At 37.1% G+C, this 230,686-nt stretch carries 207 protein-coding genes, 6 tRNA genes and 3 riboswitches (2 of these 216 cut by a window edge); of the genes, 26 read left to right on the forward strand and 187 right to left on the reverse strand.

What is annotated here, in order from left to right:
• The 4 genes from hisC to aroA form a co-directional block, all read left to right on the forward strand.
• On the forward strand, nucleotides 1-700 hold the 3' portion of the coding sequence (hisC, locus tag CALHY_RS09295) for a histidinol-phosphate transaminase (protein ID WP_013403703.1). Its footprint begins 377 nt before the window's first position; only the last 700 of its 1,077 coding nucleotides appear in the window; the start codon falls outside the window, past its left edge; the stop codon is at nucleotides 698-700.
• A 77-nt stretch (nucleotides 701-777) separates the two neighbouring features.
• The gene (gene aroF, locus CALHY_RS09300) at nucleotides 778-1,791 is read left to right on the forward strand and encodes a 3-deoxy-7-phosphoheptulonate synthase (RefSeq protein ID WP_013403704.1); all 1,014 of its coding nucleotides are present in this window, start codon (nucleotides 778-780) and stop codon (nucleotides 1,789-1,791) included.
• Between the two features lie 5 nt (nucleotides 1,792-1,796).
• Entirely contained in the window at nucleotides 1,797-2,639 is an 843-nt protein-coding gene (locus CALHY_RS09305) for a prephenate dehydrogenase (protein ID WP_013403705.1), read from the forward strand.
• Nucleotides 2,636-3,937 (forward strand): 3-phosphoshikimate 1-carboxyvinyltransferase, encoded by a 1,302-nt coding sequence (gene aroA, locus CALHY_RS09310; protein WP_013403706.1) that lies wholly within the window; start codon nucleotides 2,636-2,638, stop codon nucleotides 3,935-3,937. The genes CALHY_RS09305 and aroA overlap by 4 nt, the downstream gene beginning before the upstream one ends.
• Nucleotides 3,938-3,960: 23 nt before the next feature.
• Here aroA and CALHY_RS09315 read toward each other — a convergent pair whose 3' ends face one another.
• The 11 genes from CALHY_RS09315 to CALHY_RS09365 form a co-directional block, all read right to left on the reverse strand.
• On the reverse strand, nucleotides 3,961-4,725 hold the full coding sequence (locus CALHY_RS09315) for a DeoR/GlpR family DNA-binding transcription regulator (RefSeq protein WP_013403707.1): 765 nt from the start codon (nucleotides 4,723-4,725) through the stop codon (nucleotides 3,961-3,963).
• Between the two features lie 8 nt (nucleotides 4,726-4,733).
• Complete coding sequence (locus CALHY_RS09320) at nucleotides 4,734-6,155, reverse strand: rhamnulokinase (RefSeq protein WP_013403708.1); 1,422 nt, start codon at nucleotides 6,153-6,155, stop codon at nucleotides 4,734-4,736.
• Between the two features lie 50 nt (nucleotides 6,156-6,205).
• Nucleotides 6,206-6,763, reverse strand: a complete 558-nt coding sequence (locus CALHY_RS09325) for a GNAT family N-acetyltransferase (RefSeq protein WP_013403709.1) — start codon at nucleotides 6,761-6,763, stop codon at nucleotides 6,206-6,208.
• A 6-nt stretch (nucleotides 6,764-6,769) separates the two neighbouring features.
• Nucleotides 6,770-7,246, reverse strand: a complete 477-nt coding sequence (locus CALHY_RS09330; protein ID WP_013403710.1) for a metallophosphoesterase — start codon at nucleotides 7,244-7,246, stop codon at nucleotides 6,770-6,772.
• Nucleotides 7,227-7,838, reverse strand: a complete 612-nt coding sequence (locus CALHY_RS09335; RefSeq protein ID WP_013403711.1) for an XTP/dITP diphosphatase — start codon at nucleotides 7,836-7,838, stop codon at nucleotides 7,227-7,229. The genes CALHY_RS09330 and CALHY_RS09335 overlap by 20 nt, the downstream gene beginning before the upstream one ends.
• Nucleotides 7,807-8,583 carry a ribonuclease PH gene (gene rph / locus CALHY_RS09340; RefSeq protein WP_013403712.1) on the reverse strand — a complete coding sequence of 259 codons (777 nt, stop codon included), beginning with the start codon at nucleotides 8,581-8,583 and terminating at the stop codon, nucleotides 7,807-7,809. Before rph ends, CALHY_RS09335 begins: the two co-directional genes overlap by 32 nt.
• A gap of 20 nt (nucleotides 8,584-8,603) precedes the next feature.
• Nucleotides 8,604-9,587 (reverse strand): GerMN domain-containing protein, encoded by a 984-nt coding sequence (locus CALHY_RS09345; RefSeq protein WP_013403713.1) that lies wholly within the window; start codon nucleotides 9,585-9,587, stop codon nucleotides 8,604-8,606.
• Nucleotides 9,588-9,695: 108 nt separating this feature from the next.
• Nucleotides 9,696-10,676: an MraY family glycosyltransferase gene (locus CALHY_RS09350; protein WP_013403714.1), complete on the reverse strand. Its 981-nt coding sequence runs from the start codon at nucleotides 10,674-10,676 to the stop codon at nucleotides 9,696-9,698.
• Nucleotides 10,669-11,181: a hypothetical protein gene (locus CALHY_RS09355; RefSeq protein ID WP_013403715.1), complete on the reverse strand. Its 513-nt coding sequence runs from the start codon at nucleotides 11,179-11,181 to the stop codon at nucleotides 10,669-10,671. The genes CALHY_RS09350 and CALHY_RS09355 overlap by 8 nt, the downstream gene beginning before the upstream one ends.
• Nucleotides 11,178-11,960 (reverse strand): CheR family methyltransferase, encoded by a 783-nt coding sequence (locus tag CALHY_RS09360; RefSeq protein ID WP_013403716.1) that lies wholly within the window; start codon nucleotides 11,958-11,960, stop codon nucleotides 11,178-11,180. The genes CALHY_RS09355 and CALHY_RS09360 overlap by 4 nt, the downstream gene beginning before the upstream one ends.
• Nucleotides 11,961-11,983: 23 nt before the next feature.
• The gene (locus tag CALHY_RS09365; RefSeq protein WP_013403717.1) at nucleotides 11,984-12,370 is read right to left on the reverse strand and encodes a GNAT family N-acetyltransferase; all 387 of its coding nucleotides are present in this window, start codon (nucleotides 12,368-12,370) and stop codon (nucleotides 11,984-11,986) included.
• Nucleotides 12,371-12,491: 121 nt separating this feature from the next.
• Between CALHY_RS09365 and CALHY_RS09370 the strand changes: the two genes are divergently transcribed.
• Nucleotides 12,492-12,986 (forward strand): MogA/MoaB family molybdenum cofactor biosynthesis protein, encoded by a 495-nt coding sequence (locus CALHY_RS09370; RefSeq protein WP_013403718.1) that lies wholly within the window; start codon nucleotides 12,492-12,494, stop codon nucleotides 12,984-12,986.
• 12 nt (nucleotides 12,987-12,998) lie between these two features.
• Here CALHY_RS09370 and CALHY_RS09375 read toward each other — a convergent pair whose 3' ends face one another.
• Genes CALHY_RS09375 through CALHY_RS09405 form a run of 7 tightly spaced genes read right to left on the reverse strand, consistent with a single transcriptional unit; the run spans nucleotide 12,999 to nucleotide 19,292 of the window.
• Nucleotides 12,999-13,925: a cyclic pyranopterin monophosphate synthase MoaC/MOSC-domain-containing protein gene (locus CALHY_RS09375; protein WP_013403719.1), complete on the reverse strand. Its 927-nt coding sequence runs from the start codon at nucleotides 13,923-13,925 to the stop codon at nucleotides 12,999-13,001.
• Between the two features lie 7 nt (nucleotides 13,926-13,932).
• A complete protein-coding gene (moaA, locus tag CALHY_RS09380; RefSeq protein ID WP_013403720.1) occupies nucleotides 13,933-14,859 on the reverse strand; it encodes a GTP 3',8-cyclase MoaA in 927 nt (308 codons plus the stop codon).
• 14 nt (nucleotides 14,860-14,873) lie between these two features.
• Nucleotides 14,874-16,037 carry a molybdopterin molybdotransferase MoeA gene (locus CALHY_RS09385; protein ID WP_013403721.1) on the reverse strand — a complete coding sequence of 388 codons (1,164 nt, stop codon included), beginning with the start codon at nucleotides 16,035-16,037 and terminating at the stop codon, nucleotides 14,874-14,876.
• Nucleotides 16,034-17,248, reverse strand: coding sequence for a molybdopterin molybdotransferase MoeA (locus tag CALHY_RS09390; RefSeq protein ID WP_013403722.1), 1,215 nt, complete (start codon nucleotides 17,246-17,248; stop codon nucleotides 16,034-16,036). The genes CALHY_RS09385 and CALHY_RS09390 overlap by 4 nt, the downstream gene beginning before the upstream one ends.
• A complete protein-coding gene (locus tag CALHY_RS09395) occupies nucleotides 17,245-17,832 on the reverse strand; it encodes an ATP-binding cassette domain-containing protein (protein ID WP_013403723.1) in 588 nt (195 codons plus the stop codon). The genes CALHY_RS09390 and CALHY_RS09395 overlap by 4 nt, the downstream gene beginning before the upstream one ends.
• Nucleotides 17,825-18,457 carry an ABC transporter permease gene (locus tag CALHY_RS09400; protein ID WP_013403724.1) on the reverse strand — a complete coding sequence of 211 codons (633 nt, stop codon included), beginning with the start codon at nucleotides 18,455-18,457 and terminating at the stop codon, nucleotides 17,825-17,827. Before CALHY_RS09400 ends, CALHY_RS09395 begins: the two co-directional genes overlap by 8 nt.
• A gap of 19 nt (nucleotides 18,458-18,476) precedes the next feature.
• Nucleotides 18,477-19,292 carry a substrate-binding domain-containing protein gene (locus CALHY_RS09405; RefSeq protein WP_013403725.1) on the reverse strand — a complete coding sequence of 272 codons (816 nt, stop codon included), beginning with the start codon at nucleotides 19,290-19,292 and terminating at the stop codon, nucleotides 18,477-18,479.
• A 166-nt stretch (nucleotides 19,293-19,458) separates the two neighbouring features.
• Between CALHY_RS09405 and CALHY_RS09410 the strand changes: the two genes are divergently transcribed.
• Nucleotides 19,459-20,889 (forward strand): ISNCY-like element ISCahy1 family transposase, encoded by a 1,431-nt coding sequence (locus CALHY_RS09410; RefSeq protein WP_013403726.1) that lies wholly within the window; start codon nucleotides 19,459-19,461, stop codon nucleotides 20,887-20,889.
• A 337-nt stretch (nucleotides 20,890-21,226) separates the two neighbouring features.
• A riboswitch (molybdenum cofactor riboswitch) is annotated at nucleotides 21,227-21,358 on the reverse strand.
• Here the strand turns inward: CALHY_RS09410 and CALHY_RS09420 are convergent.
• From CALHY_RS09420 to CALHY_RS09435, 4 genes are all read right to left on the reverse strand, one after another.
• Entirely contained in the window at nucleotides 21,352-22,038 is a 687-nt protein-coding gene (locus CALHY_RS09420) for a HesA/MoeB/ThiF family protein (protein ID WP_013403728.1), read from the reverse strand. Its footprint overlaps the riboswitch before it by 7 nt.
• Before the next feature lie 3 nt (nucleotides 22,039-22,041).
• Nucleotides 22,042-22,272 (reverse strand): MoaD/ThiS family protein, encoded by a 231-nt coding sequence (locus CALHY_RS09425; protein WP_013403729.1) that lies wholly within the window; start codon nucleotides 22,270-22,272, stop codon nucleotides 22,042-22,044.
• Entirely contained in the window at nucleotides 22,247-24,007 is a 1,761-nt protein-coding gene (locus tag CALHY_RS09430; protein ID WP_013403730.1) for an aldehyde ferredoxin oxidoreductase N-terminal domain-containing protein, read from the reverse strand. The genes CALHY_RS09425 and CALHY_RS09430 overlap by 26 nt, the downstream gene beginning before the upstream one ends.
• Before the next feature lies 1 nt (nucleotide 24,008).
• Nucleotides 24,009-24,419, reverse strand: a complete 411-nt coding sequence (locus CALHY_RS09435) for a 4Fe-4S binding protein (protein ID WP_013403731.1) — start codon at nucleotides 24,417-24,419, stop codon at nucleotides 24,009-24,011.
• A gap of 262 nt (nucleotides 24,420-24,681) precedes the next feature.
• Between CALHY_RS09435 and CALHY_RS09440 the strand changes: the two genes are divergently transcribed.
• A complete protein-coding gene (locus tag CALHY_RS09440; protein WP_013403732.1) occupies nucleotides 24,682-25,431 on the forward strand; it encodes a fumarylacetoacetate hydrolase family protein in 750 nt (249 codons plus the stop codon).
• Nucleotides 25,432-25,472: 41 nt separating this feature from the next.
• On the opposite strand, the gene CALHY_RS09445 is transcribed toward CALHY_RS09440, so the two are convergent.
• From CALHY_RS09445 to CALHY_RS09455, 3 genes are all read right to left on the reverse strand, one after another.
• The gene (locus tag CALHY_RS09445) at nucleotides 25,473-25,835 is read right to left on the reverse strand and encodes a hypothetical protein (protein ID WP_013403733.1); all 363 of its coding nucleotides are present in this window, start codon (nucleotides 25,833-25,835) and stop codon (nucleotides 25,473-25,475) included.
• 85 nt (nucleotides 25,836-25,920) lie between these two features.
• Complete coding sequence (locus tag CALHY_RS09450; protein ID WP_013403734.1) at nucleotides 25,921-26,493, reverse strand: BofC C-terminal domain-containing protein; 573 nt, start codon at nucleotides 26,491-26,493, stop codon at nucleotides 25,921-25,923.
• Between the two features lie 75 nt (nucleotides 26,494-26,568).
• Nucleotides 26,569-27,300 carry a YebC/PmpR family DNA-binding transcriptional regulator gene (locus tag CALHY_RS09455; RefSeq protein ID WP_013403735.1) on the reverse strand — a complete coding sequence of 244 codons (732 nt, stop codon included), beginning with the start codon at nucleotides 27,298-27,300 and terminating at the stop codon, nucleotides 26,569-26,571.
• A gap of 135 nt (nucleotides 27,301-27,435) precedes the next feature.
• Here CALHY_RS09455 and CALHY_RS09460 point away from each other — a divergent pair, with 135 nt between their 5' ends.
• Nucleotides 27,436-28,923, forward strand: a complete 1,488-nt coding sequence (locus CALHY_RS09460; protein WP_013403736.1) for an oligosaccharide flippase family protein — start codon at nucleotides 27,436-27,438, stop codon at nucleotides 28,921-28,923.
• Here CALHY_RS09460 and CALHY_RS09465 read toward each other — a convergent pair.
• The 29 genes from CALHY_RS09465 to CALHY_RS09605 all read right to left on the reverse strand — a co-directional run bounded on the left by CALHY_RS09465 (nucleotide 28,894) and on the right by CALHY_RS09605 (nucleotide 63,712).
• Entirely contained in the window at nucleotides 28,894-29,505 is a 612-nt protein-coding gene (locus CALHY_RS09465; protein WP_013403737.1) for a hypothetical protein, read from the reverse strand. The genes CALHY_RS09460 and CALHY_RS09465 overlap by 30 nt on opposite strands.
• Before the next feature lie 21 nt (nucleotides 29,506-29,526).
• Nucleotides 29,527-30,147, reverse strand: coding sequence for a YigZ family protein (locus CALHY_RS09470; RefSeq protein WP_013403738.1), 621 nt, complete (start codon nucleotides 30,145-30,147; stop codon nucleotides 29,527-29,529).
• 127 nt (nucleotides 30,148-30,274) lie between these two features.
• Complete coding sequence (locus CALHY_RS09475) at nucleotides 30,275-30,697, reverse strand: NUDIX hydrolase (protein WP_013403739.1); 423 nt, start codon at nucleotides 30,695-30,697, stop codon at nucleotides 30,275-30,277.
• A 92-nt stretch (nucleotides 30,698-30,789) separates the two neighbouring features.
• Entirely contained in the window at nucleotides 30,790-32,319 is a 1,530-nt protein-coding gene (gene hflX / locus CALHY_RS09480; RefSeq protein ID WP_013403740.1) for a GTPase HflX, read from the reverse strand.
• A 156-nt stretch (nucleotides 32,320-32,475) separates the two neighbouring features.
• A complete protein-coding gene (tuf, locus tag CALHY_RS09485; RefSeq protein WP_013403741.1) occupies nucleotides 32,476-33,678 on the reverse strand; it encodes an elongation factor Tu in 1,203 nt (400 codons plus the stop codon).
• Between the two features lie 83 nt (nucleotides 33,679-33,761).
• Entirely contained in the window at nucleotides 33,762-35,837 is a 2,076-nt protein-coding gene (fusA, locus tag CALHY_RS09490) for an elongation factor G (RefSeq protein ID WP_013403742.1), read from the reverse strand.
• Nucleotides 35,838-35,866: 29 nt separating this feature from the next.
• Nucleotides 35,867-36,340 (reverse strand): 30S ribosomal protein S7, encoded by a 474-nt coding sequence (gene rpsG, locus CALHY_RS09495; protein WP_013290053.1) that lies wholly within the window; start codon nucleotides 36,338-36,340, stop codon nucleotides 35,867-35,869.
• Nucleotides 36,341-36,407: 67 nt separating this feature from the next.
• Nucleotides 36,408-36,845, reverse strand: coding sequence for a 30S ribosomal protein S12 (gene rpsL / locus CALHY_RS09500; RefSeq protein WP_013403743.1), 438 nt, complete (start codon nucleotides 36,843-36,845; stop codon nucleotides 36,408-36,410).
• Between the two features lie 23 nt (nucleotides 36,846-36,868).
• Nucleotides 36,869-37,123 (reverse strand): L7Ae/L30e/S12e/Gadd45 family ribosomal protein, encoded by a 255-nt coding sequence (locus tag CALHY_RS09505; RefSeq protein WP_013403744.1) that lies wholly within the window; start codon nucleotides 37,121-37,123, stop codon nucleotides 36,869-36,871.
• A 184-nt stretch (nucleotides 37,124-37,307) separates the two neighbouring features.
• Nucleotides 37,308-40,799, reverse strand: coding sequence for a DNA-directed RNA polymerase subunit beta' (gene rpoC / locus CALHY_RS09510; RefSeq protein WP_013403745.1), 3,492 nt, complete (start codon nucleotides 40,797-40,799; stop codon nucleotides 37,308-37,310).
• Between the two features lie 28 nt (nucleotides 40,800-40,827).
• Nucleotides 40,828-44,520: a DNA-directed RNA polymerase subunit beta gene (gene rpoB / locus CALHY_RS09515; RefSeq protein ID WP_013403746.1), complete on the reverse strand. Its 3,693-nt coding sequence runs from the start codon at nucleotides 44,518-44,520 to the stop codon at nucleotides 40,828-40,830.
• Nucleotides 44,521-44,805: 285 nt separating this feature from the next.
• Nucleotides 44,806-45,876 (reverse strand): chemotaxis-specific protein-glutamate methyltransferase CheB, encoded by a 1,071-nt coding sequence (cheB, locus tag CALHY_RS09520; RefSeq protein WP_013403747.1) that lies wholly within the window; start codon nucleotides 45,874-45,876, stop codon nucleotides 44,806-44,808.
• Nucleotides 45,877-45,919: 43 nt separating this feature from the next.
• Nucleotides 45,920-47,137 (reverse strand): iron-containing alcohol dehydrogenase, encoded by a 1,218-nt coding sequence (locus CALHY_RS09525; protein ID WP_013403748.1) that lies wholly within the window; start codon nucleotides 47,135-47,137, stop codon nucleotides 45,920-45,922.
• Between the two features lie 115 nt (nucleotides 47,138-47,252).
• Nucleotides 47,253-49,172: a threonine--tRNA ligase gene (gene thrS, locus CALHY_RS09530; protein WP_013403749.1), complete on the reverse strand. Its 1,920-nt coding sequence runs from the start codon at nucleotides 49,170-49,172 to the stop codon at nucleotides 47,253-47,255.
• A 38-nt stretch (nucleotides 49,173-49,210) separates the two neighbouring features.
• The gene (locus CALHY_RS09535) at nucleotides 49,211-50,596 is read right to left on the reverse strand and encodes a tetratricopeptide repeat protein (protein ID WP_013403750.1); all 1,386 of its coding nucleotides are present in this window, start codon (nucleotides 50,594-50,596) and stop codon (nucleotides 49,211-49,213) included.
• Nucleotides 50,597-50,615: 19 nt separating this feature from the next.
• Nucleotides 50,616-51,740 carry an RNA-binding domain-containing protein gene (locus CALHY_RS09540; protein ID WP_013403751.1) on the reverse strand — a complete coding sequence of 375 codons (1,125 nt, stop codon included), beginning with the start codon at nucleotides 51,738-51,740 and terminating at the stop codon, nucleotides 50,616-50,618.
• Nucleotides 51,733-53,388, reverse strand: coding sequence for an HD domain-containing phosphohydrolase (locus CALHY_RS09545; protein ID WP_013403752.1), 1,656 nt, complete (start codon nucleotides 53,386-53,388; stop codon nucleotides 51,733-51,735). The genes CALHY_RS09540 and CALHY_RS09545 overlap by 8 nt, the downstream gene beginning before the upstream one ends.
• Nucleotides 53,389-53,501: 113 nt before the next feature.
• The gene (locus tag CALHY_RS09550) at nucleotides 53,502-54,077 is read right to left on the reverse strand and encodes a M23 family metallopeptidase (RefSeq protein WP_013403753.1); all 576 of its coding nucleotides are present in this window, start codon (nucleotides 54,075-54,077) and stop codon (nucleotides 53,502-53,504) included.
• A gap of 81 nt (nucleotides 54,078-54,158) precedes the next feature.
• Entirely contained in the window at nucleotides 54,159-54,542 is a 384-nt protein-coding gene (gene ytfJ, locus CALHY_RS09555) for a GerW family sporulation protein (RefSeq protein WP_013403754.1), read from the reverse strand.
• A gap of 2 nt (nucleotides 54,543-54,544) precedes the next feature.
• Nucleotides 54,545-55,084, reverse strand: coding sequence for a hypothetical protein (locus CALHY_RS09560; protein WP_013403755.1), 540 nt, complete (start codon nucleotides 55,082-55,084; stop codon nucleotides 54,545-54,547).
• 76 nt (nucleotides 55,085-55,160) lie between these two features.
• The gene (gene scpB / locus CALHY_RS09565; protein ID WP_013403756.1) at nucleotides 55,161-55,706 is read right to left on the reverse strand and encodes an SMC-Scp complex subunit ScpB; all 546 of its coding nucleotides are present in this window, start codon (nucleotides 55,704-55,706) and stop codon (nucleotides 55,161-55,163) included.
• 4 nt (nucleotides 55,707-55,710) lie between these two features.
• A complete protein-coding gene (locus tag CALHY_RS09570) occupies nucleotides 55,711-56,421 on the reverse strand; it encodes a segregation and condensation protein A (protein ID WP_013403757.1) in 711 nt (236 codons plus the stop codon).
• Nucleotides 56,418-57,395, reverse strand: coding sequence for a tryptophan--tRNA ligase (gene trpS / locus CALHY_RS09575; protein ID WP_013403758.1), 978 nt, complete (start codon nucleotides 57,393-57,395; stop codon nucleotides 56,418-56,420). Before trpS ends, CALHY_RS09570 begins: the two co-directional genes overlap by 4 nt.
• Before the next feature lie 37 nt (nucleotides 57,396-57,432).
• Nucleotides 57,433-58,065 carry a site-2 protease family protein gene (locus tag CALHY_RS09580; protein WP_013403759.1) on the reverse strand — a complete coding sequence of 211 codons (633 nt, stop codon included), beginning with the start codon at nucleotides 58,063-58,065 and terminating at the stop codon, nucleotides 57,433-57,435.
• A gap of 27 nt (nucleotides 58,066-58,092) precedes the next feature.
• The gene (gene lysA / locus CALHY_RS09585; protein ID WP_013403760.1) at nucleotides 58,093-59,394 is read right to left on the reverse strand and encodes a diaminopimelate decarboxylase; all 1,302 of its coding nucleotides are present in this window, start codon (nucleotides 59,392-59,394) and stop codon (nucleotides 58,093-58,095) included.
• Nucleotides 59,395-59,479: 85 nt separating this feature from the next.
• Nucleotides 59,480-61,141 (reverse strand): AMP-binding protein, encoded by a 1,662-nt coding sequence (locus CALHY_RS09590; RefSeq protein WP_013403761.1) that lies wholly within the window; start codon nucleotides 61,139-61,141, stop codon nucleotides 59,480-59,482.
• A 122-nt stretch (nucleotides 61,142-61,263) separates the two neighbouring features.
• Entirely contained in the window at nucleotides 61,264-62,031 is a 768-nt protein-coding gene (gene sigG / locus CALHY_RS09595) for an RNA polymerase sporulation sigma factor SigG (protein WP_013403762.1), read from the reverse strand.
• A gap of 86 nt (nucleotides 62,032-62,117) precedes the next feature.
• On the reverse strand, nucleotides 62,118-62,852 hold the full coding sequence (gene sigE / locus CALHY_RS09600) for an RNA polymerase sporulation sigma factor SigE (RefSeq protein WP_013403763.1): 735 nt from the start codon (nucleotides 62,850-62,852) through the stop codon (nucleotides 62,118-62,120).
• Nucleotides 62,853-62,878: 26 nt separating this feature from the next.
• Nucleotides 62,879-63,712: a sigma-E processing peptidase SpoIIGA gene (locus tag CALHY_RS09605; protein WP_013403764.1), complete on the reverse strand. Its 834-nt coding sequence runs from the start codon at nucleotides 63,710-63,712 to the stop codon at nucleotides 62,879-62,881.
• Nucleotides 63,713-63,999: 287 nt separating this feature from the next.
• Here CALHY_RS09605 and CALHY_RS09610 point away from each other — a divergent pair, with 287 nt between their 5' ends.
• The 3 genes from CALHY_RS09610 (at nucleotide 64,000) to CALHY_RS09620 (ending at nucleotide 68,001) form a co-directional block, all read left to right on the forward strand.
• A complete protein-coding gene (locus tag CALHY_RS09610) occupies nucleotides 64,000-65,871 on the forward strand; it encodes a sialate O-acetylesterase (protein WP_013403765.1) in 1,872 nt (623 codons plus the stop codon).
• Nucleotides 65,872-65,902: 31 nt separating this feature from the next.
• A complete protein-coding gene (locus CALHY_RS09615; RefSeq protein ID WP_013403766.1) occupies nucleotides 65,903-66,706 on the forward strand; it encodes a polysaccharide deacetylase family protein in 804 nt (267 codons plus the stop codon).
• A gap of 71 nt (nucleotides 66,707-66,777) precedes the next feature.
• Nucleotides 66,778-68,001 (forward strand): endo-1,4-beta-xylanase, encoded by a 1,224-nt coding sequence (locus CALHY_RS09620; RefSeq protein WP_013403767.1) that lies wholly within the window; start codon nucleotides 66,778-66,780, stop codon nucleotides 67,999-68,001.
• Nucleotides 68,002-68,084: 83 nt separating this feature from the next.
• Here CALHY_RS09620 and ftsZ read toward each other — a convergent pair whose 3' ends face one another.
• The 24 genes from ftsZ to gatC form a co-directional block, all read right to left on the reverse strand.
• Entirely contained in the window at nucleotides 68,085-69,167 is a 1,083-nt protein-coding gene (gene ftsZ / locus CALHY_RS09625; protein WP_013403768.1) for a cell division protein FtsZ, read from the reverse strand.
• Nucleotides 69,164-69,526 (reverse strand): small basic family protein, encoded by a 363-nt coding sequence (locus CALHY_RS09630; protein WP_013403769.1) that lies wholly within the window; start codon nucleotides 69,524-69,526, stop codon nucleotides 69,164-69,166. The genes ftsZ and CALHY_RS09630 overlap by 4 nt, the downstream gene beginning before the upstream one ends.
• Nucleotides 69,527-69,533: 7 nt before the next feature.
• The gene (locus CALHY_RS09635) at nucleotides 69,534-70,277 is read right to left on the reverse strand and encodes a DUF881 domain-containing protein (RefSeq protein ID WP_013403770.1); all 744 of its coding nucleotides are present in this window, start codon (nucleotides 70,275-70,277) and stop codon (nucleotides 69,534-69,536) included.
• A 6-nt stretch (nucleotides 70,278-70,283) separates the two neighbouring features.
• Nucleotides 70,284-71,018 carry a cell division protein FtsQ/DivIB gene (locus CALHY_RS09640; RefSeq protein ID WP_041723176.1) on the reverse strand — a complete coding sequence of 245 codons (735 nt, stop codon included), beginning with the start codon at nucleotides 71,016-71,018 and terminating at the stop codon, nucleotides 70,284-70,286.
• A gap of 10 nt (nucleotides 71,019-71,028) precedes the next feature.
• Entirely contained in the window at nucleotides 71,029-72,297 is a 1,269-nt protein-coding gene (gene murA / locus CALHY_RS09645; RefSeq protein WP_013403772.1) for a UDP-N-acetylglucosamine 1-carboxyvinyltransferase, read from the reverse strand.
• A gap of 77 nt (nucleotides 72,298-72,374) precedes the next feature.
• Nucleotides 72,375-73,484: an undecaprenyldiphospho-muramoylpentapeptide beta-N-acetylglucosaminyltransferase gene (murG, locus tag CALHY_RS09650; protein ID WP_013403773.1), complete on the reverse strand. Its 1,110-nt coding sequence runs from the start codon at nucleotides 73,482-73,484 to the stop codon at nucleotides 72,375-72,377.
• Entirely contained in the window at nucleotides 73,481-74,566 is a 1,086-nt protein-coding gene (gene ftsW, locus CALHY_RS09655; protein WP_041723431.1) for a putative lipid II flippase FtsW, read from the reverse strand. The genes murG and ftsW overlap by 4 nt, the downstream gene beginning before the upstream one ends.
• A 21-nt stretch (nucleotides 74,567-74,587) precedes the next feature.
• Nucleotides 74,588-75,964 (reverse strand): UDP-N-acetylmuramoyl-L-alanine--D-glutamate ligase, encoded by a 1,377-nt coding sequence (murD, locus tag CALHY_RS09660; protein ID WP_013403775.1) that lies wholly within the window; start codon nucleotides 75,962-75,964, stop codon nucleotides 74,588-74,590.
• Nucleotides 75,965-75,983: 19 nt separating this feature from the next.
• Nucleotides 75,984-76,946 carry a phospho-N-acetylmuramoyl-pentapeptide-transferase gene (mraY, locus tag CALHY_RS09665; RefSeq protein WP_013403776.1) on the reverse strand — a complete coding sequence of 321 codons (963 nt, stop codon included), beginning with the start codon at nucleotides 76,944-76,946 and terminating at the stop codon, nucleotides 75,984-75,986.
• Nucleotides 76,947-76,949: 3 nt separating this feature from the next.
• Nucleotides 76,950-78,296 (reverse strand): UDP-N-acetylmuramoyl-tripeptide--D-alanyl-D-alanine ligase, encoded by a 1,347-nt coding sequence (locus CALHY_RS09670; protein ID WP_013403777.1) that lies wholly within the window; start codon nucleotides 78,294-78,296, stop codon nucleotides 76,950-76,952.
• Nucleotides 78,293-79,753: a UDP-N-acetylmuramoyl-L-alanyl-D-glutamate--2,6-diaminopimelate ligase gene (locus CALHY_RS09675; RefSeq protein WP_013403778.1), complete on the reverse strand. Its 1,461-nt coding sequence runs from the start codon at nucleotides 79,751-79,753 to the stop codon at nucleotides 78,293-78,295. The genes CALHY_RS09670 and CALHY_RS09675 overlap by 4 nt, the downstream gene beginning before the upstream one ends.
• Nucleotides 79,754-79,768: 15 nt before the next feature.
• The gene (locus CALHY_RS09680; protein ID WP_013403779.1) at nucleotides 79,769-81,928 is read right to left on the reverse strand and encodes a stage V sporulation protein D; all 2,160 of its coding nucleotides are present in this window, start codon (nucleotides 81,926-81,928) and stop codon (nucleotides 79,769-79,771) included.
• A 37-nt stretch (nucleotides 81,929-81,965) separates the two neighbouring features.
• Nucleotides 81,966-82,466: a cell division protein FtsL gene (locus CALHY_RS09685; protein ID WP_013403780.1), complete on the reverse strand. Its 501-nt coding sequence runs from the start codon at nucleotides 82,464-82,466 to the stop codon at nucleotides 81,966-81,968.
• Nucleotides 82,467-82,488: 22 nt separating this feature from the next.
• Entirely contained in the window at nucleotides 82,489-83,412 is a 924-nt protein-coding gene (gene rsmH, locus CALHY_RS09690; protein WP_013403781.1) for a 16S rRNA (cytosine(1402)-N(4))-methyltransferase RsmH, read from the reverse strand.
• 27 nt (nucleotides 83,413-83,439) lie between these two features.
• Complete coding sequence (mraZ, locus tag CALHY_RS09695) at nucleotides 83,440-83,871, reverse strand: division/cell wall cluster transcriptional repressor MraZ (RefSeq protein WP_013403782.1); 432 nt, start codon at nucleotides 83,869-83,871, stop codon at nucleotides 83,440-83,442.
• A gap of 185 nt (nucleotides 83,872-84,056) precedes the next feature.
• Nucleotides 84,057-84,236, reverse strand: coding sequence for a Spo0E family sporulation regulatory protein-aspartic acid phosphatase (locus CALHY_RS09700; RefSeq protein ID WP_013403783.1), 180 nt, complete (start codon nucleotides 84,234-84,236; stop codon nucleotides 84,057-84,059).
• Between the two features lie 97 nt (nucleotides 84,237-84,333).
• A complete protein-coding gene (gene lgt / locus CALHY_RS09705) occupies nucleotides 84,334-85,137 on the reverse strand; it encodes a prolipoprotein diacylglyceryl transferase (protein ID WP_013403784.1) in 804 nt (267 codons plus the stop codon).
• A gap of 28 nt (nucleotides 85,138-85,165) precedes the next feature.
• Nucleotides 85,166-86,446 carry an EF-P 5-aminopentanol modification-associated protein YfmH gene (gene yfmH / locus CALHY_RS09710; protein WP_013403785.1) on the reverse strand — a complete coding sequence of 427 codons (1,281 nt, stop codon included), beginning with the start codon at nucleotides 86,444-86,446 and terminating at the stop codon, nucleotides 85,166-85,168.
• Nucleotides 86,430-87,704, reverse strand: a complete 1,275-nt coding sequence (yfmF, locus tag CALHY_RS09715) for an EF-P 5-aminopentanol modification-associated protein YfmF (RefSeq protein ID WP_013403786.1) — start codon at nucleotides 87,702-87,704, stop codon at nucleotides 86,430-86,432. Before yfmF ends, yfmH begins: the two co-directional genes overlap by 17 nt.
• A 93-nt stretch (nucleotides 87,705-87,797) precedes the next feature.
• Nucleotides 87,798-88,199 carry a nucleotidyltransferase substrate binding protein gene (locus CALHY_RS09720; RefSeq protein WP_013403787.1) on the reverse strand — a complete coding sequence of 134 codons (402 nt, stop codon included), beginning with the start codon at nucleotides 88,197-88,199 and terminating at the stop codon, nucleotides 87,798-87,800.
• The gene (locus CALHY_RS09725; protein ID WP_013403788.1) at nucleotides 88,171-88,506 is read right to left on the reverse strand and encodes a nucleotidyltransferase domain-containing protein; all 336 of its coding nucleotides are present in this window, start codon (nucleotides 88,504-88,506) and stop codon (nucleotides 88,171-88,173) included. Before CALHY_RS09725 ends, CALHY_RS09720 begins: the two co-directional genes overlap by 29 nt.
• Before the next feature lie 35 nt (nucleotides 88,507-88,541).
• A complete protein-coding gene (gatB, locus tag CALHY_RS09730) occupies nucleotides 88,542-89,984 on the reverse strand; it encodes an Asp-tRNA(Asn)/Glu-tRNA(Gln) amidotransferase subunit GatB (RefSeq protein ID WP_013403789.1) in 1,443 nt (480 codons plus the stop codon).
• A 58-nt stretch (nucleotides 89,985-90,042) separates the two neighbouring features.
• Nucleotides 90,043-91,503, reverse strand: a complete 1,461-nt coding sequence (gatA, locus tag CALHY_RS09735) for an Asp-tRNA(Asn)/Glu-tRNA(Gln) amidotransferase subunit GatA (protein ID WP_013403790.1) — start codon at nucleotides 91,501-91,503, stop codon at nucleotides 90,043-90,045.
• A 30-nt stretch (nucleotides 91,504-91,533) separates the two neighbouring features.
• Nucleotides 91,534-91,818, reverse strand: a complete 285-nt coding sequence (gene gatC / locus CALHY_RS09740; RefSeq protein ID WP_013403791.1) for an Asp-tRNA(Asn)/Glu-tRNA(Gln) amidotransferase subunit GatC — start codon at nucleotides 91,816-91,818, stop codon at nucleotides 91,534-91,536.
• Between the two features lie 524 nt (nucleotides 91,819-92,342).
• Between gatC and CALHY_RS09745 the strand changes: the two genes are divergently transcribed.
• Nucleotides 92,343-93,287, forward strand: coding sequence for an ISNCY family transposase (locus tag CALHY_RS09745; protein WP_013401990.1), 945 nt, complete (start codon nucleotides 92,343-92,345; stop codon nucleotides 93,285-93,287).
• 408 nt (nucleotides 93,288-93,695) lie between these two features.
• On the opposite strand, the gene CALHY_RS09755 is transcribed toward CALHY_RS09745, so the two are convergent.
• From CALHY_RS09755 to CALHY_RS09835, 17 genes are all read right to left on the reverse strand, one after another.
• On the reverse strand, nucleotides 93,696-94,337 hold the full coding sequence (locus tag CALHY_RS09755; protein WP_013403793.1) for an ATP-binding cassette domain-containing protein: 642 nt from the start codon (nucleotides 94,335-94,337) through the stop codon (nucleotides 93,696-93,698).
• 416 nt (nucleotides 94,338-94,753) lie between these two features.
• Nucleotides 94,754-95,158: a hypothetical protein gene (locus CALHY_RS09760; RefSeq protein ID WP_013403794.1), complete on the reverse strand. Its 405-nt coding sequence runs from the start codon at nucleotides 95,156-95,158 to the stop codon at nucleotides 94,754-94,756.
• 464 nt (nucleotides 95,159-95,622) lie between these two features.
• Nucleotides 95,623-95,949, reverse strand: a complete 327-nt coding sequence (locus tag CALHY_RS09765; protein ID WP_013403795.1) for a hypothetical protein — start codon at nucleotides 95,947-95,949, stop codon at nucleotides 95,623-95,625.
• Nucleotides 95,950-96,136: 187 nt separating this feature from the next.
• Complete coding sequence (locus CALHY_RS09770; protein WP_013403796.1) at nucleotides 96,137-98,272, reverse strand: sodium-translocating pyrophosphatase; 2,136 nt, start codon at nucleotides 98,270-98,272, stop codon at nucleotides 96,137-96,139.
• Between the two features lie 158 nt (nucleotides 98,273-98,430).
• Nucleotides 98,431-98,505, reverse strand: a tRNA-Cys gene (locus tag CALHY_RS09775).
• Between the two features lie 24 nt (nucleotides 98,506-98,529).
• A tRNA-Gly gene (locus CALHY_RS09780) sits at nucleotides 98,530-98,605 on the reverse strand.
• A gap of 13 nt (nucleotides 98,606-98,618) precedes the next feature.
• Nucleotides 98,619-98,694 (reverse strand) — tRNA-Phe (locus tag CALHY_RS09785).
• A gap of 15 nt (nucleotides 98,695-98,709) precedes the next feature.
• Nucleotides 98,710-98,786 (reverse strand) — tRNA-Asp (locus CALHY_RS09790).
• A gap of 8 nt (nucleotides 98,787-98,794) precedes the next feature.
• Nucleotides 98,795-98,870, reverse strand: a tRNA-Val gene (locus CALHY_RS09795).
• Nucleotides 98,871-99,037: 167 nt separating this feature from the next.
• Nucleotides 99,038-99,892: an Hsp33 family molecular chaperone HslO gene (gene hslO, locus CALHY_RS09800; protein ID WP_013403797.1), complete on the reverse strand. Its 855-nt coding sequence runs from the start codon at nucleotides 99,890-99,892 to the stop codon at nucleotides 99,038-99,040.
• Between the two features lie 93 nt (nucleotides 99,893-99,985).
• Nucleotides 99,986-100,186, reverse strand: coding sequence for a cold-shock protein (locus CALHY_RS09805; protein WP_013290001.1), 201 nt, complete (start codon nucleotides 100,184-100,186; stop codon nucleotides 99,986-99,988).
• A gap of 69 nt (nucleotides 100,187-100,255) precedes the next feature.
• Nucleotides 100,256-100,987, reverse strand: coding sequence for a class I SAM-dependent methyltransferase (locus CALHY_RS09810; protein WP_013403798.1), 732 nt, complete (start codon nucleotides 100,985-100,987; stop codon nucleotides 100,256-100,258).
• Nucleotides 100,988-100,992: 5 nt separating this feature from the next.
• Nucleotides 100,993-101,601 (reverse strand): glycerol-3-phosphate 1-O-acyltransferase PlsY, encoded by a 609-nt coding sequence (plsY, locus tag CALHY_RS09815; protein WP_013403799.1) that lies wholly within the window; start codon nucleotides 101,599-101,601, stop codon nucleotides 100,993-100,995.
• On the reverse strand, nucleotides 101,598-102,920 hold the full coding sequence (der, locus tag CALHY_RS09820) for a ribosome biogenesis GTPase Der (RefSeq protein ID WP_013403800.1): 1,323 nt from the start codon (nucleotides 102,918-102,920) through the stop codon (nucleotides 101,598-101,600). Before der ends, plsY begins: the two co-directional genes overlap by 4 nt.
• On the reverse strand, nucleotides 102,917-104,218 hold the full coding sequence (locus CALHY_RS09825; protein ID WP_013403801.1) for a DUF512 domain-containing protein: 1,302 nt from the start codon (nucleotides 104,216-104,218) through the stop codon (nucleotides 102,917-102,919). The genes der and CALHY_RS09825 overlap by 4 nt, the downstream gene beginning before the upstream one ends.
• A 24-nt stretch (nucleotides 104,219-104,242) precedes the next feature.
• On the reverse strand, nucleotides 104,243-105,040 hold the full coding sequence (locus tag CALHY_RS09830; RefSeq protein WP_013403802.1) for a dihydropteroate synthase: 798 nt from the start codon (nucleotides 105,038-105,040) through the stop codon (nucleotides 104,243-104,245).
• An 8-nt stretch (nucleotides 105,041-105,048) separates the two neighbouring features.
• On the reverse strand, nucleotides 105,049-105,513 hold the full coding sequence (locus CALHY_RS09835; protein WP_013403803.1) for a DUF402 domain-containing protein: 465 nt from the start codon (nucleotides 105,511-105,513) through the stop codon (nucleotides 105,049-105,051).
• Nucleotides 105,514-105,612: 99 nt separating this feature from the next.
• Between CALHY_RS09835 and CALHY_RS09840 the strand changes: the two genes are divergently transcribed.
• Nucleotides 105,613-105,689, forward strand: a tRNA-Pro gene (locus CALHY_RS09840).
• A 2-nt stretch (nucleotides 105,690-105,691) separates the two neighbouring features.
• Here the strand turns inward: CALHY_RS09840 and sigK are convergent.
• The 6 genes from sigK to CALHY_RS09870 form a co-directional block, all read right to left on the reverse strand.
• Nucleotides 105,692-106,402: an RNA polymerase sporulation sigma factor SigK gene (sigK, locus tag CALHY_RS09845; RefSeq protein ID WP_274376855.1), complete on the reverse strand. Its 711-nt coding sequence runs from the start codon at nucleotides 106,400-106,402 to the stop codon at nucleotides 105,692-105,694.
• 33 nt (nucleotides 106,403-106,435) lie between these two features.
• Nucleotides 106,436-107,665 carry a peptidase U32 family protein gene (locus CALHY_RS09850; protein WP_013403805.1) on the reverse strand — a complete coding sequence of 410 codons (1,230 nt, stop codon included), beginning with the start codon at nucleotides 107,663-107,665 and terminating at the stop codon, nucleotides 106,436-106,438.
• A 29-nt stretch (nucleotides 107,666-107,694) separates the two neighbouring features.
• Nucleotides 107,695-108,333: an O-methyltransferase gene (locus CALHY_RS09855; protein WP_013403806.1), complete on the reverse strand. Its 639-nt coding sequence runs from the start codon at nucleotides 108,331-108,333 to the stop codon at nucleotides 107,695-107,697.
• Between the two features lie 2 nt (nucleotides 108,334-108,335).
• Nucleotides 108,336-109,343 (reverse strand): endolytic transglycosylase MltG, encoded by a 1,008-nt coding sequence (mltG, locus tag CALHY_RS09860; protein WP_013403807.1) that lies wholly within the window; start codon nucleotides 109,341-109,343, stop codon nucleotides 108,336-108,338.
• An 81-nt stretch (nucleotides 109,344-109,424) separates the two neighbouring features.
• Nucleotides 109,425-111,275, reverse strand: a complete 1,851-nt coding sequence (gene typA, locus CALHY_RS09865) for a translational GTPase TypA (protein WP_013403808.1) — start codon at nucleotides 111,273-111,275, stop codon at nucleotides 109,425-109,427.
• Nucleotides 111,276-111,585: 310 nt separating this feature from the next.
• On the reverse strand, nucleotides 111,586-112,947 hold the full coding sequence (locus CALHY_RS09870; protein ID WP_013403809.1) for an ABC transporter substrate-binding protein: 1,362 nt from the start codon (nucleotides 112,945-112,947) through the stop codon (nucleotides 111,586-111,588).
• 170 nt (nucleotides 112,948-113,117) lie between these two features.
• Here CALHY_RS09870 and CALHY_RS09875 point away from each other — a divergent pair, with 170 nt between their 5' ends.
• Complete coding sequence (locus CALHY_RS09875; protein WP_013402620.1) at nucleotides 113,118-114,548, forward strand: ISNCY-like element ISCahy1 family transposase; 1,431 nt, start codon at nucleotides 113,118-113,120, stop codon at nucleotides 114,546-114,548.
• A gap of 297 nt (nucleotides 114,549-114,845) precedes the next feature.
• Here CALHY_RS09875 and CALHY_RS09885 read toward each other — a convergent pair whose 3' ends face one another.
• Together CALHY_RS09885 and CALHY_RS09890 are read right to left on the reverse strand one after the other, a co-directional pair.
• Nucleotides 114,846-115,673 carry a carbohydrate ABC transporter permease gene (locus CALHY_RS09885; RefSeq protein ID WP_013403810.1) on the reverse strand — a complete coding sequence of 276 codons (828 nt, stop codon included), beginning with the start codon at nucleotides 115,671-115,673 and terminating at the stop codon, nucleotides 114,846-114,848.
• Nucleotides 115,670-116,599 (reverse strand): carbohydrate ABC transporter permease, encoded by a 930-nt coding sequence (locus CALHY_RS09890; protein ID WP_013403811.1) that lies wholly within the window; start codon nucleotides 116,597-116,599, stop codon nucleotides 115,670-115,672. Before CALHY_RS09890 ends, CALHY_RS09885 begins: the two co-directional genes overlap by 4 nt.
• A gap of 219 nt (nucleotides 116,600-116,818) precedes the next feature.
• On the opposite strand from CALHY_RS09890, the gene CALHY_RS09895 reads away from it, so the two are divergent.
• Nucleotides 116,819-117,541 carry a glycerophosphodiester phosphodiesterase gene (locus tag CALHY_RS09895; protein WP_013403812.1) on the forward strand — a complete coding sequence of 241 codons (723 nt, stop codon included), beginning with the start codon at nucleotides 116,819-116,821 and terminating at the stop codon, nucleotides 117,539-117,541.
• A 295-nt stretch (nucleotides 117,542-117,836) separates the two neighbouring features.
• Here CALHY_RS09895 and CALHY_RS09900 read toward each other — a convergent pair whose 3' ends face one another.
• Both CALHY_RS09900 and CALHY_RS09905 read right to left on the reverse strand, forming a co-directional pair.
• Nucleotides 117,837-118,781: an ISNCY family transposase gene (locus tag CALHY_RS09900; protein WP_013403813.1), complete on the reverse strand. Its 945-nt coding sequence runs from the start codon at nucleotides 118,779-118,781 to the stop codon at nucleotides 117,837-117,839.
• Nucleotides 118,782-118,864: 83 nt separating this feature from the next.
• Nucleotides 118,865-120,013, reverse strand: a complete 1,149-nt coding sequence (locus CALHY_RS09905) for a metallophosphoesterase family protein (protein WP_013403814.1) — start codon at nucleotides 120,011-120,013, stop codon at nucleotides 118,865-118,867.
• 233 nt (nucleotides 120,014-120,246) lie between these two features.
• On the opposite strand from CALHY_RS09905, the gene CALHY_RS09910 reads away from it, so the two are divergent.
• The gene (locus tag CALHY_RS09910) at nucleotides 120,247-121,893 is read left to right on the forward strand and encodes a bifunctional metallophosphatase/5'-nucleotidase (RefSeq protein ID WP_013403815.1); all 1,647 of its coding nucleotides are present in this window, start codon (nucleotides 120,247-120,249) and stop codon (nucleotides 121,891-121,893) included.
• Nucleotides 121,894-122,014: 121 nt separating this feature from the next.
• Here the strand turns inward: CALHY_RS09910 and rpoD are convergent, their stop codons facing one another.
• The 6 genes from rpoD to tig all read right to left on the reverse strand — a co-directional run bounded on the left by rpoD (nucleotide 122,015) and on the right by tig (nucleotide 129,599).
• Entirely contained in the window at nucleotides 122,015-123,268 is a 1,254-nt protein-coding gene (rpoD, locus tag CALHY_RS09915; protein ID WP_013403816.1) for an RNA polymerase sigma factor RpoD, read from the reverse strand.
• A 3-nt stretch (nucleotides 123,269-123,271) separates the two neighbouring features.
• Entirely contained in the window at nucleotides 123,272-125,125 is a 1,854-nt protein-coding gene (dnaG, locus tag CALHY_RS09920) for a DNA primase (RefSeq protein ID WP_013403817.1), read from the reverse strand.
• Complete coding sequence (locus CALHY_RS09925) at nucleotides 125,122-126,123, reverse strand: deoxyguanosinetriphosphate triphosphohydrolase (RefSeq protein ID WP_013403818.1); 1,002 nt, start codon at nucleotides 126,121-126,123, stop codon at nucleotides 125,122-125,124. The genes dnaG and CALHY_RS09925 overlap by 4 nt, the downstream gene beginning before the upstream one ends.
• Nucleotides 126,124-126,312: 189 nt before the next feature.
• Complete coding sequence (gene clpX, locus CALHY_RS09930) at nucleotides 126,313-127,614, reverse strand: ATP-dependent Clp protease ATP-binding subunit ClpX (protein WP_013403819.1); 1,302 nt, start codon at nucleotides 127,612-127,614, stop codon at nucleotides 126,313-126,315.
• A 29-nt stretch (nucleotides 127,615-127,643) separates the two neighbouring features.
• Entirely contained in the window at nucleotides 127,644-128,231 is a 588-nt protein-coding gene (gene clpP, locus CALHY_RS09935; RefSeq protein ID WP_013403820.1) for an ATP-dependent Clp endopeptidase proteolytic subunit ClpP, read from the reverse strand.
• A gap of 51 nt (nucleotides 128,232-128,282) precedes the next feature.
• The gene (gene tig / locus CALHY_RS09940) at nucleotides 128,283-129,599 is read right to left on the reverse strand and encodes a trigger factor (protein WP_013403821.1); all 1,317 of its coding nucleotides are present in this window, start codon (nucleotides 129,597-129,599) and stop codon (nucleotides 128,283-128,285) included.
• 272 nt (nucleotides 129,600-129,871) lie between these two features.
• Here tig and CALHY_RS09945 point away from each other — a divergent pair, with 272 nt between their 5' ends.
• Nucleotides 129,872-131,356 (forward strand): L-fucose/L-arabinose isomerase family protein, encoded by a 1,485-nt coding sequence (locus CALHY_RS09945; protein ID WP_013403822.1) that lies wholly within the window; start codon nucleotides 129,872-129,874, stop codon nucleotides 131,354-131,356.
• A 68-nt stretch (nucleotides 131,357-131,424) separates the two neighbouring features.
• Here the strand turns inward: CALHY_RS09945 and CALHY_RS09950 are convergent, their stop codons facing one another.
• The 8 genes from CALHY_RS09950 to CALHY_RS09985 form a co-directional block, all read right to left on the reverse strand.
• Complete coding sequence (locus tag CALHY_RS09950; protein WP_013403823.1) at nucleotides 131,425-132,705, reverse strand: L-rhamnose isomerase; 1,281 nt, start codon at nucleotides 132,703-132,705, stop codon at nucleotides 131,425-131,427.
• Between the two features lie 24 nt (nucleotides 132,706-132,729).
• Nucleotides 132,730-133,497, reverse strand: a complete 768-nt coding sequence (locus CALHY_RS09955; protein ID WP_013403824.1) for a DeoR/GlpR family DNA-binding transcription regulator — start codon at nucleotides 133,495-133,497, stop codon at nucleotides 132,730-132,732.
• 39 nt (nucleotides 133,498-133,536) lie between these two features.
• Nucleotides 133,537-136,008: an alpha-ketoacid dehydrogenase subunit alpha/beta gene (locus CALHY_RS09960; RefSeq protein ID WP_013403825.1), complete on the reverse strand. Its 2,472-nt coding sequence runs from the start codon at nucleotides 136,006-136,008 to the stop codon at nucleotides 133,537-133,539.
• A 26-nt stretch (nucleotides 136,009-136,034) separates the two neighbouring features.
• Nucleotides 136,035-137,399 (reverse strand): dihydrolipoyl dehydrogenase, encoded by a 1,365-nt coding sequence (lpdA, locus tag CALHY_RS09965; protein WP_041723436.1) that lies wholly within the window; start codon nucleotides 137,397-137,399, stop codon nucleotides 136,035-136,037.
• A 26-nt stretch (nucleotides 137,400-137,425) separates the two neighbouring features.
• A complete protein-coding gene (locus CALHY_RS09970) occupies nucleotides 137,426-138,787 on the reverse strand; it encodes a dihydrolipoamide acetyltransferase family protein (RefSeq protein WP_013403827.1) in 1,362 nt (453 codons plus the stop codon).
• A 148-nt stretch (nucleotides 138,788-138,935) separates the two neighbouring features.
• Nucleotides 138,936-139,811, reverse strand: a complete 876-nt coding sequence (lipA, locus tag CALHY_RS09975; protein ID WP_013403828.1) for a lipoyl synthase — start codon at nucleotides 139,809-139,811, stop codon at nucleotides 138,936-138,938.
• On the reverse strand, nucleotides 139,808-140,518 hold the full coding sequence (gene lipB / locus CALHY_RS09980; RefSeq protein WP_013403829.1) for a lipoyl(octanoyl) transferase LipB: 711 nt from the start codon (nucleotides 140,516-140,518) through the stop codon (nucleotides 139,808-139,810). Before lipB ends, lipA begins: the two co-directional genes overlap by 4 nt.
• 45 nt (nucleotides 140,519-140,563) lie before the next feature.
• Nucleotides 140,564-141,829, reverse strand: a complete 1,266-nt coding sequence (locus CALHY_RS09985; protein ID WP_013403830.1) for a zinc-binding dehydrogenase — start codon at nucleotides 141,827-141,829, stop codon at nucleotides 140,564-140,566.
• 206 nt (nucleotides 141,830-142,035) lie between these two features.
• On the opposite strand from CALHY_RS09985, the gene srlD reads away from it, so the two are divergent.
• Both srlD and CALHY_RS09995 read left to right on the forward strand, forming a co-directional pair.
• A complete protein-coding gene (srlD, locus tag CALHY_RS09990) occupies nucleotides 142,036-142,815 on the forward strand; it encodes a sorbitol-6-phosphate dehydrogenase (RefSeq protein ID WP_013403831.1) in 780 nt (259 codons plus the stop codon).
• Between the two features lie 28 nt (nucleotides 142,816-142,843).
• The gene (locus CALHY_RS09995) at nucleotides 142,844-144,145 is read left to right on the forward strand and encodes a PHP domain-containing protein (RefSeq protein WP_013403832.1); all 1,302 of its coding nucleotides are present in this window, start codon (nucleotides 142,844-142,846) and stop codon (nucleotides 144,143-144,145) included.
• Between the two features lie 59 nt (nucleotides 144,146-144,204).
• On the opposite strand, the gene CALHY_RS10000 is transcribed toward CALHY_RS09995, so the two are convergent.
• Nucleotides 144,205-145,254, reverse strand: coding sequence for a class II aldolase/adducin family protein (locus CALHY_RS10000; RefSeq protein WP_013403833.1), 1,050 nt, complete (start codon nucleotides 145,252-145,254; stop codon nucleotides 144,205-144,207).
• 25 nt (nucleotides 145,255-145,279) lie between these two features.
• Nucleotides 145,280-146,566 (reverse strand): class II aldolase/adducin family protein, encoded by a 1,287-nt coding sequence (locus tag CALHY_RS10005; protein ID WP_013403834.1) that lies wholly within the window; start codon nucleotides 146,564-146,566, stop codon nucleotides 145,280-145,282.
• Nucleotides 146,567-146,957: 391 nt separating this feature from the next.
• Between CALHY_RS10005 and CALHY_RS10010 the strand changes: the two genes are divergently transcribed.
• Nucleotides 146,958-148,268, forward strand: a complete 1,311-nt coding sequence (locus tag CALHY_RS10010; protein WP_013403835.1) for an APC family permease — start codon at nucleotides 146,958-146,960, stop codon at nucleotides 148,266-148,268.
• Nucleotides 148,269-148,307: 39 nt separating this feature from the next.
• Here CALHY_RS10010 and CALHY_RS10015 read toward each other — a convergent pair whose 3' ends face one another.
• The 12 genes from CALHY_RS10015 to CALHY_RS10075 form a co-directional block, all read right to left on the reverse strand.
• Nucleotides 148,308-151,040, reverse strand: a complete 2,733-nt coding sequence (locus tag CALHY_RS10015) for a UPF0182 family membrane protein (protein WP_013403836.1) — start codon at nucleotides 151,038-151,040, stop codon at nucleotides 148,308-148,310.
• Between the two features lie 32 nt (nucleotides 151,041-151,072).
• Nucleotides 151,073-151,432, reverse strand: coding sequence for a YlbF family regulator (locus tag CALHY_RS10020; protein ID WP_013403837.1), 360 nt, complete (start codon nucleotides 151,430-151,432; stop codon nucleotides 151,073-151,075).
• A gap of 27 nt (nucleotides 151,433-151,459) precedes the next feature.
• Nucleotides 151,460-152,395: an SPFH domain-containing protein gene (locus CALHY_RS10025; protein ID WP_013403838.1), complete on the reverse strand. Its 936-nt coding sequence runs from the start codon at nucleotides 152,393-152,395 to the stop codon at nucleotides 151,460-151,462.
• 14 nt (nucleotides 152,396-152,409) lie between these two features.
• Nucleotides 152,410-152,850: an NfeD family protein gene (locus tag CALHY_RS10030; protein WP_013403839.1), complete on the reverse strand. Its 441-nt coding sequence runs from the start codon at nucleotides 152,848-152,850 to the stop codon at nucleotides 152,410-152,412.
• Between the two features lie 21 nt (nucleotides 152,851-152,871).
• The gene (gene recJ / locus CALHY_RS10035) at nucleotides 152,872-155,268 is read right to left on the reverse strand and encodes a single-stranded-DNA-specific exonuclease RecJ (RefSeq protein WP_013403840.1); all 2,397 of its coding nucleotides are present in this window, start codon (nucleotides 155,266-155,268) and stop codon (nucleotides 152,872-152,874) included.
• A gap of 47 nt (nucleotides 155,269-155,315) precedes the next feature.
• Nucleotides 155,316-155,900: a hypothetical protein gene (locus CALHY_RS10040; RefSeq protein WP_013403841.1), complete on the reverse strand. Its 585-nt coding sequence runs from the start codon at nucleotides 155,898-155,900 to the stop codon at nucleotides 155,316-155,318.
• A gap of 126 nt (nucleotides 155,901-156,026) precedes the next feature.
• Nucleotides 156,027-156,431, reverse strand: a complete 405-nt coding sequence (locus CALHY_RS10045; RefSeq protein ID WP_013403842.1) for a TIGR04086 family membrane protein — start codon at nucleotides 156,429-156,431, stop codon at nucleotides 156,027-156,029.
• A gap of 84 nt (nucleotides 156,432-156,515) precedes the next feature.
• Nucleotides 156,516-157,706, reverse strand: coding sequence for a methionine adenosyltransferase (gene metK, locus CALHY_RS10050; protein WP_013403843.1), 1,191 nt, complete (start codon nucleotides 157,704-157,706; stop codon nucleotides 156,516-156,518).
• A gap of 114 nt (nucleotides 157,707-157,820) precedes the next feature.
• A riboswitch (SAM riboswitch) is annotated at nucleotides 157,821-157,945 on the reverse strand.
• A 95-nt stretch (nucleotides 157,946-158,040) separates the two neighbouring features.
• Nucleotides 158,041-158,439 (reverse strand): type II toxin-antitoxin system VapC family toxin, encoded by a 399-nt coding sequence (gene vapC / locus CALHY_RS10060; protein WP_013403844.1) that lies wholly within the window; start codon nucleotides 158,437-158,439, stop codon nucleotides 158,041-158,043.
• Complete coding sequence (locus CALHY_RS10065; RefSeq protein ID WP_013403845.1) at nucleotides 158,436-158,636, reverse strand: type II toxin-antitoxin system VapB family antitoxin; 201 nt, start codon at nucleotides 158,634-158,636, stop codon at nucleotides 158,436-158,438. Before CALHY_RS10065 ends, vapC begins: the two co-directional genes overlap by 4 nt.
• A 287-nt stretch (nucleotides 158,637-158,923) precedes the next feature.
• Entirely contained in the window at nucleotides 158,924-160,621 is a 1,698-nt protein-coding gene (locus CALHY_RS10070) for a methyl-accepting chemotaxis protein (RefSeq protein ID WP_013403846.1), read from the reverse strand.
• A 559-nt stretch (nucleotides 160,622-161,180) separates the two neighbouring features.
• A complete protein-coding gene (locus tag CALHY_RS10075) occupies nucleotides 161,181-161,597 on the reverse strand; it encodes a secondary thiamine-phosphate synthase enzyme YjbQ (RefSeq protein ID WP_013403847.1) in 417 nt (138 codons plus the stop codon).
• Between the two features lie 148 nt (nucleotides 161,598-161,745).
• Here CALHY_RS10075 and CALHY_RS10080 point away from each other — a divergent pair, with 148 nt between their 5' ends.
• Nucleotides 161,746-162,696, forward strand: a complete 951-nt coding sequence (locus tag CALHY_RS10080) for a glycoside hydrolase family 130 protein (protein ID WP_013403848.1) — start codon at nucleotides 161,746-161,748, stop codon at nucleotides 162,694-162,696.
• 58 nt (nucleotides 162,697-162,754) lie between these two features.
• Here the strand turns inward: CALHY_RS10080 and ilvB are convergent, their stop codons facing one another.
• The 21 genes from ilvB to CALHY_RS10185 form a co-directional block, all read right to left on the reverse strand.
• Complete coding sequence (ilvB, locus tag CALHY_RS10085; RefSeq protein ID WP_013403849.1) at nucleotides 162,755-164,413, reverse strand: biosynthetic-type acetolactate synthase large subunit; 1,659 nt, start codon at nucleotides 164,411-164,413, stop codon at nucleotides 162,755-162,757.
• Between the two features lie 26 nt (nucleotides 164,414-164,439).
• On the reverse strand, nucleotides 164,440-166,098 hold the full coding sequence (gene ilvD, locus CALHY_RS10090) for a dihydroxy-acid dehydratase (RefSeq protein WP_013403850.1): 1,659 nt from the start codon (nucleotides 166,096-166,098) through the stop codon (nucleotides 164,440-164,442).
• 17 nt (nucleotides 166,099-166,115) lie between these two features.
• A complete protein-coding gene (gene ilvE / locus CALHY_RS10095) occupies nucleotides 166,116-166,997 on the reverse strand; it encodes a branched-chain-amino-acid transaminase (protein ID WP_013403851.1) in 882 nt (293 codons plus the stop codon).
• Nucleotides 166,998-167,252: 255 nt separating this feature from the next.
• Nucleotides 167,253-167,975 carry a M28 family peptidase gene (locus tag CALHY_RS10100; RefSeq protein WP_013403852.1) on the reverse strand — a complete coding sequence of 241 codons (723 nt, stop codon included), beginning with the start codon at nucleotides 167,973-167,975 and terminating at the stop codon, nucleotides 167,253-167,255.
• A 174-nt stretch (nucleotides 167,976-168,149) separates the two neighbouring features.
• Nucleotides 168,150-169,109 (reverse strand): acyl-CoA dehydratase activase, encoded by a 960-nt coding sequence (locus tag CALHY_RS10105; RefSeq protein ID WP_013403853.1) that lies wholly within the window; start codon nucleotides 169,107-169,109, stop codon nucleotides 168,150-168,152.
• Nucleotides 169,106-170,257, reverse strand: coding sequence for a 2-hydroxyacyl-CoA dehydratase (locus tag CALHY_RS10110; protein WP_013403854.1), 1,152 nt, complete (start codon nucleotides 170,255-170,257; stop codon nucleotides 169,106-169,108). The genes CALHY_RS10105 and CALHY_RS10110 overlap by 4 nt, the downstream gene beginning before the upstream one ends.
• A 2-nt stretch (nucleotides 170,258-170,259) precedes the next feature.
• A complete protein-coding gene (locus CALHY_RS10115) occupies nucleotides 170,260-171,261 on the reverse strand; it encodes an acyl-CoA dehydratase activase-related protein (RefSeq protein ID WP_013403855.1) in 1,002 nt (333 codons plus the stop codon).
• A 128-nt stretch (nucleotides 171,262-171,389) separates the two neighbouring features.
• On the reverse strand, nucleotides 171,390-172,877 hold the full coding sequence (lysS, locus tag CALHY_RS10120) for a lysine--tRNA ligase (protein WP_041723183.1): 1,488 nt from the start codon (nucleotides 172,875-172,877) through the stop codon (nucleotides 171,390-171,392).
• A gap of 23 nt (nucleotides 172,878-172,900) precedes the next feature.
• Entirely contained in the window at nucleotides 172,901-173,377 is a 477-nt protein-coding gene (gene greA, locus CALHY_RS10125) for a transcription elongation factor GreA (RefSeq protein ID WP_029228083.1), read from the reverse strand.
• 261 nt (nucleotides 173,378-173,638) lie between these two features.
• Entirely contained in the window at nucleotides 173,639-174,886 is a 1,248-nt protein-coding gene (locus tag CALHY_RS10130; protein ID WP_013403858.1) for an Nramp family divalent metal transporter, read from the reverse strand.
• A gap of 33 nt (nucleotides 174,887-174,919) precedes the next feature.
• The gene (locus CALHY_RS10135; protein ID WP_013403859.1) at nucleotides 174,920-176,173 is read right to left on the reverse strand and encodes a magnesium transporter; all 1,254 of its coding nucleotides are present in this window, start codon (nucleotides 176,171-176,173) and stop codon (nucleotides 174,920-174,922) included.
• A 331-nt stretch (nucleotides 176,174-176,504) separates the two neighbouring features.
• Nucleotides 176,505-176,661, reverse strand: a riboswitch (M-box (ykoK) riboswitch).
• Between the two features lie 103 nt (nucleotides 176,662-176,764).
• On the reverse strand, nucleotides 176,765-178,246 hold the full coding sequence (gene thrC, locus CALHY_RS10140; protein ID WP_013403861.1) for a threonine synthase: 1,482 nt from the start codon (nucleotides 178,244-178,246) through the stop codon (nucleotides 176,765-176,767).
• A 17-nt stretch (nucleotides 178,247-178,263) separates the two neighbouring features.
• Nucleotides 178,264-178,917, reverse strand: a complete 654-nt coding sequence (locus tag CALHY_RS10145; RefSeq protein ID WP_013403862.1) for a redox-sensing transcriptional repressor Rex — start codon at nucleotides 178,915-178,917, stop codon at nucleotides 178,264-178,266.
• Nucleotides 178,918-179,001: 84 nt separating this feature from the next.
• Nucleotides 179,002-179,364 (reverse strand): S1 RNA-binding domain-containing protein, encoded by a 363-nt coding sequence (locus tag CALHY_RS10150; protein WP_013403863.1) that lies wholly within the window; start codon nucleotides 179,362-179,364, stop codon nucleotides 179,002-179,004.
• 13 nt (nucleotides 179,365-179,377) lie between these two features.
• Nucleotides 179,378-179,677, reverse strand: coding sequence for an FtsB family cell division protein (locus CALHY_RS10155; protein WP_013403864.1), 300 nt, complete (start codon nucleotides 179,675-179,677; stop codon nucleotides 179,378-179,380).
• A 54-nt stretch (nucleotides 179,678-179,731) separates the two neighbouring features.
• A complete protein-coding gene (gene yabQ, locus CALHY_RS10160; RefSeq protein ID WP_238524611.1) occupies nucleotides 179,732-180,112 on the reverse strand; it encodes a spore cortex biosynthesis protein YabQ in 381 nt (126 codons plus the stop codon).
• Complete coding sequence (locus tag CALHY_RS10165) at nucleotides 180,066-180,341, reverse strand: YabP/YqfC family sporulation protein (protein ID WP_013403866.1); 276 nt, start codon at nucleotides 180,339-180,341, stop codon at nucleotides 180,066-180,068. The genes yabQ and CALHY_RS10165 overlap by 47 nt, the downstream gene beginning before the upstream one ends.
• A 94-nt stretch (nucleotides 180,342-180,435) precedes the next feature.
• Complete coding sequence (locus CALHY_RS10170; protein ID WP_013403867.1) at nucleotides 180,436-180,678, reverse strand: RNA-binding S4 domain-containing protein; 243 nt, start codon at nucleotides 180,676-180,678, stop codon at nucleotides 180,436-180,438.
• Nucleotides 180,679-180,831: 153 nt separating this feature from the next.
• The gene (locus CALHY_RS10175; protein ID WP_011916753.1) at nucleotides 180,832-181,107 is read right to left on the reverse strand and encodes an HU family DNA-binding protein; all 276 of its coding nucleotides are present in this window, start codon (nucleotides 181,105-181,107) and stop codon (nucleotides 180,832-180,834) included.
• Between the two features lie 88 nt (nucleotides 181,108-181,195).
• A complete protein-coding gene (mazG, locus tag CALHY_RS10180) occupies nucleotides 181,196-181,966 on the reverse strand; it encodes a nucleoside triphosphate pyrophosphohydrolase (RefSeq protein WP_013403868.1) in 771 nt (256 codons plus the stop codon).
• A 33-nt stretch (nucleotides 181,967-181,999) separates the two neighbouring features.
• The gene (locus tag CALHY_RS10185) at nucleotides 182,000-182,284 is read right to left on the reverse strand and encodes a sporulation transcriptional regulator SpoIIID (RefSeq protein ID WP_013403869.1); all 285 of its coding nucleotides are present in this window, start codon (nucleotides 182,282-182,284) and stop codon (nucleotides 182,000-182,002) included.
• A 168-nt stretch (nucleotides 182,285-182,452) separates the two neighbouring features.
• Here CALHY_RS10185 and CALHY_RS10190 point away from each other — a divergent pair, with 168 nt between their 5' ends.
• On the forward strand, nucleotides 182,453-183,295 hold the full coding sequence (locus CALHY_RS10190) for a sulfide/dihydroorotate dehydrogenase-like FAD/NAD-binding protein (RefSeq protein ID WP_013403870.1): 843 nt from the start codon (nucleotides 182,453-182,455) through the stop codon (nucleotides 183,293-183,295).
• A complete protein-coding gene (gene gltA / locus CALHY_RS10195) occupies nucleotides 183,271-184,695 on the forward strand; it encodes an NADPH-dependent glutamate synthase (protein ID WP_049772023.1) in 1,425 nt (474 codons plus the stop codon). Before CALHY_RS10190 ends, gltA begins: the two co-directional genes overlap by 25 nt.
• Nucleotides 184,696-184,761: 66 nt before the next feature.
• Here the strand turns inward: gltA and glnA are convergent, their stop codons facing one another.
• From glnA to CALHY_RS10265, 14 genes are all read right to left on the reverse strand, one after another.
• Nucleotides 184,762-186,099: a type I glutamate--ammonia ligase gene (gene glnA / locus CALHY_RS10200; RefSeq protein WP_013403872.1), complete on the reverse strand. Its 1,338-nt coding sequence runs from the start codon at nucleotides 186,097-186,099 to the stop codon at nucleotides 184,762-184,764.
• A gap of 155 nt (nucleotides 186,100-186,254) precedes the next feature.
• Nucleotides 186,255-188,105, reverse strand: a complete 1,851-nt coding sequence (gene ftsH / locus CALHY_RS10205) for an ATP-dependent zinc metalloprotease FtsH (protein ID WP_013403873.1) — start codon at nucleotides 188,103-188,105, stop codon at nucleotides 186,255-186,257.
• A gap of 46 nt (nucleotides 188,106-188,151) precedes the next feature.
• Nucleotides 188,152-188,691, reverse strand: coding sequence for a hypoxanthine phosphoribosyltransferase (gene hpt, locus CALHY_RS10210; protein ID WP_041723186.1), 540 nt, complete (start codon nucleotides 188,689-188,691; stop codon nucleotides 188,152-188,154).
• Nucleotides 188,688-190,058 (reverse strand): tRNA lysidine(34) synthetase TilS, encoded by a 1,371-nt coding sequence (tilS, locus tag CALHY_RS10215; RefSeq protein ID WP_013403875.1) that lies wholly within the window; start codon nucleotides 190,056-190,058, stop codon nucleotides 188,688-188,690. Before tilS ends, hpt begins: the two co-directional genes overlap by 4 nt.
• A gap of 37 nt (nucleotides 190,059-190,095) precedes the next feature.
• Nucleotides 190,096-191,103, reverse strand: coding sequence for a peptidylprolyl isomerase (locus tag CALHY_RS10220; protein ID WP_013403876.1), 1,008 nt, complete (start codon nucleotides 191,101-191,103; stop codon nucleotides 190,096-190,098).
• Nucleotides 191,104-191,197: 94 nt separating this feature from the next.
• The gene (gene mfd / locus CALHY_RS10225) at nucleotides 191,198-194,623 is read right to left on the reverse strand and encodes a transcription-repair coupling factor (RefSeq protein ID WP_013403877.1); all 3,426 of its coding nucleotides are present in this window, start codon (nucleotides 194,621-194,623) and stop codon (nucleotides 191,198-191,200) included.
• Between the two features lie 3 nt (nucleotides 194,624-194,626).
• Entirely contained in the window at nucleotides 194,627-195,196 is a 570-nt protein-coding gene (gene pth / locus CALHY_RS10230; protein ID WP_013403878.1) for an aminoacyl-tRNA hydrolase, read from the reverse strand.
• Between the two features lie 89 nt (nucleotides 195,197-195,285).
• Nucleotides 195,286-196,263, reverse strand: a complete 978-nt coding sequence (locus CALHY_RS10235; RefSeq protein ID WP_013403879.1) for a ribose-phosphate diphosphokinase — start codon at nucleotides 196,261-196,263, stop codon at nucleotides 195,286-195,288.
• A gap of 120 nt (nucleotides 196,264-196,383) precedes the next feature.
• Nucleotides 196,384-197,781, reverse strand: a complete 1,398-nt coding sequence (gene glmU, locus CALHY_RS10240) for a bifunctional UDP-N-acetylglucosamine diphosphorylase/glucosamine-1-phosphate N-acetyltransferase GlmU (protein ID WP_013403880.1) — start codon at nucleotides 197,779-197,781, stop codon at nucleotides 196,384-196,386.
• Nucleotides 197,778-198,242 (reverse strand): deoxycytidylate deaminase, encoded by a 465-nt coding sequence (locus CALHY_RS10245; RefSeq protein WP_013403881.1) that lies wholly within the window; start codon nucleotides 198,240-198,242, stop codon nucleotides 197,778-197,780. The genes glmU and CALHY_RS10245 overlap by 4 nt, the downstream gene beginning before the upstream one ends.
• A gap of 54 nt (nucleotides 198,243-198,296) precedes the next feature.
• Entirely contained in the window at nucleotides 198,297-198,938 is a 642-nt protein-coding gene (gene upp, locus CALHY_RS10250) for a uracil phosphoribosyltransferase (RefSeq protein ID WP_013403882.1), read from the reverse strand.
• A gap of 38 nt (nucleotides 198,939-198,976) precedes the next feature.
• Nucleotides 198,977-199,423 carry a ribose 5-phosphate isomerase B gene (gene rpiB, locus CALHY_RS10255; protein WP_013403883.1) on the reverse strand — a complete coding sequence of 149 codons (447 nt, stop codon included), beginning with the start codon at nucleotides 199,421-199,423 and terminating at the stop codon, nucleotides 198,977-198,979.
• A gap of 29 nt (nucleotides 199,424-199,452) precedes the next feature.
• Nucleotides 199,453-200,250: an MBL fold metallo-hydrolase gene (locus tag CALHY_RS10260; RefSeq protein ID WP_013403884.1), complete on the reverse strand. Its 798-nt coding sequence runs from the start codon at nucleotides 200,248-200,250 to the stop codon at nucleotides 199,453-199,455.
• Between the two features lie 21 nt (nucleotides 200,251-200,271).
• Nucleotides 200,272-201,531: a UDP-N-acetylglucosamine 1-carboxyvinyltransferase gene (locus tag CALHY_RS10265; protein WP_013403885.1), complete on the reverse strand. Its 1,260-nt coding sequence runs from the start codon at nucleotides 201,529-201,531 to the stop codon at nucleotides 200,272-200,274.
• A gap of 205 nt (nucleotides 201,532-201,736) precedes the next feature.
• Here CALHY_RS10265 and CALHY_RS10270 point away from each other — a divergent pair, with 205 nt between their 5' ends.
• Nucleotides 201,737-202,453 carry a carbon-nitrogen hydrolase family protein gene (locus CALHY_RS10270; RefSeq protein WP_041723189.1) on the forward strand — a complete coding sequence of 239 codons (717 nt, stop codon included), beginning with the start codon at nucleotides 201,737-201,739 and terminating at the stop codon, nucleotides 202,451-202,453.
• 3 nt (nucleotides 202,454-202,456) lie between these two features.
• On the opposite strand, the gene CALHY_RS10275 is transcribed toward CALHY_RS10270, so the two are convergent.
• The 15 genes from CALHY_RS10275 to CALHY_RS10340 form a co-directional block, all read right to left on the reverse strand.
• Nucleotides 202,457-202,687: a YlmC/YmxH family sporulation protein gene (locus tag CALHY_RS10275; protein WP_013289907.1), complete on the reverse strand. Its 231-nt coding sequence runs from the start codon at nucleotides 202,685-202,687 to the stop codon at nucleotides 202,457-202,459.
• Nucleotides 202,688-202,828: 141 nt separating this feature from the next.
• Nucleotides 202,829-204,496, reverse strand: a complete 1,668-nt coding sequence (locus CALHY_RS10280; RefSeq protein WP_013403887.1) for a ribonuclease J — start codon at nucleotides 204,494-204,496, stop codon at nucleotides 202,829-202,831.
• A gap of 121 nt (nucleotides 204,497-204,617) precedes the next feature.
• The gene (secF, locus tag CALHY_RS10285) at nucleotides 204,618-205,550 is read right to left on the reverse strand and encodes a protein translocase subunit SecF (RefSeq protein WP_013403888.1); all 933 of its coding nucleotides are present in this window, start codon (nucleotides 205,548-205,550) and stop codon (nucleotides 204,618-204,620) included.
• Nucleotides 205,551-206,798: a protein translocase subunit SecD gene (gene secD, locus CALHY_RS10290; RefSeq protein ID WP_013403889.1), complete on the reverse strand. Its 1,248-nt coding sequence runs from the start codon at nucleotides 206,796-206,798 to the stop codon at nucleotides 205,551-205,553. It abuts the gene before it with no gap.
• Between the two features lie 125 nt (nucleotides 206,799-206,923).
• Nucleotides 206,924-207,439 (reverse strand): gamma carbonic anhydrase family protein, encoded by a 516-nt coding sequence (locus CALHY_RS10295; RefSeq protein WP_013403890.1) that lies wholly within the window; start codon nucleotides 207,437-207,439, stop codon nucleotides 206,924-206,926.
• 1 nt (nucleotide 207,440) lies between these two features.
• On the reverse strand, nucleotides 207,441-208,802 hold the full coding sequence (gene scfB, locus CALHY_RS10300) for a thioether cross-link-forming SCIFF peptide maturase (protein ID WP_013403891.1): 1,362 nt from the start codon (nucleotides 208,800-208,802) through the stop codon (nucleotides 207,441-207,443).
• A 102-nt stretch (nucleotides 208,803-208,904) separates the two neighbouring features.
• Nucleotides 208,905-209,048, reverse strand: coding sequence for a six-cysteine ranthipeptide SCIFF (gene scfA / locus CALHY_RS13445; RefSeq protein WP_013289901.1), 144 nt, complete (start codon nucleotides 209,046-209,048; stop codon nucleotides 208,905-208,907).
• 180 nt (nucleotides 209,049-209,228) lie between these two features.
• Complete coding sequence (gene fba, locus CALHY_RS10305) at nucleotides 209,229-210,200, reverse strand: class II fructose-1,6-bisphosphate aldolase (protein WP_013289899.1); 972 nt, start codon at nucleotides 210,198-210,200, stop codon at nucleotides 209,229-209,231.
• A 28-nt stretch (nucleotides 210,201-210,228) separates the two neighbouring features.
• Entirely contained in the window at nucleotides 210,229-210,951 is a 723-nt protein-coding gene (locus CALHY_RS10310) for a phosphatase (RefSeq protein ID WP_013403892.1), read from the reverse strand.
• A gap of 39 nt (nucleotides 210,952-210,990) precedes the next feature.
• Nucleotides 210,991-212,055 carry a bifunctional phosphoglucose/phosphomannose isomerase gene (locus CALHY_RS10315; protein WP_013403893.1) on the reverse strand — a complete coding sequence of 355 codons (1,065 nt, stop codon included), beginning with the start codon at nucleotides 212,053-212,055 and terminating at the stop codon, nucleotides 210,991-210,993.
• Nucleotides 212,056-212,205: 150 nt separating this feature from the next.
• Nucleotides 212,206-214,275 carry an endo-1,4-beta-xylanase gene (locus CALHY_RS10320; RefSeq protein ID WP_013403894.1) on the reverse strand — a complete coding sequence of 690 codons (2,070 nt, stop codon included), beginning with the start codon at nucleotides 214,273-214,275 and terminating at the stop codon, nucleotides 212,206-212,208.
• A gap of 14 nt (nucleotides 214,276-214,289) precedes the next feature.
• Nucleotides 214,290-215,489: an ROK family transcriptional regulator gene (locus tag CALHY_RS10325; protein ID WP_013403895.1), complete on the reverse strand. Its 1,200-nt coding sequence runs from the start codon at nucleotides 215,487-215,489 to the stop codon at nucleotides 214,290-214,292.
• A gap of 92 nt (nucleotides 215,490-215,581) precedes the next feature.
• Nucleotides 215,582-216,409: a carbohydrate ABC transporter permease gene (locus CALHY_RS10330; protein WP_013403896.1), complete on the reverse strand. Its 828-nt coding sequence runs from the start codon at nucleotides 216,407-216,409 to the stop codon at nucleotides 215,582-215,584.
• 35 nt (nucleotides 216,410-216,444) lie between these two features.
• Nucleotides 216,445-217,335 (reverse strand): carbohydrate ABC transporter permease, encoded by an 891-nt coding sequence (locus CALHY_RS10335; RefSeq protein WP_013403897.1) that lies wholly within the window; start codon nucleotides 217,333-217,335, stop codon nucleotides 216,445-216,447.
• A gap of 100 nt (nucleotides 217,336-217,435) precedes the next feature.
• Nucleotides 217,436-218,743, reverse strand: coding sequence for an extracellular solute-binding protein (locus CALHY_RS10340; RefSeq protein ID WP_013403898.1), 1,308 nt, complete (start codon nucleotides 218,741-218,743; stop codon nucleotides 217,436-217,438).
• A 300-nt stretch (nucleotides 218,744-219,043) separates the two neighbouring features.
• Between CALHY_RS10340 and CALHY_RS10345 the strand changes: the two genes are divergently transcribed.
• Together CALHY_RS10345 and CALHY_RS10350 are read left to right on the forward strand one after the other, a co-directional pair.
• Entirely contained in the window at nucleotides 219,044-219,739 is a 696-nt protein-coding gene (locus CALHY_RS10345; protein WP_013403899.1) for a hypothetical protein, read from the forward strand.
• Between the two features lie 9 nt (nucleotides 219,740-219,748).
• Entirely contained in the window at nucleotides 219,749-220,456 is a 708-nt protein-coding gene (locus CALHY_RS10350; protein ID WP_013403900.1) for an endonuclease III domain-containing protein, read from the forward strand.
• An 82-nt stretch (nucleotides 220,457-220,538) separates the two neighbouring features.
• Here the strand turns inward: CALHY_RS10350 and pulA are convergent, their stop codons facing one another.
• From pulA to CALHY_RS10370, 4 genes are all read right to left on the reverse strand, one after another.
• On the reverse strand, nucleotides 220,539-223,949 hold the full coding sequence (pulA, locus tag CALHY_RS10355; protein ID WP_013403901.1) for a type I pullulanase: 3,411 nt from the start codon (nucleotides 223,947-223,949) through the stop codon (nucleotides 220,539-220,541).
• Nucleotides 223,950-224,205: 256 nt separating this feature from the next.
• A complete protein-coding gene (locus CALHY_RS10360; RefSeq protein ID WP_013403902.1) occupies nucleotides 224,206-225,849 on the reverse strand; it encodes an S-layer homology domain-containing protein in 1,644 nt (547 codons plus the stop codon).
• Between the two features lie 90 nt (nucleotides 225,850-225,939).
• The gene (locus CALHY_RS10365; RefSeq protein WP_013403903.1) at nucleotides 225,940-229,188 is read right to left on the reverse strand and encodes a glycosyl hydrolase 53 family protein; all 3,249 of its coding nucleotides are present in this window, start codon (nucleotides 229,186-229,188) and stop codon (nucleotides 225,940-225,942) included.
• Between the two features lie 210 nt (nucleotides 229,189-229,398).
• A protein-coding gene (locus tag CALHY_RS10370; RefSeq protein ID WP_013403904.1) for an ABC transporter substrate-binding protein crosses the window boundary here: on the reverse strand, nucleotides 229,399-230,686 show its 3' portion. 299 nt of this gene lie beyond the right edge of the window; the window shows 1,288 of its 1,587 coding nt (coding positions 300-1,587); the start codon falls outside the window, past its right edge; it ends in the stop codon at nucleotides 229,399-229,401.

Raw genomic sequence — 230,686 nt, forward strand, 5'->3', positions numbered from 1 at the left:
CGTTCCTGTAGAACTTCCATTAAAAGATTTTACACATGACTTAGAGTCTTTCTACAACAATATAAATGAAAGAACAAAGGTAATTTGGATTTGCAATCCAAACAACCCTACAGGTACAATTGTCAAGAAAAAAGAACTGTATGACTTTATAAAGTCAGTACCCTCACACATTGCGGTTGTTGTTGACCAGGCTTATAAAGAATATATAGATGACCCTGAATACCCAGATGCCACAGAGTGGCTCAATGAATTTGAAAATCTTATTGTTCTTCAGACATTTTCAAAGATCTATGGTCTTGCATCTTTAAGAATTGGATATGCAATAGCATCAGAGGAGATTATTGAAAAATTAAACAGAATAAGACCACCTTTTAATGTAAATCACTTGGCACAGATTGCAGCTTCTGCTGCCCTTGACGATGAAGATCATGTAAAAAAGGCGAAAGATCTCAACAAAAAGTCTCTTGAATTTTTCTATAAAAGCTTTGAAGAAATGGGGCTTCCTTATATAAAGTCATATGGAAATTTTGTCATGGTAGATGTAAAGAAGGATGCTGTTGAAGTGTTTAAAAAACTACTTTTAAAAGGCATAATTGTAAGACCAGGTGATATATTCGGTATGCCAACATATCTGAGAGTTACAACTGGCCAGGAAGGTGATAACATGGGATTCATAAAGGCTTTGAAAGAAATTCTATAGAAAAAGAAAATTTGAAGAATGGTAGAACGGATGCAAACTGTAGTAAAATAAAAAATGGTAGTATGGAGGCGATGAATATGATTATTGTAATGAAAAAGGACTGTAAAGAGTCAGATATTGAAGAGGTTGTAAAGCTAATCACATCACTGGGCCTGCGGCCCCACATTTCACAGGGCGTTGAAAGAACTGTGATTGGTGTCATTGGCGATGAGAGAATTCTGTCTGATGTCCCTGTTGAACTTTTACCAGGTGTTGACAGAATAATACCAATCCTTGAGAGCTACAAACTCGCAAGCAGAACCTTCAAACCAGAACCTACAGTTATAAAAATTAAAGATGTAGAGATTGGCGGAGACTCAGTCACGCTTATTGGTGGTCCTTGTGCAATTGAAAGTTATCAGCAGATGTTTGAAGTTGCAGAAAAGATTAAAAGAAGCGGTGCAAAGATCCTACGTGGCGGAGCTTATAAGCCAAGAACATCTCCATATTCTTTCCAGGGTCTTGAGGAAGAAGGATTGAAAATATTAAAAGAAGCTGCACAAAAGTATGACCTTTTAGTTATAACAGAGGTAATAAGCGAAAGTGCTGTTGACAGAGCGTATGACTATGTAGATATTTTTCAAATTGGTGCAAGAAATATGCAAAATTTTAATTTGCTAAAATATGTGGGAAGACAAGACAAGCCAGTTCTTCTCAAGAGAGGGCTTGCAGCAACAATTGAAGAGTGGCTGAATGCTGCTGAATACATCTTGAGCGAAGGAAATCCAAATGTTATTCTGTGTGAAAGAGGAATAAGGACATTTGAGACAGCAACAAGAAACACTTTGGACATTTCAGCAATCCCTGTTGTGAAGGAAAAAAGCCATCTTCCAATAATAGTTGACCCGAGCCATGCAGCAGGGAAAGCAAAGTATGTTCCAGCACTTTCAAAAGCGGCAATTGCAGCAGGAGCTGATGGGCTTATGATTGAGGTCCATCCAAACCCGCAAAAGGCTCTCTCTGACGGTCCTCAGTCAATCACGCCCGATGAGTTTGACAAGCTTGTAAAAGAAATAACTTTAATAGCAAAATCAATTGGAAAGAGTGTATAGAGGAAATGGTGAGAGAAAGGATACTCATAGCAGGGCTTGGCCTTATTGGTGGTTCACTTGCAAAAGCTTTTAAAAAATGCGGGTATGAAATTCACGCTTATGATATAAACAAAAGTGCAGTTGAAAAAGCTATTTGTGAAGGTATTGTAAAAGAGAAGATTGAAAGTTTAGATGAGGCAGAAGATGAGTATGCCTTTAGTTTTATATGTGTCCCTGTATTAGAAAGCATACCTATTCTTAGCAAATTATCATCAAAAATCAAAAATGGAATCATAACAGATGTTGGAAGTACAAAAACTCAGATTTGCAAGTATTCCATCGAACATAAAATTACCAATTTCATCGGTGGACATCCCATGGCAGGCACTGAAAAGATAGGTTATGAATATTCATTTGATACACTCTTTAATGGTGCATACTACTTCATAACCCCAACAGGGATGAATAGAAAAGATGATATTGAAAAGCTTAAGAATCTTTTGCAATCAATAGGATGCAAGGTTGAGGAGATTGACTTTGAACTTCATGACAAAATAACAGCTGTTATTTCACACCTTCCGCATGTTGTGTCTGCAGGGCTTGTGAATATGTTAAGTAGTAGTGAGATATATTGCAAATTTGCTGGAGGAGGGTTTAAAGATATAACCCGTATCTCCTCCTCCAGTCCAAAAATGTGGGCAGATATATCAGTCTCAAACAAGAACGTGTTGCTTGAACTTATTGAGGCTTATATTGAACTTCTGAAAAACTTTAAATTAAGTTTGCAAAGTGAAAACTATAATGAAATTTACTCTTATTTTGAAAAAGCAAAATTAATTAGAGATAAGATTGTGAGTGATGAAAAGTGAATGTTAAGATAGACGGAAGAAGAAAAATAAACTCAAATGTAATTGTTCCGCCTGACAAGTCAATATCCCACAGAAGTATCATGATTGGAAGCTTGGCAAAAGGTGTGACAGAGATAGAAAACTTTCTCTTTTCGGATGATTGCTTGGCGACCATCAATTGTTTCAAAAATCTTGGCACTGACATAGAAATTCGAAATGACAAAATAATTGTTAAAGGAAATGGCTTTGCTCTTAGTGCTCCAAAACAGATACTGGACTGCCAAAATTCAGGAACAACCACAAGACTTCTTCTTGGGATTTTGTCAACCCAGGAATTTGAATCTATTTTGACAGGTGACAGCTCCCTTCAAAAAAGACCAATGAAAAGGGTCACAGTGCCTCTTTCCCAAATGGGAGCTGAGTTTGAGTTTTTAGAAAAAGAAGATTTTCTACCTATTAAGGTAAAAGGCAGCAAAGTCTTGAAACCGATTGAATATACCTTACCTATTCCAAGTGCGCAGGTAAAATCTGCATTGATTTTTGCGTCTTTAAGAGCTGAAGGCAAAAGTATTTTAAAAGAGAGTCCTAAGTCAAGAGACCACACAGAACTGATGTTAAAACATGCGGGAGCAAATATAAAAAGTTGGGAAGAAGATGGGGTATATACAGTAGAGATACTGCCAAGTCAACTTTCCAGCATAAAGATAAAAATTCCATCAGATATATCATCTGCAGCATTTTTTATTGTTCTTGCACTAATATGCGAAGGTAGCTCAGTGGTAATTGAAAACTGTATTTTAAACCCAACAAGAACAGGTATAATTGATGTTCTAAAACAGATGGGTGCTGATATTAGCATTGAAGATGTGGAAAATAGAAATGGAGAGCTTGTGGGAAAAATAGTTGCAAGAAGCAGCAACCTAAAAGGAGTAACGGTGAACAAAGACGATATTCCCCGCATCATAGACGAAATACCTATTTTGGCAGTTGCAGCGGCATTTGCCGAAGGTAAAACCACAATCGATAACGCTTCAGAACTGAGAGTAAAAGAAAGTGACAGGATAAAGACAACAGCTCAGATGCTGAAAAGTTTTGGAGCTGATTGCTATGAACTTGAAGACGGACTTAAGATAATAGGCTCAAGGGAAAGACTCAAAAGTGCAATTGTAAACTCGTATAAAGACCACAGAATAGCAATGGCAGCATCTATCATGGCGTGTGCAGTCGAGGGCGAGAGTACCATTTTGGATGCAGAGTGTGCATCAATCTCTTTTCCAAACTTTTACGACATTCTTTTTTCGTCAACAAAAAAGATATAAAAAAGGGGCTGTTGGCCCCTTTTTTAGCAATATACAATCTCTACATTTTTCTCTCTGATTGCATTTTCCTGGCTTGGCGGCAGTATCTTGTCTGTAAAGATGAAATCGACATCGTCAAGTGTTGCAATGTTAACTAAAGCTGTCTTGTTTATCTTCGTGTGGTCTGCTATCATGTAAACCTTGTCTGCTATCTCAATCATGAGCTTTTTGACCTGAGCTTCAAGCTCGTTTGACTCTGTAAATCCTTTCTCAATGTCAAAACCTTTACAGGATATTATTGCTTTGTTTGCATTTAAGCTCCTTAAAGTCTGCTCAGCTATTGGTCCAACAAGCGATAAAGATTTGTTTCGCAGTGTTCCTCCAGTTGAAATAACCTTTATTGTGTCTTCAAAAACTTTTAGCTCATTGATTATCTGCTCTGAGTTTGTAATGACAGTAATTTTCTTTTTTGTTTTCAAAAGCTTTGCAACCTGAAGTGCAGATGTGCTCGAGTCCATAACAAGAGTATCGCCATCCTCGATGTACTTTATCAAGCTCAGTGCTATCTGCTTTTTACCCTCTATGTTTGTAACATTTCTAAACTCGAAAGGAATATCAACATTGTAATTCTCGACCAATACCGCCCCGCCATACGTTCTTTTCAAAAGGCCTTCTTTTTCAAGCTTTTCAAGGTCACGCCTTATTGTCTCTTCTGTAACATTGAAAAGCTTTGCAAGCTCAGGAACAAGAACGCTCTTGTTTTCGTTGAGCATTGCCATAATCTTTTGTCTTCGTTCAATCGCAAGCACTTTTCCTCTTACCTCCCTTTGTAGTATTCAAATTGGACGCTCTTTTTGAGAAGCTCTCTTCCTTCCTGCAAATTCTTAATCTCACCTAAGGCGATGAGCTGCATGAGAATATTACCAAACACTGTTGCCTCGACAGGCCCTGCCACAACATCTCTTTGTGTAAACTTTGCTGTAAGCTCGCAAAGATACCTATCTCTAATGCCTCCGCCAACCATATTTATTGTAGAAATCTTAAGCCCTGTTAAGTTTTCTATCTCCTCAACTGTATTTTGGTATTTTTTAACAATTCCATTGTAAGCTACTCTTGCAATGTCGCCAAGTGTTTCTGGTTCTTTTCCAAAGTGGATTCTGCAGAAGTTCTTTATCTCCGAAATGATATCAACAGGTGCTAAAAACTGTTCACTATCAGGGTCAATTGCATAATCAACATTGGATTTTTGTGCAAGTTCACTTATGAGATTGTAATTTACTTCTTCAAACTTTTTGCTCCACGCGCTTTTTAGCTGCTGGATAATCCAAAGTCCTGTGATGTTTTTCAAAAACCTTATTTTGTTCTCAACCCCGCCTTCATTTGTAAAGTTTTTCTCAAATGTTTTCTCGTTTATTAGAGGGCTTTCAAGTTCAACACCCATCAACGACCACGTACCGCAGCTAAGATAAACTGTTTGTTTTCCGTCAGAAAATGGTGCTGCTGCCACAGCTGAAGCTGTGTCATGGCTTCCCACTGCTATAACAGGTATGCTTTCCACCTCAAGCTCTTCTTGAACATCCTTTGAAAGCTTTCCTAAAATGTTTCCTGGATAAATTATATCATTAAATAAATCTTTTTCAAACCCAAGTTTTTCAATGATATCAAAACTCCATGTTCTCTTGTGGGCATCTAAAAGCTGAGAAGTTGAAGCAATAGTGTATTCGTTTACCTTCTCACCTGTTAAAAAATAAGCAAAAAGGTCTGGCATAAACAAAAGAGAAGACACATTTTTCATTATCTCAGGTCTTGTCTTGTAGTCTATATATAGCTGGAAAATTGTATTGAAATTCATAAATTGAATACCAGTGGTGTTATACAGCTGTTTGAGAGGTACTATATTTCCTACTTCCTCGATAGCTGTTCTTGTTCTCATATCTCGATAATGATAGGGATTGGAAATAAGGTTTCCATATTTGTCTATCAAACCATAATCCACACCCCATGTGTCAACCCCTATGCTTGTTATACTTTCAAATTGCTTTTTTGCTTTATAGATTCCAATCTTAAGATTGTTAAAAAGGTAAAGGAAATCCCAAAAAAGACTTTTACCAAGGCGCACAGGATTGTTTTCGAACCTGTGAACCTCACAAAGTTCTAAAACAGACCCATCAAACCTGCCAACAAAAACCCTGCCATTTGACGCACCAAAATCAGCACCGATGCAATTTATACTCTTCATTTTTGTCCTCCTTATTCTGTTTTAGTTATTTTATGTTTGTTTTTATTATATCATATTTGAGTCTTGTTTGCTATTTTTAAATAATCTTTTCTTGTTATTCCCATAATAATTACATCATGAAACTTTCCTTCAATAAGCCTTGCCTCTCTTAAAACCCCCTCAATCTTAAACCCGCACTTTTGATATGCTTTAATAGCCCTTATATTCTCATCGAAAGTATCAAGTTCTATCCTATTGATATCAAGGGTATCAAAAAAATATTTCACAAACGCTTTAATTGCATCGGTGCCAAATCCTTTTCCCCAGTAGTTCTTTTCTCCAATATGTATGCCAAGAACTACCACTTTGTTGATAGAATCATAATCTCTATAGGAAATAGAACCAATAGGTTTTTTTGTTTCCTTGGTTTCTATAATAAATCTTTTAACAGAAGAGGAGGAACGCCTGTAATACCATCTTCTAAACTCTCCTATTGTAACACTTGAAATATTTGTCTCTGCCCTTGCCCAGTAGGCAACTTCTGGGTCATTTGCCCATTTTTGAAGATATTTTAAGTCCCCCCACCTAACCTCTCTTATATTCACAAGTTCACCTTGTGCTATTATCAATTTCTTTCACACCTTTTCCAAATATGCTACAACTCCGTAAGGAGTAACTTCTGCTATTGCAAACGACCTTGAACCATCCCTTGAAAAAGCTAAACTTCCCGGATTTAAAAAGAGAATGCTATCTGAATAAAACTCCTCCTGCTGATGAGTATGACCAAAAAAACATGCATCCACTCTAAACGCTTTTGCATGATTTACAATAATGTCATATGTAGACTTCACAGAGTACATATGACCATGGGTAATGAGTATTTTTTTGCCGCCAAGCTCAATTATCTTCTCTGATGGAAAGTCCTTTGTAAAGTCATTGTTACCCCTTACAATCTCAAATTTGAGATTGGGAAATCTGCTTTGTAGATAAATTGCATCTTTTACCAAATCTCCAAGGTGAATACACATTTCTATGTTCTTCTCGTATTTTTTAATAATCCTCTCTGCATCATATACAATCCCGTGTGTATCGCTAATTACAAGTACCTTCATTGTAAATCTCACCCAGAATCTTTTTTAAGTTTTCAAAAGCCTTTGCTCTGTGAGATATTTGGTTCTTGATTTGGCTATCCAGCTCTGCAAATGTCCTGTCAAATCCATCAGGTACAAACACAGGGTCATAACCAAAACCATTTTCACCTCTTGGCTCAAAGGCAATTTTGCCACGGCAAATGCCTTTTGTCTGATATATCCTACCTTGCTGGTCTATAAAGATAAGAACGCATACAAACTGTGCACATCTTTTTTCTTCTGGCACATCTTTTAGCTCATCCAAAAGCTTTTTTATTCTATCCTCATCTGTGGCATTTTCGCCTGCATATCTTGCAGACATTACACCCGGTCTTCCACCCAAAGCGTCAACCTCAAGCCCAGAATCATCAGCAAGCGTGGGCTGCCTGAAAAGGGTATATATCATCTTTGCCTTTTTCAAAGCATTCTCTTCAAACGTTCTGCCATCTTCTATAATGTTTATACTGCTGTCAAAATCGTTTAGTGTAACCACGTCGTCAAAATAACTTCCAATGAGCTGCTTTATTTCCTTTGCTTTTCCCTCATTCTTGGTCGCAACAAGAAGTTTTCTCATCTTTTGGCACACTCCCAACAAGCTCGCAATCCTCACCCAAAACTTCTTTCTGGACTTCTATTATCCTTTGTATTCCCCGCTTGCCAAGCTCCAAGAGTTTCTGGAATTGATCCCATGAAAAAGGAGCTCCTTCAGCAGTTCCCTGTATCTCAATAAATTCACCTTTATCATTCATAACAAGGTTCATGTCAACTGCAGCTTTTGAATCCTCTTCAAAGCAAAGGTCAAGCATTTCAACGCCGTCGCAAATTCCCACAGATACAGCCGCAACAAAGTCTGTTATAGGAAAGTTTTCAATTATCTTTTCATCGTAAAGTTTTTTGCACGCATCAAACATGGCAATAAACCCGCCAGTAATAGAAGCTGTGCGTGTTCCACCGTCTGCCTGGATTACATCGCAGTCTATGATTATTACTCTTTCTCCAAGCGCTTTAAAGTTTATACCTGCTCTGAGTGCCCTGCCAATGAGTCTTTGAATTTCGTGACTTCTTCCACTGAGCCTCAGTTTATTTATATCTCTTACATTTCTCTGCTGGGTTGCACGGGGTAGCATTGAGTATTCAGCTGTTATCCACCCTTCCCCACTTCCCTTTTTAAACGGTGGTACCTTGTCATCAATTGTTGCTGTGACAATTACCTTTGTGTTGCCCATTTCGATAAGGCACGAACCTTCTGCATATTTGATGAAGTTTCGTGTTATTTTTATTGGTCGAAGTTCATCATAAGCTCTCTGGTCTTGTCTCATTATTTTTTGCTCCCTTCCTTTCACAGTCTTATTTTTAAACTGTTAAGCTTGAACTGGTCCATATCTATTTTTTCTCTCAAATCATATTGGTCAAGATAAGGTTCTTTCCCATCTATTGAGATTTTTAAATACTTAAGATTTTTGTCTATTTCCCTTGCAGTAAAACATATTGAAGAAAGAATAATATCTACCTGGCTACTACCTTTCAGGTTTAATAGCTCTTTCGACAGGTCCATATACAAAGTATTTTCTTTTAACTTTACATTATTCAATTTTAACCCATTTAACTTAGAAAATCTATAGCTAAGACTATTGATTAAACTTTTTTGTGCAAATGTCATGGGAATACTTTTGAATTTCTCTGGAATATCTATCCACTTAGGAACAAGAAAAATCTCTGACAAAACTTTCTGAGGAACAAAAATTATAACCTGCCCCGCTTTTTTTCGTTCAAATGCTTTGTTTGTATAACTTTTCCCTTCATTGTAAAAGTATACTCTATCTATATTTTCAAACGATGTCAAGTAAAAAGTTATTGCTTTGATGTAAAAATCCAAATACTTTTGTTTGTAAAACTCGCTATTCAAGTCAACAGCTGCAGCGCCATTTTCAATTTTCAAGAAGTTTATCTTCACACTGTCAGGAAAGATACAAAAAAGCCCAAAACTTCTGAGATTGCGCTGTCGCGAAGCAGAAAAAATGGAAAGTTCAAGCCCTCTTTTTGCAACATCAAGCGTCTTAGTTGAGAAAATTTCTGTCAACACCAAATTGTGATTTTTATCGCAAAAAATAGTTTTAATACTTGCAAGATTCTCACTTTGTCCAGTTTGTTGAGAAAAATAAGCATCACTTTCCACAATCTCAAATTTGATGCTATCGTCTGTTTGACTGCTCTCGTTATTGTAATTACTTTCCTGTGAGGTGGAAGATAGACTTTCCCAGCTGCAGCCTGCCAGGAAGATTAAAAAAGAAAGCATAGCAAAAAAAATAATTCTTTTTCTCATTCTAAACCACCCTTTCAAAAAGTTATGTTAATCTTTCATATTAAGAAGAATATTTAATCTTTGGGCGGCTTAGAACAAGAAAAAGAACTTAAAAAAATCTTTGATATCTTATCTTCTGGCAAGAAGCATGATAATCAGGGATGTCAATGAAAAACAAATACTTACAAGGTATAAAAACAAGACTGTCTGTTTCTGATTCAAACCTGCCTCCAAAAGCCTAAAATGCACCTGGCTTCTGTCAGCTTGATAAATTGGCTTACCTTCTTTGATTCTCTTGAATATGACAAAAAGGTTATCAAAAATAGGAAGACCCAACGTCAAAATGGGTACTATCAACGACACTACCGTTGCCACCTTAAATGTTCCTTCCACAGCAATTGTCCCAAGCACAAACCCTAAAAAAGTGGCACCACTGTCGCCCATAAAGATTTTAGCGGGATGACGGTTGAATATCAAAAACGCAGAAGACACACCCACTAAAGCTGCTGCCATATATGTTGAAACCCTTGCGGTTGATATTATGCTCAGGTTCATCAGAGCAACAAAAAACAGGGTTGTCCCGGAAATTGTGGTAATACCAGCTGCAAGTCCGTCTATCCCATCAATAAAGTTTATAACAGTTGTTACTCCAAAAAGCCAAATAACTGTTGCTATATACTGGAACCAAACAGGAAAGCTTATGAATTTATGAGTAAAGGGATTTGTGATCCCTTCAATCTGTATTCCCATAAAGAATACTATTGAACATGCTAAAATCTGAACAATGAATTTTGGCAGGGCACTCAGTTCTTTCCCTTGTGATTTATACCAGTCATCTAAAAGACCTATTGCTAAAATCAAACATGAAGCAATAAAAAATCCTAAGAACTCCTTGCTAAAACCTCTTATCAAAAACTGGGATATGAAAAAAGCTAAAAAGAGAGCTATACCACCTGTCACCGGTATAGGTGTTGAATGAATTTTTCGGGGATTGGGTCTGTCTACAAACCCCAGCTCAATAGATTTTTTCTGCACATACGGTGTGATGATGGTTACAAGGACAAATGCTACCAAAAACGAAAGCGCGTCTTTTATCACAAGTTCAGCCATGGTTAGTCCCTCCAAAGATTTTGAGGCTTTTTAGTTTTTGTAAAATCAGCGTAAGAAGATAATCATACAGAATAAATATAACTTCTGAAGAAACAATTGTCAGAGCCAGTCCAAATTTGAAATGTGGAATTTCTTTTATAATTAGTTTGAACATAAAATATAAAATAATTAATGCAAGGTTGTAATACAAAAGCTTTAAAAAAAATTCTACATAAATGGGAAAACCCTTTTCACATAAAGCCTTAATTATAGGATATAGACCAAAAATGAAAATATAAACCATCGACACAAGTTTGTTGGGAATCAAGAACATCCCTAATAAAGAACATGCAATATATACAAAAAACCCCTCTTTTGTTCCAAATAACCAAACTATTACCATAATGCATACAGACGAAAGAATGTAAAATATGCTATTTGCCCGTGGCAAGATTGAAGCAAATATCAAAAAGATTATTGTCAGTGCCACCATCATGCCTGCGTATGTAATTTTCCTCGTACTCAAATATTCATCACCTTTTCGTAAAAGAAGGTTTTTATGGGTTTTAACCCATATTTTTGTGGCATTATTATCTGTTCGGTTGAACCTACAAATAAGATACCGTTCATGACAAGTGACTTGTTAAAATTTCTGTAGACCATATCCTTTGCTTCTTCAGTAAAATATATTAAAACATTGCGGCATACAATCAGGTCCATATCCTTTGGATATGGATCTTTCAAAAGGTCATGGTGTTTGAACTCAACACATCTTTTTATTTCATCACTTATGTAATATAATTCTCCATTTTCTTTAAAAAACCTTCTTACAAATTCTTGAGGTAGCCCTTCTAAGCTCTTTTTCATATATACTCCTTCTTTGGCTTTTCTTATAGCATCATCGTCAATGTCAGTTGCTAAAATTTTTATTTCGCTCAAAGGGAAAAATCTTGTCAAAAGCATTACAATTGAATATGGCTCTTCACCTGTGGAACAGGCAGCAGACCATATCTTGGGTCTCTTCGTCCTCTTTAGTATATACGGCATGATTTCTTTTTCGAGTATCTCCCACTGTTGAGGGTTTCTGTAAAACTCTGAGACATTGATTGTTAAATAATTTATAAATTCGTTGAAAAGTTTCTGGTCCTTTGTCAACGCATTATAATAATCTGAAAAAGTTTCAAACCCGTTTTTTTTCATGAGCGACTCAATTCTTCTTTTCATCTGTTTTTCTTTATAATACGAAAGATTTATTCCTACAAACTCCCAGATCTTTTTCTTGAACCACTCATAATCAAGCTGCATCTCTTACCCTCTTTCTACAAATTTTATTGCTGACATTTAAGATTCGCATAAAACGCCTGAACATCTAAAACAAGATATTCTCCCTCTTCTACAAACCCAACTCTTTTGAAAAAGTTGTCATTGAGGCCCTTTTTTACTTTAATAAAACTTATTGAATTTCTATAACAGTAATTAATCTGCATTTTTAAAAGCCCATCTCCAAATCCCATGTTCCTAAATTCTTCCTTCACAAAAATGGTCATGATCTCAGCTATGCCATTTTCAACCTTGAGCTGAGAAACCCCTAATATATTGCTGCCATCTAACACAACATGTGAAATTGCGCTTCCATCAAAAGGTATATTGTTGACATCACAAAAATTTTTGATCTTTTCTTGGTTTTCCTGTGGTACTTCTTTGAGCTCAATCATTAAATTTTCCCTCTTTCAATACAAGAAAATATCTTATATAATTATAACAAATTCCTGTTGACTTTGAAATGCTAACTAAAAAATATTTAAGCAGAAGCCTTGCAGGAAGGAGATGAAACAAATGGATTTTACATTCGCAGTAATCACATGCTCGGACAAAGCTTCAAGAGGAGAAAGAGAGGATTTGAGCGCAAAAGTAATAATCAATATACTGTCATCCCAAGGTTTTATAAATGTATTTTATAAGATTGTACCAGATGAGAAGGAAATGATAAAAGAAGCCATAATTCAGGCACAAAAAAGCGGAGCAAATCTGATACTGACAACTGGTGGAACAGGATTTTATAAAAGAGATGTGACACCCGAGGCAACACTTGAAATTGTAGAAAAACAAACACCAGGCATTTCAGAGCTTATAAGATATGAAACGGGAAAGATAAACAAGAAAAGCTACCTTTCCCGTGCAGTGTCAGGAATATACAAAAACAGTTTAATAATAAATCTTCCAGGTTCACCTAAGGCAGTAAAAGAGTGCCTTGAAGCAGTTTTGCCAATCTTAGAGCATGGTCTTAATATTCTTTTAGAAAATGAAAAAGAGTGCGGAAGCGAATGCTAATTAAAAATTTCCTTACTCATTTAGAATCTCAATAATATCTCCTGCTTTAATCTTGCCACCTTTTAATACTTTTGCAAAAAGCCCCTCTTTTGGCATTATGCAAACCCCAACAGACCGTGCAATTTCGCAGCCGCTACCGTGGCACTTTTTCCCTATCTGGCTTATCTCAAGCAAGACATTATTCCCTATTTTCAGTTTTGTTCCAAGCGAAATTTTCTGCAGATCCAAGTTTTCTGTTGTAATGTTCTCTGCAAACTTGCCAAAACAAAGGCCTTTGAGCCCGTACTGTTCCATCTTCTTTATGCTGGATATATCAAGAAGACTCACCTGACGATGAGAAGACCCGGCGTGTGCATCACCTTCAATCCCATAGTTTTCAATCAAAACCGCTTCGCTTACTGGTTCTTTCGGCGTTCCTTTTTGTCTGCTGATGTTGATTGACACAACCTTTGCAGTTTTATTTTCATTTTCAAAAATATAATGTCCAGATTTTCCCCCAGATTTTTCTATAAGCCTGACATCAGTAATTACCATATCTTTTTTTACCGCTTTGCACATGTCATATACTGTCTCTAAAAAAATAACCACTGCTGTGATTGCTTCCATCTCAGCACCTGTTTTTGCCTCAGTTTTTATTTCTGATACCGCTTCAATGTACCCTTCTTCCCTGTCTATTCTATACGAAACATCAACAAAAGACAAAAATATGTTGTGGCAAAGAGGTATGAGCTCAAACGTCTTTTTGGCAGCATTTATAGCTGCAATCTTTGCAGTTGCAAACACATCCCCTTTTGGTAAAAGCCCATTTTCAATTGCTTCAATAACATCCTTTCCTACAAAGATCTTCCCGCTTGCTCTTGCAACCCTAAAACTTGGTTCTTTTGACGTAACATCTACCATCTTGGGAAGGCCATCTTTATCAAAATGTGTAAATTCCATATTTACACTACCCTCCTATCTTAAACATCGGCATATCCGATTTTAGGCTTCTTATCAGCTTTTTCTTTTTGACAAAATCTTCTATCTTTTTGAGCAGGAGATCTTCATCATCCAGAAACTCTCTTAGCTCTAAACCATTTTTATCAAACAGACAGTTGTAAAGCACGCCAGTTGATGAGACTCTGACTTTATTGCATGTTTTGCAAAAATGGTCTGATACAGAGCTTATAAATCCTACCGTGTAGTCAAAATCTTCAACATAGTAATATTTAGCAGCGGAAACTTCCTTTGTGCTCACTTCTTTTATTCCTTTGAACCTTTTGATAACCTCATCTTTGCTTACAAATTCATCTTCAAAGATTTGGTTGGCAATACCAATTGGCATAAGTTCAATAAAGCGAATAATAATATTACTCTTTTTTGCAAAGGAAATCAAATCTTCTATCTCATCAAGGTTAACAGAGCGAATGAGCACAGTGTTTATTTTCACTCTCTTGTGCTCTCTCAACTCATCTATCGCTGTCAAAACCTTATCTAAACCATCAATTCCTGTTACAGACCTGTATTTTTCTTTATCCAATGTATCAAGAGAAATATTTACTGATTTGAGCGGACTTTTAATAACCTTTTTAATCTTTTCGGTATCTAACCAACCATTTGTTGTTATATTTATATTTTCTATACCAATACTGTGTGCAAACTCAATTATCTCAAAAATGTCATCTCTCAAAAAAGGCTCTCCACCAGTAATCCGAAGCTTTTGTATTCCAAGCTTTTTAAATGCAGAGATTATCCTAAATATTTCTTCTTTTGAAAGCTGGTCTATCCTTTCATAATACAAATCCTTTGTTCGGCAATACATGCAAAAAAAGTTGCATCTATCAGTCACAGAAAGCCTTAAATAGTCTATTTTTCTTGAAAAACCATCAAACATTTTCATCACCTTTTTCAAATCATCTTGACCTTAACCAAACTTCCCTCTTCCACCACATCCACATTTATTGGCACAACTATATACCCATCTGCCCGTATCAAACTTGAAATCACGCTTGCTCCTCTTTTTAAAACTCTTGCATGGTTTTTGCCATCCTTGTTTTCAACCTGTACTCTTATATACTCCTCAGCTCCAACGTCTGACCCAACTCTTCTTTCCAGTACAGCCATAACCGTCTTTTCTTTCGGATTTAACAAATATGCGTCAAAGAAAGCCTTTAAAAAAATCTCTTTGAGAACAAAAAACATAGAAACAGGAAAACCAGGAAGTCCCATTACGAGCTTCCCATTTATCTCACCTATGACTGTTGGTTTGCCAGGCTTTATAGCTATACCGTGGACAATTACCTTGCCAAGACTTTGGATAGCTTCAGATGTTAAATCTTTGTCACCTTTAGATGACCCAGCATTTACAAACACAATATCAAATTCATCTAAAAGTTTTTTCAAAGTTTCTTTAAGAACATTTAAATCGTTGGCTACTGGTTTGAAAATACTAATTTCAAAACCATACTGATAAAGAAGTTCACTAAAAATCACCGAATTGAACTCAACAAGCTGTCCAGCTTTTTCAATTCTATCCACAAGCTCATCTCCAGTTGGCAGAAAAGCAACTTTTGGCATTTTGTAAACCTTGACATTAAGCCATCCACCAGCTTTTAGATATACCTTGTCAAAAAATGTCAAAAACTCACCTTTCTTTATTATCATCTCACCTTCTTTTATATCCTCGCCCTGTGAACGAACGTTTTGACGCGGATAGTAGCTTTGAAAAATTTTTATTTTACCGCCTTCAACTTGGACATCTTCAAAAGGAATAACCGCATTGAAATTATCTATACTTTCCCCTGTTTGGACAGTTTTGAAATTTTCAAGGTATTTTGGATTTGTATCATAAGCGTCGAATGTCTCTTCAGCCATCACGGCATATCCATCCATTGCAGCAACATCTGTAGGTGGGGATGTGTGAATAGCTTTGTAATCCTCTGCAACAAATCTATTTTTTGCATCATACAATGAAATCTCCTCTTCTTCTAATACCAGATATTTCTTTAGAATTTCCTGGATAGAAACTCTTGCATGCTGGGGAAGCACAGTTGAAAAATGATAATCTTTCATATCAATATCACCTCAACAATATCTCCCGCCCTGATACCAGTTTTTGTTGCATCAACCCTTATATATCCACTTGCATTATTCAAAAGATTTATCGAACCTGATTTTCCATAAAGAGGCTCAGCTAAAATCTCATCACCAAAATGAAGCTTTACAAACACAAACTCAGTTCTGCCGGATGAAGTTGCGATGCTTGTCTTCATCTTTGCAACCACTTTTCTGAAAGTGTCCTGCTGATGTAATATTATGTCCATAAGTTTTTTTACAAAAAAGTTGAATATAAAAAGGCAAGACACAGGATGGCCAGGAAGTCCAAAAACTGCCTTTATTCCAACCTTTGCTATTATTGTTGGTTTGCCCGGTTTTATTGAAACACCGTCAACAAGCACCTTAGAATCTTTTAGACTCTCAATAGCCTTTAAAGTGTTGTCGTATGTGCCAACAGAACTTCCACCTGAAATAAGAACAATGTCATTTTCCTGCAAAGCTTTAAATAGGATATCTTTTAAAACTTCAAAATCATCTTTTACAATCCCATACATTTTTGGCAGAGCATATTCCTTGTAGCATGATGTAAACAAGGTAAATGAGTTAACATCATAAATCTTTGCGCTATCGAGCTTTTCATCCTGTGATATTATCTCATCTCCGGTTGAGACGATACCCACCCTTATTTTTTTAAAAACTTCCACTTCCTTTTTCCCTATTGCAGCCAGCACGCCAATTTGAGCAGGCTCAAGTTTTTGATATTTCTTTATAACAATGTCACCTCTTTTTATATCCTCACCCTTTTTGAGTATATTCTCGCCAGGTTTTGCTGGCTTGAAAACATAGAGCTTGCCATCTTCTTCAATGGTATTCTCAAGCATCACAATACTATTTGCATTTTGGGGTACATACCCCCCTGTGAATATCCTTGCAGCCTGTCCTTTTTGTATTTGAAAGTCTGGTACTTTACCCGTTTTCACCTCGCCTACTATTTCAAACACGGCCGGGTTTTCATCATTTGCTTCAAACGTCTCTTCACATCTTAGTGCATATCCATCAACAGTGGACTTGTCAAAGTGAGGAACATCTATATCTGCTATAATATCTTGAGCACAGATTCTAAAAACTGCTTCTTGGATAGATACCTTTTCTGATTGAAGATTAAAATTACAAAACTCATCTTTAAGTATCTCAAAGACCTCAAAATATGTTTTTAATACCTTCATCTGGTAACATCACCCTCTTGAATAATCTGACCATTTTCAAAATATATCACATTGCCCATCAAAGCTGCACTTTGATGGTGTGTTACAACTATTATACACCTTTTTTGTGCTTCATCTTCTATAAGTCTGTACACAAACTCTTTTACATCTTTGTCGAGAAAGGAATCGGGCTCATCCAAAAAAAGCACATCAGAAGGTATATAAAACGCTCTTAAGAAACTTACTAGCTGTCTCTGCCCAGCCGAGAGCTGATTTATGTTGGTTTTAAGAGGAACACCAAACATCTTTAAAACCTCCTGGGCAGACTTTAGCCTCTCATGCGAAAGAGCAAGTGCAAGATTATATTCAACCGACCCTCTAAAAAAATATGGTTGCTGTGGAAGCATAATGTTTTTCTTGAACAGATTATGTATTCTACCTGAATATTCTTTGTCTCTTCCAAAAAGCATTCTTAAAAATGTGGTCTTCCCACAACCGTTTGGTCCTTTTATGATATAAAGCCCTTTCTTTCCAAATGTGAGACTTTTGCACTCAAACAATATCTTCTGTCCAAAACTCTTTTTCACATCTTTTACCTCAATCAACAACATCACCCTGCAATATTTGCAAAAGTGTATTAAAAGTAAATGAGATGGCAAGTAGCACCGCACCCAGCAAAAGAGCGTTTGAAAACTCACCCTTGGTAATTTCAAAAATTATGGCTGTTGTTAAAATCCGTGTGCTTCCTTCTATGTTACCTCCAACAATCAAAACTCCACCAACCTCAGAAATTGATCTTGATAGTCCCAAAACAATAGCATACATTATTTCTTTTGAATATTCCTTCATAATGGCTGTATACCTTTTGCGTCCTTTCACGTTCAAATAATCCAAGTTTTCAAGAACCCTATCTATATTTTTAAGTCCAGACAGGGTATACAGTGTGACTATAGGAACAATGAGTATTACCTGGGCAATAACCATGGCCCATTTGGTAAAAAGTATGTTCAAAAAACCAAGAGGCCCTTTTCTGGAAAGAAGTATATATACCAGTAGCCCTGCGAGTACAGGTGGCAAACCAGATAGAGTATAAACTATTCTAATTAGCATCTTTCTATATTTGAACCTTTTGACTTTGAGAAAATACCCTGCAGGAACACCTATCAAAACAGCCAAGAATGTCGAAGGAATACAAACAACCAAAGTTGAAATAATTACATTTGCCAGCATCTTGCTACCTCTTGACCACTTATTTTACAACTCTGTAGATTTCTTTTTTGAAGAATTTTCGGTTAAAAGAACTTACAAGATTTTTAAATTCCTTGCTTTTCAAGTAGGCAGCAAATTTGGAAAGCTGTGCTTTTTTAGGTGAGTAAGCAAAGTAATAAATATTTGTAAGTACTTGCTCCTTTGGATTTTGGTAAACTACATCCAAGCTATCTAATTTATCTTTCATTTTATAAAATGTTGCTTCATCAGTGAGAATAAAAGCTCCCTTTTCATTTGCAAGATTTAGACTCATTCCCATACCCTGCCCTGACTTTATATATCCTCCAAAATTTGGCTGGACCTTTGCTAACTTCCATATCTCAAGTTCTCTAATATAAGTTGCTGAGTTGTCTGCACGTGACACAAATTTAAAGTTATTTTTTCTTATCAGTGCAAAAGCTTCTTGGACACTTTTTACCTTTTTAAATAAATCCTTTTTATCTTTTGGCCCAACAAGTATAAAATAGTTCGAAACAAATGCTGTATAACCATTTATCAGTTTCTCTTTTTTAAGTTCATCCAGAAATGACTTTTCATGTATTATTATTCCATCAGCATCACCATTTCTGAAAATCTTTACAGCTTGACCACTCCCTACTGAAATGAAATTGAACTTTACATTATTTTTCTTTTCAAAGGCAGGTGTAACAAAGTCCAAAAAACCACTGTCATATATACTTGTAGTTGTAGCTATCTTGTAAGTTTTAGAATAAGAAAATGAAAGAAAGCTAAAAGTAGCAACCAAAATAAAAGCAAGTAACGCTGCCAAATTTTTAAGATACTTTCCTTTTTTCATTTTTATCCCCTCGCATTTATATTTTCAAAATAGCCTTTTGCAAAAACGCTCAAGATGAGCGTTATCAAGCTTTACATAGAATCAAAAAAGACTGGTCACCCTCCTCATAATTGTAGTAAAATATGATTATATAAAACAAATTTTCTACTATGAGGAGGGTTCCAAAATGTTCAACACCAAACCTAAACAACTTTCTTTCATAGACCTATTCTCCCACCTAAAGGCTTCGGCTCTCTACAAGCCTGAAAGCCTCTTGGGCTTGTTCAATAAATTCATTGACTTGTCACATTATATACCTTCTTCTTTCTACAATGCCTACTACAAATATTTCGGTAAGCATAGATACTTCTCTTTAGAATCTATGCTTTGTTGCTTCCTCGTCCAAAAATTGCTCAAACTCAATACTTTAACTCAGCTTCGTGCTGTCTTACTCAACTCATTCGAACTTCGCTCATTTTGTAATCTTCATGGCAATGTCCCTTCTATCTCTACTCTCTCTCGCTTTAGAAAAATATTTGCAAGTGAAATCCATAAACTTTTTCAAAATATCTCTATCCATGCACATAATATTTCCATCCAACAATGCCCTCAAGATTCTTCAATCTTAATCTTCGACACAACAGGTATTGTCCCAAAGGTTCGTGAAAACAATCCTAAATTCATTCATCTACTGCTGAAAAATACCTCAAAAGCTAACCCTGAACTTCCCTCTGAAAAAGTCTACTCTCTTGTTTATTCTTCTCTGCCTAAAACTGCTGCTGCCAATTCCAATATCCGTCTTATGTTCACAAATGGCCATTTCTGCTGGGCTTTAAAATTTGCAGTCATTACCAACGCTCTCGGTATCCCTTTAGCTTTAGTACCTCTGTTTAACTATGATTCCCCTTCCTCTGACCCACAAGAAGCAAAAGCTATCTCCGACTCTAAAGGTTTAATTCCTTCGCTCGAAACTTTATTCTCTTATATCCCCAAAAATTTCTCCACTTTCATCGCCGACAGTGCTTTGGATTCCCACAACATATACTCCACTTTAAAAAATACCTTTAACTTCTCCAAAATCGTTATTCCACTAAATACAAGAGCTTCTAAAAATACTACACCTACATCAGACCCCAATATCGTTATTTCTGAAGATGGTATCCCTATCTGCAAAAAGTTCAACAAACCTTTTAAACCCGAAGGCAAATGTCAGGGTAAAAATCGCTCTTTGCGCCTTAAATGGACTTGCCCTATGTCACAATACAAAGATGGCAAACGCATCTGCTCTTGCCCTCAGCCTTGTACTACCTCTAAATCGGGTAGAATGTTCTATACATACCCAGATAACTTTCGCTCTTTCCCAGGTATCAACAGAAATTCACAAGAGTTTTTTGACCTCTACAAAAAACGTGTCGCTGTAGAGCAGACTATTTACCACCTGAAATCCTACATGGGCTCTGATACTATCTCTACTTATGACCATATTTCTATTTTCTCTGATTTCTTGCTATCTGCCATTACTTTCTCGCTCTTGTTTATTCTCGCTCACAATATCAAACTCTATTGCTCTAAATTGACTATCAAAAAACTTAACAAGCTCAAAAAACTTATCGCTTAATACTACTATTTTTTAAATCTATTTCTTACAAAAAATTTCTGGTTTTGTTTTTACTTAACCTTCTAAAACAAGGAGTTAAGAAGGCTTAGGATATTATTGTCTTTTTTGAAGTTGTTAATTTTTGTCATATGTTTGTTGCTGATTATTTTTGTTGGTATTGATAATATTTGGTTTTCACTTCTCTTTTCTTTTTGTATCTTGATTGTATTTCATGTTAGTATTGGTGCCTTTTACCTTCAATCACCACCTATTTTGCAAACGCCTAATATTTTCAAAAACAAAAAAGGATACTCTCCCGCTTTGAAACTTGAAGCAAAAGAGTATCCTTCTAAAACCAAGTTTTAGAAGAATCTTTCCTTTCCAAAGCGGGAGGCGTAGGGGTTTCCCAACCTACACCCTATCGGCCACAGCACCATGAAGAGGAAACACCCTCTTTTTAGGCTGCTGTGGCTCGGAAAGATTCTAAAATTCAAAAACTCTGTATTCATTTGTCAGAAGATTTACAACCATACACTTTCCGATTAAGTTCTCACCTTGAACTGATATCAGCTTACAAAACTCAGAAAGTTCCAAAGCTGCTGTCAGCATTGGTGCAAAAATGGGATTGCCAAGGTCTTTTTCAGCACCTTCAACATTTGTCTCTCCCAAAAGTTTTTCTATTCCATGTGTGTCTTTTGTGATGATGGCAATCTGGGCATACCAGCCAGCACACCCGCCGTGAATTAAAACCTTGCCCATCTTTTGTGCAAACTTTGAAAGACTCTTTCTTATTTCTATATTGTCAGTTGCATCGAATATATAACTTGCTTCCATCAAAAATATATCAAGGTTTTCTAAATAAGCCTTTTCCTTTATTGGCTCAAAATAAACTGCAGGGTTTATCTCTTTTACCCTTTTTTCAGCCTCAAACACTTTGAATTTTCCAAGGTTGTTTACGTTAGAAATTATCTGCCTATTGAGGTTAGTCTCATCAAAAGAGTCCATATCAACTGCAATAATCTTTTTCACACCAAGCCGCGCAAGTCCTTCTATCAAAAAACCACCTATTCCGCCCACTCCAACAACCGCAACTGTTGTTGAAAGAAGTTTTTTTTGAGCATCTATACTCAAAGCACCCAGATTTTTTAGATATCTTTTTTGCACAGCCATATATTAGCCTCCAGTTGCATATGGAGTTATATACACACTATCATTTTCCGACAATACATAGTCAAAGTCAACTCTTTTTTGATTGACAATCACAAACCCAACCTTGTCTTTTGGAATGTTTAAGTTTTCAAGAAGCTTTTCTACATTTGTGTTCGGGTCAATCTCAACTTCCATTTTCCCAATTTTGCTGCCGTACCTTCCAAAAAAACTATTTACCTCTACTCCAATCTTCATATTCCTTCTCCACCCTCTCGATATACATCTTCAAAAGCCTATTTAACCTCTCTTCATCCATCTTACCCCACATTGTCGGTGTTTCAAATATTCTCTTTGGAAACTTATAATTTTCAAGGGAATATCCAAGCTCTTTTTTGATTTTCAGTTTTGTGAAAAATACGTCATTCGCAAGTCTTGTTAGGTCATCGTCTGTCCAGTTTATACCAACGGCATTTAACGCTTTCAAAATGGTTGGCCTGTCATACACCTTTCGGGCAAACAGGCATATGCAAAGTGATGTGAGCACTGCCCTTTCTTTTTCTTCATTAATTACATAATCTATTATTTCCTCATCTTTTAATTCTTTTGCACTCTGGTCATAAGAGTAACCTGCATTGTCTAAATGAGAATGCCTTGCACCAACTGTTTGACCAAGCGCAAATGCATAGCCTGTATGATATCCTGCCATTTCATTTCCACCATACAAAAGCGCAAACTCTTCTCCTCCATATTTTTTAACAGCTTCTTTCAAACCTTTGCCTATTGTGTAGTAAAACTCGTTTATTCTATCTGCAATATTGTCAATTGCTTTAACATACTCCATGGTGTTGCCAAAATCAAGGTCAGCAAGGGTATCTTCTCTTGAGATAAGCCCTTTTTTGAGCGCTTCTGTTGCCCATGCCAATACAACACCTGTTGTTATAGCATCAAGTCCTGCAAGTTCAACCTCTTCTATAATTTGTAAAACTTCGTCTGTTGTCTTTATTCCCAATAGGCTTCCAAGTGCATATATAAGTTCATGGTCATATGAAACAGAAATGGATTCATACTCATATCCCTTGTCAAACTCGCGTCTGAACTGTCCTATATGGATGCATCCAATGGGACAGCCTACACACGAAACCTTTCTGACCAAGTTCTTTTCGGCAAATGTCTCACCTGAGATATCATCTGCATATTCGAATGTAGACTGAAGCAAATTTTTAGTAGGAAGAGAACTTATGCTATTTAGCACTTTGATGTTCATAGGTGTTCCAAGCTCGTGATACTTCGCCATAGCATCTGTCTGTGTAACTTTTTTGTATATCTCCTGATAAGTCTTAAAGTACTCTTTAAGGTTGGCAATTGGCAAGTCCTCTTCTCCCATTATCATCATAGCTTTGAGGTTCTTACTTCCAAAAACTGCTCCTATGCCAAGCCTTCCAAAATGCCTGTAGGTATCAACGTTGACACAAGAGTATGTTACAAGGTTTTCCCCTGCCTTGCCAATTCTGATTATGCTTCTTTTCCCTGGACCTGGCTCTCTTTCTCTTATAACTCTTCCTGTCTCCTCTATGTCAAGTCCCCACATAGCCCTTGCATCTTTAAATTCAATATTCTTATCTGTAATGACAAGGTATGTGGGTTTTTGAGCTTTTCCTGTTATAACTATTGCATCATATCCTGCATTTCTTATTGCCATTGCAAGTCTTCCACCTGCATGGCTTTCACCATATTCCCCTGTGTGAGGTGAAATAAAGGTTGCTACAGCTTTTGTCACAACAGGAAAGATGGTTGAAAGAGGCCCGATTGAAATGATGATCGGCTGGCTTTCGTGCAAAGGGTCAACACCTTTTTTCATATTTTCCTCTAAAAGCTTTGCTGCAACACCTGCTCCGCCCAAGTATTTATAAAGATCCTTCCTTTCTTGAATGTCTGCTTTTTTGTTTGTAAGGTCTATATAAAGCACTCTTATAAAGTCTTTGCCTATCATCTTACTCACTCACCTCTTCCATGCTAAGACAATTGTGTGGGCACATTCTCACACATGCCCCACAGTGTTTGCAAACAATTGGGATTTTTCTATCATAGTCCATGTGAATTGAGCCAACTATGCACGCGCTAACACATTTTTCGCATGCAATGCATTTTTCTTCGATTAGCTTAACACCTCCACCTGGCCTTTTAACAAGCGCATTTGTAGGACAAGCCTCTGCACACGCTGGTTCTTTGCACGCAACACAAATTGTTGCTGCAAACTTGCTCTGAAGCCCCCCTCTTGTCTTCACCTTAATAGAACTTTTTGCAAGGTTGTGATTGTTATGGTTCACCGCTGCGCATGTAAGCATGCATGTGAAACATCCAAGGCACTTGTTCATGTTATCAGCTCGAAGAACCTTTGGCAATTAAATCACCACCTGTAAAATCATATTTAAAACTTTCCAAAATTATTATCCTCCAAAAATACTATTTTAATTAATACCCAAAATATTAGACCTTTAATCACCCAAAATCCAAATTTCGTTTAAAATTTAACAATCTTATTATATCACCTAAAATGAAAGTTTACAAGAGGCTACTTGCAATTTATTATTTGTGTTTTTGGGCAGGATATTATATAATTCTAACTAAGTTATATTTCACACTATTGAGAGGTGCTAAAGAAATATGAAACTCGGAAGATTTTTTTATGCAAACAAAACATTTTTCGGGCTTGTTGAAGGCAGCTCAGTGAAGGTTTTGAAAAGTCTTGACCCACTTAAAATAAGTGACCAATCTTATCCCATAGAGGAGTTGAAAATTTTGCCGCCTGTCAAGCCTTCAAAGATTGTATGTGTGGGTCTTAACTACAAAGACCATGCAAAAGAACTTGGACTTGAACTTCCAGAAAGTCCCGTGTTATTTTTAAAACCTCCGACATGTGTGATTGGTCACAACGACAGTATAATTTATCCGCAGCACATGAGTAGCCAGGTGGACTATGAAGGAGAGCTTGCGGTGGTTATAAAAAAAGAGTGTCGCAATGTAAAACCCCAAGAGGCAGATGAGTACATACTTGGCTATACATGCGCAAATGATGTGACGGCAAGGGATTTACAACCAAAAAACGGTCAGTGGACTGTAGCAAAATCATTTGACACTTTTCTACCACTTGGTCCTATTATAACAGATGAAATTGACCCAAACAACAGTCCAATTAAAACTTATCTTAATGGCAAACTTGTTCAAAATTCTAATACAAGCAATTTCATCTTTACAGTGCAGGAACTCGTAAGTTATATAAGCTCTATAATGACTTTAAAATCTTTTGATGTGATAATAACAGGAACACCTTCTGGCATTGGGAGTATGAAAAAAGGAGATGTTGTTGAAGTTGAAATTGAGGGGATTGGAAAACTCACAAATTATGTAAAGTAAAGGCTGGCAGTTTTAATTGTGCCAGCCTCTCAAGACTTTTTTTATACAGCATTGTGAACAAAGGCAACTATCTTTCTACATGGAATGTCAACTATTGAACCAAGGCCGCAAAATCTTCTGTGTGGCGGGCAGCATCTTTCTCTTCGATGATGTTCGCCAAACTCTTCTCTTGAGTCATAGCCTCTGTACCAGAAGGGGTCATCTGGTGGTGTCCCTATTGTTACAATAAGCCTTATAAACCTTGGCGTAACAAGTGCTAAAACTCCTGTAAATCCTTGACCGCTTTCTCCTCCGCTTTCTGTGAACACTGTAACTGTTTCTCCTAAATATTTTTTCATGTGTTCACAGATGTCGTGGCAGTGATGTTCGTGACCTTCATACCTCAAATCCAGTTCTTCTGACATACCTTCCTACCTCCCATAATTCATATTATGTCTTCTACCATTAACATAATATGAATTATGGGTAAACTGTGTTACATAAAATTTTTTAACTTCCAAAATCCTCAATTATCTTTATTGCATCTTCAAACGAGTTGACCACGATTCCTTTTTTTAAATCATTGACCTCTTGTTCTGGTAAGTTCTCAATACTAATTGGAGTAATGAGCTTTAGAGTATCACCATCTACAGGTTGCGAATAAAATATAGCTACTCTTCCGTCTTTTATAGAAATTATAAAATGATTGGGACAAAAACCGTCAAATACACGGCTTATCACCACATACTTAGAGCTAAATGCATCTATTTCCCAGCCGGCAAACATATTTTTAAAGTCCTGCTTTGACATCCCTACATACTCTTTTGGTACTAACTTTTTCTCTTCGATGACATGTCCACATCCTTTAAAATATTTTCTTACAACAAACAAAGTGTTATCAGCTATCCTGCCTTCTATATCTTTGTTTATATATGCAATCTGTGTTACGTTCTTGCCTTTTATGTCCTTTTCAGATTTCACTTTTCCTCTTTCTAATGTTATAGTAAACCCCACTGCAAACGACACTATGAACAAGAAAATAATAATAGCAGTGAGCGTGGCAGTTTTAAAATACAGTTTCATTTTCTTGTGGCCCCCATGAGTACTCAAACTTTTTTTACTATTATTCCCTGCCAAACCCACTGCTATACATAGAATTTACTCTTCATTTTCTTCCCAGTTATGATAAACCTCTTTTACATCATCGTTGTCTTCGAGCATGTCAATAAGTCTTCTCATCTTCTGGGCATCCTCACTTGAAAGTTTTACAGTTGTCTGAGGAATCATCTCTATCTGAGCTCTTATAAATGTAAAACCTTCTTTTTCCAGACCTTCTCTGACCTTTGAAAAATCCTCAGGTGATGTAATTATCTCATATATATCGTCCTCTGAGGAGAAATCCTCAGCACCATACTCTAACGCCTTTTCCATCACAAAGTCCTCATCTGGAAAACTTTCTTTTTCAATAACTATGACACCTTTTCTGCTGAACATCCATGAAACACAGCCTGTTTGACCAAGATTGCCACCATTTTTGTCAAAAATGTGTCTAAGCTCTCCGGCCGTTCTGTTTCTGTTGTTTGTCATTGCCTCAACAATAACAGCAACTCCGCCAGGTCCATAGCCCTCGTACGTAATGTCTTCGTATCCTGTTGTGTCAATCTCACCAGCTGCCCTTTTTATAAACCCCATTATCTTATCCATGGGCATGTTGTTTGCCTTAGCTTTTGCGATTACATCCCTGAGCTTCGGGTTTGTCTCAGGATCAGGGCCGTACATCTTTGCAACAACCATAAGTTCCCTACCAAGTTTTGTAAAAAGTCTCCCTTTCTGTGCGTCTGTCTTTTCTTTTTTGTGCCTTATATTTGCCCACTTTGAATGTCCAGACATAGTTTGCTTCCCCCTACCTTTTAAGCTGCTATTGTGCTCAATATGGAATTATAAATTAGATTTAGAGCTAATGTCAAATGAAATTGATACATAAGATTTAATAATGAACAAAGATTGATTTGTTATGAAAGAAAGATGAATAAAAAGATTTTAAACCAAATTGTAATACTTACACTTTGTAATATTTTAACATACAGTCTTTTTTTCTTTTACAGAGTGTTCATATCGCGCAGAATTGGTTCTGTTGGTATGGGACTTTATACATTTGGCATGACACTTTATTACCTGTTTTACAGCATATCAAGCGGTGGGATTTTGACAGCCATTTCAAAATATATTGCTGAAAACTGCTATTCAGCTGGGCTAAAAGAAAAAGTTGTCTTTGTGATCAGCAGGATACTCTTTTTCTGGAGCATTATAATTGCCATATTGTTTTGTGCATTAAATCCATTTTTCTGTGACATTGTATTTGCTACTTCACATCTTAAACACAAGGTCTACCCTCTTATTGTGTGTATTGTGGTTGTCACCCAGTCAGCTATTTTGAAAGGCTTTTTTTATGGCATTCAAAATCCTACTCCACCTGCCTTGGCAGAGGTGTTTGAAAATATTGTCAGACTTTCTGTCACCTGTCCCATTTTTTTGACAGTAGCAAAGTCATCTTCGCTTGACACAAAGCTATTTTTGTCTTTCTTAGGGATTCTTATAGGAGAACTTTCAAGTCTGAGTTTCCTTTGGATATCATATAAGCTCAAATACAAAAATATTCGATTTACGATTAAGCTTTCTGAGATTGTGCAGATTTCCTCTAATATATTCAAAGTATCTGTGCCACTTGCCACAGCCAGTGTCCTTGGAATGATTTTTCAATCATTTGAAAATATGATAATTCCCAAAATGTTTGAAAGCATCGGCAATACAAAAACCAAAGCAATCTCCATCTATGGAATAATAAATGGCATGAGCTTCCCAGCAGCAACCCTGCCACTTGTAATAATAAATTCACTATCCATAATAATAGTTCCTACCATCTCTGAAACAAAGATTAACACAAAAACTCTAAACTCTCGAATAAACTCTTTTCTCTTGCTTACCATTGCTATTTCATTGCCAGCAACATGCATATTCTTACTTTTTCCTGTACAGATTTGTAATTTGCTATACAAAAACCCTCAAGCAGGAGTGTATCTTAAACACATTGCACCTGCAATAGCATTTTATTATCTTTCTGTTGTACTTTCAAGTTTACTTAATGCACTTGATAAGGTCAATTTTAATTTTATTTTAAATACAGTACTGACAGTAGCAAGATTGATAGCCTATATCCCAGCAATATTACTTTTCAAAAGTGAAATCCCTTATATTTGGATTTCAAATATATTTGCCCTTATTTCATGTATTATAATGATTGAAAAGATAGCAAAGCTTGAGTTTGAATTCGTTCTTGAAAAAAGAATAATCTTTCTCATCTTTCAACTTGCAGTTGTGTGCCTGCTTATATTTGCCATACTCATTTATCTGAACATAACTTCAATGCAAGTTTTTATTATTCTGTTTTTAGCAGGATACTTTCTAATTAGCTACTTTATCCTTTTATATCAGAAAAGGCGTAAGAAATACTGAAGGTGAATATATATAAAGCAAACAGTAGAAAAGCACAATCACAAATACTACTGCCAAGGCCTTTGTTCTTGTTATTCCGAAACCCTTTGAAAGTGCTTCATAAACGGATATCAAGAAAAACATCTCTGACACTTTAAAAACTACATAACCGATGGGTAAAAACCAAAAGATAATACCCACCAAAAATGCATAGCATGGAAGAAGGTATGATACTGTCAGCGTGGTTATCACTTGGGAAATATTTGCTCTTTTTCTTGTAACAATGGAGGCTGTTAAGAATACTATGGTCGCCAGTATAAAAAGCCTAAAAATCTGGTTTGAAAAAAGGGTAATGATAAGCCTTGCCAGTCTTAAATTCTCCAAATCGGATTTTATTCTGTCTGTAAAAAATACAAGACCTGCTTCCCCTGGCATTATTTCATACCCTTTTCTAATCTGAAGGTAAACGTAGATTGTAAAAAGTGCAATATATATCAAAAACACTGCTATTCCTGCTACAAAATTGTTAAGAAGCGAAATGTTCTGAACAAAATAAAGTGGATTTGTAAAAAGGTATTTACACACATTCTCTTTCTTGTTCACAGCACATACACATCCTTTTTCCTAAATTGCTCTTAAAACTATCCCTTTTTTGTCAGCCAGGAAGTTGCCGGATGTAATATCTGAAACGTTCTTTATAAACTCATCCACCTCTTCTTTTTTGATTGCCAGCAACAAATCTACAACTTGCGAATATTCAATCTTCTCTATCTTTGTATTAAACCTTGAAGCAAGCCATTTAATCTTCTCAAAATCAGAATATTCTATACTCAGTAAAACCTCTTCACACTCATGATACTCCAAAATACCTGCTTTTTCAAGCCCGAGGCTAGCTGCCTGTGTATACGCCCTGACAAGTCCTGACGCGCCCAGCAGGATTCCGCCAAAATAGCGGGTTACTACAATTAGCACATTTGAAACATTGCTCTTTCTTATTACCTCCATGACAGGAAGCCCGGCTGTACCCTGCGGCTCACCATCATCCGAATATTTTTGTACAGGATATTCAATACCATATGTATAGGCATACACGTTGTGTGTTGCATCATAAAACTCTTTTCTGACCTGGTCAAGGAAGGTATTAACCTCATGCTGATTTTCTACCCTGAAAACTGATGCAATGAACCTTGACTTTCTTTCAACAAATTCTACTCGGACATTTTGAGCAATAGTTTTAAATCCCATTTTTATTTTAATCTCCTTTTTTCTTATTATCACACACCTATTTTCATATCAAAAAGGGCTGTCATTTTATGTTAAATTCAATGACAGCCCGTCAAAATTTTGCACCATATATATTATAAATTGTGATTTAAATATTCACAAGTTGTTTGTACTGTTCATACGCACAAGATGCCAGAGCCTTGTCTTGGCTGTAAGTAATCTTCTGGATAGCCTCTTCAATGTCAAAATACCCGGCATCAAAAACGTTCTCTTCCTTGTTCTCTTTCAAAAATTCGGGAGATTTTGCTTCCATGATATACCATATAATCTTGTTACAAACTGGTCTCTGACGTGTGACAGAATAGAACTCATAACTTGTTTGACCTGCTGTGGAGAGAATTGAAGCATCAATCCCAACTTCTTCCTTGACCCTTCTTACCGCAACTTCGGGCGCAATCTCGCCGTTTCGGATAACACCTTTTGGAAACACCCATTCGCCCTTTTCGTTCTTCATGATAAAGATTTTTCCCTGGTAGAACACAACTCCACCAGCACAATTACGGATTAGCAATGCGGACAACCCCTTTCTTTTATTTTAATAAAAATTTCCCCCTACTTTAATAATACCCTCTTTATTCATCATATTCAACAAATTTCATATAATTAAATCCTCTCAACAATCATATCAAGCAAAGTATCAATACCTCTGCCATCCTGAGCAGAGATAAAAACATGTGGAAGATTGTCAAACACATCCACACTTGAAAGGTCCACTTTATCTATCTTGTTATAAACCCTTATAAGAGGGATATTTTCTGCTCCAAGCTGCTTTAGCAAATCCTCAGATACTTTTATGTGGTCATAATAATATGGGTCAGATATATCTACAACGTTCAGTATAAGGTTTGAATACTTGACCTCTTCTAATGTTGAGGAAAACGCCTCAACAAGATGATGCGGCAAGTTTCTTATAAACCCAACAGTATCAGTGAGCAAAAATTCTTTGCCCTTGTGGTACACTCTTCTTGTTGTAGTATCAAGTGTTGCAAATAGTTTATCTTCTACCAGAACATCTGCTTTTGAGATTCTGTTCATGAGAGTAGACTTGCCTGCGTTTGTGTAACCAATTATTGATACAACCGGCACCTGGTTTTCTACCCTGCTCTTCCTCTGAACTTCTCTATTTTTTTTCACCTTTTCAAGCTCTTTTTTTATCTCTTCAATCCTGCGCTGGATATGTCTCCTGTCAATCTCAAGCTTGGTCTCACCAGGCCCTCTCGTCCCTATTCCACCACCAAGCCTTGAAAGTAGCACTCCAGTCCCACGCAGACGCGGAAGCAGGGTCAAAAGCTGTGCAAGTTCTACCTGAAGTTTTCCCTCTTTGGTCCTTGCACGCCTTGCAAATATGTCAAGTATAACATCAGTTCTATCTATCACTTTTCTCAAAAGCAGCTCTTCTAAGTTTTTTATCTGAGCAGGCGAAAGTTCTCTGTTGAATATCACAACGTCAATGTCTTTTTGCTGACAGATAGAAAGTATCTCTTCTGCCTTACCCCTTCCTATAAAATACGCAGGGTCTATGCTCCTTCTTACTTGTACCACCTTGTCAACAACTTTAACCCCTGCTGTCTTGCACAGGCTCTCAAGCTCTTCAAAAAGGTGTCTGTCATGTTCAGACGAACTTTTTGGCCACACATCAACAAGCAGAGCCCTTTCCTCTTTTTCTGTCAAAATCTCGTGAATTTTTTCTCTTTCCCTCTGCTTTTCATCCACTTCTGAAATCTTGGATGAGATATCAAGATTGTAAAAATATTCTATTTTGTGTGGTCCAACCGTTTCAACCTCTTTTAGATACCTTCCCCAAAAAGCTATGGTAGCCTCCTTAGTTTTTAGCGAGATTGTCATAACATAGTCATACTTTTTCATTATAAGTGTGGAGAGGTCAAGCATAGAAGGATGTGATGCAGAAGATAACTTTGTAAAGATTAACGCTGCCTTTTTAGGAAAAGAATCTTGGTTTTCAAGCTCTGCAAATTCTTTCTTTTCTATTAGAACCTCTTCAATTCTCCCTTTTCTGTTCAAAACAATTGCTATTTCCTTATTGAGATTCAGCGAAAACTCTTTTAGAAGATTGTAGACAAACTCATCAATCATATACTCTTCTGTCTGATGGGACTTGAGTTTTTGAATCATATTGTGATAATACTCTCTTATTCGTGGCATACGATTTGTTAAAAACACCTCCTTGAAGCACCTTATCTTGGACAAAATCTTTTGAGCCAAAAAAAGCCCAAACCTAAGTCTGAAAAGCTTTAAAGCTTTTCTCACCTTAGGCTTGGGCTTTTTTGATTATTCAATTATTGTTGTAACAGAACCTGCACCAACTGTTCTTCCGCCTTCGCGGATAGCAAATCTGAGTCCTGACTCAATAGCGATTGGAGAGATAAGCTCAACTGTCATCTCAACGTTGTCGCCAGGCATGCACATCTCTACACCCTCTGGCAGTGTGATTGTTCCTGTAACGTCTGTTGTTCTGAAATAGAACTGTGGTCTGTAACCATTGAAGAATGGTGTATGTCTTCCACCCTCTTCTTTTGTCAAAACGTAAACCTGTGCTTTGAATTTGGTGTGAGGTTTAATTGTGCCTGGCTTTGCAAGAACCTGACCTCTTTCAACCTCATTCTTCTGAATACCTCTGAGAAGGCACCCTACATTGTCACCAGCAACAGCCTCGTCAAGTACCTTTCTGAACATCTCGATACCTGTTACAACTGTCTTTCTTGGCTCTGGAGCAAAACCAACTATTTCAACCTCTTCGCCTGTCTTGAGTGTTCCTCTTTCAACTCTACCTGTTACAACAGTACCTCTACCTGTGATTGAGAACACGTCTTCAATTGGCATCAAGAATGGTTTGTCAATGTCTCTCTGTGGTGTTGGGATGTATTTGTCAACAGCATCCATGAGCTCTAAGATGCACTGATATTCTGGAGCATTTGGGTCTTGTGATGTTGACTCTAAAGCCTTCAAAGCTGAACCTTTTACTATTGGTACTTCGTCGCCTGGATAGCCATACTTGGAAAGAAGCTCTCTTACTTCCATTTCAACCAGCTCAATCAATTCTGGATCGTCTACCATGTCAACCTTGTTGAGGAATACAACGATGTATGGAACGTTAACCTGTCGTGCAAGCAAAATGTGCTCTCTTGTCTGTGGCATTGGACCGTCTGCTGCAGACACAACCAAGATTGCACCGTCCATCTGAGCAGCACCTGTTATCATGTTCTTGACGTAGTCAGCGTGACCTGGACAGTCAACGTGTGCATAGTGTCTTGCGTCTGTCTCATACTCAACGTGTGCTGTGTTGATTGTAATACCTCTTTCTCTTTCCTCTGGAGCCTTGTCAATCTGGTCATAAGCCATAAACTGTGCTTTACCTTTGAGAGCTAAAACCTTTGTGATTGCAGCTGTCAATGTTGTTTTTCCATGGTCAACGTGTCCAATTGTACCTATGTTTACGTGTGGTTTTGTTCTTTCAAATTTAGCCTTTGCCATCCTGATTTTATCCTCCTTCACAATAATATTTTATTTATGTGAATTTTTAAAATTGCAACCGCAGTTTAAGATTATTTTAACACTTATTTATTCTTCATTTCAAGAATCTTATCAGCAATATTCTTTGGAACCTCTTCATAGTGGTCAAACTGCATGGTGTATGTTCCTCGACCCTGTGTCTTTGACCTCAGGTCTGTTGCGTAACCAAACATCTCTGCAAGCGGAACATATGCACGAATGACCTGGGCATTTCCTCTAAGTTCCATGCCCTCAATTCTTCCACGTCTGGAGTTGATATCACCCATGACATCACCCATGTACTCTTCAGGCACAACAACCTCGACCTTCATAATAGGCTCTAAGAGTACTGGGTCTGCCTTTTTCATACCTTCTCTGAACGCTTGAGCTGCTGCAATTCTGAACGCCATGTCGCTCGAGTCAACCTCGTGGTATGAACCGTCAAACAGCGTAACTCTTACATCCACTACAGGATATCCTGCCAAAACACCTGACTGCATTGCTTCCTGGACACCTGCATCGACAGATGGTATGAACTCTTTTGGAATCACACCACCGACTATCTTGTTGACAAACTCATACCCTGCACCTCTTTCAAGCGGTTCAAGCTCAAGCCAAACGTGACCGTACTGACCTCTACCACCAGACTGTCTGATATACTTTCCTTCAACCTTGACAGATTTCTTGATTGTCTCTTTGTAAGCAACCTGAGGTTTACCTACATTGACCTCTACCTTGAACTCTCTTCTCATTCTGTCAACAATAATCTCAAGGTGAAGCTCTCCCATACCTGCAATGAGAGTTTGCCCTGTCTCGTGGTTTGTAGATACCTTGAATGTCGGGTCTTCTTCGGAAAGTCTTTGCAGTGCAATACCCATCTTCTCTTGGTCAGCTTTAGTCTTTGGTTCAATAGCAACCTGTATAACAGGTTCTGGGAATTCCATAGACTCTAAGACAATTGGATGATTTTCATCACAGAGGGTATCACCTGTTGTAGTATTGGAAAGACCTATTGCTGCACAGATATCACCGGCATATACTGCATCAACGTCTTCTCTGTGGTTTGCATGCATGTGCAAAAGTCTTCCTACTCTTTCTTTCTTGTTCTTTGTTGAGTTATAAACATATGATCCTGCATGAAGAACACCTGAGTAAACTCTCAAGAATGTCAGTTTACCAACATATGGGTCAGACATAATCTTAAATGCCAGTGCACAGAATGGTTCATCTTCACTTGTCTTTCTTTCAATCTCTTCACCAGTGTCAGGTGAAAATCCTTTTACTGCAGCAATGTCAACCGGTGATGGCAGATAGTCAACAACTGCATCTAAAAGTGGCTGAACACCTTTGTTTCTATATGATGAACCGCAAAGTACCGGTGTCATCTGCATGTTGATTGTAGCTTTTCTTATTGCAGCCTTGAGCTCTTCAACTGTAATCTCTTCACCCTCTAAATATTTCATCATAATCTCTTCATCAGTCTCAGCAACAGCCTCTAAAAGTTTAATTCTATACTCTTCAGCAATGTCTTTTACGTCCTCTGGAATCTCTGTTTCCTGAGATACTTTTCCAAGGTCGTCAACATAGATTATAGCCTTCATTGTGAGAAGGTCAACAATACCTCTGAAAGTATCCTCTTTCCCAATTGGAACCTGGATTGCAACCGGGTTTGCACCAAGTCTTTCTTTCATCATCTCAATGACATTGAAAAAGTTTGCACCCATTATGTCCATCTTGTTGACATAAGCTATCCTTGGAACACGGTACTTGTCAGCCTGTCTCCAAACAGTCTCTGACTGTGGTTCTACGCCACCTTTCGCACAAAACACAGCAATTGCACCATCAAGCACGCGCAGAGACCTTTCTACCTCAACAGTGAAGTCCACATGTCCTGGTGTGTCAATAATGTTTATCCTGTGACCTTTCCATTCACATGTTGTAGCAGCAGAAGTGATTGTGATGCCTCTTTCCTGTTCCTGCTCCATCCAGTCCATGGTAGCAGTTCCTTCGTGGACTTCACCCATCTTGTGAACCTTACCTGTGTAAAAGAGAATTCTTTCTGTTGTTGTCGTTTTCCCCGCATCTATATGAGCCATAATACCTATATTTCTTGTTTTTTCAAGTGGAAACTGCCTGGGCAATTTCTTCTGTCCTCCTTGTCAAAATAGTATTACCATCTGTAATGTGCAAATGCTCTATTTGCTTCTGCCATTCTATGAGTATCTTCTTTCTTTTTGACTGCGCCACCTGTATTATTAGCTGCATCCATAATCTCTGCTGCAAGTTTCTCTTTCATTGTCCTTTTGTCTTTTCTCTCTCTTGCATACTCAACAAGCCATCTAATTCCAAGAGAAAGCCTTCTATCTGGTGCAACCTCGATGGGCACCTGGTATGTTGCACCACCAACTCTTCTTGGACGAACTTCTAATACAGGCATTACATTGTTGAGAGCTGCCTCAAGCACTTCAAGTGGATCTTTGCCTGTTTTTTCTCTTATAATATCAAATGCACCATATACAATCTTCTGAGCAATTGATTTTTTACCATCATACATAACTTTGTTAATAAGCTTTGCAACAACCTTGTCATTATACACCGGGTCTGGCAATATCTCTCTCTTTTTAACCGGCCCTTTTCTTGGCAAGCTATTCCCCTCCTTCTACAAAACTGTAAATATTCATGCTGCTCTTTTCGTATACTTTTTACATCTTTTATTTCTTTGCAGCGCCTGCTGCTTGTTGTTTTGGCCTTTTTGCACCGTACTTGGAACGGCACTGTCTTCTGTTAGCAACACCAGCACAGTCCAAAGTGCCTCTTACAATATGGTATCTAACACCTGGCAGGTCCTTGACTCTTCCGCCTCTTACCAGCACAACTGAGTGTTCCTGTAAGTTGTGACCAATACCAGGGATGTACGCTGTCACTTCAATACCATTTGTAAGTCTTACCCTTGCAACTTTTCTTAAAGCTGAGTTTGGCTTTTTAGGCGTAACAGTTTTGACAACTGTACAAACCCCTCTTCTCTGAGGACAGCTGATATCATAATACTTTTTCTTCAAAGAGTTAAAACCCTTTTGAAGTGCTGGTGCCTTTGACTTTTCAACTTTTTTCTCTCTGCCGTACCTAACAAGCTGGTTTATTGTTGGCATTCTTGCACCTCCTTGAAAAAATCTTATTCAATTATCGCGGCAGACGATGCTGCCACACTTATACCACAAATTCTCCCAAGCTCTTTTTTGGAATCCACGAATACAAGCTTTATTCCTTTTTGCTTGCACATATCTATTATATCCCTCACTACCCACTCATCGCTGTCCTTTGCGACAAAAACAACCTTTGCTTTGCCTTTTTGGATAGCTTGGGCAGTCTGGCGCGCACCAACTGTCTTTGGTGAAGTTTTTAAAGCTTCAATGTCTGATGATGACAAATTCACTTCCTCCCTCTTTTACATGGAAGGTGTAAAATTACACTCAAATATAATAACACTCAAATTATTTTATGTCAAGAAAGTTTAAAACCACATCCTGTTTTGTTTTTGTTGTAATCTTAAAAAAATTTTTGCTTGTTGGCGGGTATACCTTTTTTAAGGTATACCCACTCAAACTTCTAACTTACTGGTTCTCTTCAATAACAATATTTCTGTACTTTGCCATTCCAGTTCCTGCAGGAATTAGCTTACCAATGATGACATTTTCCTTAAGACCAATCAGAGGATCAACTTTCCCTTTTATTGCTGCATCTGTCAATACCCTTGTCGTCTCCTGGAATGATGCAGCAGACAAGAACGACTCAGTAGAGAGTGCTGCTTTTGTTATTCCAAGAAGCACCCTTCTGCCAAGCGCAGGACGTTTTCCTTCTGCTATTGCCTTGTCGTTCTCTTCTTCAAACCTGTGTATCTCTACAATGTCACCAGGCAAAAGTTCGGTATCACCAGAGTCTTCTATCTTGACCTTCTTCATCATCTGTCTGATTATTATCTCTATGTGCTTGTCGTTTATGTCAACGCCCTGCATCTTGTAAACTTTCTGAACCTCAGCTAAAAGATAGCTCTGAACACCTCTTGGTCCTTTTATCCTCAAAAGGTCGTGCGGATTTATCGAACCTTCTGTCAGCTCATCTCCTGCCTGAACATAATCCCCATCGTTTACCTTTAATCTTGCTCCGTACGGTATCTCATACGTTCTCTCTTCACCATTGTCATTTCGAACTGTTATTGTCCTCTTTTTGTCTTCTTTTATTGAAACATACCCTTCTATTTCAGAAATCACAGCAACACCCTTTGGTTTTCTTGCCTCGAACAGCTCCTCAACCCTTGGAAGACCTTGCGTAATGTCCTGCCCAGCAATACCACCTGTGTGAAATGTTCTCATTGTAAGCTGAGTACCCGGCTCACCTATAGCCTGTGCTGCAATGATACCAACTGCTTCTCCTACATTCACTGGCTGCCCTGTACCAAGGTCAAGTCCATAACATTTCGTACAAACACCGTATCTTGTTTTGCACTCTAAAACTGACCTTACATATACCCTGTTGATTCCTGCATCTATTATCTTTTTAGCTATTTCTTCTGTAATGAGCTCATTTTTGCTTACTATTACTTCACCTGTTTTTTCATCAACAATATCAGAAGCTGCATATCTTCCAATAATCCTCTCTTCAAGTGTTTCAATTACCTCTGTGCCATCTCTTATCTCTTCAACCCATATACCTTTGTCTGTACCACAGTCCTCTTCCCTTACAATTATGTCCTGTGCAACATCCACAAGTCTTCTTGTTAAATATCCTGAGTCTGCAGTTCTGAGCGCTGTGTCAGCAAGCCCTTTGCGTGCACCGTGTGTTGAGATGAAAAACTCTATAACATTGAGTCCTTCTCTAAAGTTTGATTTAATCGGCATCTCTATTGTCTTACCAGACGGATTTGCCATCAGTCCCCTCATACCAGCAAGCTGTGATATCTGGTTTTTGGAACCCCTTGCACCCGAATTTGCCATCATAAATATTGGATTGAACTCATCAAGGCTCTGGATAAGCTCTTCGGTAAGCTTGTCTTTTGTCTGGTTCCATATAGAAATTACCTGTTCATATCTTTCTTGGTCAGAAATCAAACCATGTCTGTATAGTTTTTCAATGTTCTCAACCTTTTGTTCTGCCTCTGCTATGAGCTTTTGCTTGACTTCTGGAATTACCATGTCCGAAACTGAGATGGTAATTGCTCCTCTTGTTGAAAATTTAAATCCAAGTTCTTTTATCTCGTCCAGTATCTCTGCCGTTCGGGTATTTCCATAAACCTTTATACACCTGTCAATAATTTTTCCAAGCATCTTTTTGTCAACAAGTGTGTCAATTTCATACTTCAAAAGATTTTCTCTCTTGCTTCTATCAACAAAACCAAGGTCCTGCGGTATTACCTGATTTAATATGATTTTGCCAACTGTTGTCTCAACAAGTCCAGAGATAACTTCTCCGTTTACTTCTGCTGTTCTTTTAACCTTTATCCTTGCATGAAGACCAACAACTTTGTGCTCATATGCCAAAAGCGCTTCTTCTTCTGATGAGAATATCATCCCCTCACCCTTGTCACCTTTCTTTTCAAGAGTGAGGTAGTAAATTCCCAAAACCATATCCTGGGTTGGAACTACAATAGGTTTGCCATCTGCCGGCTTTAACAGGTTGTTTGCAGATAACATCAAAAACCTGGCTTCAGCCTGAGCCTCGGCAGAAAGTGGAACGTGTACCGCCATCTGGTCACCGTCAAAGTCAGCATTGTACGCTGTACAAACAAGTGGATGAAGTCTTATAGCCCTTCCTTCAACAAGTACTGGCTCAAAAGCCTGAATACCAAGCCTGTGCAAAGTGGGTGCTCGGTTTAGCAGTACTGGATGGTCTTTTATTACTTCTTCTAATATATCCCAAACTTCACTTCTCTGTCTTTCAACAGCTTTTTTTGCATTTTTTATGTTGTTGCAAATTCCTTTTTCAACAAGCTTTTTCATGACAAACGGTTTGAAAAGCTCTAAAGCCATCTCTTTCGGAAGACCACACTGGTAAATCTTAAGCTCAGGCCCTACAACTATAACAGAACGCCCTGAATAGTCAACTCTTTTCCCCAAAAGGTTCTGTCTGAATCTTCCCTGCTTTCCTTTGAGCATATCAGAAAGTGATTTTAGTGGTCTGTTACCAGGACCTGTTACCGGTCTTCCTCTTCTTCCATTGTCTATAAGAGCATCAACAGCTTCTTGCAACATTCTCTTTTCATTTCTAATGATTATGTCTGGTGCACCCAAATCCATGAGTTTTTTGAGCCTGTTGTTTCTGTTTATCACTCTTCTGTAAAGGTCATTTAGGTCTGATGTTGCAAACCTTCCGCCGTCAAGCTGGACCATTGGACGAAGTTCAGGTGGGATAACAGGTATAACATCAAGTATCATCCATTCAGGACGGTTACCAGATTTTCTAAAAGCTTCAACAACCTCAAGCCTTTTGATTATCTTTAACTTTTTCTGGCCTGTTGCAGTTTCAAGTTCTTGCCTCAGCTCCTGCGATAGCTTATCAAGGTCAATCTCTTTCAAGAGCTCTTTAATTGCCTCTGCTCCCATTCCTGCCTTGAACCTGTCGCCATACTTCTCTTTTAGTTCCCTGTACTCTTTTTCAGAAAGAATTTGTTTCTTTTCCAAATTTGGTACATCGCCTGGGTCAATTACCACATATGCAGCAAAGTACAAAACCTTTTCTAAATTTCGTGGTGTCATATCCAAAATAAGTCCCATTCTGCTTGGGACACCTTTAAAATACCAGATGTGAGAGACAGGGGCAGCAAGTTCAATGTGCCCCATTCTCTCACGTCTTACCTTTGCTTTTGTCACTTCAACACCGCACTTATCACAAACAACACCTTTATATTTGACCTTTTTATATTTTCCGCAGTGGCATTCCCAGTCCTTTGTTGGACCAAAAATCTTTTCACAGAAAAGTCCATCTTTTTCGGGCTTGAGTGTTCTATAGTTTATGGTCTCTGGTTTTTTAACCTCACCGCGCGACCATTCTCTTATCTTTTCAGGAGAAGCAAGACTGATTTTAATAGCATCGAAATTGAACAAATCCATCGGTCTTAACACCCACCTTTTTGAGGTTTTACTCATCTATATCATCTATATCACCTTGGTCGTCTTCTTGCGTTGCATTCATCAAATCCTCATAAAACTTCTCCTTGTCATCTTGAATATCTTTGTCATCTTCTATTTCATCGTCGCCTATCTCAAAAGCTCCAAGCCCTTGTGGCTGCTCATCCTCATCGACAGATTCTTTTAGCTCAATTTCCTTGTTGTCCTCTGACAAGAGTTTGACATCTAAACACAAACTCTGAAGCTCTTTTACAAGCACCTTGAAAGACTCTGGTATCCCAGGCTCTGGTATATTTTCACCTTTCACTATTGCTTCATAAGTTTTGACTCTTCCTGTCACATCGTCAGATTTCACAGTCAAAAGTTCTTGCAGTGTATATGCAGCACCGTATGCTTCAAGCGCCCAAACTTCCATCTCGCCAAATCTCTGACCACCAAACTGAGCTTTACCTCCAAGAGGCTGCTGAGTAACAAGCGAATACGGTCCTGTTGATCGTGCATGGATTTTATCATCAACAAGATGTACAAGCTTTAGCATGTACATGTAACCAACAGTTACTTCATTATCAAATGGCTCACCTGTTCTGCCATCATAGAGAATGGTCTTCCCCGTTGGTTTCAAACCTGCAAGCTTTAATGCCTCCTCAATATCCTCCTCTTTTGCACCGTCAAAAACAGGGGTTGCAACCTTCCATCCAAGCGCTTTTGCCGCATATCCAAGGTGTGTTTCTAAAATCTGACCAATGTTCATACGTGATGGCACACCAAGAGGATTTAAAACTATATCAACAGGTGTACCATCCGGTAAAAATGGCATGTCTTCAACTGGCAAAATTCTTGAAATAACGCCTTTGTTACCATGTCGACCCGCCATTTTATCGCCAACAGAGATTTTTCGTTTCTGAGCAACATATACTCTCACAAGCTGGTTCACACCAGGTGGAAGTTCGTCTCCTTTGTCGCGCGAAAATACCTTTACATCTACAACTATTCCGCCTTCGCCATGTGGTACTCTCAATGAAGTATCTCTTGTCTCTCTTGCCTTTTCACCAAATATAGCACGAAGCAATCTTTCTTCTGCAGTAAGCTCTGTCTCACCTTTGGGAGTAACTTTCCCAACCAAAATATCACCACTTTTTACTTCGGCACCAATTCTAATGATTCCTCTTTCATCTAAATCCTTTATTGCATCTTCACCTACATTTGGAATATCTCTTGTTATTTCCTCAGGACCAAGCTTTGTATCTCTTGCCTCACATTCATATTCTTCTATATGAATGGATGTATAAACATCCTCTTTAACAAGTCTTTCTGAAATCAAAATAGCATCTTCATAGTTATATCCTTCCCATGGCATGAATGCAACAAGAACATTTTTGCCAAGTGCAAGCTCTCCATGGTCAGTTGATGGTCCGTCTGCTATAACTTCTCCTGCTTTGATTTCTTGGCCTTTTCTGACTATCGGTCTTTGGTTAAAACATGTTCCTTGGTTGGTCCTTTTGAACTTCAAAAGATGATATACATCCTTTGTTCCATCATTATTTCTGATAACAATCTCATCAGCAGATACCTTTTCAACAACACCATCTTTTTTGGCAAGAATGCACACACCAGAGTCAACCGCAGCCCTGTATTCAACACCTGTTCCAATTATCGGAGACTCTGTTGTCAAAAGCGGCACTGCCTGGCGCTGCATGTTAGAACCCATGAGAGCTCTGTTTGCATCGTCGTTCTCCAAAAATGGAATAAGCGATGTTGAAACTGAAACTATCTGTTTTGGAGATATATCTATAAGGTCAACCTCATGTTTGTCAACCTCTATAATTTCTTCGCCAAATCTTACTGTAACTCTTTGATTTATGAATCTTCCTTCTTCATCAACAGGTTCTGTTGCCTGAGCAATCCTGTATGTGTCTTCTTCATCAGCAGTAAGATACACAACCTCGTCTGTAACCCTTGCTTCTTTTTTGTCAACCTTTCTGTAAGGCGTTTCCAAAAATCCGTACTCGTTGACCCTTGCATATGTTGCCAAAGAGGTTATAAGACCAATGTTTGGACCTTCTGGCGTCTCGATAGGACACATCCTTCCATAATGAGAATGATGCACGTCTCTCACTTCAAATCCTGCTCTGTCCCTCGAAAGTCCACCTGGTCCCAAAGCTGAAAGTCTTCTTTTGTTTGTAAGTGCTGCCAGTGGATTTACCTGGTCCATAAACTGTGACAGCGGGCTTGAACCAAAAAACTCCTTGATAGCTGCTGTTACTGGTCTTATATTTATCAGTGTCTGAGGAGTTACTGTATCAATATCGTGTATGTTCATTCTCTCACGAATAACTCTTTCCATTCGCGCAAGACCAATTCTGAACTGGTTCTGCAAAAGTTCGCCTACTGCTCTTACCCTCCTGTTGCCCAAATGGTCAATGTCATCAGTTGTACCGATACCATACTTGAGCCCCAAGAAATAGCTTGTTGCTGCAAATATATCGTCTATTGTAAGGCAGTATGGAACAAGTTCTCTTTCTCTTTCTTTTATAAGCCTCTTAATCTCAGAAACATCATTTGTTGTCTTAAGAATATCTTCCAAAACAGGCTTGTAAACAAGCTCTTTTATGTTAAGGTCAGATACATCAAATTCTACATATCTATCAAGTTTTACTGTATTGTTTCCAACAACCTTAAATTCTCTCTCTTCATCTGCATATACCCATACCTCGTTGATACCAGCATCCTGAATTTGAGTAGCAATCTCTCTTGTAATTACCTCTCCTTCTTTGACCAATATCTCTCCAGTCCTCGGATCAACTACATCCTGGGCAGCTCTTTTGTTGAAAATCCTCTTCCACAGCGACAATTTTTTGTTGAATTTATATCTTCCCACTTTTGCTAAATCATACCTTCTCGGATCAAAAAACATATTGTAAAGAAGATTTCGAGCATTTTCAACATTTGGCGGCTCACCAGGTCTAAGTCTCCTATATACCTCTAAAAGTGCATTCTCAACTGGATTGCCAAGCTCACCTTTATTGGCTTCTTTCTCAAGCGAAGCTTTCAATCTCTCATCCTCGCCAAACTTTTCAAATATCATCTGCTGATTGTAAAGCCCAAAAGCCTTCAACAGGGTTGTGAGAGAAACCTTTCTTGTCCTGTCAAGTCTGACAGACAAAAGCTCGCTTGCATCCGTTTCGAATTCAAGCCACGCACCTCTGTTTGGAATAAGAGTCCCTGAAAATATCTTTCTTCCTTGCTTATCAATGGAAGATGCAAAGTAACACCCAGGTGAACGGATGAGCTGGCTTACAATAACTCTTTCCGCACCGTTGATGATAAATGTTCCTGTTTCAGTCATAATTGGGAATTCGCCCATATAAATGTCCTGTTCTTTTATCTCACCTGTTTCTTTGTTTATAAGTCTGACCTTTACCTTTAGAGGTCTTGCATATGTTGCATCTCTTTCTTTGCACTCCTGTTCCGAATATTTAGGTGGCCCATCAAAATAATAGTCTACAAACTCCAAAAGCAAGGTCTCACTGTAATCTTTAATCGGAGATATCTCTCTTAAGACCTCTCTCAGTCCTTCATCTAAGAACCATTGAAATGACTTTTTCTGGATTTCCAAAAGATATGGCAAATCCAGAACTTCCTTAACCTTACCATAACTCATTCTTTGAACTTTGCCATATTGCACAGGACGAGGTAGTGCCAACTATATCACCTCTTAAAAAATTTCCTTATCTTTATTATTATTTCCTTAAAAATACAATCTATTCTTGAAAGCCTCACGATATCTCAGCTTTAATTGGAATAGTCCAAGTTGAAAGGAAGTTATACCCATATTAACGCATTTTGTTATTATAACATAAGCACTTTTTTGTGTCAATGAAGTGAATAAAATTTTCTGTCCAAGTTTTAAAAAATAAAGATGACCACTTACTTAAAAGCTTTTCCAGTGGTCATCTTTTTTGAGAATTGTCAATCTTTATTAAACCCTTCATACTCTATTTAAAAGCTCAACAATCTGGTCAGGGTTTAAAACAAGCTCAATTGCTCCCTTTTCAATGGCCGCTTTTGGCATACCAAAAACCACACAACTTTTTTCATCCTGTGCAATTGTGAGCGCCCCTTTTTTTCTCATCTCTAAAATCCCGTCGCTCCCATCAGAACCCATTCCTGTCATCACAATTCCAACAGAAGCTCTTCCACAGGCTTCTGCTATTGAACTGAAAAGAATGTCTGCCGAAGGTTTGTGGCTTTTTATCTTCTCAAGGTCAAGCACCCGTGTAAAGAGCTTTCCATTCATCTCTTCCACTGCTAAATGATAACCGCCTTTCGCAATGTAGATGCAACCACCCTTTATCTCTTCCTTATCAGAAACTTCTTTTATACATTTTGATGTAATGGTAGCAAGTCTGTCAGCAAACGGTTTTGTGAAGTTTGGCGGCATGTGCTGAACAACAAGAATAGGAATAGGAAAATCTTTTTTCAATGACTTAAACATCCTTTCTAAAACTGGTGGACCACCCGTGGATATACCTATACCGATAACCCTTGCCAACCTTACCCTCTCAACAATACTCTCTTCCAGTAAAATTTTTCCTTCAACGGCAGCTGGAAGTTCATGTACTTTTGATGTGTCTTCCTTTTTACACTCTTCGCACACCGCAGTAAGTTTTTTGATTAGCTCATACTTGAACTCTTCAAGTTCTTCTTCAGAAGACGGCTTTAGAATATAATCGAAAGCGCCTGCTGACAATGCCTCAAATGTAGTGTAAGCTCCTGGGCGCGTGTACGCACTTATCATCAAAATCTTTGTATCTGTTATCTCTTTTATCTTTTTTATAAGCTCAACACCGTTCATATATGGCATTTCATAGTCAATTGTTATCACATCAAACTTGAACTTTCTAACCCTGTCAAGTGCAATGAGAGGAGTTTGAGCAACTGTAACAACAAATTTGCCTGTACTTTCTAAAATAGATTTTATGAGCTGTCTCATAAATGCCGAATCGTCAACAACCAATACCTTGTACATAAACTCATCACCAATACAATCATTTTTCATTAATATTTATTCCCAAAATTGCTGGTATCAAAACAGAACATACTCAGAAGCTTCGTACAACTTCATCTGTCAAGCCTAAAAATTCGTACAAATGCAGTATGGTAAACCTTTCTCTGATATTCGGTGCACATAAAAATGATATCTTAAAAAGATTCTCATCTATACCAATCTCCCAATAATTCATGGGCATTTCAAGTTTTTTGTAAGCATCAATCAGCTCACCATACACACCAATTGCGTCTCTTATCAACTTATCTATAACCTCTTTCTTTTCAACAAGCCTGTTTATCACATTACTCCTAAACTCTTTATCATTTAACTTGCTTACTCTTCCAATATTTTGCTTTATTATACTTTCAAAAGTTGGTTGAAATCCTCTCTTTATCATATCTTCCCACGCTTTAATATCTACTTTATATTCTTTCCTTTCAAGAATTCTGGATTTATCAAGATTTAAAAAGTGCTCATAAAACCTCAGCACATAAAGGGTTGCAAGCCCAACTTTTATCCCATGATAAGTTTTTATTCTGTGATATTCCCAAAAATGAGAAAGATGGTGTTCACAGCCTGACGCAGGACGCGAAGAGTTAACTCTTGCCATCATAATACCAGAGGTTATTAGACCTTCCAATAAATTCTTATGAAAGTGGTTTTCGCCCACTGATTTCAGAGTTTTTAGATATGTATCTTTCACAATTTGTAAAACTTCCAAATTTATCGTCTCATCAAAAATAATGTGCGAAAGTTGCCAGTCAAGAAGAGCAGTAATCTTACCCATCAAGTCTCCAAATCCTGCCTTCTTTAAAATTTCAGGTGAATTTTCTATCACCTCCATATCCACAAAGATAAACTCTGGCGATGATGCCAAGACTGTTGTTTTTAAACCATTTATGGTAAGTGCTGCAACAGAAGAAGCAAACCCGTCCATTGAAGGTGCTGTTGGAAACAAAACAAACGGGACTTTGAACTTGTATGCTGTATACCGTGTTATGTCAGAGATTGTTCCACTTCCTACCCCCACAAATATATCTGCTTGTTCTATCTCAAACAAAACCTTTCCAAGCGCATACTCATCTGCCACAACATCTGGCTCAAAACATACAATCTTATATTTAATATTGGCTTTTTCAGCTGTTTCTTTGACTTTATTAGCACACACATCAAAGGTGTTTTTATCGCATATAATCAGCAAAGATTTATAACCATTTTTATTTATAAATCTTGAAAAAGACTCATACGGCTCTTCCCATATAACTTCCATATCAGTTCGCCCCTTTTTGAAATTTATTTTGTATATAACAAAAGAATTTAAAAAAGGCTGCCACATTAAAAAGCCCATGTTCTCATTAATAATGTTCTGGCAGCCTTTTTAATTTTTATTCTATAACCTTTTTCTCTACTTTCTCTTTCACCATTGATACAAACTTATCAATGGTAAATGAACCCAAATCCCCTTTCTTTCTGTCTCTCACTGCTATAGTATTTTCCCTTCGCTCTTTTTCACCCACAATCACCATATATGGTATTTTTTGTAGTTGAGCATCTCTTATTTTATACCCTACAGTTTCTGATCGGTAATCTTCTTCAACTCTGAATCCATTTTCCTTTAGTGTTTGGGATATTTTAGCTGCATAATCATTGAAATTATCAGATACTGGTATTACTCTTATTTGAGTTGGTGCTAACCATACCGGAAATGCACCAGCAAAGTGTTCAGTAAGTATTGCAATAAATCTCTCTATGCTGCCAAAAACAACTCTGTGTAGCATTACTGGCCTATGTTTTGCACCATCTTCACCTATATAATATAAGTCAAACCTTTCTGGCATTTGAAAATCAAGTTGAATTGTTGCACACTGCCACGTTCTTTTCAAACTATCTTCCAGATGAAAATCAATTTTGGGTCCATAAAAAGCCCCATCACCTTCATTTATTTTGTAATCTATACCTACTTCCTCTAAAGCTTCTTTTAGGGCAGTTTCAGCCATATTCCATTGTTCATCTGTTCCCATCGAAATTTCAGGCCTTGTTGAAAGTTCAACATGATATTTGAAACCAAATACACTATAAAAATAATCAATAAGATCAATTACACCTTTTATTTCATCTTTTATCTGTGATGGTAACATGAATATATGAGCATCGTCTTGTGTAAAACATCTAACTCTCATAAGACCATGCAATACACCAGATAGCTCATGTCTGTGAACAAGCCCAAGTTCACACAGTCGCTCAGGAAGTTCCCTATATGAATGTGATTTTCTTTTATAAACCAATATGCTACCCGGACAGTTCATAGGTTTTATTGCAAATTCCTGATCATCTATTTTGGTAAAATACATATTTTCTTTATAATGATCCCAATGTCCTGACTGAACCCAAAGGTCTTTTGTTAACATTATGGGAGTTTTTATTTCCTGATAACCTCTTTTTTTATGTTCTTCTCTCCAAAAATCCTCTAATATGTTTCTTATAATCATCCCTTTTGGCAAAAAGAAAGGAAATCCTGGCCCTTCCTCAAAAATATCAAATAAATCAAGCTCTCTTCCAAGCTTTCTATGGTCTCTTCTCTTTGCTTCTTCAAGCATTGTAAGGTATTCATCAAGTTGGGATTTTTTTTCGTATGATATTCCATAAACTCTTTGAAGCATTTTATTTTTAGAATTTCCTCGCCAATACGCACCTGCTACAGAAAGTAGTTTGAATGCTTTTACTCTCCCTGTTGAAGGAAGATGCGGACCTGTGCAAAGGTCAACAAATTCACCTTGCCTGTAAAAAGATATAGTTTCACCCTCTGGAATGTCATTTATAAGTTCAACTTTATAATTTTCTCCCTTTTCCTGCATAAGCTTGACTGCTTCTTCTCTTGAGAGTTCAAATCTCTCAATCTTTAAGTCTTCTTTTATTATTTTTTGCATCTCTTCTTCAATCTTTTCTAAAAGCTCCATTGTAATTGACTCTTCAACATCAAAGTCGTAATAAAAACCATTGTCAATTGCAGGTCCTATGCCAAGCTTTACTTTGTCCCCAAAAAGCCTTTTGACAGCCTGAGCTAAAATGTGCGAGGTTGTATGCCAGTAAACCTTTTTACCCTCATCATTTGAAAATGTCACAACCTCAAAGCTGCAATCTTTTTCAAGAGATGTCCACAAATCCTTCAAAACACCGTCAATCTTGCACGCAACTGCCTCTTTGTAAAGTCTCATAGAGATTGTCTTTATAAACTCCATAGCAGATATTCCTTTTTCTGCTTCCACTATTTTCCCATCTGGAAGTGTTACAGCTATTTTGTCCATTGTGCTACTAATTCCTCCTTTTGTGAAAAGATAGTATTTTAAACTTCCTTGTTTAGCAAAAGCTCTTTGAAATCACCAAACCACTTAGAGAAAACTGCCTGCGAGATTCCAAAAGTCTTGGCTACATCTTTTTGTTTTATTTTCTCTCTTTTCATGTACTTTTTGAACACATACCAAACAATTGCAGCAATTGCATGAAGATTTAACCTGGGCTTTTCAAGTGGAAGATTTTTTAGAAGGTCAAAAATAGCCTCTTGGTCTTTCTGATTCAATTCAACATGCTGGTAAAGAATTTCCATAACTTTTTGTCCATTTTCCTCGACAGTTTGAGAAAAATAATTGTCAATATGACTTTGGAGCTGTCTTCTAAACTCCTTTTCGTCCATGCCTTCCAAAAACTTAAAACCTGTTTCGAAATAATCTATAGTGTCTTTTTCAAATGTCTTTATTACATTATCGACTTTCTTCAAAAAATAGTCAATCCTTATCTCAGGCACTTCAAAATTCTTTTTTAAGAACTCCCAAATTTTCTTTGCTTTCATGTACTTTCGTGTATTGTAAAGACTTATTGCTTCAATATGTTTAAAATACGGCTCTCTTGTAATCTCAAAAAGTTCATTTGCACGCTGGGCAATTTCGCTGTGCTGATTTAACTTGATAAGAGTGTCTAAAATCTTTATTTTATCTTTACTATCGTATGTTTTTATGTCCAATACCACTTTTAAATGCCTTTTCATCTCTCTTTCTTTTCCTATGCTACTATAGAAAAATGCCAAGTTACAGTTTGCATATACATTGTACTTGTCAATTTGAAGTACTTTTTTTGCCTCTTCAATTGCTCTTTGAATATCACCCATATAAAAATAAGCAAGTGAAAGGTTGTTCCTTGCAGCAAGGACACTATCATCTTTTGCCAATATCATCTTGAAATATTTCATTGCATCTTCATATCTTCCACTTTCAAGAAGAAAATTTCCTCTTTCTAACAACTTCGAATATTTTTCAATTTCTTTTTGTTCTTTTTCGAACTCTTCCTGACTTTCAATAAAGTCAATAAGGTCCTCTGCCGCCTCTTTAAACTCAATATTGTTGCTAAGCTTCACATACCTCTTTAAAAAATTCTTTGCCTCCTTGAACTTGCCCATCTCAAAAAAATTACATCCAAGTCCAAACAACGAGTCATAAAACTCTGGACTATCTTTTGTAAGCTCGCTCAAGAGTTTATTTGAAGTTTCAAAATCCCCAACCTGTGCTAAAAGCCCAGCCAAGTTAAACTTTATCTCAACATTTTTATTATCAAGTTCAAGAGCTTTCATAAGCCTTTTTATGGCAAGCTCTACTTCTCCCTTTTCGTAATGTTTAATCCCAATTTTAAAATACATTGAGGATGTAGGATTGAGACTAATTACCTTTCCCTTGACCATTTTTCATTACTCCTCTTTTTTACAGTTTATCAATAGGTGGCAATATGATTTTAAATGTATTTTGGGAATTTATATTTATAATCTTAACGTTTGGATATGTTTTTCTTATCCTTGATATTCCCTTGCCGGCTTTCAAAAAGAGATTGTTGTCGTCTAAAATTATCATTTTTTGATAAATCCACGGATTTCGACGCCTTGGTATAATTTCTCTCCCCATACTAAATATCATGTTGCTCTCAAGAAGACATCCAGGATTTGCAACTTCTATGCTTCTTTCGGAAATCTTGACTGCCGTGCATCTTGTCAGGTCATAATAATCCCTGTGAACAAGTGCATTTCCAATTGCTTCGAACAAAGCCCATAGGTCCGTCTGAGGATACTTCTGAGTAAAAAAATTTATAGTCTTTTTGATTATACTATATATGTTACCACAAATAATCTGAATTTGGTCAAAAAATTCAATTGTCAAATACGCTGACGGCAAAAATCTCTCCGGATATTTTCCAAACACAAGAATACCTGCTAAGGTAGGATAAAGATTATTATTTTCTCTATCTCTTTGAACAATCCCAAAACTTTCAAGCAAAATTAAGTTACCCCACTCTGATGAAATGCCACTTCTTCTAAAAAATATAGAGATTAGCTCAGGTTCAAGATCATTTAAATTTGCATTTCTTACAATAGACATCTCAAAATTGATGCTGCCGCTTTCTTCAAACATAGATGCTATCTCTTCTCTTCTTGCAACGTCTGTTGTTGACCCCCGTCTTATATAAAACACGCCGTTTTGGACCATCTGATGAGGTCTTAGACTGCTTTTGTATATTGTAAGCACGCCAAGTTTTTTACCATCGTACTCTACAATCTCAAATTTAATTGATACAGGTGGGTCACACCTGCTTGAGATTATCTGCTGAATTTTTTCTTCAGAGATGTTCTCGTCTTTGATTCCAACAATTCTTTTTGTCTTATCTTCAACCCCAAAGATGATATAGCCCCTTCCACCTCTTGAATTTGCAATGGCAATGACGTCTTTTACAAGCTCTTTCTTTTCACCATCTGTCTCAAGTGAAAGAGACTGTTTAAAATCAAGTTTCGGTCCCTCATCAGACTCAAGTAACATTTTAAGCTTGTACTTATCCATCTATCTTCATCTCTACCGAATTTGAGATTTTTTCCTCTTTAAGCACATTCAAAAAAGCCTCAAAAACTTCCGGGTCAAACTTCTTGCCAACCTCTTCTTTCATAATCTCTAAAGCCTTTTCCTCTGAAAAAGCCTTGCGGTAAGGTCTGTCTGTGGTAAGAGCATCAAATACATCTGCAACAGAGATTATCTTTGACTCAAGAGGAATTTTGTCTCCTTTTATCCCCAGTGGATAGCCACTTCCATCTATATTCTCGTGATGATACAGAACAACCTCTTTTATGTTATCAAAATATTCAATGTTTGAAAGAATGTTATAACCATCCAATGAATGTCTTTTGACTATGGAATATTCTTCTTGCGTGAGCTTGTCAGGTTTGTTTAAGATACTTTCCGGAATTACAATCTTGCCAATATCGTGAAGATATGCGGCAATTTCTAAGTCAAACAGGTCTATCTTATATCCCTTTGAAAACAGTTTTTCTCCTATTTTCTTGCTGTATTTCATAACCCTTTCTGCGTGTCCTTTAGTGTAAGGGTCTTTCATTTCAATAATAGAAATTAAAAGCTTTATCGCTCCTTCAAAGTTTCTCTTCTCTTTCTCAAATAGTTCTTTCAAGAGCTTATCCTGCTGCTTTAATATCGAAATCTTGCTTTTTATTTCGTTTGAAAAATATTCCAAAATTAACTCTACATTTTTAAACCTTCCTTCTTTTTTTACGTTTGGTTTTGGAGTGGTTACATCACCGTTTATGCCAGAAAATAGCGAAATAGCATAATCTTCAAGCTGAATAACCCTTCTTGTAAGATATACTCCGCCTAAAAATGCAATAAGTAAAGTCAAAGCCATGAGAAACGAAAATGTAATAATAAGCAGTTTTTCAAAGTGTCTTTTTATATTCACAAGTGTTTTTTCGTTATAGTCAATTACAAGTGTTCCTATCCTATAGCCTTCAATATCAAATAGCTCAACATGATTTTTAAGAAAGTTTTCTTCGGTAGTTGTATTTGTTTTATCCACGAAATATATCCTATCCACAATATAAGGCTGTATCAAAGACACAAACTCATCAATATCCCTTGCCAGAAAAAGGGCTCCAGCAACAGGTTTTGCTAAATCTTTGTCATCCAAGACAGGAGAACATACAAATGCAAACACTTTACCGTTTATTTTAAGAAAGCCTCTTTCAACAGGTATTAAATTTATATCATCAGAAGGGTAGACTGTACTTATTACTTTTTTGAATATCTTGAATATTTTTGTATTGTCAGAGCTTTTAATATCCCCAAATGGAGAATGATACGAAATAATCTTCCCCTCTTTCGAAAAACCAATTATTAAAGAAAAATTGTAAGGTTTTTGATAGAGCCAGCTTGTCCAGTAAAAGTTGATTGTCTCTTCATCCTTTGTCACAACAGCTCTGTAGAGTTCATTCCAAATAGCATAATCTTTCGCTATAGTAGTCATATCATCAAAAATCTTTTGAGTTATCCTCTCTAATGTTTGTTGTTGTTTGTTCACAAAGTAATCATAGGTAATTTTCTCATACTGAGGAATTATGTTGTTCATTACATATATAGCTACAATGGTTGATGGTAAGAATGCTACTATCAGTGTAAGAACAAGTATTTTAAATCTCAGCTCCACCTTGCCCCATCCTCTATTTTTACTTTGTTTTGCCCATTCTAATTTGTCGATTTTTGTCTAAATTTAGTATAGCATAAATTAGCTTGAAATGTCATTTGTGAAATATTTCTAAACTACATTATTTCTTCTCTCTTAAAATATATAAAATCTTTTCCCACAAGGTCAAATGGCAGCTTATATCCTATTATCTCACCTTTTTTTAAAACTTCCCCTTTTTGAACGTTTAAAACATCAACATTTTCAAGCCTATAAAGTATCCTGCTACCTTGCTGTATGATAATATCAAAAGTTTCACCTTTTTTAATAATTTCTACTACCTTTCCATCACAGGGACTGAGAATATTAGTTTTCTTTTTAACTATAATAAAAGTTCCTCCATCGTCAGAGGATTGAATTTGACCATCTACAGGATATATGTAGGATGTAGAAGATAAACTTTTTGTCAAGCTGTCCTTGCTTGCCGGTTTTGAAAAAGATAAAGGCTGTAAAAAATCTTCTACCCATTTTACTAAGTCCGAATAAACTTTTTCATCACGCTGAAAATAAAGCTTAGCTTTTTCAAATGAAAAATTTTTAATGTGAATATATTTGAACTTTAATGCAAGGATAAAAAGAAGAATCAAGGCTACTGTTATTGCTTTTATTATCGGTGCTTTTGAACTCTTTTCTGCTATTCTCTTCTTTCTCATTTTCATTACCTCTCTAAATCATTTTCAATTTAATTTCTATTCTTTCATATAAAAAAAGATGATAGCAAGGCTACCTTGCTATCATCTTCTTTGAATAATTTCCTTGATATCTTCAATTATATTTGGAATGATATCAATTATTCTCTCGATGCTGCTGTTTGCTGAAACATTCAAAAGCCTTATCTGGTCCTGTGTTACAACCAAAAACGCAATGGGCATAACAGAGATTCCAGCACCAGTGCCGCCTGCAAAAAGCGGAGTATTTTCGTCGGTCTTATTCATCTTAGTACTATCCTGTTTTATGTCACCCCCACCTGCCACAAAGCCAAACGAAACTTTTGAGACCGGAATTATAACAGCTCCAGCCGAACTTTGAACAGCATCACCCACAATTGTGTTAACGTCAATCATCTGTTTTAGGTTTTCCATTGTTGTCTGCATAAGCATTTCAATTGGATGTGCCAAGTTTAACACCACCCTTCTGTTTTTTTTACTACCTTAAACCAACTGGTCAAAAGCTTCACAGGAAAAATTTTTACATAAACATTTAATTGCAAAATGCTTGATAAAAAATTCTCTCTCAAGAAGGCTTTATAATCAAGCTTGGTATTCTGACCACATGACATTAATATTCCCCAAATTGAATATATACTTGCACTTAAAATACTCAAAATAAAAGCATCTGCACACCAGATGCGCGCAAAAATCTTATCTACTTTCACTACAGTAGACAAAAGGAAGATTCTTATAAGGCTAAATATCATCTTGGTAGAAATAGGCTTTGATTTTTTCTTTTTGGTTTCTCTTTCAATGGAAAAATGTTTAGCTCTTTTGTGCCCAGAAATTTGAATTTGCTTGTAAAATACATGCACATAAATTCCTAAAATGTTAAACTTTACTTTAACAAAAATTGCCTTTTCAACTCTTATCTCAATCAAAAATATTTTTGGCAGGAAAAGATAAATAGGCAATAGCGCAAAGAGCAAGAAATAAAAGAAAGTTTTCAATTTCTACCGCCTATTAGCCCTCTCAAACTGCTTTTATTTTATTAAAATTATTGCCACAAAAATAAAAGAGGATACATCAAATTGACGTATCCTCTTGCTGTATTTTTAAAATCTTCTCTTTAAGCTCCTCTAAATCTTTAATACCAAGAGAAGTGTAAAAAAGTGAGGTTACCTCATACAAAGCAGGCTTACCAATTGTGTCAAGTCTTCCAGCTTCTCTGATGAGCCCTTTTTCTATAAGGCTTTTTATGACATTCTCGCTGCTGACCCCTCTTATCTTTTCTATCTCTTGTCTTGTAATGGGACCTTTTAACGCAACAATCGATAACACCTCATACGCCGCTTGAGAAAGTGATACATACTTTTGTTCCAAATCAAAGTATTCTCTTATATATCCTGAATTTTCTGGATTGGTAACCAGAACATATCCATTTTCCTGTTCGGTTATTAAAAATCCTCTGTTTTGCTGCAGATATTCCTGTTTTAGCTGCTCGACACAATTTTTAACCTCTTGATATTCTACCCCTAAAATCTTTGCAAGTTTTTGAACATCCAAGGGTTCTGCAGCCAAAAAGAGTATACTTTCTACAACCGATTTTATCTTTGCTGCTTCCATTACCATCCTGTTACCTCTTTAAAATCTTTATATCGTCAAACATTTTATCCTGATGAGCAAAGATATGACCAAGCTTGCAAAGTTCCAAAATAGCCAAAAATCTGTAGATAATCTCTTCCTTTGAAATTCCTTTAATGAGGTTGCTAAAATACAAAACCCCTTTTTGTTTAATATATTCAAATACCTGTTTCACAACCTTCAAAATAGATATAGGCTGCCTTCTGGTAATCTCCTGAAGTTTTTGAACGCTTTCTTTTAAAAAATCCTCATTTTTCTGGACAGCAGCCAAATATGCTCTGCAAAGCTTTCTAATATCAAGCTGGGTTATAAGCTCTTTTTTATTTTCTTTTAAAAGCAGATAACCCTGGTTTGTCTTTCTATAGCATTCCCTGTAAGGAAAATTTTCTTTTAAGTAAATGGCTACCTGTTTGTATTTCTGATATTCTCTCAGTCTTTCCACAAGTTCTTGGCGTGGGTCTTGGTCTTCCTGGGCTTTGGGCAAAAGCATCCTTGATTTTATCTCTAAAAGTGTTGCTGCCATTACCATAAACTCAGAAACAGAATCCACGTTGATTGTATCTAAATGGTTAAGATATGCCAGATACTGGCTTGTAATCTCGGATATTGGAATATCATATATGTTTATCTTCTCTTTTTTTATGAAGTAAAGCAACAGGTCAAGTGGCCCTTCAAAGTTGGGAAGTTTAACCTCAAAGTTCATAACAGACCTGCCCTGTCCTTTGCTTCTTGTAATGTTCTTGATGCTATTTCTCTTGCCTTTCTTGCACCTTCACTGATAACTCCTAAAACATAGTCAAGGTCATTTTCAAGCTCTCTTCTTCTTGCTTGAATTGGTTCTAAAAACCTTGAAATATTTTCAAATAACCTCTTTTTACACTCAACACAACCTATTTTACCCTGCCTGCAGTCTTCTTCTGTCTCTGATACAATCTCTGGGCTGAATATCTGATGGTACGCAAAGACCGTACACACTTCAGGATGTCCAGGGTCGTTCTTGCGAATCCTTGCAGGGTCTGTCACCATATTCATTACCTTTTTTCTTACACTTTCCAAGTCTTCAGAAAGCGCGATTGTATTTCCGTAGCTCTTGCTCATCTTGCGTCCGTCTGTCCCAACAAGCACCTTTACAGTGTTAAGAATTGCTTGTGGTTCTGGAAAAGTCTGGCCATATAAAAAGTTAAACCTTCTTGCAATCTCTCGTGTCAGCTCCAAGTGCGGAAGCTGGTCCTCACCAACTGGTACAAGCTCTGCTTTGTATATCAATATATCAGCTGCCTGAAGACATGGATATCCTAAAAACCCATATGTTGCTATGTTTCTTTCTTTTAACTCTCTCATCTGGTCCTTGTAAGTTGGACACCTATAAAGCCAAGAAAGAGGAGTTATCATAGAAAACAAAAGATGAAGCTCAGCATGCTGTGGAACATGCGACTGCACAAATATTGTACACTTTTTCGGGTCAAGACCGCATGCCAAAAGGTCTATCACAACCTGTTTTGTATATTCTCTTAAATTCGAAGTATCTTCATATCCTGTTGTAAGCGCGTGCCAATCTGCAACAAAAAAGAAACATTCATATTCATCCTGAAGTTTTACCCAGCTCTCTATTGCACCAAAATAGTTGCCAAGATGCAAGATACCCGTTGGTCTTGTACCAGATAAAACTCGTCTCATCTTTTCATTCTCCTATTCTCGTGTTATATTTTTTCACTTACGGAAGAAGAGTAATAATAAAATCAATAAAAGCAAAAATAAAATATGCTATTGGCTGTAAAATATGTGAAATCAAAAAAGGTGCAAAAAATATGCATGCAATTAATATTATCTGCCCTAACAGTTCAAATCTATAATAGAATTCCACATAACTATTTGGTGCAAAAATAAACAGAATCTTTGAACCATCTAAGGGCGGTATTGGCAACAAATTGAATATTGTTAGATACACATTAATCAAATAAGCTTCCTGAATCATAATCTGAAGATATCTATTTGTAATCAAATTGTACTCATTAACATACTTAAGTACAATAGCAAAGACAATTGCAGAAAGAATATTTGCAACAGGTCCTGCTAAGGCTGTCAGTCCCATACCTACTTTTGGATTTTTGTATCTTGTTGGGTCAGTCACAACAGGTTTTGCCCAGCCAAATTGAAAAAGAATTAGCGCTATCGCACCAAACAAATCTATGTGGACAAGAGGGTTTAAGGTTATTCTTCCCTGTCTTTTTGGCAGGTCATCTCCCTGCAAATATGCAACAAGCCCGTGGGCTGACTCGTGCACAGATATTGCAAAAAGCAGCCCTGGAATTCTCAAAAGCATTGTAATAATATTCGGCATAGCCATCCCAAATTCTCTCCAAATATAATTTTATTAAATCTCTACATCATTTCTCACAAGGTCTTCATATGTTTCACGTTTTACAATAACTCTTGATTGACCATTTTTCAAGAGTACAACTGCAGGTCTTGGGAACCTATTGTAATTACTTGACATAGAATAATTATATGCTCCCGTTGCCAAAATGGCAAGATGCTGACCAGTTTTAAGCTCTGGAAGCTTTATGTCTTTGATGAGTATATCACCAGACTCACAGCATCTTCCTGCAATTGTATAGACTTTTGTCCGCTGCCCCAGAGGATTTTCCACAACATATGCATCATATCTTGCCTGATACAGTGCATAACGTGGATTGTCTGTCATACCACCATCAACAGATGCATAGTTTCTGACATTTGGTATCTCTTTGACACTTCCAATTGTGTAAAGTGTAATTCCAGCTTCACCTACAATAGACCTTCCAGGTTCCAAAACAATAAACGGTTTTTTTAGCCCTCTCAAGCTGCAAAATTCCTCTACCTCTTCAGCAATTGCCTCTATAAACTTCTCAATTCTTGGCGGTTCATCATGAGCAGTGTATTTTATCCCAAATCCGCCACCTAAATCTAACATTTCTATCTCGTAGCCAAGTTCATTTTTAATCTTGAGCATAAACTCAAGCATGACCCTTGCAGCAAGCTTAAACGGAGCTGTTTCGAAAATCTGCGAACCTATATGGCAGTGAAGTCCCACTAAGCTTAGCTCTTGTCTTTGTAGCACTTTTTGAACCATCGAGAATGCTTCGCCATTTTCAAGTGCAACCCCAAACTTTGAGTCTATCTGCCCTGTCCTGATAAACTCATGTGTATGAGCTTCAATCCCGGGTTTTATTCGAATCAAGACATCTGCTTTTTTGTTTTTTGTTTTACATATCAGACTTAGCATCTCAAGCTCATCAAAATTATCAAGTACAATTTTTACCCCTCTGTCAACTGCCATCTCAAGCTCATCATATGTTTTGTTGTTCCCATGGAAGAATATCTTATCTGGGTCAAAATTTACAGAAAGTGCTGTGTAAAGCTCCCCACCTGATACAACGTCAAGACCTATTCCCTCTTCTTTTGCTATTTTGCACATAGCCTTTGTGCAAAAAGCTTTTGATGCATAAATTATAAGACCATTTTCTCCAAAATATTTCTGCAGGGAAGACTTGAATCTATTAATATTTTCTCTTATCATTGTCTCATTCATAACATAAAGAGGAGTTCCATACATCTCTATCAAATCAAGAAGGTCAATTCCTTCCCATGAAAGATTACCTTTTGGTGAAATTTCAAGATTGTATCTTAGCTGCATGTATTTTCTCCCCTCGCAATTTTAATGTTGAAAATAATTCTAACATACAATCAAAGAAAAATTCAATATTGCTTGACACAAAAACTTAAGCTGTTTCGATATTTGCCGCATCGTGAAGACCAAATTTTTCTATGGCCATCTCTCTCAGTTTATATTTTTGGACCTTACCGTTTGCAGTTGTGGGAAACTCGTTGACAAACACAACGTATCGTGGCGTTTTGTGCCGTGAAAGATTAGCTTTTACAAACTCTTTTATCTCTTCCTCGCTTGCACAGCTCCCATCTTTGAGGATTATAAATGCAACTATCTCCTCACCATAGACCTTATCCGGCACACCCACAACCTGCACATCTTTTACTGCCGGATGTGAATATAAAAACTCTTCTATTTCACGTGGGTAGATGTTTTCTCCACCTCTTATTATCATATCTTTGAGCCTGCCAGTAATTCTTAAATATCCGTTTTGGTCAATGTATCCTAAATCACCTGTGTGAAGCCAGCCATCTTCGTCGATGGCTTGTTTTGTTGCCTCCGGCATCTTGTAATATCCTTTCATAACGTTGTATCCCCTTGCACATATCTCCCCAACAACACCGTTTGGAACCTCTTTTTTTGTGTGGATATCCACAATCTTTACCTCCACACCTTCAAGCGGTTTTCCCACTGTGGACACTCTAAACTCAAGAGGGTCATCAACTCTTGTCTGAGTTATTACAGGTGATGCCTCTGTCTGACCATATGCTATTGTAATCTCTCTCATGTGCATCTTTTCAACAACTTCTCTCATCACTTTGATAGGACAAGGTGCTCCTGCCATTATACCAGTCCGAAGAGAAGAAAAATTGAACTTATCAAATTCGGGATGCTGCAAGATTGCAATAAACATTGTGGGCACACCATGCAAGCCAGTGCACCTTTCAAAGTGAATTGTCTCCATAACTTTAAGAGGATTGAAATGATCAAGTGGCACCATGGTGGCACCTTTTGTCATACATGCACCTATACCCAAAACAAGTCCAAAACAATGGAAAAACGGAACAGGGATACACAGCTTGTCTTTGTGTGTAAGTTTCATGCAATCTGCAATTGCGTTTGCGTTGTTGAGAATATTTTTGTGTGTAAGCATAACACCTTTGGGAAATCCGGTGGTACCAGAGGTGTACTGCATATTTATTACCTCATCTGGCTCAAGGCTTTTTTGCCTGCGAATAAGCTTCTCATCAGAAACATCTTTGCCAAGTTCAATTACCTCGTGCCAGTTGTATATTCCATCATAAGAGCCTTGCCCAACAAAAATGAGCCTTTTAAGATATGGCAGATTTGGATTTTCAAGCTCTCCTTTTTTGCACGCCTGAAGCTGGGGATTTAGTTTTTTGACAATCTCAAGGTAGTTCGAATCTTTAAATCCTTCTGTGAATATTAAAGTGGAACTGTCAGATTGTTTTAGAAGATATTCAAGCTCATATATCTTGTAGTTGGTATTTACAGTAACAAGCACTGCTCCAATCTTGGCTAAGGCAAAAATAGAAATGAGATACTCAAGCCTATTTGTTGCCCATACAGCCACATGTTCTCCTTTTTGAATTCCAATTGCCATAAACCCTTTTGCTGCATCATCCACCATTTTTTTAAACTGGGAATATGTAAGGTAAATCTTTTCGTGATGATAAATGACAGCAGGATTGTCAGCAAACTTTGTAGCTATCATATCAAAATAGTCTGGAATAGTCATTTCAATCAAAGACATTTAAGCCACTGCGCCCCCTTAAAAAATGCACAAGCCTTTTACCCTACTTTTAAGGTAAAAGGCTTATTGTTAATTTTAGATTATTATAAATTTTGAATGCATAAATTGTCAACAACAAAATATTAAATATACTTTTTGATATGTCCTATTGCACTTTTTTCAATTCTTGACACCTGTGCCTGTGAAATTCCTACAATTCTCGCTACCTCCATCTGGGTTTTTCCTTTATAATAACGCAAATACAGGATTTCTTTCTCGCGCTTTGTGAGTTTTGAGAGAGCATCTTTGAGCGAAATTTCTTCAAGCCAAACATTTTCGCATGATTTGTGGTCGCAGAGTTTTTCCACAACATACATTGTGTCGGTACTATCCTGAAACACTGGCTCATAAAGAGATATCGGTTCTTGAATGGAATCAAGCGCAAAAACAAGCTCTTCTTTAGTGATTGAGAGTTCTTTTGCTATCTCTTCCAATGTCGGTTCTCTGTGATTTTTATTTATATACTTCTCCTTTATCTTCAAAGCTTTATAGGCTGTATCTTTCAAAGACCTCGAAATTCTCATAGAGTTGTTATCCCTCAGATATCTTCTTATCTCCCCGATTATCATCGGCACTGCATAGGTTGAAAACTTAACATTCTGGGAAAGGTCAAAATTGTCAATTGCTTTTATAAGACCAATGCAACCTACCTGGAACAAATCATCTAAGTTCTCGCCCCTGTTTGCAAACTTTTGGACAACACTCAAAACAAGCCTCAAATTTCCTTCAATAAAAATTCTTCGTGCTTCTTTGTCCCCTTCTTTCATTCTCTTTAAAAGTTCAAGCTTTTCTTCATGGCTCAAAACGGGGAGTGTTGATGTGTTAACACCACAAATCTCTACCTTGTTCAACTTAATTACCTCCCCCTTTTTTAACTTTGCGCTATGGTTTATTATTAACCTCGGGGAAGGCAATTATTCTAAAATAGATTTTCATATTATATAATCTTTGCCAGCTCTTTTTTTAACCTCGTAATTATCTTTTTCTCCAACCGCGAGATATAGCTTTGGGATATCCCCAGCATATCTGCAACCTCTTTTTGAGTCTTTTCTCCACCATCTCCAAATCCAAACCTCAGTTCAACAATCTTTTTTTCCCTGGACGGAAGTTTTTGAATTGCTTGCAAAAGCGCTTCCTTTTCTACACTGCTCTCAATCTTGTTGTAAATTTCTTCTGTATCAGTACCGAGTACATCAGAGAGTAAAAGTTCATTGCCGTCCCAGTCAACATTCAGTGGCTCGTCTATCGACAGTTCAAGTTTTCTATTTGAATTTCGCCTTAAAAACATTAAAATTTCATTTTCTATACATTTTGAGGCGTAAGTAGCAAGTTTTATATTCTTGTTTGGATTGTATGTATTTATCGCTTTAATCAAACCTATTGTGCCTATTGAAACAAGGTCTTCAAGGTTAATCTTAGTATTTTCAAATCTTTTTGCAATGTAGACAACAAGTCTCAAATTTCTTTCTATTAAAAGCTTTTTTAATCCTTCTTCGCCCTGGTAATGAATCCTGTATAAAATTTGAGCTTCTTCGTCAGGCGTAAGAGGTGGCGGAAGTGTGTCACATCCCCCAACATAAAAAATCTCCATAATCTGATTTTGTGAAAACTTAAAGCCAAGCTTCTCCAAGGTTTTCAAAACATAACGTAAAATCTTAGACTCAAGTTTCATAAAAGTCATACCTCCTTTCAAAAAAATCAGATTAAATCAGGACCCAAAAGTGCCGAGTATCTGTTTGAAATCTTTTTATCGTACAGGGCAATCGCCACATCTTTTCTTACCCATGTGTTTTTGTTCTCTGAAACATAAAACTCATCAGGTATAACTCCTATTAAAACCCCGTGTTCCTGCCCAATCGAATTGTAAGGTATCAAAACAATTTTGCTACCAATAACTTTTTGAAGCTTTTCAAGGTCCTTTGAAGATATTTCTTTTCCCTCTTCTTCCATCCCAAGTAGCTTTTTTTCAACAATTACAACAGGTTTGCCTGAAAAAGGTTCTCTCAAGTTATTCCCTGTATCCACATATCCAACACAGCTGTACTCTGAATCATTTATCTTGAATTTTATATACCTTATGAGTGAATCTTTATAGACCTTTTTGATTATAAGCTCATGTGAGAGTTTGAAAACAATCAGGGAAATTCCAAGCGCAAGAAGTACATTTTTTAGTTTTAGCTGTACAGAGTACTCAATACTATTTTGCGAAATGTAATAAAGAAAAAATCCCATTCCACCAAACATGATTGTGACAAGGTAAAAACTGAGAAACTGTCTGATAAATCCAAAAAAGTTTTTTGGCAAAAAGGTAAGATATACAAAGGAAGCCGAAACAATTATTTTCCCAATTGGAGAGTATAAAAACTGTAAAGGCTGATAAAATTGAAATAGCGAATAAAAAGCTCCAAGTATGCTTACAAGTAAAATCTTAAAACTGTTCACATTTGTCTTGAGTAGATACGATGTCACAAGCAGAATAAAATAGTTGATAACTAAATTTTCCAATATATATACATCTGCATAAATAATCATCTTATTCTATCAACTCTTTGTCCTCAAAAGGGGCATTTCTAAGTAATAATTATATTCCTGCAGAGGCAAAAATTATGTCAGAAAAGTTTTACCCACCTGTTCTTGCTACATTCAAATTTTCAACAAATTTTGGCAAAAAATAAGTTATAAATTTTTTGGCTTAAAGATTTTTTACGATAGCTATTATTTCGATATTATGCTAAAATTATAGTTGTATTAATTCTAATTCAAAATAATTTTTTGTACAATTTGAAAACGATTTCTGCATTATAAAGAGGTGGTTGCCAATGACATTAACACTTCCAAAGCTGATAAGTGATGGTATGATTCTTCAAAGAGATAAAAAGGTAAAGATATGGGGCTGGGCTTTACCAGAAGAAAAGGTTGTAGTGCACTTTTTGGACAAATCATACTCTGCTATCGCAAACAGCGACGGCAAGTGGGAAGTGACTTTGCCTGAGCTTAAAGCAGGTGGACCTCATTTTATGGTAATAGAGGCATCCCAAAAAAGTATCATTATAAACAACATACTTATAGGAGATGTGTGGGTTTGTTCTGGCCAATCAAATATGGTTTTGCCCATGGAAAGAGTAAAAGATATCTATGAAGAAGAAATATACAGCTGCGACAATCCTTTTATAAGACAGTTCACTGTGCCTGATAGATACAACTTCAAAGGGCCACAAGAAGATTTGCAGGAAGGCAGCTGGGAAGAACTTTCTAAAGAGACCATTCTTCGTTTTTCAGCTGTGGGGTACTTTTTTGCCAAAGCATTATTCGAGAGGTACCGTGTGCCAATAGGCTTGATTAAAGCATGTGTTGGTGGAACGCCGATAGAGGCATGGCTCAGTGAAGACGCGCTAAAACAATTTCCTGAAAATCTGAAAATACTTGAGCAGCTGAGAGTCGATGGATATATTGAAAGTATTAAGAAAAAGAAAGAAGCTGAAATAAGTGCTTGGTATGAAAACTTAAACAAAAATGATAAAGGGATGAAGCTTGCTTGGTTTAACCCTGACTGTGATGACTCTGACTGGCAAACTGTTAATCTCCCGGCTTCTTGGAAAGAGATGGGGCTAAATTCTTTGAAAGGAGTTGTATGGTTTAGGAAAAAGGTAAATGTACCTGCTTCTATGACTGGAAAGCCTGCAAAGCTTTATATGGGTACAATAGTGGACAGTGACCATACCTACATTAACGGGACCCTTGTAGGTTCAATCTCATATCGCTATCCTCCAAGAAAATACGAGGTTCCTGCAAACTTACTTAAACCAGGTGAAAATGTGATTGCCATAAGAGTTATAAGTAACGATGGTAACGGAGAGTTTGTCAAAGGCAAACCCTACAAACTCTTCACCAAAGATTACCAGCTCAGCTTAGAAGGCGAGTGGAAATGCAAAGTTGGTGCAGAAGCTCCAAAACCTCTGCCACCCATGACTTTTTTTGAGTATAAACCTGCAGGACTGTTCAATGGTATGATTGCACCGCTTTTGAAATTTGCTATCAAAGGTGTCATATGGTATCAAGGTGAGTCGAACACTGACAGTCCTGAGGGATATCACGAGAAGTTCAGGGCTTTAATAACCGACTGGAGACAGAAGTGGGGGCAGGGTGATTTTCCCTTTTTATATGTCCAGCTTGCAAACTTTATGGAGGCAAAGTCCCAGCCATCAGAGAGCAAGTGGGCACAGCTCAGAGAAGAGCAGCGAAAGACACTTTCTGTCCCAAACACAGGCATGGCCATTGCCATTGACTTAGGGGAATGGAATGACCTGCATCCCTCTAACAAAAAAGATGTGGGAGAAAGGCTTGCCCTGCTTGCTCGAAAGATTGCATACGGGGAAAAAGACCTTGTAGCTTCAGGACCGCTTTATAAGTCTATGAAGATTGAGGGTAACAAGGTGATTATTGAGTTTTCGGAGGTTGGCAGTGGTCTTGTTGTAAAAGGTGGTGGTGAGCTTAAACACTTTGCAATTGCCGGAAGTGACAAGAAATTTGTGTGGGCAAAAGCTGTCATAGAAGGTGATAAAGTCGTAGTGTGGAACGATAGTATTCCAAACCCTGCTTATGTTCGATATGCATGGGCTGACAATCCAGAAGGAGCAAATCTTTATAACAAAGAAGGGTTGCCTGCCTCTCCGTTCACAACAGAAGAGTAAAGATTGCTAAATTTGTGGGGGGTGATAATAAATGGATATAAAGTTTGATTTATTTCCTTTTGGCAAAACAAAAGTACTGACAATGAGCTACGACGATGGACAAATATTTGATAGAAAACTTGTTGAAATCTTTAATGAATACCGAATAAAGGGCACTTTTCATTTGAACTCTGGAAACCTTGGTAAAGAACCTTTTATTTCACCCGATGAAGTTGCAAAGCTATATGAAGGCCATGAAGTTGCTGTTCACACTAAAACCCATCCTTTCTTGGATTGTATTCCAATTGAGGCTGTGGTTGAAGAAATTTTAGAAGACAGAAAAAACTTAGAGACATTAGTAGGTTACCCGGTCAAAGGTATGTCTTATCCTTATGGAGTATATAATGAAGAAATTGTGAACATTTTGCCAAGTCTCGGGATTGAATATGCAAGGACTGTAGAATCTCACCATGATTTTCGTATTCCCTCAAACTTTTTAACATGGGCTCCAACTTGTCATCATGATGATAATTTACTGGAGCTTGGACGTAAATTTTTAGAGTATGAATATAAAGGAAAACTAAAGATAATGTATGTTTGGGGACATAGTTTTGAATTTGAAAGAAAAAATAATTGGCATTTAATAGAGAATTTTTGCAAATTGATATCGGGAAAAGATGATATTTGGTATGCAACTAACATTGAAATAGTAAGATATATCAAAGCACTCAAAAGTTTGCAATTTTCAGCAAATGGCAATATTGTGTATAACCCTTCCGCTATTTCAGTGTGGATAAGTGTAAATGGTCAACCTGTTGAGATTAAAAGTGGTGAAATCGTAAATCTGCAAGGGTAATTGTAAATTGATTTCATTGTTAACAATTTTTCGTGAATCGACTCTAATAAAAATAAGGGAGGAAAACGTTTATGGCTAATTATGAGCATCGCAAAAGTACAGCTGTGTTGAAAATCAGCAAAGCTGACGGCACTCCTTTAAAAAATACAGAGGTGGTTGTCAAGCAAACAAGACACAAATTTTTGTTTGGCTGCGCAGAATTCTCAGTAGTACCTTTTGCCAATAACGAGCTTCAAGGAGAAGAAAAGGAAAAGGCTGAAATGGTTTTTGAAAAGTTCTTGGACCTTTTCAATTTTGCCACTCTGCCGTTTTATTGGGCAAGATTTGAACCAGTTAAAGGCAAACCTGACACTCTGAGGCTTAAAAAAGCAGCAGATTGGCTCGTAAGCAAAGGATGCACTGTAAAAGGTCATCCTCTTTGCTGGCACACTCTCACAGCTCCGTGGCTACTTGAGATGAACAACCAGCAAATATTAGATGCTCAGCTTGAGCGAATTCGGCGAGAAGTAAGTGAGTTTGCGGGCTTAATTGACATGTGGGATGTAATAAATGAAGTTGTGATTATGCCCATATTCAACAAATACGACAATGGTATTACAAGGATATGCAAAGAACTTGGGCGAATACGCCTTGTTAAAGAGGTGTTTGCTGCAGCAATAGAAGCAAACCCACACGGAATTTTTCTCATAAACGATTTTAATACCTCTGTAGCATACGAAATTTTAATTGAAGGATTGCTCGAGGCAGGAGTTAGAATTGATGCAATAGGAATTCAATCGCATATGCATCAAGGGTATTGGGGAGTTGAAAAGACTCAAGAAATATTGGAAAGATTTTCTCGTTTTAACCTGCCCATTCACTTTACAGAAACCACTATTATCTCAGGCAATCTTATGCCACCAGAAATTGAGGATTTAAATGACTATAAAGTGGATGAGTGGCCAAGCACACCTGAAGGTGAAGAACGACAGGCGATGGAAGCTGCGTTGCATTACAAAACACTTTTTGCCCATCCAAAGGTTGAAGCTATCACGTGGTGGAATTTTGTGGACGGAGAGTGGCTCAACGCACCTTCTGGATTTATAACCAAAGATGGTAGGGTAAAACCCATATATTATGAGCTCTACAAGCTCATAAAAGGTGAGTGGTGGACTGACCAGGTGCGCTTGATTACTGATGAACATGGTATGGTAAACATTTCAGGGTATATGGGAGATTATGAAATCACATGCCAAGACAAGAAAGCCACCTTTGCCCTTGACAAAACAAACAAGTTTATTGAAATTACTCTTTGATAGTTATTCACATCCTATAAATAAATGATTGAAGAAGTAAAAATATAACCCCCTGCCGTGTGAAGCAAGGGGGTTTGTTTATTTTATTTTTTGTTTTTCAAAAATATTGGAATCTCAAATATATCGTCGTCCTGGAACAGATTCTGCAGGCTACCGCTCTTTGGCAATGTAGCTTTGTTTGGCTGGGCAGATGGCTGCTGTTCATTTGTTGTGTCAAAGCCTGTTGCAATGACAGTGACCTGCACCTCGTCTTTCATCTCTTCATTGAACACAATACCCATTATAAAGTTGACATTCTCATCAGCTTCGGAAGAAATAAGCTCGTTTGCTCTTTCAATTTCGTCAAGCAGAAGCTCTTCTGGATTTCCTGTATAGTTTACAAGAACGCCTTTCGCACCTTTTATTGAAGTCTCAAGAAGCGGGCTGTTGATTGCCTGCTCTAAAGCTTTGAGTACTTTCTCATCACCTTTTGCCTTGCCTATTCCCATGTGCGCATATCCCTTGTTCATCATGATAGCTTTCACATCTGCAAAGTCGACATTTATAAGCCCAGCATTCAAGATAATATCAGAAATTCCCTGAACACCCTGTCTTAGCACATCGTCAGCCATTCTGAACGCGTCGGAGATTTTGAGACTTTTATTTGTCGAAAGCATGAAAAGTCTGTCGTTTGGCACAATAATTATTGTGTCAACAATCTTTTTCAGCTCTTCTATTCCTTTTTCTGCGTTAATTCTTCGTTTTGCACCCTCACTTTTAAACGGTCTTGTAACAACAGCAACAGTTAATATCCCCAGCTCTTTTGCTATCTCAGCAACAACAGGTGAAGCACCCGTACCTGTACCGCCGCCCATTCCTGCTGTGATAAATACCATATCTGCACCTTTTAAAACCTGTGCTATATCCTCTTTACTCTCCTCTGCAGCTTTTCTTCCAATCTCGGGGTCTGCTCCAGCTCCAAGTCCTTTTGTAATCTTCTCACCTATCTGAATCTTATAATGCGCTTTTGAACGCTGAAGAGCCTGCTTGTCGGTATTTACAGCTATGAATTCTACACCAGAGACTCCAACATCAATCATTCTATTGACTGCATTGTTTCCCGCACCGCCAACACCAATAACCTTTAATTGCGCAACAGTCATCTTTTCTGTGTCAAAACTAATCATTGGTTTTTCTCCTCCTTAGAAAAACTCTTGTTTTTTATCAAGATACTTCTTCGCATCTCCCCAAAATTTTGAAAAATCCTAACACCAAAAGCCACAACCGCTGCCTGGTACAGCGGAATACCAAGCATGTCGCCCATGTAAGCAAGAAGCATGGCTATGAGGGTGTTACCCACAAACCCTGAAATAAATATGTCAATCTTAAAATCACCTTTTAGATTGGACTTCAGAGCACCAAATATGGAATCAAGTGCTGCAAGAAGACCAACCGCCACATAGGATGAATAATCTTGCGGTATACTTATTGGGATAAAAAGCCCTATCAATATTCCAACCAAAAGAGCAATTATAAGAACTATCATCTTTTCATCAGCTTCCTTCACTCTTTATCTTTGCGTAGTTGAATTTCAAGCTTCCAGTATAACGTGGAATCACAACTTTTGAAGCTTCTTCAATCTTAACCTCTATAGAAAATTCCTTTAAAAGGTCTATGATACCTCCCCGCATCTCAAGAGAATTTTTAAGAATCTTAGGGTCTCCGATTGCCTTTATTATGTACGGGGCAGAATACCTTGTGTTGTTTATACTTATGGTTGGTCCTGCACATCTTATCTCGGTTGTTGAAACCACTCTCTGGTCATTTATCGCTATTGCCTCAGCTCCCGCTGCCCGAAGCTCGTTTATCACCTGCAAAATGTCAGAGTCATGCAGCAGAAAACTGTTCGGGTCAACATTGGGCTGGGCAGGTATTTTGCTATCGTCAAGTGTAATAATGATACCGGGTCCTTCTACATCGGTAAGCCCTGCCAAAATCTTAACCTTGTCAAGCTCTTCTTTCAAAAGCTCGGTTGTTTTGCTAATACTTGCTGCTGAGTCCTGATACTCTTTGATTTTTTTCTCCAAATCATAAATCTGCTGGCGGAGGCTTACATTTTCTTTTCTTAGCTGATTTATCTGTTCAGCAAGTTCAATGGCTCTTGCTTTTTCCAAGTTTTTTAACTCGTTGCTCTGCCTGACACTCTTTATCTGCATAGATATCAAAATCCCTAAAACTAATAACAAAATAGCAATAGCGACCTGTCCACCAGTTGGTTTTTTAATCTTTACTTTCATATTTCTTCAATTGTCCTCCCCAGTATTTGGACTAAAAGTGGCAATACCGTTAGAATTTAGTGTGATAATACCTTCAACATTTTTTGGCAACTTATCGTATACACTTTTTAAAAATCTCAATTTGTAATCTATATCTGACCCGTCTCCAAGCTTTATAGTTAGCTTGTCCATTTTAAGTTGAACGTCGCTAACGTTTTTCAAAAGTACGATGAGCTCTTCTACCTTAAAAACCTTCAGTGCATTAAAACGTAAAAGACCTTGAGCTACATCAATTGCCTTTTGCAAGAGCACTTCATCTGTGACCATAATCTTCTTGCCAACTGCTGCTTGAGTTACTTTAAGCCCTTCGAACACAATCGAATTTTGTGGTAAATCTCCTTCTATTCTTATTACATACCCTTTTTTGTCGATTTCTATATACGAATTTAAATATTTTATAAGACCAACTGTCCATTTTTCGTACACATAAATTACAAGGGTATCGGGCAGCTTTCTTTTTATTACAACATCTTCTATTTCCGGATTTTCCAAAAGCTTTTGTTTGAGCTCCTTTGTGTTCACACTCAATATGTTCTGGTTTTGATATTGCTGTATTATTTTTATAATATCATTTTTTTTAACTCTTTGCAAATTATGTATACTGAAATTTTTCACATCAAAGTAGTCCAAATTAAAAATAAAAAGAGAAAATACAACCCCTAACATTAATAATACACTAATCTTTACACTCAATCTACCCATTTTTAAATATTCACTCACCTTTTTCTCTCAGAATCTTTGCACCAAGCAAAGAGTATTTTTCCTCTATCTTCTCGTATCCCCTGTCGATGTAGTCTGCATCCATAACCTCTGTTACTCCATGAGCAGAAAGCCCCGCTACAAAAAGTGCTGCACCACCTCTCAAATCACGTGCAAAAACCTTACAACCTCTTAACTTCTCAACACCGTTTATCACTGCAATATCCTTTTCAACATGTATATCAGCACCCATTTTGACAAGTTCGGGTACGTGTTTGAACCTGTTTTCAAAGATGGTCTCCTTGATTATTGTAACTCCGTTTGCAACTGCAAACGCACTGCAAACAGGAGCCTGAAGGTCTGTGGGAAAACCAGGATAATAATGTGTGGTTATCCGTTGACCGCCTTTTAATCTTTCCTCTCTTTTTATCCAAATTTCATTCTTTGACTCTTTAATTTTGCATCCGCTATTCTTGAGTATGTGCAAAATTGAATCTAAGTGTCTTGGAAATACATTTTTTAAAACCACTTCACCGCCACATGCAGCAACTGCACACAGGTACGTCCCTGCTACAATTCTATCAGGAATAACCTTGTGAACTACCTCTTCACTCTTTAACCTTTTCACACCCTCAATCTTAATTATGTGTGTACCTGCACCTCTAATCTTTGCACCAAGCTTATTTAAAAAATGACAAAGGTCAGTTATCTCTGGCTCTTTTGCCGCATTTTTTATCACTACCTCGCCATCACAAAATATGGAAGCAAGAATTATATTTTCTGTTGCTCCAACTGAGGGAATTGGCAAAAAAATTTCACTGCCTTTAACTTTGTCACAGCGGCACATTATTCTGTTATTATGTTCAAATACCTCTATCCCAAGCTGTCTAAAAGCTGAGATGTGAAGGTCAATTGGTCTTTGCCCTATCTCACACCCCCCTGGATGATTAGATAGTTCTGCTCTTCTGAACTTGCTCAAAAGTGCTCCCATAAAAAGTACACTTGACCGCATAAGCTTTGCATACTCAGCTGGAATGGTAAATCTTTTAATTGAGCTACTATCTACCACCACTGTATTGTTTTCAAACAAAACCTTGCACCCAAGATATTCAAGAATCTCTATTGTATGTCTCACATCAGCAATATCAGGTACATTTGTGATAATAACTTTGTTTTGGGCTAAAATAGAAGCTGTCAGTATGGGAAGTGCTGCATTTTTTGCACCTTCAATCTCAATCTCTCCCAGGAGCTTTGCTGGACCATATATGATAAGTTTTTGCATTTTTACTTCCAAACTTTTATTTAGCAAACCGTCGCATATTATTTTATTCTTAAACTGCATTGGCTGTTACAAAAAACTTATTTGATATATTCCCTCAATAACCTCGCTATTTTCTCGGTTGCATCAGGTCTTCCAAGGTTTTTGCTTTTTCTCTGCATTGAAGTATATAGCTGTTTATCATATATAAGCTTTTCCAAAAGAATTCTGAGCTTATCACCCTCAAGCTCACTTTCAAGCACGACAAAACATGCACCTTCTTTTTCTAAAGCCCTTGCGTTGTACTCTTGATGGTTGTTAACAACATACGGTGATGGAACAATTATACTTGGCTTACCAAGTGCAGTTATCTCTGAGATGGCTATAGCACCACCTCTTGAGATAACAACGTCAGCAGCAGCAAGATATTTTGGCATTTCCTTAATGTACGGATACAGACTTATGTTTGCCCCCGCATTCAACTGTTCGGCATAACTCTTTGCATCATCAAACTTCTTCTCACCTGTCGAAAGGATAAAATGTACATCCTTGTTACCTTCAAAAGACTTTGCAAGTCTTATCGCTGCCCTGTTTAGGTTTTCTGCACCTCTGCTTCCACCTACTATCAAAACGGTGGTCTTGCTATCTGCTCCAATCTCACGTTTTGCCTGGCTTTGATTGTAATTCAAAATCTCAAGCCTGATAGGATTTCCTGTCAAAATGACATCTTTGCTTCTTTTAAAATATCTTTTGCTCTCTTCAAAGCTTATCAAGACCTTGTCACAAAACCTTGAAATTATTCTGTTGGCAAGACCCGGGAAAGCATTCTGTTCGTGCAAGATAATCCTTATTCCAAAACTCTTTGCAGCAAACGCAACAGGAAGTGATACATAACCCCCTGTTACAAATACACAAGCTGGATTATATCGCTTCAATATCTTCCTTGCCTGCCAAAACCCTTTTAAAAACTTTGTTGCTACAGTGATATTTTCTACTTTTAGCTGTCTTTTGAGACCTTTTACCTCTATGAACTCTATACTGTATCCCGCCTCTGGTACAATCTTTGCTTCAAGTCCTTCCCTTGTCCCAACAAAGATAATGTTCAAGTGACTATCAGTCTTCCTAAGACAATCAGCAACAGAAATTGCAGGGTAAATATGCCCTCCTGTCCCGCCACCACTTAATATCAAAGTTTTATTTCTTTGCGTCATTTTATCACCTTGATTCTTCTTGAAATGCTCAGTAATATCCCTACACCAAAAAGATGAAACACTATTGAAGTTCCCCCGTATGTTATAAAAGGTAGTGGCACACCTGTTGCCGGCACTGAAGCTGTAACAACAGCAATGTTCAAGATTGCCTGCAACGCTATTATGCTTGTGACGCCAAACGCTAAAAGCGTGCCAAACCTGTCAGGGCTATTTAGCGCAATAACAATTCCTCTCCATACAAAAAGTACAAATAGGACTATCACAAATATAGCTCCAACAAACCCCAGCTCTTCACATAAAATTGAGAATATAAAATCTGTGTGGGGTTCAGGAATGTACAGTAGCTTTTGCCTACTCTGACCAAGTCCTATGCCAAAAAGTCCACCAGAGCCAATTGCGTACAGCGACTGAATTATCTGGTATCCTTTGTCTGTTGGGTCTGCCCACGGGTTAAAAAGCGCCTGAATTCTTTCAACCCTGTACTGCTCTTTTGTTGTGAGGTAATACAAAACTGGTACAGCCAAAGCACCCATTGTGACAAAATATCCAAGATTTAACCCCCAAGCAAAGAGCATGAGCATTGAAATACCAAGTATCAGTATGCATGTGCTCATGTTTGGTTCTTTGTATATAAGGACAAAAAACAGCCCTGTCAAAAGCATTGAAATGATAAAAGCTTTAAACCTTGACTTTGGTTTTTCAACATGGTCAAAATACGTACTAAGTGTTATCACAAGAGCATATTTTGCAAGTTCTGATGGCTGAAACTGAATAGGACCAATGTCAATCCATCTGCGTGCGTTGTTCACAAGCTTGCCTATGCCCGGAATCAAAACTGCTACAAGCGATATTGCAGCTATTATATAGAGCATAACAGCAAACTTTTTCCACACTCTGTAGTCAATTTGACTTGTTATATACATTACTATTAAACCAAGCACAAGACCTATTACTTGTTTTTTTAAAAAATGGTAACTGTCGTGAAACTGATAATATGCGTAGTAATAGCTTGCGCTAAATATCATCACAACCCCAATTAGCGAAAGCAAAAGAGTAATATACAAAAGCGGATAGTCAATCATCTTCTTTTCCATTTTCAACATTCACATCCCTGTTGTTAAAAGCTCTCTTACATATTCTTTAAACATCCTTCCTCTTTGTTCGTAGTTTTCAAACATATCCCAGCTCGCACACGCAGGTGACAGAAGTACAACATCACCATTTTGAGCACTTTCAAAGCTCTTTCTAACTGCCTCTTTCAAGGTGGACACAAGCTCAAAGTTTTTATACCCAATTTTCTCAAGCTCACTGGCAATCTTATGTTTTGTCTGACCGAGCAAAAATACTTTTTTAACCCTTTTGGCAATCAAGCTTACAAACTTTTCAAAACTTTCTCCTTTGTCATACCCTCCGGCAATTAAAATTATTGGGTTTTTAAAAGCGCTGATTGCCTTTTCAGCAGCATCGGTGTTTGTACCTTTTGAATCGTTATAAAATTTTATGCCATTTATCTCTGCCACAAACTCTATCCTGTGTTCAACACCTCTAAAGGTTTTGAGAACCTGCTCAATGGTATCTTTTTCTATTCCAAACGGCAAAGTGCAACTAATTGCCGCAAGAGCATTTTCTAAATTGTGCTGACCTGGGATAAATATCTCATCTTTTTTCATAACCTCTTGCGTTTTTCCTTCAAAAGTAAAATAGATTACATCATTTTCGACGAACACCACATTTTCAAACTGAGTCTTTGTTTTTGAAAACACTATCACATTTCCCTTTGCCAATCCTATTAAGTCACGAGTCACGTTGTTGTCATAGTTGAGGACTGTATATCCCATTTCATCAATATTTTCAAATATTCTCATCTTTGCTTTTATATAATTCTCCATTGTCATGTGTCTGTTTAGATGGTCGGGAGTGATATTGAGAATACACCCAACCTTTGGTTTAAAGTACTTAATTGTTTCAAGCTGAAAACTTGATATCTCAAGCACAAAAATAGTATTTTCACTTGATGTTTCTACCGTATCAATAAAGGGAAGACCAATGTTTCCGCATACAACTACATCCTCATACTGCTTTTTTAAAATCTCTCCTACAAGAGTTGTGGTTGTTGTCTTGCCATTTGTACCGGTGATGGCAACAATATTTTTACTTTTGCAGAACCTGTACGCAAGCTCAATCTCACCAATGACCTCAACACCCTTTTTGTGAGCAAGCACCAAAGGTCTTTTGCTAAGTGGCACGCCCGGACTTACAACAACAAGCTGGACCCTGTCTATCACCTCATCAGGAATCTCACAATAATAGATTTCATCAAGTAGCTCTTGTGCACAATTCCTATCTTCTTTTTTGAACTGGTCTTCTGCTTTTTCATCAAAACCTATCACAAAAGCACCATGTTTTTTTAAAAACCGCGCAGAAGCCAATCCGCTTCTACCAAGGCCTACCACCAGAACATTTTTCCCTTTCAAATCCAATTTTAAAAACCTCCAACTCCTAAATTTTCAGCTGTATCATTGCCAAGGCAAGAAGGCAAAACAGAATTGTAAATATCCAAAACACAACAACAACCTTTGCCTCATCCCAGCCCAAAAGTTCAAAGTGATGGTGCAAAGGTGCCATTCTAAATATCCTCTTTTTTGTGAGCTTAAAATACAATACCTGAAGCATTACTGATACTGCCTCTATTATATATAGCCCACCTATAACCAAAACAAGTACAGGCTGTTTTAACATCACAGCAATTGCAAAGATGCTTCCTCCAAGCATCAAAGATCCTGTATCTCCCATAAACACAACTGCCGGGTGGGCGTTGTACCTCAAAAATCCCATGCAGCTTCCCACAATAGCTCCGCTAAATATTGCCATATCATGGTTTCTTGAAAATATTGAGATAATGGCTAAAAACAAAGAGACTATCATTGTCACACCGCTTGCCAAGCCGTCAAGCCCATCTGTAAGGTTTACAGCATTTACAGTGAAAACCATTAAAACTGACATCACAGGAACATATGCCCATTTCAAGTCAATGTACTTATTTACAACTGGCAGATAAACGTTGCTTCCCAAGTGTTTTTGTATGACATATAAAAAGGTTATGCTGATTAAAAATTGAAGTACCAGCTTTTCGCGTGCGCGAAGACCCAACGACCTTTTTAACACTACCTTTATGAAATCGTCTATAAAACCTATAAGACCAAACGCAACTGTTGCTATCAGCGGAGCTCCAACTGCAGGATATTTTTTGTAAAAAATTAGCGATGTTACAATAATGCTCAGACCTATAACAAGCCCTCCCATGGTGGGTGTACCGCTTTTTTTGTGGTGTGTTTTTGGCCCATCATCACGCACAACCTGACCAAATTTTAAATATTTTAAAAAGGGAATTACAATTGGCATAACAATTAAGACAATCAAAAATGAAATTATTATTGCAAGTATTGTGTCAATGTCAAGCATCTTTTACCTCTCCTTGAGAAATTCATCTACAACTTCATCCAGTTTTACACCCCGCGAAGCCTTAAAAAGGATTGTGGAATTGCTTGTAACTTCTCGTTTCAAAACATCTAAACACTCATCTTTTGAAACAAAATATGCTCTTGAGCCCTCTTTCTTTTTTGCTTCATCGAATATATAAATTGCATCTTTCCCCGTACATATGACAACATCTATCGGCTTTTGCAATATGTATCTGCCAACTTTCCTGTGTTCCTCTTCAGAAAACTCGCCAAGTTCAAGCATGTCGCCCAGCACCAATATCTTTTTTCCTTCAAACTCGCATATGCTGTCTATGGCAGACAGCATCGAATGCGTGCTTGCGTTGTAAGTATCATCCACAACAGTAATGCTTCCTTTTTTGATAACCTCAAACCTTCTTTTTAGCCTCTCCTTTTGGCGGATTGCTTCTTTCACAAGCTGCCTGTCTACCTCTAAAATTGTCCCTACTGCAATTGCAAAAAGAGAGTTATAAATGTCATGAAAATTAAAGCTTTCTATGAAATAGGTGTAGCCTCCTACCTCAAACGAAAATCCATTCTGATGTCTTTGCACGTTTTGCGCCCTGAAATTGCTCTCGTTTTCAATCCCAATGGTAACAACCTTTCTTTTGAGTTCTTTTTTGTGAAGGTTCAAGATGTCATTGTCGCTGTTTATAATCAATATTCCACTTTCCGGCATTCCATCCTGAATCTCTGACTTTGCAAGAAAAATGTTGTACCGTGACTTTAAATTTTCAATGTGGGCAACACCAATATTTGTAATAATCCCAATATCAGGTTTTGCAATTTGAGATAGTTTAGAAATCTCACCAAAATTGCTCATGCCCATTTCAAATACAGCAACCTGTGTATCATCTGGCATGTTCAGAATAGAAATTGGAAGACCTATGTGATTGTTAAAGTTGCCCTGGTTTTTAAAAGCTTTGTACTTTCGGCTCAATACATTGAATATATACTCTTTTGTTGAGGTTTTACCCACGCTTCCAGTAACTCCTACAACCTTTAAGTCGTTTAATTTTCTTCTTGCATAACAAGCCAAACTTTGCAGTGCTAAAAGTGAATCTTGCACTTTAATATAAGGTACTTTTATATCCTCAAAGTCTTTCTGAGAAATAAACGAAATTGCACCGTTTTGCAGTGCTTCTTTGACAAAATCATGCCCGTCAAATCTGCTTCCTTTTAAAGGAATAAACAAAGTATCTTTTCCTATATTTTTGCTATTAATTGAAAAATTTTTAACAAGAACATCGCTAGAAAAGTTTCTAAGTTCGCCATTTATAGCTTTTGCTATCTCAGAAAGCCACAGGTTCATTCTCTTAACTCCTTTAAGATATCTTTAACTATTCTTCTCTCATCAAACGGTATAGTTCTATCTTTTAAAATCTGGTAAGTTTCATGTCCTTTCCCGGCAAGGACAATAAAATCATTTTCCCTTGCGTTCTTTATGGCATATTTAATAGCCTCATACCTGTCGGGTATGACCATATACTCAACATTTGTCTTTCTTATCCCTTCCAAGATATCAGCAATTATCTTGAGCGGGTCTTCTGTTCGTGGATTGTCAGATGTAACAATCACAAAATCTGCCATCCTTCCAGCAATCTCGCCCATAATTGGTCTTTTTGTCCTGTCTCTGTCTCCTCCACATCCAAAAAGCAGCACTTTTCTACCCTCTGCTACCTCATCTACTGTTTTCATAAGGTTTAAAAGCCCATCTGGTGTGTGTGCATAGTCAATCACAATTGTAAACTTTTCGTTTGACTCAACTATCTCGAATCTGCCTGGCACAGCTTTTAGATTTTCAAGCCCTTTTTTTATAGTATCAAGCTTGATACCAAGCGAAATACAACATGCAGAAGCAGCCAGGCTATTGTAAATTGAAAAAAGACCGGGGATGTTAAGTGTTATCTCCTCTTTTTCGCCATTGTACCACAGCTCAAATTGATTTTTGTTAACAAAAAGCTTAATATTTCTTGCACAAACCTGGGCATCGCTGTCTTTGGCGTATGTCACACTGTCAGGATACATTTCGATAATCCTTTTTCCCCACCTATCGTCGGCATTTACAACCCTTTTTTTGCTCATACCGAAAAGTTTCAACTTTGCAGCAAAATAATTTTCCATTGTTCCATGAAAGTCTAAATGGTCCTGTGTAAGGTTTGTAAAAACTCCAACGTCAAAATCACAGTCATATACCCTAAAAAGCTCAAGAGAGTGCGAAGATACCTCCATTACAACACTGTCAACACCCTCATTTTTCATCTGCCAAAAGAGCTTTTGTAGGTCATAAGACTCAGGCGTTGTATGCTGAGCCTCAATTTCTCTGCTACCTATCATATTCTTGATTGTACCAATCAACCCCACTTTTTGCGAATTTGCCTCAAGGATGGACTTTATCATAAACGTTGTTGAAGTTTTGCCGTTTGTGCCTGTCACACCAATCAGCAAAAAGTCCTTCGAAGGATGACCAAAAAAGTTTGCAGACATCACAGCAAGGGCTTTACGTGTATTTGAAGTCTTGATATAGTCAATTTTTCCCTCAATTTTAGATGTGTCAAAAAACTCCTCCACAACCACCAAACATGCACCGTTTTGGATTGCTTCATCGATATATTCGTGACCATCTGCCTTAAAACCTTTTATACACACAAAAGCACAGCCTTCTTTGGCATTCTTCGAATTGTACGCAATATCAGTTATGTCTTTATCAAAATCCTTAACATTTGTTTCTAAAACATCAATGTTCTCAATCAAATCCTTTAATTTCAAGAAGTTTCCCCCTTTCTATTCTGCATTTTCTTTATCAGCAATTTCAACCTCAACAATCGAACCTATTGGAACTTTTGTGCCTGGCTGTGGATTTTGCCTTATAATCTTTCCTTTTATTCCTTTCACTTTTATGTTGAGTAGACTATTTGCAAGTACCTTCTGGGCATCTTGGGAACTTAAGCCCACTACATTCGGAACATCTACAGTTGTTTGCGACATTGCATGTGTGAACAGGACTATAGTCGAACCTTCTTTTAACATAAATCCAGCCTTCGGTACCTGGTCAATTACTTTGTCGCCACTACCTATGACCTTAGCATTGAACTTGTTATTGTATATTTCCTTTTTTGCATCTTCAATGTTCATCCCTATTGTATTTGGCACTATATATTCTTTATAAAACTCTATCTGTTTTAGTTCTTCAGCTGTGTACTGTGGCTGGATATCTAAATATCTTAGTATATCATTTAATAAATCTCTTGCAACTGGTGCGGCTATAAGACCTCCATAATAAAGTGAAGGGTCAGGCTCATCTATAATAACAAGAACCGACACCTCGGGATTGTCGGCCGGTGCAAACCCTCCAAATGATGCTATATACTTTTTAGATGTTTTGTCGTACTTTTGCGAAGTTCCTGTTTTTCCTGCAACTTTATAGCCCAGAAGATAGGCATTGTGCCCTGTTCCGTTTGACACAACAGACTGAAGTATGGTCTTGAGCCTTCGCGCAACATCTTGGTCTAAAACTCTTCTTTTTCGTGGTGTGTCAAAAGATTTAATCAGCTTCTTATCCTTATCGTATATGGCCTTTACAACATGAGGCTGGACCCACACACCGTCGTTTGCAACTGCATTTATCATGCTGATAACCTGAATGGGAGTTGCTGAAATCCCCTGGCCAAAAGAAATTGTTGCAAGTTCAACAGGTCCAACTCTGTTTAACGGCTGAATAATCCCTTTTGCCTCACCGGGAAGGTCTATACCTGTTTTTTGCCCAAATCCAAAAAGATTTATATATTTATAGAGTTTCTCTTTTCCCAGCCTCTGTCCCACTTCTATGAACACAGGGTTACATGAATTTTGAACACCCTCAACAAAGTTTTCGCTACCATGCGGGTTGTAATACCTCCAGCACTTTAATATTGCATTTGCAACCTTAACATATCCCCTGCAATAAAACTGGGAATTCTCATTGACAACCCCTTCTTCAAGTCCTGCAGCTGCGGTGACTATCTTAAATGTTGACCCAGGCTCGTATGTGTCTGTCAGTGCTCTGTTTCTCCACATTGACTGGACTATCTTGTTTTTCTCTGCTTGAGAAAGCTTATCAAAATCAGGAAACTTATCTTTGTATATAAGCTCAAATGGTTTATTTGGATCAAAATCAGGTTTTGATGTCATGGCTAAAATCTCGCCTGTTTTGACCTTTTCAACAATTATGGTCACGCTTTTTGCTTTGTTATCGTAGAGCGCTTTTTGTGCATACTTTTCAGCAAAATGTTGAATTGTCTCGTCAATTGTAAGCATTAGGTCATATCCATCAATAGGCTTTTTAAAAAACTCTTCTGAAAATGGAGCAGCTCTGCCACTTGCATCAGTCTGGGCTGAAATGGCACCGGGCTTGCCGCGAAGATACTTGTCATAATAAAGTTCAAGCCCAGAAAGTCCCTGGTCATCAATTCCCGTAAAACCAAGAACCTGAGCCAGAAAATTGCCGTTTGGGTACACCCTTTTTGTCCCGCCTGTCAAGTAAATCCCTGGCAGAGCATATTTTCTTATCTTATCTGCCTTCTCTTTGTCAATATTGCGTGCTATGTAGATGTCTGAAACTCCTTTTGTATTGAGCTTATTCAAAATCTTTTGATAGTCCATCTGCAAAATACCAGACAGCACTTTAGCTGTCCATTCTTTGTCTTTAATCTGATTCAAAGATGCAACAACTGTCTCAGCGGTTATTGACATTGCCAAAATCTTGCCGTTTCTGTCTACAATGCTTCCTCTTTTAGGTGCAACAAGTCTCTCCCGCGTCCATTGGGAAAAAGCTCTTTTTTTGAGTTCTTCGCCTTTTATTAGTTGAAGATAAAAAAGGCGTCCCACCAGCAACACAAAGCTTAAAAAAAATATTGCCATTACAAAAAGGATTCTCTTTTTTATCTTTATAGATGCTTCTTTCAAGTCTTATTTCCTCCAGCTTCTTGGGTCTTAAAAAATTTTAAAAGATTTTCTTAATAAAGTTTATTATCAAAGATACTTTATTATTATAATTCGATTTTTCTTCTTTTGCGACCTTTTGATTCTTTTCTTCAGATAAAGGAACAGTAACATATACAACCTGCGAAAAGTCAGGATATGTCATGGAATATTTCTGTTGCGCAATCCTTTCTATCTCAGATAGAGTAAGCTTGCCATCTATCTCAAGCTTTAACTGTTTGTTGATATCAGTTTGCAATTTAAGTTCATTCTGAAGCTGAGCAAGTTTTGCCCTCTCATGAGTAATATTCACATACCCGCACATAATAATTATTGACATGCTACAAAATATGCAAACAAACAATATATTCCTTAAAAACCTTGCTCTTTCAATCCTCTTTTGTTTTAATATTTGCTTTCTTATCTGATTCTTTCTGGCAATCTCCTGTTCAATCTCTTCTCTTTCCGCTTGATAACCTTCCCAGTAATCCTCGCTGTAAATTGCTGAACCTGTTCTTGGCATTTTAAAAAACCCCCTTTATATTTCAGACCTTTTGGGCAACTCTCAGCTTTGCACTGTGACTTCTTCTGTTCCTTTCAATCTCTTCTTTAGAAGGCACTATTGGCTTTTTTGTTATAATCTCAAGCTGCTTTTTCTTGCCACATCTACAGACAGGAATATCTTTCGGGCAAATACATTCAAGAGAATGAAATTTGAAGAACTCTTTTACTATTCTATCTTCAAGAGAGTGAAAAGAAATTGCGCATATTCTTCCACCAGATTTTAAAAACCCCAAACTCTTTTCAAGCGCAACCTTTATCTCCTCAAGCTCCCTGTTTACCTCTATTCTAATAGCCTGGAAAGTTCTCTGTGCAGGGTGTGACCCATCCTTTGGTTTGGGTACTAAAGAAGAAATCAAGCTGCTCAGATCTGTTGTGGTTTCAATAGGCTTTTTACTCCTTCTTTCAACAATAGCTTTTGCAATCCTTCTTGCAAACCTCTCTTCACCGTACTCTCTGATTATCCTCTCCAAATCTTCCTGGGAATAGAAATTGACAACATCATATGCTGTGAGCTTTGATGTTGTATCCATCCTCATATCCAAAAATGCTTCCTTGCTGTACGAAAAGCCTCTCTCCTGCTTGTCAAGCTGCAAAGAAGAAACTCCAAAGTCGAAAAGTATTCCGTCTATTTTTGCAATCCCTAAACTTTCAAGTACCTCATCCACTTTTGAAAACGAAGAGTGCACAATTTTTATATTCTTGTACGCTTCTAACCTTCTTTTACCAAGCTCGATAGCTTCTAAGTCCTTGTCAATAGCAACAAGAAAACCCTTGTTAGAAAGCTTCTCAAGTATTCTTTTTGAATGTCCACCAAGACCAAACGTAGCATCGACATAAATTCCATCCGGATTTGTAATCAAAAAAGATACAGACTCTTCAAGTAGTACTGGTATATGCTCAAACATCAAAATTTCCTCTGCTCCTCCCAAAACTTATATGCCCAATTCTTCCATTTTTTGTGCTATCCTATCAACAGAAAGGTTCTCATTGGTCATTTCTTTGAGCCAGTTATCCTCGCTCCATATTTCAATTCTTGTCATGACACCAATTATAAATACCTCTTTTTGAATACCTGCGTACTCTCTGAGGTTCTGGGGAATGAGGACTCTTCCCTGCTTGTCAACCTCGCATTCACACGCCCCCGCAAAGAAAAATCTTAAAAATGTTCGCGCCTCTTTGCTTGTAAGTGGAAGTTTCTTGAGCTTTTCCTCAAGTACAGCCCACTCTTTTAAAGAATAACCAAAAAGACAGTTGTCAAGTCCTTTTGTAAGTATAAATCTCTCTCCAAGCTCTTCTCTGAATTTAGAAGGAAGAATTATTCTACCTTTGCTATCCACCACATGCTTGTATTCTCCTATCAGCATTAAACCACTTTGCTCCACTTTGCACCACTTTATAAAAATATTCTATACTAATTTGAAAAATCCTTCAACAAACGAAAAAAAATAAGGGCAGATTTTTATCTGCCCTATTTTTTATATCTTAAAACTTCTCATCTTTTGTGTTTTGCCCCCCGCTATCAGGCTCTTTTTGACCAAAGCAAACTTTTTTACACATTCCCTTCCTTTTTGATTAGCTTTTTGAGCACCATTTCGTTTCTCTCTTTGTAATAATCCAAAATAAGCTTGTCCAGCTCTGTACTGACATGATATATTGACTCATAATCAGCATTGCTGTTAATCAGTTCATCCAACTTCTCTCTTAGCTTCATTATCTTTTCTGTTATCATATTCCCACCATCTTACAAAGATTGTATTTTAATTATAAACCCAAACGCGTATTTTGTCAACAAAAATACTCTAAAAATACATTGTACTATTTTTTTGCTATATTTTGTCGAAAAATGACCTCCTGTTCGATACCACAATCGCACTTCCTACGACAATGCACAAAACCGCAACAATCTGAGAGACTCTAAAATTTCCTATCATTAAACTGTCTGTCCTCAGACCCTCTATAAAGAACCTGCCTATAGAATAAAATATTAAATAGAACCCTAAAATATCCCCCTCTTTCTTTTTGTACTTTCTTAAGAATATCAAAAGCAAGAAGACAAAAAAATCCCATAGAGATTCATACAAAAATGTTGGATGAACCTCTATTCTTCTTCCCACCTCACTGCTATAAATCTGCATACGCCATGGAAGATTTGTCTCATAGCCGTAAGCTTCCCTGTTTACAAAGTTGCCCCATCTTCCTATTGCCTGCCCTAATATCAGACCATAAACACCGACATCACATATCTTGAAAAAATTTATATTTTTTATTCTGCAATAAATGTACGTGCTCAAAAGTGCTCCTATAACTGCTCCATATATTGCAATTCCACCCTGACGAATGGCAAAGATGCTCATCAGATTCCCTTTAAATTCTTTAAAATTAAAAATGACATAATAAACCCTTGCAAAGATTATTGCAACAGGTAGTGCAATTATTGCAATGTCAAGCAAAACCTCTGGGTTTACTTCTTCTTTTTTAGCAAAATATGTGCTTGCAAGAAAACCACATAAAAAACCAATTGCAATTATAATCCCGTACCATCTAACCTCAAGTCCAAAAATCTTAAATGCAACTGGACTAAAGTCAAACCTCAAACCAAGACCTGGAAAGACTATGCTATCATCTATCATTTTCCTTTACTCCATACTTTTATTTTTTTCAACCTGCCGGCCATACAATTGATATACAGCTCAAGCTCTCATCAAAAAATTCTTTGAGCCTTTTTTCGCACATTTCAAATGATACAGAAGCGATTTCCTTAACATATTCAAAAATATTGACTCCTTTGAAATAGCTGTATATAAACTCAACAGAGAGTTTTTCAGGATTGTCAAACTTTCTCAAGTGGCTTCCCAGCACAACCTTTTTTGCTCTCTCAAACTCTTCCCTGTCAATTCCTTTTTTCTTGACATCCTCAATGTGCTCAATTATTCTTCTGTAAACCTCTTCAGGGTCTTTGCTCTCTCCACCAATCATAAAGAATGAATATTCAGGCTCACAGTTGTACTCAAACCCAAAGTTCTGGTTGATAAGCCCTTCTTTATAAAGCTTTTCATAAAAATCTGTGGATTTTCCAAACAGCATCTCAGCCATTATCTGTGTTTGGATATCCTTCATTATCATCTCATATGGCGGAAGGTCATTTTGATTGTCTTTAAAGCCTACATAGAAGATTGGCACTGCCACTGAAAGCCTTGCCTCTATCTTTTTTTGATTTACTTCTTCGGGCTCATCAGGATAAATCCTTTCTATCAGGCTTTGATATTCTTTTGTCTTTTCCATCCTTTCAATTGTATCAAAAACTTTTTTAGGGTCCACATCACCGCATACAACAATTATCATATTGCTTGGATGATAGAATGTATTATAACACAAATACAAATCCTCTTTTGTAATTTTTTGAATACTCTCTAAGGTTCCTGCAATGTCAATTTTCACAGGATTGTTTACATAAAGTGCATTCAAGAGATTAAAATAAACCCTCCAGTTTGGATTGTCCTGGTACATTCTTATCTCCTGTCCAATTATCCCTTTTTCTTTCTCGACATTTTGATCAGTAAAATACGGATTTTGAACAAAATCTAAGAGAATCTCAAAATTTTCGTAAAAGTTTTGGGTTGATATAAAATAGTAGACTGTTTCTTTGAAGGAAGTAAATGCATTTGCCATTGCACCAAATTTTGCAAATCTGTCAAACACATTTCCTTCTTCTTCCTCAAACAATTTGTGTTCCAAAAAATGTGCAATGCCATCTGGAACCTCAACAACCTCTTTTGTTTTTGGATGAACAAATTTACTATCAACAGAACCGTATTTTGTTGCAAAACCTGCAAATGCCTTGCTGAAGTTTTTCTTTTTTATGACAAAAGCTTTTAGTCCATTTGAATATGAATTTATATAAATCTCTTCATTGAGAGCATCATCATAAATCCTTTCCATCTTTAGCAACACCTCTGTTTTTCAAAAAATATACAGTATCAAGCTCAAACCTGTTTGCTATCCTTTTTATATCCTCTATATTCACATTTTTGAGGTTTTCAAAGACTTCCTTGGGTTCTATTATTTGTCCAACTAATGCCTGATTTAAATAAAAACTCAGAAGATCCCTTGGACTGTCATATATAGCCATCAGGGCTGTTTTATAATAGTTTATTGCACTTTCATATTCGATATCATCAATCTTCCCATTTTTGATATCCTCTATCTGCTGCAAAATCAGATTTAAAGCCTTTTCATAGTTTTCAATCTCAATTCCAGAGCTAATAATCATTACAGATTTGAACCTGTCAATCCTTGAAAATACGTAGTAGCACAAAGAAGCTTTTTCGCGAACATTTTCAAAAAGTTTTGATTTTGGAGATGCTCCTAAAATTCCGTTGAGCATCAAAAGTTTGTAATAATCCTCAGATGTCACATCCACATTTGTTCTTATCCCAAGGGCAATTTTGCCTTGATTTACTTCCATTTCTTCTGTTACATATCTTGTGTTTTCAAATGGAATGTTTACAAAAAAATCATTGTGTATACTCTCTCTTTTTTCCTCTCCAAAAATCTCTAATGCTTTTGAAGTTGCCCATTCTTCATCATAGTCACCATAGACAAACACGTACATAGGCTTTTTGGTAATAACCTCTTGGTATTGTGAAAAGAGCTTTTCTTTTGTGATGGTTTGCAAGTCATCAACATTTCCTTTTTCATAAAGAGCATAATTTTGCCCCTCAAACATAATCTCTATACATCTGTCAATTGCATATTGAACCTTGTCGTTTATCCTGCTTTCAATCTCCTGTTTTAGATTGTTCTTCTCTTGCAAGATAGCATCTTCTTCAAAGCCACCACCATACTTTATCGGACCATATATGATGTCATGCAAAAACTGTAGCGCTTTTGTGTAAAGGTTTTCCCCTGCAAATCTATCGTTTAAAAAGCTTATTGCAAATGAAATTGCCTGCAGGTCACCCTTTTTATCCACATCAATACTCAGCGTCGCACCATACATATTGTCCAAAAATCTATTTATTTCTTTCATATCCTTGTACTTATTGTTCCCTCTTATTAAGACCATTGGAAATAGAGCATTTAAAGTATTTTTTTCTTTTTCAAGCCTGTCTATAAAGGTAACTGAAATCCTGTTTATCTTGAACCTGTCATCACAAAACGCCATATAAAAATTGTTGTTTTTCTCCTTCCTTTGCATCTTACCATCTCCTCAAAAGACAACTTGCTAAAAACTTATTTTCTCAATTTTATTTTACCCTTTTTTACAAATCTATCAACAAGTTTGCCATCTTCATAGCTCAGAAATTATTATCTCTTCAAACTTTAAAAGCAACTTCCTAAATAGCTCTACATACTCAAGTTTAATGTTTTGGTAAATCTCATAAGCCATTTTTTGGTTATATAAGTGAGAAGTCATATTTCTATCTGAAAGCATTTTAAGCCACTTGTCACCGTCTTCTATAATGCCATTTTGATATGCATACTTTATAACGGTCCGAGGATTGTTAATCTCCAAACCAGTATACTTCAAATATTCCCTCATGAGCTTCCATGAAAGTTCAAAGACAAATTCAAATCTCTGGATTGCCCCGTCCATAATAATATCCTTGTCCGGCTGTATACTTATACCTTCTTCTAATCTTTTTAAAGCAGTCTTAAAATCTTCATACTTCTCTACTATTCTCTCTTTCATATATAATTACTCCTTCTTTTATGATACTTTCTTTGAGACTTTCTTTTGTAATGCTATTGAACGCAACAACATCAAACAGCAATATTGTATTAACTTCTTCTAATTCATCCTGGATTTTATAAATTGGATTTTCACTCTCCTCTTCAAGCCAAATACATATATCTACATCAGAACCTCTTCTATAGTCTCCTCTTGCCCTCGAACCAAAGATACAAGCTTTTCTCACTTGCTTGTATTTCTTAAAAATTTCGATAATCTTATTTAAGATTTCTTCCTCTATTCCAAACCTTTTGGTTTCCACCTTCATTCTCACCTTTTCAAAAAATTTAAAAAAGAGGGAGCTTAAATTTTCTCAAGCTCCTCTCTTAAGATTTCATTCACAAGCTGTGGATTGGCCTTGCCTTTTGTTATCTTCATAACCTGCCCCACCAAAAATCCAAACGCCTTGTCTTTGCCATTCTTGTAATCTTCTACTGATTTTGGATTGTTTGCTATTGCCTGTTTCACAGCTTCTAAAATTACGTTCCTGTCTGTTATCTGAACAAGCCCTTTTTCTTTTACAATAACTTCAGGATCTTTGCCCGTTTCGAACATCTCTTCAAAGACTTGTTTTGCAATAGTGTTGGAAATTGTCTTGTTATCAACAAGGTTAATAAGGCTTGCAAGCTGATTTGGCTTAATTTTTATATTGTCAATTTCCTCAGGTTCTAATCCTTTGTCATTTAATATCCTCATAATCTCTCCCATCATCCAGTTGCTTGCAGCCTTTATATTTTGGGTGTATTTTATGCACTCTTCAAAATAGTTTGCTATTGCTTTTGATGATGTAAGAACTCCAGCATCATACTCTGGAAGACCATATTCTTTTATATACCTTTCCTTTTTCTGGTCAGGAAGTTCAGGGATTCTCTTTCTAATCTCCTCAATCCAGTTGTCGTCTACAATTATAGGTGGAAGGTCAGGCTCTGGGAAATATCTATAGTCATGCGCTTCTTCTTTTGTCCTCATAGATAAACTTATACCTTTTGCATCATCCCAGCGCCTTGTCTCCTGAACAACAACTCCACCGCTTTCTAAAACCTCTATTTGCCTTCTTGCCTCATATTCTATTGCCCTCACAACAGACCTGAAAGAGTTTAAGTTTTTCATTTCTGTCCTTGTTCCAAATTCTTTTGAACCTTTTGGTCGCACAGACAGGTTCACATCTACTCTGAGCGAACCTTCCTGCATCTTGCAGTCAGAAATCTCTGTGTATTGCAAAATTGCTTTTAGCTTTTCAAGGAAAATTCGTGTCTCCTCACTTGAACGTAAATCCGGCTCTGTAACAATCTCAATCAAAGGAACGCCACATCTGTTAAAATCAACAAGACTTCCTTCTTCCCACTGGTCATGAAGAAGCTTTCCGGCATCCTCTTCTATGTGAATCCTCTTTATTCCTATTCTCTTCTTCTGCCCATTTACCTCAATGTCTATATAACCATTGTAACAGAGTGGCAAGTCATACTGTGAAATCTGGTAAGCCTTTGGAAGGTCCGGATAAAAATAATTTTTTCTGTCTTGCTTACTATATCTTGCTATCTGGCAGTTTGTCGCAAGCCCTGCCATTATTGCATATTCAACTGCTTTCTTATTCAAAACAGGTAAAACTCCCGGCATACCAGTACAAATAGGGCAGCAGTGGGTATTTGGCTCACCGCCAAACTCTGTTGTGCAGCTGCAAAATATTTTGGACTTTGTCGCAAGCTCAGCATGAACCTCTAAACCTATTACAACTTCATATTCCATCTTCTTTTTTCACCTCTTGTTTAAAATAATGCTTTTGTTCAATCTATAGGGTCCTGTATTATAAATTCTGAGGTTTTAAGTTTCTATATCCGCTGTTTTGTTCATAGGTATATGCAACTCTTAATATCGTCTGTTCATCAAATGCCTTACCTATAATCTGAAGACCTATCGGAAGTCCGTTGCTGTCAAAACCGCACGGAATTGATATTGCAGGAAGCCCTGCAATGTTAACTGGCACTGTGCATATATCCGACATATACATCTCAAGCGGGTTTGAAACTCTTTCACCTATTTTAAAAGCTGTTGTTGGGCTTGTAGGAGTAATTATTACGTCATATTTCTGGAAAGCTTCATCAAATGCTCGCTTAATCAATGTCCTCACCTGAAGTCCTTTTTTGTAGTATGCATCATAATACCCCGCAGAAAGTGCATATGTGCCAAGCATAATTCTTCTTTTTACCTCAGGTCCAAAACCTTCAGACCTTGTCTTTTTGTATAAATCAATTAGGTCGTCATAGTTTTGCGTTCTATATCCATATTTTATTCCATCATACCTTGCCAAGTTTGAGCTTGCCTCAGACGAAGCAATAATGTAGTAAGTTGGAAGAGCATACTCAACAATTGGTATTGAAAACTCTTCATAATCTGCACCCAAAGATTTTAAAAGCTCAAGAGCTTTTTCAACAGCTTTTTTTACTTCATCGTTAATTCCTTTTTCCATATATTCTCTTGGAACTCCAATCTTAAGACCTTTGACATCATTTACAAGAGCCTTCGTAAAGTCAGGAACATCAACTGGTGCTGATGTTGCATCATATGGGTCATGTCCGCAGATGATATTCATAGCTAAAGCACAGTCTTCAACATCTTTTGTCAAAGGTCCTATCTGGTCAAGAGAGGATGCAAATGCAACAAGTCCAAATCGCGAAACTCTTCCATATGTTGGCTTCATGCCAACAACTCCACAAAGTGAAGCTGGCTGCCTGATAGACCCACCTGTGTCAGAACCAAGTGTGAAAAATGCTTCATCTGCTGCAACAGCTGCAGCAGAACCGCCGCTTGAGCCACCTGGTACCCTTTCTAAGTCCCAAGGATTTTTAGTTGTGTGGAAAGCAGAGTTTTCTGTTGATGAGCCCATTGCAAACTCGTCCATATTGAGCTTTCCTAAAAGTGTCATGTCATTTTCTTTTAACTTTTTTACAACAGTTGCATCGTAAGGTGGAACAAAGTTGTAAAGGATTTTAGATGCACAGGTTGTTTTTATTCCATTTGTGCAAAGATTATCTTTCAAGGCAATTGGAAGACCGTAAAGCACGCCTACATCTTCGCCTTTTGCTATCTTTTCATCTATTTTCTTAGCATCTTCTAATGCCTCTTCTTTTGTAATTGTAATATATGCTTTCACTTTATCTTCTACCTGTTCAATTCTATCGAGTACACTTTGGACAACCTCTTGACATTTTACCTCTTTTTTCTTGATAAGATCAATTGCCTCGTGAGCAGTCAGTTTGTAGAGCATCTTTTGTTTTGCCTCCTTACATATAAAGATTTATTCTACTATTTTTGGGACTTTTATGCAAACATCGTCATGAGATGGGGCATTTTTCAAAATCTCTTCACGTGGATATGAAGGTTTTACCTCATCGCTTCTAAAAACATTGTAAAGGTTAAAAACGTGCGCAGTTGGTTCAATCCCTTCAGTATTTAGCTCAGAAAGCTTATTTGCAAATTCAATTATAGCACCAAGCTCTTTTGTCATCTTCTCTATCTCTTCTTCTGTCAAAGTTAGTCTTGCAAGGTTTGCAACATATTCAACATCGTTTCTTGTAATCATGCTTTATCTCATCTCCTTTTGTTTTTAAAGCTTTTTTGCTACTCTTCTTTATTTTATAGTAAAAAAATCTCATTATCAAGAAAAATAAGAAGGTTACTTATCTACAAAAATAAAGCCTCCTGCTAAGGTTCTTATTCCCTTTCATAGCAATTAAGGAGGCTTTTGAAATTGGTAAGTTAACAAAGTGTTACAGCAAAGATTTTATTTCCTAAAGAAAATTAAAATTTAAGTAACAAACCTTGTAGATTTATTACGCCGCACAACATTAAGAACTTAACTTTTTCATTTTGCCAAAAAATTTTCAACACAAAAAATAAGAGTGAATCTAATACTAAATACCAAATCACTTTGTAATACCAAATCGGTTGTAAAAAGGCAAGTAGTAAGAAATTTAAAAATATATTGAGGTTGTTGAATAAAAGATATAACCATATAGAGTAAACATAGTAACAAAAGAAAAAAGCCCCCTTGTGTTATAATTTTAATTTAAGAGAAAACCACAACAAAACACAAGGGGGAAAAAGATGACTAAGAATATTAAAGCACAAAATAAGAAATTTTTAAAGCTGCTTTTTGTAATAAAAAAGGTTACTGAAGTTTTATCGAGGAAGATAAAGCAAAATAGAAGGGGACGACCGAGGAAATTTAATCTGTTTCAGATAATAGCTTGTTTGGTTTATAAAGTTAAAAAGGGGATAAAGAGTTTCAGAGAATTAGAATATCGAATAAATCAAGACACAGAGTTTAAGCAAGTAGTAGGTATAGAAGAAAGTCCGGACTATTCATATTTTGCAAAGTTGTCAAGAAAAATAGAAAAAGAATACATGCAAGATATAAAAGACATATTAATAGCTAAGATAGAACCTGATATGAGTATAGCGATAGTAGACTCTACGCCGCTGAGAAGTGCCAAAAATGATTCAGAAGCAAAAATAGGTATACATATTACAATAGGATTTTTCAGGGGATACAAATTACATCTTTTGTGTACAGGTAAAGAAGAAGTAATACCACTTTTCTGGATTTTAACAGGGGCAAATGAACATGACTCAAGACAAGAAGAGCTTTTGTATAGGGCATGGGGTTATAACTGTGAGATTGTATTAGCAGATGCGGGATACGATTGTAGCAGATGGTTTAATATAGCAAATGAGCTTAAAGTTAAATTTGTTGCTGGGATAAACAAAAGAAACATGAAAGATAAAAACAATGTTAAGAATGTTTTTAGAAGCAAGAACATAAGATTTTTAGAAACTGAAGAGGGTAAAAAGCTATACAAACAGAGAACAAAGATTGAAAGACTATTTAGCAAATTAAAAGGTGAATATAATCTTGAGAATGTGAGGCTCAAGGGATTTAGAAATTATAAAAGGTATATTGATTGGATACTAATTACTTTTCTATTTGAGCAACTTCTTAGAAAGTTAGAAGGTAAGAAGTTTTCTTTCGCTTATGAATGGAATCAATAACTTTTGTTTATTTTATGTATTGTTGGTAATATTTTTTATTCAACAACCTATAAAAAGTAAAATAAAAAACTTCTTGAAATTAAGTAGTTGATAAGTCTCATTATTATTACAAGTCCAAGTCTATAAAAATTTTGCGTATAAAAATGAACGAATGTAGGAAAATAAATATAGATGTTAGTATTTTTAGATATATATATCTTCAAAGTAAAGAATAATGTAATAGCTGAAAAGATCATCCATCTATTTGCTAAATAATTTAATTTATTTAAATAATGGGTATCAATCAAATTTGGCATTATCCAAAATAATAATATCAATCCAAATACAATTATTACTCCAGAACGTTTAAATATCAACATTTGCATTCGTAGTTTATCTTTATATTCAACTAAAAGCAACTTTAACACTTTACTCTACACTCCTCTTAAGTTCAATCTCTCTGTCTATCAAACTTTTTATATACTCAACTTCATGCGATGTTAATATTATAGTCTTTCCACTACTTTTTATTATAGATAATATTTCAAATAAAGCCTTAATAGAATCAGAATCCAAAAAATTAAATGGCTCGTCAGCTATTAACACCTCAAAATCCTTTAGCAAACCACAACACAGCATTACTTTTTGCTTATTACCACGCGAAAGTTGAGAAGGCAAATAATTCAAATATTCCTTTAAATTAAATACACTAACATATATATCTACGATTTCTCTTGCTTCTTCGTCTTTTAAACCATACATTGAGGATATAAAATTCAAATGCTCTTTTACTGTTAAACCTTCATAAAAAATAGGTGTATCTGGTATATAACTGATTGGATAATTATGTAATTTTATCTTTTTTAAGCTTACGCCTTTAAATTTTAATTCACCACTCCATAAATTATCTAACTTTGCAATAATATTGAGTAGCGTAGTCTTTCCTGCTCCATTTGCTCCTTTTAAATAAACGAATTCATTTTCATATATTTCAAAACTCAGTTTATCTATAACCATTTTATTCCCAAATTTTTTTGTTAATTCAGCGGCAATATAAATTGGAAAAGACATTACAGTTACCCTCCAAAAAAGTTACTAAGTCTCTTCTCAGTTGTTCTTTCCATTTACATTTGTGAAAATCAAGAGAATATGCAACACCAGAGCAGCTATGACAATATACTGAGAAGTATGTTTTTGGATTTAATTATTGTATTTTACGGACAAAATTTTTGTACCAGGATCAAACTAATAAACAAAATAAACAGGGGTAGGCAATTATTTACTTTTTGCCCACCCTAACTATTGTCATTGAATCATATTTTTATTTCTGACTAAAAATAGTTTGATATATATAGGTAGCAGTTAAAACTGAAAGAATAAACAAAAGACTTACGTTTGTATCTTGGAATATAAAGAAAGCTGTAAACATAAAAACAAAGGTTATTGTTCCTATAATGGTTAAAGCGCCTTTCCAATCATTTTTTTGTTCAATATTGAATCACTCCTAAAATTTGAATTTTAATTAATTGTTTGGCCACCGCTGCATCTTTGCCAACATTTATTGACATGGGAGTAAGATACATTAAGTGAATAGCCAGCGCCATTGAGTCCCACATTAGAAATCGAAGCAGAAGGTGCCAAAGATATCGTTCTCCAATTATGATGAAAGTCCAAAAATATTTTGTTATAACCGTTTTACTATAAACAGAACTCACCGGTTCAAATTCATATTTTAATAGAACTTTTTTAGTCTTCTCTCTAAAATTCATCTTGCCTTCGTTTATTATTTTTTCTTTTTCAGATCGAGTAAGATTATTATCAGTTGTTACCTTTGTGGAAATTCTTTTTTTAAACCCAATAATCTCAAAACTTCTTTCTTTAATTTCATTCAATAACCTCCTCGTTAATTTTTTTATCACACCTCCTATGCGCACAATAGAGATTGTGACCGTACATCAAAAGTAAGATTGCTCTAATCTTAGTATATTCCTCTGTCTTACATAGCAGTATTTTCCACTCATTATCCGTATACTTTTGCTAAATATAGCTTTTGTGTTTTTTTCTTGTTCTATTATGATTTTTGCTACAATTAATCTTTTAACCACTTATTCCCTGTAGTTTTCTGTTAAAATTTTATACAACTACTTGCAACTTTGTCAATGATCAATTTTGCTTTTTTTCGTCAAAGTAATTTCATTTTTTGAGTTTAGATCTCGATTAAATTAAAAATTCCCACCTCAATATATTTTTCTGTAGAAGAGTAAATATTTTGACATATTTAGTCCAAAAAATAAAGGACTGCAAAGCGCAGTCCCTCTCCTTACAAAACACCTTTCAAGCATATACTTACCTCACCTTAGCTTGCCATCCTCTTTGTCAAAACCTCGCAAACCCTTTCTTCAATCCCAAGTAAATAAATCTTGAAATTATTTGTTGCAATCACTGTTCTTCTGTCACCTGTCTTGCTGGGGTATGCATCTTTAAAATCTGTCCACTTAACAATTCCGAAATGTTTTTTAGATGGGTCAATCAGATAAAAACCATTCTGACACACATGCAGCTTCATCCTGCCTTGATACTTAATATCAGGATGACCTTCAATGTACTCAACATCAAGCGGCTCACAGATGTCGCGTCCCAGCTCTTTTATCTGTTTTGGAACACCTAAACCAAAAAGACCCATCTGTGCTCCCCCCTATTCATTTCCTAATTTTATTATACCATTTTTGAAAATTGTTTAACAACTTTAATTTATTTTCTGTATAAGCAAACTCAAATTCAATCCTTAGCTTCAATTCTCAAAAACAAAGAAGGGAAGAAGGACTGTAGCTTCCCTTCTTCCCTTTTGCCTCTATTTTCTCAATAAACCCTTATCTAAAGAGCGATACAAACACAAGAGTAATTGTTGATATAAGCTTTACAAGAACATGCAAGGACGGACCTGCTGTGTCTTTGCATGGGTCACCTACAGTATCACCAACAACTGCTGCCTTGTGCGCATCAGACCTCTTACCACCGTAGTTACCAAGTTCTATGAACTTCTTTGCATTGTCCCAAGCACCACCGCCATTGTTGAGGAAAAGTGCCAAGATAACACCTGCAATAGTACCTATCATTAAAAATCCTGCTGCTGCCTCTTTACCAAGAAGTATTCCAACAAGTATTGGCGCAATAACAACTATCATACCAGGAACAACCATCTCTTTCAAAGCACCTTTTGTAACAATGTCAACACATTTTGCATAATCTGGCTTTGCTCTTCCTTCCATGATACCTGGGATTTCTTTGAATTGACGTCTTACTTCTAAAATAACATATTGTGCTGCTCTTCCAACCGCCCTTATTGCTGTTGAGCTGAAAAGGTAAACAACCATCGCACCGATAAATGCACCGATGAATACTTCAGGTTTTCCAATATCAACAGAGAACCAAGACTCAAGTGGTCTTCCCAGTATCTTTTTGACCTCATCAAGGTAAGCAGAGAAAAGTAAGAAAGTTGCAAGTGCCGCAGAACCAATAGCATAACCTTTTGTCAAGGCTTTTGTAGTATTGCCGCAGGCATCAAGCCTGTCTGTAACATTTCTTACCTCTTCAGGTGCACCTGACATCTCAGTGATACCACCTGCATTGTCTGTAATCGGTCCAAATGTGTCCATTGCTAAAATGTATGCACAGGTTGAAAGCATACCCATTGTCGCAATTGCTGTTCCGTAAAGTCCTCCGTTTGCAAACCCAGGAAGTGCGTGCTGACCAAGCTTGTATGCAATATAAATTGCAATTGAGATAAATATAACTGGCAGTGCCGTTGATTCCATACCAACAGACATACCTGTTATGATATTTGTTGCAGGACCAGTTGTTGAAGCTTTGGCTATCTCCTGAACAGGTCTGTAGTGATATGAGGTATAAAAGTCTGTAAGCCATACGAAAATATAGCTCAGTATAATTCCTGTAACTGCAGAACCATATAAAAGCCACCAGTTAACTTTCTGACCATTTGGAAGCTCTCCACTTAACATTGCCTTTACTACAAATATCAAAACAAGCAAGTTCAAAATCGTGGTCACAAAATATCCTTTATTCAAAGCCTTCATTGGGTCCTTACTCTCGTCTTTCGTGTTTACAAAGAAAAGTCCAATGACAGACGAAACAATACCTATCGCACGTGCAACAAGCGGGAACAAAATTCCCTTCCATCCGAACACCGGATACAGTGCAACACCCAATATCATAGCACCTATATTCTCAGCTGCTGTTGACTCAAAAAGGTCTGCACCACGACCTGCACAGTCTCCAACATTGTCACCAACAAGGTCAGCAACAACAGCTGGGTTTCTTGGGTCATCTTCAGGAATTCCTGCTTCTACCTTACCAACAAGGTCAGCGCCAACGTCAGCAGCCTTTGTATAAATTCCACCGCCCAGCTGAGCAAAGAGAGCCACAAACGATGCACCAAATCCAAAACCAACAATCAGCGAAGGTGCCTCTTTTATAAGATTTTCTTTTCCAGAAGCTCCTCCGTACAGTAAAAACAGTGTCGCAACACCCAAAAGCGACAGCGCGGTCACAGCCAACCCTGTCACTGCACCGCCACGAAGAGCTATCTGCAAGGCTCTGTTCAGGCCTTTTCTTGCACCTGCTGCAGCTCTGACATTAGAATTCACTGCAATATACATTCCCAAATACCCAGATATTGCTGAGCATAGTGCACCTGTTATAAAAGCAAAACCTATATGAAAAGCAATCGAAGCAGCCTGTGACGAACCTTTTGAAAGGTTACCAAAATAGTTTGCAATGATGATTATAACAGCTACAATCAACGCAAGAATACCAATAGTTTTGTACTGCCTGTTTAAAAATGCCATGGCACCTTCTCTGATTGCACCTGCAATCTCCTGCATCTTTTCATTGCCTTTTTCTTGAGAAAAGATAAACCTGACAAGACCAATGATTACAAGAATTGCAAATACAATAACTCCATAGATTAAAGCTATGTAGGCTCCCACTGCAATCCCTCCTTAAGTAAAATTTCTTGTCAATAATTTGACAACCTTTAAAAAAGCGTACAATATATTTTTATTCGACACAAAGCTCAAAAAATCCTTCTTTAGAAAAACAAAAACCTGCTCACTTCTTTTGAGCAGGTTTGATAATTTTCACATACTGGAGGCGCCACCCGGATTTGAACCGGGGAATCAGGATTTTGCAGACCCTTGCCTTACCGCTTGGCTATGGCGCCATATTTTTTTCTTATATAAAATTTTGGAGCGGGAAACGGGACTCGAACCCGCGACATCTACCTTGGCAAGGTAGCGCTCTACCACCTGAGCTATTCCCGCTCATCTTGAAAGATGGTGCCTCGGGGCGGAATCGAACCACCGACACGAGGATTTTCAGTCCTCTGCTCTACCAACTGAGCTACCGAGGCACATTTATTTTTAGCTGGCGACCCAGAAGGGACTCGAACCCTCGACCTCCAGCGTGACAGGCTGGCGCTCTAACCGACTGAGCTACTGGGCCATTTTAGATGGTGGGCAGTGCAGGGCTCGAACCTGCGACCCCCTGCTTGTAAGGCAGGTGCTCTCCCAGCTGAGCTAACCGCCCGTTTTTTCAACCGCCGCTTCAATCAGCGGCGACATGTTTTATTATACTTAAGATGCGTGGTTTTTTCAATAGTATTTTTTGGGCAAATTTTTATTAAATTCAGCCGTTTTAGCTCAAAATTTAGCTTCTTCTTACTATTGCTAAATAAATCTCGATTTTTCTCTTTATTATTCACCATATTTAATTTTAAAAGCTTCTTCCTTGGAAAAATAGTATTTTTTCTCGCAAAAACTGCATACAATTTCGATGGTCTCATCTGAAATTTCTTCATCTTTTAAAAGCGGAATTATAGATTCCACCTTTTCTTTAGAACAGTCACACTTGTACACTGGCTGATGCTTAGCTAACACTTCATATTCTATTTTGCCAAAAAGTTCTTTTACAATCTCTTCAATGCTTTTATTTTCAAGTACTGATGAGATGTTCGTAAAATTTTTCAATTTCTGCTCCAGGTCCAAAATAACTTTCTCATCTGTCTCAGGTAAAACCTGAATAATAAAGCCTCCTGCTGACTTTATACTTTCATCTCTGTCAATTAGAACACCAAGCGCAACAGCTGAGGGAATTTGTTCTGACAGAGCAAAATAGTGTGTTATATCCTCTGCTATTTCGCCAGATACAAGTTCAATTTGACCTATATAGGGTTCTTTCAATCCCAAATCCTTTATAACCGTGAGCGTGCCTTCTCCAATTGCTCCTTTTACATTTAACTTCCCTCTCTCATCAATCTCTGTGAGCACCTCTTTGTTTTTTACATATCCCTTTACATTCCCTTTTGAGTCAGAAACAGCAACCAAGCCTTTGAGTACACCTGAACATGATATTTGAACTGACACAGAATGATTTTCACCTTTTAACATAACACCCATCATAGATGTTGCTGTCAATAACCTTCCTAAAGCTGCTGCAGGGATGGGTGGAAGGTTATGTATTTTGCGCGCATATTCTACTATATCTGTTGAGTCCATGATAAAGATTGCTATGTTTTTGTCTTTTGACAGAGCTCTCAAGATCTGTGCCATATAAATTCTCCCTCCGAAATTCAATTTATTGAGAGTTATATAAGTCTATTTTAATCCAAAAACAAAAAAGCTTCCAGCAAAACTGCCAGAAGCTCATTTTACTTTCCTTACATTCATAGCCTGATTGCCTCTTTCTGTCTTCACAATGTCAAACTCAACCGTCTGCCCTTCTGCAAGTGTCTTGTACCCCTCCATATTGATAGCAGAGAAGTGCACAAACACATCTTCGCCATTGTCAGCACTTATAAACCCATAACCTTTTTCGGGATTAAACCATTTAACTCTTCCTCGCATCTTTAAAAATCCACCTTCTTCAAAAATGATTTACACAGAATATTATTCTCTCTTTTGAGATATTATTATTCACCAAATCTTCTTACACACATAGCACACTTTTGATGAAAATTTGGTTTTAAAAGGCAGCCTATAATCATACACTTTCTTCAAGACCTCAAAACCGCAGTCTTTTAAGGTATTCTCAATAAATTCCTCGTCATATATAAACTGGTATACATCTTCCGAAACATTCTCACCATTTTTTTCTCTTACTGAGAAATTTATTTTGAGATACCTTGAGCTCAAGCTAAACTTCCATCTCAAAAGTGTTCCTCCAATTTTTTTGACAATAAATCTTCTCTTGCCAAGCTTTTGTAGGTATTCTTTGGTATTTATATCAAAAATAAATATTCCATTTTTCTTCAAAATGGTATTGGCATTTTTAAAAAAGCCAAATATCTCTTTCTTAGGAATGTGATTTACAACATCCACTGTGCACAGAGCAGCATCAAACTTCTTTCTGGACGTAAAATTCAAAAAATTCAGATTGTAAAGCTTTATCCCTTTTAAAACGGCTCTTTTGAAAGCAAGCTCTATCATCTTTGAAGAAATATCAATTCCATAAAGTTTTTTAAAACTTCTCCTTTTTAAAAGAAATAGCAGTTTGGCATCTGCACACCCTATGTCCAATATCTTACAATCTTTTTTAACTCCAAAATTCAAAAAACTTTTTTCAATAAATCTGAGAATGTCTTTCCTACTAAAAAACAATGACGAAAATTTTGAATAGTAAGCAGCTATTTTACTATACGAATTCATTTTGTTTATTGAAGCTTAACCCTTTCCCCTACCTTTCTTTCTGTGCCATTTAAAAGCCTTTTAATATTTTCTCTGTGTCTTACGATTATAACCACTAAAATAATTAAAGCTAAAAACCAATACTCTCTTTCAAATATCAGAACTGCAAAGAAATACAAAATTGCTCCAACAATCACTGTCAAAGACATGTACCTTTTCAGTAGAAGAACAATAAGCGCTAAAGCAATCACAACAATGGTTATGGTAGGTGTTGCAACAAGCGCAACACCAATTGAAGTTGCCGCTGCCTTTCCTCCCCTGAACCCGAAATAAAGTGGGAAAGTATGCCCCCAAATAACCGCAAATCCAGCTAAAGTAATACCAAGTACAACGTCATCTGGCATTACTATCTTTGCAAACAGGGTTGCAACAACACCTTTTAAAACGTCAATTGCAAAAACCAAAATTGCAGGACCAATTCCAAGAGTCCTCAAAACATTTGTTGTTCCAGGATTTCCACTCCCATACTTTCTAATATCAATACCATTTACCATCTTGCCGATTATGAGGGCTGGAAGAACGCTTCCCAGTAAATAACCCACCGCAAGGACAATCAAAATCTGAAGTGCTTTCATTTGTCCTGTTCCCCTTTCTCTCTAATAAGAAATATTATCGGAACTCCAGTAAAGTCGAAGGTTTTTCTCAAATAATTCTCAATATACCGTTGATATGAAAAATGAAACAGGTCCTTGCTGTTCACAAAAATAGCTATTTTGGGCGGTTTTTCACCCACCTGAGTCATGTAATAGATTTTGAGTTGCTTTCCTTTGTCGCTTGGTGGCTGATAGATTGTGGTTGCTTCTGCTAAAACATCATTTAACTGACCGGTGGTTATTCTTCGTGTATAATTGCCATATACATATAATACTGTCTCAAGCAGCTTCTTGACTCTGAACCCTGTTTTTGCCGAAATAAAAAGTACCGGTGCAAATTTTAGAAAACTGAGCTTTTCTTCTATCTGTTTTTTGTACTCATCTGCAGTTTTTTCATCCTTCTCAACAGCATCCCATTTGTTGACTGCCACAATACAACCTTTCCCAGCCTCATAAGCATATCCTGCAACCTTTGCATCTTGTTCAGAAACATTTTCTGTTCCATCCAGTAAAATTATACAGATATCACTTCTTTCTATTGCCTGAAGAGTTCTCAGCATACTATACCTTTCCACGTTGTCATATATCTTGCTTTTTCGTCTAAGTCCTGCCGTGTCAATCAAAGTTATAGGAATGCCTTCAAATTCGAATGTAGAATCTATCGCATCGCGCGTTGTTCCAGGAATATCGCTCACAATAACCCTTTCCTCACCAAGAATATAATTTACAAGAGAGGACTTTCCTGTGTTTGGCTTCCCTATTATCGCCACCTTTATTGTACCTTCCTCTATTTCATTTATTCCCTCTTTATTTAAATAATTAACAACTGCATCTAAAACATCTCCAACTCCTGTTCCGTGCTCAGCAGACATAGCTATCGGGTCAGAAAGCCCAAGCTCATAAAACTCATATATCATAGCCTGCTGCGAAATATTATCAATCTTATTTACAGCAAGAACAATTGGTTTTTTTGAGGTTCTGAGCATGTTGGCAACTTCTCTGTCTGCATCAGTAAGACCAGTCTTGCCATCAACCATGAAAATAATAACGTCAGACATATCAATTGCAAACTGGGCTTGTCTTCTCATTTGTTTTAATATTATGTCTTCAGAATAGGGTTCAATTCCGCCAGTGTCAATCACATTAAAAGTGATTCCTCTCCATTCTGTCTCACCAATTATCCTGTCACGGGTAATACCCGGTGTGTCATCCACAATTGCCCGTCTTTCGCCAATGAGTCTGTTAAAAAGTGTTGACTTACCCACATTTGGTCTTCCAACTATTGCAACTGTTGGCTTCAATTCCTCTCACCACCTTTCAAAAGGTAATATAAAAGTTTTCTGCCATGATTTTGCACAGGATATACAGGCTTTTTTATTTCTTTGGCAACATCATCTATATGAACATCATCCAAGAATTTATTTTCATGATTGAGAGCACATGCAGGGACCAAAACATAATCCCCAAGTTCTCTGCACTTTAGCTGGCTTATAATATCCTGGCCCGTTAAAAGCCCTGCAACAGTGACATTTTCACCAAAAAAATTATTGACAATAGCCACAACATCAACCTTTATATTTGGGTATTTCTGGTTAAAAGTTTCAATTAGTTCTTTCATAAACTTATATGCTGCCACAGATGTCACAAGAGTTATAAGTTTTTTTAATTTAACATTTGGTTTTAGTTTTTTTAAGCTACTTAAAAACTGTTTTTTAAAAAGGGCAAGAAGACCCACCCCATTTTCAATTTGTCTGAACTCTTCATAAAATCTATAATCAGGTATTTTCTCTTCTGCCTTTACATAAAACTCATCTGAAGCAAATACAAGTTTGGTTCCAAATCTTCTTTCAAACTCTTTTTGCCATTTTGATATCTGCAAAAGAACCTCTTTTGCATCCTCTTTTGAAAAAGGCTCAAGCTCAAAAAGCCCCTCTCTATACTTGGTAAGTCCAACAGGCACAACTGCAATTGACCGAAGGTTTGGATAGAAGTTTGCAAGGCTTGATATGGTCCTGTCAAGATTATCTTTATCGTTGATATTTTTCATCAAAACTATTTGAACATCAAATTCAATGTTGTGGCTTGACAAATATTCAAGTTGCTTTAAAATCAAAGAAGCTTTGGGATTTTTAAGAATAAATTTTCGAAGCTGCGGGTCTGTTGTGTGCACAGAGATTTTCAAAGGGCTCAAGTGAAACTTAACTATTCTCTCAAAATCTTCTGTAGTCAGGTTGGTAAGGGTGATATAGTTACCACTTAAAACCGAAAGAACGGTGTCATCGTCTTTGACATATAAGGTATCTCTCATTCCTTTGGGAAGCTGGTCAATAAAACAAAATATACATTTGTTTGTGCACCTTTTTACATTCTCATATTCAAATTCTATCCCAAGAGGCTTTACTTTTCTATTTATAAGCCCTATTTTTTGGATATTGCCGTCTCTTATATATTCTATTACAAGACTTTCATCCTTGGAGTAATACATATAGTCAAGAAGATCATTAATTTTATTACCATTTATGCTCAAAATCATATCTCCTTCTACGATACCGCATTTATGAGCTAAGCTTTTTTCAGCTACTTTCGAAACCCTTAGCATCTTTTCACCTTTTCATATGCTTTTTTAATCTAAAAAGCCTTCCCGCGCTTTTGTTATATATTCCATACAAAACTCATCCTGCCCAGACAAAGTCTCAGAAGCATAAATGAGCTTCATTAAAACATCGTCAAGAGGGTCAGCAATACAGCTGTTGAGTCCAAAGTAGATTGCAATAGGCAAAAATGCTCTGTTTATCCACCTTCTTTTTGGCAAGCCAAAGGATATATTTGAAAGTCCGCATATGATATTCACATTCTCAAACTCATTCCTCAAAAGCCTGATTGTCTCAAGTACAATATCAACATATCTTTTATCCACAGAAACTGGCTGAACCATCGGGTCCAAAAAAATGTCCTCAAGCAAGATTCCTTCCTTGTCAAATCTGTCAACAAGTCGTTTTGCTATCTCAAGCCTCTCTTTTGGGTCTTCTGGAATGCCACTATCTTCCATCAAAAGTGCAACAACTTTCATGTTGTACTCTTTTATCACGGGCAGAGCTTTGTTTAAGATTCCTTGCTCATATATGACAGAATTGAAAATTGCTCTTTGTCCTTTGTAGACTTTCATAACCTCAGAAATTACCTCTGGTCGTGGACTGTCAATTGAAAGTGGGGTGTCAACTTTGCTTTGAATGCTTTGAACCATCTTTTTTAGTATTTCCGCCTCAAGGTCAACAAACGCCCCAGCGTTTACATCTATATAATGAGCACCTGCTTTTGCCTGCTTTTCTGCAAGGGATACTATGAAATTGTAATCTTCATTTTTTATAGCCTCTGCAACGTTTTTGACTGTTGAATTTATTTTCTCACCAATAATTATCATCTAAGTTTTCACTCCTTTTTCTTAAGATACTCTTCTACCTTGTCCAGTTCAAAGCCATTGTAAATGTCGTTTAAAAGAAAATTTAGCTTGTGAAGCGCATCTAAAACCATCTCTTCAGAGATTTTATTTTCTCTTCTCAGCATTACAAGCTCATCTATGTCCATTATTCTGTAGCTGCCGTCAGGATATACCACAACATCAACAAGCAGATCTTCTGTGACAATCTTTTCTTCATCTTTCCGTGTATTAATGATATCACAATAGGTATAAATTAGTCTATCATCATGTCCATAGACTTTGCTAATTTTTATTCCTTTGTCAAAGTATATGCAAGAAGCTCCCCATTTGATATCCTCTCTTTTTTTGATTGGCAGCCACTTGGTGACCAATACTTGTTCGTCGAGGTAGACAATTTGGTCAGATGAGATATCTATCTCTTCTTCTGGGTAAAATCTTTTTCTTATAAGCCTCAATTTTATTCCCCTTTTTCGATTGATTTTTTTGAAAATTATTATATAATGATAAATAGAGGTTTGTAAACTTCATTTTAAAAAACATATAAAGCAAAAGGTCGGGATGTGGCGCAGTTTGGTAGCGCGCTTGGTTCGGGACCAAGAGGTCGCAGGTTCAAGTCCTGTCATCCCGACCATTTTATATGCCATTATTCAGATTCTGAAGCTCCCCATAGAGTTTTTGAAGTGCCTTTTTCTCTATTCGTGAGACGTATGAGCGGGAGATGCCAAGCAGGTTTGCAACCTCCATCTGTGTTCTTTCTATGCCATTTTTAAGCCCGTATCTGAGCTCAATGATCTTTTTTTCGCGACCTTTTAAAATTTTGTCAAGCTTTTTCAAAAGATTTTTTATCTGGATTTTTAAATCAACCTGCTCGTCTATATCGTCCTGGTCGTTTTGCAAAACGTCCATGAGCGTTATCTCATTTCCGTCCTTGTCGCTGCCAATCGGATTTTCAAGTGAAAGCTGGGACAAAAATTTTTTGTTCTGCCTAAGATACATCAGTATCTCGTTCTCGATACATTTTGCTGCATATGTGGAAAGCTTTGTGCACTTAGCTGTAGAATAAGTCTCAATTGCTTTTATAAGGCCAATTGTCCCAACAGAAATGATATCATCTGTTAAATTTGGGAATGAAAATGTGTATTTTTTTGCTATATGCGCAACAAGACGCAGATTTTTTTCAATGAGAATATTTCGCGCCTCTTTGCAGCCTTCCCACATCTTGTTCAGATACATTTCTTCTTCTTCAGAAGACATCGGTTGGGGGAATGAGCTCTGGTTTTCGATGTAAAACATTGTCAAGAGCCCCGCCACACTTTTTAAGGTCAGCATATAGTTTATGCTCATTCCCCCATTTTGTTGCATGTCCACCATTAATTTTTAATTTTCTACCTTCTTTCTTAGCATTGCAAACTCTACAACAGGCCTGTCGAATTTTATTTTTGTAAGCTGCTGGGCATGAGGAACAACATCTAAGGAATTTCCTTCAAGGTCATAAATTCTATCTATCCTTTGTATAAAATATGTCCCGTTTGGAAGCATAACCTCAACAGTATCTCCTTTGAAAAACCTATTTCTTTGCTCAACCACAGCCCAGCCGTCATTTAGCACCTCTTTGACAATTCCCACAAATTCATATTCTCTAACATATTTGCTTGACTCAAACCTATAGTCGTCATGATCTGGCTTTCCAAAATAAAAGTTTGTTGTGTAACTTCTGTGAGAACACTTTGCAATTTCTTCAAGCCACTCTTTTTCAGGTTCAAAATGTTCAGGGTCTTTTATAAACTTGTCAATTGCTTTTCTGTACACACTTACAACTGTTGCAACGTAGAAACTACTTTTCATTCTCCCTTCAATCTTAAAAGCGTCAATACCTGCAAAAGCAAGCTTGTCAATGTGCTCAACCATGCAAAGGTCTTTTGAGTTAAAAATATACGTGCCATCAACATCTTCAAACACCTCAAAATACTGGCCTGGTCTTTTTTCTTCCATGACATAATATTTATACCTGCACGGATGAGCACACTCGCCTCTGTTTGCGTCTCTGTATGTCATATACGCACTTAGAAAACACCTGCCTGAATATGAAATACAGACCGCTCCATGAACAAAAGCCTCAAGCTCAAGGCTCTCGGGGATATTCTCTCTTATTTCTTTGATTTCATCTAAAGACAGCTCTCTTGCAAGCACAATTCTTTTTGCACCAAGCTCGTACCAAAAACGAGCAGACTCATAGTTTGTTGTATTTGCCTGAGTGCTTATATGAATTGGTATCCCAAGCTTTTTAGCTTTCATGAATATCCCTGGGTCGGACACAATTATTCCGTCAAATTCAAAGTTTTTTATAATGTCAAAAAATTCATCTATTTTCTTAATATCTTCATTCCTTGCGAATATGTTAGCTGTAAGATACACCTTTTTACCATGTTTGTGTGCAAAATCAATGCCTTCTTTCATCTCATCAAAATCAAAATTGCCCGCATATTTTCTAAGTCCAAATTCTTTACCACCAATATACACACTGTCTGCCCCGTACAAAATTGCAGTTTTGAGCTTTTCCAAATCGCCCGCAGGTGCAACAAGCTCAGGCTTTTTTATCTTCATCATCTTCTCAAAAACCTCCACAAACCTTTTTTCTACTTCCTTACGGCTATCAACACTCCATCGCTGATAGGAAGAAGTGTCATTACAAAGTCAGGGTCATCTTCTATCATTTTTATGAACTTGTTCATTCTCTTTGCAATTGTTATCATCCTTCTCTTAAGATATCTTCTTCCCACAACCATTCCCTTAAAAAGCACGTTGTCACATATAAGGAGGCAATTTTTAGCCATCTTCTCCTTGGTAAGGTTGAAATAATCAATGTACTGAGCTTTTGCGGCATCAAAAAATATCATGTCAAACTCACCTTCAATTGCCTCTAAAACCTCTTCCGCCTCACCACCAATAACAACTATTTTGTCCTGTGCACCAAACTCTTTTATATTTTTCTTAGCCTCCATGACCATGTCAAAGTCCATCTCTATTGTAATAATCTTTGCTTCAGGACAGCCAAGGTGCATGGACAGCGTTGAAAATCCCACTGCAGTGCCAATCTCCAATATTCTCTTTGGTTTTTTCAGCATTGAAAGTATCGTTAAAAGGCGCGATACCTCTTTTGAAACTATTGGTATATTTCTCTTTTGAGCCTCCTTTTCAATCTTAGAAAGTCTTGGATCCATATTTGTAAGCTTACTTCTTATAAACTGGTTTAAAATGTCCTGCGATATATCCATTTTTATTTTTTCCCTTCTTCTATTTGTTTTTGAGCCTTCAAATGGTCTTCAAATGTCTTTGAAAATATATGAGTTCCATCCTTTTTGGCAACAAAAAATAGATAATCTGTTTTTGCAGGAGCTAAAGCTGCAAGAAGACTTTTTCTGCCAGGGCTGCAGATAGCAGAAGGCGGCAGTCCTTTTTTTAGGTATGTATTGTACGTAGATTTTATCTTCACATCTTGCAAAGAAAGAACCTCTTTGTGAACAGGTAAGACGTATTCTACCGTTGCACAGCTTTCAAGTTTTATGCCTCTTTGTAACCTGTTTAAAAACACACCAGCAATAATCCCTCTTTCGCTATCTTTTTTTGCCTCTTTTTCAACAATTGAAGCAAGTATAACTGTTTGAATATCATCTAAATTTGTTGTCTTTTTATCCTTTATGCTTTCATACACTTCTAAAAATCTATTTAGCATCATTTTAATAATATCCTTTTCTGAAGTGCCAGGATATACTTCATATGTATCGGGGAACAAAAACCCTTCAAGCTTGTACTTTACTTCTTTTGAACTGTATTTATACTTAAAATTAAAGTCATAACTATTCACAGTTTCCAAAAACTTGTTTTCATCTACAAGTCCAAGACTTTGAAGTTTTTTGGCAATTTGCTCAACTGTAAACCCTTCTGGAATAGTAAACTTAATAGCAACTTTTGGAACAAAACCTTTTTCAAGAGCTCTGCAAAGCTCTCTATATGTCATATCAGACGAAAGTTTGTATTTTCCTGCTGCTAATTTGTAGTTGTTGAGTTTGACATAAAACATAAAAAAGTATGGGTTTCTTATAATCCCATTTTTCTTCAAAATCATAGCAACATCTTTTGTTGACGTATTCTGTGGAATCTCAACCACAGCTTCGATTACTTTTTCTCTTTGAGGTTTGAGTGATACATAAACAAGTGAGACCATTAAGACTAAGAAGAGTAATACAACCAAATAATATTTAAAACTTTTTTGCCATAATCTCATAGTACTATTTACCCCAAAACTTTTCTTTGGTTTTCATGCTCATATTATACCACAATGAAAACCCAAAAAGAAAAAGAGCCGTCAATAAACAGGCTCCTTTTCTTCTTTTTTGATTCTTGCCTCCATCTTCTTTCGCATCTCATGATTTAAAATCTTTTTCCTAAGCCTTAAGCTCTTTGGTGTCACTTCCAAAAGTTCATCCTCTGCCAAAAACTCTATACACTCTTCAAGCGAAAGCTCAACAGGCGGGGTGAGTCTCAAAGCTTCATCAGCTGTTGCTGAGCGCATATTTGTTAGGTGTTTTTTCTTGCAAACATTCACAACAATATCTTCTGGGCGCGAACTTTCACCAACAATCATACCTTCATACACCTGAGTTCCTGGGCCAATGAAAAGCCGACCTCTCTCCTGGGCATTGTAAAGACCATATGTTACAGCCTCTCCAGTTTCAAAAGCTATAAGTGCTCCTCTGTTTCTTTCTGGAATATCACCAGCATGTGGCATATAGTCATAAAACACATGGTTCATAATGCCATTACCCTTGGTATCTGTCAAAAACTCAGACCTAAAACCTATAAGTCCTCTTGCAGGTATTATAAACTCAAGGCGCATAAATCCATCGTTTAAGATAGTCATATTTTGAAGCTGTGCCCTTCGCGGACCCAATTTTTCCATGACAGTGCCCATAAACTCTTCTGGAACATCAATTATCAAATATTCATACGGCTCATAAAGCTCACCATTTACAATCTTTGTTATAACCTGCGGCTTTGAAACCTGAAACTCATAGCCCTCTCTTCTCATAGTCTCAATTAAGATTGCAAGGTGAAGCTCCCCTCTTCCTGACACCTTAAATGAATCGGGTGAGTCGGTCTCCTCAACTTTCAATCCTACATTTCTCTCAAGCTCCTTAAAAAGGCGCTCTCGTAAGTGCCTTGATGTTACATACTCACCTTCTTTTCCTGCAAAAGGTGAGTCGTTTGTTGAAAATATCATGGAGATTGTTGGCTCATCAATCTTGACAAACTCCAAAGGTTCTGGATTTTCCACATCTGCCACTGTCTGCCCAATGTTTATTCCTTCAATTCCTGCAATTGCAATGATATCACCAAATTTTGCATCAAAACACTCAACTCTTTTGAGCCCCTCAAACTGGTAAAGCTTTGTAACCCTTGTCTTTTGTAGCACACCTTCTTCTTTTGTGCAAACTGCAACCTGCTGACCAACCTTTACACTTCCTCTTACAACCTTACCAATTGCAATCCTTCCCAAGTAGTTGTCATAGTCGATTGATGTCACAATCATTTGAAAAGGTGCATCAATATACCCAGAGGGGGCGGGGATATTTTTTACTATCATCTCAAAAAGTGGCTCTAAATTTTTGCTCTCATCATCCAAATCAAACTTGGCAATCCCCTCTTTTGCTGATGCAAAAACATATGGAAAGTCAAGCTGGTCTTCGTCTGCTCCAAGTTCAATAAACAGGTCCAAAACCTTGTCCAAAACCTCATATGGCCTTGCAAAAGGCCTGTCAATTTTATTTATAACAACAATTGGTTTGAGCTTAAGCTGAAGGGCTTTTCTTAAAACAAACTTTGTCTGGGGCATCGGACCTTCATAGGCATCTACAACCAAAAGCACACCATCTGCCATGACAAGCGACCTTTCAACTTCACTTCCAAAGTCTGCATGGCCCGGTGTGTCTATGATATTTATCTTTATGCCTTTGTATATAACGGCAGTGTTTTTTGCCATTATGGTAATTCCTTTTTCTCTTTCAAGCTGGTTTGAATCTAAAACTCTTTCTTCAACCACTTGATTTTCACGGAATATTCCACTTTGTTTTAGCATGCTATCTACAAGGGTTGTTTTACCATGGTCAACATGGGCAATTATAGCAACGTTTCTGATGTCGTCTCTTTGGGTTAGCATTTTGGTGTTTTAGAAGCCTCCTTTGAAAGTTTAATAGGGAGCTTTATTAATTTTAAAATAATCTGCTTTTTAAAGTCAAGGAAATTAGAAAGTTTGATATTGAATAGGGTGAAAATATCTACCGCAGTGAAAAGTTTTATAATAATACTAAATAGAAAAAACTTGAATAAGAAGAAAATATTATCGCTTTCTTGATTTTAATACAAATGTAGCCCTTGCGTGAAGAAACATCAATGAACATTTACGCAAGGGCTAATAATAATTACAATTAAGATATAGTATCATCATTATTATTTCCTATTTCCTAAATTTAATATCCAAAAATTTGGTTATAATCTTTTATAGCTTTATTTATCTTTTCTTCTGCTTCTTTTAACGCTTTATCAATAGAATAGTTTTTTACGATTACTTTTTCTATACTCTCTTCAATAATCTGACGCGCTTCTGGAAACACACCGATCAAAGCACCACGAGTTGCATAATTTATAGGAGTCGCATGTAGTTGGTCGATCGCAGTTTTGAACTGAGGAAATTTCTTCAAATGTTCATTCATTTCTTTTAACGAATAGACTCCTCTATTTATTGGGAAATATCCAGTATTTCGATGCCAATATAACTGAGATGTTGTTGATACTAAAAATTTTACAAAATCCCACGCTGATTTTTGATATAGATCTTCCCGATTTTTCAAAATCCATAGTGAAGCACCACCTATTATTACTCCACCATTTTTAGTATTATTTAAAGCTGGAATAAAGCCTGTCCCTACTTCAAATTTCTTTCCTGCCCCGTCTAATATAGTTTTTAATGAAGCAGTAGAAGCAACTATCATACATGTCTTACCTGAGATAAAAGCATTGATAGTGTCATCATAGTTGCGCCCAAAATTTCCTGCTACTCCTTTATCAATTAGCCTTTTCCACCATCTTAAAATATTTTTTCCTGCTTCACTATTAAATACTACCTTTGTTGCCCTCTTTTCTCTTCCATTCCCATTGTTCACATATAAAGCTCCTTGCTTTGCTAACAACTGTTCAAAATACCAACCATAAATAGCCATTGAAAAGCCATACCGTATTACTTTGCCTTTTTCATCTTTTTTTAGAAGTTTCATCCCATATGTTTCGACATCATTAAAAGTTTTCGGAGGTTTGTTAGGATCAAGGTTTACTTCTCTAAAAGCTGTTTTATTGTAATAAAGGATAGGAGTTGAAGAGTTAAACGGCATTGACCACAACGTATTTTCTACTGTATAATATGCCAAAAGATTGGGTTCAATTTGTTTTAGATTAAACCTATCTGCGTCTACAAATTTTTGCATTGGAACGACCCAACCACTATCTAACATAAATCGTGTTCCAATCTCATAAACCTGAACAATATCAGGACCTCTTTTTGCAGCCTGGGATGTTTTCAATTTTGTAATCATGTCATCATAGGAACCTTGATATTGGGCTACAACTTTCACATTTTTTTTCTTTAAGTTATATTCATCCACTAAATGTTGAAGCGTTTTGCCTAAATTGCTTCCCATCGAATGCCAAAATATTATTTGGCCGGGGGATGAAGATTTAGAATACACAGGTTTAAAATTAAATACCAGAAGATTTACTATCATGAGTATAGACATTACAGCAAAAAAACAAGATTTAAGCTTTTTATTCCAACTCATTTTCAATTACCTCCCTATTCATTTTTGAAATAAGTAGCCTTTTGCAAAAACGCTCAAGATGAGCGTTATCAAGCTTTACATAGAATCAAAAAAGACTGGTCACCCTCCTCATAATTGTAGTAAAATATGATTATATAAAACAAATTTTCTACTATGAGGAGGGTTCCAAAATGTTCAACACCAAACCTAAACAACTTTCTTTCATAGACCTATTCTCCCACCTAAAGGCTTTGGCTCTCTACAAGCCTGAAAGCCTCTTGGGCTTGTTCAATAAATTCATTGACTTGTCACATTATATACCTTCTTCTTTCTACAATGCCTACTACAAATATTTCGGTAAGCATAGATACTTCTCTTTAGAATCTATGCTTTGTTGCTTCCTCGTCCAAAAATTGCTCAAACTCAATACTTTAACTCAGCTTCGTGCTGTCTTACTCAACTCATTCGAACTTCGCTCATTTTGTAATCTTCATGGCAATGTCCCTTCTATCTCTACTCTCTCTCGCTTTAGAAAAATATTTGCAAGTGAAATCCATAAACTTTTTCAAAATATCTCTATCCATGCACATAATATTTCCATCCAACAATGCCCTCAAGATTCTTCAATCTTAATCTTCGACACAACAGGTATTGTCCCAAAGGTTCGTGAAAACAATCCTAAATTCATTCATCTACTGCTGAAAAATACCTCAAAAGCTAACCCTGAACTTCCCTCTGAAAAAGTCTACTCTCTCGTTTATTCTTCTTTGCCTAAAACTGCTAACGCTAATTCTAACATCCGTCTTATGTTTGTAAATGGCCATTTCTGCTGGGCTTTAAAATTTGCAGTCATTACCAACGCTCTCGGTATCCCTTTAGCTTTAGTACCTCTGTTTAACTATGATTCCCCTTCCTCTGACCCACAAGAAGCAAAAGCTATCTCCGACTCTAAAGGTTTAATTCCTTCGCTCGAAACTTTATTCTCTTATATCCCCAAAAATTTCTCCACTTTCATCGCCGACAGTGCTTTGGATTCCCACAACATATACTCCACTTTAAAAAATACCTTTAACTTCTCCAAAATCGTTATTCCACTAAATACAAGAGCTTCTAAAAATACTACACCTACATCAGACCCCAATATCGTTATTTCTGAAGATGGTATCCCTATCTGCAAAAAGTTCAACAAACCTTTTAAACCCGAAGGCAAATGTCAGGGTAAAAATCGCTCTTTGCGCCTTAAATGGACTTGCCCTATGTCACAATACAAAGATGGCAAACGCATCTGCTCTTGCCCTCAGCCTTGTACTACCTCTAAATCGGGTAGAATGTTCTATACATACCCAGATAACTTTCGCTCTTTCCCAGGTATCAACAGAAATTCACAAGAGTTTTTTGACCTCTACAAAAAACGTGTCGCTGTAGAGCAGACTATTTACCACCTGAAATCCTACATGGGCTCTGATACTATCTCTACTTATGACCATATTTCTATTTTCTCTGATTTCTTGCTATCTGCCATTACTTTCTCGCTCTTGTTTATTCTCGCTCACAATATCAAACTCTATTGCTCTAAATTGACTATCAAAAAACTTAACAAGCTCAAAAAACTTATCGCTTAATACTACTATTTTTTAAATCTATTTCTTACAAAAAATTTCTGGTTTTGTTTTTACTTAACCTTCTAAAACAAGGAGTTAAGAAGGCTTAGGATATTATTGTCTTTTTTGAAGTTGTTAATTTTTGTCATATGTTTGTTGCTGATTATTTTTGTTGGTATTGATAATATTTGGTTTTCACTTCTCTTTTCTTTTTGTATCTTGATTGTATTTCATGTTAGTATTGGTGCCTTTTACCTTCAATCACCACCTATTTTGCAAACGCCTACATTTTTGAAATAAGAAAAATTTCTCCAATTATTAACTCTTTAAAGCACCTGCTGTCAGTCCTTTGATAAGTTGATCATGCCCAATGATAAAAATTAGTAAAGTTGGTAGTATTACTACTATCACTCCAGCTGCAATTAAACCTATGTTCTGTTGTTCTGCCGCTTGCAGCATACTTATTCCTATTTGTACAGTTCTTATTTCATCCTTGTCAGTTACTAAAAGCGGCCACATATATTGATTCCAAACACTTACGAATGAATATATCATAAATGATCCTATTGCCGGCTTTGAAAGGGGTACTAAGATTTTAAAAAGATAATCAAAATTGGAGCATCCTTCTACTTTAGCAGCTTCATAAAATTCAAATGGTATGGTCTTAAAATACTGTCTTATAAAAAATATTCCAAAAGCTGAAACACTGTTGGGAAGAATTAAGGCAGCATAGGTATTTAAAAGTCCCATTTGGCGAATTATCAAATAATTACCAATAAAAATTGTCTGAGCGGGCATCATTACGGTAGATAAAATCACAAGAAAAAGAAAATCTTTTATCTTATATTTGTAAAATGAAAGTGCAAAAGCACATGTACACGCCAATGCTACTTGTAAAAATGTAGATGAAACAGATACTAACAAACTGTTAATAATAAACCTCACCAAAGGAGTTAGAACGAATACTGATCTGTAGTTCTCCAAAGTAATACTCTTAAAAGAGAACCGAGGAGGATAAGAAAGTATATTAGCCACCGGTTGAAGACTCATGTAAAAAATATACACTATAGGAAAGCAAATAAAACCTGTTATAAAGACATTTGTTGCCAAAAGTTGTATATCCTTTACCTTCATTTTTCTTTTCATTGGTAAAACACCTTCTTTTCCAGTACTTTAAACTGAATAATGGTAAGCAATAGTAACAACACAAACAATATAATAGATTCAGCACATGCTTGAGCAAATTTAAAATTGAAAAAGGCATCTTGATATATTAGATACACTAAAAATTTTGTCGAATTTACTGGACCGCCTCTTGTTAATATATGAACTACCGTAAATTGCTGAAATGAGTCTATTACATTTATAACAAGAGTAAAAAACAGCGATGGTGTAAGGAGGGGTAAAACAATTTTTGTTAACTTTTTCGCAAAATTTGCTCCATCAATTTCTGCAACCTCATATAACTCTTGAGGAATATTCTGAAGTCCTGCAAGTAAAAACAGAAAATTAAAGGGAATGTTCTGCCATGCATTTATTAATACTATAGAGTATAGAGCTACTTTGGGGTCTGTCAACCACTCAATTTTGGAAAAGCAAAATGATTCTAACACATAGTTAATAATGCTTACAGTGGGATTAAATAAAATTCCCCACACAATAGCAGCTGAAGCTGATGAAAGAGAAATAGGTAACGTGAAGGAGATTTTAAAAAACTTCTTGAAATATTTGTTGTTATCAACGCTTAATGCTAATACTAAACCTCCAACAATAGAGAACATTGTATTAACTACAACATACTTTGATGTAACTAAAAGACTATTTAAAAAATCCGGAGAGGTAAGTAAATTAATATAGTTTGCAAATCCTACAAACTTCTTTACATTAGCATTAAAGTCAGTAATACAAAAACTTGTGTACAACGTTTTTAAAAATGGTAAAAATACAAAACTCGTCAATAAAATAAAAGTAGGAGATACTAAGAGAACAAATTCCCAAATTTCTTTCATGGATCTTTTCCTTCGCTTTTTTACTTTAATCCCTACCAACTCTTTCTCATATGCATATTCCATCTCACTCTGGTTTTTCCCCCTTCGTAAATTTTCTGATATTAATTTACTACATCCTCTTTAAATTATTATTAAGAAGCTGTTAAGTCTTTGTTAAATATTGTACCAAATATTTACTTAATCTAAATTTAACAATATTTAAACTTCTATTTAACATACGTAAAGTATGATTGAAACAAGGTAAATTACTTTTCTATCCAAAATTCAAAGGAGGCATATAAAATGCAGATATTTGCTCATCGAGGAGCAAGCGCATATTTCCCCGAAAATACTCTCGTTGCTTTTGAAAAGGCAAAGGAAATGGGAGCAACAGGAATTGAAACAGACGTCCAAGTAACGAAAGATGGTGTACTTGTTCTAATTCATGACGAAAAAGTCGATAGAACAACTGATGGAGTTGGATATGTAAAAGATCTTACGTTTGCTGAAATTCAAAAACTTAATGCAGGATACTATATGAAATACTCTTCATGTAAAATTCCAACAGTGGAAGAAGCTTTAGAATTAGCTAAAAATCAAAATCTTGTTATTAATTTTGAGTTAAAAGAATCTTGCTTAGCTTTTTTAAATACAGAAGAAAAACTTATAAACACTATACATAAATATGATGTGAAGGAAAATGTCATTATTTCAAGCTTTCACTTATCATCTCTTATAAGGTGCAGGAGTATTGACCCCCAAATCAAACTCGCATATTTGACAACAAAAGTTTTAAAGCTTGGTTCTCTTAAATCACTCGGCATCGAAATTGTACATCCAAATTATTTTATTACCACTCGGAAATTTGTCTCACATCTTAAACAACAAAACTTTAGAATCAATGTATTTACAGTTAATAAAAAGAAATATGTTGAAAGATTGCTGAAATTAGGTGTTGATGGGCTTATAACAGATGTACCAGATATTGTTATAGAGACTATAAAAAACTTTAAAGGATATACATAAACTGTTGAATAACTTAAGAGGAGCTAAAATTTTTATCTAATCGCTCAGATGAAGATAAAGAAAATCTGGAATAGAACTGATGGATAAACTCAAATATTAAGGAGTCAATCTGGAAAACTAAGAGTTATGATATCGCTATTACCCATTACACCCGTGATTGCAAAAGCAAAAGTGGGTTGTCACCTCTTTTGTTATGTGACAACCCTTTCGTGTTTTTATAGAAACTGTTTATTTTATTATATCTTTAGGTTGTTGAATAAAAAATATTACCAACAATACATAAAATAAACAAAAGTTATTGATTCCATTCATAAGCGAAAGAAAACTTCTTACCTTCTAACTTTCTAAGAAGTTGCTCAAATAGAAAAGTAATTAGTATCCAATCAATATACCTTTTATAATTTCTAAATCCCTTGAGCCTCACATTCTCAAGATTATATTCACCTTTTAATTTGCTAAATAGTCTTTCAATCTTTGTTCTCTGTTTGTATAGCTTTTTACCCTCTTCAGTTTCTAAAAATCTTATGTTCTTGCTTCTAAAAACATTCTTAACATTGTTTTTATCTTTCATGTTTCTTTTGTTTATCCCAGCAACAAATTTAACTTTAAGCTCATTTGCTATATTAAACCATCTGCTACAATCGTATCCCGCATCTGCTAATACAATCTCACAGTTATAACCCCATGCCCTATACAAAAGCTCTTCTTGTCTTGAGTCATGTTCATTTGCCCCTGTTAAAATCCAGAAAAGTGGTATTACTTCTTCTTTACCTGTACACAAAAGATGTAATTTGTATCCCCTGAAAAATCCTATTGTAATATGTATACCTATTTTTGCTTCTGAATCATTTTTGGCACTTCTCAGCGGCGTAGAGTCTACTATCGCTATACTCATATCAGGTTCTATCTTAGCTATTAATATGTCTTTTATATCTTGCATGTATTCTTTTTCTATTTTTCTTGACAACTTTGCAAAATATGAATAGTCCGGACTTTCTTCTATACCTACTACTTGCTTAAACTCTGTGTCTTGATTTATTCGATATTCTAATTCTCTGAAACTCTTTACCCCCTTTTTAACTTTATAAACCAAACAAGCTATTATCTGAAACAGATTAAATTTCCTCGGTCGTCCCCTTCTATTTTGCTTTATCTTCCTCGATAAAACTTCAGTAACCTTTTTTATTACAAAAAGCAGCTTTAAAAATTTCTTATTTTGTGCTTTAATATTCTTAGTCATCTTTTTCCCCCTTGTGTTTTGTTGTGGTTTTCTCTTAAATTAAAATTATAACACAAGGGGGCTTTTTTCTTTTGTCACTATGTTTACTCTATATGGTTATATCTTTTATTCAACAACCTCATTATATCTTTTAAACGTGTCAAAGAAACAAAACCTTTTTGAAAACTTGGACCTTCAAGCTCCTCTAATAAAGAACTATCACCAGAAGGTGTGTTTGGATGAGCACTCCAGCGAGGCCAGGTATTAATGTTAGTATTAAGCGCATTTTTCCTCGCTTCTTCCCATACCTTTTGGTCACAAGGCACATCTTTTGTTGTATAAGTTAACTTCCAATCCTTTATTTCAAAAATAGTATAACGCATAGGATACGTAACTGTAGAAGCGCAAGTAAAATATGCGATACTCTTTTCCATCTTATAGCGCGTACTGATGTGTCGATGACCTGATAACACTACGGCTACTTGAGGGAATTTTTCTAATACTTCTCGAACCTGTTTGCTATTATACAATACAAACTTATTAAAATTATTTTCACCTGTTTCTTCTGCTTTAGTGTATGGAAGAAGTTGATGATGAAGCATTACTATTGTAAACTTACTTTTGTTATTCTGAAGGTCTTTCTCTAAAAATTTAAGTTGTTTGTTATCAATATAGCCTCCCCAATCACCAATCATTGTGGAATCAAGACCAATCAGGTGAACTCCTGGTAATGGATCTAAACTCCACCAACGGTTGGGTCCACTAAAACCGTGTCCTTGAAAAGTCCAAATCATTGTACTACGGGTTACCGAAGGTCCCATATTTTTGAGATGTGAATCAACCACACTTACATCATGATTTCCCAATACAACATAATATGGTACTTGTAACCTATCCAAAATTTCTTTAACTTTGTCAACATTCCATGGCTCCGCGTCTTTTGTGAGATCTCCCAGTACACAAACAAATTTAATATCCTGAATTTTGTTTATTTCCTTAACAGTGCTTTCCAGTAAACTTACAGAATCTTTAAACATTTTAACTTCGTTAGTAGGAGACTTGCTACTTTTAAACACTGAAATATGGGGGTCAGAAATAACAGCAAACTTAAAATTTAATGTTTTTTTAGAAATACTTGATAATCTTTGTAATTTCTCAGACCTTGCAACTCCTTTTATATGGATGATATAAAAAGTTAAAAACAAAAGTAAGCATATACTTATTACACTTAGAAGTAATTTTCTTAACCTCACAACCCTGCACCTCCTCCTCTCTTTTTATTACGGCATATATTATATTGGTGTTTCTTTAAATTTAATTAAATTACACGTTAAATCTTTGTTAAGAATTTATCTAATACAATAACTGTATTATATTACAAAAAAGACCGGATTTTTAAACTTATTTTTACATTAATTTAATGCCAAATTAACAAAAAAGTTATATAGTATTAGTTAAAAGAAACTTTACGAAAGGAGAGAAAAAGATGAAAAAGAAAAATGTATGTATATTGAAACTCCTACTTATACTTATTACAATGTTATCAGTTATTTTAACGTATATTCCTATATCTTCTGCCGTTTCTACGAAAATAATAGACATTGTAGAAATAACTGATTTACACGGCTATTTATATAATACTGTCAAAATGCAAGATGGGAGTACTCTCAAACAGCAGATTGGAGCTATTTTGGCCAACGAAATTAAAAAGATAAAAAATAGTAATCCAAACACAATAATCTTAGCAGCAGGCGACATGTTTCAAGGAACTCCGGTTTCAAATATACTAAAAGGTAAACCAGTTATAGATATGATGAAAAATATTGGATTTGATGCCATGACTATAGGTAATCATGAATATGATTGGGGTATTGATGCAGTAATCGACATAAAAAGAAAGACTCTCAAAAATTCTAATATACCAGTTTTGGGTGCTAATATATATGACAAAAATACTAAAAAGATTGTAGATTACTGTCAACCTTACATCGTAATCAATAAAGGTAATATAAAAATTGGGATTATAGGAGTAGTTGACAATAAAGAATTCCCTAACATTATATTGCCGGCTTATATCAAAAACGTTGAATTTAAAGACCCTGTATTTATAGTAAACAACCTCGCAAGAAAATTGAGAAGTGAAGGAGTTAAAATAATTATAGTACTTGCTCATATGGGTGGCTATATGAATAACAATGTTTTAACAGGTAACATTGCTGAATTTGCTAAAAATGTAAAAGGAGTAGATATCATTCTTGGAGGGCATACTCATTCAATTGTAAATACGAAAGTCAATGGTATTCCTGTTTGTGTTGCTAATTGTCAAGGCAAGGGATATATTCGCATAAAGCTAAAATTAGAAAATGGTATACCTAAGATACTGTCGCAAGACTATGTTGATATAACTCCTTTATTTAACATTAGCAATCCCCCTATAGATAAAGAAGTTTTAGAAATTATCGAAAAAGCAGACAAACAAGTGGGTCAGCAGTTTAGCAAGGTCATTGGAACAGCAGTGGCAGATATAACTCGTGAACAGAGAGCAAAGCCATATGGTGACTCTGCTTTAGGAAACTGGGCTGCAGATGCCATCAGAGAATTTGCTCACACAGATTTTGCATTTACAAATAATGGAGGATTAAGAATTGACCTCAAAAAAGGACCTATTACTCTTGGCGATATTTACCAATTAATGCCTTTTGATAATACTATCGTTATACTTAAAATGAAAGGAAGTCAGATCAAAACTATATTAGAAGAAGCAGTGCAAGATAATGGAAAAGGAATTCAGGTATCTGGATTAACATTCAAATATGATATGAAAAAACCATCCATGAATAGGGTTTATGATATGAAAATGTCAAATGGAACACCTATTGAAATGGATAAAGTATATACTGTTGCTACAAACAATTTTATGGCAACTGGGGGTGATGGATTTAAGGGTTTCACAGACCCTTCAGTTGCAAAAACTTATACTGATACTTATAAACTTTTGAGAGACGTTTTTATTGAGAAGATCCAAAAACAAAAAGAATTAAAACCATCACTTGAGCGACGAATATTCTCCTCCGATGAGATATCTTCAAGCTTGCATGAGTATTTAAATGAATCTATGCTGATTATGAAATAAATTTTGAACTATTTGGACCAAACCGAAAGAGGGACTGGTTTAAAAAACCAGTCCCTCTTAAAATTCTATCACTTTTACCAAGGAACAACAAATATTTATACCATGTAATCCCCTTTCACTATTACTCCAAAAAATCCTTAAGTTTCTTACTCCTGCTCGGATGTCTGAGTTTTCTCAAAGCCTTTGCCTCAATTTGACGAATTCTTTCACGTGTCACGTTGAATTCCTTGCCAACCTCTTCTAAGGTGCGGGCCCTGCCATCTTCAAGGCCAAATCGGAGCTTTAAAACCTTCTTTTCTCTTTCGTTCAAAGAATCCAAAACCTCTAAAAGCTGCTCTTTGAGCATTGAATATGCAGCTGCTTCAGATGGTGCAAGAGCATCATCATCAGGGATAAAGTCACCCAAGTGGCTGTCTTCTTCCTCACCGATTGGTGTCTCCAATGAAACGGGCTCTTGAGCAATTTTAAGAATTTCTCTTACCTTTTCAACAGGCATGTTCATCTCTTTTGCTATCTCTTCAGGTGTTGGTTCTCTTCCCTTTTCCTGTAAAAGCTGACGTGATACCCTTACAAGCTTGTTTATTGTCTCAACCATGTGAACAGGAATTCTTATAGTTCTTGCTTGGTCAGCTATAGCCCTTGTGATTGCCTGGCGAATCCACCATGTTGCATATGTTGAAAATTTATAACCCTTTCTGTAGTCAAACTTCTCAACTGCTTTTAAAAGTCCTAAATTTCCTTCCTGGATGAGGTCCAAAAACAACATTCCACGTCCAACATACCTTTTTGCAATACTTACAACAAGCCTTAAGTTTGCTTCTGCAAGCCTCTTTTTTGCCTCTTCATCGCCCTGTTCAATCCTCTTTGCAAGTTCAATCTCCTCTTCAGGGGTCAAAAGTGGAATCTTGCCAATTTCCTTCAAATACATCCTAACAGGGTCATCTATAGCAATACCTTCAGGTAGATTTTCCAAGTCGTCTTTTAAGAGCTCCTCCTCTGATACTCTGTCGTCAACCACGTCAATTCCCATGCTCTCTAAGGTATCATATATATTTTCAACCTGGCTTGCATCAAGTTCTACCTTGTCAAGAATCTCCTGTATTTCAGAATATGTCAGAAAACCTTTGCTCTGACCAAGAGATATAAGTTCTCTGACCTTCTCTCTTATAAGACTCTTTTTTTCTTCGCTCATTTTCTTACCTTCCGATTTGTTTTCTGTGCTCTTTTTAGCAGGCTGTTTTTCTTGATTTTCATTTTTCTGTGATGCAAGCAATTGTTTTTCAACCTCTTGCTGCTGTTCGCTTCCAGTCTCTTTATTTATATTTTGGTCATTGAGGTTTTTCACCTCATTGTTTTCCATGTTCTGCTCTGTCATCCCTTAAATTCCCTCCTTTCCGTCTTTGATTTTTCTAATTAGCATTTGCAACTTCAATACCTTTTCATAATCTCCTCTCTTTTGTGCCTCCAACATCTCACGTCTTAACCACAACATTCTATTATTGTTTGTTTTTAGTTCTTCTATCGCTCTCTTGGCAGCTTCTTCTGTTTCGAATCCTTTTGAGGAAAAGCTTGTGAGTTCTGACAATACTTTCTCATCATTAACAAATGTCAAAAGCATCGAATAGGTCAATTCCATCCCCTCATTAATTAAGTTTTTTATTGAACTGAAAAGTATTTTTATATCCTCGGTGCAAAAATCATCCTCGGTAACAGCATTTCTGATGCTTTCTGACTTGTTAGCCCACTCCACATAGATAGATAAAAGGTCTATATCATTTTTTTTGATTCTCTCTTCTTCAGTTAAATTACTTTTTTGCTGAACTTGTTTAAAATGTTGAATACTTTCTATGCGTTTTAGTTTTATATTTTCATTTTTGGTAAATTCCTTTAATATCGCATCTTCATCAATTTGTGTGAGCTGGGATAGCTTCTTTATATATTCCTGCCTTTCAACCTCATTTGAAATTGGCATTAAAACCTTTTCAAAGTATTCTCTCACAAACCTGAACTTCTGATCAGATTTTGACAAATCATAATTAGAAGATATCTGCTTTATTTTAAAATCTATCACGAACATAGCATTTTGTTTCTTTAGTAAAAACGCATCCTTTCCAAACTTTTTTATATACTCGTCAGGGTCTTTTGCATTTTCAAGCTCCATAACCTTTACCATAAGCCCATTTTGGTAAAGTATATCACCACTTCTAAACGTCGCATTTTTTCCCGCCTGGTCACTGTCTAAGCAAAGAACAACCTCATTTTTGTACCTGCGCAGAAGGAAACTGTGATCCTGTGTTAGGGCTGTGCCCAAAACCCCTACAACATTGTCTATACCTTCCTGATGAAGCGAAATAACATCCATATACCCTTCGACAACCACAAAGTCTTTTTCCTTGCTTCCCTTTGCAATGTTAAGACCATATAAAACCTTCGATTTTGAAAATATAAGAGTATCTGGAGAATTCATGTATTTAGGTGCTTGTGAGTCGTCAATTATACGACCACCAAACCCAATTACTCTATTCATCGTATCGAATATAGGAAAAATCAGCCTTCCTTCGAATCTACAATAATTCTTTCCATTTCTCTCAATAAAAATTCCACTTTTATCAATAATCTCTTTGGAATACTTTTTTGAGAGCATCTCATACAAGTTGTTATTCTCAGGGCAAAATCCAAGTCCGAACTGCTTTGCAGTTTCTTTTCTTATCCCCCTTTTCAAAACATACCTTGCAGCATCGATGTTTTCTCTTAAATACAACTGCCTCTGAAAATATTCAAAACAGTCATGGTGAAGAGAAATAAGCTCTTCTTTTTGTTTTGCCAAAACTCTGTCTTTTGCTGACAGAGACTGAGAAAAATCTACATCAATTTTAGCCTTCTCTGCTAAAACCTTAAGTGCCTCTGTGAAAGTCAAATTTTCTATGCGCATTACAAAATGGATAGCATTACCGCCAACTCCACAGCCAAAACAGTGAAATATCTGTTTTGCTGGTGAGACATAAAAAGAGGGCGTTCTCTCTTGATGAAAAGGACAAAGCGCTCTGAAGTTCACCCCCACTTTTTTAAGCGGTACATACATTGAGACAACATCAACAATGTCGACTTTGCTTAGGACCTGTTCTACAACTCTTTCCAGCACATCATGTTCACCTTCGCGTTTTTTAAGACAATTTAATTTTATTTCGACAAATTTTTTAAAATACCTTTTAGCATTTTTAATAAAAATCAAAGCTTATTCCACGGTGACGGTAAGAATAATTCATAAAACTTTCGCATAGCATACCTGTCTGTCATTCCGGCTATATAGTCTACTATTGCCTGTTCCTTGCCAAATCTGTCGATATTCTTTTTCACATCGTCAGGCAAAGCATCACAATTCGACATAAAATACTCATAAAGAGCTTGTATAATATATTTGGCTTTACTTTCATCCTTTTTTGCTTCGGAACCAATATACACATTTTCAAACATGAAACTTCGCAAAGTTTGCATAGCATAAAAAACATCTTCACTCATGGAGATTTCTGGCTTGTCCATACTATTTTTTATTATATCCCTAATTAATGTATTAATTCTCTCTCTCTTAGAATATCCCAGTATTTTAAGACAATCTTTCGGTAAGTCATCTTCTTTCAATATACCTGCTCTCATAGCATCGTCAATGTCATGGTTGATATAGGCAATTCTGTCTGCAAACTGGACAACTCTGCCCTCTAAAGTAGCGGGCGTTCTGCCCCAGACATGATTCAAAATACCATCTCTTACTTCAAATGTAAGATTAAGCCCATCTTCACCTTCCAGAAAATCAACAACCCGCAAACTCTGAACATTGTGTGAAAATCCAGTTGTGGTTATCTTGTTTAAGATATCCTCACCTGCATGCCCAAATGGTGTGTGACCTAAATCATGACCAAGCGCTATTGCTTCTGTCAAATCTTCGTTGAGTCTCAGTGCTCTTGCAATTGTCCTTGCAATCTGTGCAACCTCCAAAGCGTGTGTTAGCCTTGTTCTGTAATGGTCACCTTCTGGAGATATGAACACCTGTGTTTTGTGTTTTAGCCTCCTGAAAGATTTGGAATGTATTATTCTATCTCTATCTCTTTGAAACTCTGTTCTCACATCGCATTTCTGTTCTGGCTTTTGTCTCCCTTTTGTATTTTTTGAAAGCATTGCATAGGGAGAAAGAATCTTTTCTTCCAAACTCTCTTGATACTCTCTTACTTTCAACCTCTCACCGGACCTTTTAAAAGTCCCATTTTTTACTTGTTTTATTTATACCAAACTTATTATAATATCTAAATTCTCTACAAACTCAAAATTCCCTTCTTTAAAATGAAAAATTCAAAAAGAAGAAGGCTGGCATTATCCTCCAGCCTTCCATTCTAATTATCAGTTTTTACATTTCAGATTTTTGTGTTATGAGACGTTTCCTCTTCTTTCTTGAAGACGCTGTTTTAGTCTTGGCCTTTTCTGGGCTTTCTTGTTTTCATTTATTATTACAATAGGTTTGTCTTCTTTTAAGACAGCAGCTTTTGTAATAATAACCTTTTCTATCTTATCATTTGACGGAATCTCAAACATCACATCAAGCATAATTTCTTCCATTATAGCTCTAAGACCTCTTGCACCTGTGTTGCGTTCAATGGCCTTGTCAGCAATTGCTTCTAATGCATCTTTTTCAAACTCTAACTCAACACCATCCATTGCAAAGAGTTTTTGATACTGTTTTACAAGAGCATTCTTGGGTTCTGTCAGTATCTTTATCAAAGCTTCCTTGTCAAGTGCATCCAATGTAACTATTATTGGCACACGTCCTATAAATTCAGGAATCATTCCAAACTTAAGAAGGTCCTGAGGCATTATTTGTCTCAATATATCCCCAATCTTCTTTTCTTTTTTGCTTTCAACCTTTGCGTTAAAACCAAGTGTCTTTTCGCCAATTCTCTTTTCAATTATCTTTTCAATACCTTCAAACGCACCACCACAAATAAACAGGATGTTTGTTGTGTCTATCTGTATAAATTCCTGATGCGGATGTTTTCTTCCACCTTGTGGTGGTACAGAAGCAATGGTCCCTTCCAATATTTTGAGCAGTGCCTGCTGAACACCTTCGCCTGAAACATCTCTTGTGATAGAAGGATTGTCAGACTTTCTTGCAATCTTGTCAATTTCATCTATATAGATTATACCACGTTCTGCTCTTTCAATATCATAGTCAGCATTCTGTATGAGCCTGAGCAGGATATTTTCAACGTCTTCACCAACATAACCTGCCTCTGTCAAAGTTGTTGCATCAGCTATTGCAAACGGGACATTTAACATCTTTGCAAGAGTCTGAGCAAGGTATGTTTTACCAGACCCTGTTGGTCCAAGCATCAAAATGTTGCTCTTTTGAAGTTCAACATCGTCTTTTTTAGTGTCGTGGTAGTATATTCTTTTGTAATGATTATATACAGCAACAGACAAAATCTTTTTTGCATGGTCCTGACCAACAACGTATTGGTCTAAAAACTCTTTTATCTCCTTTGGAGTTGGTAGTCTGTCGTCAAATTCATTATATTCTTCTTCTTCAAAATCCTCTGAGATTATTTCAGAACAAAGTTCGATACACTCATCACAGATATAAACACCAGGACCAGCAACAAGTCGTCTTACTTCATCCTGTGACTTCCCACAGAATGAACATCTCAGCTGTTTCTTTTCTTCAAACTTAGCCAATTTTGAATCACCTCAAATTAAAGAAGGATTTATGGGCGCCTTTCAATCACTTTGTCAATGATACCGTATTTTAAAGCCTCTTCTGCTGTCATGAAAAAGTCACGGTCTGTATCACGTTCAATTACTTCAATTGGCTGACCGGTCCTCTCTGACAAGATTTTATTTATTCTATTTTTTATTTTCAAAATCCACTCTGCATGGATTTTTATATCTGTTGCCTGACCGCGAACACCACCAAGCGGCTGATGTATCATTATCTCGCTGTTTGGAAGGGCAAACCTCTTACCTTTTGCGCCTGCCGCAAGAAGGAATGCGCCCATTGATGCTGCCATCCCAACACAGATTGTTGAAACATCAGGTTTTATATATTGCATTGTGTCATAGATTGCAAAGCCCGCTGTAACAGACCCACCAGGTGAGTTTATATAAAGGTAAATGTCTTTGTCAGGGTCTTCAGCTTCTAAGAAAAGAAGCTGAGCAACTATAAGTGATGCAATATCGTCTGTAATCTCACCGCTCAAGATTACTATTCTATCCTTTAAAAGCCTTGAATATATGTCATATGCCCTCTCACCACGGTTAGTCTGCTCAATAACTATTGGAACAAGTGCAGACATAATTTTTCCCTCCTTTTTTAAAAAACAAAATTTAGAAGCTAAAAACTTCATTTAATTTTCCTGATTTTCGCCTTGAGGCTCTTCACTTATAATTTTAGCATTTTCGTAAATAAAATCTATAGCCTTATTTAGGATTATACCCTCTTTTATATATTCAATATCATCTTCAGAAAGTCTTTCTTTGAGCTTATCAACTTCCAAATTATACATCTTTGCAAGTCTTTCAAGCTCTTTTTGAAGCTCTTCATCTGTTGCCTGGATATTCTCTACCTTTGCAATCTTTTCTAAGATGAGGTTATTTCTCACAGCCTTCTCTGCTCTTTCTCTAAACTGGCTTCTAAATTCCTTGTCAGTCTTTCCTATAGCTTGCAGGTATCTCTCGTATGTCATGCCAAAGTACTGAAGGTTTCTTGCAACATCTTCAACATAATAATTTATCTGATTTTCAATCATTGGTTCGGGAATATCTATTGAAGTATTTTGGGCAATTTTTTCTAAAATCGCATCAATCATCTCGTCTTTTGCTCTTTGGTCATTTTTCTCTTTAATTCTGTTTCTGATGCTTGCCTTCAGTTCTTCTAATGTCTCAAATTCACTGACATCTTTTGCAAACTCATCATCAAGCTCAGGAAGTTCTTTCACCTTTATATCCTTCACTTTTACCTTGAAAGTTGCCTTTTTACCAGCAAGCGAAGGTTCTTGATAATCCTCTGGGAATGTTACCTCTATTTCCTTTTCCTCACCCTTGTTCATACCAATAATCTGCTCTTCAAACCCCGGTATAAATGCGTTAGAACCTATTGTAAGCTCATAATCTTGAGCAGCACCACCTTTAATCGGCTCTCCATCCACAAACCCTTCAAAGTCGATCGTGACAATATCGCCTTGCATAACTTCCCTTTCAACAGGAACAAACCTTGCATTTTCCTCTCTCAAGTGTTCAAGCTCGTGTTCCACCTCTTCCTCAGCAACCGGATATTCAATCTTTTTGATTTCAATTCCTTTGTACTGGCCAAGCTCAAATTCAGGTTTTACATATACTTCAGCCTTGTATATGAAGCTCTTTCCTTTTCCAACCTGAACAATATCCACTTCTGGCTTTGAGACAACTTCAAGCTTGCTCTCTTCAATTACCTTTGGATACGTTTCATTTAAAACATAGTCAATAGCATCATCATAAAATACCTCTTCGCCATAAGCTCTTTCAATTAAAGACCTTGGAGCCTTGCCAGGTCTAAAACCTGGAATTTTAAAATATTTTGCGTTTTTTAAGTAAGATTTTTGAAGACCTTCTTCAAACTTTTCAGCCTCAACCTCAACCTCAATGATTGCCTTGTTTGTACCCTTTTTCTCAATCTTGAACTCCATTCTAATCCTCCCTCAAAAAGATTTATTTTAAATTTTTCATTGCTGTCGGTCTAATAAAAAGTTATATTTTAACTATGATATTGTAGCATAAAAGTTTTTATTTTAAAAGTGGATTTTGAAAAGTTTGCTTCCCAACTTGTATGCGAACAATTTTTTAATTCAAAATGGAATATAATGGAATTATTTTATTGTATGCACAAGTTGAAAGGTATATAATTTAATTATAAAACCATTTCCGATTTAAAATGAACATTTGGGAGGGAATATTTAAGATGATTCAAAACATACCTGAAGTAAAACTTGGAATTGTGGCAGTCAGCAGAGACTGTTTCCCAGTCACACTTTCCGAAAAGAGAAGAAAAGCAGTCGTTGAAGAGTGCAAACGTCTTGGCATTGACATCTTTGAGGCAAAGACAACAGTAGAAAATGAAAACGACGTTTTAAAAGCCTTAGACGAACTTAAAGCAGCAGGTGTAAATGCTCTTGTTGTGTATCTTGGAAACTTTGGCCCAGAAGGACCTGAAACAATGCTTGCACAAAAGTTCGACGGACCTTCCATGTTTGTCGCAGCAGCTGAAGAGACACAAGAAAATCTGTTTGACGGTCGTGGCGATGCTTACTGTGGTATGCTAAACGCTTCGTACAACATAGGTCTTAGAAAGCTCAATCCTTACATTCCTGAGTATCCTGTTGGAGATAGCAGCGAGGTTGCAAACATGATTGCACATTTTGTAGATGTTGCAAGGGTTGTGATAGGAGTAAAGAACCTTAAAATCTTCAGTTTTGGACCACGTCCACAGGATTTCCTTGCATGTAACGCACCAATAAAGCCTCTTTATGACCTTGGTATAGAGATAATGGAAAACTCTGAGCTTGACCTGTTTGAGGCTTTCAACAACCACAAAGACGATCCACGTATACCTGAGATTGTAAAACAAATGCAAGATGAGCTTGGCACTGGCAACAAACACCCAGGAATTTTGCCAAAGCTTGCTCAATATGAGCTCACTTTGATGGACTGGTATGAAAAATATCGCGGTAGCTGTAAGTTTGCAATATTTGCTAACAAGTGCTGGCCAGCTTTTCAGACACAGTTTGGGTTTGTTCCATGCTATGTAAACGCAAGGCTTGCATCAAGAGGTATTCCAGTTGCATGTGAGGTTGATATATACGGGGCACTGAGCGAATATATAGTGACACTTGCAACACAGCTTCCCGCAACAATCCTTGATATAAACAACACAGTGCCAAAAGATATGTACGAGGCAAACAAGGACAAGTTCAAAGATTACAAGCTAACAGACCTTTTCATGGGATTCCACTGTGGAAATACTCCAATTTGCCACATGAAATATGCAGAGATGAGATACCAGCTCATTATGCACAGACTTTTAGAACCTGACAAAGAACCCGACATCACACGCGGAACACTTGAAGGCGCAATAAAACCTGGTGAAATAACAATATTCAGGCTTCAGTCAACAGCCGATTGTTTGCTCAGGTCGTACGTTGCACAGGGTGAGGTAATTGACGTTGACCCGCGTTCGTTTGGTGGAATTGGTGTGTTTGCAATAAAAGAAATGGGAAGATTCTACAGATACGTTCTGATTCAAAAGAGATTCCCGCATCACACAGCAGTTGCATTCAAACATGTTGGAAAAGTTCTATTTGACGCAATGAAAATGCTGGGTGTTGATGACATATCGTTCAATCAACCAGCAAATATGCTCTACAAGGACGAAAATCCGTTTAAATAATGTGGATATAAAAAGGGCTGCAGCCGGTTTTATGTAACCTACCCGCAAGCTGCAGCCTTTTTTGTTTTTTATATCCTACTTTTCAACACCTTATCCTCGTATTCCTTTACTTTGTCAAGCCAGCTGCTTCCAACAGGGACATTACTTTCATAGCAGAACTTGTTCCACACAGCACCAAATGGCAAAGTTTTGAACTCTTCCAAAAGCGCAAGCCGTTTCCCAAAATCCCCTTCATTTTCAGCTTCATTTAAAAGATGTGTTGGTTCAAGCAAAGCGTACAGAATTGATTTTAAAGCAGCTCTTGCGCCTGTCACCCAAGCAGTAATCCTGTTTATGCTTGCATCAAAAAAGTCCAATGCAAAAAACACCCTGTCAAAAGCATCTGCCCTTTTTACTTCCTGCGAAACAGACAATACCTCATCGTTCAGCACAACAACATGGTCACTGTCCCATCTCATACCACGGCTCAAATGCAAAAGCACCTTCTTTGAAAATGCTAAAACTGATGAAATCTTGTCAGCCACACTTTCTGTCGGATGGAAATGTCCAAGGTCAAAACAAATTGCTATATCGTGCTTGCTTGTAAAAACATAGCCCATGTAAAACTCATGAGAACCAACAACAAATGCCTCAGACCCAATTCCGAAAAGCTTGCTCTCAACAGAATCAACAAGATAAGTTTTGTCAACCGACGCAGCAAATATCTCATCTAAAGACTCTTTCAAAATCTTCCTGTGCTCATACCTCTTTGCTGTAAAGTCTTTCGACCCATCAGGAATCCAAATGTTGTTTATACAAGTCTTTTTTAGTTCTTTCCCTATTTGGGATGCAATTTCTCTTGATTTTACACCATGCTTTATCCAGAACTTTCTGACACCTCTATCTGTGCTTGAGAGCGTGTATCCTGACTGTGCCTTTGGATGGGCAAAAAATGTGGGATTAAAATCAAGCCCTATATCCTTTTCTTTTGCCCACTTGAGCCACTTTTCAAAGTGGTCAATTGAAAGCTCATCCCTGTCAACCTTTTTTCCATTTGTCTCAGCATATATAGCGTGAAGATTTACCTTATGCTTACCAGGAATGAGACTCATAGCAAACTCTAAATCAGACCTGAGTTCATCTCCGTTTCTCGCCCTGCCAAAATAGTTTCCTGTTGCTAAAATTCCGCCACCGCCCATGCCTTTTGTTGCTTCTTCAAACCCTGTCACATCATCGCCCTGCCAGCAATGAAGCGAAATACTAATTCCCTTCATCTTTTCTAAAACTTCATCTGTGTCAACACCATATTCTTTGTAAACCTCTTTCGCCCTTTCGTAATCGGCAAGAATCTTTTCATAACTTAAGCTCATAAAAAACCTTCCCTCCCTTTTCCTTCAATATAAAATCTCAACACCACTTTCACGGGCAGCCTTTTCAATGTCTTCAGGAAGCTCTCTTTCGCAAACCCAAATGTCAATCTCATCAAGCCTTGCATACGAAAACGGCATGTTTTTACCTACTTTTGAAGTGTCCATAAGCATAACTACTTTCTGACTCCGTTCAATTATCCTTCTTTTGAGATCACCTTCATATGCATTTGATACACTAAATCCTGTTTCAAGACAAAAACCTGAAGCACTCATAAAAGCAATGTCAATGTTCATTTTGTCAAGAGAGAATATAGCATTTGGCCCAGATACTGACAATGTGTTACTGTTAACAATTCCTCCCAACATCACAACAAAGATATTTTTCTTTTTCGCCAGTTCAAGTGCAATGTTAAGCCCGCTTGTGATGATTGTGAAATTGTCACTATCGAGTATTTTGGCAAGACACATGATGGTGGAACCTGCGTCAAAATATATTGATCTGTTTTTTTCAACAAGTCCTTTTGCAATATTTGCAATCTTCATTTTTGCTTCAATATTTTCCTGAGCACGTTTTGAATATTCGTCTTCCTGGCCAGTCAGTTGCCACAGCTTCTTTGTGCTGATAGCACCACCATGCGTCCTAATGAGGTGTCCTTCCTTTTCAAGTGCAATCAAATCACGTCGTAGCGTCATGGTAGATACGTCTGGAAAAAACTCTTTGAGTTTTTGAAGCTGGATTTCCCCTTTTTGTTCTAATATAGCCAGGATTTTTTGCCTTCTGAAATCATTCACAACACCACATCCCGAAAACTCATCTTGGATTTAAAAGTATTATATACCAAGTCTATTTGTCCTTAAAATCTCATTTGTTGTGAAGTTGTTCTTTGGCACATGACCTTTGAGCGGCATAATCCTCTCATGGATTGCGTCAATAATCCAGTCAGCTTGCGGGAAGAAATAGTTTTCAAATTCGTATGCAGGGACAATCCAGTTTTTAGAACCAACTACAACAGGTGGCGCGTCAAGATAGTCAAATGCGAGGTCGGCAATTGTTGTTGCCATGTCTTTCAAAATTGAGCCCCTTGCACATGCGTCAGAAGCCAGCACAATTTTCCCTGTTTTTTTGACAGATTCAATCACCTTCTCATAGTTAAAAGGTACGAGCGACCGCGCATCAATGATTTCAGCACTAACACCATACTTTTCTTCCAAGATTTTGGCTGCATCAAGTGCTCTGTACAGCGTTGCTCCAACTGTCAGGATTGTAATGTCCTTACCTTCTTTTTTGATATCAGGTTCGCCAATTGGAACCTCATAATATCCTTCCGGTACACCTTCTTTGTGGAAAAGCTCTCCAATGTCATATAGTCTCTGGCTTTCAAAAAATATCACTGGGTCTGTAGAAGACAGTGCGCTGTTCATAAGACCTTTTGCATCATAAGGTGTTGCTGGGAATACAACTTTAAGTCCAGGAATGTGAGAGACAATAGAAGACCAGTCTTGTGAGTGTTGTGCACCATATTTTGAACCAACAGAAACCCTCACAACAACAGGCATCTTCAATGTCCCTGCGCTCATTGCCTGCCATTTTGCAAGCTGATTGAATATCTCATCCCCTGCTCTTCCGATAAAATCACAGTACATTATCTCCACAACAACCCTGCCACCACACATCCCATATCCAACTGCAGACCCAACTATTGCACCTTCTGAGATACAGGTGTTAAACAGTCTGTGGTATGGGAGCGACTCTGTAAGTCCTCTGTAGACCGCAAAAGCTCCACCCCAGTCGCGCAAGTCTTCCCCGTATGAGATAAGTGTTGGGTCTGTATAGAACTTGTCAAGCAGCGCTTCAAATATTGCATCTCTGAGATTGAACACCTTTGCCTTTGGAACAGGTTTTCCGTCAACAATTCCTACTCTTATTTTGTTTTTTATCTGTTTTACGCGCGGATTTTCTTCTTTTGGAATCAAAACCTCAGGAGTTCTGTCTTCCATCTTCTCAATCTTCTGGTTTGAGAACATATATCTTGCTATACCATCAGGGTCTTTCACAAGATTTATTCTTGGCGAAACATTTTCATCAACAGCAAGAGCACATATCCTTGTTATAAGCTCTTTCACATAGCTTTGAATCTCCTCTATCTTTTCTTCTGTCACAACACCTGCTTTGATTAACTCATCCTTATAAGTTACAATTGGGTCTTGAGCTGCCCATGCCTCAATCTCCTCTTTTGTCCTGTAAGAAGATGAGTCAGATGGAGAGTGGCCTGTGAGCCTGTATGTGACAATGTCCAAAAGTACCGGGCCTTGTTTTTGTTGCAGCAGGTATTTCTTTCTCTTCATTGCATCAATTACAGCCAGTGGATTGTAGCCATCAACACGCTCAGCATGCATCTGCTCAGGGTTAACACCTGCTCCGACTCTTGCAAGCATGTCATATCCCATTGTCTCGCCGCGTGTCTGCCCGCCCATAGCATATTGATTGTCCATAAAATTGAAGATTATTGGAAGACCACCTCTGTATTCATCATCCCACAATTTTTTGTATTGGTCCATTGAAGCAAGGCACATAGCCTCCCATACAGGTCCACACGCCATCGAACCATCGCCAATATTGACAACAACAATGCCATTTTTCTTATTGATTTTCTTAAACAAAGCTGCTCCTACTGCAATGTCAGCAGACCCGCCAACAATTGCATTGTTCGGGTAAATTCCAAATGGTGGGAAGAACACATGCATAGACCCGCCAAGACCTTTTTGGAAGCCTGTTTCTCTTCCAAATATCTCGGCAAGCGTGCCATACAAGAAAAAATTGACTGCAAGTTCTTTAATGCTTGAGATATTTTTTAAGTTTTCTTCCACAACTCTAAGTATTGCTCCATCAAAATAGCTCTCCATGATTTTTAAAAGCTCATTGTCACTGAGCTTTTCAATTGTTGAAAGGCCTTTTGCTATAACCTCTCCATGACTTCTATGTGAACCAAATATAAAGTCATCTTTATCAAGCACAAAAGCCTGGCCAACCGCTGCTGCTTCCTGACCAATCGACAGGTGTGCCGGTCCCGGATAGTCATACTTTATTCCATTGTACTCCCCAGTTGTTTTTATTAAAGAGAGCATTGTTTCAAATTCGCGGATTATAAGCATGTCTCTGTAAATTCTAATCAGCTGGTCATCCGAAAAGTTTTGTCTCTCCTCTTCTAAGGTTTTGTTATACTGGTTTACAGGAATATCAAAAAATTTTATCCAGCCACTTTTTCTTACCTCGTTCGGGTCAATAAACTGTGACTTTGGCATCTTTAAAATCAACCTCCCCTACAAATCTAAAGTTCAAATATGACCTCTCTTATGATTTCGCTAACCGTCGGATGTGGAAATACAATATCCTTTATATCTTCAGCCCTCAGTTGTGATTCAATCATCACACCAACACCGTAAATTATTTCTGAGCTGTAGTTTCCTATCATGTGACAGCCAAGTATTGTTCGTTTCTTTCTATCAATCAATATTTTGTAAAGCCCGTCAAATTCTTCATTTTCGGCAACAAACCTCCCACTGTAAAGCATGGGAAGCTTTACAACTTCATATTCCAAAGCTTTTTCTTTTGCCGACTCTTCGCTCTCGCCCACCCATGCAACCTCCGGGTTTGTATATACAACAGAAGGAATAGAATCATAGTTCACTTTTACTTTTCTCCCCAGCATATTCCATACAGCAACCTCTGCTTCTCTGTATGCTGTGTGAGCAAGCATGAGCTTTCCATTTACATCCCCCGCAGCATACACCTCTTGAACATTTGTCTTCATTCTCTCATCTGTTTTTACACACCCTTTTTCAACCTCAACTCCTATGTTTTCAAGTCCAAACCCTGTTATATTTGGTCTTCTTCCGACGCTCAGCAAAACTTTCTCTGCCTCTTTTTCGAAAATCTTTCCATCTTTTTCATACACCACTTTTCGGTCATCAATTTTAGTAACTCTTGCTGAAAGTTCAAACTCAACTCCCTTTTTCTTGTATGCTTCAAGCAGTATATTCGAAATTTCCCTGTCCATGCTGCCGCCAATGTGGTCAAGCATTTCAATCACAGTCACTTTTGAACCTGCCGAATTGAAATATGACGCCATCTCAAGCCCAACAATTCCCCCACCAATCACAACCATCGATGCTGGCACACTTTCAATCTCAAGAATTTCTCTGTTGGTCAGCACAAAACCTCTTTCAAGCCCCTCTTTCACGCCCTCAATTGGTGGAATGAAAGGCGAAGAACCGGTGGCAATCAAGAGCCTATCTGTGGCAAATTCTTTATCGCCCACCGCTACAATATATCCTTTGCTGTTTCTTCCCAAAATCTCTCCATGGCCGCTGAGTATTTCAGCACCGCTTTTTCTGAGCTTACTTTTTATTCCTGTCACAAGAGTTTTTATTACTTTGTCTTTTCTTTCAAGAACCTTTTTGTGGTTTAATGTAATATTTTGTATTTCAACTCCATATTTAAAACCTTGTTTTGCGCTGTCTAAAATCTTTGCACTGTACAGTAGTGTTTTTGTAGGAATACACCCCTCGTTGAGACAAACACCGCCCAAATACCTTTCTTCTATCAAGAGCGTTTTGAGTCCTCCTTTTGAAGCTCTTTCTGCTGCCAGATACCCCGCAGGTCCACCACCTATGATTATTAGGTCGTATTTCATCTGCATTTTCACCCTCTCTAAATAATTCAGAGTGCCAAAAGCAAATCAAAGTTTTCTAAAAGCTCCTTTAAATCTTTCAAAAACCTTGCTGCATCGGCTCCATCTAACGCTCTGTGGTCAAATGTTAGTGATAGCCCCATTGCAGGATAGAATTTTATATGTCCATCTTCTTCCTTAGGCCTTTGAACAATTGAATTTACACCTAAAATCCCTGTCTGAGGAGGATTTAGGACAGGTGTGAAACTTTCTATGCCAAAGCTTCCTAAGTTAGTGACAGTGAATGTCGCTCCTTTTAAAAGATCTGGTGATATGGTTCCCTTTTTGCAAAGAGCAATTAGCTCCTTTGCTTCTTTTGAGATTTGGCTCAAACTCTTTTGGTTACAATTGAATATCGTTGGCACCATAAGACCACGCTCTGTGTCAACTGCAAACCCAAGATGAACATTCTTGAAATATCTCATTTTATTATCCAAAAAATGGCTATTGAGCGACTTGTGTTTTGGTAAAATCCTTGAGACAGCAAAAAGGATTATATCGTTTATTGTGATATCCTCAAGTCCCAGTTTTTCTCTGTTTTCTTTTACCTTTTTCCTAAACTCAAGAACTTTAGATGCATCAAATGATGTATGTAATGTCAGCTGAGCTGTTGTGGTAAGTGATAGATACATAGCCTTTGCGATAGCCTTTCTGATGTTAGATAGCGGCACATCTTCATATTCTACATTCTGCCCAGAAGACTCAGAAGTTTTTGAGACATAGCTTTCCTGCTTTGCCCTTTCAATGTCAAAAGTTGTAATTCTACCACCAATGCCAGTTGGCTCTAAAACTTTAGCATCGTCAATTTCTTTTGTTTCCTGCTTTGCCGCACTTGTAAAAACAGGACCTGACTCAAAAAGCTTTAAAATGTCTCTTTCAATTATTCTTCCGTCCGGTCCTGAAGGTTTTGCAAACCTAAAATCAACATTTAATTTTTCAGCTAAGTTCTTTGCCCTAGGCGAAATTTTTATTTTTCCTTCAGTTTGTAAAGAAGCGTTTGGAATTTTTTCTTCAGTTTCCATCGGCACCTCGTGGTCAGATGCCTGTAAATCCAAAACCTCATCTTTTTTAGATTCCAAAGATGCCTTTGGATTGAACTTTTCTACTTTCTCGCCATGTTCACCAATCACACACACATTTGTCAAGACAGGAACCTCTTCACCCTCTTCAAAGAAAATGTCAAGAAGCACACCACTTACCTTTGCTTCCTCATCAAAGCTTGCCTTGTCAGTCTCGTAAGAAAATAAAAGGTCGCCAACCTCCACCTTATCGCCCTTTTTCTTGTGCCACTTTGTAATTATACAGCTTTCAACAGTCTGCCCCTGCTTGGGCATTATCACAGGCACCGCCATATCAAAAACCTCCATTTGAGCTGTTTGTTTGTTTCAATATGTTTGATATATTTTTTCATCTATCATGTTAACTTTTTTCATCTCCAATTTAATAGTATCATTTTGTTTGTTTTTTGTCAATGTTATTTTGATTTTTGTCTTTTTAATTTCATATTTTGCGGATATTTTCAATTATATCTTTTGCATCCTCTGCCATATATGAACTTCTCACAAGAGGACCTGACATAACAAACTTAAATCCTATTGAAATTGCAAATTCTTTGTACTCTTCAAAGACATCTGGATGAACAAACTCAACAACAGGATGGTGATTTTTGGAAGGGGATAGGTATTGTCCTATTGTTACAAAATCACACTCTGCTTTTCTTAAGTCTTCAAGCGCCTTTTTAACTTCATCTTTTGTCTCACCAAGTCCAACCATGATACCCGATTTTGTAAATATATTCTTATCAATCTCTTTTACCATCCTCAAGACATCAAGCGACCTTTTATAACTTGCCAAAGGTCTTACGCAGGGATATAACCTTTCGATGGTCTCTATGTTGTGTGCAACAACATCGGGTGAAGCTTCTACAACTTTTGAAACTGATTCAAAACTACCTTTAAAGTCAGGAATTAGAACCTCAATCTTTGTGTGTGGGCTTTTTCCTTTTATGCTTCTTATGCACTCTGCAAAGTGAGAAGCTCCACCATCTGGCAAATCATCCCTTGTAACAGAGGTTATAACAACATACTTTAGTCCCAATGCACCTACAGCATTTGCAACCATCTTAGGCTCATCACTATTTAACTTCACAGGTTTCCCTTTCTTGACATCACAAAATGTGCAGTTTCTTGTGCATACATCTCCCATAATCAAAAATGTAGCAGTTTTTTTTGAAAAACACTCATAAATGTTTGGACACTGAGCTTCTTCACACACCGTGTGAAGAGAAAACATTTTTAAAATTTCTATGACATCATCTATTTTTTGATCTGCCTTTACTCTTATCTTCAGCCAATCAGGCTTTTTTAGATAGCTCATCTTTCCATACCTTCTTGTGTTTGAATTTTTAGCAAATTGAAAAGCTCTTCTTTGTCCAAGATATTCAAACTCCTGCCGAAAACCTTTCCAAAATAAGTCTGAACCTTATCAACCACATCTTCAAACAGAATTGTACTTCCAATCAGTCTTTCTAAGGATGTAACGCCTCTATCTTTCAGTCCGCACGGGATAATCCACGAAAAGTGTTCAAGATTTGTATTTACATTGAAAGCAAACCCGTGCATGGTTACCCACTTTTTAACTGCTATACCTATAGCAACTATCTTGTCATTGCCAACCCAAACACCCGTGTATTTATCTTCATCCCTGCGCGCTTCAACTGCATATTGGTCTTTTAAAAGCCTTATAAAAACCTCTTCTAAAAGATACACAAACTTTTTTATGTCTCTATCTGTCAAAGCCAAATCAAAAATTGGATACCCAACAAGCTGACCAGGACCGTGGTATGTCACATCCCCACCACGGCTTACCTCAAACACCTTGACACCCATTTTCTCTAAAAATTCCTCTGACACAAGGATGTTTTTCCTACTGCCACGTCTTCCTATTGTGATAACAGGTGGATGTTCAAGCAGCAGCAGTATGTCACCAATCTTTTTTTCAACCCTCAAAGACCAAATGCTCTCTTGAATTGAAAGAGCTTCCTGATAGTCTACCTTTTCTAAATAACAAACATTTATACACACTTTGCATATCTTCCTTTCATCCTTGCCAATATCCAATTTTAACTGTCAAATCTTTTTAGCATTTTCTAAAAGAAAATCTTCTGCCTCTTTGCACCAAAGACCATTATTTCTTTCAACAATCTTTGCAAGCTCTGCAAAAAGAGGATTTTCTTTGCCTTTTTCTTTGAAATCTTCTATTGCCACAAGGTCAAGCTCTATGTTTGTGTATATAAGCTTTTTCCCGCCAGGGATTTTGGGAAGATTTAGAGTTGTTTGCGCCACACAATTAAGTCCTCCAATATGAGTAATCATTGCAGCGGGGTTGACGATACCTTTTGCCATCAAATCAAGCGCTTCAATCATGTCATCGGTATTGCCACCACTTGTTCCAACAACGTGAGTTGAGTTGTAGTGGACATTGTAAAAGTTCAAAAGTGCTGAAAAATTGGGGTCGCTCGGTCCTGCAAAAAAGTTTAGGCACCCATCTCTTGCAAGAATCCTGTCTGCAAGTTCAACAAGTTCTCTGACTGGTGCAAAGACAAAAACATCGTCAAAGCCTCTGCCATCAGTAAATGAAAGAAGATAATTCTCAACATTATCTATATTGGCAGTATTGACATAATAAAGGTCAACACCATGCTTTTTAGCATCCTCTTGAGTATATATTGAGGCTGCTCTATCTAACCTTTCCTGGTTTATATCTGTCACAACAAGCAGCTTTGGTGGTTTAGGTCCGTGCACAGCATAGTCAATAGCCCCAAGCCCCATTGGACCAGCACCTGCTAAGATTGCCATAAAACCGTTTTCTAATGTACCCATTTTGTGTATATACTTGCCGGGCTGGGTATGATAGCTTGCATGAAATGCACCAATAATGCACGACATTGGCTCTGCCAGTGAGCCGTAAAAGAATGCATCACCCTCATACTTTAAAAGACAGTTTTGATCCATCACCTCATTCGGAATAATGATGTATGTCGCATCACCACCAATGTACTGGAACGAATATCCCGGTGCTGCATACGGATTATCTTTGAGGTTCAGCGCAGGCTGAACCGTGAATTTGTCACCTGGCTTGAACTTATCCTGCCACTTTTTACCCACTTCTATTATCTGCCCGCAAAATTCATGGCCTATTATAACCGGGTTTTTATCTATGTCTTTTGGTACTCTTTTGTGCTCACTTCCTTGAATTGCTGCCTTGTAAGATGACATGCAAAGACTATCAGAAATTACTTTTGCCAGGATTTCGTCTTCTCTTATTGGTGGAAGCTCGAATTCTTCAAGTCTCAAATCGTTTTTTCCATATAATCTCACAGCTTTTGTCTTCATTTTTATATCCTCCTTTACAAATCAAAATCTTACCTATAACATCAGGGTTGTTATAAGATAATGATAATACATCTTGGCTAAAAAATCAATAAAGTCAAAAATAAATCAAATTGATATAGACACAAACACAACATGTATTGTATAATTTATTTTAGATAGAGCAAAAAGACAACATGTTAAAACAATATCAAAGGGGGTACTATAATATGAGCTGCAAACGATTAGAGGGACAGGTTGCGATTGTTACAGGAGCTGCCCAGGGGCTTGGCGAGGCTTTAGCAAGAAGACTTGACAAGGAAGGTTGTAAGGTTGTTGTTGCAGATATAAATTTGGAAGGTGCTCAAAAAGTTGCAAGCGAGCTATCCGAAGCTATTGCTGTAAAGTGTGATGTTACAAACGAACAAGATGTCGAAGCAATGGTCGACAAGACAATTGAAACTTTTGGCCAGCTTGATTTGATGGTTGCAAATGCCGGAATACTGATTGCAAAGCCTATTACAGAATTTTCACTTGCTGAGTGGAAAAAGGTAATCGATGTAAACCTCATTGGATATTTCTTGTGCGCAAGAGCCGCAGCAAGGGTTATGATTCCACGCCGAAAAGGAAATATAATCCAGATAAATAGTAAGTCCGGAAAGAAAGGATCATACAAAAACTCTGCATACTCTGCATCAAAGTTTGGTGGAATTGGTCTTACACAGAGCTTAGCACTTGAGCTTGCAGAGTACGGGATAAGAGTAAACGCAATATGCCCGGGAAATCTGCTTGATTCACCTTTGTGGGTAAACAGCCTTTATGAGCAGTACTCCAAAAATCAAGGACTTACACCAGAACAGATAAGAGAAAAGTATTTGAGCCAAGTACCACTCAGGCGCGCCTGCACATATGACGATGTTGCAAATGTGCTCGTATTTTTAGCATCTGATGAGGCAAGCTACATGACAGGGCAGGCTATAAATGTAACAGGTGGTCAGGAAATGAGATAAATCTTTAAAAAGGAGAAAGATTTGAAACATGGCACAAGTTGAGTTTGAGCTTGAAAAAGAACTAAATCATGAAGATAAGGAGAGAAGACTTGAATCTCTTTTAAAGTTTTTTGAGCTTGTCAGGCAAGGCAAGATTTCATTGCTACCAAAAAGTAGTGTCATTAACAATCACATACATACATTCTACTCATTTTCACCATACTCTCCTTCAAAGGCAATCTACATGGCGGCAAAAAGCGGTCTTCCGACAGCAGGTATAATGGACCATGACACCATAGCAGGCAGTGAAGAATTTATCTCTGCCGGGAAAATAGCAGGTATTGCAACAACAATTGGTGTTGAGTGCAGAGCTGACTTTTCAAAAACCTTGCTTTCTGGCAAAAAGATAAATAATCCTGACCAGCATTCTATTGCTTATGTTGCAATTCATGGAATTCCACATAACCAAATTGAAACTGTAATGAACTTTTTCAAGCCGTATATCGAAATAAGGATGAAAAGAAATAGGCTGATGGTGGAAAACATCAATAGTCTTCTTTCAAAGTATGAAATTGCTTTGGATTTTGAAAAGGATGTTGTGAGTATTTCAAAATATAAAGAAGGTGGCACTGTCACAGAAAGACACATACTTTTTGCTCTTGCAAAAAAACTCATCGAAAGAGTTGGCAAGGGAAAAAAATTGATAAATTTTCTTAAAGATGAATTGAAAATTGAGATTAGTAAGAAGGTAGAAGGTTTTCTCAGCGATGAGCAAAACCCTTTTTATGAATATGACCTGTTAGGTCTTCTCAAGAGCGATTTTACTCCAAAGTTCTATATAAATGCCACAGATGAGTGCCCTGACATAAAAGAGGTTGTAGAGTTTTCACATAAGATAGGTGCAATAATTGCATACGCATACCTTGGTGATGTTGTTGAATCTGTCACAGGCGATAAAAGAAGTGAAAAATTTGAAGATGATTATCTTGAGCTTTTGTTTGAGGTTTTGGATGAGCTTGGCATAAAAGCAGTGACATACATGCCGTCAAGAAATACTCTTTCTCAGCTCAAAAGAGTAAAAAACTTATGTGAAAAATATGACTTTCTTCAGATAAGCGGTGAAGACATAAACTCACCCCGCCAAAGTTTTATATGTGAAGCATTAAAACAGGATGAGTTTAAACATTTGATAGATACTACATGGGCTTTGATTGGACATGAAATAATGGCAACAGAGGACAAAGAACTTGGATTTTTTTCAGATAAAATGCAAGAAAAATTTCCAAATTTAAGAGACAGAATTGAATATTTTAAAAATATTGGTCTTAAAATGTGGTCAAAATCAGATTAAAAATGATACTTTTTACCATATTAAAAGGCAACAAGCAGTTGTGCCTACTTGTTGCCTTCTTATTTTGCCATTTTCTTTAATAGTTCTTTTCTATATTTTTCACTCTCCCAGTTTTTGATATATTCCATTTCATTCTGTGACATAGTTTTTATAGTAAGACTAAACTTGTTTATTTTAGTTATCACATAAAGATAAGCAAGCAAAGTCTCTTCAGTTGCAAGCGCTTCTGAATAGGCTGCATTGTATATAACTCTGCCTCTTTGTAAATCTATTTCTATCTTTGGATTTTCTGCATACAGACTTGAGTTTATATAAACAAGCTGGTCAGGATAAAGAGGATATTTTTCAAATAGTTCAAATTCAAACTTTTCTGACTTTATAAAATCCAAGATAAACCTTGTTCTGCTCTGGTATCTGTTATCACCAATTTGTTTTAGCACACAAGAAGGATATCGTCCTCTTATTTTGAACCACCTTTTTATCAAAAGGTTAACCCTTTCATGCACCTCATAGACTTCTTTCAAATTATCTGAAGACACAATAAGTCCATGATTTTCCATGAAGATTACCTTTGGCCTTTTATCTTCAGCTGGCAGGCTTCTAAGCTGGTTTGCAATTTCAATGGTCAATGAAAAACCAGGATTGATATAAGGTATCCAGATAAAGTTAAAATTTTTATCTTTAAATATTTGGTAGCAAAGCTGCCTGCCTTCACATGAACAAGCCAAGATATTAGCATATACAGAATGAGAGTGGATGACGTATCTATCAAGTACAGAGTGAAACCCTACTTCCACTGATGGTCTTAAAACTTTCCCAGAAAAACTTAAACTACTTTTTTGAGCAATTTCAAGACTTTCTTTTTCGTAGTCTTTGTTCTGTGAAAGATTTACATTCTCATAAAAGCTTTTTATTTTTTGATAGTCTACAATTACATACCCGTCTTCTTCTGTCACTTGGTCAAGCCTAAAACCAGAGGCTTTTATTGCCATATACTGAGAATCAAGCTTTACAGAAATATTTCCCCCGCCACCCTGAACATAGTCAATCTTTCTGCCAATTTTCTGGCACAGCCATACAAGCTCTTGTAAGGTTTTATTTCTTTCCATCTCATCATCCCTTTCAAAATATTTTTCACAGTTTAAATGCTCTTTCTATCTCTTCAATTTCTTCTTGGCTTATTAGCACAACATCACCCAACCTCTTTGCATCTATGATAGCCTTTGCAGTAAACTCCAGCACCTCAAGTTTGTCAAATGCATCTAAAAGGTCTTTACCAACAACAATTACACAGTCATTTTCAACAATCACAGCTGGAGTCTCCTTAGAAAACACATCTGCAGTCATTTTTGGCTGCATAAACGATGAACCAAACGGAATTTTCTTAACGTTTCTGAGAGAAATATAAGTTTCGGGTATTGTTTTTGAATCAAACTCATTTTCTGTCACTGCAAAAGCCATTATGTTTGGCGGATGAGCAATTATTATCGCGTTGACATCAGGATGCTTTTCATAGATATACTTGTGCAACAGCACTGACCTGCTCGGCCTTTTCCCAGCCTCCTTGTACCCATTTTCTATTCTTACAATATCCTCTGGCTGGATGTATTTTCTATCCACCATGTATGGTGTGATAATAAAAGAATTGCTGCTAAGCCTTTGGGAAAATGTTCCTTGCGTGCTTGTAAAAAGTCTCTGGTCATATGCCCTGTGGATAAGTTCACACATCTTCTTTCTTGACAGTCTTTCGAAACTTGAATATGTTTTTGGAATGAACTCATCCATTTGAATATCCTGTTTTGCTTTTGAAATCTCAATGTCTTTGGGTCTGAGTGGTTTTGGCTCACCAATAAGCTTTGCTCTTATCTCAAGCTGAGCACAAAAATCAAGCGTTTCAAACGCCATAAACGCTTTGAAAAGGTTTTCTGCACCTACAACAATCCCGTGGTTTGCCAAAACAGCTGTTGATACCCCTTTTTTGAATGTATCAGCTATCTTTTGACCAAGCTCAGTGCTTCCCGGCAAAGCATAGTCAACAAGCTCAACTTCGCCGCATATGAGATGAACATTCGGAATCAGTTTTGTATTTGGAATTTTGCGTGCAAGCGAAAATGCCATAATCGCCGGTGGGTGCGCATGAATTATTGCTTTTATATCAGGCCTTGCCCGGTATATCATTTCGTGAAACGGAAGTTCAACAGAAGGCTTGTGCTTGCCAATAATCTCTCCATCTTCTTTTACCTGGACGATGTCGCTACTTTTTAAACTTCCTTTGTCTATGCCAGAGGGTGTAATCCAGATATCGCCGTTGTCGTCTTTAATTGATATATTGCCACCAGACGTTGTTGTCATACCATAGCCGTATATCCTTTCCATTATCATAACTATCTGGTCGGCTGGATGTAGTAGTTCAAAATTCATAATTTACGCTCCTCTCCACAACTGATATTTGTGCAATTTTGTTTTTATGTTTAATTGTGCTTGATTTTTGAAGCTGAAGTTAAATAGTTTTGTTTTTATGTGTTTTTATATTTGATTTTGATGTCTTTTATTAATTATTATAATACAACTCAGATATTTTGTCACTATGATTTATTTAAAATTTAAACTAACCAAATTGTTAATTTAATCTACAAATTGTTATGAGATTATTAAAAATATACAAAAATTATTTCAAAACAAACCACTGCCAGAAAGCTTCACGACAATAATATTTCTCTTGCGCAGAGATTTTTCGTGTGCTATATTTTTAGCTAAATGCGACAAAGCTTATGCAGCTTTTGAAATAGCTTCTTCAAAAAGGGGGCGCAAGATGGAAAGTAATATTCTTCTTAAGAAAAATCTAAACATCTGGATGGCACTGTCCTTAGTTGTGGGAATGGTAATTGGTTCAGGGGTATTTTTCAAAGCAACACCTGTTGCAAAGTACTCTGGAAGTTTTGCTTTTATTTTTTTTGCATGGCTTTTGGGTGGAGTTATGTCACTGTGCGGTGCCCTTGTTGCTGCTGAGTTTTCAGCAAGATATCCTCACACAGGCGGGCTTTATGTCTATCTTGAAAAGATTTATGGAAATGAAATTTCTTTTTTGTTTGGCTGGATGAACACTCTAATTTATACACCGGCCATACTCTCTGCATTATCTGTTTTGTTTGCAGACCAAGTATCAAGTATGTTAAATGCAAATCAGATGGTACATGATATTTTAGTTTTGAGTATCTTGACAGCAATAGTTATAATCAATGTTATAGGCAACAAATATGGTGGAGCTCTTCAGCTTTTGGCAACAGTTTTAAAACTAATACCCCTTTTTCTGATTATTCTTTTTGGTCTCATAAGACCTATTGAAGCTGAAAATTTTGCATCTTATGGACATTTTACAAAAAATTTCGGACTTGCAGTTTTATCTACACTGTGGGCTTACGATGGCTGGCTCTCTGTGCCAAATGTTGCTGGAGAGATGAAAAATGCCAAAAAAAATCTGGTTTTGGTGCTCATATTCGGAATGTTATTTGTCATAGTGGTTTATCTTCTTGTAAACATTGCTTACATTAATGTCATTGGAATTGGAAAGCTTGCAACAGCTGAAAACGCTATAAACCTTATTTCTGAAAAGTTATTCGGTCAAATTGGAAAGGTTCTAATATCACTTGGTATAATTATTTCCATTGTTGGAACCTTAAATGGTTTTGCCCTGACAGGTATAAGAATTCCTTATGCCATGGCAACAAATCAGCGATTTATTGTAAACAATGTATTTTCAAAGCTTCATCCTCGTTTTGCAACACCTGTGAACTCAAGCATACTTGTTTATATTCTCTCGCTCTTGTATATTTTCACACGAAGCTTTAACAGGCTCACAGATCTTGCCATGTTTTCAACGTGGATATTCTATGTTCTGTTTTTTATTGGAATATTTATCAAGCGAAAAAGAGAAGGAAAAAACAAGGAAGGGTACAATACATTTTTGTATCCTATAACCCCACTTGTTGCTATCTTCAGTGGTTTGTACATTCTTGTAAACAACATATTCTTAAACCCTACAGACTCAATTTTTTCTATTTTAATTACTTTACTTGGCCTGCCTGTATATTTTCTATTTGTGAAGAAGAAAATAAAAAAATAAGGCTCTTCGTGAGGGCATCCACACAAAGAGCCTTTCCTTTTATTTTATATTTTTCATCATTTCATCAAGTTCTTTGAACTTCCTCCCAAATTCTTCCCAGTTGCCTTCCTGCAAAGCTTTTTTAGCATCCTCAAATATGCCTTTTAATTTTGAAAGCTGCTGCGAAAAGTTCTGAAGCTCCTGAGTACCTTGTTGCTGCTGCGGCGTTTGTAGCTCTTGGGTAGTCTGTGCAAGCTGCTGTCCAATCAGCTGTGAAAGAGCATCACTTAAGCTGCTTCCCATTACAACTTTGCCGTTGCAGGCAGCAATCACTCTTTTTACCTCTGGCAAAGCTGATGCGTTGTCAGATGCAATATATATGGGTTCGATATATAAAATCTTCTGGTTTATAGGTAACGCCAACAAGTTTCCTCTTATTACCTTAGAACCTCCCTGATTCCAAAGAGACAAATCTTTTGAGATTTGCGGGTCCTGGTCAATCATATTCTCTACCTGGAGCGGGCCATATACAGTTGAGCCTTTCGGAAACTTGTAAAGCACAAGCTTGCCATAATTTTCCTGGTCACTTTTGGCTGCAAGCCATGCAATCATTGTATTGTATTTTAGCGGGGTAAATGGCACCATCAAAATCATTTCTTCTTGTTGCGAATCTGGAAGTTTCATTACACTGTAATACGGCGGAATGTAGTCAATGGACCCGTCAGGCGTTTTGTGCTTCCCAAAATCCCACAAGTCTTCTTTGTTGTAGAACACATTAGGATTGGTCATGTGATATCTTTTCAAGATGTTTGCCTGGACAGTGAAGATATACTCCGGATATCGTATGTGCTCGGCAATATCCTTTGGAATGTCTCCTCTTTCAAAAAGGTGAGGATATATGCTTCTGTAGACATTTACAATCGGGTCGTTTTTGTCCACAATGTAGAATTTCAAGGTACCATTGTACGCATCAATTAAAACCTTTACAGAGTTTCGAATGTAATTAAAACCTTCTTCGGTTGGCTCTGAATATGGAAAATAACCTGTCTTTGTATACGCATCTAAAACCCACACTAAACGGCCTTTCCCATCAATCAGGATATACGGGTCAGAGTCAAACTCCAAAAACGGTGCAACCTTTTTTGCTCTTTGAACAATGTTTCTGTTTATAAGAAGTTTGCTGTTTGAATTTATCGCAGAGGAAACAAGAAGCCTAAAATCTTTGTATACATATGAAAATATCAGCCTGTTTAGCGGTGTGAGTTTTATTCCGCCCTGACCAGTGTATCTGTAGAGCTTGTTTGAATCACCTTCCGGGTAATCTATCTCATCAACCTTTGTGTTGACTATTACATACGGGTCTGTCTTTTCTCCATAGTATATGCGCGGCTGGGTAACCTTTGGTGCACCATCTAAGCTTTTTACCGGAATATCCTTTATAATGAACTTTGGCTGACCTTCTGGTGGCACCTCTGTCATAAGACTCATAACAACGCCGTAACCATGGGTATACTGGAATTTCTGGTTTATATATGTCTTTGTAGGAATGCCCTCGTAGTTTATCTCCCTTGCAGAGATAAACACCGATTTTATCCTGCCGTTTATGGTGTATTTTGCAATGTCTGCGTCATTGAAGATATAATATTGTTTAAACCGCTGAATCTGGTTTTGTATATCCAAGGTAGTTGGAAAATCTGTTATCCTTATATTTTCAACTGTTGCTTTATTTTGCTGCAAATCTTTTGCTGTTATATTATTTGATGTGTCCACAGGAAAATATCTCTCTTCGATGTTTTCTAAATTGTAAGCAAGACGTGTAAACTTTATATTCTTCTCTAAAAATGGCCTTTCATATACCTGTTCGTTTGGTGATACAACAAAGTACTGAAAACCTGCTGAAATTATGGTCCCCAAAACTGCCCATCCAACATAAGAAAGCATAACTTTTCCGATGTTTGTGTACTTTCCTTTTGCAAAAAAGTAAATACTCAGCACAATAACTGCAGCCAAGACTATATAGGAGATCTTAAAGTAGTTCATTCTAATATAATAGTCTGTGTATCCAACACCGACAACCTCTCCAAAGAAAGAGTATAAAAGCCCTTCCATTTCATACTTTAAAGTGAATATTTTGACAACAAATATGAGTATAAGATTGAAAAATATATGAGACCTGACCTTTTTGTCAGATAGAATATCCCACGAACTTGTTCTGCTAACAAATGAAGCTGTGTAAAGAAGCAAATATAGCACCACAGTGTATATACATACAAATATCATCAAGAAAAAGAGGAAATTCACCACAGTCAGAAAAAATGGTCTTTCAAACACATAGTAACCTATGTCTTTTTTGAAAATTGGGTCTTTGATATTAAAAGGTTTAGAATGTGTCAATGTTAAAAACTTTATATAGAGATTGTTCTCTAAATATTTACTTGTCACAAGCGCCAAGAAAAGCGAAAGAATTATGTTAAGAATGTTTTTCTTTAAAAAACCAATTTTCCCTACAATTCTTTCTACATTCTTTTTCACAATTGCATTGTTAATAAAAAACACAAAGAACAGTATAACAAAAGAAATTATCTGCACAGAAAGTTTTACATAAAAATTTTTCCAGAATACACTGACAAAATTCTTGCCAATCTCTCTTATCTGAATTAGTTCCAAAAACAAATCAAACACAATTGAAAATACAATTACAACCAAAATCAGCAGTGCTAATACAAATCCTATTCTTTTCAAAACTCTCTTTGTCTTTTCTCTTTTATAATCATAAATTATTCTATCTGCCATCTTCGAACAAATCCCCTCGCTTTTGTTTTTACTTATTTATCTGCAAATCCCCATAGCTCATCTTTAAGCTCAATACTGTCGGCAATGATTTTTGAAATGTCAGCAATTATCTTTGCCAGCATCATCTCAGCAGAAAGGTACTCTTCTATATCTGGATTTAAAGATATTATCTGATAAAGCTGCTGCAAGGAATACACGTCAGAGCTTGTAACTTCCTCACCCTTGAGGCGCTTTTGTTCAAGTTCGAACTGTTTCTTTTTAAAATCAGAAATCATCTGTTTTAGCTTTTCATCCTTTTCAATCTTTTCTTTTGCAGCTTTAAACCTTTTAAATTCGTTTGACTCCTTCAAAGCAGTGGCAAGTTCATATGCAATGTCATATATATTTCTCATCTTTGGTTTTTCACCTCTCCTCATTTTTTATTGTGATGATGATTGAGAGTTTGTATTATCATTTGTTCTTATTAGCTCAGAAGCGCCAATGAGAGTTCCAAGATTTTTGAACGCATCTGTTGGGATATATACTTTATTTGCCGGATTTTTAGCAATCTCAATTGCAGCCTCAATCTGTCTCATCGCAAGCACAACCGCATCTGTTCCACTTTCTTTTATTGCCCTGTTGACATATGCAATAGCATTTGCCTGAGCCTTAGCTACCATCTCTATTGCCTGAGCCTGACCTTCTGCCTGCAAAATTTTCTGCTGCTTTTCACCCTCAGCTCTCTTTATAAGCGCCTGCTTATACCCTTCTGCCTTTGCAATCTCGCTTTCCCTTACACCTTCTGCTTCCAAAATCATTGCTCTTTTGTCTCGCTCTGCTTTCATCTGCTTTTCCATTGCCTGGGTAATTTCTGCTGGCGGAATAATATCTTTTATTTCAACCCTTTTAACCTTAACACCATAATTATCTGTTATCTGGTCCAAAACAGATGTGAGCCTTGAGTTAATTACTTCTCTTGATGAAAATATCTCGTCAAGTGTCATGTTACCAACAACATCTCTCAAGTTAGTGAGCACTGAATACATAATCGCTGCCTGATAGTTTTGAATGTTGTAAGTACACATCTTAGCGTCAAATACTTCAAAAAACACAACAGAGTCTATCTTTATCCTGACGTTATCCTTTGTAATCACATCCTGTGGCGGGACATCAAGAATTCGTTCCTGCATATTTACCTTTGCTCTGACGTTATCAATAAACGGAATGATGATATGAACACCAGGTTCCAAAACCCTGTGAAACTGTCCAATTCTTTCAACAACATAGCAGTATTTTGTCCTGACAACCTTGATGCTTGAGAAGAAGAATATTAAAAATAGTCCCACAACAAGTATTACCCAGCCAATTGTTGGCATTTACTTTCCCCTCCTTATACCTTATCCTCAATTTTTTCAACAAAGATTTTTAGCCCATCTACCTTTGTAACCCTGACTTTATCCCCTATTTGAAGCTTCTTTTGACTGTAGATATTATAAAATATCCCGTCTTTTTTTATCTTACCAAAATATCCATCCTCAGATACTTCCTCAACAAAAAATTCATCACCCACAGATACAAAACTTTTATTTTCTATTTTTGGCATATTCTGAAGAAACCTTTTTATCTTGGGCTTGAAAATTAAGAAAATAGTAACTGTCAGAACAATAAATATCCCTACTTCAAGTGCAATATTGTTGATAAACAAGTCAAGAATAAAAACAGCAAAGGCTGATATATAAATTGGGAACAAAACAAAGCCTATAAACGTATCAGCAATCAAAAACGCAAGAGCAATCCCAAGCCATATAAAGTCATAAACGCCTACATTCAACAAAACTCCCCCTTTCATCTTTTATCCTTTCAATGTTCTGTAAAAGCTGTACACCTTTGTAGATTTTAGGTTCACCTTTTCTTGTGTTTTAAAAAACTCTTTTACCTCAATTCCCTCGTGAGTAACCTCTGCTAAAATGAGACCTGCCTCTTCAAACATTTGGACAATAAAAAGCAATTTTACTACCTTCAAAAATGGGTCTGATTCATATATACCCGAAAAATTGTAAGATATAAACTCACAGTCCCTCAGTGTTTTATAAACATTAACACATTCTTCATTTATCTGCAGTGAAAATTCATCAAATTTGTTATCAAGGTCAATCAAAAGAATGTTAGCATATTGATAAAAGTTTTTGACATACTGATAAGAAGGCATATCAAGAGCAACAACTAAATCTGCCTCATCCATAATGGAATTTAGCTTATCAAGCCTTGTTGCAAAGATATCGTCAAAATACACCTCTTTGAGACTACTTTGATGCTGAATTATTCTACCTTGTTTGTTTAAAAATTCAAAAAACTCACCCTCCACATCTTCTCCCTTTAAAAATTTCAAAAAATTAAGAACAATGTGCGGCCAAAAAGCTACAAAGATACACCTTCTGCTTTCTATCTCCTGCAAGCTGCCTCTTTTCACTTTATATCTCTGAAAGCTTGAGTGGTTATTTCTTACAGTCTTCAAATTATTATATAGGTCCTTTACCACCCCAAAACTAATATTTTCACAGATGTCAATGATATTGAACTGATTTTTTCTCACACTGTTAAAAAGATTTTTTTCGAGCTTGCAAACAATGTCAACCTTTTTCATTGAAATCAGCTCATCTTCATCTTCCAAGTTGGAAAAGCACACAACATCATATTTTGTTGAGTTGCCAGCAAAAAATTTGTAGTATTTGTTGCCATCACCCATGAACCTAAAATTCTCCACAACAAGATTTTTAATCAAAAAAGTAGGTTCAGGATTCCCAACCCCAAACGGTTCTAAAAGATAAACCTGGTCGATAAGTTCATCATCAATCTCATTTAAAGAGAGCACAAGGTCAACTTCAATTGCCGGCTTGAATATCATAAAATGATAATCCTGTGCAATTGAGTTTAAAATCTCGTCAAGTTTGTCAACATTGTCAACAGGAAGTGAAAGACCTGCTGCATGTTCATGACCACCAAACTTGAGCAAAATTTCTGCACAGTTTCTGAGTGCTTCAAACAAGTTAAAACCTTTAATTGACCTTCCTGAACCTTTTAAAACACCCTCGTCAGCGAGTGTCAGCAAAAGAGAAGGTCTGTAATACTTTTCTGTGATTTTTGAAGAAGCTATCCCAACAACTCCAGCATGCCACGAACTATTGCTAAGAACAAATATCTTCTTCTTCAAAATACTCTTATTTTTAGCAATTAAACCCTGGGCTTCTTTAATTGTTTTTTCTTCTATTTCCTGACGCTTTCTATTCTCCTCGTCAAGTTTTTTTGCGATGCTCTCTGCCTTTATAACATCCTGCTCTAAAAGAAGTGACACAGCCAAATTCGCATCAGAAATTCGCCCAGCGGCATTGAGTCTTGGACCTATTATAAATGATACATCATAGGGTTTCAGCTCCTCTTTTGACGAAAGTCCAGCTACTTCTATGAGCTTCTTTAGTCCAACATTTTTCGTATTTTTTAAAACCTTAAGCCCGAACTTTGCAAAAATCCTGTTTTCATCAACGAGTGGCATAACATCTGCAATTGTACCAATCGCAACAACATCAAGATACTCAGACAGTTTAAGATTTACCCCTGAGTTTTTAAGTGCATGTAAAAGTTTAAACGCCACCCCAACACCCGCCAAATCCCTGAAAGGATAAGTGCTATCTTTCCTTTTTGGATTTATCACAGCATCAGCATCTGGCAAAACTTCCTTCGGTTCATGATGGTCTGTGATTATAACCTCTTTCCCTTTTTCTTTAAGATACTTCACTTCATTGTGGCTACTGATGCCTGTGTCAACAGTAATAAGCAGGTCAAACTTACCTTCCAGTTTCTTTAAAACATCAAGATTGAGCCCATATCCATCTTTAAATCTATTGGGAATATAATATGTTGTGGGCAAGAAATTTCTCAAAGCTGAATAAAGCAAATATGTACTTGTAACTCCATCGCAGTCATAATCACCATATATGAGCACCCTATTTTTGTGCAAAATAGCTTGGTTTATGATTTTAACTGCTTCTTTCATATCAGGCAAAAGAAATGGATTGTGGAGATTTTTCAGTGAAGGATTTAAAAACCTTTCTATTTCTTCTTTTTCCTGTACACCTCTATTGTTCAAAACCTTTATAATTTGAGGTTTAATCTTTCTGCCATCAATTTCAATATCCATATTTTCAATGTTATTGTTATCCTTTAAAATCCATCTCTTCTTCTGAAAAATCATACTTCAAAAAATCCCCCTCAGATGCAGAAAATAACTTTTTAAGAAACTCAATATATCCAAATCATTATTATGAGCGTTACAAAAAAAGAGGTGGCAGCACCCGCTAAAAGCTGTTTTGTATCATGTCTTTTTAGCACAAGCCTTGACCACATGACAAGAGGAATGAGCAAAGCCAAATAAATCATCTTTATCCCCGCAATAAAGTTTATTGCAACAATCGGACCGGTAATTCCACATGCATGACCACTTGCTTTGAATTTCAAGACTTTGTTTACAAACGCTAAAATCAAGGCTGAGATAAGATATGATAAATAAAGTCCTATCATTGCCCTTGTTGGTTTTTTGATAAACATTAAACTTATATTTCCAAGCACATACCCAACTATTCCGAACACAAACGCAAGTTTTCTCTCAACTTCTCTTCCCCCGGCCTTAAACTTTGGAAAACTTCTTGCAACAATGTATGCACAAAGGGGAATTATGGTGAAAAAGAATATCGAATTTAGATAGTAGTAGAAATTCCCGTTAAAGTTTTCTTCGCTATTATCAAACCACATGATAGTAAAAACAAGTAGTGCTACCATAGGAACTGTAAAAAGGCTGCTGACAAGATATGCAATCCTTTGTCTCATTATCTTTTCCCCCAAAAAGATTAATTTTTTCCTTGAATTTATTATATATCATAATGAACTCAAAGGCAAAAAAATAAATCCCCTTTCGCTTTTTTAGCAAAAGGGGAAAGAAAATTTTACCTAATTTCACCTTCTCTTTACCCTTGTTTTTCTTACTTTGTTTGAACTGAGCGCTCCCATTAAAAATCCCAACACAGGGCCAATGAGAATTATACACAAGTGGTATTTTGAAACACTAAAATTTTTTTTAAACACAATGCTCAAAATAAAAAGTATACCTGCAACAAAAAATGAAACCAAAAACGCTGCCACTTTTTTTCTGCTCTGTGACATAGCTGCTGCCTCATACCCAGAAAATGCTATCCCCACAAACATAGAAAATAGCGTGAGAAAAAGAGCAATCTTGTCTGGCATAGAAAAATACATCACAAAAATAGATATAACAAGTATCAGCAAACAAACCATGAACAGAGACTTTACTATGACCCATATATATTGATAAAGGGACACATCTGGATTCTTTCTATCCATTTACTTACCATAAATTTTATCCAAAACAAGCTCTAATAAACATTATTAAAGGTTTGAAAAAGTTAGAACTACTCTTCAAGAATTTTAAATATTCTGAGCTTCTTTGAGTATTATATCAACCTTGTCAGTTCTCTCCCATGGAAGGTCCAAATCTTCTCTTCCAAAGTGACCATATGCAGCAACCTGCTTGTAGATAGGACGTCTCAAGTCCAAGTCTCTGATTATTGCAGCAGGTCGCAAATCAAATACTCTCTTTACAATCTCAGCAATCTTCTCATCACTGATTTTACCCGTGCCAAATGTGTCAACCCTGATTGAAAGTGGTCTTGCAACACCTATCGCATAGGATACCTGAACCTCACATTTTTTAGCAAGTCCTGATGCAACAATGTTCTTTGCAACATACCTTGCAGCATATGTTGCCGAGCGGTCAACCTTTGTCGGGTCTTTACCAGAAAAAGCACCACCGCCGTGGCGTGCATATCCACCATATGTGTCAACAATAATTTTTCTTCCCGTCAAGCCAGAGTCGCCTTGAGGTCCACCAATCACAAATCTTCCTGTAGGATTTACAAAAATCTTTGTGTTCTTGTCAAGCATATCCTCTGGAATCACAGGTTTTATAACATGCTCAATAACATCTGCCTCTATCTGAGCATGTGTAACCTCGGGGCTGTGCTGTGTGGATACAACCACCGTGTCAACTCGAACAGGTCTGTCATCTTCATACTCAACTGTGACCTGAGTCTTGCCATCTGGACGAAGATAAGGCAGAATACCTTCCTTTCTCACATAAGCAAGTCTTCTTGCAAGCTTGTGTGCAAGATAGATTGGCATTGGCATCAAAACTGGCGTCTCATCGCATGCAAATCCAAACATCATACCTTGATCCCCTGCACCAATTGCCTCTATCTCATCTTCTGTCATTTCACCCAGTTTTGCCTCTAAAGCTTTGTCAACACCCATTGCAATGTCAGGTGACTGTTCGTCAATTGATGTTATAACAGCACATGTGTCAGCATCAAATCCATATTTTGCACGTGTATAGCCAATCTCTCTTATTGTATCCCTTGCTATCTTTGGTATGTCTACATAGCATTTTGTTGTAATCTCACCCATAACCAAAACAAGACCTGTTGTTACTGCAACCTCACATGCAACCCTTGCGTATGGGTCTTTTTCCAATATCGCATCCAAAACAGCATCTGAAATCTGGTCACAGATCTTGTCAGGATGACCCTCTGTTACTGACTCTGACGTAAATAGCTTTCTCATCTGCTTTTTACCTCCTTTTAAGTAAAATAAAAACTTTTTGTTTTTTTAAAAATACCAAAAAATTTAAGCCCCTTCTGAAAAGAAGAGGCAAAACTTTCTTTTGCAAAAGTTTTATCCTCATCTCTCAGAAAGCCAGGATATTCTGCTTTCTGACGGAGTTGGCACCGTTGCAAAGCTAAAAGCTTTGCCGGTTGCCGGGTTTCATCGGGCCTTTTTCCCTCCACCTCTCTTGATAAGGATAACCTTCTCATATTCACCATATTCAATTTTTTAAATTTGCCTCATTAATATTAACAAAACAAAAGGGCATTGTCAACCGGAAATGTTATTACATTCAGTACTCTTTTAATCTATTTTCAACTTCAGCAATTTTAAAATAATCTCTGTCATTGTGAAGTAAGTAAAGATTATTTTCAATAGCTATCTGGGCTATTATCACATCTACAGTACTTCTAAGGTTTATACCTCTTTTCTTACACTTAAAGTAGAGCAGCGCTGCTTCTTCATACGATTTTTTCCCTTTTGTCAATTCATAAAATTGTTGAGTGCTCAAATATTCCTTCAACAGCTCAAACTCTTTTTCATCTTTAGCACCTTGTAAAATCTCCTGATAAATTAAATGAGTAATCCCAAATGGTATTTTATTTTTCAATATCCATTCAAACTTTTCTACTTTTTCGTTTGTATTTCCCTTAAAAAAGTCTATCAACACAGAAGTGTCAACTAAAATCATTGCCCTGCCCTCATCCTTTTATAATCATAATCTTCTGCAAACATTATTTTGCCTTTTAACTCTAACAAATTCTTTCGTGTGTGATTTTCTAAGTACTCCCTCAAGGCAATCTCAACTGCTTCTTTTTTTGTTTTTACCCCAGCAATCTCCATCACTTTCTTTAATAAATTTTCATCAATAAAAATATTTGTTCTCATTTTATACACCTCCCTATGTGTATCTTAATACACATAGGGATAATTGTCAATCTCTCACTCTCCCATAACGGTGTCAAGAGTCTGTAGGAAACTTTTTGCGCTAAATAATTTTTAAGAAAACATGTAAAATAAGTGTATAACTAATTAAAATGGGTTTGGCAAAATTACCAGCTGACTTTCTATTTTTTTACTAAATAACTCAATGTTAACATGTAATGGCATTAAATGATTGTTTTTGTGTGGCCATTTTATTTTTTCACGTGTCTCAACATTTGAAGGTATACCTGCTATACTTTAAACTTTTCAATCAGACTTCTTATTTGCACCATCGAACTCGATAGTACAGAAATCTGTTTAGATAAATCATTAGCCTGGCTCAGATTGTACTCCGTGGAAGATATTATCTTTTCGGAAAATTGGCTTATTTCCGAGATACTATCAGCTATCTCTTTGGTTGCCGAAGCAATTTCTGCTACAGAAGCACCTTCTTCTTCAGAATGAGCTGAAAGATTATCGACAAGAGAAGTTAAGTCCTTGATTCTCTGAATTATGTCAATAAAAATTTCTGAAAGTTCAGTATATTTCTTCTTGTTCTCTTCTACATCATGGTATAGAACCGCTATTTGCTCTTCGAGTTGTTTAGAATATAAATCTACAGCCGAAATTGTTCGATTTATAACAGCTGTCGATTCTTTGGTCTGCTCGGCTAATTTCCTAATTTCATAAGCAACAACAGCAAATCCCTTCCCAGTTTCTCCTGCCTTTGCAGCCTCAATTGCTGCATTTAATGCCAATAGATTTGTTTGCTCAGCAATCTGCCTAACAAATTTCACAACATCGCCAATGTTTTGGGTTGTTTGTGCCAGTTGCTGTACTCCATCTCTCAACTGGCTGTATTTTTCAACGAGCATTTCGCTCGTTTTTAGTATAGTTTCCACCGCTACTTGACCTAATTCTGATTTCTCTGATAGTGCCTGAAAAGTTGAAAGTACAGTAGATGCTAAATCACTTAAACTTTGGGCTTGAGCAGACAATTCTTCAATGCTCGCATTAATTTCTTCCACCGAAGCTGCTACTCGCTGAATATCGGATTGTTGCTTTTCAATTGCTTTAGCGTTTTCAAAAGAATCCTTATTTAGTCTTTCGAAAACTTCCCGTGCATTCTCGAATGTTTTAATAGATCTACCTACCGTACTTTTTACACCTGTTATAAGATTTTTGAGAGATTCTATAGTCTCAATTAATTTGTTGTTAATTATGCCAAATTCATCGTTTGAATGAACAACACTCTTAAAGGTTAGGTTCCCCTGCGCTAATTTCGAAAACGTCTCAGAAATTGCAGGTACTGCTGACAAGATCTTTCTATTTATTAGCCACAAAACTAAAGCAAGTATTATGTTCGCAATAACACTTATTAAGACAAGATTCATCTTTGTGGCATTGTCAAGGTTAATTCGAATCGTGATGTATTTCAATAAAACTGGACCGACCCAAAGAGAAACAGATAAAACCCCAACTGTTAATTTTGTGGAAATCGAAATCTTAGTCTTTTCGGCATACTTTGTGAATTCCTCCTGATTTAGAACCTTAGAATATATAAAAAGCAAAAGAGCGATAATATTCATATTTATAGCTATTGCTCCGCTTACCCTTAATGCAAGTGCATCCTCTGGAAGAGGCTTTATTTTTGATGCAATAACACCTACTAAAGTTGCAGCAAGGACGTTTGCGAAAAAGATAAGAAAAGATAAAAATACAGGCAAGTTGTACCCTGAACCAAGTTCCACTTTTCTTGCACTCAATCTTGCGATAAAGACAACAGGAATACCTATGAACAAAACACAGATAATGTATCCCACAAGAATGTTTACAATTGGGTAATTTCCCAAGCCAGCAAAAATATAATATGAAAATAGCAATAGGAGTGGATCAACAATCAAAAGTATGACTAAAGAAATCTTGGTTATTTTAGATGTCAAGTTCATAGCAACTCCTCCCACAAAAAAGTTTGTTTAAACTGTATTTTGCGAAATTCAAAATCCAAAATTCAATTCCTATTTTTTTCACTTATGCAATAAAGTTTACTGAAATATTTCCATACTTCTTCAATTTGTAATTTAGAGGTTATCTCAACTTTTAATGAATTTTATTAACAAAACAACGCAGTAATTATGCATATTTGCAGATAGGTTTTTGTGTAGATCTTTACACGTATTTGTTGAAAAAATTTTTAAATTCCTAAGTGTTATAAATGCATAAGCTATAATTCACACCTGGATAGGCACTCTCGAGGCTTGCCGCCGTTATCTTTTCTGAATTAAAATAAATCTTGAAATAAATTTATCTTTTGAAGGATTTTAGCTTTGCTTATATTGTTTTTTTTATTTAAGTCCTAAGCACTCATTGAATTTGCTTTGTCAAATGTCTCATTATGTTCATTCTCTGACTTCTTAGCTTCTAACACAACAAAGGTTAATATCATCATAAAATCACTAGTAACACCCAAATACTACCCACCAACTGTGATCAAAACATGACATTGCCTTACTCCCCAATAATCTTCACAAGCACTCTCTTTTTTCTTTTTCCATCAAACTCTCCATAAAACACCTGTTCCCATGGCCCCAAGTCAAGCTTGCCATCTGTAATGGCAATGACAACTTCCCTGCCCATAATAGTTCTTTTAAGATGCGCATCTGCATTGTCTTCACCGACGTTGTGGTGGTACTGAGAATAAGGTTTTTCAGGTGCAAGCTTTTCAAGCCAGATTTCAAAATCTTTGTGAAGACCTGGCTCATCGTCGTTAATAAATACACTTGCAGTTATGTGCATAGCATTGCAAAGTAAAAGTCCTTCTTTTATACCACTTTCGTCCACACACTTTTGTAGTGTATCTGTGATGTTCACAAAAGCCCTTCTTGTTGGAATTTCAAACCAGAGTTCTTTTCTATATGACTTCATTTTAAAAAAATCACCCCCGCTAAATTATTGATTTTCTTCTTTCTTGAGAGATTTTTAAAAATATTTTAATAATTTTTTTGTAATTATTCAACAGCAAATGTGGTATATTTCAATGTATAGACAATTTATTTGTGGGGGGATTAAAACAATGAAAAAGGTCTTTGCAAAAAAGGACATATTTACCCGCTACAGTGGAAATCCAATAATCACAGTATACGACATCCCATACTCAGCAAATGCTGTGTTTAACGCTGGTGCAATAAAATATAAAAACGAGTACTTATTACTTCTGAGAGTTGAGGATAGGCAGGGAAAGTCTCATTTGACTGTCGCACGAAGCAGTGATGGCAAAACTAACTGGAAGATTGAAAAGTCACCTCTGATTTATCCCCAACCCACAGTGTTCATATACGAAGAATTTGGCTGCGAAGACCCGCGAATAACTTATATTCCTGAAGATGATTATTATTACATCACATACACCGCGTACTCTCGTTATGGTCCTGCGGTTGCACTTGCAAGAACAAAGAACTTTAAAAAAGTTGAAAAAATGGGGTTAATTTATCCTCCCAACAATAAAGATGCAGTTTTGTTCCCTGAAAAAATTAACGGTAGGTACGCCATGCTTCACAGACCTGTTGCAGGGGACATCGAACACATCTGGATTGCATATTCGTCAGACCTCATCCACTGGGGAAACCATGAGGTTGTGCTTGTTGAAAAAGGAGGCCCGTGGTGGGACGGCTTTAAAGTTGGGGCAGGAGCTGTACCAATAAAAACTCAAGAGGGCTGGCTAATAATCTATCACGGCGTGAAGATGATGCCATCAGGACCAATTTACAGACTTGGTGCTGCACTTTTGGATTTAGAAAATCCGGCAAAGGTCAAGAAAAGATGTCCAGAGTGGCTACTATCACCTCAAGAAGTATATGAACGAATTGGGGATGTCAACAATGTGGTATTCACCTGTGGAGCAATTGTTGAAGACAGCCAAATCTATCTTTACTATGGAGCTGCTGATTCTTGCATCGCTCTTGCTTTTGCTGAGATTGACCAGATTTTGTCTATCTTGATTGAGGGGGATTTGCAAACAAAATAAATTTACAGGGCTGCATATCGAAATTTCAGCAGCCCTGTTTTATATCTAAATCAAAAAACTAATCAATAATCTCATCAATAGGAGCACCGGGTGGAACAATTGGCAGTGCTTTCTCGTCCTTGTCAATTACAAAGTCAATTACAGTTGGTCTTCCAGACTCAAGAGCCTTTAAAATAGCACTGTCTACTTCTTCTGATGATGTAACTCTTATACCAAGTGCACCGTATGCATCTGCAAGTTTGACAAAATCTGGAGGCCTGTCTAAGGTTGTTTGTGAAAATCTCTTGCCATAGAAAAGGTCCTGCCACTGGCGAACCATGCCCAACACACCATTATTAAGCAGCGCAACTATCACAGGTATATTGTAGTGAACAGCTGTTGCAAGCTCGCCACAGTTCATCCTAAAGCTGCCATCACCTGCAATATCAATTACTACTTTGTCCGGCCTTGCAATTTTAGCTCCAATTGCCGCACCAAAACCATATCCCATTGTACCAAGCCCGCCTGATGAGATGAACTGTCTTGGTCTTTGGTATTTGTAAAACTGTGCTGCCCAAATCTGGTTTTGCCCAACCTCTGTTGTGATTATTGCATCGTTGTTGGTAAGAGCAGAAATTCTCTCAACAACATACTGGGGATGAAGCTTGCCATCTTGAGGATAGCTCAAAGGATAGTTTTTCTTCCATTCGTAAATCATCTCTATCCAGTCTGTGTTAGTCTTCTTCTGTACATTTTCAACCAAGATTTTTAATATCTGTTTTACATCGCCAACAAGCGCAATATCTGTACTGACATTTTTGTCAATCTCAGCTGGGTCAATATCAATGTGAATAATTTTTGCACTTGGTGCAAACCTGTCAACTTTGCTGATTACTCTATCTGAAAATCTTGCACCAACCGCAATCAATAGGTCACAATGCGATACTGCATAGTTAGAAGTACGTGTACCGTGCATTCCAACAAGGCCTGTATAGTTCGGATGGGTGGAAGGAAATCCACCAACACCCATGAGCGTTGTTGCAACAGGGGCGTTTATTTTTTCCACAAATTCAATGAGTTCTTCAGATGCTTCAGATGAAATAACCCCTCCGCCTGAGCAGACAAAAGGTCTTTGACTTGAATTTATAAGCTCAATCGCTTTTTCAATCTCTTCTTGTGTAGCTAAAACCTTCTTTTTTATCTTCTTTGGCTCCTTTTTCTCATATTCAGCATACTGCGCAGTAACATCCTTGCACACATCAACCAAAACAGGTCCTGGTCTTCCACTCTGCGCAATCTCAAATGCACGTCGAATCGTATCGGCTAAAACATTTACATCTTTTACAATAAAATTGTGCTTTGTAATTGGCATGGTAATACCTGTTATATCAACCTCTTGGAACGAGTCTTTGCCAAGCAAGTTTGTTGGCACCTGACCAGTAATTGCCACAACCGGCACAGAGTCCATGTACGCTGTTGCAATACCTGTCACAATGTTTGTTGCACCAGGTCCTGAGGTAGTAAAAACCACACCAACCTTGCCTGATGCCCTTGAATATCCATCTGCAGCGTGGGATGCGTGTTGTTCATGCGATGTCAAATAATGTTTTATTTCATCCTGATGTTTGTAAAGAGCATCATATATATTTAAAGCAGCACCGCCCGGATATCCAAAGATGACATTTACTCCCTGTTCTTTTAAACATTCGATTATAATCTCTGCTCCTGTCAATTTCAAAATCCAACAACCCCCAAATAAGATTTTTATTCAAGTATAGCACCGGTAGAAGCAGATCTGACAAGCTTTGAGTATCTGTAAAGATACCCTTTTTTCACCTTTGGCTCAAATGGCCCAAGACTTTCAAGTCTTCTTTTGATCTCCTCTTCAGGCACCTCTAACGTAAGAGTTTTGTTCTCTATGTCAATTGAAATCATATCCCCATCTTGAACCGCTGCAATTGGACCTCTCTCTGCTGCTTCTGGTGATACATGTCCAAAACATGCACCTCGTGTTGCCCCAGAAAATCTGCCATCAGTTATCAGTGCAACATCTTCAATTAGCCCAACCCCTGCCAGTGCTGATGTGGGTGAGAGCATCTCTCTCATTCCAGGTCCGCCTTTTGGCCCTTCATATCTTATGACAATAACATCTCCTTTTTGTATCTTTCCTTTCAAGATTGCTTCAAACACCTCTTCACCGCTTTCAAACACACGCGCAGGTCCTCTATGCTTCATTAGCTTTGGCGGCACAGCACTTTTTTTGACAACAGCACCATCCGGTGCAAGGTTACCCCTCACAATCACAAGCCCGCCTGTTTCAGAATATGGATTGTCAATTGGTCTTATGACATTGTAATTCTTAACATTTGCATCTTTAATATTCTCACCAACTGTTTTGCCTGTAACTGTCATAAGATGTAAGTGGATCAACCCCTTTTTTGACAGCTCATTCATAACAGCCTGAACGCCGCCTGCAAAGTAAAGGTCCTCGATATGGTAATGCCCTGCAGGTGAGAGTTTGCAAAGATTGGGTGTTCTATCGCTGATGTCATTTATAATATCAAGGTTTAGCTTAATACCAACCTCATTTGCTATTGCAGGAAGATGCAAGATAGTGTTTGTTGACCCACCAAGCGCCATGTCAACTGCTAAGGCATTTTCAAAGGCCTCAGGAGTTAAAATATCAGACGGTTTTATGTCCTTTTCAACAAGTTCAACAATCTTCATTCCTACCATTTTAGCAAGACGGATTCGTGCTGCCATTACAGCAGGAATTGTTCCATTTCCAGGAAGAGCAAGCCCCAAAGCCTCGCCCAAACAGTTCATCGTGTTTGCTGTAAACATCCCAGAGCATGAACCACAGCCAGGACATGCATTTTCTTCTAAGGCATATAAATCCTCTTCAGAAATCTTGCCTGCAGAGTATGCACCCACACCTTCAAATACAGAGTTAAGGTCGCATACCTTATCACCAACTTTGCCTGCAAGCATAGGTCCACCGCTTACTAAAATAGCTGGAATATTTACCCTTGCTGCTGCCATGAGCATTCCAGGGACGATTTTGTCACAGTTTGGAATCAAGACCATGCCATCAAACTGATGTGCCATTACCATTGCCTCGATTGAATCTGCAATGAGCTCTCTTGTGATGAGTGAATACTTCATGCCAATGTGCCCCATTGCAATACCATCACACACACCGATGACGTTAAACTCCATTGGAGTTGCACCGGCAAGCCTGATACCCGCTTTCACTGCCTCTGCAATCCTATCAAGATGAATGTGCCCTGGAACAACCTCGTTCCATGAATTTACAACTGCAATAAGTGGTCTTCTTATCTCTTCATCAGTGTATCCCATTGCTTTGAAAAGCGAACGCTGAGGAGCCTTTTCAAATCCTTTCTTGACAATATCACTTCTCATCTTATGCTTTCATCTCCTTATTCGTATATGTCAACACCATCAACAAGGGTGAGTTTTTTGAACTCTTCCATGAGCTTTTTGGTGATTGGTCCAACCTCACCATTTCCAATCTTTCTACCGTCAACTTCAGTCACAGCAATAACCTCTGCCGCAGTTCCTGTAAAGAAGCACTCATCAGCATTGTAGAGGTTGTAGAGTGTAAATACCTTTTCATACACAGGTATTCCCAAATCTTTTGCCAAAGCCATAACAGTTCTTCTTGTAATTCCATCCAAAGCTCCAAGATACACAGGTGGTGTGATAAGCTCACCATCCTTGACAATGAAGATGTTGTCTCCTGTGCACTCTGTCACATAACCATCTTGTGTAAGCATTATAGCTTCAGGAACTCCGGCTCTGTTTGCTTCAATCTTTGCCAAAATGTTGTTAAGATAGTTCAATGACTTTATCTGGGGGTCAACACACTGAGGACTATTTCTTCTTGTGGATGCTGTTATTACCTTCATTCCCTTTTCATACATTTCTTGTGGATATAAAACAATTGAATCAGCAATTATTACAATTGTCGGTTTTGGACACTTTGTTGGAGAAAGACCTAAATCACCCACCCCTCGCGACACAACAAGTCTGATATATCCTTCCCTGATATTGTTTATCCTGCAAGTCTTCTTTAGAGCTTCGATCATTTCTTCTTTTGAGATAGGAATTTCCATATAGATTGCTTTTGCAGCCTGATACAGCCTGTCTACATGTTCTTTGCACTTGAAAATCTTGCCATTATACACTCTTATTCCTTCAAACACGCCATCGCCATACAAAAAACCATGGTCAAACACTGAAATTTTAGCTTCTGATTTCTTGTAAAACTCCCCATCAATGTATATTAGTTTTTCTTCCATTGAAACATTTCCCCCTATGTGTATAGAATTTTTGAGATGTTCAAAAGATTAATTATTTATTGTATAATAGCTGAAAATCAAAGTCGACATGTTTTTTATACCTATTCGACTTTTTTTTAATGATTTTTTCACTAAAAGAAGAGAGAAAATGCATAAATATTATCATTTTAATACATTATACTTGAGCAAAAGAAAAATTACAATAACAAAAAAGGACCTTTTTAAAAGGTCCCTTTTGAAAGTTGATAAAATAGCCTATTGAACACTTTCTAAGATTTTGCACATCCATTCATATGTCTTAACAACCTCACCCAAAACAGCATACTCAGATGTTGTGTGAGGGTTATAATACCCAACAGAAAGACAAAAGCTACTAATTCCAAACTTGTCTGCAATAAACCTTATATCAGCAACATGAGGACTTTTTTCCCTTTTTGCAGGAATTCCCAATGATTTACCAATATCTATCACTTTGTCGACACATTCATTCTTGAAACACACGTCCTTCCCACCATAGCTGCAGACAACATCCCCAAACCCTCTTCTGTCAAGACCAATCACAAGGTTTACGCCCTTGAAAAATTCTGGATGATTTTCAATAAAGAACTTTACACCCTGATGCTCATCTTCACACGATGTAGTGAAAAGAAACTTGAATTGATAATCAGTAAACCTCAAAAGAGCTAAGATTATAGCAATACCACACCTGTCATCAGCCCCTATCGGACGCACACCATTTCCTTTTATTTTGCCTGTTTTTTCATCATAAATCACTTCAAACATCCAGTTTTTACCCACATGTTCTGCTCCGTATGAGTCAAGGTGAGCATTTAAAAGCACCTTTGGATTTTTGCCTCTTTCGCCAAAGAGATTGTTTTGCATATCGTCGTCGTAAAAGATAAGCATCTCAGAAAGTTCATTTTCAACAAACTCTTTTAACTCTTCTTCCTTGCCCGGATACGACTCTAAAGCACACATCTTCAAAAGAATTGACCTTATATAATCACTTACCCCTCTGACATGATTAAAACCTTCTTACCAAGAATTATTTTTCTATTTTTATTATATCACTTTTTAAATAGAAAAATAAACCTGTCCGTAAAAAATTTAAAGCCATGGAACAGACCTTCCATGGCTTTGCTGCTGGAAAACTTACAGCGAATTTGTCCACTTACCACACCTGTCACCCCACATTGCAATGACCTTGCCTTCCATTGACACTTTCACAACCTCGCACCTGTTCGAACAACCCTTGCATTCAAAAGATGATGTTGAAAAATCAATGTCAGCAGCGTCAAACCCCCTGAAATTTGTTCTTGCCTTTGTCTTTTCAATGTAATCTTTTGCTAAAATGGCGCTACCTATTGCCCCCATCACATTGAAATGTTCAGGCACAATAATTTTGCTTTGAAGTTCTCTTTCGAATGCTGCTCTGATACCCTTGTTTGCTGCAACACCACCTTGAAAAACAAATGGCGGTTCTAAATTCTTGCCTCTTCCAACATTGTTCAAATAATTTCTTACAAGAGCATCGCAAAGCCCTCTTATTATCTCAGCTTTTGAAAATCCAAACTGCTGCTTTGCAATCATGTCAGACTCTGCAAACACTGTGCATCTTCCCGCAATTCGAACTGGCCTTGTTGCAGATAGCGCCAAATCACCAAACTGTTCAATAGGAATTTTGAGTCTTTCTGCCTGATGGTCCAAAAAAGAGCCTGTTCCTGCAGCACATACAGTGTTCATTGCAAAATCTACAACCATCTGGTCTTTTATGATTATTATCTTTGAGTCTTGGCCCCCTATTTCAAAAATAGTTCTCACATCCGGTACAAAATGAATTGTCGCTGTTGCATGGGCTGTAATTTCGTTCTTCACAACGTCAGCACCCAAGATAGCACCTGCAAGCTGTCTTCCAGACCCAGTTGTACCTACTCCTAAAACCTCTACATCTCCAAGAGTCTCTTTTAACTGCTTTACACCTTCTTTGACAGAATCTATAGGCTGTCCGTTTGTCCTTATATACGTCTTAAAAAGTACGTTCACATTTCTATCAATGGCAACAACGTTAGTTGAAACAGAACCCACGTCAACCCCTATGTAGATTTCCTTCATACCATTACAACCCTTTCTTCCTGAACATGTTCTTGTATGTTGTCAATAAAGACTTCTTTTGTTTTTCCTCTTTTCCTATTTCTCAAAAGGTCAATGAAAGCTTCTATCCTGGTGAGCATATTCGCCTTTCCTGTCTGCTCATCTATTGGAAGTGACAGAATTGGAATGTCAACCTCTTTCGATATCTTTGGAATTAAACTTTGGGTTACAAGTTCTGGCAAACATGCAAAGGGCATAAGATGAACAATTCCGTCAAACCCTCTCTCTTTAAAGTCTATAATATGTCCTACAGTCTCAACCGCATGACCACCAATTAAAATCTTGATATATCTTTGACCCTTTTTTATAATCTCTTTAAACCTCTTGGGTCTCAAAATCCATGGAACCAGATTGTCGTTTATCCACTCAAAAAGATACAAGCTTCTTTCTACCTCAACCCCAAGATTGCCCAAAATCTCTTCTATCCCAAAGTTAATAGAGCTTTCCATCACAACATAAATCTCGCCTACAATCCCAACTCTTATCCTGTCTTTTTCATCAACCTTTCTTGTTGGGATACTAAGAAGCATCTGCTTGCACTCTTCATAAACTCTATACAGCTGCTTTCTTGTCTTTATTTTGTCAAACTTTTCTTGGATTTGATTCCAAACCTGAGTTGTCTGGCCTTTGTTGACTTCATATGGTCTTATTTTTTGAACCATCTTCTCAAGCTCATCAAGTTTCTGGACAAATCTGTATAAGGTGTACATCCTGTTTATAACCTTATGCCATGGAACTCCATTTCGAATTTTTTGAACATTTCTAAAAAATGCCCTCCAGTTATCCTGTGGAGCATCAAAGATTATAAGCTCAACATCGTCATAGCCAAGAGATTTTAATATATTTCTGTGAGTGTCGCCATAAAAACCTGCTCTGCACGGACCATGTCCACCAGATGTCACAAGCACTTTTGCACCTTTTTCAATGGCCTCTAAATACGTTCCCATGACCATTTTAAGAGGAATACAAGCAAACTCTGGTGAGTATTTGACACCAAGGTCCATGGTCCTCTGAGTTGGTTTTGGCGGCATTATCACTTCATGTTCCAAAAACTCAAAAAGCTTTTTATACACTATGGCAGAGCCCATGTACGGAAACGATACCTTCATCTTTATAATACCTCCGACAATTTTGCCCACTTTTTTCGCTTGAGCATGTCAACAAAGGCTTCTATCCTTGTGACCATATGCCCTTCGCCTGTGTGCTCATCCACCCTTAAAGTAGTAAACGGCTTTCCTGCAACATCACTCTCGTACTGCAAAAACCTTCCAACAATTGCATCAGGGCCACATCCGAAAGCTGTCACATGGATTATACCATCCACCTCTGGGTCTTTTAGATAATGAAGACCTGCACCAAGTACCCTGTTTGAAAAAGTCCAGAAAAGCCTTTTCCTGTAATGTTTTAAATTGTCATATGCAACCTTTTGGGGTACCATCTCAAACGTTTTTATATTTACATCTAAAGCTTCAAGCTTTTTTATAACATCCATGCTTATGAAAGAATCATACACATCATACACATATCCTAAAACAGCAATTGTTACATCGCCATCTTTTTTTACTTTTTCTAAATCTTTTTCCCATCTACCTGTTTTATAACTTTCAAGTGCTTTGTCGCAAGAAAGTCCACTGTGCAAAAGAGCTTTAAACCTTTCAAAAACCTCTTCTGCTCTTTTTATCGCAAGTCGTATCTCCCTGTGAGAAAACCCAAACATCTCTGTCAACATTTCATAAATCTTTGGCGAGCTTATATTCTCGTTGTTTTTTTCATTTATTATGGGTGAGATAACTCTTCCTTTACTTTCTTCTACCGTTCCCTCAATTATGTCTGGAAGCCCCATAAACTTTGGACAAAAATATTCCGGCTTTTTTATCCTCGCAAACCTTGGAACAAAGACATAATCAGCTACCTTCAGCCCCTCAATAACATGTCCTGTAAATATTTTGATAGGCGCACAAATGTCAGCAACAGCCGCCTTTGAACCTTTATCAAGAATATCCTTGGTTGTTGGTCCTGTGTCCACAACCTCAAACCCGAGCTCTTTGAAAAATGTATCCCATAAAGGAAAATAGTAATAATACAAAAGCGAATGCGGAATAGCAATTTTCATGCTATTTAAAATCTCCTTCTTTCCCATTTTACCTTCCCTTACTATTATAGCACAATTAAAAGATTATAGTATTCTAAAAAAAGGGGCAGCTTTTTCAAAATAAAACAAAACTGCCCCTTCCTCTTTTACTAATCCTTCGGTCGCATTGTTGGGAAAAGTAACACATCTCTGATTGAATATGAATCTGTCAGAAGCATAACCAGCCTGTCAATTCCTATTCCAAGCCCACCTGTCGGTGGCATGCCGTACTCAAGCGCTTCTATAAAGTCCTCATCCATCATGTGGGCTTCTTGGTTACCTCTTTGCCTTTCTTTAAGCTGCTCTAAAAATCTCTCTTTCTGGTCAAACGGGTCGTTGAGCTCTGAAAATGCGTTGGCTAATTCCCTGCAAGTGATGAAAAGCTCAAACCTCTCTGTAAACTGTGGATTGTCTTTCTTTCTTTTTGCAAGCGGAGAAACCTCAACCGGATAGTCCATTATAAATGTTGGCTGAACAAGAAAATCTTCTACTTTCTTTTCAAATATCTCATTTATAATATGACCTACCTGCCAGTTTTCCTCAACCTCAATCCCAAGATCTTTTGCAATTTTTCTTGCTTCATCTATAGAATTCACATTTTCAAAGTCAACACCAACATACTTTTTGATTGCTTCAACCATGGTAAGTCTTTGCCATGGCGGTGTCAGGTCAATCTCCTGCCCTTGATATGTTATTTTTAATGTGCCCAAAACCTCTTTTGCAACTGTTGTGATGAGCTCTTCTGTAAGGTTCATCATATCCTTGTAGTCGGCATATGCTTGGTAAATCTCAATGGTTGTAAATTCAGGGTTGTGTTTTATTGAAATACCTTCATTTCTAAACACACGACCAAGCTCGTATACCTTATCAAACCCACCAACTATAAGTCTTTTTAAGTGAAGCTCTGTTGCAATTCTCAAATACAGGTCAATGTCCAAAGCATTGTGATGAGTAATAAAAGGTCTTGCAGCAGCACCACCTGCAACAGGGCTCAAAACAGGAGTTTCTACCTCCAAAAATCCCCTGTCATCTAAAAATTTGCGGATTGAACGGATTATTAAACTTCTTTTGATAAAAGTATCTCGAACTTGTGGATTTACAATTAGATCAAGATACCTTTTTCTATACCTTGTATCAATATCTCTGAGCCCATGCCACTTTTCAGGAAGTGGTCGCAAACACTTGGTGAGCATCTCAATCTCTTTCGCCTTTACCGAAATTTCGCCCTTGTGAGTCTTGAAAACCTCACCTTTTACACCTATTATATCTCCAATATCATAATACTCTTTGAACTCCTCGTACTTTTCTTCTCCAACCTCATCAATCTTTATATAAATCTGGATTTTTCCTTTTGTGTCCAAAATATCGACAAATGAAGCCTTGCCATGACCTCTTTTTGAAAGCATTCTTCCTGCAACACAGACAAACTTACCTTCAAATACTTCAAAGTTTTCTTTAATATCAGCGGAATAATGTGTCGGGTCGTACTTTACCTTTTCATATGGATTGTATTTATTCTGCTGAAGTTCTTTTAGTTTTTTTATCCTGTTCTGTATCTGTTCGTTTAGCTCTTCCTGTGTAAACTCAAAATCCTGCATCCCCACTCACCAACTCCGTCTTTTTATTTTGATATCTCAAGTATCTTATATCTGAACTTTCCTGCAGGTACACTCACCTCAACAACATCCCCAACTTTCTTCCCCATCAAAGCCTTGCCAACAGGCGACTCATCAGAAATCTTAAAATTCAAAGGGTCTGCTTCCTTTGACCCAACTATTGAATATTCAAATACATCCCCAGTATCTAAATTCTGAATTTTCACGTTTGTACCAATTCCAACAAAATCAGTTGAAACTTCATCTTTATCGATAATCTTGGCATTATTGATAAGCTGTTCTAAATACGCAATTCTTTCTTCTAAAGCTGCCTGTTCTGCCTTTGCCTCATCATACTCGGAGTTTTCCGAAAGGTCACCAAACGAACGCGCAACCTTTATCTTTTCTGCAACCTCTTTTCTTTTTACTGTCTTTAAATTTTCGAGCTCTTTTAAGTACTTTTCATATGCTTCACGAGAAAGTTGATATTTTGCTGTATCCATTTCTCTTGCCATTTTTTCCTCCCCTTTTTCAAAAAGAAAATAGACTTTATTTTTTATGATTAATTTTAATTCAAACCACTTCAATTTATGCTTGTACATTTTAACTTTTGTCAATTATAAACCAAAGATGTGCTTCATGTCAAGTGAAGAAAAAGAAAAGCCTCAGACAGTTTTTTGATGAAAACTATCTGCGGCTAAACTTATCATAATAGTTTAAAGCTTTCTCTCCAAAAAGCAAACGTCAAACAGTCCCAGGAAGGTTTATATATTCAAGAATGGCTGTACAAGCAAAATCAATGTTAAAATTATTATGAACACAACTGTCACCCATGCAATTACATTAAATAGTTTTGAATTCACATACTCACCCATGATTTCTTTGTCGTTTGTGAGCTTGAGCATGTAAATGAGAATTATTGGAAGCAAAATTCCATTTATCTCCTGAGCTATTATCATAAGTTTAATTAGCGGTATATTTGGGAGTAAAATTATTCCCGCACCTATTACAATAAAAAGAAGTATTATCCCATAAAATGCAGGTGCTTCTTTGAATTTCTTGTCGAGTCCATTTTCAAAACCAAACGCCTCAGTTATAGCATACGCTGTTGAAAGTGGCAGAATATGTGCACCTAAAAGTGATGCACCAAAAAGCCCTATCGCAAAAAGGCTTGACGCATATTTTCCTGCAAACGGCTGAAGCGCTTTTGCTGCATCTTCTGCTGTTTCAATTCTAATCCCGTGCTTGTAAAGTGTTGCTGCTGTTGCAACAACTATGAAAAACGCAATAAAGTCTGTCCAGAAGGCTCCCAAAAACACATCCCATCGCTGGTACTTAAGGTTCTTAACATCAACTCCTTTATCCACAACAGATGACTGCAAGTAAAACTGCATCCATGGCGTTATCGTGGTACCTATCATGGCAATAAAAATCAATACAAAACTGGGCTCAAAACTAAATGAGGGTACAAATGTGTTTTTGAACACCTCTTTCCAGTCTGGTTTGGCTAAAAATCCCGAAATTATATAGCTAACATAAATTACCATAAGGCCCAAAAAGAACTTCTCAGTTTTTTTATATGAACCTTTGTTAATAATATACCAAACAAAAATAGAAGTAAGAGGTACAGAGATATATTTTGATATACCAAATATTTCAAGACTTGCTGCAATTCCTGCAAACTCGCCAACTGTTGTTGTAAAGTTGGCAATCAAAAGGGTCACCATCGCAAAAAATGTCATCTTCACACCAAAGTTTTCTCTTATAAGGTCAGAAAGTCCCTTGCCAGTTACAACACCCATTCTTGCCGCCATCTCTTGAATTACTGCCAAGCTTATGGTTATAAGAAAAAGTCCCCACAGCATCTTGTAACCAAACATGGAACCTACCATTGCATATGTTGCGATACCCGATGCATCATTGTCAGCTGTTGCAGTCACAAGTCCTGGCCCAATTACACTTAAAATTAAAAGAATATTTCTTAGTCTGGTGCTTCTTGTTGTCTGTGCCATCTTTACATCACCTCTTTCGTATCAACCTATTATCTACAGCAACAGTTTTCTTTTCATCTTCAATAGTTCATATACAATGTCGTTTATAATGACAACTCCAATGAGTTTCTTGCTCTCATTCACAACAGGCACAGCAAGAAGACTATATTTTGAAATAATCTCAACAAGAGAATTAACATTGTCAGTGTCTTTGACACAAACCACGTCCCTGTTCATTATCTCATAAAGCGGTGTTTGAGGCTCAGAGATTACCAAGTCGCGCAAAGATACAACCCCGCAAAGCCTTTCATCATTGTCAACAACATACAGATAATAAATTTCATCTGGTTCAGGTTTTAAGCGTCTTAGCTCCTCTATTGTCTGCTCAACTGTGAAATGTGTCTTGAACGAGATAAAATCGGTTGTCATTATCGCGCCAACACTGTTTTCGGGATACTCCATAAGTTCTTTGACTTCTTCTGATGCTTCTTTTTCCATACTATTTAGAAGCTCTTCTGCTCTTTCCTCTTTTATCTCGTCCAGAATATCTGCAACCTCATCAGCCGGCATTTTCTCAAGCACATCCGCCGCCTTTTCAACAGGAAGACTCTCTAAAACATTTCTCTGTGCTTCAACCTCAAGCTCTTCCAAAACATCTGCAGCCTTTTCCTCATCCAGAGTCGAAAAGATATAAGCTTGCGTCTTTTTGTCAAGTTCTTCAATAATGTCTGCCAAATCCGAAGGATGCAAGGTAGCAAGCTTTGAATATGTGGTTGAAAGTTTCAAATCAAGCCTTGGAGATGCAAGCGGCTGTACATCATCCCACAAAATCAAACGCGAAGGAATGTTTTTACCAAGCGGTTTTAACACCTTTTTCAGGGGCTTTGCAAGACCAAGCCTTCTCAAAAGTCCTTCAAGACCGATATCTACAGCTATTACATAAACACCTGTAGAAAGTACTGCAAGTCTTATATCATTTACCCTCACAACTTTTCTGCCGTTCATATCAACAATCTGCTTGTCAAGTATATGACGAACAAGCATAATGGTGTCTTCTTTTTTCACATCGATTGGCTTTAAGTTCCTTGTTTCAATCACGTACTGACCTTTTTCCTTGTAGATTATGAAAAACGAAAAGTCCACAATTTGAGTTTGACCGCCACTTTTTACCTTTGCAGCAATCACTTTGGGTCTTATATAACTTGCATCAACAACCAAGTCTAAAAGCCTTCCTACAACCTTCTTTTCTTCTGAAAAGACCTTGTTGCCGATTACTCTGCTAAGATAAAAGCTTGTGACGTTTGGCATTTTAGCACCCCTCCTTTTTTGAATTTTTATTTTTGGTGTCATTTGGTGGAGGGGTGCTAAAAGCCTTTAAAATCTATTTGCAAAAAGGTGTATTTATCCCTTTATTTTCTTCAAAACAGAGAAAAATTAGCACCCCTCCACATTCCAAAGTACAATTGCTTTTTGCTGTCCAATCCTGCTTACTCACAGGACCAGAATCCATCTTTTCTCTCAACTCCTTCTTTAAGAAGAATTTTCGCAATAGCAAAATTTTATACATTGCTATTAGAAACAAAAAGTGCTTTCACCCAAAGCTTAAAAACGAGGTGAAAGCACACTTCTGCCCTTTTTAAAGCTACCTCGTACAAGCTTTGGCACTACACGGCATAAAAAGCTGCATTAGGTTATGCCTTGGTTTCGGCAAAACCTGTTCACCAGCTCAGATTGTCTCCAATCTTTCGCGGCAGCAGCCTATATCCCTGTAGGAGCCTCGCCTACCGAGATATCTTGCAATATTCATTTTTTCAACTTCTATTTTAGCACAATTTTTTCATTTTTCAACCCTTTTTCGGCAAAATTTTTATGTTTTCCGGATATTTTTTTTAAATTTCTTTAATTATCTCTTATTTTCTCTAATATAAAATCAAACATCTTGTCTTTTTCTATCACGTTAGGATGCAAAATTGGCTTTGAAAGAAGACTTTTAATCCCCTCCGGGACCTCAACACCTGTCTTTGCATACAAAATCTCTACCGCTTCAAACGGGTCAATATTATTATATTCACCATCAAACAAAGCGTTCAAAACATCTTTTGCAAACTTGTAAGGATTTGCAGTTTGAAGTACAACCGTTTTTGTACTATCAAACGTCTGCTTCTGGTACTTTCTGTAAACATCAAACCCAACAGCAGAGTGCGGGTCAACAAGATAGCCATACTCGCGGTAAATACTCTTTATACTATTTCTTGTCTGGTCATCTGTGGAAAAATCACCCCAGAAACTTTCCTGAATCTCTTTTAAAACTTCTTCTTCAACTTTGAAATACCCATCACTTTTCAAATCTAACATGTATTTTTTTACTCTTTCTGAATCTTTTGTTACCAAATACAATAACCTTTCCAAATTACTTGCAACAAGAATATCCATTGAAGGTGAGATTGTTTTGTAAAACTCTCTTCTTCTGTCATATAAGCCTGTCCTGACAAAATCGGCAACCACACTGTTTATGTTCGAAGCAACAATCAGCTTATTTATAGGAATTCCCATAAGTTTTGCAATAAAACCTGCCAATATATTGCCAAAATTGCCTGTCGGAACAACAAAGTTTATCTTTTCACCTTCAGATATATCTCCAGCCTTTAAAAGCACCAGATAACTCCAGATATAGTATACAATCTGTGGAAGAAGCCTACCAAAATTTATTGAGTTTGCAGAGGTAAAGAAAAACCCCAGATTTTCGATTGTATCTATGCATTTTTTGCTTGTGAAAATCTCCTTCACGCCAGATTGGGCATCGTCAAAATTGCCTTTTATCCCGGCAACAAAAGTGTTTCTGCCTTCCTGGGTTGTCATCTGTCTTTTCTGAACATCTGACACACCCTCAGATGGATAAAACACAACTATCTTTGTTCTATCAACATCCTTAAACCCTTCCAAGGCAGCTTTGCCAGTATCGCCTGATGTTGCAACAAGTATGAGTGCCTGTTTGTAAAAAGTGGGCATTGATTTTAGCAAAAGATGAGGAAGCACCTGCAATGCAACGTCTTTGAAAGCGTACGTCGGACCGTGCCAAAGCTCAAGAGCAAAAAGACCCGGGCTGAGCTTTTTGATAGCCACAACATCTTTTGTGTCAAACTTGCCACGGCTATATGACTTGTCAATGCAATCAGCAATTTCTTCATTCGTAAAATCAGTAAGGTAGAGCTCAAATATATATTTTGCAAGATTTGCGTAAGAGTCTATGTTTTTTATCTTACTTAAATCAAGAGAAGGAATTGAAACAGGGGTGTAAAGCCCACCATCCTCAGCTATTCCCCTGTAAATAGCCTCTTTTGCCTGCACCTCTTTATTTCCTCTTGTACTTATATATCGCATCCATTTCACCTCAAGTCTTACTTTATTCTCTCTTTTTCAAGAAGTTTTTCATTTAGCTTGTACGACAGTACCATGAGACTGTCAATCAGATGCACATTCTCAACAACTACATCACCTTTTACTTCAATCTCCTTTGCAGTAAAATTCCAAATACCCTTTATCCCTCCTTCAACCATTATATCTGCAACCTCTTGCGCAACATCTGCTGGCACACACAGAACACCTATGTCAACATCGTTCTTCTTTATAAAATCCTTAAGCTTGTCAATATGCTCAATCTTTATATTGCGGATAGCTTTTCCTACCTTTTGAGGGTCAATGTCAAAAAGTCCAATGAGTCTAAACCCCTTTTTATAGAAGTTAGCATAGTTTGCCAGTGCTTGCCCAAGGTTACCTACTCCCACAATGACCATTTTAAAATTCCTGTCAAGTCCCAAAATTTTTACAAGATTCTCATAAAGAACCTGTGTGCTGTAACCATATCCTTGCTGACCAAACCCGCCAAAATTGTTGAAGTCTTGCCTTACCTGGGAAGCCGTATAACCCATTCTCTGGCTCAGCTCTGACGAGGATATTCTCATAACATCATGGTTTAAAAGGTCTTCAACATACCGAAGATACCTCGGCAGTCTTCTTATAACCGCAAGTGAAATGTTCTTTTTTTTGAACAATTTTCCTCCCCCTTATCTTCTTTTGATATTTTTTTGACATACTTCTTCTAAATTAAAAGCCTGTTTCAATTTTAAAACAGGCTGTTATCTTCTTTTCCCGTCAAATCGTTTGTTGTATTCACTAAGCTTTTGATTGCTGTCTTTTAAAAACTTTGAAAGTTTTGCTTCAAAATCATCTTTAGCTCTTTTTTTCTCTTTTTCTCTTTTCATTGTTTCCTTTGCTCTCTTTATTGATAGGCTAATTTTACCATCTTCTTTTACATTAATAACCTTTACTTTAACAGTTTGATTTTCTTTCAAATACTTTTTAATATCTTCAACGTACTCGTCTGCCACTTCTGAGATATGAACAAGCCCAACTTTGCCGCTTGGTAACTCAACAAACGCACCAAACTGTGTTATGCCCTTTACAATACCTTCTAATATTTGACCTCTTTTGATTGACACAAAATAGCCTCCTCTACTCTTTTTTCTTTTTGTTCTTATCTATAAACACAATCTCATCCTTGCCAACAAGCCCAAGCTTTTCCCTCGCCACCTGCTGAATGTAGTCTTTTGTCCCAACATACTGCGCGAGCCTTTTTAGATATTCATTTTCTTTTTTGATTTTTTCTATCTGGACAATGACTTCCCGCTGCTGAGCCTTTACCTGTCTTAAAATCATTTGCTGCTTAAAAACTGTAGTAGCAGAATATACAAAAAAGGCTATTACAAATATAAGCACAAAAACTCTCTTGAGAACTTTAAATAATTTTTTCACGGCTTGTCTTCCTTTTTGGAAACTCTCAAAAGTGTAGTTATATTCTATCACAATTCATCTTTTATTAAAAGATAAAACTTTGTTCACCTTTTTTAAAAATCCTTTATAGAGTGGCGAAATGGTATTTTTATAAACATAAATACCGCAAGCTATTGCCAAAAAAGTGTACCATTTGAGTGTATAAAAATTTATAAACATAAGACCCGCTATCAATATTGCCGTGGATAGAATTGAAGATATAAAAAATAAAATTTCTTTTGTGCGGCGTTTCAATATTCTTTTGAAAAAGAATGAATCAAATACAACTCCTACTGCAAACCCAAGGAAAAAACAGCTTGTAAAATCCGAAATCTGCTCAAATACGCTTGCCGGCAATCTTTTTCGCCTCTCATTTAAAAAGTCGCGAAAGCAGTCCTTTTTTGGGACTTTCACCATACTCAAGCGAATAAATCTGTCCTTCTATGAATACCTCACCTGTCTCTGTGTTTATTTTATTTATTCTAAGGTCAAACCCTTTTATTACAAGCAATTCATCATTGACAATAAGTATGATATTGTTCTCATCAAAGCTCTCAACATCATCAACGCCATTTATTGTTATCTTTTCCCTGTTCTCAATAAGCACATTGTGAATCTTAGACTTTAGATTTTTTCTTTCATCCATTACCATGTGGCATCCTTCAAAAATATTCTCAGCATCACAATAATAACTATATTTATTCTGACAAAAAATTATGTCAAAACCTCTTCAGAAAACCTTACTCCATCACTTCATACATTGAACTTGCCAGATTCTTTTGGACCTTTTCATCAACACTTGTCACTTTGCATTTAAAAACCCTGTCACCAAAGTGTACCTCAATGACATCTCCAACTTTGACATCTGTTGATGGTTTTGCTACTTTTCCGTTCACAAATACTCTTCCCGCTTCACATGCTTGCTGAGCCAAAGTCCTTCTTTTGATAATTCTCGACACTTTTAGATACTTGTCTATTCGCATTTTTTAAAGTCCCCACCTTCTTTGAACCTTTTTGAAAAATCATAAAAGTGGTGAAAAATTTATGGCTGCAGCTAAAAACTGGCTGCAGCCGAGTTAAAACTAAAACAAGGTTTTACCCCTCTTTTTTAAAAAACTCTATCTCGACCAAAAAACCTATTTTGCAACAGCATCTTTCAACATCTTGCCTGCTTTGAACACAGGTACCTTTGTTGCTGGAATCTTTATCTCTTCTTGAGTTTGAGGATTTCTACCAACTCTTTCTGCCCTCTCTCTTACCTCAAATGAACCAAAACCAACAAGCTGAACCTTTTCCCCCTTAGAGAGTGCCTCTGTTACTGCATCTACAAACGCATTTAGTGCCTTTTCAGCATCCTTCTTTGTAAGACCGCTCTTCTCTGCCATTGCCGAAATCAAATCTGTTTTGTTCATTCTTTCTTACCTCCTCGCGTATTTTGTGATATTCTAAATATTTCTATTCTATATTTATATCAAAAATCCTTCTTTTTTCAAGCCTTTTCTAAACTTTTTTTGCCTCTTCCCAAAATTTGTCCATATCTTCAAGGGTCATTTCATTCAATTTCTTGCCTTGTTTGGAGGCACTTTCCTCTACATATGAAAATCTGGTTATGAACTTCTTAACTGTTCTGTGCAAGGCTTCTTCAGGGTCAACTTCAAAAAATCTGGCTATATTCACAACTGCAAAAAGAATATCGCCAATTTCTTCTTCAATTTTCTCTTTTTTATCATTCTTCGACAAACACTCTTTCAGTTCTTCAAGCTCTTCATATACCTTATTTAGAGCACCTTCGAAACTTTCCCAATCAAAACCTACTTTAGCTGCTTTTTCTTGAACCTTATAACTTCTCATAAGAGCTGGAAGATGTTTCGGAATTCTTTTCATACTATCTGTAATGGTTTCAATTTCTTTTTCATTGTTTTTAATTTTATCCCAGTTCTGAAGCACCTCTTCAGCGGTTGAAAAGTTGTCGCTACCGAATACATGTGTATGCCTTCTCTTCATCTTCTGACAGATATCATAAATAACCTCGTAGATATCAAATCTACCGTTTTCCTGAGCAATTTTGGCATGAAATACTACTTGTAAAAGCAGGTCTCCAAGTTCTTCTTTAAGTTTTGTAAAGTCTTTTTCATCTATAGCTTCAATAACTTCATATGTCTCTTCGATGAGGTACTTTTTAAGACTTTCATGTGTCTGCTGTCTATCCCACGGACATTTACTCCTGAGTATGTCCATTATTTCTACAAGTTCCTCAAAGCTTGCTCTCATCTTTTGACCTCTCCTGCACCAGATTTTTATAAGCTATATTATACCACTATTTTTAGAAAGAAGCTGTGATTTTTTGATAAGGTACTTTCTCTTGGTTGCAAGCCCTCCTCTTATGTGCCTCTCTTGCTTATTTCTTTCTAATATAGCTCTTACCTGCCTGTAAAGCCCTTTGTCAATGTACAAAAGCCTTTCTGTAAGGTCATTGTGAATTGTGGACTTTGACACACCCAAAATCCTTGCAACCTTTCTCACAGTTGCATTGTACTTAATCATAATTTCTGCTGCAAGAAGAGCTCTTTTTTCAATATCCTCCTTCAACGTCTTGTCCTCCAGAACATTTCTCTTACTTAGGATTATATGCTACATTTCAAAGAAGCTTTCCCTACAAAAGAGTAATAGTCAAGTTTTTGTCAAACTTTATGTTTGAATTTTCATAGCTTTTTTGATACTATATATTAAAATCTGTGTTAACATGGGTGATAAAAAATGAATGAGATTGTTATAAAGCAAAACTTAGCACCAAATGTATGGCTCATGGGCATATACTCCCCACAGGTTGCAAAAAAGGCAAAGCCCGGCCAGTTTGTTATCTTAAGAGTTACAGAAAACGGTGAAAGGATTCCTCTTACAATTGCAGATTTTGACAATGAAAAGGGAATAGTATACATCATATTTCAGGTTGTAGGAAAAACAACCTCACTTTTATCTCAGCTAAACCCCGGTGACAGAATTATTGATTTTGTCGGGCCGCTTGGCATGCCATATGAACACAGCCCGGAAGATAATGACTACCTCTTCATTGCAGGTGGACTTGGAATACCAGCAATATTTTCAAAGGTAAAGATGCTTCACAGCCAAGGCAAAAACATAGATATCATCATTGGAGGAAGGTCAAAAGAAAACATCTTTTTTGAGGATGAGTTAAAAAAATATTGCAATAATCTCTACATCTCCACAAACGACGGCTCCTATGGAAAAAAAGGATTTGTTACAGACATCTTGAATGAGCTTTTAGAAAGTGGCAAAAGGTATGATGAAATATTTGCCGTAGGACCAGTCCCAATGATGAAAGCAGTTGTTGACATAACAAAAAGGTTTTCAATCAAGACCTTGGTCAGTCTCAATCCAATTATGGTGGATGGGACAGGAATGTGTGGCGGATGTAGAGTAAAGATTGGAAATGAAGTAAAGTTTGCTTGTGTTGACGGCCCTATTTTTAACGGATTTGAAGTTGACTTTGACGGACTTATGATAAGAAATTCCTACTATCAAGACCTTGAAAATATTTCGTACAAAGAACACAAATGCAAAATTGGATTGGGGGAGTAGAGAAATTGGACGTATTGAAAAGAGTTCCTATCAAGGAACAGGAACCTATTGAGAGGATACACAACTTTGATGAAGTGTGTTTTGGCTACACACCTGATGAAGCTGCTATGGAGGCACAAAGATGTTTGCAGTGTAAAAATGCACCGTGTGTAAAAGGCTGTCCTGTTGAAGTCAAGATTCCTGAGTTCATTCAGCTTATAAAGGAAAAAAAATTCAAAGAAAGCTACTTTAAGATACTTGAGACAAACCTTCTTCCCGCTATATGCGGGCGCGTATGTCCTCAGGAAACTCAGTGCGAACAGAACTGTGTTCGTGGAATAAAAGGTGAACCAATTGCTATTGGCAAACTCGAGAGGTTTGTCGCTGATTGGTTCAGACAAAACTGTGAGTTTGAATTTTCAAAGCCTCAACCAAACGGCAGAAAGGTTGCAATAATTGGTTCTGGACCTGCAGGACTTTCATGTGCTTCTTCCTTGGCAAAGATGGGCTATGAAGTAACAATATTTGAAGCGTTTCATAAGCTTGGCGGAGTGTTGTACTATGGTATACCTGAGTTCAGACTTCCAAAGGAGGTTGTTGAGTGGGAGATTGAAAATCTAAAGAAGATGGGCGTTGATTTTAGAACAAACATGATATTCGGCAAGACATTTGACTTGGAAGATTTAAAGCAGGAAGGGTTTGATGCTGTATTTATAAGCTCTGGCGCTGGACTTCCCAATTTTCTGAACATTGAAGGTGAACTTTTAAACGGGATATATTCCGCAAATGAATTCTTGACAAGGATAAACCTCATGAAGGCATACAAGTTCCCTGAATATGACACACCAATCAAACTTGGCAAGAAGGTCGGTGTAATTGGTGGCGGGAACGTTGCAATGGACGCAGCAAGAGTGGCAAGACGCCTTGGAAGTGAGGTTTATATCCTCTACCGAAGAACTGAGGCTGAGATGCCTGCAAGAAAAGAAGAAATTCTGCATGCAAAAGAAGAGGGAATAAAAATAGTTGAACTTGTAAGCCCTGTAAGATTCATAGGTGATGAGTCGGGCCATGTCAGAGCTTTGGAACTTGTAAAAATGAAGTTATCTGAGGAAGATTCCTCAGGCAGACGAAGCGTAAAACCTGTACATGGTTCAAACTTTGTCTTTGAAGCAGACAACTTCATTGTTGCAATTGGACAAAGCCCAAATCCACTTGTCAAAAAAGCTGTACCTGACCTTGAACTAAACCCCAACGGGTCTATTAAGGTAGATGAAAGCCTCATGACAAACATTGAAGGTGTTTTTGCAGGAGGTGACATTGTCACAGGCGCAGCCACTGTCATTCTTGCAATGGGGATGGGAAAGAAAGCGGCAGAGAACATTGACAGGTATCTTAATGCTAAAAAGCATGAAAATCTTTAATCCTTACACTAAAATACAAATAAAGGCTGCCTTCTCTCTTTTGAGATGGCAGCCTTCACTATTAAATTAGTACTTTGTAAGATATGAGTCAATCTCCCATTGATGTACTTTTGTTCTGTAATCGTCCCATTCAAGCTTCTTTGCTTCTAAGTACTTTTCAAAGATGTGATCTCCAAGTGTCTCTCTCATAAGAGCGCTGTTTTCAAACTCTTTGATTGCCTCTTCTAAGCTTCCTGGCAAGCTTCCAATTCCGCGTTTTGCTCTTTCCTCTTCGCTCATTACGAAGATGTTTTCTTCAACTGGTTCTGGCGGCTCAATCTTGTTCTTAATGCCGTCAAGCCCAGCTGCTAAAACTGCTGCAAATGCAAGGTATGGATTTGCTGAGGGGTCTGGACACCTTAACTCAACTCTTGTTGCCTGACCTCTTTTAGCAGGAACTCTTATGAGCGGGCTTCTGTTCCTTGGTGACCATGCAATGTAAACTGGTGCCTCATACCCTGGCACTAACCTCTTGTATGAGTTTACAAGTGGATTTGTAACAAGCGCAAACTCTCTTGCGTGCTTCATAAGACCACCAATGAAGTAATATGCCTCTTTTGAAAGCTGGAGCTTGTCATTTGGGTCTAAAAATGCATTCTTGCCGTCAGATACCCTTGCAAGAGACATATTTGTATGCATTCCAGAACCATTAATTCCAAATATTGGCTTTGGCATGAATGTTGCATGCAGGCCATGTCTTTGTGCAATTGTCTTTACAACAAGCTTGAATGTCACAACATTGTCAGCTGTATAGAGTGCATCGTCGTATTTAAAGTCAATCTCATGCTGGCCAGGTGCAACCTCATGGTGAGATGCTTCTATCTCAAATCCCATCTCTTCCAAGGTCAATACCATGTCTCTTCTTGCATCCTCACCCAAATCAACAGGTGCTAAATCGAAATATCCGCCCTGGTCATGTGTCTGCAAAGTTGGGTTACCGTTCTCGTCTGTGAGGAACAAGAAAAATTCTATCTCTGGACCAACAAAAAACTTAAATCCCATCTCTTCAGCCTTTTTGAGCATCTTCTTTAACACACCGCGTGGACAGCCAGGGAACGGTGTTCCATCTGGAAGGTAAACGTCGCAAATTAACCTTGCTACTTTGTTTGGTGACGGTCTCCATGGGAAAATTGTGAATGTGTTAAGATCTGGTCTTAAATACATATCAGATTCCTGAATTCTCACAAACCCTTCGATTGACGAACCATCAAACATAATTTCATTGTTCAACACTGCTTCAAGCTGCTCAACAGGGACTGCAACATTCTTTAAAATTCCGAAAATATCCACAAACTGAAGCCTTATAAATTTTACATCCTGCTCCTTGCATATGCGAATGATGTCTTCCTTGGTGTAATTCTTCATTACCAAATTCCCCTCCATTTAAAGATTTTTGATACATAAACAAAAAAGGACAAAGACGCCCACCTTAAACTTCAGGACGCCTTTGTCCTTTCAATTTTATTATATTATATTCTTCGAAAAAATGCAACTACATTTTTTTAATCTTTCACACTTTTTTAAGCCGGCTGTGGCTGAGCATCTTCAAAAACAAGTTTTCTGAACTCTTCGCCTGTGAGCTTTTCTTTTTCTAAAAGCGCATTTGCCACCTTGTGAAGCTTATCAATGTTCGCTTTAAGTATCTCTTCAGCCTTTTTATAGGCTTCTTCAATAATGCTCTTGATCTCCCTGTCTATTTCAGCAGCAACTTCCTCAGAGTAGTTCCTTGCAAGCGCAAGGTCCCTTCCCAAAAACACCTCTTCTTGCTCTGTTCCAAAGGTCATGGGACCAAGCTTATCAGACATTCCATATTTTGTTACCATGTCCCTTGCAATCTTGGTTGCTCTTTTTATATCAGATGCTGCACCTGTTGATACATCTTCCAAAACAAGCTTTTCTGCAACTCTTCCGCCCAGCAAAGTTACAATTTCTCTCATCATATCAGATTTTGATGCATAGAACTTGTCTTCCTTTGGAAGATACATAGTGTATCCACCGGCATACCCTCTTGGTATAATTGAAACCTCATGGACAGGTTCTGAATCAGGAATCATGGTACGAACAATTGCATGACCTGCTTCATGGTATGCTGTAAGTTTCTTTTCTTTTTCAGTGTAAACTCTGCTTCTTTTTTCAGGTCCCATCAACACCTTTGCCACAGCTTCCTGAACCTCTTCCATGTTAATCTGTCTTTTACCTTTCCTTGCTGCCAAAAGGGCAGCCTCATTTAAAAGATTTTCAAGGTCAGCGCCAGTAAACCCAGCTGTAATCTTTGCTATTTGAGATAGGTCAACATCTTCACCAAGAGGCTTGTTTCGTGCATGAACTTTTAAAATCTCCTCTCTTGCCTTTGCGTCTGGAACATTTACAACAATCTGCCTGTCAAATCTGCCAGGTCGCAAAAGTGCAGGGTCCAATATGTCAGGTCTGTTGGTTGCCGCCATTACAATTATCCCTTCGTTTGTTCCAAACCCGTCCATCTCAACAAGAAGCTGATTGAGTGTCTGCTCTCTTTCGTCATGACCACCGCCAAGCCCTGCTCCCCTGTGCCTACCAACTGCGTCTATCTCGTCTATAAACACAACACACGGAGCATTTCTCTTTGCCTGGTCAAATAAATCCCTTACTCTTGCTGCGCCAACACCAACAAACATCTCAACAAAGTCAGAACCGGAAATGCTAAAAAATGGAACTCCTGCCTCGCCTGCAACTGCTTTTGCTAAAAGGGTTTTACCTGTTCCAGGCGGTCCAACAAGCAAAATTCCTTTCGGAATTCTTGCACCAAGTTCAATATACTTTCTTGGGTTTTTGAGAAAATCAATAACCTCTTTGAGCTCTTCTTTTTCTTCATCTGCACCTGCAACGTCTGCAAACGTGACCTTCCTTTTAAGGTCCTGGATTGTCTTTGCACGCGATTTTGTAAACGACATTATCTTGCTGCCGCCGCCCTGGGTCTGCTGCAGCATGAATATCCATACAAAAATCATCAAGCCAGCAAAGATTAGCATTGGCAAAAAGGTCGAAAGCCACCATGGAACCTGCGGAGGTTCTTTTGTCACTATTTGAATCTTCTTTGCCTGGATGGCTGGTTGTATCTGGTCCAAAAACTTGTCTGGAGAAGGTACAAACACATTGTCAAACTTGGTCCCGTCTGCGTACTGACCAGACACATTGTTATAGCTCAGAACAATCCTTGACACTTTACCGTCGTTTATGTCGTTTATAAGCTCTGAATAAATGACTTCTCTTCTTTCGCTTAAATTTGAAAAGAGCTGATTGTACGAAAGCCCTCCACTTAAAATATCTACAAGTAACAAAATCACAAGGGCTATCAGAATATAAATTGTTGCAGTTTTAAATAGGTTCCTCAATTGTAAATAGGCACTCCCTTCAAATATTCTAAGATTAAATTTTATTCTATTCCAAAACGCCTATATAAGGCAGGTTCCTGTAAAGTCCTGCATAATCAAGCCCATAACCAATTACAAACTTGTCTGGTATCTCAAACCCTTTGTAATGTATCTCTACATCCACCTTTCGTCTACTGGGCTTGTCAAGCATGGTACAAATTTTTAAACTCCTTGGTTTTCTTCCCCTCAAATATTCGGTTATATACCTCAACGTCAGACCTGTGTCAACAATGTCCTCCACAAGCAAAACATCCTTGCCTTCTATGCTTGTGTCAAGGTCTTTGAGAATTCTTACAATTCCCGATGAAGATGTTGAGTTTCCATAGCTTGACACTGCCATGAACTCTATCTTAACAGGAATTGTTATCTGTCTGAGTAAATCTGCCATGAAAATGACCCCACCTTTTAAAATACACACCATCAAAAAATCGTCACTATCTTTATAATCTTCAGAAATTTTTTGTCCGAGCTCTTTTACCTTTTGTTTTATCTGCTCCTCGGTGATTAAAATCTCCTTCACTTTGAACGATATATCTTTCACTGTCATCCGTCTCCTTCCATTTTTGTAAATTCAATTTCCAAGAAAGTCCTTGTATCTGGTTTTATTTTGTACTTCTGATTTATGGTAACTATATTTGAATAAATATCAAATATAGCAATCACTTCGCTGTCTTTTGCAAGAAGTAAAATGGAGTCGCGCCATCGTTTGGGAATCTTTTTGTCGATGAACCAATCTTTTAATTTTTTCTTACCCGCTTTAAGATAAATAAAATCACCATCTCTTCTTGTTCTGAGAAAGATCTTATTTTCTGCAATCTGCTGAATATCGATGTATATGCTCTTCTGATTTTCTATTTTGTGAGTAGTTTTAATATTAAACTTGAAATTTTTGTAAAATATTTGATGTTCCTTGTCTAAACAAATTTCAAAACAAAAAGAACTTTCTTCAGCTTTTCTGTAAAATACCAGCGAATCATTTTGCTTCTCAACAACCAGATCTTTATATAACTTTTTCTTGCCAGACGGAAGAGAAAATAGATCTTCAATCTCTTTTAACATATCGTACGAAATTGCGGAGTTAAAATATTCAAGTATCATTTTTATAATTCTTCTTCGTAAAAATGCTGGAAGATTTTTTGTCTTTTCAATATTTAAAACATAGTAAATATCCTCTTTTTGAACACATTCCTGAAAATATTTCTGAGCAAGTTCTTCTATCTGGTCACTCTCTTCTCTTATTATTTCGACTGTTCGAAAAATGGTATTTAACACACTTTCTCCAAATTTTTCTTTTATAAGTGGTAAGATTTCGTTTCTTACTATGTTTCTTTTATATTTGAGACTGAAGTTTGTCTTATCGACAACAAATGGAATGTTATTAACTTTTGCAAACTCTTCAATTTCTTCTCTTGAAACATTTATAAGAGGTCTTGCAATAATATCACGTACAGGCGGCACAGATGCAAGACCTTCCATGCCACTTCCTCTGAACAGATTCAAAAAGAAGGTTTCAACTACATCGTTTTTGTTGTGCCCCAGAAGTATTCTGTCGATATTAAGCTCTTGGGCTATCTCATAAAAAAAACTATATCTTGCGCTTCTTCCTGCTTCCTCTTCAGAAAGCCCTTTTTCTTTTTTTAGTTTTGCAACATCAACTTTTCGTGTAATACATTTAATATTATACCTCTTGCACATCTCAATTACAAATTTCTCATCATCATCTGCCTCTGGTCTTAGCATATGATTAAGGTGTGCAACAGTTATATCCAAGCTGTACTCATCTTTTAGCCTGCAGATGCAATCAAGCAGTACCATTGAGTCAACGCCGCCAGAACATCCTATTAGTACCTTAAAACCTTTTTTTAGCATTCCATATTTCTCTATGTTACTCTTTACCTTCTCCAAAAGCTCCACTTTAAATTCACACCTCAAGGTTAAAAGCTAAAAACTATTATATTGATACGCTTTTCAAAACATCCTCAAACTTCTTTATCTTTGCTTCCTTTTTCCACTTCTCAAGTAAGCTCTGATAATACTCATCCTTCTTCTGACTCTCAATTGTTGACTTTATCTCATCCTTGACCTCGTTGAGAGAGAGCTGTTTTCTATCTGTCACCTTTATAATATGAAACCCGTAACTTGTTTTGACAATGCTGCTTATTTCACCAATATTCAGCGAAAAGGCAGCATCTTCAAATTCTTTGACCATCTGTCCTTTTCTAAAATATCCAAGGTCTCCACCTTTTTGTTTTGTTGTCTCATCTTCAGAATACTTTTGTGCGAGCTTTTCAAAGTTCTGCCCGTCTTTTATCATCTGCAAAATCTCTTCAGCCTTCTTCTTTTTTGTAGCTTCCTCTTTTGAGTCATTTACCTTAAACAAAATATGGCTTGCTTTTACCTCAACAAAGTCTGATTTATGTGAATTATAATAGCTTTCTATCTCAGCATCTGTCGCTTTTTGATTTTTAGTTACCTCATCATACAGCTTTGAAACAATTTGTGATTTTATTACCTGGTCCTTATATTCATTCTCGGTTGCACCAATTGTCTGAAGATACTGCTTGAACTCAGCACCCGATTGAGAGTCTGATTTGTACTGCTGAATTTGCTGGTCAATTGCCTTCTTTTCTGCTGCTGTTAAAGTAATATTTCTCTTTCTTGCCTGCTGAAGCTCAATCTGTCTTATTATAAGACCATTCAAAACATTTTCTTTTATCTGCTGCTCATATGTCTTGTCTCCAACTTTTTGGGATAAAAATGCTTTGTCAAGTCCATAGTAGTTTATCTGAGACCTATAGTTGATGGCAAACTCCTTTTTTGTTATTTTCTCGCCATTTACTATGGCAACTGCTCTGTTTTCATCTACATACCTTACAATCTCAGGTGTTACAGCAATGAGAATTATCAGAAGTACAACTGCTGCAATAGAAAAAAGCACAATTTTAGTTCTTTTATCCATACATCCCTTCTCCTTTGTTAAAAGTATTTTGATAATATTAATATTATAAAACAATAAATGGTCAATTTAAAGCACCCCAATTGTAAAAACTTTTTTAATTTTCTTGTAAATCTTCTAAAATAGCTATCAGGGTATCAAGCCAGTTATTCTCTAAAGTAAGCTGTAAGCAGTCGTCCTTGTTTTGCGAACATGAAAGTCCTTGCTGCAAAAACTTGTTCATTGCTTTTAAAATCATTTCACTGTTAAAAAACTGAAGTTTAAAAAGACATTCTTGAAGCTGCAAAATACTTATTATCCCTGCCTTTTTACACAAACATTTCAAGTACGCAACCTTTATTAAATTGTCAACCTCTTTTGGAACATCTCCAAACCTGTCTATTAGCTCATCATAAATATCGTTTACATCATCTTTTGACTCGATTGACGAAATCTTTTTGTACATATTAATTCTCTCTTTTTCATCGTCAATGTAACTGCTGCTAATAAACGCGCTTACCTTTACATCTATCTGAGGTTCAATCTCAGGCTGTATATTTTCGCCTTTAAGACGCCTTATCTCTTCTGAAAGAAGTCTTATATACATGTCATATCCAACACTGTTTATATGCCCATGCTGAAGTTTTCCAACAATAGACCCAGCACCTCTTATCTCAAGGTCCCTCATGGCAATTTTAAAACCAGACCCAAGTTCTGTAAACTCCTTTATTGCAGCAAGTCTCTTCTGTGCCTGTTCGGACAGCACCTTGTCTTTTCTAAATGTAAAATATGCATATGCAAGCCTTGAAGACCGACCTACCCTTCCTCTTAGCTGATAAAGCTGAGCAAGACCAAGTCTATCGCTGTCTTCCACAATAAGTGTATTGACGTTTGGCATGTCAACCCCAGACTCTATAATTGTTGTACACACAAGCACATCGTACCTGCCCTCAATAAAATCAATCAAGACCTCTTCAAGCTCCTCTTCTTCCATCTGACCATGAGCACACGCAATTTTCACACTATCGCCCACAAGGTTTTGAAGTTTAGCTGCCACTTCTTGTATGTCTTTTACCCTGTTGTAAAGATAAAATACCTGACCTCCTCTTGAAATTTCTTTCAAAATAGCCTCCTTTATTATCCTTTCATTGTACTCAAGCACAAATGTCTGCACAGGGTATCTATCTTCAGGCGGGTCTTCAATCACGCTCAAATCCCTGATTCCCAAAAGTGCCATGTTAAGTGTCCTTGGTATAGGTGTTGCGGTGAGGGTCAGAACATCAACATTTGTTTTTAGCTTTTTTATCTTCTCTTTTGCTTCAACACCAAACTTGTGCTCTTCATCAATAATCAAAAGACCAAGGTCTTTGAACTTAACATCGCTCGAAAGTAGCCTGTGCGTACCAATCACAATGTCAATTGTACCTTCTTTTAACCCTTTTATTATCTTCTTTTGTTGTGTCTCATTTTTTAAACGTGAGAGAACCTCAATTGTTACTGGAAAATCTTTCATTCGTGCAGAAAATGTCATGTAATGCTGCTGCGCAAGAATGGTTGTGGGAACAAGTACTGCCACCTGTTTTGAATCCATCACAGCTTTGAAGGCCGCTCTCATTGCAACCTCAGTCTTGCCATAGCCAACATCGCCGCAAAGTATTCTATCCATCGGCTTTTCACTTTCCATATCCCTCTTAATCTCTTCTATGGCCTGAAGCTGACCTTCTGTCTCTGTATATGGAAACCTCTCTTCAAACTCTTTTTGCCACACAGTATCTTTCGAAAATTTAAAACCTTTGTTGAGCTGTCTTTTTGCATAAAGCTCAACCAAGTCTTTTGCCACAACCTCAAGAGATTTTCTTACCTTTTGTTTCTGCTTTTGCCACTCTTGTGACCCAAGCTTAGATAGTTTTGGCTGTACATCATCAGTTCCAATATACTTTTCAATCACATCTAAGTTTGTGGTTGGAACATATAGGTAAGAAGAGTTAGCATATTCAAGCTTTACATACTCTTTTGTTGTGCCTTCGACAGTAATCTTTTCAAACCCCAAGAATTTGCCAATACCATATGTCCTGTGAACAACAAAATCGCCAGGTTTTAAATCTTCAACAGTATAAAAAGTATCTTTTTTAGATTTTACCCTCTTTTTTGCTTCTGTTTCCTTTTTCTTTTCAAGATGGAAAAATGAAAGGCAAACCCATTTGATATCATGTATTTCAATGCCCTTTTCGGCAGACTTGGCTATTAGATATACTCCCGGTTTTTCTATTTCTGGCTCATCAAGCTCAAAAAACTGTATATTTTCTTTTAAAAGTGCCTCTTCTAAATCCTCAAGGGATGTTCGACTTCCTGTAAAGATGTTTATGGTATAGTTTTTTGACATATAATACTTCAAATCATCAATTAAAACCTCTTTCTGAGCATTGTAGGTGGGAAGTTCTCGAAAGAAGTTGAAAGATATAATCTCTCTCAGTTCAAGCTCTTTAATAGAAGATGCAAATGTTTGAAGAATTATGGTGCTTGAGAACTTTTGCAAAATCTCATTAACAGTAAAATAACAGTCTGCCATCTTCGGAAGCACAAACCCTTTTTCTAAAAGGTCTGAAAACATCTCTTGCATCTCTTGTTCAAAAGCTTTCAAGCTGCTATAGACTTGGTTGTACTCGTCAACAAAGATAAGACATTCACCAAAAATATCAATAACTGAGAAAAATTGTTGGTAGTAATAGGGATACAGTCTTTCAACATTTAGTTGAAGTTCTTCTACAACCTCTCTGAAACTCTCCTCTAAATTTTTTCTGCCATCTTCCTTCAATTTCAATTTCATTTTTTTGTAGTCTTCCTTAACGCGTTTTAAACCTTCTGAAAAGTCCTCTTCCAAATCCCACTCAATTGCCTTGTAAATCTTCACACTATCTATTCTTTCAAAAGACTTCTGAGTTTCAACATCAAAAAGTCTAATTGTGTCTATCGTATCTCCAAAAAACTCAATCCTCACAGGGTACCTACTTGCTACAGGATATATATCAACTATGCCACCCTTTTGTGAAAACTGTCCTTTCTTTTCGACAGTTTTCACTCTTTCATATCCGAATTTTAAAAGCTTTTCTATAAGGATTTCAAGCTGAATGTCAAGACCTTCTGTGAGATGGATATAATCAAACTTTAAATTTGTGTACTTTTCAAAAAGGTTCTGGCTACTTAATATGAGAACATCAAAACCGTCCTCAAAAATCTTCACAAATTGTTCCATTCTGTTAATTTCAGAATCTCTGCTCTTTGCAAAAGATACCACAAAAGGATTTTCTCTCTCTTGTAGACTCACCACACTATTAAAAAGGCTCATAAACCTTCTTTCCCATTCAAGCTTTGCTCTTTGAGTTGTGATAAACAACGCCTTTTTGTTAAACTTTTCACATAGAGATTTGACCACAAGCGCCTTCCCCATCTCACCAAGGCCTGTAACAACAAGAGGAAGGCTCTTTTTTATTACATCTTCTTCAAGCCTTTTGAAACTTTCAAGTTTTTCTAAAACCTTTAACAAAGCCTACACCACCACATCCCCGTTTATATAATTCATTGCCCTATCCATATCACTTTCAAGCAAGATTTTTATACCGTTTGATGCTTTTTCAATTGCTCTGAATATCTTTTCTTTTTCACCATCTTCAAATTCAGACAAAACATATTTTACCATATCATATTTTGGAACACCAATGCCTATTCTGATTCTTGGAAATTCTTCTGTACCAAGGCGCTGTATTATTGATTTTACGCCGTTGTGCCCTCCATCTGACCCTTTTTTCCTCATCTTCACAACTCCAACATCAAAGGCTATGTCATCGTAAATCACAATAAGCTTTTCAGGCTTTATCTTATAAAAGTTTACTGCCTCTATGATACTTTCTCCGCTTGCGTTCATATATGTCATTGGCTTTAAAAGCAAAACCTTTTTACCGGCATATTCAAAGCTGCCAACCAAACCTTTGAACTTTATTTTATCTACCTTTGTATTGAAAAGCTGGGCTAAATAGTCAATCGCCAAAAAACCTGCATTGTGTCTTGTAAATGTATACTTTTCACCAGGATTCCCAAGTCCTGCAATGATATAATCCAATTCCTACTCACTCCTTTTATTTATAAAAACAGGCTGCCTTTTAAAACATTTCAAAAGACAGCCTTTATTTATCTTCTTGATACTAATTTTTATCTGTTTCCTTTTGTGCTTATATATTCATCAAACAATGTGGAAATAGCCACATCCTCGTATATTCTTGTTATTGCTTCAGCAAAAAGGCTTGCAACAGACAACACCTTTATCTTATCAATCCTCTTTTCAGGCGGAAGAGGAATGGTGTTGAGCACAACAAGCTCTTTAATAGGCGACTGTTGTATTCTCTCAACAGCAGGTCCGGATAAAACCGGGTGCGTACAGCACGCGTAAACTTCTTTTGCACCGTAATCCATAAGAGCCTGAGCTGCAGCAACAATAGTACCTGCTGTATCTATCATGTCATCAACCATCAAACATGTCTTGTCTTTCACATCACCAATTATGTTCATAATCTCGGCAACATTTGCTTTGGGTCTTCTTTTGTCAACTATGGCAAGCGGCAGGTCAAGCTTTGTTGCAAAGTTGCGTGCACGTGTCACACTTCCAAGGTCTGGTGATACAACAACAGCATTCTCTAAGTTCACATTTTCCATAAAATATTTTGCTAAAATTGGAACACCAATTAGATGGTCAAGTGGTATATCAAAAAACCCTTGAATTTGAGGTGCATGAAGGTCCATTGTCAGGACCCTATCTGCCCCTGCAGATGTTATCAAATTTGCAACAAGCTTTGCTGTGATTGGGTCGCGTGCTCGTGCTTTTCTGTCCTGTCTTGCATATCCATAGTATGGTATCACAGCTGTAATTCTTCCTGCCGAAGCTCTTTTGAAAGCGTCAATCATGATTAATAGTTCCATCAGATTTTCATTTACAGGATGACAGGTTGACTGGACTACAAAAACATCTGCACCGCGCACAGTTTCGTTTATTCTAACTGATATCTCCCCGTCTGAAAACCTGCCAATCTCTGCATCACCAAGTTTCTTGCCCAGGTGACTGGCTATCTCTTCTGCAAGCTCCTTGTTTGAATTACCAGTAAATATTTTTATCTCTTTACCATGTGTTATCACTTTTTTTACCCCCAGCACAAAAGTTAGTTTTTTCGATTGCTTTACCCACGCAACCTATATTATAACACAAAAAATTTAATTAATTTATTCTGAAAATATCTACAAAATTTATTCGTTTTATTATTTTTCATCTGTGTTTTCATACATCTTCTTGCGTCTGAGCACCCAGCCTTCTTTTATAGTCTGCTTTTCACGGGCAATCGCAAGAGCATCTGCAGGAACATCATCTGTGATTGTAGAACCTGCCGCAACATAGGCATTCTTCCCTATTTTAACCGGTGCAACAAGGTTTGAGTTGCAGCCAATAAACGCATTATCTTCAACAACCGTTCTGTGCTTTTTATACCCATCGTAGTTTACAAATATGGTCCCGCAGCCCAAATTCACATTTTCGCCTATGTCAGCATCTCCAATGTATGTAAGATGAGCTGACTTTGTGTTTCTGCCCACCTTTGAGTTTTTCACCTCAACAAAGTTGCCAATCTTGACTCCTTCTTCCAAGATGCTGTTTGGACGCAAGTGCGCATAAGGTCCAACCTTTACATTGTCTTTTATCTCAGACTCCTCAATCACCGAAAACCACACATGGCACTTGTTACCTATTTTTGAATTTACAATGTATGAGTTTGGGCCAATTATGCACTCTTCCCCTATTGTAGTGTTGCCAAGTATGAATGTGCCGGGATATATCACTGTGTCTTTGCCTATCTGCACATCTGGATGAATATAGACAGAATACATATCTATCATTTGAACACCTTCTGCAAGGTGCTTTTTATTTATTCTTATTTTAAGCTCCTGCTCAGCCAAAAATAATTCATACCTTGAGTTAATGCCCATGACCTCAAAATTATCATCACATGCAATTTTTACCACCTTCTTGCCTTCTCTATTCAGTATCTCTATACTGTCTGTAAGATAATACTCTTGCTGGCTGTTGTTATTGTCTATCTTTGTTAAAACACTTGCAAGTGCATTTCTTTCAAAGCAATAAAATCCTGGATTTATTTCTTTTATTCGCCTTTGCTCATCTGTTGCATCTTTTTCCTCAACAATCTTTAAAACATTACCATTCTCATCAGAAATTATTCTCCCATACCCATACGGATTTTCAAAGACGGCTGTTAAAAGACAGAGCGATGCTCCTTCCTTTTTTCTTTTTTCAGAAATTCTTTTTAGTGTATCAGCTTTAATAAAAGGTGCATCTGCGTAAAGCACAAACACATCTTCTGCTTCTTTTGATACCATGTCCATTGTACACATCACTGCGTGGGCAGTTCCAAGCTGTTTTTCTTGATGAGCAAATTTCACATTCCTACCTTCTAAAACTCTGTAGACATCCTCTTTTTTATTACCTACAACAACTATTATCTGGCTATCTTCAAAGTTTTTCTCAATCTCGTCAATTAGATAAAGTATCATTGGCTTCCCCATTATCTTTTGTACAACCTTGGAATACTTTGATTTCATTCTCTTGCCTTCACCAGCAGCAAGTACAATAAACGTTTGCCTTTTCATTTCAAATCACCTTCACCATTTTCTTCAAACTTTACAACTTCTATTCCTGCTTCTTTAAATATCTGCTGGCTCATCTCATCTGGATACGAACCTTTGTATATGACCTTCTTTATCCCTGCGTTTACTATCATCTTTGCACATATCACACAAGGATATGTTGTTGTGTAAATTACACTTCCGTCTATTACAACACCCATTTTTGCCGCCTGGATTATGGCGTTTTGTTCTGCATGAAGTCCTCTGCAAAGCTCATGTCTCTGCCCTGAAGGGACATTAAGCTTTTCTCTCAAGCACCCAACCTCTTCACAGTGAGGAAGGCCTGTCGGTGCTCCATTGTACCCTGTTGCAAGAATCCTTTTGTCTTTTACAATCAAAGCTCCAACCTTCCTTCTGAGGCAAGTGGAGCGCTCTTTTACTATATCCACAATCTGCATAAAATATTCATCCCATGTAGGTCTCATCTCAAAAATCCTCCATCCAGCTTCTTTAAACTTGCGTTTGTAACTTATTCAATGCTACTTTGTACCAAACAGTCTGTCACCGGCATCACCAAGCCCGGGAACAATATAGCCGTGGTCATTTAGCTTCTCATCCACTGCTGCACAGTAAATCTCAACGTCCGGATGATCCTGAGTTAACCTTTCAATCCCTTCTGGTGCTGCAATGAGGCACATGAGTTTCAAGCTCTGAGGATTGTATCTTTTTATATAGTCAAATGCAGCAGAGGCAGACCCACCTGTTGCAAGCATCGGGTCAAGCACAATTATGTCTCTTTCGTGGACATCCTGTGGAAGTTTGCAGTAATACTCAACAGGCTTTAAAGTCTCAGGGTCTCTGTAAAGGCCAATATGCCCCACCTTTGCAGCAGGAATTAACTTTAAAAGTCCATCTACCATGCCAAGCCCGGCACGCAGAATAGGCACAATTGCAAGTTTTCTCCCAGAGATTACTTTGCACTTTGCAACTCCAACAGGTGTTTCAATTTCAACCTCTTTTAAAGGCAGATTTCTTGTAACCTCATATGCCATGAGCATCGCTATCTCTTCAACAAGTTCTCTGAATTCTTTTACTCCTGTGTTTTTGTCACGAATTAAGGTCAGCTTGTGCTGAATTAAAGGATGATCAAATACGTATACATTTTTCTTGTACTCTACCATACTCTTTACTCCTTTCTGAAAATTTGTGAGGATTTTTTCTATCTCTGCTCATCTTCTATCAGATGTATCTTATCAACTCTTCTCTGATGCCTTCCACCTTCAAAGTTTGATGCCAAAAAGGCATCTATAATCTCACATGCAAGTCCTTCACCAATAACCCGTGCACCCATTGCAAGGATGTTAGCGTTGTTGTGAGCCCGTGCAGCCTTGGCAGAAAATGTGTCATGACAAAGCGCAGCTCTAATTCCCCTTACTTTGTTCGCAGCAATAGAGATTCCAATGCCTGTCCCGCAGATGAGTATGCCAAATGTAAACTCTCCGCTTTTTACTGCCAGCGCCACATCTTTTGCAATGTCCGGGTAGTCGCAAGACTCTTGAGAGTACGTCCCAAAGTCCTTGTACTCAACCCCCTTTTTCTCAAGATGTTTCTTGACCGCCTCTTTCAAAGGAAATCCTGCATGGTCAGAACCTATTGCAATCTTCACTTTTAAATTCTCCCCTTTCAAAAATGTATTTATAGTAAAGAGCAAAGTGATGGACTGTACCTGTTTGCAATTTCAAGAGAAAAATTATAACTTTCAAATACACCATGCTGCTTTAAAATTGAACTTACCGTCAAAAGCGCAACATCCGGGTGATTATTTTCTTCGCTAAGATGTCCTAAATAAATTCTTTTTGTTCGAGCAAGATTTAATTTCAATATCATCTTGGCTGCCTGCTCATTTGAAAGATGGCCTTTGTCACCTTTTATTCTCTGTTTAAGGTGATATGGGTAAGGTCCGAACATCAGCATCTCAACGTCGTGGTTTGACTCAAGCAAAATAATATCTGAAAAATCTATCATTGCTGCAACGCTGTCACTTACATGTCCAACATCTGTGCAAATTGAAACTTTTTTGTCTTTGACATAAAAGCAAAACCCCATCGGGTCAGATGCATCGTGAGGTATTGAAAATGTATCAATTCCAATGCTTCCCACCGAAAAGCTTGTCCCTGTCTCAATTAATTTTACATAGCTTTCGTCTACTTTGCCAAGAGAGCTTTTTATACTTTCCCATGTTTTGTAATTTGTTATAATGGGAACATTGAGCTTTCTAAAGTAAATGCCTGCACATTTAACATGGTCAGAGTGGTCATGAGAAAGTAAAATTGCATCAATCTTTTTGTTAAACCCAATTTTTTCTAGCGCCTGTGCAAGTTTTTTAAAGCTCACACCAGCATCAACTATGATCGAGGTATCTTTGTATGAAATTAAAATGCTATTTCCGCTGCTTCCACTGTACAGCGGGCAGAAAAGCATTTCATCTGACATTATTATCTTTCCCCTTTAGTCTTATCTTCTTGAAACCTTTGCACCAAGCTTTGAAAGCTTTGAATCTATGTTTTCATAACCTCTATCAACATTTTTGGCATTGTAAATCACACTTTTTCCTTTAGCTGCAAGCCCTGCAACAATTAAAGCAGCACCTGCCCGAAGGTCAACAGCCACAACCTCAGCCCCCTGAAGGCTCTCAACACCTTCAACAACAGCAACTCTTCCCTCAACCTTAATGTTTGCCCCCATTTTTTTGAGCTCATCAACATACTGGTATCTATTTTCCCACACACCCTCTGTCACAACGCTTGTACCGCTACAAAGACTCAACAGCACTGTCATCTGAGGCTGAAGGTCTGTGGGAAAACCTGGGTATGGCATTGTCTTTATGCTTGAACTTCTAAGCCTACTTTTGCAAATGACCTCGATGCTGTCTTCATAAGTTATAACCTCTGCACCCATCTCAACAAGCTTTGCTGTCAGCGACTCTAAATGCTTAGGAATTACATTTTTTACAATTACATGTCCTTTTGTTGCGCATGCAGCAATCATATATGTCCCTGCTTCTATCTGGTCAGGAATGATAGCATACTTTGTTGGATAAAGCTTATCGACTCCTTCAATCCTGATAACGTCAGTACCCGCACCTTTGATTTTGGCGCCCATGCTGTTTAGAAAATTTGCAGTGTCAACAACGTGCGGTTCTTTTGCTGCATTTTCTATTATTGTTATGCCTTTTGCCTTGACAGCGGCAAGCATAAGATTGATTGTTGCACCAACAGACACAACATCCAAATATATCTTTGTGCCAACAAGCCTGTCTGCATATGCCTTTATCATACCATTTTCTATTCTAACATCTGCGCCAAGCGCCCTAAAACCTTTTATGTGCTGGTCAATTGGTCTTGAACCAAAATTACACCCCCCTGGCATGGCAACCTCCGCCCTGCCAAACCGGGTAAGAAGTGCTCCAATGAGGTAATATGAAGCTCTTATCTTCTTGACACTTTCATATGGTGCTATGTAACTGTGCAAGTTCCTCGCATCTATTTTAAGAGAATGATTGTCATATTCTATCTTTGCTCCAAGCTTGAGCAAAATGTCATCCATTGCAAACACATCTTCAATTAAAGGAAGGTTTTCTATAACGCTTTCCCCGTCAGCCATTAAAGCTGCGGGAATTACAGCAACTGCAGCATTCTTTGCACCGTTTATTACAACCTCACCTTCTAACGGGTAGCCACCTTCTATCACAAGTTTTTCATAAGCTTCTTTCAACTCTTGCACCCTCTCTTTTCAAAAAGCTTTTATTTATTTTCCCATTCTTTTATATTATATTCTTTCTTGCGAAATCTGAAAAGAAGAATATTCTTTTCATCAAGCCAATTGAAAATATCAGCGGAAATGAAAAAGTAGTGTGATTTTCTAAAAAATGATATAATAAGAATAAGCCAAGAAATTATAGCCGAAGGGGAAACAAAAGATGAAAATCGGAGTTGTTCAAATGAAGATCTCAGATAAGATTGAAAATAATCTTCTCAAAATTGCAAATTTTTTAGAACAAGCAAAGGTCGAAGAGGTAGACTTAGTCTGCTTTCCTGAGATGGCACTGACTGGCTATAATATCCAGCTTCTAAAATCAATAGATTTAAATGATGTAATTTTGCCTGCTCTTGATAAAATCTCTCAACTTGCAAGCAAATATTCAGTTTGTTGTATAATTGGTCATCCGTACCGCGAAGGGGAAGAGTTAAAAAACCGTGCATCGGTAATATTCCCTGATGGCAGATGCGAAAAATATGACAAGCTTCATCCAACTGAGCTTGAAAAGAAAATATTTTCTGAGGGAAAAGGTACTCTTGTTTTTGAATACAAACACAAGCGTTTTGGCATAGCCATCTGCAGAGACCAGAATTTTTATAATATATTCAAAGAATACAAAGATAGGGGATGCGACGGTGTATTTATTTTAGCTGCACACTATTACAGTCCGAAAGAAGCAAGGTGGAAGATAGATAAAAATAGAAGTATTCCTATTACAAGAGCTGTTGAAAATGGATATTATGTGTTTTTGGCAAACGCAACAGGTGCCCATCTTAACATGATAAGCCTTGGTCATAGCCTGATTGTAGATGGAAGCGGATGTATTGTATGTGAGGCTGATGAGGCAGGGGAATATCTTTTGACTGCAGAAATCTAAGTCCTATATCTCAACCAAAATAACATCTTCACCAATCTTTTTTATCTTATCCCATGGAATCACATAATCTTTTTCTTTTGAGAAGATGTTGCCCACAGAAAATGGTGCCGGGACAACTATTGCATCTACTTTTCCAGTTTTGACATCAACCTCTAAATCACAAACCTTGCCAAGCTTTTTACCATCAGAGATGTTTATTACATCCTTTTCTCTCAAATCTGAAGACTTATACATTTTCTTTTTACCACTTTTCAAGCATTGTTGTCTTTTATTATTATATGCAAAAGTTTTCTTCATGTGAAAATTTCACATGAACAAAAAGCCGCAGGTACATTCTATATTTGCCTGCGGCTCTATTAGCATAAGTAAGTATATTCAAATCTCAGTTATGATTGGAATTATCATTGGGTTTCTTCTTGTCTTTTCAAACAAGAAATTTCTCAAATTATCTTTTAAAATTACCTTTATTGCGTTAGGCTCAGTAATATCGTTTTTATTGCAAAAATAAAGAACATCCTTTATAACTCTTTTTGCCTCTTCAATTAAAGGCTCAGATTCTCTTATATATATAAAACCTCTTGTGATTATATCAGGACCTGAGATGACATCTCTTGTTGCTGAATCAATTGTGAGCACAACAATAAAAAGTCCGTCCTGAGCAAGATGACGCCTGTCACGCAGAACAACGTTCCCCACATCTCCAACTCCAAGCCCGTCAACAAGAACATTGCCTGCCTGCACCATTCCAACAACCTTTGCACCGTCTTTTGTAATCTCCAGGACCTTCCCATTTTCCAGCACAAACACATTTTTCTCCCCAAGCTCCATTGCAAGCTTTGCATGGTGTATCAAGTGTTTGAACTCACCATGCACGGGAATACTGTATTTTGGTCTTGTAAGATTGTGTATAAGTTTTATCTCTTCCTGGCAGGCATGACCTGACACATGAATGTCATCAATGTCTTCATATATCACCTGCGCACCTTGTTTAAACAGGTCGTTTATCACCCTGTTTACAAACTTTTCATTTCCAGGAATTGGTGCTGCCGAGATTATAACAACATCGCCGGGTATAATCCCCACCTTTTTGTGCTCGGCAGACGCCATTCGTGAAAGGGCAGACATGGGCTCGCCCTGACTTCCTGTTGTGATAAGGACAATCTTGTTTGGGGGATAGTTGTCAAGCTCATCAACGTCAATCAGCATCCCATCTGGCATCTTCAGATACCCAAGTTCAAGCGCTTTGTTCACAACATTTACCATGCTTCTTCCCAAGACGCAAATCTTTCTTCCTTGCTTTTCAGCTGAGTTTATGACCTGCTGTACTCTGTGAATGTGCGAAGAAAATGTTGCAACAATAACTCTTCCCTGAGCCTGGGAAAATATCCTGTCAAACGTCGCACCAACAGTCTTTTCAGACAATGTAAAACCAGGCCTCTCTGCGTTTGTTGAGTCGCACAAAAGTGCAAGAACTCCCTGTTTGCCAAGTTCTGCAAATCTTATTAGGTCAATTGGTTCACCTTCAATGGGTGTGAAGTCCACTTTGAAATCGCCTGTGTGGACAATGGGACCAAGTGGTGTGTGTATAGCAACAGCAACAGAGTCAGCTATCGAATGTGTTGTTCTGATAAACTCAATGCGCATATTGTTAAAACTAATTACATCCCCTGCCCTGACAGTGAACAGTTTTACAGAGTTCAAATCTATACCAAATTCCATAAGCTTTATCTCAACAAGCCCCAGGGTAAGTTTTGTGCCATAAATTGGAATATTTAAATCACGCAGTACATACGGTATAGCTCCAATATGGTCTTCATGACCGTGTGTGAGAATCAAAGCTCTTACCTTTTCCTTATTCTTGATAAGATATGATATGTCAGGTATTACAAGGTCAACGCCAAGCATCTCATCTTCTGGGAATGCAAGACCACAGTCAATGACAACTATCTCGTCGTTTACTTCAACAACAAGCATGTTCTTTCCAATTTCGTTAAGCCCACCAAGTGGTATGATTCTAATTCGATGCTCTTGCTTTTTCTTCATAAAGAATTCCTCCAAAAAAATCAAATATAAAAAGACATTTTAAAAAAGCCCTTACGAAAATGGCTTTCGCAAGAGCTTTTTTGAAGAATTTAAAAACAAGTCATAAAAAACAGCTTTTCTTTTATGCTCTTTTTGGCTTTGCCTGAAGTTTCTTCTTTCTTGTGCTGAGCTCCCAGTCAAACCACAGTGCAGTTGCTATAAATATAGAAGAATAAGTACCTGATATAACACCAATCAAAAGAGGGAACGCAAATTCTTTTATTGACTGAACACCCATGATATACAGAACAACAAGAACTATAATGACACTCATTGCTGTTGCGATTGATCTTCCTATCGTCTGGTTCATGCTAAGGTTTACAAGGTCTTTAAGATCCATCTTCCCAGCTATTCTTCTGTTTTCTCTTATTCTGTCAAACACAACAATGGTGTCGTTTATAGAATAACCAAGGACGGTAAGTACTGCTGCTATAAAAGTGGAATTTAGAGGGATTCTAAAGAGAGTATAAACTGTCAACACAATCAGCAGGTCATGAATTAGCGCTACAACTGCAGTTGTACCAAACCTGAACTCAAATCTAATAGCAATATAAATGAGCATCAAAATTGATGCAATCACAACCGCCCAAATAGCCTGAGATTTTAACTCAGACGACACAACTGCACCGACATTCTGGTATGATATTAAATCCTCTTTTTTAAGATTGTACTTTTTTGCAATCTCAGCAAAGAGCTTGTCTCTTGTCTGTTTTGAAAGCTCTGTCTTCTTTTTGCCATGAACCTCATGTGCGTTTATCATTATCTTTTTACCATCTTCAACTTTTCTCACAATTGGAGTTTGAGTTCCTGTAATTTGCTTTGTCAGTTTTTCAAGCTCGGATATCTCTTGAGCTGTCGGAACCTTATGAAGGTTTATCTCCAAAACTGTACCACCTGTAAAGTCTATGTCATAGTTAAAACCTTGTACAAAATACGAAATCAGCCCAATTACCATAACCAAAATTGAAACTATATAAAAGTATTTTCTTTTCCCCATGAAATCAATCTTGGTCATTTAAGCATCCACCTCCCTGGTTTTCTTACCGCCATACCACCTGATATCTTTGAAAAGTCCTGTATTTATAATTGAAGTAAGCAAAAATCTTGTAACAGTAATTGCTGTGAAGAACGATACCACAATACCAATTGTGAGCGTCCATGCAAAACCTTTAATAGGACCTGTTCCTAAGAACAAAAGCACAATTCCTGCTATTATCGTTGTCACGTTAGAGTCAATAACAGCATTAAGCGCTCTTCTAAAACCTGCGTCCATAGCAGCTCTTAATGTCTTTCCACTTCTTAGCTCCTCTTTCAACCTTGCAAAGATTAAGATGTTCGCATCAACTGCCATTCCGGCAGACAGGATTATACCTGCTATACCAGGGAGGGTCAAAGTTATCTTTGCATACCCCACAATTGCAACCAGAATAACTATATACGCAACTAAAGCTATATCAGCTATAAGCCCTGGCAGTCTGTAGAAAATTATCATGAACAGGAACACAAGCAAGATTCCAATAATTCCAGCCTTTAAAGTTGATTTAAAAGCCTCATTTCCAAGTGAAGGTCCTATAGCCTTGCTCTCTATGACATTCAAGGCAAATGGCAGTGCACCAGCTTTTATCTGCTGAGCAAGTGTTTTAGCCTCTTCTAAATCTTTCATGCCTTCAATTACAGCCTCACCATTGTCAATCTCTGCCTGAACAACAGGATTTGAAATGAGCTTGCCATCAAGATAAATTCCAATGTTCTGACCCAAATATTTTTTTGTCCCTTCTGCAAACTTTTTTGTTCCCTCTTTATCAAACTTTAGTGCAACAACGTATCCTGATGCTGTCTGCTGTGCATATGCATCAACAACGTTTCTACCTGAAACTATCAAATCTCCAGAAGGTCCCTTAAACTCAATCAAAGCTGTTCTTCCTATATATTGTATAGCTTCATCAGGGTCTTTGACACCCGGAATTTCTACCCTTATTCTCTTTGACCCCTGAATTGTCGCCGTTGCATCATAAAAGTTTCTCATGTCAAGCCTTGTTCTGATAAGCTGCAATGCCGATTCCATTTCTCTTCTTGTTGGGTTCTCTTTTTCTGCCTCATATACAATGTAAACGCCGCCTTTTAAGTCAAGACCATACCTTATGACTTTTTGGACTGACGGGATGCTTGCAGTTCCAATTTCCAGCCCAAAAAACACTATGTAAAATGCAAAGGCTATTACCAAGCATCCTATCAGAAACTTTGCTAAGCTTTTATTTTGCATAACCCTTTCTCCTTTCTTTTTAGAAGGTTAAGAAAAAACATGTAGAAAATTTAATATATACACAGACAAATACTCATTCAGTAAAATTATAATCCTCTGCTTGATAAAAAGTCAACAAACAAAATTTAATAATCTTTTATCTTTTTATACTCATTGCTAAGCTCTATATACTCCTTTGCAGAAATTGCAATCTTTTCTATCTCCTCTGGCGTGAGCTCTCTTATCACTTTAGCAGGTCTGCCAAACACAAGGGTATTTGGCGGGATAACTGTGTTTTGAGTTATAAGACTTCCTGCTCCAATCAAGCTATTATCACCTATTTTGCTTCCGTTCATAATGATAGTCCCCATTCCAATTAAAACGTTGTTACCTATTTCACAACCATGAAGAACTACATTGTGACCAACTGTAACATTGTCACCTATTATAACCGAGCAGCAGTGGTCTGTGTGTATTGTTGTGAGGTCCTGTATATTGGTGTTTTTGCCAATCACAATTTTATTTTCTTCACATCTTATAACGCAGCCAAACCACACACTTGAATTTTCTCCAATCTCAACATCGCCTATTATAACTGCATTCTCTGCCACAAAAGCAGAAGGTGCAATTTTAGGTGTTTTGCCTTTATAAGTAATTATCATTTTAGCTTCTTATCCCCTTTTCCATAAGATAAAGTTTTATGGCTATTGCATTTTCCACCCTCTTTCTTTCAAGTTCACAACCAACAATGTAAGATTTTTTAACATCACCGTTCATATTATAGTTTGCAGCAGCACATCCGCCACTACAGTAAAACCTCGCCCAGCACTGTGAACATTCATCTTTTTCATAAACATTATTTTTCTTAAACTCATCAACCAAATCAAACCTCTGTATGCCTTCAAAGACGTTACCAAGTTTAAAATCTGGCTTGTCAACAAACTGGTGGCACGGGAAGATATTACCCTCAGGGTCAACTGCTACATACTCAAACCCGGCACCACAGCCTGAAAGTCTTTTTGAAACACATGGGCCACCTGTAAGGTCTATATTAAAATGGAAGAAGTTAAAACCTTCTCCTTTAAGTTTCGCATTTATATACTCCTCAGCCAAAATATCATACTCTTGTTTTATTCTTTCAATGTGACTCTCACGTATCGCCCAGGGACTACTTTTGTCCAGCACAACAGGTTCAATCGAAATTTCTTTTATCCCAAGGCTGTATAAGTGTAAAACGTCCTTTGAAAAATCCAAGTTCTTTGCTGTAAATGTTCCTCTCACATAATAAGTTTTCCCATTTCTTTTCTGGATAAACCTCAAAATGTTGTCTGTAATTTTGCTATAGGTGCCATTGCCGTCCCTGTCAATCCTCATAAAGTCGTTGACTTCAGGTCTTCCATCATGGCTGAGCACAACATTTTCCATGTTCTGGTTTAGATATTCAATTATATCGTCTGAGAGGTTTGTTGCATTTGTTGTCAGGGTAAAAGATATTTTCTTGTTATACTTCTTCTCCTCTTGCCTTGCATACTCAACAATATTTTTTACCACATCAAAATTCAAAAGTGGCTCTCCACCAAAAAAATCAACCTCTAAGTTCTGTCTTGAACCAGAATTTTGAAGCAGAAAATCTATTGCCTTTTTGCCCACATCAAAGCTCATAAGTTTTCTTTCTTGTTTGAAACTGCCACTTGATGCAAAACAGTATCTGCATCTCAGGTCACAGTCGTGGGCAACATGAAGGCACATTGCCTTTATAACCGGATTTCTCTTTTCAATCAAATTCATATCCTTATAAGTATCCTCAGAAAACAAAACACCTTGTTCAATCAAACTTTTTACTTCAAAAACTGCCTCAGCTATCTGCTGTTTATCAAACTCAAGTGCATCTTCTACTCCATCAAAACTTCCATTTTCTTTGTAATACTTTATTACCTCATAAGCAACGCTATCAACTGTGAAAATTGAACCTGACGCCACATCTACAACAATTTTGAGTCCGAACTTCTCAAACGTATGAACCATCTTTTCTTATTTGTCTTCCTCCTGCTTTATCACATTTTAAATTAAAAAGTTTTGCACAGGGCTGCCCTCAAAAAAATTTTTTGACAGCCCACCCACAGAAGATTATTTTCTGTTTTTGCAAATCTGGTTCCCAACAGTACAAGATGTCTTGCAAGCTGACTGGCAGGATGCCTGGCACTCGCCACAGCCGCCAGAAACAACTGTTTTTGAAAGAGCATTTTTTACAACAACCTTTATATGCTTCATAAAAACCTCAAACCTCCTTTTTAAAAATTAGAAACTTTAAAACTTATTCTTTTCACGCATAAAATATCCACTATACGCATAAACAACATATAGTATTTTACCACAAACTATTTTACAATACAATTTTGTCAAAAGAAAAAGGGCAAGGTTTTTCCCTCGCCCTTTATTTGGCAGTATTTTTTATCCTCTGTTTTTCTTTATCTCCTCTAAAATTTCGGGAGCCTTGCCCGCACAGCCAAGAACATTTCTAAGCTTGTGTTTTACCATCTCTTTTATTGCATCTCTGCCATCTTTGAGATACTGCCTTGGGTCAAAATGGTCAGGATGCTCATATAGGTGTTTTCTGATAGCTGCGGTCATTGCAAGTCTCAAATCAGTGTCAATGTTAATCTTTCGCACACCAAGCTCTGCTGCTTTTCTGAGCATATCCTCTGGTACACCTTTTGCACCTGGAATATTTCCTCCATACTTGTTACACATCTCAACAAATTCTGGCAAAACTGTTGATGCACCGTGAAGAACAATTGGAAAATCTTTTGGAAGCTTTTCAACAATCTTCTGAAGTCTTTCAAAATCAAGTCTTGGGTCGCCTTTGAATTTGTACGCTCCATGGCTTGTTCCAATTGCAACAGCTAAAGAGTCAACACCTGTTCTTTCAACAAACTCTGCCGCCTGGTCAGGGTCTGTGAAAGCTGCTTCATGCTCTGCAACCTTTACATTGTCCTCAATTCCGGCAAGCTTGCCAAGCTCTGCCTCCACCACAACCCCGCGTTCATGAGCATATTCAACAACCTTTTTTGTAAGAGCAATATTCTCCTCAAAAGGAAGCCTTGACCCGTCAATCATAACAGAAGTAAAACCACCGTCAATACATGCTTTGCAAATCTCAAAGTCCTCGCCATGGTCAAGATGAAGGGCAATTGGAAGGTCTCCTGAATCTTCAAGTGCTGCTTCAACAAGCTTGATAAGATAGATGTGCTTTGCATACTTTCTCGCACCTGCTGAAACCTGTAAAATAAGCGGTGCCTGTTCCTCCTTTGCAGCCTCAACAATTCCTTGGATAATCTCCATGTTGTTGACGTTAAATGCACCTATTGCGTACTTGCCTTCGGCCGCTTTTTTAAACATTTCTCTTGTGGTAACTAACGGCATTTTAAATTACCTCCTCAAAATTTTTGTTTTAAATCTCAATATCCTTTCCATGAAGCTTTAGAAAGCTTATAAAGCTTTCTAAGCTTTTGTTGACAATAAGCTCAGGCGGAAATTCATACTCACACACAAGTTTTTGAGTAATTTCGCATCTGCCGATGTCTGCTTTGTAATGTGCATCTGAGCCCATGGCAATGTACACACCATGTTTTTTGCACAGCTTTAAAATCTCTGTGCAATTTTCTTTGCTCTTTTCACGAACATAAAACGAAGAGTTGTTTATCTCAATTGCTTTTTTATACTCCTTTGCAGCAAGCACAACCTCTTCTTTGTCAATTTCATATAGTGGATTTCCCGGATGCCCTATACAGTGTATATACGGATTTTTGATTGCACCTATCAGTGCCCTGGTATGGTCAGAAACTGTCCCACTCGGGATACAAACGTCGTGCAGGCTTGCAATCACAAAATCAAGTCTTCTCAAGGCTGCTTCCGGAATGTCTATATTGCCTTCATAGTCAACTATATTCGCCTCGCACCCTCTAAATACCATTATACCATTTATTTTTCTCGGTACAACCACCAGATTGTAAAAATATAAACTGCTACACGACCCTGGCATCTCAGGGCCGTGGTCAGTTATACATATCCCTTTTAAACCTTTTCTTTGTGCCTCAAGTACCATCTCTTCCAAGGTATTGTAAGCATGACCGCTTGCAATGGTATGACAGTGCGTCTCCACTTCCAAAAACATCTTCATCTCAGCTCTCATCAAAAATTTTTGTTAACTACATTAATCTTTAATCTCTGCAAGTTTGTTCTTTAAAATATCAATCTTTTTCACAGGAGTTGGGTCATTTTGGTAAAGTGTTGCGAGATAAAGTGATACATAGTCGCCTAAGTAGATTAGAGAAAACATTCTTGCAAGTCTTGAATTTCCGATTGAGTATATATCATTTACTCCAGACACAACACCCTTTATAAGGTCTTTTGTAATATCCATTCTGATTGCATTTCTCTTGTGGTCTTCTGTGTCATGGAGCATTACAATTTCAAAAAGTCCAAGAATATGTTTTGGCGACTCAGTTCCAACTATCTCGTTGTGGTTGAGTTCTGAAAACACATTGAAATATGCTGGTGACTTTGAATTTTCACAAATCTGCCCCTTCCATCTCTCTGCAATGACCTCTGTGGTTCCACTAATGCCATATATGATTGGGAGCTTGTTCCAAAGTTTTAATGTGAGTCTCTTTGCAAGGTTTTTCTCTTCAGGCACCTCTGGTTTATATCTCTCTCTCAAGTCACTTAAAACCTTTACTGTCTCTTCTATCTGGTCATCAACAGGTTCAATCAGGCCAAGTTTGACAAATAGCATCAAGAGTGGAATGAATGAGTATCCAAGTGCAGCTCTTGGCTGAAGCCCGCTTGGAATTGTGATTACATCAAATCCATCTTTTTCGGCAAACTCTTTTAACTTTCCGCCTGTTGTGATTGCAATGATTTTTGCTCTTTTTGCCTTTGCATCCTGGTATGCAGAAAGTGTCTCTTCGGTGTTACCTGAGTAGCTGGACGCTATGACAAGAGTTTTAGAGTCAACATACGCAGGAAGTACATAGTCTCTGTTAACAATCACAGGAATTTTGCACTTGTCAAGGACAAATACTCTCAAAAGGTTCCCACCTATTGCTGAACCGCCAAGACCTGTAATCACAACCTTATCTATATCTTCTGCTTTTACATTCACGCTAATATTTTTGCCTATCTCGTATGCTTTTTGAATTTGCTCAGGAAGATTATACACTGCCTCAAACATACCGCTTGGGTCATTTTGTGCAATTGTTTCTAAATTATCAAGCATTTTCCCTGACTCCTTTCTATAAAATTTTCTATTTCATAATATAACAATTTTTCAGTTTTTTCAACTTCAAAACCACACAAAAAATAGGAAAGCACCACTTCCAAGAAAGTTTAAAACCTTCTTGTGGTGCTTTCCCATTCTATCTGCTTTTTATTCTTCTGGCACAACTGACGGGTCTATTAAGCTCCAGAAAGCAAATTTTGGCTGATAATCTTTGTCAAACAAAAGTGGAAAATCACCTTTCAGCCATGAATAGTCATCTTTAAGCCCCCAGAAAGAAACACTTGTCACCACATTTTTGTATTTTTTGAAAACTTCAAAAAGATCTTTTAACTTTCTTGCCTGCTGAATCAAAAGATATCTTTTTGTTTCTTCATCTATATCTTCACCAAATTCTTTTGAGATACTTATATCAATTTCTGTGACATGTATCTTAATACCAGGAATGCTGCTAAAAAGTTTTATGGTTTTTTCCACCTCTTCAACGCTTGGCCAGCTCACAGAGATATGGCACTGAAGACCAACACCATGAATGGGTACTCCTTTTTCTTTTAGGTCTTTTATAAGCTTGTAAATGTATTCTCTCTTCACTGGATTTTCTGTGCTGTAGTCATTGTAAAAAAGCTGAGCGTTAGGGTCTGCCTGATGAGCGTATATGAACGCTTTTTCGATATACTCTGGACCTAATATATTGAACCAGTTGCTTCTTCTAAAACCGTCCGGCTGGTTTTCGTCAATAGCCTCATTAACAACATCCCAAGCATAAATTCGGCCCTTGTATCTTGAAACAACTGTCTGGATATATTTTTTTAACCTCTCCAAAAGTATCTTCTTGTCTTTTTCACTGTTTGTCAGCTTCTCCCCTGTCTGAGGGTTCTGGAAAAACCAGCTTGGCGTTTGCTGATGCCACACAAGAGTGTGTCCACGAATAGCTATATTATTCTTTTTGCAAAAATCCAAATACTCATCAGCAATTGAAAAGTTGAAAGTTCCTTCATACGGCTCAAGTGCTTCTGGCTTCATCTCGTTTTCTGCTGTAATGCTGTTAAAATGTCTCTTTATGAATGCAACATCAACAGGATTTGTCAAAGCCTTGTAGGGTACAGCAACACCAACTTTAAAGTAGTTTTTGTATTTCTCACTTAAAGAAGGTAAATCTAAATCAGGCACAGCTGAATACCACCCATCATCTGAAATTGTGAAGTTGTCAAAATAATAATAGGAAATATCTGAAAGGGGTCTTATGAAAATCACAAAGTCTTTTATCTTTGAATCCAAAGAGGGCGTATAACTTGCAAATACTTCTGTCCACTTATTCTTTGGAACAGTTACTTTCCCAAGCACAATCTCTTTCGTGTTCTTTCCATTTTCCAGAAACCTAACGCCAACTGCCAAGTTTAAACTCTTTAAAATGGGCTGATACACATAAAAAGATATTGAATAGCTCTTACCCTTTTCAAATGTACCTTTCACCGGCAAAGTAACAGTTGTATTCTGCTTTTTTGCAATCTGCTGAAACTTTATGCTATATGTACCTTGATAAGCTTTTTCTTTTGAGACTGACAATTTACATTTTTTATCCTGAGAAATAAATCCTGCTATGTTTTTGTCTTCAAAGCTTTCAAATTTTATGAGATGAGAGCTGTCGGCAACTTTGAGTGTAAAAAGGTCAACGTAAAAATTTGTGGTTGAGGTTGGCACATATACCTTTAGCCAAACTTTTTTAATCCCTTTTAGCTCAGTCAAATTTAAACTTGCATCAAGTTTTTTCCAGCTATTTGGCATGATAACCTTCTCGCACAGCAGTTTATTTTCCTTTCCGCTTTTTGTCTCAATTTCGCTACTCACAACAAAACGCTGCAGCTTGCTGGACTTGTGATAAACATATAGAGTAATTATATATTCATTTGCATAATCTATAAGATTGGTTACATCAAGCAAAACTCCATCATCTATTTGCTTTCGGCCACTTGCAAGAAGTGAAAAGGTTCCTTCTGCTGCGGTTGTACTGTCAATCTTTAAAGTCATAGATTTGCCCGATGCTTTAAACGGCGTTGCAAATTTATTTTCAAAATTAAATTCCACAAAACTCTTTTTTGTTGCTCCGCTAACTTTACTAACTTTAGCACTTTCTATGCCAATCAAGGTTGCAACCAAAAATAAAATTGCTAAAATCAATGTCGAAAACCTTTTCAATTTTCCATAAACACAACCTTTCATTTAATACTTCCTCCTCATGTATACTCTGGAAAAGAAAGCATATCAGAAATCACCATAGCTATGCATCCCAACACTACAGCTCTGTCTTTCAGTTTTGAAACCTCAATCTTAAGATCATAAAACTGGGCGATAAAAGACTTTTGATTAACTACCTCTCTCAATTTTTCCAAAAACAAATCACCAAAAAATGACACTTTGTTACCTATAATTACTATTTCAGGATTAAAAATGTTTACAAGATTCGCAATTCCTATTGCCATCTTTTCAGCAACCTCAAGTACAGCCATCCTGCAAACTCTGCTTCCATCTTTTGCTGCTTGTATTATCTGAGAAGGAGTGATTTCATCTACATTTTCACAGCTTATATACCTATCCTCTGCTCCTTCTTTTACAAGTTTTTTGATAACACTCAAAAGTGCCCTCTCAGATGCAAAGTTCTCAAGACAGCCGATGTTGCCACAGCTGCAAACATCGTCTTGAAAGTTGATAGTGGTGTGTCCAACCTCACCTGCAAATCCTGCAGCACCTCTGAAAAGTTTGTTGTCGATAATAATTCCTGCACCAAGCCCAATTCCAACACTCAAATAAATCAAATCAGTAACTTTTCCCCACTCTCCAAACCACTTTTCGCCCAGCGCTCCTGCATTTGCTTCGTTGTCAATATAAACAGGGAGGTTGAATCTTTGCTGAACAATCGACTTTAAGTGAACATTTTTCCACTTCAAATTTGGAGCAATAAGCACAATCCCAGACTCTTTTTCCACAATACCTGGAACACCAATACCAATACCTAAAATTCCTTTGGGTGTTTGTGGAGCTCTATTTATTGCTCTTTCAATCAGGTCAAAAAGAAGATCCAAAAGTTTTTCTTTGTCCTCCCCCATCTTCATGTTGGCATATTCTTCAAAAATAACTTCTCCCACAAAGTTTGAGAGAATAATATGAATATAGTCGACACCTAAGTCAATTCCTATGATTGAACCTACATCCTTATTTACCTGCAAAAGGACAGGTCTTCTTCCGCCTTTGGACTTGCCATATCCTTTTTCTACTACATAACCTTCTTTTATGAGCTCATCGGTGAGGTTCGACACTGTTGCTTTATTTAAATCCACAAGCCTTGATATTTTCGCGCGGGATATTATCTTGTTATCTAAAATTGTTTTCAAAACTAAAAGCTTGTTTATCTGCTTTAGCAGCGTGTGGTTGCCCATCTTGTCATTTTCCTTTACTAATTAAGCTTTGCAAATTATTATACAACAAAAATAGGCTGTGGGAAAACAGTTTTTGACGTTAAAACATCTTTTTATCCTTTTACGGCACCTGCCATCATGCCTTTTATGATTTTGTCCTGACCCAAAATATACGCAATCAGCATTGGCAAAAGCGATAATGTCAAGAATGCCATGATGGCTGGAATGTCTGAACCATACTTTGTCTGGAAATCCCAAATACCAAGAGGCAGAGTCCTCTTTTCAGGAGTGCTTGTCAAAACAAGTGCAAAGATAAACTCATTCCAAAGATAAGTACCGTTGTATATTCCCACAGTAATCAGAGCTGGTCTTGAAAGAGGAAGAATTATGTTGGAATATAACCTGAACATAGAGCACCCATCTATTTTAGCTGCTTCTTCAAGTTCAATCGGAATCTCACGCATAAACTCTGTTAGAATAAATATTGACATTGGAAGGCTCAAAGCCACATAAGGTCCAATTAACGCTAAAATGCTGTCATAAATTTTCATCTTGTTTGTGAGAATATAAATTGGAATTAATGTAACATGTATAGGAATTGCCATTCCTGCTATAATAAGAGAATACAAAACATTGTTAAGACCAAACTTCATTCTCGCAAATACAAATGCTGCCATAGATGATACAAGTAAGATTAAAACTACAGAAACTGAAACTGCAATTACACTGTTCTTGAGATAATTGAAAAAACTCCCCTCAAAAACAGTAAGATAATTTCCTATCGTAGGTTTTTTGGGTATTTGCCATGTATTGCCCATCAGAAGTTCCATCTGAGTTTTAAGCGATGTAAATGCCATAAACAAAAATGGTATGTCAGCAATTAACGTCCAGATAGCTAAAAACGCAAAATACCATTTTTTTATTTCCTTACCTGTTGCCATTTGAATATTGCACCCTCCTTTGCTGTAAAGTTTATTTATGCTTCTTTTTGCCGCGTCGCAAAATATGCCACAATTCCAGCTGTTGTAATGATTATAAACATTGCAGAGGCAATGGTACTACCATATCCCATCTTAAAAGAAGCAAAAGCACTTTTGTACATATATGTTGCCATGAGCTCTGTTGCGTTTGAAGGACCACCTTCAGTCATTACATAAATTAAATCAAAATATTTCAATGAACCAATCAAAGATAAAATACAAGCCGTTTTTATTGATGGTGAAAGAAGAGGAAGTTCAATTTTCCAGAAATACTGTCCCTGTGTTGCACCATCAATCTTAGCTGCTTCATAAAGTTCCTGCGGAATGTTTGAAAGAGCAGCAATAAAGAATATCATATAAAAAGGTATATACTGCCAGCAAATTACCGCAACTACTGAATAAAATGCAATCTTAGGGTCACCGAGCCAATCTTGTGCTAAAAAGTCAAGATGTAAAAAGTTTAAAATTCCGCTTAAAAGCCCAAATTGAGGGTCATATATATACTTAAAAAGAACACCTATTGCAACAGATGACATAAGCATCGGAAGATAAAACAACGATTTAAAAATGTCAAACTTCTTACCACCCCTGTCAAGTAACACTGCTAAAAGAATTGCTATTGGCATTTCAATAACAAGAGAAAGGATAATAAACTTTATATTGTTTCCTAAGGCGTGCCAAAAAATTGTATCATGCATTAAATCAATCCAATTCTTAAATCCAACATAAATCTTTTGGGGAGAAATACCATCCCAGTCGAATCTACTCAAGTTAAATGACATTATAATGGGCCAGATTATATAAACCCCTATAAGAATTAATGCAGGTGCCAAAAAAAGAAGTATTCCCATATTGTGCCATAGCTTTGCTGACCTCTCTTTTCCCATCTGTCTGCCCCCTCGCATGAATTCGAATTCACATTAAAAGTGAATTGGTATTAGCCCGGGGAAACATCCCAGACTAATACCAATTCCAAAGTCCCGTCAATTATTTCTTAAAGTAATCCTTTGCAGCCTTTTCCATCTTTTCAGCAGCAGCTTTTGGTGTAATTGTCAAACCAAAGAGAGATTGAACAATATCCTTGTGTACCTCTGCAAGCTGAGGCGGCAAGTACTGGTCCCACCAAAGCTGAACACTTTTTGCTTTAGCAATCAAGTTATAAACTTTTTGTAACATTGGGTCAGTAAACTTCAAACCTTTTACAGGTGGTATCTGACCATAAGCAATTCTTTCTTTTACTGCCTGGTCATCTATGAGATACTGAATCATCTTAAATGCTTCTTTTGGATACTTGCATGTAGTGGTTACTGCGTAGTAGTTAGAAGATGCCATTCCTATTAAGTTGCTTGGGTCACCTTTTCCACCCTTGATTGCAGGGAATGGGAAGAAATCAAGGTTATTCTCATAGAATTTCTTGTTTTCAGCTTTCATAATTGGTATCTGCCATGTGCCCATTAGCTCCATTGCAGCCTTTCCAGAATACAGAAGCATTCTTGATTGCCCTGTATCATAATCAAGTCCATTAAAACCTTTTACAAATGCACCCATTTTGACAAGGTTTTGGAGCATTTCTCCTGCCTTTATAAACGTTGGGTCTGCAAAACTTCCTCCATTTCTCTCTGCAGCCTTTTCAAATACTGAAGGACCGCCCAGTCTATCAACCAAATACCAATACCATTCACATCCAGGCCATTTTGTTTTGTTTGCAAGAGAAATTGGTGTTATACCTTTTGCTTTCAGCTTTTTAATCAGGTCTAAAAACTCATCATAAGTTGTTGGAACTTTTAAATTGTATTTTTTGAAAATCTCCTTGTTGTACCAGACAAGTGCAACACCCGCACCCTCAACTGGAACTGCCCAAATCTTGTTGTTGTAAGTAATTGGTCCAAATGATGCATCAATAAACCTGTTTTTATAACCATTTTCGTTCATGTATACTGTTATGTCTTTTACCTTTCCACCTTTGACATATTCAAAGAAAGGACCGCCACCCCATGTAACAAATACGTCTGGTGCTTGATTTGAACCCATAGCAATCTTCAGCTTTGTCTTAAATGCATCATTTTGAAGAGGAACAACTTCAACCTTGAAACCAGGATTTGCCTTCATAAAGCGATTTACCTGATTCTGAATCATCTGTTTGCCGACAGCATCAGTTGTGATGTGCCAAAATACAATCTTCTTTGTTCCACCAGCTGAGCTGAAAGCCTTTTCAGATGGTGAGAAAACTAAAACTAAGCTCAACATGAAAACAACCAAAGTCACCACTGCTACAATTCTTCCAAACCTCTTCACATTACACCACTCCTTTTTGTTTATTTATTAAACAAACTATTTATATATTTCGCTGCAAATTTTAAAATTCCTTCTTTGATTTTTTAATCTATTGTCGATTATTTCTAAATAATTCGGCAAAATTCAATATATTTTTATGAGACATGTATTAGATGTCATACTGAAATTTGCAGCTTTATTTTGTCAGATATATGTAATTTAAAGATCTGCTTTTTAAAGCTGATTTTTTAAGTGAAATACTATATAATCTAATTAGATTATTTTATGTAATGAAATTTTTATTTAGGAGACCATAAAGCTATGAATAGGACAATAGTAAAACTTTTTACCATTCTTGCGTTTTTGCTTGTACCTATGTATATCATAACTACTATTGTTAACAACGTTAAGCTAAAAAATGAGGTTCAGCCTTCTTCTAACCGGCAATATTATATAACAGTTCCAGACAAAATTTCTGATAAGAGCTCACAACTTCCGGCTGTTGTGTACTCGAAGCCGTATGAAAGCCAACAGGTAAGTGAAAATCTTACCATCTCCGATGCCGTTTACACTCAAAAAGTTTCAGATTCTATATATATTGTAAGCAGTAAAAACTCAAATGGAACCACAACTCAGAAAATTTATTATAAAAACAAGGTTTCTACATCTGAAATGAAATATTACAATCCTGTCATAAGCTTTATCAAGTCTCAAATATTGATGTCAAATGTCTTTGAAAGAGGAATTTACGATGTGTACATTGAAAAGATTGACGTTGCATCAAAGTACATAAACGCTGCTGTTATGTTTTACCCTTTAGAAAAGATTGAAAGTAGCAAAAATTCGCTAATTGATGGTGAAATGATTGTCCTTACAGTCTTTGTTGACAGAAACAAAAAACCAGAGGAATATTCACTCTTATCTGTGATAAAAGACCACAGCCCAAATGACTTTTTTAATGTGTTTTTAAAGTCGGTTTATAAATTTACTGTGATAAAGAAAGGAGAAGAGAATTAGAAAAGCGCTATGAAACAAGACATTACAAAATTAGCTTCCTCTAATGACATTTCGCAATTTCTTTACAATATTTATAACAAGCTTTATGAATTTTGGGGCCCTCAACACTGGTGGCCTGCTGAAACCAAATTTGAGATGGTAATAGGCGCTATCTTAGCTCAAAATATCTCTTGGAACTCCGTGGAAAAGGCTATTTGTAATCTAAAAAGAGCAAATATCCTGTCAATTGAAGGAATTTTACAGACTTCTGATGAAAAGTTGTCTGAATTAATCAAACCAGCAGGTTATTATAACCAAAAAGCCAAAAGGTTGAAGGAATTTTGCAACTTTTTGAAAAGAGAATTTAACTCTGACTTAGAAAAATTGTTTGCTCTTGATATCTCAAGTTTGAGACAGGTTCTACTTTCTCAAAAAGGTATAGGATTTGAAACAGCTGATAGCATAATTTTGTACGGTGCTGAAAAACCCATCTTTGTGGTAGACAGTTATACAAAAAGACTTTTTTATAGGCTGGGTTTAATAGAAAGCGAAAAAGCAAAATATGAAGATATACAAAACCTTGTTATGCAAAATCTTGAGTTAGATACATATATTTTTAATGAGTTTCATGCTTTAATTGTAAAACATTGTAAGGAGAGATGTAAATCCAAAAAACCGATGTGCAAGAATTGTTGCTTAAGCGCTTTTTGCATTTATCTTTCCCATGGTCAAAACTAAGAAAAGTTGAAAAGGGTTTATTTCTTTTAACCACCCTGCACTTACTTTTAAAGCGCAGGGTGGTTCAGAAAAACAGAAAAGTTTATTTATCAGCCCAATTTAGAACAGTATCATTTATGGTCATCTTGCCACTTCCATCATCTTTGACTGTAAGTTTCCTGTTTTCAATCTCTTCTTTGTTTGCACCTTTTTCAACCGTTGACCAGCTACCTCTTGTGTACTTGTACTCAAAAGTATCACCACTATTGAGTTTTAGAGTAACAGTGTATGTTCCATCTTGTGTTTTCACAAGTTCAATTGCACCATCTTTGTCGCCTGGATTCCAGTCAGCAAGCCCAGCTTTCCCAAACGAACCTGCCAGGTATATAACATCGTCGTCTGTGCCGGCTGGAACTTTTACGTTGAATGTAACAGCCACATTACCTGTTCCATAGACTTTTGGTGTTAAAACAGACTGTGCTGTTTCAAGTGAAACTGGGTCTTTACCAACAACCTTCACAAGGCCCTGTGGGAATTCATCACTCTTGTACGCAACAAACATAGAAATTGGAGCAACTAAAGCCTTGCCTGATACAAAGTTTGTAAGATTCTTAATTGGTGTTGTGCCAACCTCATCACCGTTTGCAACAACAACCCAGTTTCCTCCTGGTAATGTTATCTCTTGAACCTTCTTTGTTGAGTTATAAACAACAATGATGTCATTCCATGTATCTTTTGGATATGTGAGTCTAAATCCTAATGTTCCTTTTGGTGTTTGGATAAATGTAAGATATTTCTGTATGTCTTCTGCAGTTGTCATTCTGAAGGCTGGATGAGCTTTTCTTAGTGCAATCAGCCCCTGATAGTACTTGAAAGTATTGTTCCACTTTACTTTCAAGTTCCAGTCATACTTGTTAATCTTGTCACCTGCATTGTATGAGTTGCTGTTCATAAACTTTGTCCTGTTGAACTCAACACCGCCATGTAAGAATGGTACACCCTGTGCTGTCAAAACAATCGCATTTGCCAGCCTACCCATTTTATCTTTGATATAATCCGGTTCATTTGGAACACTCTTTTGAAGTTTATCCCACAGAGTCAAATTGTCGTGGGCAGAAACATAGTTTATACACTCGTCAGGGTCTTTAGCAAAATCACCAAGCCCACCTTGAATGCCTCTTTTGAGGTCTTCAAGCCTAAATGAGTAGTTCCCCTGCATGAATCCCTTAGATTCATTGTCAAGGTTTCCTCTTATTGCCTCTCTTATTCTGTCATTGAAAAGTCCTATGTGAAGGCCTGCCTGATTAAATGAGCCTATTTCCATTCTAAGTGAGCTATCAAGCGGTGTTGAACCTGCAAGCCATCCCTCGCCATAGATAACTGCCGATGGATTTATCTTTCTCACTGCTTCTTGAGCTTTTGCCATTGTAACTCTATCTATTGCTGCCATTAAGTCAAATCTAAAACCATCTATGTGATACTCTTTTGTAAGGTATGTCAAGGTATCAATTATAAACTTTCTTACCATCGGCTTTTCTGTTGCAATTTCATTGCCCACACCTGAGCCATTTGAGTAGTTACCGTCTTTGTCTTTTCTGTAGAAGTATCCTGGTACTACCTTGTCAAATATCGAAAATTTCGCATCGCCAATCTGGAATGTGTGATTAAAAACAACGTCTTGAATAATACCTATGCCAGCCTTGTGCAGTGCCATGACCATTTGTTTGTACTCTTTTATTCTCGCAATTGTGTTTGGATTTGTGGCATAGGACCCTTCAACGTTTTGATATAAAACAGGATCATATCCCCAGTTATAGCCTTTATCAGGATTGGTCTCATCTACCGAACCAAAGTCATATGTTGGAAGCAAATGAACATGGGTTATTCCAAGTTCTTTCAAATGGTCAATACCTGTTTTTACGTCATTTGGTCCTTTTGTTCCCGTTTGAGTAAATCCTAAGTACTTGCCTCTAAACTCTGGCCTTACTCCACTCGAAGCATCTATTGTAAAGTCTCTTACGTGCGTCTCATAAATTATTGCATCCTCTTGATTTTTTAGCGTCACAAAAGTATCTTTTTCCCAGCCAACAGGGTTTGTATCCTTGGGATCAAAGATTAAAGTCCTTTCAGAATTTGCAGATGTTGCTCTTGAATATGGGTCTGGCACAACATATTTTCTGATTGTATCGTCGGTTATAGAGTTAGAAGCATGCCAAACTTCATATTGGTAGTATTTACCTTTCAAATCTCCATTTATCTTAAGATACCATGTTCCGTTTACCGACTGCTGCATTTCATACTCTTTGTATTTTGTAGTCTTATAATCGTCGTAGAGTCTCAATATAACTCCAATTGCTGTTGGAGCCCAAAGTCTGAACGCTGAATAAGCTTTTGTATATGTGCATCCTAAATCATTGCCTTTGTAGTAGTACTTTGGATTGTCTAAAATATTTCTTGCCTGTGCAACTGTTGGTTTGAAGCCATCTTTTGACACAACATAAGGAACTTGTGGTTCTAACTCATCTTCAGTTGTGATTTTAAAAGTGTCAACCTTTGTTATCTTCTCATTACCTGTATAAAGCTCTTCAATAACCTTGTCATTTCCCATTCCATCTGGATACCACTTTGCAGATGTCCCATCCCATGAGGTGAACTTGAACTTAGCACCAATTACAACACCGTCTTTGCCAAGCTCTTTTACAAGTTCATAGTAACCTTTCTGTGCATTCCATGTCATTTTCCATGCAGGAAGTGGTTTGTACTTTCCTTCAGAAGAAGCCGTTCCGCCCCAGTCGTTCATAGTTCCAGAGACATATACCTCAAGCTTGCCAGATGTGTCTGTAAATTTAAAATCACCTGCACCAGGTTTTAATATAAATCTCACTTTTGTGCCGCCATCAATTAGCTCATACCCTGCATCCTCTGGTTTAAAATTCTTGTTTATCTTCGGCAAAACTGGTTCAACCTTTTTGATAGGAACTTCATCATAAAAAGCTGTCACTTTAAAACCTTGAGTTTTATTATTCGAAAGAATGTCTGCTTTCTTTGCAAGCCTTACAACGATCGTATTAAGACCATCAACAAAAGCTGTCATTTTCGGAGTTTTCTGGGGCTGAGATGTATAGATTTGCTCTTCACCTTCTATCAGCCAAACCTCTTTTGAACCGCTGATTCCTGAGATGAACCTGTCAACGGCAACATCTTTTGCTTCCCAGTTACCTTTTCTAACTATGATACCTACTTTTGTTACTTTCCCAGGAAGTTCAACTACTGCTTTTACTCCAAAGTCATCCTTGGAAGTAAACTCATAAGCTTTGCCTTCTGCACCAACTGGCTCAACAGGCCATATCCACAAATTCCAACCCTGATAGTCTTCATTGTACCTGTAGTAGTGAATGATGAGAGTTGTTTTTTCATCTGCCCCCAGAATAGAAATTGGAAAAATTAGAGTAGCAATAAATAGGACCACCATCAAAAGGCTTATAAAACGTTTGCTCTCAAAATATTTCACCATCTTTCTTACCTCCTAGTTAATTTAATTAGTTTTTTTGAAACAACGCAACAAATAATAAACCCGAAACTCTAAAATGTCTTTTATGAATGCAAAGGTTTGCCTTAACTTTGTAATGATTATATATCTTTTTATTAAAATTGTCAATATGCTGCAATTTGAATAAATTAAAGACTTGAATTTATGAAAAGTAAATAAAAATAGCAGCCTCCACACACTGTGAAGACTGCCGTATAGAAAAGTTGTAAAGTTTATTTTTTTATTCCCATTTGAAAAATATCCTGAACAAAAGCTGAGCTGCTTCTGCACGAGTTGCAAACTTTCGCGGCAGTATTTGACTTTTATCATTTCCTTTTATTAAATCATTTGCAACCAACACGGAAATGCTATCTTGAGCATACGAAGATATATCAGATGAATCAGAAAATTTAGTTGCAAGGTTACTTTTTGTTTTTACCATCGGTTTGTTTGCAACCTCTAATGCTCTTTGTACAAGTACCATCATATCTTGCCTTGTTATATAATCTTCTGGTTTAAATTTATTTGCATAACCTTTTGCAATGCCAAGTACTTTTGCAATTGCAACTTCACGCCAGTAAATGCTATCCTTTTTCACATCTTCAAAGTTCGAAGAATACTGAACATCAAAACCAAAAGTATTTACCAGCCACTTGACAAACTCTCCACGCTTTATATATTCTTGAGGTCTAAAACTATTTTGGTCAATACCACTTATAATATTTCTTGCAGCCAGGGAAGACACAGCTTTTTCAGCCCACGAATAATTCTTCAAATCGTCAAATTTTCTGGTAACATACCCTATTGCAAACTTGCTAAAGCTTTTCACGCTTGCAACAACATATTTCGATGTCCTTACATATTTACTATTTGATAAAATCTCTACTTCCCCGTCCTCTTTTATATGCAGCAATACCAAGTTTTCAATACCGCTTAGCTCATCTACTCCAGGAGTATAAGCAATAGATATTTTTATGGAATTTGTAGGGCTTCCAACATTTACCTTTTTTAAATCTTGATGAAGCTCAACTTCATATATTGGTCTTTTCCCAACTGCCGTGCGAAGCTCTGAAGGTATATTAGAATTTTCTACTTTCTTTATAAATATCTCAATTTGCTTGTTATTGTCTATGCTCTTTCCCTTTAATAAGTCAGTTGGAAGTTTTAAGCTTAATTCATTTGTATTAACTAAAACTTCTTTTACATCAAAAGAGGCTGTAAATATTTTTGATGGAAGCGCAATATTGTACTGTATTAAAGGCTTGTTGCTTTTTAGATCCAATATTAAAGTTTTGTCTTTCGACACCTGCTTCTGCAGTGCTTTTTGTGCTAAAGACTCATCTATTCTAACGTCTAATCTTCCCTCTGACAGCTGAAATATTTTGGGCTTAATTATTCCATTATTATCAATCGTAATTTCAGGCAAAACCTCTTTATCACTTTGTTTAATATCTTCCTTTTGAGATGATTGACTACCTATCTGCCTTTCAGCTTCTTTAAACTCAGGGGTTAAAATCTCAAAGGATGAAGAAGACAAAGATGGCTGTTTCCTTATTACATTGAAAGTTTTTATATCCACAATAGACCCTCTACCTGCTACAATCGTGTAAGTACCCTCAGGCGAGTCTGCTGGTAAAGTAACTTTGTCATTGAAGTTTTTTCCCTTGAGTGTATTTATATAAAGCATGGTAGAATTTGGTCTCAATACTTTGATAACAATCTCATCAAACACTGTTTGCCCAGAAATTATAACGTCTTCACCTGGACTTTTATCAGGTATGGAATTTAAAATAACTTCCTGGGCAGAAAATCCCACAGATAATAAGGAGAATAAAAACACAAAAACAATCAATATACTTGAAACTATCTTTGTTCTTTCCTTCATTATTAAAATCCTCCTTTTGGGTTTATAGCCTTATAAAACCTTTATAATCTGCCCGGCAACCACTAAAAATAGTTGCCGGGCATTTATTATTCATCTAAGTTCAACAGGCTCAGCAAGACTATTTGGAGTAGTACGGCTTGCGTCAAACTTGTCAAATACAAATACTTTTATCCTGTAATCAGAACTAAGATAATCATTTACATTAAAGTATGCCTTGAAATCTTCAGCATCTATTATATCTTTTTCAACAGCAACAATTGAAACAGGAGTTGTCCCTTTAAGTAGCTCAAATACAATGGCCTCTTTCCCCTCATGTTGGATACCTTCTGATTGTTTCACTGTAACACTCGCAACAATTCCTTTATCCTTTTGCAGATTTGCATTTAAAATTTTAAATTCACTGTCAGCAACCTTGAAAAATTCAACATCGTCAAGGTTGCACCATGTACCTCCTGCATTCTCTGAATCTGAATAAAGCCCTATTGTAACGCGTCCGGTCGTAACTTTTATGTTTGCAATTACCATGCTGTGCCACTCAGCAACCCATGTAGTTGGCATATTTATTCTCAATTCTTCTCCACCATAGTCTTTTACAAACAGGTAGTTAGCATTCTGACCGCCTCCTCCATTTGCAAAGGCTCTGAAAATGTAGATACCATTTGGTATATTTTCTATTGCCTGATATGTCACCACTTTGTAAGGCTTGTCACTCCAGTGAGTAAGCTGCGTTCCTCCAGAATGCCCTCCACTTTCAGTTTTGACTGCATTTGTATTTCCTTCGCTTACCCAATACTTTAGTCCTTCTTCAAAACTGTAATTTTTTACAATGTTTTTGCTGTTGATAACCTTGACTTTGGCATATGCTTTTAGAGTTGTGCCTTTTACAACACCTGTAACAGTAAATTCACCAATCGCTGAGTATTTACTCTCATCAATAGCTTCCCATGTAACATTTGCCTCAGAGGATGTATCATCATCATAAACCACCATGACAGTTGGCGGAAGCTGAGGCTTTTGTCCTACCTCTGTTGTAATATCTAATCTTTGAACACTCACTATATTCTTTTCGATATCTGGGTCCTGGCGATAGAACAGAACATCGTCTATTGCACACCAAAAACCTGAATCAGCAGCAATTTCAAATGAAATTGTGCACTTTCCTGTTGTCACATTAATATCATTTATTTCAGCAGGTGTCCAAGCATCCCATGAAGCTGATTGTGGAATCTGTATTCTTATCTCCTGCCCCCCGTAGTCTTTTATCACAAGATCACGTTTTTGAGCACTTCCAGTGTTAACAAACCATGCTTTAAATGTATACTTGCCTTGCCCTAAGCCTGTAATTGTCTGAGATATTACAAGATTGTATGGCGATCCATACCAAATATTTAATTTCTTGTTTCCAGAGCGGACAGGAGCGCTGCTGTTTGCATTCGCTGCTCCAGTCTGCCCCTCTATATTCCAACCAGTTAAATCCTCTTCAAATCCAGAATTTTGTATTAGATTAGCTACTTTTACTTTTGCAACAGGTGTAACCTCACTTCCTTCAACATGACCGTAAACTTCAAAGCTACCAGCTTGAGCATATTTTGACGGGTCAACGCTATCCCATACCACATCAACCTCTTTTGTAAGACCATTGCTCAAAATGGCTGTGATTTTAACAGGAAGTTTTGGCATCTCACCTGGAGCTGTTCCAACAACAACTGGTTTATAATCTACAATCATGATGTTATTGAGCATTTTGAATACATACAGAGAATCCAAAGCATTTCCATTAAAATCAAACATAGCTTGGTTATCCCATCCATTTCCCTCACCTGTCTTCCAGCCAGCACCTTCAACAGGTATCCAATCTGGCTCCCAATAGAATATGCCAAGTCCTTTGCCACCTGGAACTTGTGCTACAGCGTTTGCAATGTTTCTAATAACCAGTGCTTGATTTTGGACTGATGGCTCATACCCGGCTGTTGCAGCTTCACTTGTGCCAAAGATATTATTCAGTCCATCTCCATTTTCTAAAGTGTACGCATATGCTGTTTCTGCAATAACTACCTCTTTGTTATATCTTTTGCTAATATCATTCATATTGTAGATTAAATCACTAAGCTTTCCATGCCAGTATGGGTAATATGAAAGTCCAATTACATCAAACTCAACACCGCGCTGGGTCAAATTGTCAAATACTCTTCTGTATAGTTCATTGTCCCCTCCGTTAGCAAGGTGAATCATAATCTTCACCTGATTATCAGGACCAGCTGCATCTTTTACACCTCTAATCCCTGCCTTTAGAAGCTCTGCAAAATTGTCATATCCTCCAGCATCTTCGCCCCATGTTTTTCCGTCCGGCCAGAGCATACCGCCATTAACCTCATTTCCAACCTGAACCATGTCAGGAAGTGCACCTTGATCTTTGTACATTTTTATGACGTCATAAGTATACTGGTAAACTGCCTGTTTTAGTTCATCAAATGAAAGATTTGCCCATGCTTTCGGTTTGTCTTGTTTTCCTGGGTCTGCCCAAAAGTCACTATAATGAAAATCAAGTAATAGTTTCATACCTAAAGCCTTTGCCCTTTTTGCAATCACAAGCATATTCTCCGCACTGCAATTTCCACCTCCCAATGGATTACCATTGACATCTTTTGGGTCATTCCATATTCTAAGCCTTATCCAGTTAACTCCAAAATATTTCAAAATCTCAAGTGCATCCATCTGGACTCCGTTCAAATAGAACTTACCGCCACAATCTTCTATTTGTTTTAGCATTGACACATCTGCGCCCTTTATGAAAGTATCATCAACCATTTTGTATACCTTGAACTCCTTTATTGAAGCTGGCTGATTGTTTGGTGTTGAGGTGATTGTGACACGGATATATCTTATCCCTGAGGCAGGTGGTATGAACTTGTTATACTGCGTTTGTGAAGTGTCAGTATTGTTTGATTTGTCTACTAATACTGTCCACCTATTGTCATCTATTGAATATTCAATTTTATACTGATAGCTCCCATTACCATTAAAAACTATTTCGGTTGCAAAGAGATTTGCATAAACATCTCCCAAATCAATCTTCAGCCAATGAATGCCTGCATCCTGTGCACTCCAAAAAGTAGTCTCATCACCGTCATTTGCAAGGGTTGCCTGATTTGTTGGGGCTTCACTGTCAGAAAAAATATTTTTGCCTACAGCTATATTAGGACCAATTGGGTCAACTTTTATCCCAATTTGCTTCTTTACCTGAGCTGAATTCTGTGCAAAGACCTTGGTTGGCAACAAAGGAAAAGCAAAAGAAATGACAAAAATGAGCAATACAAAAATGGCAAACACTCTTTTCATTTTTTGTTCCACCCCTTTATTGTTGTTTAAAAGCAGGCAAGAACTTGCCTCAAAAATTTGCATTTCACAATAAGCTACTCTATAATTTAATTTATAAAACTCCTTTATGCTCTATTTTCTAACTAAATTAGGGTAGAGGCTACCAGCAAAGCACCACACTTTTCAGAGCACTGGTAGCCTCTTTCTTTTTCAAAAAACTATTTTATAAACCTACTGATTTCTCTCCCTGAAGTACTGCTCAAGCTGTCTGAGTGCCTCAGCTTTAACCTTGTCAACACCTGCTGCTTTGAGCTTCTTGTCAAGTGTTGCAAAAGCTTCATCCACGTTCTTTACCATACCCAAACATATTGGATTGTAATACTGTGTCATAACACTGTTGAGGTTTGCAATCTCTGTTTTTACCTTTGTCTGGTCAAGTGAGAATGAAGATAGTGGTGAGCTTACAAGCGCCTTCTTGATTGTGTTTCTGAGTGCAATGTAGTTATCATCCCAGCTTGCAAGTGGCAAGAACTGGTCTTTATTTGTAAACCAGAATCCTGCTGCATCTGGTGGATATGTGTTGTTCTCAGCTGTTACACCTTTTGGCAGGTCAATCTTGTTGTTCTTGATTATATAGTTTTTGCCTTGAATACCAAAGTAAACAAGATAGTTATATGATTTTTCTTCCATAATCAAGTCAAGGGCCATAAGTGTTCTTTCTGCATTTTTTGTCTTTGCAACAAGAGCAACACCATTGTTTATATATGGGTCTGCTGGTCTGTGGCCTCTTTTATCAAATATTGGAATAACCTCAACCTTCCAACCTTTAGCTTTTGCATTTGCAAGATTGGACTGGATGTCTTGGCTATTTCCAAACGCAACAGCAGACTTCCCTTGGTCAAAAGCATCTTTGCTTCTCACCTTATTAGCATAAGCATTTCTGTTGATGTATCCTTTGTCGTACCATGACTTTACTTTCTTTGCTGCCTCTTTGAATGCAGGAAGTATTTCTTTGTCCATAATATAGTAAACTTTTGGTTTGGTGTCGTATATGGTTGTGAAAAGTCCTGTACCGCCTGTTGATACTCTTGCAACATCCTCCAAGTAATCTGTTTTTTCAACTAAAAGTCTCCACATAACTGAGTTCAAATCATATTGGTTGTCCAAGTTCATTGGCATCAAGCCTTTTTCGTTCTTCTTTACTGCAGCAAGGAATGGCTCAATATCATTGTATTTTTTGATTGGAGGCAACTTATATTTTTCTCTCAAATCGCCTCTTATAATTACAACGTCAGCTTTCCTGTCAGGTGTTGCAGTAGGAATCATGTAAATCTTGCCTTTTACCTTTGCCTCTTGCCAAGCAACAGGTGGTGTTGCTTTGTAGTGTCTTGGCATGTATTTTTTGATCATATCCATTGTAAGTTCCTTAAATCCACCTTTTGCAGCTTCCTGGAAGTAGAAGCACCAGTTCGCTGCATACATCCAGTCAACATTTTCTCCAGATGCCAAGATAAGCGGA

This window comes from Caldicellulosiruptor hydrothermalis 108, assembly GCF_000166355.1.
In the GTDB taxonomy this organism is placed as follows: Bacteria; Bacillota; Thermoanaerobacteria; order Caldicellulosiruptorales; family Caldicellulosiruptoraceae; genus Caldicellulosiruptor; species Caldicellulosiruptor hydrothermalis.

Coding starts and splice junctions, on each gene's coding strand:
- aroF (WP_013403704.1), top strand. CDS start 778: ATGATTATTGTAATGAAAAAGGACTGTAAAGAGTCAGATATTGAAGAG.
- CALHY_RS09305 (WP_013403705.1), top strand. CDS start 1,797: ATGGTGAGAGAAAGGATACTCATAGCAGGGCTTGGCCTTATTGGTGGT.
- CALHY_RS09320 (WP_013403708.1), bottom strand. CDS start 6,155: ATGAAGAGTATAAATTGCATCGGTGCTGATTTTGGTGCGTCAAATGGC.
- CALHY_RS09330 (WP_013403710.1), bottom strand. CDS start 7,246: ATGAAGGTACTTGTAATTAGCGATACACACGGGATTGTATATGATGCA.
- CALHY_RS09335 (WP_013403711.1), bottom strand. CDS start 7,838: ATGAGAAAACTTCTTGTTGCGACCAAGAATGAGGGAAAAGCAAAGGAA.
- rph (WP_013403712.1), bottom strand. CDS start 8,583: ATGAGACAAGACCAGAGAGCTTATGATGAACTTCGACCAATAAAAATA.
- CALHY_RS09345 (WP_013403713.1), bottom strand. CDS start 9,587: ATGAGAAAAAGAATTATTTTTTTTGCTATGCTTTCTTTTTTAATCTTC.
- CALHY_RS09350 (WP_013403714.1), bottom strand. CDS start 10,676: ATGGCTGAACTTGTGATAAAAGACGCGCTTTCGTTTTTGGTAGCATTT.
- CALHY_RS09360 (WP_013403716.1), bottom strand. CDS start 11,960: ATGCAGCTTGATTATGAGTGGTTCAAGAAAAAGATCTGGGAGTTTGTA.
- CALHY_RS09365 (WP_013403717.1), bottom strand. CDS start 12,370: ATGATTGAGCTCAAAGAAGTACCACAGGAAAACCAAGAAAAGATCAAA.
- CALHY_RS09370 (WP_013403718.1), top strand. CDS start 12,492: ATGGATTTTACATTCGCAGTAATCACATGCTCGGACAAAGCTTCAAGA.
- CALHY_RS09375 (WP_013403719.1), bottom strand. CDS start 13,925: ATGGAATTTACACATTTTGATAAAGATGGCCTTCCCAAGATGGTAGAT.
- moaA (WP_013403720.1), bottom strand. CDS start 14,859: ATGTTTGATGGTTTTTCAAGAAAAATAGACTATTTAAGGCTTTCTGTG.
- CALHY_RS09385 (WP_013403721.1), bottom strand. CDS start 16,037: ATGAAAGATTATCATTTTTCAACTGTGCTTCCCCAGCATGCAAGAGTT.
- CALHY_RS09390 (WP_013403722.1), bottom strand. CDS start 17,248: ATGAAGGTATTAAAAACATATTTTGAGGTCTTTGAGATACTTAAAGAT.
- CALHY_RS09400 (WP_013403724.1), bottom strand. CDS start 18,457: ATGCTGGCAAATGTAATTATTTCAACTTTGGTTGTTTGTATTCCTTCG.
- CALHY_RS09405 (WP_013403725.1), bottom strand. CDS start 19,292: ATGAAAAAAGGAAAGTATCTTAAAAATTTGGCAGCGTTACTTGCTTTT.
- CALHY_RS09410 (WP_013403726.1), top strand. CDS start 19,459: ATGTTCAACACCAAACCTAAACAACTTTCTTTCATAGACCTATTCTCC.
- CALHY_RS09420 (WP_013403728.1), bottom strand. CDS start 22,038: ATGGCTGTGCAAAAAAGATATCTAAAAAATCTGGGTGCTTTGAGTATA.
- CALHY_RS09425 (WP_013403729.1), bottom strand. CDS start 22,272: ATGAAGATTGGAGTAGAGGTAAATAGTTTTTTTGGAAGGTACGGCAGC.
- CALHY_RS09430 (WP_013403730.1), bottom strand. CDS start 24,007: ATGATAGGCAAAGACTTTATAAGAGTGCTTTATATAGACCTTACAAAC.
- CALHY_RS09440 (WP_013403732.1), top strand. CDS start 24,682: ATGAAACTCGGAAGATTTTTTTATGCAAACAAAACATTTTTCGGGCTT.
- CALHY_RS09445 (WP_013403733.1), bottom strand. CDS start 25,835: ATGTCAGAAGAACTGGATTTGAGGTATGAAGGTCACGAACATCACTGC.
- CALHY_RS09450 (WP_013403734.1), bottom strand. CDS start 26,493: ATGAAACTGTATTTTAAAACTGCCACGCTCACTGCTATTATTATTTTC.
- CALHY_RS09455 (WP_013403735.1), bottom strand. CDS start 27,300: ATGTCTGGACATTCAAAGTGGGCAAATATAAGGCACAAAAAAGAAAAG.
- CALHY_RS09460 (WP_013403736.1), top strand. CDS start 27,436: ATGAATAAAAAGATTTTAAACCAAATTGTAATACTTACACTTTGTAAT.
- CALHY_RS09470 (WP_013403738.1), bottom strand. CDS start 30,147: ATGGGATTTAAAACTATTGCTCAAAATGTCCGAGTAGAATTTGTTGAA.
- hflX (WP_013403740.1), bottom strand. CDS start 32,319: ATGATTCAAAAACTCAAGTCCCATCAGACAGAAGAGTATATGATTGAT.
- tuf (WP_013403741.1), bottom strand. CDS start 33,678: ATGGCAAAGGCTAAATTTGAAAGAACAAAACCACACGTAAACATAGGT.
- rpsL (WP_013403743.1), bottom strand. CDS start 36,845: ATGCCAACAATAAACCAGCTTGTTAGGTACGGCAGAGAGAAAAAAGTT.
- rpoC (WP_013403745.1), bottom strand. CDS start 40,799: ATGGATTTGTTCAATTTCGATGCTATTAAAATCAGTCTTGCTTCTCCT.
- cheB (WP_013403747.1), bottom strand. CDS start 45,876: ATGAAAAATGATTGTATTGGTGATGAGTTTATGTACAAGGTATTGGTT.
- CALHY_RS09525 (WP_013403748.1), bottom strand. CDS start 47,137: ATGGAAGTTATATGGGAAGAGCCGTATGAGTCTTTTTCAAGATTTATA.
- thrS (WP_013403749.1), bottom strand. CDS start 49,172: ATGGACAAAATAGCTGTAACACTTCCAGATGGGAAAATAGTGGAAGCA.
- CALHY_RS09535 (WP_013403750.1), bottom strand. CDS start 50,596: ATGGTCAAGGGAAAGGTAATTAGTCTCAATCCTACATCCTCAATGTAT.
- CALHY_RS09540 (WP_013403751.1), bottom strand. CDS start 51,740: ATGGATAAGTACAAGCTTAAAATGTTACTTGAGTCTGATGAGGGACCG.
- CALHY_RS09550 (WP_013403753.1), bottom strand. CDS start 54,077: ATGAGAAAGAAGAGAATAGCAGAAAAGAGTTCAAAAGCACCGATAATA.
- scpB (WP_013403756.1), bottom strand. CDS start 55,706: ATGGTAATGGAAGCAGCAAAGATAAAATCGGTTGTAGAAAGTATACTC.
- CALHY_RS09570 (WP_013403757.1), bottom strand. CDS start 56,421: ATGAACTTTGAGGTTAAACTTCCCAACTTTGAAGGGCCACTTGACCTG.
- trpS (WP_013403758.1), bottom strand. CDS start 57,395: ATGAGACGAGTTTTATCTGGTACAAGACCAACGGGTATCTTGCATCTT.
- CALHY_RS09580 (WP_013403759.1), bottom strand. CDS start 58,065: ATGGCTATGCCGAATATTATTACAATGCTTTTGAGAATTCCAGGGCTG.
- lysA (WP_013403760.1), bottom strand. CDS start 59,394: ATGCAGCTAAGATACAATCTTGAAATTTCACCAAAAGGTAATCTTTCA.
- CALHY_RS09590 (WP_013403761.1), bottom strand. CDS start 61,141: ATGTCTTTGATTGAAATGACTATTCCAGACTATTTTGATATGATAGCT.
- sigE (WP_013403763.1), bottom strand. CDS start 62,852: ATGAAACTTGAGTCTAAGATTTTACGTTATGTTTTGAAAACCTTGGAG.
- CALHY_RS09605 (WP_013403764.1), bottom strand. CDS start 63,712: ATGATTATTTATGCAGATGTATATATATTGGAAAATTTAGTTATCAAC.
- CALHY_RS09610 (WP_013403765.1), top strand. CDS start 64,000: ATGACATTAACACTTCCAAAGCTGATAAGTGATGGTATGATTCTTCAA.
- CALHY_RS09615 (WP_013403766.1), top strand. CDS start 65,903: ATGGATATAAAGTTTGATTTATTTCCTTTTGGCAAAACAAAAGTACTG.
- CALHY_RS09620 (WP_013403767.1), top strand. CDS start 66,778: ATGGCTAATTATGAGCATCGCAAAAGTACAGCTGTGTTGAAAATCAGC.
- ftsZ (WP_013403768.1), bottom strand. CDS start 69,167: ATGATTAGTTTTGACACAGAAAAGATGACTGTTGCGCAATTAAAGGTT.
- CALHY_RS09630 (WP_013403769.1), bottom strand. CDS start 69,526: ATGATAGTTCTTATAATTGCTCTTTTGGTTGGAATATTGATAGGGCTT.
- CALHY_RS09635 (WP_013403770.1), bottom strand. CDS start 70,277: ATGAAAGTAAAGATTAAAAAACCAACTGGTGGACAGGTCGCTATTGCT.
- CALHY_RS09640 (WP_041723176.1), bottom strand. CDS start 71,018: ATGGGTAGATTGAGTGTAAAGATTAGTGTATTATTAATGTTAGGGGTT.
- murA (WP_013403772.1), bottom strand. CDS start 72,297: ATGCAAAAACTTATCATATATGGTCCAGCAAAGCTCCTGGGAGAGATT.
- murG (WP_013403773.1), bottom strand. CDS start 73,484: ATGACGCAAAGAAATAAAACTTTGATATTAAGTGGTGGCGGGACAGGA.
- ftsW (WP_041723431.1), bottom strand. CDS start 74,566: ATGATTGACTATCCGCTTTTGTATATTACTCTTTTGCTTTCGCTAATT.
- mraY (WP_013403776.1), bottom strand. CDS start 76,946: ATGCTTGACATTGACACAATACTTGCAATAATAATTTCATTTTTGATT.
- CALHY_RS09670 (WP_013403777.1), bottom strand. CDS start 78,296: ATGAACCTGTGGCTTTCTGAGATAGCAAAAGCTATAAATGGCGAACTT.
- CALHY_RS09685 (WP_013403780.1), bottom strand. CDS start 82,466: ATGCCAAGAACAGGTTCAGCAATTTACAGCGAGGATTACTGGGAAGGT.
- rsmH (WP_013403781.1), bottom strand. CDS start 83,412: ATGTTTGAGCATATACCAGTACTACTTGAAGAGTCTGTATCTTTTTTG.
- mraZ (WP_013403782.1), bottom strand. CDS start 83,871: ATGCTGATAGGAGAATACAAGCATGTGGTGGATAGCAAAGGTAGAATA.
- CALHY_RS09700 (WP_013403783.1), bottom strand. CDS start 84,236: ATGATAACAGAAAAGATAATGAAGCTAAGAGAGAAGTTGGATGAACTG.
- lgt (WP_013403784.1), bottom strand. CDS start 85,137: ATGATAGATGATAGCATAGTCTTTCCAGGTCTTGGTTTGAGGTTTGAC.
- yfmH (WP_013403785.1), bottom strand. CDS start 86,446: ATGGAAAGGATTTATGATGATGCTCTCAATGAAGAGATTTATATAAAT.
- yfmF (WP_013403786.1), bottom strand. CDS start 87,704: ATGCAAAGGAAGGAGAAAAACAACAATTTTTATATGGCGTTTTGTGAT.
- CALHY_RS09720 (WP_013403787.1), bottom strand. CDS start 88,199: ATGAAAGAGAGAATAGTAGAGAAGTATGAAGATTTTAAGACTGCTTTA.
- CALHY_RS09725 (WP_013403788.1), bottom strand. CDS start 88,506: ATGAAGGTGGAAACCAAAAGGTTTGGAATAGAGGAAGAAATCTTAAAT.
- gatB (WP_013403789.1), bottom strand. CDS start 89,984: ATGGAATATGAAGTTGTAATAGGTTTAGAGGTTCATGCTGAGCTTGCG.
- gatA (WP_013403790.1), bottom strand. CDS start 91,503: ATGCTCTACAAACTGACTGCTCACGAGGCAATTGATCTTATCAAGAAA.
- gatC (WP_013403791.1), bottom strand. CDS start 91,818: ATGATTACAAGAAACGATGTTGAATATGTTGCAAACCTTGCAAGACTA.
- CALHY_RS09745 (WP_013401990.1), top strand. CDS start 92,343: ATGACTAAGAATATTAAAGCACAAAATAAGAAATTTTTAAAGCTGCTT.
- CALHY_RS09755 (WP_013403793.1), bottom strand. CDS start 94,337: ATGTCTTTTCCAATTTATATTGCCGCTGAATTAACAAAAAAATTTGGG.
- CALHY_RS09765 (WP_013403795.1), bottom strand. CDS start 95,949: ATGGGTCTTTTTGGTTTAGGTGTTCCAAAACAGATAAAAGAGCTGGGA.
- hslO (WP_013403797.1), bottom strand. CDS start 99,892: ATGGCACAGATCTTGAGAGCTCTGTCAAAAGACAAAAACATAGCAATC.
- CALHY_RS09805 (WP_013290001.1), bottom strand. CDS start 100,186: ATGCGAGGAAGAGTTAAATGGTTTAATCCCGAAAAAGGTTATGGGTTT.
- CALHY_RS09810 (WP_013403798.1), bottom strand. CDS start 100,987: ATGAATTCGTATAGTAAAATAGCTGCTTACTATTCAAAATTTTCGTCA.
- plsY (WP_013403799.1), bottom strand. CDS start 101,601: ATGAAAGCACTTCAGATTTTGATTGTCCTTGCGGTGGGTTATTTACTG.
- CALHY_RS09825 (WP_013403801.1), bottom strand. CDS start 104,218: ATGCTAAGGGTTTCGAAAGTAGCTGAAAAAAGCTTAGCTCATAAATGC.
- CALHY_RS09830 (WP_013403802.1), bottom strand. CDS start 105,040: ATGATAATTATTGGTGAGAAAATAAATTCAACAGTCAAAAACGTTGCA.
- sigK (WP_274376855.1), bottom strand. CDS start 106,402: ATGAGCATAAACTATATGCTGACCTTAAAAAGTGTGGCGGGGCTCTTG.
- CALHY_RS09850 (WP_013403805.1), bottom strand. CDS start 107,665: ATGATGAAGATAAAAAAGCCTGAGCTTGTTGCACCTGCGGGCGATTTG.
- CALHY_RS09855 (WP_013403806.1), bottom strand. CDS start 108,333: ATGGATATATCGCAGGACATTTTAAACCAGTTTATAAGAAGTAAGCTT.
- mltG (WP_013403807.1), bottom strand. CDS start 109,343: ATGAGATTATGGCAAAAAAGTTTTAAATATTATTTGGTTGTATTACTC.
- typA (WP_013403808.1), bottom strand. CDS start 111,275: ATGCTAACCCAAAGAGACGACATCAGAAACGTTGCTATAATTGCCCAT.
- CALHY_RS09870 (WP_013403809.1), bottom strand. CDS start 112,947: ATGAGTTGGAATAAAAAGCTTAAATCTTGTTTTTTTGCTGTAATGTCT.
- CALHY_RS09875 (WP_013402620.1), top strand. CDS start 113,118: ATGTTCAACACCAAACCTAAACAACTTTCTTTCATAGACCTATTCTCC.
- CALHY_RS09885 (WP_013403810.1), bottom strand. CDS start 115,673: ATGAAAAGAAAAATGAAGGTAAAGGATATACAACTTTTGGCAACAAAT.
- CALHY_RS09890 (WP_013403811.1), bottom strand. CDS start 116,599: ATGGAATATGCATATGAGAAAGAGTTGGTAGGGATTAAAGTAAAAAAG.
- CALHY_RS09895 (WP_013403812.1), top strand. CDS start 116,819: ATGCAGATATTTGCTCATCGAGGAGCAAGCGCATATTTCCCCGAAAAT.
- CALHY_RS09900 (WP_013403813.1), bottom strand. CDS start 118,781: ATGACTAAGAATATTAAAGCACAAAATAAGAAATTTTTAAAGCTGCTT.
- CALHY_RS09910 (WP_013403815.1), top strand. CDS start 120,247: ATGAAAAAGAAAAATGTATGTATATTGAAACTCCTACTTATACTTATT.
- rpoD (WP_013403816.1), bottom strand. CDS start 123,268: ATGACAGAGCAGAACATGGAAAACAATGAGGTGAAAAACCTCAATGAC.
- clpP (WP_013403820.1), bottom strand. CDS start 128,231: ATGTCTGCACTTGTTCCAATAGTTATTGAGCAGACTAACCGTGGTGAG.
- tig (WP_013403821.1), bottom strand. CDS start 129,599: ATGGAGTTCAAGATTGAGAAAAAGGGTACAAACAAGGCAATCATTGAG.
- CALHY_RS09945 (WP_013403822.1), top strand. CDS start 129,872: ATGATTCAAAACATACCTGAAGTAAAACTTGGAATTGTGGCAGTCAGC.
- CALHY_RS09950 (WP_013403823.1), bottom strand. CDS start 132,705: ATGAGCTTAAGTTATGAAAAGATTCTTGCCGATTACGAAAGGGCGAAA.
- CALHY_RS09960 (WP_013403825.1), bottom strand. CDS start 136,008: ATGCCAAAGTCACAGTTTATTGACCCGAACGAGGTAAGAAAAAGTGGC.
- lpdA (WP_041723436.1), bottom strand. CDS start 137,399: ATGAAATACGACCTAATAATCATAGGTGGTGGACCTGCGGGGTATCTG.
- CALHY_RS09970 (WP_013403827.1), bottom strand. CDS start 138,787: ATGGCGGTGCCTGTGATAATGCCCAAGCAGGGGCAGACTGTTGAAAGC.
- lipA (WP_013403828.1), bottom strand. CDS start 139,811: ATGAGCTATCTAAAAAAGCCTGATTGGCTGAAGATAAGAGTAAAGGCA.
- CALHY_RS09985 (WP_013403830.1), bottom strand. CDS start 141,829: ATGAAGACAAAAGCTGTGAGATTATATGGAAAAAACGATTTGAGACTT.
- srlD (WP_013403831.1), top strand. CDS start 142,036: ATGAGCTGCAAACGATTAGAGGGACAGGTTGCGATTGTTACAGGAGCT.
- CALHY_RS09995 (WP_013403832.1), top strand. CDS start 142,844: ATGGCACAAGTTGAGTTTGAGCTTGAAAAAGAACTAAATCATGAAGAT.
- CALHY_RS10000 (WP_013403833.1), bottom strand. CDS start 145,254: ATGGAAAGAAATAAAACCTTACAAGAGCTTGTATGGCTGTGCCAGAAA.
- CALHY_RS10005 (WP_013403834.1), bottom strand. CDS start 146,566: ATGAATTTTGAACTACTACATCCAGCCGACCAGATAGTTATGATAATG.
- CALHY_RS10010 (WP_013403835.1), top strand. CDS start 146,958: ATGGAAAGTAATATTCTTCTTAAGAAAAATCTAAACATCTGGATGGCA.
- CALHY_RS10015 (WP_013403836.1), bottom strand. CDS start 151,040: ATGGCAGATAGAATAATTTATGATTATAAAAGAGAAAAGACAAAGAGA.
- CALHY_RS10020 (WP_013403837.1), bottom strand. CDS start 151,432: ATGAGAAATATATATGACATTGCATATGAACTTGCCACTGCTTTGAAG.
- CALHY_RS10025 (WP_013403838.1), bottom strand. CDS start 152,395: ATGCCAACAATTGGCTGGGTAATACTTGTTGTGGGACTATTTTTAATA.
- recJ (WP_013403840.1), bottom strand. CDS start 155,268: ATGATTTTTCAGAAGAAGAGATGGATTTTAAAGGATAACAATAACATT.
- CALHY_RS10040 (WP_013403841.1), bottom strand. CDS start 155,900: ATGAGACAAAGGATTGCATATCTTGTCAGCAGCCTTTTTACAGTTCCT.
- CALHY_RS10045 (WP_013403842.1), bottom strand. CDS start 156,431: ATGGATAGAAAGAATCCAGATGTGTCCCTTTATCAATATATATGGGTC.
- metK (WP_013403843.1), bottom strand. CDS start 157,706: ATGAGAAAGCTATTTACGTCAGAGTCAGTAACAGAGGGTCATCCTGAC.
- vapC (WP_013403844.1), bottom strand. CDS start 158,439: ATGATTTTAGTTGACACTTCTGTGTTGATAGACTTTTTTAAGGGAAAT.
- CALHY_RS10065 (WP_013403845.1), bottom strand. CDS start 158,636: ATGAGAACAAATATTTTTATTGATGAAAATTTATTAAAGAAAGTGATG.
- CALHY_RS10070 (WP_013403846.1), bottom strand. CDS start 160,621: ATGAACTTGACATCTAAAATAACCAAGATTTCTTTAGTCATACTTTTG.
- CALHY_RS10075 (WP_013403847.1), bottom strand. CDS start 161,597: ATGAAGTCATATAGAAAAGAACTCTGGTTTGAAATTCCAACAAGAAGG.
- CALHY_RS10080 (WP_013403848.1), top strand. CDS start 161,746: ATGAAAAAGGTCTTTGCAAAAAAGGACATATTTACCCGCTACAGTGGA.
- ilvD (WP_013403850.1), bottom strand. CDS start 166,098: ATGAGAAGTGATATTGTCAAGAAAGGATTTGAAAAGGCTCCTCAGCGT.
- ilvE (WP_013403851.1), bottom strand. CDS start 166,997: ATGGAAGAAAAACTAATATACATTGATGGGGAGTTTTACAAGAAATCA.
- CALHY_RS10100 (WP_013403852.1), bottom strand. CDS start 167,975: ATGTGTGCTTTAGAGTCGTATCCGGGCAAGGAAGAAGAGTTAAAAGAG.
- CALHY_RS10105 (WP_013403853.1), bottom strand. CDS start 169,109: ATGAAGGAAATCTACATAGGGGTTGACGTGGGTTCTGTTTCAACTAAC.
- CALHY_RS10110 (WP_013403854.1), bottom strand. CDS start 170,257: ATGAAGGTATCGTTTCCGTACATGGGCTCTGCCATAGTGTATAAAAAG.
- CALHY_RS10115 (WP_013403855.1), bottom strand. CDS start 171,261: ATGAAAATTGCTATTCCGCATTCGCTTTTGTATTATTACTATTTTCCT.
- lysS (WP_041723183.1), bottom strand. CDS start 172,877: ATGCAGGATTTTGAGTTTACACAGGAAGAGCTAAACGAACAGATACAG.
- greA (WP_029228083.1), bottom strand. CDS start 173,377: ATGGATACAGCAAAATATCAACTTTCTCGTGAAGCATATGAAAAGTAC.
- CALHY_RS10130 (WP_013403858.1), bottom strand. CDS start 174,886: ATGGCACAGACAACAAGAAGCACCAGACTAAGAAATATTCTTTTAATT.
- CALHY_RS10135 (WP_013403859.1), bottom strand. CDS start 176,173: ATGCCAAACGTCACAAGCTTTTATCTTAGCAGAGTAATCGGCAACAAG.
- thrC (WP_013403861.1), bottom strand. CDS start 178,246: ATGCGATATATAAGTACAAGAGGAAATAAAGAGGTGCAGGCAAAAGAG.
- yabQ (WP_238524611.1), bottom strand. CDS start 180,112: ATGGTGAAAGTCCCAAAAAAGGACTGCTTTCGCGACTTTTTAAATGAG.
- CALHY_RS10165 (WP_013403866.1), bottom strand. CDS start 180,341: ATGGATGAAAGAAAAAATCTAAAGTCTAAGATTCACAATGTGCTTATT.
- CALHY_RS10170 (WP_013403867.1), bottom strand. CDS start 180,678: ATGCGAATAGACAAGTATCTAAAAGTGTCGAGAATTATCAAAAGAAGG.
- CALHY_RS10175 (WP_011916753.1), bottom strand. CDS start 181,107: ATGAACAAAACAGATTTGATTTCGGCAATGGCAGAGAAGAGCGGTCTT.
- mazG (WP_013403868.1), bottom strand. CDS start 181,966: ATGAGAGCAAGCTTTGAGGAACTTGTAGAAATAATGGACATACTCAGG.
- CALHY_RS10190 (WP_013403870.1), top strand. CDS start 182,453: ATGAATGAGATTGTTATAAAGCAAAACTTAGCACCAAATGTATGGCTC.
- gltA (WP_049772023.1), top strand. CDS start 183,271: ATGCAAAATTGGATTGGGGGAGTAGAGAAATTGGACGTATTGAAAAGA.
- glnA (WP_013403872.1), bottom strand. CDS start 186,099: ATGAAGAATTACACCAAGGAAGACATCATTCGCATATGCAAGGAGCAG.
- hpt (WP_041723186.1), bottom strand. CDS start 188,691: ATGACAGTGAAAGATATATCGTTCAAAGTGAAGGAGATTTTAATCACC.
- CALHY_RS10220 (WP_013403876.1), bottom strand. CDS start 191,103: ATGGATAAAAGAACTAAAATTGTGCTTTTTTCTATTGCAGCAGTTGTA.
- glmU (WP_013403880.1), bottom strand. CDS start 197,781: ATGAAAAGGCAAACGTTTATTGTACTTGCTGCTGGTGAAGGCAAGAGA.
- CALHY_RS10245 (WP_013403881.1), bottom strand. CDS start 198,242: ATGAGACCTACATGGGATGAATATTTTATGCAGATTGTGGATATAGTA.
- upp (WP_013403882.1), bottom strand. CDS start 198,938: ATGGTAGAGTACAAGAAAAATGTATACGTATTTGATCATCCTTTAATT.
- CALHY_RS10260 (WP_013403884.1), bottom strand. CDS start 200,250: ATGTCAGATGAAATGCTTTTCTGCCCGCTGTACAGTGGAAGCAGCGGA.
- CALHY_RS10270 (WP_041723189.1), top strand. CDS start 201,737: ATGAAAATCGGAGTTGTTCAAATGAAGATCTCAGATAAGATTGAAAAT.
- CALHY_RS10275 (WP_013289907.1), bottom strand. CDS start 202,687: ATGTATAAGTCTTCAGATTTGAGAGAAAAGGATGTAATAAACATCTCT.
- CALHY_RS10280 (WP_013403887.1), bottom strand. CDS start 204,496: ATGAAGAAAAAGCAAGAGCATCGAATTAGAATCATACCACTTGGTGGG.
- secF (WP_013403888.1), bottom strand. CDS start 205,550: ATGACCAAGATTGATTTCATGGGGAAAAGAAAATACTTTTATATAGTT.
- secD (WP_013403889.1), bottom strand. CDS start 206,798: ATGCAAAATAAAAGCTTAGCAAAGTTTCTGATAGGATGCTTGGTAATA.
- CALHY_RS10295 (WP_013403890.1), bottom strand. CDS start 207,439: ATGATAATTACTTATAAAGGCAAAACACCTAAAATTGCACCTTCTGCT.
- scfB (WP_013403891.1), bottom strand. CDS start 208,802: ATGGTTCATACGTTTGAGAAGTTCGGACTCAAAATTGTTGTAGATGTG.
- scfA (WP_013289901.1), bottom strand. CDS start 209,048: ATGAAGCATATAAAGGTTGTTGTAAAAAATGCTCTTTCAAAAACAGTT.
- fba (WP_013289899.1), bottom strand. CDS start 210,200: ATGCCGTTAGTTACCACAAGAGAAATGTTTAAAAAAGCGGCCGAAGGC.
- CALHY_RS10310 (WP_013403892.1), bottom strand. CDS start 210,951: ATGTTTTTGGAAGTGGAGACGCACTGTCATACCATTGCAAGCGGTCAT.
- CALHY_RS10315 (WP_013403893.1), bottom strand. CDS start 212,055: ATGCTTGATAATTTAGAAACAATTGCACAAAATGACCCAAGCGGTATG.
- CALHY_RS10320 (WP_013403894.1), bottom strand. CDS start 214,275: ATGAAAGGTTGTGTTTATGGAAAATTGAAAAGGTTTTCGACATTGATT.
- CALHY_RS10325 (WP_013403895.1), bottom strand. CDS start 215,489: ATGGGCAACCACACGCTGCTAAAGCAGATAAACAAGCTTTTAGTTTTG.
- CALHY_RS10330 (WP_013403896.1), bottom strand. CDS start 216,409: ATGGCAACAGGTAAGGAAATAAAAAAATGGTATTTTGCGTTTTTAGCT.
- CALHY_RS10335 (WP_013403897.1), bottom strand. CDS start 217,335: ATGGGAAAAGAGAGGTCAGCAAAGCTATGGCACAATATGGGAATACTT.
- CALHY_RS10345 (WP_013403899.1), top strand. CDS start 219,044: ATGAATAGGACAATAGTAAAACTTTTTACCATTCTTGCGTTTTTGCTT.
- CALHY_RS10350 (WP_013403900.1), top strand. CDS start 219,749: ATGAAACAAGACATTACAAAATTAGCTTCCTCTAATGACATTTCGCAA.
- pulA (WP_013403901.1), bottom strand. CDS start 223,949: ATGGTGAAATATTTTGAGAGCAAACGTTTTATAAGCCTTTTGATGGTG.
- CALHY_RS10360 (WP_013403902.1), bottom strand. CDS start 225,849: ATGAAGGAAAGAACAAAGATAGTTTCAAGTATATTGATTGTTTTTGTG.
- CALHY_RS10365 (WP_013403903.1), bottom strand. CDS start 229,188: ATGAAAAGAGTGTTTGCCATTTTTGTATTGCTCATTTTTGTCATTTCT.